This window comes from Mucilaginibacter sp. CSA2-8R (assembly GCF_038806765.1).
GTDB lineage: Bacteria > Bacteroidota > Bacteroidia > Sphingobacteriales > Sphingobacteriaceae > Mucilaginibacter.
Genome location: NZ_CP152389.1, coordinates 1,380,964 through 1,611,649 on the forward strand (window position 1 = coordinate 1,380,964; position 230,686 = coordinate 1,611,649).

General features: G+C 42.0%; 208 protein-coding genes and 2 tRNA genes (2 of these 210 running past the window's edge). 95 read left to right on the forward strand and 115 right to left on the reverse strand.

What is annotated here, in order from left to right; all coding sequences use genetic code 11:
• Nucleotides 1-120: the start of a quinone-dependent dihydroorotate dehydrogenase gene (locus AAGR14_RS05985; protein WP_342647683.1), read on the reverse strand. 924 nt of this gene lie to the left of the window's left edge; the window shows 120 of its 1,044 coding nt (coding positions 1-120); the start codon lies at nt 118-120; its stop codon lies beyond the left edge, outside the window.
• 79 nt (nt 121-199) lie between these two features.
• Here AAGR14_RS05985 and AAGR14_RS05990 point away from each other — a divergent pair, with 79 nt between their 5' ends.
• The 4 genes from AAGR14_RS05990 (at nt 200) to AAGR14_RS06005 (ending at nt 5,292) form a co-directional block, all read left to right on the forward strand.
• On the forward strand, nt 200-958 hold the full coding sequence (locus AAGR14_RS05990; protein WP_342647684.1) for an SGNH/GDSL hydrolase family protein: 759 nt from the start codon (nt 200-202) through the stop codon (nt 956-958).
• 495 nt (nt 959-1,453) lie between these two features.
• Nucleotides 1,454-3,373 (forward strand): ABC-F family ATP-binding cassette domain-containing protein, encoded by a 1,920-nt coding sequence (locus tag AAGR14_RS05995; protein ID WP_342647685.1) that lies wholly within the window; start codon nt 1,454-1,456, stop codon nt 3,371-3,373.
• A gap of 52 nt (nt 3,374-3,425) precedes the next feature.
• Complete coding sequence (locus tag AAGR14_RS06000) at nt 3,426-4,694, forward strand: DUF5103 domain-containing protein (RefSeq protein ID WP_342647686.1); 1,269 nt, start codon at nt 3,426-3,428, stop codon at nt 4,692-4,694.
• 70 nt (nt 4,695-4,764) lie between these two features.
• Complete coding sequence (locus AAGR14_RS06005; protein ID WP_342647687.1) at nt 4,765-5,292, forward strand: acyl-CoA thioesterase; 528 nt, start codon at nt 4,765-4,767, stop codon at nt 5,290-5,292.
• 243 nt (nt 5,293-5,535) lie between these two features.
• Here AAGR14_RS06005 and AAGR14_RS06010 read toward each other — a convergent pair whose 3' ends face one another.
• The 3 genes from AAGR14_RS06010 to AAGR14_RS06020 all read right to left on the reverse strand — a co-directional run bounded on the left by AAGR14_RS06010 (nt 5,536) and on the right by AAGR14_RS06020 (nt 6,534).
• A complete protein-coding gene (locus AAGR14_RS06010) occupies nt 5,536-5,709 on the reverse strand; it encodes a spore protein (RefSeq protein WP_342647688.1) in 174 nt (57 codons plus the stop codon).
• Between the two features lie 32 nt (nt 5,710-5,741).
• Nucleotides 5,742-5,812 (reverse strand) — tRNA-Cys (locus AAGR14_RS06015).
• A gap of 47 nt (nt 5,813-5,859) precedes the next feature.
• A complete protein-coding gene (locus tag AAGR14_RS06020; protein WP_342647689.1) occupies nt 5,860-6,534 on the reverse strand; it encodes an RNA methyltransferase in 675 nt (224 codons plus the stop codon).
• Between the two features lie 65 nt (nt 6,535-6,599).
• Between AAGR14_RS06020 and AAGR14_RS06025 the strand changes: the two genes are divergently transcribed.
• Nucleotides 6,600-8,981, forward strand: coding sequence for a BamA/TamA family outer membrane protein (locus tag AAGR14_RS06025; protein ID WP_342647690.1), 2,382 nt, complete (start codon nt 6,600-6,602; stop codon nt 8,979-8,981).
• A 12-nt stretch (nt 8,982-8,993) separates the two neighbouring features.
• On the opposite strand, the gene AAGR14_RS06030 is transcribed toward AAGR14_RS06025, so the two are convergent.
• From AAGR14_RS06030 to nusB, 8 genes are all read right to left on the reverse strand, one after another.
• Nucleotides 8,994-9,443 carry a MarR family transcriptional regulator gene (locus AAGR14_RS06030; protein ID WP_342647691.1) on the reverse strand — a complete coding sequence of 150 codons (450 nt, stop codon included), beginning with the start codon at nt 9,441-9,443 and terminating at the stop codon, nt 8,994-8,996.
• A gap of 38 nt (nt 9,444-9,481) precedes the next feature.
• Complete coding sequence (locus AAGR14_RS06035) at nt 9,482-9,640, reverse strand: DUF5522 domain-containing protein (protein ID WP_342647692.1); 159 nt, start codon at nt 9,638-9,640, stop codon at nt 9,482-9,484.
• Between the two features lie 3 nt (nt 9,641-9,643).
• Nucleotides 9,644-10,582 (reverse strand): MBL fold metallo-hydrolase, encoded by a 939-nt coding sequence (locus AAGR14_RS06040; protein ID WP_342647693.1) that lies wholly within the window; start codon nt 10,580-10,582, stop codon nt 9,644-9,646.
• Nucleotides 10,579-11,184, reverse strand: coding sequence for a dephospho-CoA kinase (gene coaE, locus AAGR14_RS06045; protein WP_342647694.1), 606 nt, complete (start codon nt 11,182-11,184; stop codon nt 10,579-10,581). Before coaE ends, AAGR14_RS06040 begins: the two co-directional genes overlap by 4 nt.
• A gap of 5 nt (nt 11,185-11,189) precedes the next feature.
• The gene (locus AAGR14_RS06050; protein ID WP_342647695.1) at nt 11,190-12,134 is read right to left on the reverse strand and encodes a CdaR family protein; all 945 of its coding nucleotides are present in this window, start codon (nt 12,132-12,134) and stop codon (nt 11,190-11,192) included.
• Between the two features lie 84 nt (nt 12,135-12,218).
• Nucleotides 12,219-12,533 (reverse strand): preprotein translocase subunit YajC, encoded by a 315-nt coding sequence (gene yajC / locus AAGR14_RS06055; protein WP_342647696.1) that lies wholly within the window; start codon nt 12,531-12,533, stop codon nt 12,219-12,221.
• 19 nt (nt 12,534-12,552) lie between these two features.
• Complete coding sequence (locus tag AAGR14_RS06060; RefSeq protein ID WP_342647697.1) at nt 12,553-13,002, reverse strand: DUF1573 domain-containing protein; 450 nt, start codon at nt 13,000-13,002, stop codon at nt 12,553-12,555.
• On the reverse strand, nt 13,002-13,949 hold the full coding sequence (gene nusB, locus AAGR14_RS06065; protein ID WP_342647698.1) for a transcription antitermination factor NusB: 948 nt from the start codon (nt 13,947-13,949) through the stop codon (nt 13,002-13,004). Before nusB ends, AAGR14_RS06060 begins: the two co-directional genes overlap by 1 nt.
• A gap of 292 nt (nt 13,950-14,241) precedes the next feature.
• On the opposite strand from nusB, the gene AAGR14_RS06070 reads away from it, so the two are divergent.
• Nucleotides 14,242-16,041: an ABC transporter ATP-binding protein gene (locus AAGR14_RS06070; protein WP_342647699.1), complete on the forward strand. Its 1,800-nt coding sequence runs from the start codon at nt 14,242-14,244 to the stop codon at nt 16,039-16,041.
• Between the two features lie 80 nt (nt 16,042-16,121).
• Here the strand turns inward: AAGR14_RS06070 and AAGR14_RS06075 are convergent, their stop codons facing one another.
• Nucleotides 16,122-16,706 carry a hypothetical protein gene (locus AAGR14_RS06075; RefSeq protein ID WP_342647700.1) on the reverse strand — a complete coding sequence of 195 codons (585 nt, stop codon included), beginning with the start codon at nt 16,704-16,706 and terminating at the stop codon, nt 16,122-16,124.
• A 181-nt stretch (nt 16,707-16,887) separates the two neighbouring features.
• On the opposite strand from AAGR14_RS06075, the gene AAGR14_RS06080 reads away from it, so the two are divergent.
• Nucleotides 16,888-19,710, forward strand: coding sequence for an FAD-binding and (Fe-S)-binding domain-containing protein (locus tag AAGR14_RS06080; RefSeq protein ID WP_342647701.1), 2,823 nt, complete (start codon nt 16,888-16,890; stop codon nt 19,708-19,710).
• Nucleotides 19,711-19,731: 21 nt separating this feature from the next.
• Here the strand turns inward: AAGR14_RS06080 and AAGR14_RS06085 are convergent, their stop codons facing one another.
• From AAGR14_RS06085 to AAGR14_RS06100, 4 genes are all read right to left on the reverse strand, one after another.
• Nucleotides 19,732-20,280, reverse strand: a complete 549-nt coding sequence (locus tag AAGR14_RS06085) for an acyl-CoA thioesterase (protein ID WP_342647702.1) — start codon at nt 20,278-20,280, stop codon at nt 19,732-19,734.
• Between the two features lie 88 nt (nt 20,281-20,368).
• Nucleotides 20,369-22,276, reverse strand: coding sequence for an AAA domain-containing protein (locus AAGR14_RS06090; protein ID WP_342647703.1), 1,908 nt, complete (start codon nt 22,274-22,276; stop codon nt 20,369-20,371).
• A gap of 48 nt (nt 22,277-22,324) precedes the next feature.
• Complete coding sequence (locus AAGR14_RS06095) at nt 22,325-22,804, reverse strand: nucleoside deaminase (RefSeq protein WP_342647704.1); 480 nt, start codon at nt 22,802-22,804, stop codon at nt 22,325-22,327.
• 65 nt (nt 22,805-22,869) lie between these two features.
• The gene (locus AAGR14_RS06100) at nt 22,870-23,481 is read right to left on the reverse strand and encodes an OmpH family outer membrane protein (RefSeq protein ID WP_342647705.1); all 612 of its coding nucleotides are present in this window, start codon (nt 23,479-23,481) and stop codon (nt 22,870-22,872) included.
• Between the two features lie 149 nt (nt 23,482-23,630).
• Here AAGR14_RS06100 and gyrB point away from each other — a divergent pair, with 149 nt between their 5' ends.
• From gyrB to AAGR14_RS06130, 6 genes are all read left to right on the forward strand, one after another.
• Complete coding sequence (gene gyrB / locus AAGR14_RS06105) at nt 23,631-25,589, forward strand: DNA topoisomerase (ATP-hydrolyzing) subunit B (RefSeq protein WP_342647706.1); 1,959 nt, start codon at nt 23,631-23,633, stop codon at nt 25,587-25,589.
• Between the two features lie 107 nt (nt 25,590-25,696).
• A complete protein-coding gene (locus tag AAGR14_RS06110; RefSeq protein ID WP_342647707.1) occupies nt 25,697-26,035 on the forward strand; it encodes a PadR family transcriptional regulator in 339 nt (112 codons plus the stop codon).
• Nucleotides 26,032-26,703: a hypothetical protein gene (locus AAGR14_RS06115; RefSeq protein ID WP_342647708.1), complete on the forward strand. Its 672-nt coding sequence runs from the start codon at nt 26,032-26,034 to the stop codon at nt 26,701-26,703. The genes AAGR14_RS06110 and AAGR14_RS06115 overlap by 4 nt, the downstream gene beginning before the upstream one ends.
• Nucleotides 26,700-27,383 carry a hypothetical protein gene (locus tag AAGR14_RS06120; RefSeq protein WP_342647709.1) on the forward strand — a complete coding sequence of 228 codons (684 nt, stop codon included), beginning with the start codon at nt 26,700-26,702 and terminating at the stop codon, nt 27,381-27,383. Before AAGR14_RS06115 ends, AAGR14_RS06120 begins: the two co-directional genes overlap by 4 nt.
• Nucleotides 27,384-27,531: 148 nt before the next feature.
• Nucleotides 27,532-28,236, forward strand: coding sequence for a 3'-5' exonuclease (locus AAGR14_RS06125; protein WP_342647710.1), 705 nt, complete (start codon nt 27,532-27,534; stop codon nt 28,234-28,236).
• Nucleotides 28,233-30,137 (forward strand): DUF294 nucleotidyltransferase-like domain-containing protein, encoded by a 1,905-nt coding sequence (locus AAGR14_RS06130; protein ID WP_342647711.1) that lies wholly within the window; start codon nt 28,233-28,235, stop codon nt 30,135-30,137. The genes AAGR14_RS06125 and AAGR14_RS06130 overlap by 4 nt, the downstream gene beginning before the upstream one ends.
• Before the next feature lie 7 nt (nt 30,138-30,144).
• On the opposite strand, the gene AAGR14_RS06135 is transcribed toward AAGR14_RS06130, so the two are convergent.
• The 3 genes from AAGR14_RS06135 to AAGR14_RS06145 all read right to left on the reverse strand — a co-directional run bounded on the left by AAGR14_RS06135 (nt 30,145) and on the right by AAGR14_RS06145 (nt 38,093).
• Nucleotides 30,145-30,576 carry a retropepsin-like aspartic protease gene (locus tag AAGR14_RS06135; RefSeq protein ID WP_342647712.1) on the reverse strand — a complete coding sequence of 144 codons (432 nt, stop codon included), beginning with the start codon at nt 30,574-30,576 and terminating at the stop codon, nt 30,145-30,147.
• A gap of 109 nt (nt 30,577-30,685) precedes the next feature.
• Entirely contained in the window at nt 30,686-32,938 is a 2,253-nt protein-coding gene (locus tag AAGR14_RS06140; protein ID WP_342647713.1) for a BamA/TamA family outer membrane protein, read from the reverse strand.
• Nucleotides 32,931-38,093: a translocation/assembly module TamB domain-containing protein gene (locus AAGR14_RS06145; RefSeq protein WP_342647714.1), complete on the reverse strand. Its 5,163-nt coding sequence runs from the start codon at nt 38,091-38,093 to the stop codon at nt 32,931-32,933. Before AAGR14_RS06145 ends, AAGR14_RS06140 begins: the two co-directional genes overlap by 8 nt.
• Before the next feature lie 239 nt (nt 38,094-38,332).
• Between AAGR14_RS06145 and dnaE the strand changes: the two genes are divergently transcribed.
• From dnaE to AAGR14_RS06170, 5 genes are all read left to right on the forward strand, one after another.
• Nucleotides 38,333-41,917: a DNA polymerase III subunit alpha gene (gene dnaE, locus AAGR14_RS06150; RefSeq protein WP_342647715.1), complete on the forward strand. Its 3,585-nt coding sequence runs from the start codon at nt 38,333-38,335 to the stop codon at nt 41,915-41,917.
• 471 nt (nt 41,918-42,388) lie between these two features.
• Nucleotides 42,389-42,817: a VOC family protein gene (locus AAGR14_RS06155; protein WP_342647716.1), complete on the forward strand. Its 429-nt coding sequence runs from the start codon at nt 42,389-42,391 to the stop codon at nt 42,815-42,817.
• Nucleotides 42,818-42,878: 61 nt separating this feature from the next.
• Nucleotides 42,879-44,840 carry a DUF1800 domain-containing protein gene (locus tag AAGR14_RS06160; protein WP_342647717.1) on the forward strand — a complete coding sequence of 654 codons (1,962 nt, stop codon included), beginning with the start codon at nt 42,879-42,881 and terminating at the stop codon, nt 44,838-44,840.
• 38 nt (nt 44,841-44,878) lie between these two features.
• Nucleotides 44,879-46,153: a DUF1501 domain-containing protein gene (locus tag AAGR14_RS06165; protein ID WP_342647718.1), complete on the forward strand. Its 1,275-nt coding sequence runs from the start codon at nt 44,879-44,881 to the stop codon at nt 46,151-46,153.
• Between the two features lie 51 nt (nt 46,154-46,204).
• Nucleotides 46,205-46,798: an NUDIX hydrolase gene (locus AAGR14_RS06170; RefSeq protein ID WP_342647719.1), complete on the forward strand. Its 594-nt coding sequence runs from the start codon at nt 46,205-46,207 to the stop codon at nt 46,796-46,798.
• On the opposite strand, the gene AAGR14_RS06175 is transcribed toward AAGR14_RS06170, so the two are convergent.
• Both AAGR14_RS06175 and AAGR14_RS06180 read right to left on the reverse strand, forming a co-directional pair.
• Nucleotides 46,771-47,490, reverse strand: a complete 720-nt coding sequence (locus tag AAGR14_RS06175) for a pseudouridine synthase (RefSeq protein ID WP_342647720.1) — start codon at nt 47,488-47,490, stop codon at nt 46,771-46,773. The two genes, AAGR14_RS06170 and AAGR14_RS06175, sit on opposite strands and share 28 nt — an antisense overlap.
• Before the next feature lie 106 nt (nt 47,491-47,596).
• Nucleotides 47,597-48,082 (reverse strand): DUF4126 family protein, encoded by a 486-nt coding sequence (locus AAGR14_RS06180; RefSeq protein WP_342647721.1) that lies wholly within the window; start codon nt 48,080-48,082, stop codon nt 47,597-47,599.
• A 179-nt stretch (nt 48,083-48,261) separates the two neighbouring features.
• On the opposite strand from AAGR14_RS06180, the gene AAGR14_RS06185 reads away from it, so the two are divergent.
• Genes AAGR14_RS06185 through AAGR14_RS06195 form a run of 3 tightly spaced genes read left to right on the forward strand, consistent with a single transcriptional unit; the run spans nt 48,262 to nt 49,803 of the window.
• Nucleotides 48,262-48,711 (forward strand): PA2169 family four-helix-bundle protein, encoded by a 450-nt coding sequence (locus tag AAGR14_RS06185; RefSeq protein WP_342647722.1) that lies wholly within the window; start codon nt 48,262-48,264, stop codon nt 48,709-48,711.
• A 5-nt stretch (nt 48,712-48,716) separates the two neighbouring features.
• Complete coding sequence (locus AAGR14_RS06190) at nt 48,717-49,229, forward strand: TspO/MBR family protein (protein ID WP_342647723.1); 513 nt, start codon at nt 48,717-48,719, stop codon at nt 49,227-49,229.
• 34 nt (nt 49,230-49,263) lie between these two features.
• Nucleotides 49,264-49,803, forward strand: coding sequence for a hypothetical protein (locus tag AAGR14_RS06195; RefSeq protein ID WP_342647724.1), 540 nt, complete (start codon nt 49,264-49,266; stop codon nt 49,801-49,803).
• 18 nt (nt 49,804-49,821) lie between these two features.
• Here the strand turns inward: AAGR14_RS06195 and AAGR14_RS06200 are convergent, their stop codons facing one another.
• Both AAGR14_RS06200 and AAGR14_RS06205 read right to left on the reverse strand, forming a co-directional pair.
• Nucleotides 49,822-50,535, reverse strand: a complete 714-nt coding sequence (locus AAGR14_RS06200; RefSeq protein WP_342647725.1) for a ZIP family metal transporter — start codon at nt 50,533-50,535, stop codon at nt 49,822-49,824.
• Nucleotides 50,535-51,098: a phosphatase PAP2 family protein gene (locus AAGR14_RS06205; RefSeq protein WP_342647726.1), complete on the reverse strand. Its 564-nt coding sequence runs from the start codon at nt 51,096-51,098 to the stop codon at nt 50,535-50,537. The genes AAGR14_RS06200 and AAGR14_RS06205 overlap by 1 nt, the downstream gene beginning before the upstream one ends.
• A 132-nt stretch (nt 51,099-51,230) precedes the next feature.
• Between AAGR14_RS06205 and glmM the strand changes: the two genes are divergently transcribed.
• On the forward strand, nt 51,231-52,616 hold the full coding sequence (gene glmM / locus AAGR14_RS06210; RefSeq protein WP_342647727.1) for a phosphoglucosamine mutase: 1,386 nt from the start codon (nt 51,231-51,233) through the stop codon (nt 52,614-52,616).
• Nucleotides 52,617-52,680: 64 nt separating this feature from the next.
• The gene (locus AAGR14_RS06215) at nt 52,681-53,820 is read left to right on the forward strand and encodes a cysteine desulfurase family protein (protein ID WP_342647728.1); all 1,140 of its coding nucleotides are present in this window, start codon (nt 52,681-52,683) and stop codon (nt 53,818-53,820) included.
• A 71-nt stretch (nt 53,821-53,891) separates the two neighbouring features.
• Here AAGR14_RS06215 and AAGR14_RS06220 read toward each other — a convergent pair whose 3' ends face one another.
• The 4 genes from AAGR14_RS06220 to tgt all read right to left on the reverse strand — a co-directional run bounded on the left by AAGR14_RS06220 (nt 53,892) and on the right by tgt (nt 58,337).
• Nucleotides 53,892-54,185, reverse strand: coding sequence for a hypothetical protein (locus AAGR14_RS06220; protein WP_342647729.1), 294 nt, complete (start codon nt 54,183-54,185; stop codon nt 53,892-53,894).
• A gap of 945 nt (nt 54,186-55,130) precedes the next feature.
• Nucleotides 55,131-56,048: an EamA family transporter gene (locus tag AAGR14_RS06225; RefSeq protein WP_342647730.1), complete on the reverse strand. Its 918-nt coding sequence runs from the start codon at nt 56,046-56,048 to the stop codon at nt 55,131-55,133.
• A gap of 49 nt (nt 56,049-56,097) precedes the next feature.
• Complete coding sequence (locus AAGR14_RS06230; RefSeq protein ID WP_342647731.1) at nt 56,098-57,207, reverse strand: LptF/LptG family permease; 1,110 nt, start codon at nt 57,205-57,207, stop codon at nt 56,098-56,100.
• Nucleotides 57,207-58,337: a tRNA guanosine(34) transglycosylase Tgt gene (gene tgt / locus AAGR14_RS06235; protein WP_342647732.1), complete on the reverse strand. Its 1,131-nt coding sequence runs from the start codon at nt 58,335-58,337 to the stop codon at nt 57,207-57,209. The genes AAGR14_RS06230 and tgt overlap by 1 nt, the downstream gene beginning before the upstream one ends.
• A gap of 163 nt (nt 58,338-58,500) precedes the next feature.
• On the opposite strand from tgt, the gene AAGR14_RS06240 reads away from it, so the two are divergent.
• Genes AAGR14_RS06240 through rsmG form a run of 3 tightly spaced genes read left to right on the forward strand, consistent with a single transcriptional unit; the run spans nt 58,501 to nt 60,833 of the window.
• Nucleotides 58,501-59,622, forward strand: coding sequence for a glycosyltransferase (locus AAGR14_RS06240; RefSeq protein ID WP_342647733.1), 1,122 nt, complete (start codon nt 58,501-58,503; stop codon nt 59,620-59,622).
• On the forward strand, nt 59,613-60,206 hold the full coding sequence (locus AAGR14_RS06245) for a sigma-70 family RNA polymerase sigma factor (protein WP_342647734.1): 594 nt from the start codon (nt 59,613-59,615) through the stop codon (nt 60,204-60,206). The genes AAGR14_RS06240 and AAGR14_RS06245 overlap by 10 nt, the downstream gene beginning before the upstream one ends.
• Nucleotides 60,207-60,833: a 16S rRNA (guanine(527)-N(7))-methyltransferase RsmG gene (gene rsmG, locus AAGR14_RS06250; RefSeq protein ID WP_342647735.1), complete on the forward strand. Its 627-nt coding sequence runs from the start codon at nt 60,207-60,209 to the stop codon at nt 60,831-60,833.
• A gap of 33 nt (nt 60,834-60,866) precedes the next feature.
• Here rsmG and AAGR14_RS06255 read toward each other — a convergent pair whose 3' ends face one another.
• Nucleotides 60,867-62,537 carry a M56 family metallopeptidase gene (locus tag AAGR14_RS06255; protein WP_342647736.1) on the reverse strand — a complete coding sequence of 557 codons (1,671 nt, stop codon included), beginning with the start codon at nt 62,535-62,537 and terminating at the stop codon, nt 60,867-60,869.
• A complete protein-coding gene (locus tag AAGR14_RS06260; RefSeq protein WP_342647737.1) occupies nt 62,534-62,911 on the reverse strand; it encodes a BlaI/MecI/CopY family transcriptional regulator in 378 nt (125 codons plus the stop codon). The genes AAGR14_RS06255 and AAGR14_RS06260 overlap by 4 nt, the downstream gene beginning before the upstream one ends.
• A 216-nt stretch (nt 62,912-63,127) precedes the next feature.
• Between AAGR14_RS06260 and dprA the strand changes: the two genes are divergently transcribed.
• Nucleotides 63,128-64,234, forward strand: a complete 1,107-nt coding sequence (gene dprA / locus AAGR14_RS06265; RefSeq protein WP_342647738.1) for a DNA-processing protein DprA — start codon at nt 63,128-63,130, stop codon at nt 64,232-64,234.
• Here the strand turns inward: dprA and AAGR14_RS06270 are convergent.
• From AAGR14_RS06270 to AAGR14_RS06315, 10 genes are all read right to left on the reverse strand, one after another.
• Nucleotides 64,231-64,713, reverse strand: a complete 483-nt coding sequence (locus tag AAGR14_RS06270) for a histidine phosphatase family protein (protein WP_342647739.1) — start codon at nt 64,711-64,713, stop codon at nt 64,231-64,233. The genes dprA and AAGR14_RS06270 overlap by 4 nt on opposite strands.
• A gap of 82 nt (nt 64,714-64,795) precedes the next feature.
• On the reverse strand, nt 64,796-65,827 hold the full coding sequence (locus AAGR14_RS06275; RefSeq protein WP_342647740.1) for a glycosyltransferase family 9 protein: 1,032 nt from the start codon (nt 65,825-65,827) through the stop codon (nt 64,796-64,798).
• Nucleotides 65,827-66,435: a DUF4254 domain-containing protein gene (locus AAGR14_RS06280; protein ID WP_342647741.1), complete on the reverse strand. Its 609-nt coding sequence runs from the start codon at nt 66,433-66,435 to the stop codon at nt 65,827-65,829. The genes AAGR14_RS06275 and AAGR14_RS06280 overlap by 1 nt, the downstream gene beginning before the upstream one ends.
• Before the next feature lie 28 nt (nt 66,436-66,463).
• Nucleotides 66,464-66,958: a D-glycero-beta-D-manno-heptose 1-phosphate adenylyltransferase gene (gene rfaE2 / locus AAGR14_RS06285; protein ID WP_342647742.1), complete on the reverse strand. Its 495-nt coding sequence runs from the start codon at nt 66,956-66,958 to the stop codon at nt 66,464-66,466.
• Between the two features lie 55 nt (nt 66,959-67,013).
• Nucleotides 67,014-68,000 (reverse strand): D-glycero-beta-D-manno-heptose-7-phosphate kinase, encoded by a 987-nt coding sequence (gene rfaE1, locus AAGR14_RS06290; RefSeq protein ID WP_342647743.1) that lies wholly within the window; start codon nt 67,998-68,000, stop codon nt 67,014-67,016.
• Between the two features lie 39 nt (nt 68,001-68,039).
• Nucleotides 68,040-69,722 (reverse strand): helix-hairpin-helix domain-containing protein, encoded by a 1,683-nt coding sequence (locus AAGR14_RS06295; RefSeq protein WP_342647744.1) that lies wholly within the window; start codon nt 69,720-69,722, stop codon nt 68,040-68,042.
• A 103-nt stretch (nt 69,723-69,825) separates the two neighbouring features.
• Nucleotides 69,826-71,271: a D-alanyl-D-alanine carboxypeptidase/D-alanyl-D-alanine-endopeptidase gene (dacB, locus tag AAGR14_RS06300; RefSeq protein WP_342647745.1), complete on the reverse strand. Its 1,446-nt coding sequence runs from the start codon at nt 71,269-71,271 to the stop codon at nt 69,826-69,828.
• A 45-nt stretch (nt 71,272-71,316) separates the two neighbouring features.
• Nucleotides 71,317-72,771, reverse strand: coding sequence for an amino acid permease (locus AAGR14_RS06305; RefSeq protein WP_342647746.1), 1,455 nt, complete (start codon nt 72,769-72,771; stop codon nt 71,317-71,319).
• A gap of 212 nt (nt 72,772-72,983) precedes the next feature.
• Nucleotides 72,984-74,078, reverse strand: coding sequence for an AI-2E family transporter (locus AAGR14_RS06310; protein WP_342647747.1), 1,095 nt, complete (start codon nt 74,076-74,078; stop codon nt 72,984-72,986).
• 77 nt (nt 74,079-74,155) lie between these two features.
• Nucleotides 74,156-75,031: a nucleoside phosphorylase gene (locus AAGR14_RS06315; RefSeq protein ID WP_342647748.1), complete on the reverse strand. Its 876-nt coding sequence runs from the start codon at nt 75,029-75,031 to the stop codon at nt 74,156-74,158.
• A gap of 142 nt (nt 75,032-75,173) precedes the next feature.
• Between AAGR14_RS06315 and AAGR14_RS06320 the strand changes: the two genes are divergently transcribed.
• Nucleotides 75,174-75,359, forward strand: coding sequence for a DUF6496 domain-containing protein (locus AAGR14_RS06320; RefSeq protein WP_342647749.1), 186 nt, complete (start codon nt 75,174-75,176; stop codon nt 75,357-75,359).
• An 81-nt stretch (nt 75,360-75,440) separates the two neighbouring features.
• Here AAGR14_RS06320 and AAGR14_RS06325 read toward each other — a convergent pair whose 3' ends face one another.
• From AAGR14_RS06325 to AAGR14_RS06390, 14 genes are all read right to left on the reverse strand, one after another.
• A complete protein-coding gene (locus AAGR14_RS06325; protein WP_342647750.1) occupies nt 75,441-75,959 on the reverse strand; it encodes a DUF2911 domain-containing protein in 519 nt (172 codons plus the stop codon).
• Between the two features lie 32 nt (nt 75,960-75,991).
• Complete coding sequence (locus tag AAGR14_RS06330) at nt 75,992-76,978, reverse strand: Gfo/Idh/MocA family oxidoreductase (protein ID WP_342647751.1); 987 nt, start codon at nt 76,976-76,978, stop codon at nt 75,992-75,994.
• Entirely contained in the window at nt 76,978-77,976 is a 999-nt protein-coding gene (mgrA, locus tag AAGR14_RS06335; RefSeq protein ID WP_342647752.1) for an L-glyceraldehyde 3-phosphate reductase, read from the reverse strand. Before mgrA ends, AAGR14_RS06330 begins: the two co-directional genes overlap by 1 nt.
• A 59-nt stretch (nt 77,977-78,035) precedes the next feature.
• Nucleotides 78,036-79,355: a folylpolyglutamate synthase/dihydrofolate synthase family protein gene (locus AAGR14_RS06340; RefSeq protein ID WP_342647753.1), complete on the reverse strand. Its 1,320-nt coding sequence runs from the start codon at nt 79,353-79,355 to the stop codon at nt 78,036-78,038.
• A gap of 95 nt (nt 79,356-79,450) precedes the next feature.
• Nucleotides 79,451-80,272: an energy transducer TonB gene (locus AAGR14_RS06345; RefSeq protein WP_342647754.1), complete on the reverse strand. Its 822-nt coding sequence runs from the start codon at nt 80,270-80,272 to the stop codon at nt 79,451-79,453.
• A 9-nt stretch (nt 80,273-80,281) separates the two neighbouring features.
• Entirely contained in the window at nt 80,282-80,680 is a 399-nt protein-coding gene (locus AAGR14_RS06350; protein ID WP_342647755.1) for a biopolymer transporter ExbD, read from the reverse strand.
• The gene (locus AAGR14_RS06355) at nt 80,677-81,387 is read right to left on the reverse strand and encodes a MotA/TolQ/ExbB proton channel family protein (RefSeq protein ID WP_342647756.1); all 711 of its coding nucleotides are present in this window, start codon (nt 81,385-81,387) and stop codon (nt 80,677-80,679) included. The genes AAGR14_RS06350 and AAGR14_RS06355 overlap by 4 nt, the downstream gene beginning before the upstream one ends.
• Before the next feature lie 3 nt (nt 81,388-81,390).
• Nucleotides 81,391-82,701, reverse strand: coding sequence for an SPOR domain-containing protein (locus AAGR14_RS06360; protein ID WP_342647757.1), 1,311 nt, complete (start codon nt 82,699-82,701; stop codon nt 81,391-81,393).
• 48 nt (nt 82,702-82,749) lie between these two features.
• On the reverse strand, nt 82,750-84,579 hold the full coding sequence (locus tag AAGR14_RS06365; RefSeq protein ID WP_342647758.1) for a TonB-dependent receptor: 1,830 nt from the start codon (nt 84,577-84,579) through the stop codon (nt 82,750-82,752).
• A gap of 18 nt (nt 84,580-84,597) precedes the next feature.
• Entirely contained in the window at nt 84,598-87,663 is a 3,066-nt protein-coding gene (locus tag AAGR14_RS06370; protein WP_342647759.1) for a tetratricopeptide repeat protein, read from the reverse strand.
• Nucleotides 87,664-87,852: 189 nt separating this feature from the next.
• Entirely contained in the window at nt 87,853-88,215 is a 363-nt protein-coding gene (locus AAGR14_RS06375; RefSeq protein ID WP_342647760.1) for a response regulator, read from the reverse strand.
• A gap of 506 nt (nt 88,216-88,721) precedes the next feature.
• A complete protein-coding gene (locus tag AAGR14_RS06380; protein ID WP_342647761.1) occupies nt 88,722-89,288 on the reverse strand; it encodes an L-threonylcarbamoyladenylate synthase in 567 nt (188 codons plus the stop codon).
• The gene (locus AAGR14_RS06385) at nt 89,281-90,408 is read right to left on the reverse strand and encodes a glycosyltransferase family 1 protein (protein WP_342647762.1); all 1,128 of its coding nucleotides are present in this window, start codon (nt 90,406-90,408) and stop codon (nt 89,281-89,283) included. Before AAGR14_RS06385 ends, AAGR14_RS06380 begins: the two co-directional genes overlap by 8 nt.
• A 143-nt stretch (nt 90,409-90,551) precedes the next feature.
• Nucleotides 90,552-91,370, reverse strand: coding sequence for a 2,3,4,5-tetrahydropyridine-2,6-dicarboxylate N-succinyltransferase (locus AAGR14_RS06390; RefSeq protein ID WP_342647763.1), 819 nt, complete (start codon nt 91,368-91,370; stop codon nt 90,552-90,554).
• A 195-nt stretch (nt 91,371-91,565) separates the two neighbouring features.
• Between AAGR14_RS06390 and AAGR14_RS06395 the strand changes: the two genes are divergently transcribed.
• Entirely contained in the window at nt 91,566-91,979 is a 414-nt protein-coding gene (locus AAGR14_RS06395; RefSeq protein WP_342647764.1) for an RNA-binding S4 domain-containing protein, read from the forward strand.
• On the forward strand, nt 91,976-92,254 hold the full coding sequence (locus AAGR14_RS06400) for a SelT/SelW/SelH family protein (RefSeq protein ID WP_342647765.1): 279 nt from the start codon (nt 91,976-91,978) through the stop codon (nt 92,252-92,254). The genes AAGR14_RS06395 and AAGR14_RS06400 overlap by 4 nt, the downstream gene beginning before the upstream one ends.
• A 95-nt stretch (nt 92,255-92,349) precedes the next feature.
• Here AAGR14_RS06400 and AAGR14_RS06405 read toward each other — a convergent pair whose 3' ends face one another.
• Complete coding sequence (locus AAGR14_RS06405) at nt 92,350-94,779, reverse strand: thiamine pyrophosphate-dependent enzyme (RefSeq protein ID WP_342647766.1); 2,430 nt, start codon at nt 94,777-94,779, stop codon at nt 92,350-92,352.
• Between the two features lie 149 nt (nt 94,780-94,928).
• Here AAGR14_RS06405 and AAGR14_RS06410 point away from each other — a divergent pair, with 149 nt between their 5' ends.
• A complete protein-coding gene (locus AAGR14_RS06410; protein WP_342647767.1) occupies nt 94,929-95,327 on the forward strand; it encodes a DUF1573 domain-containing protein in 399 nt (132 codons plus the stop codon).
• Nucleotides 95,328-95,403: 76 nt separating this feature from the next.
• Nucleotides 95,404-96,633: a pyridoxal phosphate-dependent aminotransferase gene (locus tag AAGR14_RS06415; RefSeq protein WP_342647768.1), complete on the forward strand. Its 1,230-nt coding sequence runs from the start codon at nt 95,404-95,406 to the stop codon at nt 96,631-96,633.
• A gap of 74 nt (nt 96,634-96,707) precedes the next feature.
• Here AAGR14_RS06415 and gap read toward each other — a convergent pair whose 3' ends face one another.
• Together gap and AAGR14_RS06425 are read right to left on the reverse strand one after the other, a co-directional pair.
• A complete protein-coding gene (gene gap, locus AAGR14_RS06420) occupies nt 96,708-97,703 on the reverse strand; it encodes a type I glyceraldehyde-3-phosphate dehydrogenase (protein ID WP_342647769.1) in 996 nt (331 codons plus the stop codon).
• Nucleotides 97,704-97,709: 6 nt separating this feature from the next.
• Nucleotides 97,710-98,558 carry a hypothetical protein gene (locus AAGR14_RS06425; protein WP_342647770.1) on the reverse strand — a complete coding sequence of 283 codons (849 nt, stop codon included), beginning with the start codon at nt 98,556-98,558 and terminating at the stop codon, nt 97,710-97,712.
• Between the two features lie 245 nt (nt 98,559-98,803).
• On the opposite strand from AAGR14_RS06425, the gene AAGR14_RS06430 reads away from it, so the two are divergent.
• Nucleotides 98,804-99,496 carry an NUDIX domain-containing protein gene (locus AAGR14_RS06430; protein ID WP_342647771.1) on the forward strand — a complete coding sequence of 231 codons (693 nt, stop codon included), beginning with the start codon at nt 98,804-98,806 and terminating at the stop codon, nt 99,494-99,496.
• A gap of 75 nt (nt 99,497-99,571) precedes the next feature.
• On the opposite strand, the gene AAGR14_RS06435 is transcribed toward AAGR14_RS06430, so the two are convergent.
• Nucleotides 99,572-100,432: an N-acetylglucosamine kinase gene (locus AAGR14_RS06435; RefSeq protein WP_342647772.1), complete on the reverse strand. Its 861-nt coding sequence runs from the start codon at nt 100,430-100,432 to the stop codon at nt 99,572-99,574.
• Between the two features lie 264 nt (nt 100,433-100,696).
• Here AAGR14_RS06435 and AAGR14_RS06440 point away from each other — a divergent pair, with 264 nt between their 5' ends.
• From AAGR14_RS06440 to AAGR14_RS06530, 19 genes are all read left to right on the forward strand, one after another.
• Complete coding sequence (locus AAGR14_RS06440) at nt 100,697-102,028, forward strand: nucleotide sugar dehydrogenase (RefSeq protein WP_342647773.1); 1,332 nt, start codon at nt 100,697-100,699, stop codon at nt 102,026-102,028.
• Nucleotides 102,029-102,110: 82 nt separating this feature from the next.
• Complete coding sequence (gene glf / locus AAGR14_RS06445; RefSeq protein WP_342647774.1) at nt 102,111-103,211, forward strand: UDP-galactopyranose mutase; 1,101 nt, start codon at nt 102,111-102,113, stop codon at nt 103,209-103,211.
• Between the two features lie 172 nt (nt 103,212-103,383).
• Nucleotides 103,384-105,846, forward strand: a complete 2,463-nt coding sequence (locus tag AAGR14_RS06450; RefSeq protein WP_342647775.1) for an SLBB domain-containing protein — start codon at nt 103,384-103,386, stop codon at nt 105,844-105,846.
• 5 nt (nt 105,847-105,851) lie between these two features.
• Nucleotides 105,852-106,979, forward strand: a complete 1,128-nt coding sequence (locus AAGR14_RS06455; RefSeq protein WP_342647776.1) for a lipopolysaccharide biosynthesis protein — start codon at nt 105,852-105,854, stop codon at nt 106,977-106,979.
• Between the two features lie 61 nt (nt 106,980-107,040).
• On the forward strand, nt 107,041-107,889 hold the full coding sequence (locus AAGR14_RS06460) for an ABC transporter permease (protein WP_342647777.1): 849 nt from the start codon (nt 107,041-107,043) through the stop codon (nt 107,887-107,889).
• 8 nt (nt 107,890-107,897) lie between these two features.
• The gene (locus tag AAGR14_RS06465) at nt 107,898-109,172 is read left to right on the forward strand and encodes a polysaccharide ABC transporter ATP-binding protein (protein ID WP_342647778.1); all 1,275 of its coding nucleotides are present in this window, start codon (nt 107,898-107,900) and stop codon (nt 109,170-109,172) included.
• Between the two features lie 26 nt (nt 109,173-109,198).
• Nucleotides 109,199-110,119 (forward strand): DUF6492 family protein, encoded by a 921-nt coding sequence (locus AAGR14_RS06470; protein WP_342647779.1) that lies wholly within the window; start codon nt 109,199-109,201, stop codon nt 110,117-110,119.
• A gap of 51 nt (nt 110,120-110,170) precedes the next feature.
• Nucleotides 110,171-111,061: an alpha-1,2-fucosyltransferase gene (locus AAGR14_RS06475; protein ID WP_342648679.1), complete on the forward strand. Its 891-nt coding sequence runs from the start codon at nt 110,171-110,173 to the stop codon at nt 111,059-111,061.
• Nucleotides 111,061-111,870: a glycosyltransferase gene (locus AAGR14_RS06480; protein WP_342647780.1), complete on the forward strand. Its 810-nt coding sequence runs from the start codon at nt 111,061-111,063 to the stop codon at nt 111,868-111,870. Before AAGR14_RS06475 ends, AAGR14_RS06480 begins: the two co-directional genes overlap by 1 nt.
• A 177-nt stretch (nt 111,871-112,047) precedes the next feature.
• On the forward strand, nt 112,048-112,908 hold the full coding sequence (locus AAGR14_RS06485) for a glycosyltransferase (RefSeq protein ID WP_342647781.1): 861 nt from the start codon (nt 112,048-112,050) through the stop codon (nt 112,906-112,908).
• 35 nt (nt 112,909-112,943) lie between these two features.
• Complete coding sequence (locus AAGR14_RS06490; protein WP_342647782.1) at nt 112,944-113,816, forward strand: glycosyltransferase family 2 protein; 873 nt, start codon at nt 112,944-112,946, stop codon at nt 113,814-113,816.
• Between the two features lie 30 nt (nt 113,817-113,846).
• Nucleotides 113,847-114,845, forward strand: coding sequence for a glycosyltransferase family 2 protein (locus tag AAGR14_RS06495; protein WP_342647783.1), 999 nt, complete (start codon nt 113,847-113,849; stop codon nt 114,843-114,845).
• A gap of 24 nt (nt 114,846-114,869) precedes the next feature.
• Nucleotides 114,870-116,225: an O-antigen ligase family protein gene (locus AAGR14_RS06500; protein WP_342647784.1), complete on the forward strand. Its 1,356-nt coding sequence runs from the start codon at nt 114,870-114,872 to the stop codon at nt 116,223-116,225.
• Between the two features lie 22 nt (nt 116,226-116,247).
• On the forward strand, nt 116,248-116,700 hold the full coding sequence (locus AAGR14_RS06505) for a hypothetical protein (RefSeq protein WP_342647785.1): 453 nt from the start codon (nt 116,248-116,250) through the stop codon (nt 116,698-116,700).
• Between the two features lie 36 nt (nt 116,701-116,736).
• Nucleotides 116,737-117,825 (forward strand): glycosyltransferase family 1 protein, encoded by a 1,089-nt coding sequence (locus AAGR14_RS06510; protein WP_342647786.1) that lies wholly within the window; start codon nt 116,737-116,739, stop codon nt 117,823-117,825.
• 186 nt (nt 117,826-118,011) lie between these two features.
• The gene (locus tag AAGR14_RS06515; protein ID WP_342647787.1) at nt 118,012-119,184 is read left to right on the forward strand and encodes a glycosyltransferase; all 1,173 of its coding nucleotides are present in this window, start codon (nt 118,012-118,014) and stop codon (nt 119,182-119,184) included.
• A 63-nt stretch (nt 119,185-119,247) separates the two neighbouring features.
• Nucleotides 119,248-119,880 carry a hypothetical protein gene (locus AAGR14_RS06520; RefSeq protein WP_342647788.1) on the forward strand — a complete coding sequence of 211 codons (633 nt, stop codon included), beginning with the start codon at nt 119,248-119,250 and terminating at the stop codon, nt 119,878-119,880.
• Complete coding sequence (locus tag AAGR14_RS06525) at nt 119,877-121,574, forward strand: capsule assembly Wzi family protein (RefSeq protein ID WP_342647789.1); 1,698 nt, start codon at nt 119,877-119,879, stop codon at nt 121,572-121,574. Before AAGR14_RS06520 ends, AAGR14_RS06525 begins: the two co-directional genes overlap by 4 nt.
• A 36-nt stretch (nt 121,575-121,610) precedes the next feature.
• Nucleotides 121,611-123,320, forward strand: a complete 1,710-nt coding sequence (locus AAGR14_RS06530; protein WP_342647790.1) for a capsule assembly Wzi family protein — start codon at nt 121,611-121,613, stop codon at nt 123,318-123,320.
• Here the strand turns inward: AAGR14_RS06530 and AAGR14_RS06535 are convergent.
• From AAGR14_RS06535 to AAGR14_RS06545, 3 genes are all read right to left on the reverse strand, one after another.
• On the reverse strand, nt 123,317-124,384 hold the full coding sequence (locus tag AAGR14_RS06535) for a hypothetical protein (protein WP_342647791.1): 1,068 nt from the start codon (nt 124,382-124,384) through the stop codon (nt 123,317-123,319). The genes AAGR14_RS06530 and AAGR14_RS06535 overlap by 4 nt on opposite strands.
• Before the next feature lie 3 nt (nt 124,385-124,387).
• Nucleotides 124,388-126,646, reverse strand: coding sequence for an SLBB domain-containing protein (locus AAGR14_RS06540; protein ID WP_342647792.1), 2,259 nt, complete (start codon nt 126,644-126,646; stop codon nt 124,388-124,390).
• Nucleotides 126,647-126,857: 211 nt separating this feature from the next.
• A complete protein-coding gene (locus AAGR14_RS06545; protein WP_342647793.1) occupies nt 126,858-128,090 on the reverse strand; it encodes a glycosyltransferase family 4 protein in 1,233 nt (410 codons plus the stop codon).
• 320 nt (nt 128,091-128,410) lie between these two features.
• Between AAGR14_RS06545 and AAGR14_RS06550 the strand changes: the two genes are divergently transcribed.
• Both AAGR14_RS06550 and AAGR14_RS06555 read left to right on the forward strand, forming a co-directional pair.
• The gene (locus tag AAGR14_RS06550; protein WP_342647794.1) at nt 128,411-129,355 is read left to right on the forward strand and encodes an NAD(P)-dependent oxidoreductase; all 945 of its coding nucleotides are present in this window, start codon (nt 128,411-128,413) and stop codon (nt 129,353-129,355) included.
• 14 nt (nt 129,356-129,369) lie between these two features.
• Nucleotides 129,370-130,473, forward strand: coding sequence for a glycosyltransferase family 4 protein (locus AAGR14_RS06555; RefSeq protein ID WP_342647795.1), 1,104 nt, complete (start codon nt 129,370-129,372; stop codon nt 130,471-130,473).
• On the opposite strand, the gene AAGR14_RS06560 is transcribed toward AAGR14_RS06555, so the two are convergent.
• The 6 genes from AAGR14_RS06560 to AAGR14_RS06585 form a co-directional block, all read right to left on the reverse strand.
• The gene (locus AAGR14_RS06560) at nt 130,460-131,614 is read right to left on the reverse strand and encodes a glycosyltransferase family 1 protein (protein ID WP_342647796.1); all 1,155 of its coding nucleotides are present in this window, start codon (nt 131,612-131,614) and stop codon (nt 130,460-130,462) included. The genes AAGR14_RS06555 and AAGR14_RS06560 overlap by 14 nt on opposite strands.
• A gap of 8 nt (nt 131,615-131,622) precedes the next feature.
• Entirely contained in the window at nt 131,623-132,318 is a 696-nt protein-coding gene (locus AAGR14_RS06565) for an acyltransferase (RefSeq protein WP_342647797.1), read from the reverse strand.
• Nucleotides 132,308-133,699: a hypothetical protein gene (locus AAGR14_RS06570; RefSeq protein WP_342647798.1), complete on the reverse strand. Its 1,392-nt coding sequence runs from the start codon at nt 133,697-133,699 to the stop codon at nt 132,308-132,310. Before AAGR14_RS06570 ends, AAGR14_RS06565 begins: the two co-directional genes overlap by 11 nt.
• 9 nt (nt 133,700-133,708) lie before the next feature.
• Entirely contained in the window at nt 133,709-134,650 is a 942-nt protein-coding gene (locus AAGR14_RS06575) for a glycosyltransferase family 2 protein (protein ID WP_342647799.1), read from the reverse strand.
• Entirely contained in the window at nt 134,643-135,842 is a 1,200-nt protein-coding gene (locus AAGR14_RS06580) for an oligosaccharide flippase family protein (RefSeq protein ID WP_342647800.1), read from the reverse strand. Before AAGR14_RS06580 ends, AAGR14_RS06575 begins: the two co-directional genes overlap by 8 nt.
• A gap of 109 nt (nt 135,843-135,951) precedes the next feature.
• On the reverse strand, nt 135,952-137,655 hold the full coding sequence (locus AAGR14_RS06585) for a gliding motility protein RemB (protein WP_342647801.1): 1,704 nt from the start codon (nt 137,653-137,655) through the stop codon (nt 135,952-135,954).
• A 366-nt stretch (nt 137,656-138,021) separates the two neighbouring features.
• On the opposite strand from AAGR14_RS06585, the gene AAGR14_RS06590 reads away from it, so the two are divergent.
• From AAGR14_RS06590 to AAGR14_RS06600, 3 genes are all read left to right on the forward strand, one after another.
• On the forward strand, nt 138,022-139,419 hold the full coding sequence (locus AAGR14_RS06590; protein WP_342647802.1) for an undecaprenyl-phosphate glucose phosphotransferase: 1,398 nt from the start codon (nt 138,022-138,024) through the stop codon (nt 139,417-139,419).
• A 109-nt stretch (nt 139,420-139,528) separates the two neighbouring features.
• Nucleotides 139,529-139,610: transfer RNA gene (locus AAGR14_RS06595), tRNA-Leu, on the forward strand.
• Between the two features lie 219 nt (nt 139,611-139,829).
• Nucleotides 139,830-140,759: a hypothetical protein gene (locus AAGR14_RS06600; protein WP_342647803.1), complete on the forward strand. Its 930-nt coding sequence runs from the start codon at nt 139,830-139,832 to the stop codon at nt 140,757-140,759.
• 102 nt (nt 140,760-140,861) lie between these two features.
• Here the strand turns inward: AAGR14_RS06600 and AAGR14_RS06605 are convergent, their stop codons facing one another.
• Complete coding sequence (locus AAGR14_RS06605; RefSeq protein WP_342647804.1) at nt 140,862-141,302, reverse strand: response regulator; 441 nt, start codon at nt 141,300-141,302, stop codon at nt 140,862-140,864.
• A gap of 159 nt (nt 141,303-141,461) precedes the next feature.
• Here AAGR14_RS06605 and AAGR14_RS06610 point away from each other — a divergent pair, with 159 nt between their 5' ends.
• The 6 genes from AAGR14_RS06610 (at nt 141,462) to rplT (ending at nt 146,925) form a co-directional block, all read left to right on the forward strand.
• Nucleotides 141,462-142,781: an MFS transporter gene (locus AAGR14_RS06610; RefSeq protein ID WP_342647805.1), complete on the forward strand. Its 1,320-nt coding sequence runs from the start codon at nt 141,462-141,464 to the stop codon at nt 142,779-142,781.
• Nucleotides 142,782-142,796: 15 nt separating this feature from the next.
• Nucleotides 142,797-143,525, forward strand: a complete 729-nt coding sequence (locus AAGR14_RS06615) for a (Fe-S)-binding protein (protein WP_342647806.1) — start codon at nt 142,797-142,799, stop codon at nt 143,523-143,525.
• A 208-nt stretch (nt 143,526-143,733) separates the two neighbouring features.
• Nucleotides 143,734-145,659 (forward strand): threonine--tRNA ligase, encoded by a 1,926-nt coding sequence (gene thrS / locus AAGR14_RS06620; RefSeq protein ID WP_342647807.1) that lies wholly within the window; start codon nt 143,734-143,736, stop codon nt 145,657-145,659.
• Nucleotide 145,660: 1 nt separating this feature from the next.
• Nucleotides 145,661-146,227: a translation initiation factor IF-3 gene (gene infC / locus AAGR14_RS06625; RefSeq protein WP_342647808.1), complete on the forward strand. Its 567-nt coding sequence runs from the start codon at nt 145,661-145,663 to the stop codon at nt 146,225-146,227.
• A 75-nt stretch (nt 146,228-146,302) separates the two neighbouring features.
• Complete coding sequence (gene rpmI / locus AAGR14_RS06630; protein WP_090525627.1) at nt 146,303-146,503, forward strand: 50S ribosomal protein L35; 201 nt, start codon at nt 146,303-146,305, stop codon at nt 146,501-146,503.
• 77 nt (nt 146,504-146,580) lie between these two features.
• Entirely contained in the window at nt 146,581-146,925 is a 345-nt protein-coding gene (rplT, locus tag AAGR14_RS06635) for a 50S ribosomal protein L20 (RefSeq protein WP_342647809.1), read from the forward strand.
• Nucleotides 146,926-147,002: 77 nt separating this feature from the next.
• On the opposite strand, the gene AAGR14_RS06640 is transcribed toward rplT, so the two are convergent.
• The 3 genes from AAGR14_RS06640 to AAGR14_RS06650 form a co-directional block, all read right to left on the reverse strand.
• Nucleotides 147,003-147,758, reverse strand: a complete 756-nt coding sequence (locus AAGR14_RS06640; RefSeq protein WP_342647810.1) for an SRPBCC family protein — start codon at nt 147,756-147,758, stop codon at nt 147,003-147,005.
• A gap of 366 nt (nt 147,759-148,124) precedes the next feature.
• Nucleotides 148,125-148,541 (reverse strand): response regulator, encoded by a 417-nt coding sequence (locus AAGR14_RS06645; RefSeq protein ID WP_342647811.1) that lies wholly within the window; start codon nt 148,539-148,541, stop codon nt 148,125-148,127.
• A complete protein-coding gene (locus AAGR14_RS06650; protein ID WP_342647812.1) occupies nt 148,541-150,772 on the reverse strand; it encodes an ATP-binding protein in 2,232 nt (743 codons plus the stop codon). Before AAGR14_RS06650 ends, AAGR14_RS06645 begins: the two co-directional genes overlap by 1 nt.
• 258 nt (nt 150,773-151,030) lie before the next feature.
• Between AAGR14_RS06650 and AAGR14_RS06655 the strand changes: the two genes are divergently transcribed.
• Together AAGR14_RS06655 and AAGR14_RS06660 are read left to right on the forward strand one after the other, a co-directional pair.
• Complete coding sequence (locus AAGR14_RS06655) at nt 151,031-152,914, forward strand: PAS domain-containing sensor histidine kinase (RefSeq protein ID WP_342647813.1); 1,884 nt, start codon at nt 151,031-151,033, stop codon at nt 152,912-152,914.
• A gap of 111 nt (nt 152,915-153,025) precedes the next feature.
• Nucleotides 153,026-153,400 carry a YtxH domain-containing protein gene (locus tag AAGR14_RS06660; RefSeq protein ID WP_342647814.1) on the forward strand — a complete coding sequence of 125 codons (375 nt, stop codon included), beginning with the start codon at nt 153,026-153,028 and terminating at the stop codon, nt 153,398-153,400.
• A gap of 58 nt (nt 153,401-153,458) precedes the next feature.
• On the opposite strand, the gene AAGR14_RS06665 is transcribed toward AAGR14_RS06660, so the two are convergent.
• Complete coding sequence (locus AAGR14_RS06665; RefSeq protein ID WP_342647815.1) at nt 153,459-153,965, reverse strand: DUF892 family protein; 507 nt, start codon at nt 153,963-153,965, stop codon at nt 153,459-153,461.
• 110 nt (nt 153,966-154,075) lie between these two features.
• On the opposite strand from AAGR14_RS06665, the gene AAGR14_RS06670 reads away from it, so the two are divergent.
• The gene (locus AAGR14_RS06670) at nt 154,076-154,357 is read left to right on the forward strand and encodes a hypothetical protein (protein WP_342647816.1); all 282 of its coding nucleotides are present in this window, start codon (nt 154,076-154,078) and stop codon (nt 154,355-154,357) included.
• Between the two features lie 77 nt (nt 154,358-154,434).
• On the opposite strand, the gene rpoN is transcribed toward AAGR14_RS06670, so the two are convergent.
• The gene (rpoN, locus tag AAGR14_RS06675; RefSeq protein ID WP_342647817.1) at nt 154,435-155,910 is read right to left on the reverse strand and encodes an RNA polymerase factor sigma-54; all 1,476 of its coding nucleotides are present in this window, start codon (nt 155,908-155,910) and stop codon (nt 154,435-154,437) included.
• 171 nt (nt 155,911-156,081) lie between these two features.
• On the opposite strand from rpoN, the gene mscL reads away from it, so the two are divergent.
• Nucleotides 156,082-156,474 carry a large-conductance mechanosensitive channel protein MscL gene (mscL, locus tag AAGR14_RS06680; protein ID WP_342647818.1) on the forward strand — a complete coding sequence of 131 codons (393 nt, stop codon included), beginning with the start codon at nt 156,082-156,084 and terminating at the stop codon, nt 156,472-156,474.
• On the opposite strand, the gene AAGR14_RS06685 is transcribed toward mscL, so the two are convergent.
• The gene (locus AAGR14_RS06685; protein WP_342647819.1) at nt 156,471-157,337 is read right to left on the reverse strand and encodes a ChaN family lipoprotein; all 867 of its coding nucleotides are present in this window, start codon (nt 157,335-157,337) and stop codon (nt 156,471-156,473) included. The two genes, mscL and AAGR14_RS06685, sit on opposite strands and share 4 nt — an antisense overlap.
• Before the next feature lie 138 nt (nt 157,338-157,475).
• On the opposite strand from AAGR14_RS06685, the gene rpmH reads away from it, so the two are divergent.
• The 4 genes from rpmH to tsaB all read left to right on the forward strand — a co-directional run bounded on the left by rpmH (nt 157,476) and on the right by tsaB (nt 159,025).
• Nucleotides 157,476-157,634, forward strand: coding sequence for a 50S ribosomal protein L34 (rpmH, locus tag AAGR14_RS06690; protein ID WP_158827814.1), 159 nt, complete (start codon nt 157,476-157,478; stop codon nt 157,632-157,634).
• Nucleotides 157,635-157,707: 73 nt separating this feature from the next.
• Nucleotides 157,708-158,109: a ribonuclease P protein component gene (locus AAGR14_RS06695; RefSeq protein WP_342647820.1), complete on the forward strand. Its 402-nt coding sequence runs from the start codon at nt 157,708-157,710 to the stop codon at nt 158,107-158,109.
• The gene (gene yidD, locus AAGR14_RS06700) at nt 158,084-158,326 is read left to right on the forward strand and encodes a membrane protein insertion efficiency factor YidD (RefSeq protein ID WP_342647821.1); all 243 of its coding nucleotides are present in this window, start codon (nt 158,084-158,086) and stop codon (nt 158,324-158,326) included. Before AAGR14_RS06695 ends, yidD begins: the two co-directional genes overlap by 26 nt.
• Before the next feature lie 12 nt (nt 158,327-158,338).
• The gene (gene tsaB / locus AAGR14_RS06705; RefSeq protein ID WP_342647822.1) at nt 158,339-159,025 is read left to right on the forward strand and encodes a tRNA (adenosine(37)-N6)-threonylcarbamoyltransferase complex dimerization subunit type 1 TsaB; all 687 of its coding nucleotides are present in this window, start codon (nt 158,339-158,341) and stop codon (nt 159,023-159,025) included.
• A gap of 6 nt (nt 159,026-159,031) precedes the next feature.
• Here tsaB and AAGR14_RS06710 read toward each other — a convergent pair whose 3' ends face one another.
• Together AAGR14_RS06710 and AAGR14_RS06715 are read right to left on the reverse strand one after the other, a co-directional pair.
• Nucleotides 159,032-160,429 carry a DUF5723 family protein gene (locus tag AAGR14_RS06710; protein WP_342647823.1) on the reverse strand — a complete coding sequence of 466 codons (1,398 nt, stop codon included), beginning with the start codon at nt 160,427-160,429 and terminating at the stop codon, nt 159,032-159,034.
• Between the two features lie 85 nt (nt 160,430-160,514).
• A complete protein-coding gene (locus AAGR14_RS06715) occupies nt 160,515-162,104 on the reverse strand; it encodes a hypothetical protein (RefSeq protein ID WP_342647824.1) in 1,590 nt (529 codons plus the stop codon).
• Between the two features lie 93 nt (nt 162,105-162,197).
• Between AAGR14_RS06715 and AAGR14_RS06720 the strand changes: the two genes are divergently transcribed.
• From AAGR14_RS06720 to AAGR14_RS06730, 3 genes are all read left to right on the forward strand, one after another.
• Complete coding sequence (locus AAGR14_RS06720; RefSeq protein ID WP_342647825.1) at nt 162,198-162,587, forward strand: DUF423 domain-containing protein; 390 nt, start codon at nt 162,198-162,200, stop codon at nt 162,585-162,587.
• Nucleotides 162,587-165,073 carry a primosomal protein N' gene (gene priA / locus AAGR14_RS06725; protein WP_342647826.1) on the forward strand — a complete coding sequence of 829 codons (2,487 nt, stop codon included), beginning with the start codon at nt 162,587-162,589 and terminating at the stop codon, nt 165,071-165,073. The genes AAGR14_RS06720 and priA overlap by 1 nt, the downstream gene beginning before the upstream one ends.
• A gap of 129 nt (nt 165,074-165,202) precedes the next feature.
• The gene (locus AAGR14_RS06730) at nt 165,203-165,859 is read left to right on the forward strand and encodes a protein-L-isoaspartate(D-aspartate) O-methyltransferase (RefSeq protein WP_342648680.1); all 657 of its coding nucleotides are present in this window, start codon (nt 165,203-165,205) and stop codon (nt 165,857-165,859) included.
• Between the two features lie 112 nt (nt 165,860-165,971).
• Here the strand turns inward: AAGR14_RS06730 and smpB are convergent, their stop codons facing one another.
• From smpB to AAGR14_RS06745, 3 genes are read right to left on the reverse strand one after another with little or no spacing between them, the layout of a single operon-like run.
• Nucleotides 165,972-166,421, reverse strand: a complete 450-nt coding sequence (gene smpB, locus AAGR14_RS06735) for an SsrA-binding protein SmpB (RefSeq protein WP_342647827.1) — start codon at nt 166,419-166,421, stop codon at nt 165,972-165,974.
• A gap of 23 nt (nt 166,422-166,444) precedes the next feature.
• The gene (locus tag AAGR14_RS06740; protein WP_342647828.1) at nt 166,445-168,328 is read right to left on the reverse strand and encodes an Nramp family divalent metal transporter; all 1,884 of its coding nucleotides are present in this window, start codon (nt 168,326-168,328) and stop codon (nt 166,445-166,447) included.
• Complete coding sequence (locus tag AAGR14_RS06745) at nt 168,325-168,978, reverse strand: metal-dependent transcriptional regulator (RefSeq protein ID WP_342647829.1); 654 nt, start codon at nt 168,976-168,978, stop codon at nt 168,325-168,327. The genes AAGR14_RS06740 and AAGR14_RS06745 overlap by 4 nt, the downstream gene beginning before the upstream one ends.
• A 121-nt stretch (nt 168,979-169,099) precedes the next feature.
• Here AAGR14_RS06745 and AAGR14_RS06750 point away from each other — a divergent pair, with 121 nt between their 5' ends.
• The 4 genes from AAGR14_RS06750 to AAGR14_RS06765 all read left to right on the forward strand — a co-directional run bounded on the left by AAGR14_RS06750 (nt 169,100) and on the right by AAGR14_RS06765 (nt 173,926).
• Nucleotides 169,100-169,570 (forward strand): Lrp/AsnC family transcriptional regulator, encoded by a 471-nt coding sequence (locus AAGR14_RS06750; RefSeq protein ID WP_342648681.1) that lies wholly within the window; start codon nt 169,100-169,102, stop codon nt 169,568-169,570.
• Between the two features lie 599 nt (nt 169,571-170,169).
• Entirely contained in the window at nt 170,170-171,144 is a 975-nt protein-coding gene (locus AAGR14_RS06755; protein ID WP_342647830.1) for a ribonucleoside-diphosphate reductase small subunit, read from the forward strand.
• A gap of 113 nt (nt 171,145-171,257) precedes the next feature.
• Nucleotides 171,258-173,636: a ribonucleoside-diphosphate reductase subunit alpha gene (locus AAGR14_RS06760; RefSeq protein ID WP_342647831.1), complete on the forward strand. Its 2,379-nt coding sequence runs from the start codon at nt 171,258-171,260 to the stop codon at nt 173,634-173,636.
• Between the two features lie 80 nt (nt 173,637-173,716).
• On the forward strand, nt 173,717-173,926 hold the full coding sequence (locus AAGR14_RS06765) for a cysteine-rich CWC family protein (RefSeq protein ID WP_342647832.1): 210 nt from the start codon (nt 173,717-173,719) through the stop codon (nt 173,924-173,926).
• A 19-nt stretch (nt 173,927-173,945) separates the two neighbouring features.
• Here the strand turns inward: AAGR14_RS06765 and AAGR14_RS06770 are convergent, their stop codons facing one another.
• From AAGR14_RS06770 to gatB, 16 genes are all read right to left on the reverse strand, one after another.
• Nucleotides 173,946-174,554, reverse strand: a complete 609-nt coding sequence (locus AAGR14_RS06770; RefSeq protein ID WP_342647833.1) for a DUF1801 domain-containing protein — start codon at nt 174,552-174,554, stop codon at nt 173,946-173,948.
• 89 nt (nt 174,555-174,643) lie between these two features.
• Nucleotides 174,644-175,909 carry a rod shape-determining protein RodA gene (rodA, locus tag AAGR14_RS06775; RefSeq protein ID WP_342647834.1) on the reverse strand — a complete coding sequence of 422 codons (1,266 nt, stop codon included), beginning with the start codon at nt 175,907-175,909 and terminating at the stop codon, nt 174,644-174,646.
• On the reverse strand, nt 175,899-177,965 hold the full coding sequence (gene mrdA / locus AAGR14_RS06780) for a penicillin-binding protein 2 (protein WP_342647835.1): 2,067 nt from the start codon (nt 177,963-177,965) through the stop codon (nt 175,899-175,901). Before mrdA ends, rodA begins: the two co-directional genes overlap by 11 nt.
• Complete coding sequence (locus AAGR14_RS06785; RefSeq protein ID WP_342647836.1) at nt 177,966-178,481, reverse strand: rod shape-determining protein MreD; 516 nt, start codon at nt 178,479-178,481, stop codon at nt 177,966-177,968.
• Nucleotides 178,474-179,307: a rod shape-determining protein MreC gene (gene mreC, locus AAGR14_RS06790; protein ID WP_342647837.1), complete on the reverse strand. Its 834-nt coding sequence runs from the start codon at nt 179,305-179,307 to the stop codon at nt 178,474-178,476. Before mreC ends, AAGR14_RS06785 begins: the two co-directional genes overlap by 8 nt.
• 81 nt (nt 179,308-179,388) lie before the next feature.
• Complete coding sequence (locus AAGR14_RS06795) at nt 179,389-180,411, reverse strand: rod shape-determining protein (protein ID WP_342647838.1); 1,023 nt, start codon at nt 180,409-180,411, stop codon at nt 179,389-179,391.
• A 116-nt stretch (nt 180,412-180,527) separates the two neighbouring features.
• Nucleotides 180,528-182,069 carry a bifunctional phosphoribosylaminoimidazolecarboxamide formyltransferase/IMP cyclohydrolase gene (gene purH / locus AAGR14_RS06800; RefSeq protein WP_342647839.1) on the reverse strand — a complete coding sequence of 514 codons (1,542 nt, stop codon included), beginning with the start codon at nt 182,067-182,069 and terminating at the stop codon, nt 180,528-180,530.
• A 205-nt stretch (nt 182,070-182,274) separates the two neighbouring features.
• Entirely contained in the window at nt 182,275-182,868 is a 594-nt protein-coding gene (purN, locus tag AAGR14_RS06805) for a phosphoribosylglycinamide formyltransferase (RefSeq protein ID WP_342647840.1), read from the reverse strand.
• 52 nt (nt 182,869-182,920) lie between these two features.
• Nucleotides 182,921-183,430: a hypothetical protein gene (locus tag AAGR14_RS06810; RefSeq protein ID WP_342647841.1), complete on the reverse strand. Its 510-nt coding sequence runs from the start codon at nt 183,428-183,430 to the stop codon at nt 182,921-182,923.
• A 69-nt stretch (nt 183,431-183,499) separates the two neighbouring features.
• The gene (locus AAGR14_RS06815) at nt 183,500-185,083 is read right to left on the reverse strand and encodes an FAD-dependent oxidoreductase (RefSeq protein ID WP_342647842.1); all 1,584 of its coding nucleotides are present in this window, start codon (nt 185,081-185,083) and stop codon (nt 183,500-183,502) included.
• A 97-nt stretch (nt 185,084-185,180) separates the two neighbouring features.
• Complete coding sequence (locus AAGR14_RS06820; protein ID WP_342647843.1) at nt 185,181-185,717, reverse strand: MarC family protein; 537 nt, start codon at nt 185,715-185,717, stop codon at nt 185,181-185,183.
• Nucleotides 185,718-185,762: 45 nt separating this feature from the next.
• Nucleotides 185,763-186,944, reverse strand: a complete 1,182-nt coding sequence (locus AAGR14_RS06825) for an MFS transporter (RefSeq protein WP_342647844.1) — start codon at nt 186,942-186,944, stop codon at nt 185,763-185,765.
• Between the two features lie 99 nt (nt 186,945-187,043).
• Nucleotides 187,044-188,573, reverse strand: coding sequence for an amino acid permease (locus tag AAGR14_RS06830; RefSeq protein WP_342647845.1), 1,530 nt, complete (start codon nt 188,571-188,573; stop codon nt 187,044-187,046).
• 318 nt (nt 188,574-188,891) lie between these two features.
• A complete protein-coding gene (locus AAGR14_RS06835) occupies nt 188,892-189,584 on the reverse strand; it encodes a response regulator transcription factor (RefSeq protein ID WP_342647846.1) in 693 nt (230 codons plus the stop codon).
• Between the two features lie 87 nt (nt 189,585-189,671).
• Nucleotides 189,672-190,784, reverse strand: coding sequence for a TlpA disulfide reductase family protein (locus tag AAGR14_RS06840; RefSeq protein ID WP_342647847.1), 1,113 nt, complete (start codon nt 190,782-190,784; stop codon nt 189,672-189,674).
• Nucleotides 190,781-192,253 (reverse strand): Asp-tRNA(Asn)/Glu-tRNA(Gln) amidotransferase subunit GatB, encoded by a 1,473-nt coding sequence (gene gatB / locus AAGR14_RS06845; protein ID WP_342647848.1) that lies wholly within the window; start codon nt 192,251-192,253, stop codon nt 190,781-190,783. The genes AAGR14_RS06840 and gatB overlap by 4 nt, the downstream gene beginning before the upstream one ends.
• A gap of 255 nt (nt 192,254-192,508) precedes the next feature.
• Here gatB and AAGR14_RS06850 point away from each other — a divergent pair, with 255 nt between their 5' ends.
• Nucleotides 192,509-193,615: a fatty acid desaturase gene (locus AAGR14_RS06850; protein WP_342647849.1), complete on the forward strand. Its 1,107-nt coding sequence runs from the start codon at nt 192,509-192,511 to the stop codon at nt 193,613-193,615.
• Between the two features lie 59 nt (nt 193,616-193,674).
• On the opposite strand, the gene AAGR14_RS06855 is transcribed toward AAGR14_RS06850, so the two are convergent.
• Both AAGR14_RS06855 and AAGR14_RS06860 read right to left on the reverse strand, forming a co-directional pair.
• Nucleotides 193,675-194,103, reverse strand: a complete 429-nt coding sequence (locus AAGR14_RS06855; RefSeq protein WP_342647850.1) for a DUF1810 domain-containing protein — start codon at nt 194,101-194,103, stop codon at nt 193,675-193,677.
• A 33-nt stretch (nt 194,104-194,136) separates the two neighbouring features.
• Nucleotides 194,137-197,373, reverse strand: a complete 3,237-nt coding sequence (locus AAGR14_RS06860; RefSeq protein WP_342647851.1) for an amidohydrolase family protein — start codon at nt 197,371-197,373, stop codon at nt 194,137-194,139.
• A gap of 167 nt (nt 197,374-197,540) precedes the next feature.
• Here AAGR14_RS06860 and AAGR14_RS06865 point away from each other — a divergent pair, with 167 nt between their 5' ends.
• Nucleotides 197,541-198,782 (forward strand): dicarboxylate/amino acid:cation symporter, encoded by a 1,242-nt coding sequence (locus AAGR14_RS06865; protein WP_342647852.1) that lies wholly within the window; start codon nt 197,541-197,543, stop codon nt 198,780-198,782.
• On the opposite strand, the gene AAGR14_RS06870 is transcribed toward AAGR14_RS06865, so the two are convergent.
• Nucleotides 198,769-199,521: a DUF72 domain-containing protein gene (locus AAGR14_RS06870; protein WP_342647853.1), complete on the reverse strand. Its 753-nt coding sequence runs from the start codon at nt 199,519-199,521 to the stop codon at nt 198,769-198,771. The genes AAGR14_RS06865 and AAGR14_RS06870 overlap by 14 nt on opposite strands.
• Before the next feature lie 9 nt (nt 199,522-199,530).
• Complete coding sequence (locus AAGR14_RS06875) at nt 199,531-200,484, reverse strand: MBL fold metallo-hydrolase (protein ID WP_342647854.1); 954 nt, start codon at nt 200,482-200,484, stop codon at nt 199,531-199,533.
• 132 nt (nt 200,485-200,616) lie between these two features.
• Here AAGR14_RS06875 and AAGR14_RS06880 point away from each other — a divergent pair, with 132 nt between their 5' ends.
• The 4 genes from AAGR14_RS06880 (at nt 200,617) to AAGR14_RS06895 (ending at nt 202,379) form a co-directional block, all read left to right on the forward strand.
• A complete protein-coding gene (locus AAGR14_RS06880; RefSeq protein ID WP_342647855.1) occupies nt 200,617-201,093 on the forward strand; it encodes a DUF4920 domain-containing protein in 477 nt (158 codons plus the stop codon).
• A 151-nt stretch (nt 201,094-201,244) separates the two neighbouring features.
• The gene (locus tag AAGR14_RS06885; RefSeq protein WP_342647856.1) at nt 201,245-201,796 is read left to right on the forward strand and encodes a cob(I)yrinic acid a,c-diamide adenosyltransferase; all 552 of its coding nucleotides are present in this window, start codon (nt 201,245-201,247) and stop codon (nt 201,794-201,796) included.
• Between the two features lie 90 nt (nt 201,797-201,886).
• Nucleotides 201,887-202,108: a DUF2795 domain-containing protein gene (locus AAGR14_RS06890; RefSeq protein ID WP_002996718.1), complete on the forward strand. Its 222-nt coding sequence runs from the start codon at nt 201,887-201,889 to the stop codon at nt 202,106-202,108.
• 109 nt (nt 202,109-202,217) lie between these two features.
• Nucleotides 202,218-202,379, forward strand: coding sequence for a lmo0937 family membrane protein (locus AAGR14_RS06895; RefSeq protein WP_342647857.1), 162 nt, complete (start codon nt 202,218-202,220; stop codon nt 202,377-202,379).
• Between the two features lie 78 nt (nt 202,380-202,457).
• Here AAGR14_RS06895 and AAGR14_RS06900 read toward each other — a convergent pair whose 3' ends face one another.
• From AAGR14_RS06900 to AAGR14_RS06915, 4 genes are all read right to left on the reverse strand, one after another.
• Nucleotides 202,458-203,087 carry a chloramphenicol acetyltransferase gene (locus AAGR14_RS06900; protein ID WP_342647858.1) on the reverse strand — a complete coding sequence of 210 codons (630 nt, stop codon included), beginning with the start codon at nt 203,085-203,087 and terminating at the stop codon, nt 202,458-202,460.
• Nucleotides 203,084-203,773 (reverse strand): HAD family hydrolase, encoded by a 690-nt coding sequence (locus AAGR14_RS06905; protein ID WP_342647859.1) that lies wholly within the window; start codon nt 203,771-203,773, stop codon nt 203,084-203,086. The genes AAGR14_RS06900 and AAGR14_RS06905 overlap by 4 nt, the downstream gene beginning before the upstream one ends.
• 204 nt (nt 203,774-203,977) lie before the next feature.
• Nucleotides 203,978-205,222, reverse strand: a complete 1,245-nt coding sequence (locus AAGR14_RS06910) for a sodium:proton antiporter (RefSeq protein ID WP_342647860.1) — start codon at nt 205,220-205,222, stop codon at nt 203,978-203,980.
• A 45-nt stretch (nt 205,223-205,267) separates the two neighbouring features.
• On the reverse strand, nt 205,268-206,389 hold the full coding sequence (locus AAGR14_RS06915) for a glycosyltransferase family 9 protein (protein WP_342647861.1): 1,122 nt from the start codon (nt 206,387-206,389) through the stop codon (nt 205,268-205,270).
• Between the two features lie 135 nt (nt 206,390-206,524).
• On the opposite strand from AAGR14_RS06915, the gene queA reads away from it, so the two are divergent.
• Together queA and AAGR14_RS06925 are read left to right on the forward strand one after the other, a co-directional pair.
• Nucleotides 206,525-207,574: a tRNA preQ1(34) S-adenosylmethionine ribosyltransferase-isomerase QueA gene (gene queA / locus AAGR14_RS06920; protein WP_342647862.1), complete on the forward strand. Its 1,050-nt coding sequence runs from the start codon at nt 206,525-206,527 to the stop codon at nt 207,572-207,574.
• Nucleotides 207,575-207,661: 87 nt separating this feature from the next.
• Nucleotides 207,662-208,363, forward strand: coding sequence for a 2-C-methyl-D-erythritol 4-phosphate cytidylyltransferase (locus AAGR14_RS06925; protein ID WP_342647863.1), 702 nt, complete (start codon nt 207,662-207,664; stop codon nt 208,361-208,363).
• A gap of 133 nt (nt 208,364-208,496) precedes the next feature.
• Here AAGR14_RS06925 and purS read toward each other — a convergent pair whose 3' ends face one another.
• From purS to rho, 3 genes are all read right to left on the reverse strand, one after another.
• Entirely contained in the window at nt 208,497-208,748 is a 252-nt protein-coding gene (gene purS, locus AAGR14_RS06930) for a phosphoribosylformylglycinamidine synthase subunit PurS (RefSeq protein WP_342647864.1), read from the reverse strand.
• A 1-nt stretch (nt 208,749) separates the two neighbouring features.
• Nucleotides 208,750-209,463: a CDP-alcohol phosphatidyltransferase family protein gene (locus tag AAGR14_RS06935; RefSeq protein ID WP_342647865.1), complete on the reverse strand. Its 714-nt coding sequence runs from the start codon at nt 209,461-209,463 to the stop codon at nt 208,750-208,752.
• Nucleotides 209,464-209,644: 181 nt separating this feature from the next.
• Nucleotides 209,645-211,423 carry a transcription termination factor Rho gene (gene rho, locus AAGR14_RS06940; protein ID WP_342647866.1) on the reverse strand — a complete coding sequence of 593 codons (1,779 nt, stop codon included), beginning with the start codon at nt 211,421-211,423 and terminating at the stop codon, nt 209,645-209,647.
• Nucleotides 211,424-211,694: 271 nt separating this feature from the next.
• Between rho and pyrF the strand changes: the two genes are divergently transcribed.
• Together pyrF and AAGR14_RS06950 are read left to right on the forward strand one after the other, a co-directional pair.
• Nucleotides 211,695-212,531 (forward strand): orotidine-5'-phosphate decarboxylase, encoded by an 837-nt coding sequence (pyrF, locus tag AAGR14_RS06945; RefSeq protein ID WP_342647867.1) that lies wholly within the window; start codon nt 211,695-211,697, stop codon nt 212,529-212,531.
• Between the two features lie 133 nt (nt 212,532-212,664).
• Nucleotides 212,665-213,921, forward strand: coding sequence for an MFS transporter (locus tag AAGR14_RS06950; protein ID WP_342647868.1), 1,257 nt, complete (start codon nt 212,665-212,667; stop codon nt 213,919-213,921).
• Between the two features lie 17 nt (nt 213,922-213,938).
• Here the strand turns inward: AAGR14_RS06950 and AAGR14_RS06955 are convergent, their stop codons facing one another.
• Nucleotides 213,939-214,607, reverse strand: a complete 669-nt coding sequence (locus tag AAGR14_RS06955) for a hypothetical protein (RefSeq protein WP_342647869.1) — start codon at nt 214,605-214,607, stop codon at nt 213,939-213,941.
• 138 nt (nt 214,608-214,745) lie between these two features.
• Here AAGR14_RS06955 and AAGR14_RS06960 point away from each other — a divergent pair, with 138 nt between their 5' ends.
• The 4 genes from AAGR14_RS06960 (at nt 214,746) to AAGR14_RS06975 (ending at nt 220,596) form a co-directional block, all read left to right on the forward strand.
• Complete coding sequence (locus AAGR14_RS06960) at nt 214,746-215,279, forward strand: 2'-5' RNA ligase family protein (RefSeq protein ID WP_342647870.1); 534 nt, start codon at nt 214,746-214,748, stop codon at nt 215,277-215,279.
• 147 nt (nt 215,280-215,426) lie between these two features.
• Entirely contained in the window at nt 215,427-216,710 is a 1,284-nt protein-coding gene (gene tyrS, locus AAGR14_RS06965) for a tyrosine--tRNA ligase (protein WP_342647871.1), read from the forward strand.
• Nucleotides 216,711-216,943: 233 nt separating this feature from the next.
• Nucleotides 216,944-217,924: a GLPGLI family protein gene (locus AAGR14_RS06970; RefSeq protein ID WP_342647872.1), complete on the forward strand. Its 981-nt coding sequence runs from the start codon at nt 216,944-216,946 to the stop codon at nt 217,922-217,924.
• Entirely contained in the window at nt 217,921-220,596 is a 2,676-nt protein-coding gene (locus AAGR14_RS06975; RefSeq protein WP_342647873.1) for a hypothetical protein, read from the forward strand. Before AAGR14_RS06970 ends, AAGR14_RS06975 begins: the two co-directional genes overlap by 4 nt.
• 39 nt (nt 220,597-220,635) lie before the next feature.
• On the opposite strand, the gene AAGR14_RS06980 is transcribed toward AAGR14_RS06975, so the two are convergent.
• On the reverse strand, nt 220,636-221,097 hold the full coding sequence (locus AAGR14_RS06980; protein ID WP_342647874.1) for a hypothetical protein: 462 nt from the start codon (nt 221,095-221,097) through the stop codon (nt 220,636-220,638).
• Between the two features lie 11 nt (nt 221,098-221,108).
• Nucleotides 221,109-221,738: a PH domain-containing protein gene (locus AAGR14_RS06985; protein WP_342647875.1), complete on the reverse strand. Its 630-nt coding sequence runs from the start codon at nt 221,736-221,738 to the stop codon at nt 221,109-221,111.
• A 405-nt stretch (nt 221,739-222,143) separates the two neighbouring features.
• Here AAGR14_RS06985 and AAGR14_RS06990 point away from each other — a divergent pair, with 405 nt between their 5' ends.
• The gene (locus AAGR14_RS06990) at nt 222,144-222,362 is read left to right on the forward strand and encodes a hypothetical protein (protein WP_342647876.1); all 219 of its coding nucleotides are present in this window, start codon (nt 222,144-222,146) and stop codon (nt 222,360-222,362) included.
• A 9-nt stretch (nt 222,363-222,371) separates the two neighbouring features.
• Here AAGR14_RS06990 and AAGR14_RS06995 read toward each other — a convergent pair whose 3' ends face one another.
• The 4 genes from AAGR14_RS06995 to AAGR14_RS07010 form a co-directional block, all read right to left on the reverse strand.
• Entirely contained in the window at nt 222,372-223,979 is a 1,608-nt protein-coding gene (locus tag AAGR14_RS06995) for a hypothetical protein (protein ID WP_342647877.1), read from the reverse strand.
• A 72-nt stretch (nt 223,980-224,051) separates the two neighbouring features.
• The gene (locus AAGR14_RS07000; protein WP_342647878.1) at nt 224,052-224,699 is read right to left on the reverse strand and encodes a uridine kinase; all 648 of its coding nucleotides are present in this window, start codon (nt 224,697-224,699) and stop codon (nt 224,052-224,054) included.
• Complete coding sequence (locus AAGR14_RS07005; protein ID WP_342647879.1) at nt 224,683-225,663, reverse strand: LysM peptidoglycan-binding domain-containing protein; 981 nt, start codon at nt 225,661-225,663, stop codon at nt 224,683-224,685. Before AAGR14_RS07005 ends, AAGR14_RS07000 begins: the two co-directional genes overlap by 17 nt.
• Before the next feature lie 15 nt (nt 225,664-225,678).
• Nucleotides 225,679-226,437, reverse strand: coding sequence for a DUF4905 domain-containing protein (locus AAGR14_RS07010; RefSeq protein ID WP_342647880.1), 759 nt, complete (start codon nt 226,435-226,437; stop codon nt 225,679-225,681).
• A 104-nt stretch (nt 226,438-226,541) separates the two neighbouring features.
• Here AAGR14_RS07010 and AAGR14_RS07015 point away from each other — a divergent pair, with 104 nt between their 5' ends.
• Nucleotides 226,542-227,021 carry a DNA starvation/stationary phase protection protein gene (locus AAGR14_RS07015; RefSeq protein ID WP_342647881.1) on the forward strand — a complete coding sequence of 160 codons (480 nt, stop codon included), beginning with the start codon at nt 226,542-226,544 and terminating at the stop codon, nt 227,019-227,021.
• A gap of 77 nt (nt 227,022-227,098) precedes the next feature.
• On the opposite strand, the gene AAGR14_RS07020 is transcribed toward AAGR14_RS07015, so the two are convergent.
• Both AAGR14_RS07020 and AAGR14_RS07025 read right to left on the reverse strand, forming a co-directional pair.
• Nucleotides 227,099-228,598, reverse strand: a complete 1,500-nt coding sequence (locus tag AAGR14_RS07020; RefSeq protein WP_342647882.1) for a hypothetical protein — start codon at nt 228,596-228,598, stop codon at nt 227,099-227,101.
• Between the two features lie 26 nt (nt 228,599-228,624).
• Complete coding sequence (locus AAGR14_RS07025; RefSeq protein ID WP_342647883.1) at nt 228,625-229,539, reverse strand: hypothetical protein; 915 nt, start codon at nt 229,537-229,539, stop codon at nt 228,625-228,627.
• 104 nt (nt 229,540-229,643) lie between these two features.
• On the opposite strand from AAGR14_RS07025, the gene proS reads away from it, so the two are divergent.
• Nucleotides 229,644-230,686, forward strand: the 5' portion of a protein-coding gene (gene proS / locus AAGR14_RS07030; protein WP_342647884.1) for a proline--tRNA ligase. Its footprint extends 430 nt past the window's final position; 1,043 of the gene's 1,473 nt are visible here — the first part of the coding sequence; the start codon lies at nt 229,644-229,646; the stop codon falls past the right edge of the window.

Below are 230,686 nucleotides of genomic sequence, written 5' to 3' on the forward strand. Positions count from 1 at the left end.
GCTGCGGCTTAGGGCCGAGCCACCCGGTACTTTGTTAAAACGTTTAAGGTTGCGGGTAACAAAATAATGTACCTTTTCGGGATCAAATTTGAATAACAGCGGCTTGAGCAACGAATACATGCTCCAAATTTAGGGCTTTGTATTCTTAGTTTGCAGATATGATGAAAACAATCTACTTTAGTTACTCCAATTTACCCGTATGAATAATCAGTTTAATCGTCGTAGTTTTATTAATAGTGCCGCCACGGCAACTTTGGCCGCCATAGCAGTGCCAGGCATTGTGTCGGCCGCTGTTACTAAAAGCAGTGCAAAAAAGCTGACCTTAAATGATAACGATACCATACTGTTTCAGGGTGATAGCATCACCGATGCTGGTCGCAATAAAACCAATACCACGCCCAATAGCATACCCATGTTGGGTAATGGCTACGCCTTTTTAGCTTCGGGTAATTTGCTAATGCATCACGCCACTAAAAATCTCAAAATCTATAACCGGGGTATCAGCGGTAATAAAGTTTACCAATTAGCCGAGCGATGGGATGCCGACTGCCTGCAAATTAAGCCCAATGTGCTTAGTATCATGATTGGTGTAAACGATTTTTGGCACACGCTAACTAACGGTTATGCCGGAACCATCGAAACCTACCGTACCGATTACCGCAAACTGCTCGACCGTACCAAACAGGCGCTGCCAGATGTAAAGCTGATCATCGGCGAACCTTTTGCAGTCAATGGCATCAAGTCCGTTACCGACCAGTGGTTTCCCAAATTTAACGAATACCGCCAGGCTGCCCGCGAGATTGCGGATAGCTACAACGCCGTTTGGATTCCGTATCAAAGCGTATTTGACGAAGCCCAGAAAACAGCGCCCGGCAGTTATTGGACTGCTGATGGCGTGCACCCTACTTTAGCAGGAGCAAACCTGATGGCCGAGGCCTGGTTAAAAACGGTAAAGTAATATCGTTGATGAATTTAATATTTACACTTGTGCTAGTAATTCAGTGTTGTTTAATGCAACCCACATCTGATGAGCTGGTTGGCAACTGGAAAGTTTCAAACGTCACGGTAAATAAAAAGTCGCCGTTAGTTAGCCAAAGCGCTATCTTAAAACAGTTCAAGCCAGCATTATTAAAAGCGGTATTTTTGATAAAGGCTAATCATCATTTTAGTATAAATAGCCCCAATCCGCAATGGTGAATTCCCGATGGTATATAGAGCTATAATGCTGACGATCATATCATCCGGGTTACAGATGACAGTAAAGATAAAAGTAGATTGATTGAAATGTATGTTTTCAATGACAAGACCGGAAATGTCTGCTTTTCCATATCAGAGACTCCTTTTATCATCTATGTTCATAAATAATAGTAATTGTTTCGACCCTCTCATTTTTACAATCGCCTTATCCTTCGCGTTTTAGCGTTTCGCGCCAAAAAGGTATCTTTGTAGGTAAATGATTGCAATAAATAACCTGACGTTCGAGATCGGTGCGCGTGCCCTTTATGATGATGCTAACTGGCATATTAAACCCGGAGAAAAAATTGGCCTGATTGGCGCTAACGGAACCGGAAAAACTACGCTACTTAAAATTATTGTTGGCGACTACAAACCAACATCGGGTACTATATCAAAATCTAAAGATTTAACCATTGGTTACCTGAACCAGGATTTGCTTTCGTACTCGTCTGATAAGTCAATTTTGCATGTGGCCATGGAGGCTTTTGAGCGCCAGAATCAGTTGCATACCGAAATAGAAAGCCTGCTTAAAAAGCTGGAAACTGATTACAGCGAGGATTTGCTCAATAAATTGAGCGACAAACAACACGAGTTTGAAGCGCTGGATGGCTACAATATCGAATATAAAGCGCACGAAATTTTGGCTGGGTTGGGTTTTGCCGATGTTGATCAGGAACGTAAGTTAAGCACTTTTTCGGGCGGTTGGCGGATGCGTGTAATGCTGGCCAAAATACTGTTACAGTCGCCCGATATATTGTTACTCGATGAGCCAACCAACCACTTGGACTTACCATCCATACAGTGGCTGGAAGATTATTTAAGAGATTTTGAAGGGGCTGTGGTCATTGTATCGCACGATAGATGGTTCTTAGATAAGGTTATTAATCGCACGGTCGAGTCGCGTAAAGGTAAGCTTACGGTTTATGCCGGCAATTATTCGTTCTACCTGGAAGAGAAAGCCTTGCGGGAGGAGATACAGCGGGGTGAGTTTAAAAATCAGCAATCTAAAATAAAGCAGGAAGAGCGTTTGATTGAGCGTTTCCGTGCTAAAGCGTCAAAGGCAAAAATGGCGCAATCGCGCATCAAAATGCTCGACAAAATGGAGCGTGTTGATGATGTGGATGACGATAACCCATCGGTTAACTTCACCTTTAAGTTCGGTAAGCAATCCGGACGTAATGTTACCACGATTGAAAATATCAGTAAAAGCTACCCAAATCTCGAGATATTAAAGCATGCCAATGCCATTATTGAGAAGGGAGATAAAATAGCGTTAATTGGTGCTAACGGTCGAGGTAAATCAACCCTGTTGCGAATCATTGCTGATGCCGATAAGGATTTTACAGGCAAAAGCGAAACGGGTTATAATGTAACTCAAACGTTTTTTGCCCAGCACCAGTTGGAATCATTGCATCTTGAAAGTGAGATATTAAAGGAGTTACAGTCATTTGCGCCAAAACATACCGAAACAGAATTGCGCTCTATATTAGGTTCGTTTTTGTTTACGGGCGATGATGTGTTTAAGAAAATCAAGGTGTTGTCGGGCGGCGAAAAATCGCGCGTGGCATTAGCTAAAGCGTTAACTGCAGATGCCAACTTCCTTATACTCGATGAGCCTACCAACCACTTGGATATGCAATCGGTAAACATCCTGATACAGGCATTACAGCAATACGAGGGTACCTTTATTGCCGTGTCGCACGACAGGTATTTTTTGGATAATATTGCCAACAAGATCTGGTTTATTGAAGATCATCAGATTAAGCAATACCCGGGCACCTATCAGGAATATGAAGAGTGGCAATCTAAACGTAAGCTGCAGCCAAAAGCAGCAACACCTGCGCCTCAGCCTAAAAAAGAAGAAAAAAAAGAGCCGGTTAAGCAGCAGCCCACCGAAGATAAATCTAAGCAGCTTAAAAAATTGAACAACGATTTAACCCGGATGGAGCAGCAAATTGCCGATTTGGAAAATGAGGTAAAACAGCTGGAAAACCGCCTGGCCGATGAAGATATATATAACAACTCTACTAAGCTTAAAGAAACTAACAGCAATTATCAGCAAAAGCAAAGCCAGGTAAAGCAGTTGCAGCAGCAATGGGAAACCCTTGCCGAGCAGATTATGGAACTGGAAGCTTAAGTTAAATACATAAATAAGCCATGCTGCCCATCAGCATGGCTTAATTTTTTTCATGATGAAATCACTGGGACTGGTTGGGTTGTTATTAATGCTGTCGTATTATGCATACTCGCAAGGCACGGTTTCTTATACCGATCAGGTTTATCGCGGCAGCATCAAAAGTGTAGAGTGTTATAACGCTGCCAAACAAGGCTCATTCCCGTTAATCCGTTTCCGTACCAACGAGCAGTTGGTGCTGGCCTTTGATGATTTAGAAGGCCGTAGCCGCAATTATTACTATACCATGGAGCATTGCGACGCTCAGTGGAACACTTCTCGCTTATCGCCTGCTGAATACCTGCAAAGCTTTACCGAAGACCGCATCATGGATTATAACTACTCCAGCGGTACAGTTCAAAAGTATATTCATTACCAGGTAAGATTCCCTAATGCCAACATCAACCCTAAGCTGCCGGGTAATTACCTGCTCAAGGTTTACGAAGATAATGATCCAACCAGGCTCATTATCACTCGTCGTATCTATGTGGCAGCTAATACCGTGAGCATAGGGGCAGAGGTAGTGCCGTCGGCCAATGTGGCGCTGCGTGCTCAAAATCAAAAACTTAATTTTCAGGTTACTTATGCCGGCTTAAACGTTCAAAACCCGTACACCGATATTAAGGTGATAGCCATGCAAAACGGCCGGCAGCAAACGGCTCAATTAAACACCCGGCCAACCTACATCCGCGGTTCGCAGTTGATATATAATGATGTAAGCATTAACGATTTTGCCGGCGGTAACGAGTTTAGGCATTTTGATACCCGTACCCTGAAATTAAATTCAGAGCGTATTGCCCGGATATTTAAAGACACGACCAATACGGTTTTGCTGTTAGGAGATGCAAGCCGTAACGACGGCGCTTACTTGTTTCAGTATGATATTAACGGCAGTTTTTATATCCTCAACCAGGATGGCCACGACCCGGCCACGGATGCAGATTATGCCTACGTATATTTCAATTTTACGGCGCCGTTAAACCTGCCCAAAGGCGATATTTACGTTACCGGCAGATTTAATAATTATAACTTAGACTCAAACAGTAAGCTGATATACGATGCCACACGTAGCCGCTATAGTCTTGCCATACCACTCAAACAAGGCGTTTATGATTACCAGTACGTTTGGGTGAACACTGCCACGCAGCACGCAGATAGTAAACCCCTAGAAGGCAGTTTTTTTGAAACCGAGAACGATTATCAGCTATTGGTTTATTACCGGGCACCTGGCGCAAGGTGGGAGGAGTTGGTAGGCTATCAGTCCATCAATACAGGCAGGCGCTAACACTAATTACCCGCGTCTAGAAAAGTCTGTCAAGCCTGTAACAACCGCTTAAAATATTATCTTTGTTGCTATGCAAGCCAAAAAGCCTCAGGATTCTTTAGTGATTATGAACGAGTTGGTGTTACCCAACGATACCAACATGATGCATAATTTGATGGGTGGGCGCTTGCTGTACTGGATGGATATTGCCGCGGCCATGTCGGCGCAAAAACACAGTAACCGCTTGGTGGTAACTGCCTCGGTAGATAATGTCTCCTTTCAGCAATCCATAAAACTAGGCGATGCGGTAACAATTGAAGCCAAAGTTACCCGGGCTTTCAATAAATCGATGGAAGTGCGGTTAGATGTATGGGCGCAAAATATACCGTCGGGTACCAAAATAAAAAGTAATGAGGCTTATTACACCTTTGTTGCGCTTGACGATGCCGGAAAACCTGTTGCCGCCCCCGAACTGGTACCCAAAACAGACGAAGAAAAACTGATGTTTGAAGGTGCTTTGCGCCGCCGCCAGCTACGCCTTATTTTGAGCGGCCGTATGGAACCTAATGATGCTACCGAAATTAAGGCGCTGTTTATGGCGGCCAAACATGAAGTGTAACATTACCTAGTAATTACGGGCCTTCTATCTGTTTGTTATAGCTAATACTATTCACGTTTAGCTATGTAGTAAAGCTGGCGCATTGCTTTTCACTAAAGCTTTATAGTGCTGGATAATTATTAATGAACACTAGATTTAATTACTTACTCAAGATAAATAGGAGTGTGATTTACTCCCATAAAAAAATCCTTGTTAGTTTTCACCAACAAGGATTTTTGAATTTTTTAAAATAAGAGCAGTCGCTTACTTAGCAGAAAGTTCAGCTAAAACCGCATTGTTTTTAGCAATTTGGCTGCTTGCTTTCTCTTTAGAGCGGCTTCCTGGCTGCAGGTTAGTAGCTAATTTTAAAAACTGTACTTCTAAGCGAGATACGGTTTTATTTCTTCTGTCTTTTCTTTTTAAACGTGTTACGCCCATGGTAATTTCTCTTTAACGGTAAAACCCTTTAGAGGTCGAGAGCGGATTCGAACCGCTGTACAAGGTTTTGCAGACCTCTGCCTAGCCACTCGGCCACCCGACCATTTTATTGGAGTGCAAAAATAATTATTTTTTGTACATGGGCAATAATTATTTTAACCTTTTTCTGCTGATTTCTGAACAAAATAACGCCGTAGCGATAGATACGTTCAAAGATTCAGCCTTGCCAAGCCTCGGGATAGTGATGTTCTGCGTAATTAATGTTTGAATATCGGGTCTGATGCCGTTGCCTTCGTTGCCCATCAGTATCAACCCCTCACTGCCAAAATGGGCGGTATAAATGTTTTCACCATTCAGCATGGCTCCAAATATTGGCAAGTTTAATGCGGGCAATACAGTTTTTAAATCTGTGTAATAAATTTTTACTTTGGCCAATGATCCCATCGTAGCTTGTACTACTTTAGGGTTGTAGGCGTCTACAGTATCATCTGAACATATGATATGATGAATGCCAAACCAGTCGGCCGTACGGATGATGGTGCCCAGGTTGCCTGGGTCTTGCACGCCATCCAGCACTAACGAAAACTTACCTTTCAACGCGTCCGGACTTAGTTGCGGCCATTTGGGCAGGCTAATTACGGCTAATACTTGCTGAGGAGTGGTAAGTCCGCTCATTTTTTGAAGCTCGACTTCTGTAATCTCCTGAAAATTGATTTTCTTTGATAGATTGTGCAATTTTGCATCCGCTGCAACGGTATGGTAAACAATGTTTATTTGGTAACCGGCTGCTATAAACTCTGATACGGATTTATAGCCTTCGGCCACAAATAAATGATGTTCGCGCCGAAACTTTTTTTGTTGTAAGGACTTTATTAAACTGATCTGAGATTTTGAAACCATTTTACCCGGAGACTAAGCTTTACAGCCTTGCAATATTAAGTATTCTTTTAGCATTTGTAGCAGGTGGTTGCAGCTTAACCCGTGGTGTGCCTGATAACCAGTACCTGGTGCGTAAAATAACCATTGACAGTGTTGACAAAGAGTTTTCTGAAGCGTCATACCTGTATGTTGACCGGCTGCAGCAGCCTAACAGCTGGTTTAATCTGCAGTTATATTACCTCTTCAATAAAAAAGGCAAAAAGGAGTTAGGTGAGCCGCCTGCCATTTTAGACAGCAACCTGGTTGAGTATTCGCGCATACAGATTGAACGTTTTTTGCGTAACAAAGGCTATGTAAAAGCCACTGTAAAGAGCGATATTAAAACTAAAGACAAAAAAGCTTTCCTGACGTTCACCGCCAAAGAAGGGTCTATGTTCAGGATACGGAATATTCAAGATAGCATCGGCGATCCTAATGTGCAGGTATTGTACCGCATTAACCGCAGGCGTTTCTCGCATGTGCAGCCTGGTAGCCGTTATGATGTGGACAGCTTGGCATATGACCGTGACGAGTTTTACCAGGTAATGAAGCGTAACGGCTATTATGATTTTTACCGGCAATACATCAATTATAATTATGATACTACGTTTAATAACAGCGTGGTAGATATTAAAATGATTATTGATAACCCGCCCGGTAAAAAAGAGCATCCCATTTATAAGATTAATAACACCTTAATTACCATATCTAATCCATACGGTCGCACCGAAGGTAAGGCGGATACCCTGAAGGTAGATTCGCAATTTACGTTTGTTGATTACTCGCGCCGGTTTAAGCCCAATGCCGTTACACGTTACATCTTTCAGCAAAAAGGAGATATTTATAACATTGATCAGCAAACGCTGACCACCTCGCGCTTATCCGAGCTAAATGTGTTCCGTAATGTGCCTAACCCGATTTATAAGAAGCTGCCTGATAGTGTTAACCGGAGGTTAGACAGCCGGATTGACATCATACCGCTCAAGCGTATGTCAGACCGTATCGAGGCAGAATACCTGCACTCAGGGCCTGCATTTTTTGATTTCTTTTCCAGCTCTGGTTATGGGTTTAACATTGGTAATACGTTTTCGCACCGCAATTTATTTAAGCAGGCCGAGATATTACAATTGAAGCTGAACTACAGTATCCTGTATGGAGGCAGTCAGTCTGAGATCAGTGGTATACAAAATCAGGATTTTAAGGTGGGGGTAAATTTGGTATACCCGCGTATTATTTCGCCGTTTGACCTGCCTTTGTTAGGTAAGTATGGGGTGCCGCATACTACGTTTTCTTCCAACTTCCAGTTGTTTTATCAAAATGGACTTGTAAAAAGGCGCAGCTTTATTAATGCCATTACTTATGATTGGATTGAAACTACCCGCAAACAACACTCTTTTACGCCCATCAGTATCGAGTTTACTAACGGAACTATTGATCCGATTGCCCGTCAGCAACTACTTGCTCAAAATCGTTATTCCTATATATATTTGATTGGGCGTACGGTATTTACAGCCAGTACGCAGTATACATTTCAGCTTAATGCTAACAAGCTAAACTCATTGGGTAATTTTGTGTATTTCAGAGGGTCGGCAGATATTGGCGGCAATACGTTAAGCTTACTCACTAAGGCGTTTAATACCAAGCGCGATAGCTTAGGCCAACGCACTTTGTTCGGCTATGCATTTGCACAATATGCCAAAGGTGATGTTGATATACGTATTTACCGTCATTTGGGCGAAGGTGAGCGCCAGTTTGTATTTCGTATCAATCCGGGCATTGGCGTGCCGTTTGGCAACAGCGATCAGTTAATATTCGAAAAAAACTTTTATGCCGGCGGTGCTAACGATATACGTGCCTGGTTGCCGCGTACACTTGGACCAGGGCAATTTAACCGGGCCATATATCCGGATAAAATAACCCGCGACCGTTTAAAATATCTCGACCAATTTGGTGAGATAAAGATTATTGGCAACCTGGAGTATCGCGGAAAGCTGGTAGACAACTTTTACGGCTCTAAGCTAAAAGGTGCCTTGTTTGTAGATTTTGGTAACATTTGGCGTTTAAAAGAAGAACCCGGTGTGCCCAACAGTCAGTTTAAGTTCAGCAACCTTTATCAGTCTACGGCTGTAGGTATTGGCGGTGGTTTACGTTTCGATTTGACTTTCTTCGTGTTCAGGCTGGATGCGGCCTTTAAATTTAAAGATCCGCAGTTTACCGGATCAGACCAGTACGTGTTAATTAAGCACTTTGATGAGCTGTTTAAAAGCGGTTCGTTTAAACAAACTTATAACGATACCAACAGCGAACCATACCGCTTTATGCAGTTAAACTTTGGTATAGGTTTGCCGTTTTAATAGATGTTGATGCTATCCGCGAAATTTATCGAGCAGTAAGCTTAGCGAGTTGGCTTCTTCTTCGGTGAGGTTATGCCTAAATAAATCGGCGGTTTTAAACTCGACGTCCATTTTAGCTAATACTTCCATGCCTTTTTCGGTGATGTGGATATCTACCGCACGTCGGTCTGTATTGTTAGTGCAGCGCGATACCAGTTCTTTTTGTACCAGGCGGTCAACAATACGCGAGGCGTCCGACATCTTGTCAATCATGCGCTCTTTAATCATATTGATGGTGGCTGGTTTAGGGCTCTGACCCCGCAAAATACGCAACACGTTAAACTGCTGGCTGGTGAGATTGTATTTTTCGAAATGAGAACGATGCAGGTTGCTCATCCAACTGTAAGTGTATGATATATTGATAACCGCTTTATGATAGTTATCTTCAAATTTATCACTCTGAATTTCGTCTTCTATTCTCATATCAATTACAATTATAACAAATATGATTTTAGCGCGAACTATTTTTTAATACGTTTTGCTTTTTTATCCCGGCCATAATGCCAGGGGCAGTGCAGGCATTTGTTTTTGCAGCAGTGGCCGCGCTTTAGGTGGTAAGCCTCGGTAAATACATAATTACCGTCTGCATTAATGTAATAATCAACCCCTTCAGTCAGCATGTATTAATTAAGCGATTTAGTAAATATGCGGTCGCCAAAATAATCTTTTAGGTGTCGGCCATCGCCATGCAAGGTCCATATTTGCTGCGGATTTACCTGCTTTACGGCCTGCAACACGTCGTTCCAGTCGGCATGGTCTGAAATAAACAAAGTATCCTGTTGGTTGGCCTGCAGATTTTTCCACCCGGAGGCAAACAAGCGTTTTACGCCTTCGGCGCGCAAATAACTATTAAAAGTAAAAGGAGGCACCAGGTACACATATTGCTGCTGATCTTTCATCAGCTTACGGTTATACATTTGGTATGGTCCTAAAGCATAGCCATGTTTTTCATAAACGGTACTTAATGGTGCAATACGAAAGTGTACAAGCACCTTTTTTTCGGGTACGTAATGATTGATCATATGGGTAAGGCGTTGTGCTTTGCCTAAACCGTAAGCTCCTAACAAAATATTGCTTTTAATGTGGGCAAGCTTTTCAATCTCTTGCACCGGGTCTGGATGAATGATGTCCGGGTCGGCGAAGGTACTTTCAGTAATCAACACATCTGCTGTAACCCACTCTATAGGCTGGCAGGTGGGGTCGGGCTGTAATTTATAATCGCCGGTGTAAATGTAAGTAGTACCCTGGTACTGCATTACTACCTGGGCTGAGCCAAGCATATGCCCGGCAGATATAAAAAACAGGCTTACGCCACCAATATTAAATTCCTGGTGCCAGTTAAATAGCCGAAAGTTGCGACCTGCATTTTTACTATAACGCAGTTTCATAAAATCGGCAGTGGGGGTAGTGCAATAAACATGGTGGTTGCCGGCTACGGCATGGTCGCCGTGGGCATGGGTAATAACGGCATGCTCAACCGGTTGCTGCGGATCCAAATAAAAATTGCCGTATTTACAGTAAAGCCCATTAGCATTATAAGCTACAAAATCGTCGAGTATCATGTTAAAATATGGCCGGCATGAGCGCTAAGCTCCCGGTGTATGGCTAAAGCTTGGGGGATAACCAGTTGGGTATTGTCGTTATTAATGGTATAGCTGGCCAGTTGTTGCTTTTGATCTTGCGGCATTTGCTTAGCTTCTCGGCTTTGTGCTTCGGCGTTAGTAATACCATCGCGCTGCACTACCCGGGCAATACGCATATCGGTAGGGGCGGTTACTACAATAGTATAATCGCAGTCTTTGTAAGATCCGCTTTCAAACAACACCGCAGCTTCTTTTAAAACATACGGGGCATCAGGGTATTGCAAAACCCATTGGTCAAATGCCCGGAATACGGCAGGGTGCACTAATGCATTTAGTTTGTGAAGTTCGGCTTCATTATTAAACACTACACCAGCAATCAGTTTTCGGTTAAGTGAACCATCAGCAAAATAAGCGTCGGTACCAAAGTGCTCTTTGATGGAGTTAATTAACTGATGGTCGTTAACCATTACTTTTTTAGCTTCTGCATCCGAATAAAAAACAGGAATACCCAATATTTCAAATAAGCGGCTTGCCGTAGTTTTGCCGCTGCCAATGTTGCCGGTAATTCCAATTTTTAGCATAATATTTATTTTTTTATCAGAAAATCAATATTTCGCGGTACAACATTTACAATCCGGCAGTAGGCGGGCATGCGGGTAATGTTTACGGGCAATACCGTATAGCCTTGTTCCCACAAAGCAAAGTTTGCATTAGCTTCAAAAAAGTCCTGGTCAACCTCGGCATAGCGGCTCAGCGGAATAGTAAATGTAACTTTAATATATTGCGGGAAAACCTTCACGTTATAATAGTGCAGGTTACCTACCAGGTTAACCGGTATACGGAGTGTTTTTTCGGTAAACTCTTCAACCGGTAAATGTACCTGTACGCTTTTAGGATAAATATTGATGTTGCCTTCTTTTACAGGTTGCAGTTTTAATTTGCCGCGTATATCGTTGTTAGCGCCAGTCACCTTTAATGTATCTGTTTTCCATGACGTAATTTTATTTATCACGTTTCCAGGGCCGGTAATAGTTACGTAAGCTGGTTTAATATTTATTTTACCCGAAGGCGCAAACTGCGGCAGATATGCTACATCAAGTAGGGGCTCTACTTTTACCCGTTTTAAAACACGGTTAGTAAAGTCAAAATAAAGGGTATCCGGATTAAAAGAAATAATCCGGTGCGATTTGTCTCGGTGCCGGTTTATTTCTGCAATCTGTGTATTTAAAGCAATAAAGTTACTGTGCTCAAGCGTATGCAAATCAATGGTTACCGGTTCATAATTGTTATTAAACCGGGCAAAAAGCATATGCCAGCCGTCGCCTTGCATAATTGCATCAACTGTATCGGGTTGCAGGGCATGAAATGCGCGCTTTTGAGGGGTATTTTTAAAGGTAAGGGTTTGCCTTACGGTAAAGTTATAAGAGCCGGATAGTGTAGCCAGTATCCAGGCACCAATTGCAATTAATATGCAGGTAAAAAATGCAGACACCCGCCTGCGTTCTGCTACCGACAATTTAATTATACCCATATCTGATGCTTTACCAATGTAAAAGTAAAATGCCGCCCCGGGTTTGCAAACGCGGAAACGGCATTTATTTTAAACCACCAAAGTCTAAGCTTTGGCCGGTGTGTTTAAAGCTTTTGAAGAATCAAGCGAAACAGCTGCTTTATCAAACCTGATTTTGCCGTTTTCAACTTCTAGTAAGATGGTGTTATCGTTGATATCAATAATGCGTCCGTGTATGCCCGCGGTAGTAACTACGCGGTCGCCTTTTTTTAATTCTTCAACGTATTTTTTCTGGTCTTTCTGTTTTTTAACCTGAGGGCGGATCATAAAAAAGTAGAAAACCACAATGATCAAAACCATGGTAATGATCTGGCCAGTGGCTGCACCACCTCCAAATTGTAATAAAATTGCTGCTGTCATGTAAATCAGTAAATTTTGCTTATTTTTTTGCTTTATCGTCGGTAGTAACTTCGCCGGTTAAATGCACCCTGTTTTCGCCCGGAACGGTATTGGCTACGACAGTAATTAATTTGTCTTGCAAACCACTTTTGCCCGCGCTGTTAAAGGTTACTTTTACCGTGCTGGCCTGTCCGGGCTGTATAGGCTCTTTAGATACTTCGGGCGTGGTACAGCCGCAGGTAGCGTAAGCTTCTTTTATTATTAACGGCGACTTACCGGTGTTGGTGTACTTGTACAGGTAAGTCACTTTGTCGCCTTGTTTAATTTTACCAAAGTCGTGTGCCTCGGTTTCAAACTTCATTACCGGGGCATTAACGCTGTCAACCGGTGCGGCTGCAGTATTGCTGCCTATATCTGTTTTTTGAGTGGTTTGGTTGCAGGCGGCCAATGCTATGACCATACATAAACCTGCAGAAATAATTTTTATCATTATTCTATTAATCCACGGCCCGATTTCCGGATCCTGTTTTGTTCTTTTAGTTCAAATAAAATCTTATCTAAGATACCGTTAATAAACGAGTTACTTTTCGGAGTACTTAATTCTTTTGCAATCTCCAGATACTCGTTAATAGTAACCTTAACCGGTACCGATGCGAAGTTAATAAACTCAGTAATGGCCATTTTCATCAGCAGGGTATCCATCATAGCAATACGTTCAGGTTCCCAATTTTGCGTTTTTTGCGCAATCATATCCTGATACTCTGCATTATATCTTACCGTTTGCCTAAACAGGTCTACAATAAAATCACGGTCTTCTGTCCAGTTGCCGGTAACTTCTGCCAGTTTATTTTGCTGCGGATTGTCGAAAGAGAAGTTTTTAAAGGTTTTGGCAATCATTGCCTGTAAAACATCCTTGTCAACCGGCCACGATATAAACATATCTTCAAAAACCTGCTCAGCAACCGACGATTTTAAGATTACTTTTTTAAAGATGAATTTAATAATGTCTTTATCAGTTTGTAGGGTATCATCTGTTTTTTGCAGGTATGCTCTGTACTCATCGGAGTTTTTTAGCGTGATAAATAAAGTTTTAGAAAGCTCGGGCTCAAAATCCCATGATACTTTGTACTTCTTTAAAGCAGCAATATATTCTTTATTAACGTGCAGTGACGCGATAAAACGATTTTCGAGAATTTTAAGATTGGGATTTAAATCTTCGGCCGTTGGCAGGTGTTTGTTTGCTCTTTCGGCAGCGTCATTGCTGGCGTATTGAATTACCTCGTCAATAAGCGAAAGCATCCAAATGTACATTTCATATACCTTGTCAATGTTTTGCAGCAGTAGTTTTTCGTGCTGGCTTACATCTTTCGGTTCGGTTTGGTGGTATGCGTATAAAGCCTGTAATACTTTAACCCGGAGGTGCCTTCTGTTTAACATGAATAAGAACGTTTGTAATATTTATTTATATAAAATGCTAAATTTTCACAATGTGTAGTTAAACAGTATAATGGTTTTTGTTGAAATAAATGCCAAAAAATTAAGTCAGCCTCACATCATCCATAAACCGGTAACCCATCAAATCAATGAACCTATAGCCCCGCAAAAATAGGTATTTTTTCGATGGACGTAAACATTAATGTGCAATGTTTATTTGAGCAGCACAGTGGGCAATACGTAACAACGTTAATAGGTAAACAACATAATAAAAGCCTTACCTTTGCCGGGCTGTATGAGAAGTCTTGCATATCTCAATAAATATTTTTACAAATATCGCTGGCATTTAATACCGGGTATTCTGTTCGTGGTTATTTCAAACGTGTTTGGGGTGCTGCCAGCGCAGGTTATTCGTGTGGCTTTTAATTTGGTGTCAGAAAATATCCAGATTTATCACTTGTACACCGGCTTTGAGCGGCAACAGGTTATTTACCAGATATTTGGGTCGAGCCTGTTATTGTTTGGGGCATTAGTATTTGTGCTGGCCTTGCTTAGGGGATTATTTTTATTCTTTATGCGGCAAACCATCATTTTAATGTCCAGGCATATTGAGTATGATCTTAAAAATGAGATTTATGCACATTACCAAAAGCTTTCGCTGGCTTTTTACCGCCGGCATAATACGGGTGATTTGATGAACCGGGTAACCGAGGATGTGAGTAGGGTACGTATGTATTTAGGTCCCGGTATTATGTACGCTATTAATACCGTTGTGCTGTTTATTTTAACCGTGTATGCCATGCTGAGCGTGAACGGAAGACTTACCTTTTTTTCGTTACTGCCTATGCCGGTGCTGGTGTTTAGCATTTACTATGTAAACAATATCATTGAGCACCGCAGTGAGAAGATACAAGAGCGGTTGTCAGCGCTCTCCAGCTTTGTACAAGAGAATATATCGGGTATAAGGGTAATCAAGTCATATGTTAGAGAGGGCTTTGTAAACGAGCGTTTTTCTGCAGAGAGTGAACAATATAATCACCACTCGATGGAGCTTACCCGTGTGCAGGCATTGTTTTTTCCGATGATGCTATTGCTGGTGGGATTGAGTAACGTACTGATTGTATACATAGGTGGCGTGGAGGTGATGAAAGGCAATATCACCTCGGGCAATATTGCCGAGTTTGTAGTATACCTAGGGCAGCTTACCTTCCCGGTAATGAGTTTAGGCTGGGTATCATCGCTTATTCAGCGGGCCGCGGCATCGCAAAAACGTATCAACGAGTTTTTACACCAGGAGCCCGAGATTATATCACCGGATGTGCCGCCTAAGAAGGTTGAAGGGCAAATTGTGTTTGATAACGTAAGTTTCACTTACCCGGATACCGGCATAGAGGCATTGAAAAATATTTCGTTTACGGTAAACCCCGGCGAGTTAGTGGCTGTGATTGGCCGTACAGGTTCGGGTAAATCAACCCTGGCAAATTTACTGATGCGGATGTATGATGTTACAGGCGGCGAGATACGTATTGATTATACACCACTCAAAAATTTAAACCTGGAAAGCTACCGGTCGCAGATTGGTTTTGTGCCGCAGGAAGTTTTTTTGTTTTCTGATACCATAGCCAACAATATTGCTTTTAGCGCAGACCAACTGGACATGCCTGCTGTAGAGCAAGCCGCCAAAGATGCGGCTGTTTACCATAATATTATGGAGTTGGATCAGCAATTCAACACGCTGATTGGTGAGCGTGGTGTAACCTTGTCGGGCGGGCAAAAGCAAAGGGTGAGTATTGCCAGGGCTATCATCAAGCAACCGCAGATTCTGGTTTTTGATGATTGTTTATCAGCTGTTGATACCCGCACCGAAGAAGAAATTTTAGGAAACTTAGGGCACATTATGAAAGACAAAACCAGCATTATCATTGCCCATCGTATATCCACTATACGCAGTGCAGATAAAATATTGGTGATGGATGAGGGGCGAATTGCGGAGTACGGCAATCACCAGGAATTAATGCAGCAAAAAGGTATCTATTTTGATTTATACGAGAAACAACTGTTGGAAGAAGAAAGCCCAATCACTCCTCAAAGTTAAGAGAGCTTAGCCATAACAAAAGCAAACGCGATAAAATCTTCTTTTACCGCGTTTGTTTTTGTTATAAGTATTTTAACTTTTTACTGGTTTTCCGGACTATGGCTGCCATAGTCTGGCGTGCCTTTGTCGTCTTCGGGTTTGTAATAAGCTGTACCCGGAGTATCCGAGTCATCTTGCCCTACTTTTTGGCGGTCGCCATCGTTATCGGCAGTACCCTCTTGGGTTTTGCCATTATCTTGCTCAACGCCGCCTACTTTTTGTTGTTCTGGCTCTTCACGGTAGCCCGGAACTTCTTCTTTTCCTTCGTTCACGTCTGGTTCTCCTTGTTGGTCTTGTGGTTTAAAATTTGTGTTTTCAGGGTGCTCTTCGAGCGGTTCGGTACGTTTAAAATAATCGTTGCTATAACCTGCATTGCGCGATGGGTTAGCTAAATCATCACCCGAACGGTTTACGTTAACTTCGCCGAATTTTTGGCCGCCCATACCATGGCTTTCGTAACCAGGCTGGTCAGGGTTGGCATCTTCGCCGCCAAATATGGTTCGTTTTAAGTCGCTTTCGTCTAAATTATCATCATCCTCAACCTTGTAACCTCCTGCCGGAGCGTCGGCCGATTGTTCGGTATGGTGTGGATAATCTTTGGTTGGTTCATCATCATAGGGTACCATAGGATATTGTATTGATGTATAATTACAAAAGGTTTCAGCAACAGATTTGTTTTGGCTTGTACCGGTTTTGCTGTGGTTAGTATTAGTATGCACTTTTATTGCTCATAAAGTAAAAATTGTACCATAAAGCGATGGGTTTACACGTTAACTTTACAGTGAAAGCTTAGGCTGTGATTTTAGCATGGATATCCCCAAATTATTAGAACAAATACTTCCCCGCGAAAGGGTAAAATCAAAGTTGCTAGATCTGGTTGCGTCAGCCTCTGATGCCGGATTCTATTACCTCCGACCTAAAGCGGTAGTGCTGCCCAACACTGAGGATGAGATCAAAAAGCTATTCCAATTTTCGAGGCAACACCAGATACCGCTGGTTTTTCGTACAGCGGGTACCAGTTTGTCTGGCCAGTCGGTAACAGATGGAATATTGGTGGATTTAAGCCAGCACTGGCGTAAAATAAGCATTGAAAATAATGCCGAAGTGGTACGGGTGCAACCTGGGGCTATTGGTGCTGTGGTAAACACTTACTTAAAAAAATACGGCAAAAAAATAGGTCCTGATCCGGCAAGTATTAACTCAGCCATGATGGGAGGTATTATCTCTAACAACTCAAGTGGTATGTGCTGCGGGGTAAGCAAAAACTCTTACCATACGGTTAAACACCTGCGTTTTATATTACCCAATGGCTCGGCTTATAACACCGAAGAGCAAAGTGATTACGCACGTTTTGTACACGAACAAACTGAATTAGCGCAAACATTGGCAGATATCAGGATGCAGTTGATGGAAGATACTCAATTGCATGACCTGATCCGTTATAAATATCAAACTAAAAATACGGTTGGCTACGCTGTAAATGCTTTTATCGATTTTGAGCAGCCTTTAGATATCATGGCCCACCTGTTGGTTGGGGCTGAGGGTACGCTGGGCTTTATTGCCGAGGCGGTAATGCATACCGTTCCCGACTATAAGGCTAAGTCAACAGCTATGCTGTACTTCCCGGATATATTTTCGGCCTGCCAGGCTATTGTGCCGCTAACACAATCGGGTGCCGAGGCGGTGGAGCTAATGGACAGGGCATCTTTACGCTCAATCGAAAATGTAAAGGGTATGCCCGCCATCATCAAAGAATTACCTGAAAGTGCCGCTGCATTACTGGTAGAATACCAGGCAGACACTACCGAAGAAGTAGATGCGAAAATTGCGCAGTTTACTGCTATAGCCTCGAGCTTGGCTATGCTGAACGATGCAAAGTTTAGTACTGACCCTGTTGAGCAGGCCTTGCTGTGGAAGGTGCGTAAAGGTATGTTCCCGGCTGTAGGCGCGGTAAGGGCAAGCGGGACTACCGTTATTTTAGAGGATATCGCTTTCCCGGTAGCTAATTTGGGTGATGCCATACTGGATTTGCATCAGCTTTTTAAGCAATTTGATTATGCTAATGCCATTATTTTTGGCCATGCTAAAGATGGTAACATCCATTTTGTAGTAACCCAGGCGTTTGATACGCCTGCAGAAATAGATAGGTACGACCGCTTTATTAAAGCCGTGGTTGACCTAGTAGTCGCTAAATACAACGGCACGCTAAAAGCCGAGCACGGTACCGGCCGAAATATGGCGCCTTTTGTAGAAACAGAATGGGGGCCGGAGATTTACGCCGTGATGAAAGCCGTTAAAGCACAGGTAGACCCTGTAAATCTGCTTAACCCCGGCGTAATTATTAACCACGACAAGGCAGCACATATCCGTAATCTGAAAGATTTACCGCAGGTAGAACAGGAGGTAGACCGTTGTATGGAATGCGGTTTTTGCGAGCACAAATGCCCGAGCCGTGATATTACCTTAACCCCACGCAAACGTATTGTAGTACGGCGCGAAATTAAAAAGTTAAAGCAGCACGGCCATGCCAAACAACATGCCGAACTGGTGCAGCAATACCAGTATCAAGGTTTGGACACCTGTGCGGTAGATGGCCTATGTGCCACTGCCTGCCCTGTGGATATTAACACCGGCGATTTAGTAAAGCGGCTACGGGTAGAGAGCCATTCATTCACAGCCAACAGCGTTGCTATGTTTACCGCCCGTCATTTTAAAGCGGTATCGGTGGTTGTGAAACTGGCTTTACGTGCCGGAGTGCTCATGAATACCATTTTTGGTAAAAAGACCATGTATAAACTGACGGCGGCTATCAAAAAGGTTATTCCGGCATTTCCCCTATGGTCAAATCAACTGGCTGTTGCTCCGGCTTTGCCTAAACCGGATAAGCTTGTAAGCAGCGATGTTAAAGTGGTTTACTTTCCGGCCTGTATTAACCGGGTAATGGGCGAAACAGACAAAAACAGTAAGCCGGTTACCCAGACTTTTATTGATGTATCGGGTCGAGCAGGCATTGAGGTTTTATTTCCGCAAGGGCTAAGCAACCAGTGTTGCGGGCAAATTTATTCTTCGAAAGGTTTTACCGATTCGCATGCCTATATGGTGAATGCTACTATTAGCCAGCTGTGGGAAACCACGCAGCAGGGAAAATACCCTTTAGTGCTCGACATTAGTTCTTGTACACAAACTTTACGCAATTGCCGGGGCAAGCTTACTGATGAAAATAAGGCAAAGTATGATGGCTTGACTGTTTTAGATAGCATTGAATATATTCAACAGTACGTTATGCCCAAGGCGGAAGTGAAAGCCAAGAAGGGGAATATCGTACTTCACCCGGTATGCTCATTGAGTAAAATGGGTTTGGAAAATGCATTTTCGGTAGTGGCCGGGCATTACGCTGAAAAAGTGACGGTGCCGGTACACGCAGGCTGCTGTGGTATGGCAGGCGACCGTGGCTTTCTGTTTCCGGAACTAACTCGTGCCGCCACCCGACTGGAAGCCCATGATGCCAACCAGGAAGTGTGCAGCGGCTATTATTCATCATCCAAAACCTGCGAAATTGCTTTGTCGGATGCAGTCGGCCAAAACTACCAGTCGATATTAAGGTTGGTAGACGAATGTACCGCGCCGTAAAATGAGCGGGGAATGAGCTTACTACAATTCAATTTTGCAACGCTCCTGGCTGATGATTTTGATGGCTTCTTCCAACTCGTTGTCGTTTTTAATACGATTCTGTTCTTGGTTGTAATACTTAATCAGTTCGCGGCGATGGTAGGCTTCGTAAAAGCGTTTAACTTCGGTTGGTGTTTGTAAAATTAATGCAGGTACTTTTGCCGGCTGATGGTCTTCGCCCATAGCCACCATGGTGAAGTAACTTGAGTTAGTGTGTTTAACCTGCTGCGTGCGCACATTTTCGGTTTGTACCCTGATGCCGATAACCATAGATGAATTACCCACATAATTAACAGAAGCCAGCAGCGAAACAAGTTCTCCAACTTCTACCGGTGCCAAAAAGTTAACCGTGTCAATAGATACGGTTACACAGTAGTTGCCGGCATGTTTAGCTGCGCAGGCATAAGCTACTTTATCCATCAAACCTAAAATAACACCGCCATGTACCTTACCGCCAAAGTTAGAGTACGACGGTATCATTAATTCAGTTAGCGTAGTTTGTGATTGTTTTACCGTTTTGTAATCGTCCATAAGGTTGAAATCAGATAATATTGCATTAGACTAACGCAATATGCTGTTTTTCAATAAAAGGTAAAATAGCGCTTACCTTATAGTCCAATTAAAAAGGAGCAAAATCCCATGCGCTTTGATATCCACCGTTTTGCTCAGCATAAGTAATAAAATCTGCATAAAATGGAAAGCTACCCAAGGTGGCGCTATCGCCAATAACCACCAGCTTTTTACGTGCGCGGGTCATAGCTACGTTCATGCGGCGGGTATCAGCCAAAAAGCCAATTTCACTTTCTGTGTTGCTGCGGGTCATACTCAAATAAACCACATCGCGCTCCTGGCCCTGAAAGCTGTCAATCGTATTCACGGCTATGTGGTTTTGGTATTTTGCCAGTTCCGGATGATTTAATAATTGCTCCTGCAATAAACGTATCTGCTCTTTGTAAGGCGATATAACTGCAATGGTTGGAAAGTTTGCGGCAGGCTGGGCTGCATTGATTTGTTTGATTAACAAACTTAAATGTTTAAATACAAAAGCGGCCTCATCGGGGTTAGCCGTGCTGGTGCCTTCGGCCTGTTCGTTAAAACCGCAACCGGCGGTATCAATAAAACAAAGCGGTTGGTCATCATCAAACAGTAGTTGGTTGGCTACGGTAGCATGTGCTTTTAATCTGCCTTCATAAAATTCTTGCGAAGAGAAGCCCATAATTACGTTGTTCATCCGGTATTGTGTCTCGAGCAGGGTAACGGCCCCCGGATATAATTTTGCACATTTTTCGAGCAGTGTGGTGCTGAGTCCTTGCCTGGCTGCTTCTGTTGATTTGATGGTTGGCGGCAGTTGCATGTGGTCGCCAGCTAAAATTACTTTTTGTGCTTTAAGTATGGGGATCCAGCAAGCAGGTTCAAGTGCCTGGCCGGCTTCATCAATAAAAACGGTTCTAAATTTAGTGTCACGGATGGTATAATGATTGGCGCCTACCAGCGTTGCGGTAACTACCTGTGCTTTGGCTACTAAGTCATCAATAATATATTGCTCGGTTTTACCCACGTCCTGCATAATTTTATGCGCTTCGTTAAATAAAGCTTTTCGCTGGTCGCGTTCGGCTTTGCCAAAGCTTCGCTTGTATTTATGCGCCATGTTTTTGTACTCAGACGCCTGTTTCTTAAGCTTTTTAATGTCTTTGATCAGGCTGTGCTGTGCCATCTGATTATCGAGTGTAAGAGCAGTCAGCTTTTCAGAAACACGTGCCGGGTTACCAATCCGTAACACCCGCAAACCTTGCAGGTTCAACTTTTCGCTCAGCAAATCAACGGCAGTATTGCTGGGCGCAACCACAAGTACCTGCTCGTGGGCTTGTGTAACTACAACTTTAATGGCTTGCACCAAAGTAGTGGTTTTACCTGTGCCCGGAGGGCCGTGTACTACAGCTAAATCCTGCGCGGCTATAATGCTGTTAACGGCTTGTTGCTGAGCCGGGTTTAAACCAACTGACTGAACCGTAGCAGACTGGCTTGAAAACACGGGTTGCTTTAGTCCGGTAAGTACCTCTATCAACCTGTTTTCGGCAGGTTGAGTACTGGCGGTAGTCGCCGTTTTTAAGGCAGCTTGTATTTCATCATAGCTGTTATTATCAAAAAGTAAGTCAACGCCTAATTTACCGTCGCGTGCCCATTCAGGTAACTCGTCGGTATACAGGGTGACTTTTAACCTGTTATTACCCTGATAGCTAACCGTGCCTTCTGCCCGGTTAGCTTTAGGGTCATGGTTGGAAAATAGGGCAGCAGGTACGCCAAACCTAAACTGGTGTGCAATATCCTGATGCGTGGTACGCTCCAGTTCTACCGTAATATAATCGCCGCGGCTGGGCTCTGTGCCACGAATAGCAACCGGATACCACGTAATACCGTTGGCCCGCCGGTCGGCTGCCGAGTTATTTTCGGTAAGTTTTTGATAAGATTTTTGATCCTCTTCGCGCTCCAGCTTAAGTAGGTGTAACAGGTTGTCAAAATAAGTCATTGGCAAAGTATATCGTATGTTAAGCCACGCTTGATGAGGTAAAAAAGATTAATAATGAGTTTTGACTACCGAGATTTTCCAGGCATTAAAGGCACCTAAAGCCTCGTTGCGCAGCATTTCTACCATCGGTAATTTACGTTCCTCTTTGGGGCGATCAAGCTCTTCATAAATAAACTGGTCGTCAAAGCCAATGGCTGCTGCATCACTTTTATTGTTAGCGTAGTAAATTTTCTCGATACGAGCCCAGTAAATAGCGCCCAGGCACATAGGGCACGGTTCGCAACTGGTATAAATTATGCAGCCCTCTAAATTATAAGTGTTTAATTCCTGGCAGGCCAGGCGTATGGCTGATACCTCGGCGTGGGCCGTAGGATCGTTACTTGGAACTACCGTATTAGCGCTGGCCGCTACCACATGGTTGTCTTTTACAATAACGGCACCAAAAGGGCCGCCTAAACCTTGCGCAACATTTTGCTCAGACAGCGCAATAGCCATCCGCATATATTCTTGGTGTTTGCTGTTTTCCATAAATGTATAGTCCATAAAAAAACCCCAACTAAAAGGTTGAGGTTTTATGCTGATGTTTAAAAAAGTTATTTTTTGTCTTTAGTATAAGCCTCGTTAAGTTTTTTAACTACATCGCTGGTAATATCCAGGCTGGCATCACCATATAAGATACCGCTGTTACCTTTTTGGTAGGTCATCACCATTTTATAGCCTTTATCTTTAGCGTAGGTTTTTAAAAACTCAGCCACTTTTTCGTAAAGTTTAGCTTGTTCGCCGGCCTGGTCGTTTTGTACCTGCGCACCTGCATTTTGCTGATAAGCTTGTAATTCTTGCTGTTTGCGTTGTAAACGTTGCTCTGTAGCCTGGCGCTGATCGGCACTCATCGTTGCAGCTGCTTTTTGGTACTCAGCTACCTCGCGCTGAAAAGCTTGGCCGCGGCCTACTAAATCGGCTTGTGCTGCTTTACCTTTTTTCTCCAGGCGGGCACTCATATCTTTAAAGTATTCGTACTTGGTTAGTAACGAATCTGAGTTTACAAACACTATTTCTTCAGCCCTGGCACCTGTAGTGCTGCTTGCAGCAGGGGTAGTAGTGGTAGCTGTTTTGTCTTCTGTTTTGTTTTGGTTACAGGCAGCTAAACTTCCTGCCAGCATTAAGCTTAAAGTAATTTTCGATAACATCGAAGCCGGGGTTTTCATCGTTCTCAATTAAAAATTTCACAAATATATCATTTCGTTAGCACTATCCTAAAGTTTTTAATGACCTGTACCTGACCCCGTCAAGTTATCAACATGGCGCGTTTATGCTTAAAAATGCGTATATTTGTTAGTTATTTTTAATTATAAATATGAGCGAAGAAAATCAGGATAAATCTAATTATTCAGCTGATAATATTCAGGTTCTGGAAGGTTTAGAAGCTGTACGTAAAAGGCCGTCCATGTATATTGGCGATACCGGCGTAAAAGGTTTACACCACCTGGTATATGAAGTAGTGGATAACTCGATTGACGAAGCACTTGCGGGTTATTGTACTGATATCAACGTAATTATACATAAAGGTAATTCCATTACCGTTGAAGACAATGGCCGGGGTATTCCAACCGGCATCAATACCAAAGAGAATAAATCGGCACTCGAAATTGTAATGACCGTTTTGCACGCAGGCGGTAAATTTGATAAGGATACTTATAAGGTTTCGGGTGGTTTGCACGGTGTAGGTATATCATGTGTTAATGCATTGTCAACCCATGTTAAAACTGTAGTACATCGCGAGGGCAAAATATTTACCCAGGAGTATGAGCGCGGCAAGCCTTTGTTTGATGTTAAAGCCATCGGAGAGTCTGACCGTACGGGTACTATTCAATGGTTTCAGCCCGACCCGGAAATTTTTACTACCACGTTAGAGTATAAGTATGATACCCTGGCTGCCCGTTTGCGCGAACTGGCGTTTTTAAATAAAGGCATCCGTTTGACATTAACCGACGAGCGTTTAGTGGAAGAGGATGGCGAGCCGGTTATTGAAGAGTTTTTCTCTGAAGGTGGCTTGAAAGAGTTCGTAAAGTTTTTGGACGGCACCCGCCAGTCTATCATACCAGAGCCTATTTATGTAGAAGGTACCAAGCAAGGTATCCCGGTAGAGCTGGCTTTGCAATATAATGATACCTACTCCGAAAATGTGCATTCGTATGTAAATAACATTAACACCATTGAGGGTGGTACACACGTAGCCGGTTTTAGAATGGGTTTAACCCGTACCTTAAAAGCGTATGCTGATAAATCGGGTTTGCTGAAAAACGTTAAGGTAGATATTACCGGCGATGACTTCCGCGAGGGCTTAACCGCTATTATATCAGTTAAAGTGGCTGAGCCTCAGTTTGAAGGGCAGACCAAAACCAAGTTGGGTAACAGCGAGGTGAGCGGTGCCGTAAACGTAGCCGTAGGCGAAATTTTAAGCATCTACCTGGAAGAAAACCCAAAAGAAGCCCGCTTAATTGTAAATAAGGTAATCTTAGCTGCTACGGCCCGGGCCGCTGCCCGTAAGGCACGCGAGATGGTGCAACGCAAAAGTGTAATGAGCGGTTCGGGTTTGCCCGGTAAACTGGCCGACTGTGCTAACAGTGACCCGGCAGTTTGTGAAATATATTTAGTCGAAGGTGACTCGGCAGGTGGTACTGCCAAGCAGGGCCGTGCCCGCGATTTTCAGGCTATCCTGCCGTTAAGGGGTAAAATCCTGAATGTGGAAAAGGCCATGGAACATAAGATTTACGAGAACGAGGAGATTAAAAACATGTTTACGGCCCTGGGTGTAAGCATTGGTACTCCAGAAGATGATAAAGCTTTAAATATTGCTAAGCTGCGTTATCATAAAATTGTAATCATGACGGATGCCGACGTGGACGGCTCGCACATTACTACGCTGATTCTGACTTTCTTCTTCAGGTACATGAAAGAGCTGGTAGAAAAAGGATATGTGTACATTGCCTCGCCGCCATTGTACCTGGTTAAAAAAGGTAAAGAGTTTGAATATTGCTGGACAGACGAGCAGCGCAACGCAGCCATACAGCGCCTTAAAGGTGCTGGTCGCGAAGATAGCGTAGGTGTACAGCGTTATAAAGGTTTGGGTGAGATGAATGCCGAGCAACTATGGGAAACTACCATGAACCCAGCTACACGTACCTTACGCCAGGCCAGCATCGAAAATGCTGCCGAGTGCGACCATACCTTCTCGATGCTGATGGGTGATGAAGTTGCCCCACGCCGTGAGTTTATCGAAAAGAATGCTAAATATGCCCGTATAGATGCATAAATAATAAATTTTATAGATGAGCTCTGCCGGTTTCGGCAGGGCTTTTTTTGTGTATTTTGCCAATGCATAATTTAATTAGGTATGTAGTTTTATTATATATTTGTAATATGAGTACCAGTCCGCTGTTAAAAGGAACTTTGCAAACCATCATCCTGAAGCTTTTGGATGATAATAAGCAGATGTATGGTTATGAAATAACACAAAAAGTTAAAGAACTAACGATCGGCGAAATTAAGCTTACCGAAGGCGCCCTGTACCCAGCCTTGCACAAGTTGGAAGCCGAAGGTTTGCTGGAAACTTTTAACGAGGTAGTCGATAACCGGGTGCGTAAATATTACCGCCTCACCCGCCAGGGAGGGCAGGAGGTAACTAACAAATTACAGGAGGCGCAATCGTTTATCGAACAGTTGCAGTTATTATTAAACCTTAACCCTCAAACCAAATGACGATTACGCAGGCACAGCAGGAAAGCATACGGGAAGTTCTTTGGCATAATCTAAAATTCAAAGAAACCTTTGATGAACTCTACGACCACATCCTAACCTCGATTGAGCATACCGAAACCAGCGAAAAGTTGCCGCACGAAATTGCTACAGACATCATCAAAAGTGAATTTGGCGGTTGGGAAAAATTGAAGGAGTTGGAGTTATCAAGGCAAAAGCAAATTCAGTCGCAATTAAGAGGTAAACTCTGGAAGCTGATGAAAGGCTATTTCCGGTTCCCGCTGATTTTATTTACGCTGTTAGCTTCAAGTGTATTCTATTATGCCGCTGACCATTTGCCGCGCAAAATAATTGTATTGATAATGTTTCTTGCAGTAATGATGCCTTTGCTGATGTGTTATAGAATTATCTCCTTTCCAATAAAGCGATGGAGTAGAAAATATAAGGCATCTATAAAAGAAAGTGTGGTAGAGGGTATTAGTAAAATCGGGTTAGGTTTATTTAACTGCTTGATGTTTATTCCTCAGCTATTTGTAAAGGATGGAAATTTTTTGGTCATTAATAATATGCATGCTTCGGCGTTAGCATTAGCAGCTGTAGTTTATAGTATTTATAGCCTGAGTGCTATCAGGCTTTTTCAGGAAGATTTAAACGTGTCGTTAGTACCATGATACTTTCCAAAGCAGATTTGCAGCAAATCAAGGCGTTCATTTCGAAGCGGGGCTTTACCGAACCCGACCTGCAAATGGAGATTGTTGACCATGTGGCGTGCCGGGTTGAAGATTTAATGAATGCCGAACAAGACCTCAATTTGCAAAAAGCCATTACTTTAACGCATGAGTCGTTCGGTGTTATGGGTTTTAGCGTGTTTGAGGATAGTATGCGTTCCGCTTTGCAGAAGCGCTATTGGCAGGTGTTTAAAAGTTATTTCAAATCGGCATTCAGCTATAAAATGGTACCGGTAATGCTAGCTTCAATATATCTTTCGGGACTGATATTCACTTTTATACAGGAGCCTGAATACGTTTTCGGAGTGACTGGTGCCCTGCTATTGCTTGCAATGGTATGCAACGGTATTTTTAACGAACAAAAGTTTAAACCGTATAATAAAATGCTGACCTTTAAAATGGGTAATATTTACTTAGTCATTTGCAGTGTGTTATTTCAGGTGTATAATCTATTGATCGTACAATTAAAGCTTTATCGCTATCTCTCGCCAGCTTTCACCGGGACATTATTTGCAGTTATCTTGATTATCATATTGGCAGCCTTTTTTAGCGTAACTAAAACGCAGCTAAAAGCGGTTAATACCTGCAAGCAGCTACAAGAAAAGTATGCCTTGGCCGAATAAAATACGCTTGTGATAAGTTAAAATAAGTAAATAACTATTTGGCTTATTTATGGTTATGTATTTGTACTTTGCACCTGTAAACTGCTGCGTTAACTAACCAATTGTAAGCTTTAAGCAGTTTTGGGCCAATTCTAACTACTGCTGTAAAGTGAACGATTATCTTTTGTTTGTAGATACCGAAGCCTCGGGCTTGCCGCTTAACTGGGATTTGCCTTATTCGGCAACAGATAACTGGCCTTCGGCTGTGCAAATTAGCTGGCTAATTTGCACAGCCGAAGGCCAGGAAGTTAAGCGCGAAGACCATTACGTTCTGAATACCGATTTTATAATTACACCTAAAGCCATGGAAATTCATGGTATTAATCCTGGTATTTTAAGTGTTAAAGGCGAGGAGCGTGCTACGGTAATGCAAATGCTTGCTAATGATTTAAATGAATATAAGCCTCTAGTAGTAGGTCATTTCATAGAGTTAGATTATCACATTCTGAGTGCCGATTTTTATCGTGCTGGGTTAGATAATCCGCTAACCAACCTACCCATGTTTTGTACTATGCTGGCTACCACCCAATTGATTTGGACGCCCATGCCCAAGAGTTTGCTGTTAGGCGATTTATACGCTTTCTTATTTTATAAACCGCTGCAAAATCAGCACAATGCCCTTTCGGATGCCAAAGCTGCAGCGGATTGCTATTTCGAGTTAATGCAGCGCGGAGAAATTAATACTAAACTGGTAGAAAAGCAGCAAGAACAGACCAGTATTAAAAACCTGAAAAAAAAGTCGGGTAAAATGCTGCAGGTATTTATTCCATTAATAATTTTGATGCTGATCGTTTTATTAGCGCAGCATTTATGAACGAGCGAGTACAATATCTGCAAAGTATAGTCCCTTTTAATCAATTACCTGTAGATGTGCTGCAAGGCTTGGCCGAGCAGTTACAAGAGGTAAGCTACAAGAAAGACACGGTAATTTACCAGCAAGAGTCTACCAAGCTCAAAGGGGTAGACATCATAGTAAAAGGCGAATACGAATCTTTTTTTTACGATAGCACACAAAACAAACGGCTGATAGAGCATCACACCGAAGGCTTTTGCTTTGGCGGGGTGTCAATATTACTCAATCGGAGGCAGTCTATGCGTACAGTAATTGCCAAAAAAGGTACGCTTGTTTATTTTTTGCACCGTAAAGATTTCAGGGCGCTTTGTAAAGCTTACGAGGATTTCTTCCTGTATTTTACGGCCGAATTTGGCAAGCGAATGCAGAACGAAGAGTTCGTTCATTTTTTTAAACGGCCGGCAGCGTTTGAAGAAAGCTATATGGCCGCCGACCAGGTGTATTCGCGCAGAATTGAAAGTGTAGAATATAGGCCTATTGTGCAGTGTACCGAGAATACACCTATTTATAAAGCGGCCGCTAGCATGGCTGCCAACAAAGTGAGTTGTCTTTTTGTAACCGATGAGCAAAAGCAGATTAAGGGATATGTAACCGATATTACGCTCCGCGATAAAGTGATTGCACAGCAGCGCAACGCTGCCGACCCCGTAGGCGAGGTGATGGACAACCCCATAGTAAGTATTGATATAGAGGCCTACGTTTACGAGGCTATATTGATGATGTTTAGTACCAAAACGCGGTATTTGCTGGTGGAGAAAAGCGGTGAGTATGTGGGCTTTTTAAGCCGTAACAAACTACTGAGTGAGCAGGCGCAATCACCGCTGGTGTTTATACAGTCGGTAAAATCGGCCATGTCTGATGATGAGTTGAAACGTAAGTGGGACTCTGTTCCGCACTTTGTTAACCAATTACTCGAGCGTGGTGTAAATGCGCAGATTGCCAATCAAGTCATCAGTACTATAGCCGATACCATTGCCCAAAAAGTAATTGAAAACGTCATTGAATCGGTAGGCGAGCCGCCCGCTAAATTTGTGTTTATGGTGTTGGGAAGTGAAGGACGTAAAGAGCAGACGTTTAAAACCGACCAGGATAATGCCATTATTTATGAAGATAAAGCCAACGAGCACCGCGAAGAGGTAAGGGCCTACTTCCTGGAGTTTGCCGAACAGGTATCCGGCCGGTTGAATGCCATTGGCATTGCTTATTGTACCGGCGGCTTTATGGCACAAAACCCAAAATGGACGCACTCCTTATCTCACTGGAAGCGCAATTATTTAAACTGGATGGCCGAGTCGCTGCCCGAAACGGTCATCAACTTTTCTACATTTTTTGATTGCAGGTTTGTGTATGGCGATGCTGGTATTATGGATGAATTGCATGCCTTTTTAAATGGAGAATTGCAAAAACCGATGGACAAGCTTTTTCATAACATGGCCGTTAACGCACTACAATACGAACCACCGCTTACCTTTTTTAATACCATCCGCACATTTACTAAAAATAAGCGGGAGGTATTCGATATCAAAAAAGCCATGACGCCTATTGTTGATTTGGTGCGTGTTTATGCGTTAAAGCACCGGGTGTTTGAAGTAAATACTGGCGAGCGCATGAAAGCCTTGCGGCAGTTAGAGGTATTTTCTGAAACCGCATACCACGAGCTATCCCAGTCGTATTATTTTTTAATGAGCATGCGTCTTAAAAAGCAGGCTACACAAATAATCTATGACAAAAGCGCACCTGATAACTATATTGATTTATCGGGCTTAACAAAAATTGAGCGGGTAACTCTGAAAGAAATATTTAAGGTAATTGGCAACTTCCAATCTAAAATAAAGATGGATTTTACCAACAGCATTCTTTAGTACCACTTCAAACGGTTGTTTTTAGTTTAAGTCTTTGCTTACCATAGTCAATAATAGCGGCATATTGCATCAAAATATCGCCGCCCAGCACACCTAATACTTGTGGGTGATTTAGCTGCGCATAAGCCTGGTTAATGTTAGACAAATCGAGTACGGCTACTTCAAAATTAGCTAGCTGTAGCCGGCCAATCTTAAACTCGGGCAGCACAGCAGTATATGATTCCATACTGAGTGTACCTAAACCAGCCGAAACCCGGTTGGTAGATTGTACCGTAATTCTTTGGTCGGCTGCTAAAAGCAGGTCATGATCAAACACCGTTTTTGAGGCGCCGGTATCCAGCACTACCTTATAATTCTTTTTATAAATTTTTACGTTTACCAACAAATGGTAGCCGTCGTCTTGCAGGTCAATAATTTCAAGAGGAATATTTATCGTCATAAATTTGCCTTAAAGGCACTTTTTTTGAGGCGGCAAGTTACTCAAAGCATTTAAAACAAAACGGGCTGCCCAGTAATAAGCAGCCCGTTTGATATTTGAAAAGTGATATCTAGAACGGATAACCGATGGCAAGGTTAAATACCACCTTGTCTTTAGCGTTGTCAGCGTTATAAGGACGAGACAATGGGAAACCAAAATCAGTACGCAATACCAGCACACTGGCATCAAAGCGTAAACCCGCTCCTACGTCGGTAGCTAACTGCTTGTAAAAGTTTTTGTTAAAGGTACCACCAGGTAAGGTTGCATAGCTTTTGGCATTCCAAACGTTACCTGCATCAAAAAATATTGCACCGTATACAATGCTGAATAAATGCGGCCGGTATTCCAGGTTAGCTTCCAGTTTGATATCACCCGATTGATCTCCGATAAAGCCGTTAGGATTAGCTGATAAAGGATTTACTGTGCCTGGACCAATTGAACGTGCGCGGAAACCGCGTAAACTGTTGGCGCCACCTATAAAGAATTGCTGGCTGTAAGGTAAAATGGTGGAATTACCATACGGCAGACCGGCACTGGCAATAAGCCTGGCTGCAATGGTACTTTTAGGGCCTAGTTTATGAAAAAACCTTAATTCGTTCTCGAGCTTTACATACTGGTTATAGGGAGTTCCAAATAACGTTTTCACTTTGCCACCAATGGTATCTGCACCGCTTAGTATACCTAACAAATTACCCGATAAACCTACACGGCCATTATAAAAAATAGTGTTGGTACGGTAAGTTTCGGTAGTGTTTGTGTAGGTATAACTGTAGGTAGGTCCAAAGGTAAACTGTGGCTCAATCACGTGTTTTAAGGCCGGATTAGGTGTCGTCCTGATACTATCAGTATAAATCTTACTAACGCTTGCAGGCTTTACATAAGTAACACTCAGCAAATTCAGTTCATGAGACTTGTGAGCATTCTGTCGCCACTGATAACCGAAAGAGCCGTTAAAAGAGCTTAAATTATAAAGCTGACTACGGTTAATAATAGAATAACCTAAACTGGCATTGGTACGCGGAATAAAAGCATTATCAGCCTTGAAATTAAACGGACTGATAAAGCGAGGCCATGACAATGTTGTTTGAATACCCACCTGCGACAGTGCATATCCACCATTGCTTGCAGCAATCTGTCCGTCGGTACTGCCAAACAGTGTTACGGTCAACGCCTCTGCTCCTTTAAACGCATTGCGATGGCGCCAGTTAATATTTAATTGCGTACCGTTATAGTTTGCCGAAGTGGTGCGAACCAAGGCGTCAAAAGACAGGGTTTTGCGTGGATACTGCGTTAAAAAGTAAAATACGTTAAGCTTAGACGAATCGGTAGAAACATCCTCAAAGCGGTTTTTTACAAACTTAAACGGCCCTAGCTCAATGAAGCGGTTGAGCGAGTTGTTATGATCCGTGCGGTTGTAAAGTTCGCCAGGGTGCAGTAAAACAGTATTTTTAAACACAAATGGTCTAACTGTGCGCCGTCTGCGATCAACTATGTTGTACCAACGATATGCTTCAGCGGAATCCAGCTTTAAAGCGGTATCACGGAGTGAATAATTAGGATAAACGTAGATCTTATTGATGGTGTACTGCTGTCTTGCCCTGTTGCTTACGTCATCTTTAACTTTCATGTTGGCATCAATAAGATGCCCTGCTATCGTAGTGTCAAAGGCGCTGAAAATGAGATTTTCGGGTGCGAAATAATAAAAACCTTTCTCTTTTAAGCGGGCATCAATACGTAAGCGTTCTGCTTTAATATTGTCTAAGTTATACTGGTCGCCTTTCTTTAAAATAGTTTCAGACGCGGTTGCTGCCAGCGCTGTATCTAAAGGTGATTTCCCGGTAGGGAAGTTGATATTACGGTAGTGGTAAGATGGACCTGCCGTAATACTATAAACTGCCTTAGCTGTTCGGTTTTTGCTAACGGTATCACCGCTTACCTGTGCTTGAAAGTAACTGCGGTTTTGCAATCTGTTTTGCAAAATGCTGCTGTTTTGTGTCAAATCAACGGTGCTAGCTAAAACGGGTGGTTCGCCAAACTTGGTGTTAAGCCAGTGTTTAAAGCCCTTGGTTTTAGTGGTACGCGTTTTTTGATAAATATATAATTTGAAGCGGAAAGGGCCAATCTTGCCGTTGGGCTGAGGGCGCAGCAAGCCCTGCAGGTCACTTTTCAAAATGCTCTTTTCGCTTTTGGCCAGGTCTTTATCTGTAAACTGTATCTCGGCACCGGTATACAGCTTTTGGCCTGCAGGCAGATCTTTAGTAGTGCTGCAGCCACTTGCAAATAAAGCCAGTATTATTAATGAATAGGCTAAGTTTTTAGTCATCGGTTCTTTTGGTCGAATCGGTAGTCTGCTTCGGCTGATCGGCAGGCTGTAATTCTTTTTCTTTTTGTTGTTGTTGTTCTTTCTGCTCTTTTTCTTCGCGTTTCTTTTGTCTCAGCGCAGCTTTTTCTTCACGGTTGTTCTTAGAAAATATCTCCTTAAACCGGTTGTAATCAACATTAAGGGTGAAGCCAACGCCGGTTTCAATTACCTGTCCCTGTATCACCATGTACTGGTCGCGGCGGTAAGCACGCAGCATATACCGGCCGTCTTTAGTAAGGCGGTAATTTACCGACACATTGCCCGCTATGGTACTTGAGCGCTGCCCAGGTTGTTGACGGCCTTCTAACTGGAAGTTGTTACCCACAGTTACCGTCAGCCTGTCGTTCAGGAAGCGTTTAGATAAACCCACGTTTAAATCCGTTCGGTTTTGCTCTACCCCGGTAGAATAGTCTTGGCCCGATTGCAGGTCGAAATTTAAATCGAAACCTGCTATCATGTTACCGGCCAGTTTGTTTAGCTGGCTGGATAGTAAGCTGCTTACGCTATTGCGAATAGTGCCTTCAACACCTCCGCTGCCACCCTGGCTTTCAAACGGATTATCACCCACAAAGTGCCCTAACACCAATACGCCTAATACCTGTTTGTTCATCTCGTTAGGGTCACGCCTAATTTGTGTTAAGCGGGTGTTCACTGCATCAACTACCGTTTGCGGCACTGTATAATTGCTGTCAGGCAATACGATATCAAAGCTTATTTTAGGCGTTAGCAACTGATCCTTCATGTTTAAATTCACATTAAACGGAAGGCGTTGCTTGTAAACGGTGCTTGCTGCATCTGTTCCGCTCGAGTAATCTTCAACCAAATCAATAGGAGGTACGTTGGCTACATAAATAGCGGTTAAGTCAACTGTGGCATTAGTAGGGTCGCCATTCCAAACTATGCTGCTGCCCCGTTTAAACCTAAACAAACGACTTACCGGACCATATGATAACTGATAAGAGCCCTGGTCAACCACATAGGTGCCTGTTAAGTTAATCTTACCGCTTGGATCAATACCCGCGCTTAACTGTGCATCACCTTTAATATGCACCACGTCACCGTTGCGGTCATCTATTACGATGTTGAAATTGGCATTTTTACTCACTTTTAACGTGGCATTTAAATCTAACCCCGTCACTTCCGATTTACGCAGCGAGTCAAGCTGCTTAGCTACCAATATCGAATCGAGATTAGGTTCCTTGCTCACAAATTCTACCACGCCTTTCCGGTCTTCAATGCTGGGGTCGGTAGTGGGCAGCACAAAGGTCATGTCGGTTTTGTCGTTTACGGTAAGGCTGGCGTCCACAATAGGCTTGCTCATGTCGCCGCGGATCTTAACCCGGCTATCCACATACAACTGACCATAAAAAAGCTTGTTGTCCGCACGTGTAGAGTTAACAGCCCTGAAATTGTCCATGCGCATGTCAATGCCAAAGCTAAAGTCGGTGTAAGTTTTGGTGTAAACCGCACCTGTAACCACAGCTTTGTTTCCGGTAGAGTCAACCAGCGTAAAATCATTAAAACGTATACCTTCGTTGTTAAAGCTTATACTTTCGTTAGGCATCGTAAAGTATGAGTTAAGCATTGACACGTTGAAGCCAACCCGGTTAAATTTAACATCGCCGCGTACATTAGGCGCACTGGTAGTACCAGTAATTTTCAGTCCGCCGGTAATATTACCGGTTGCCCGCCTGATATTGCCAAAACTGAAGCCTTCAATACTTTTCATGCTTAGGTTTACAATATCCAGGTTCATATCCATAGTACCCGGATTAGCTCCGCCGGTGTAATACAATCCTTTTAAGTCAACCTGATTACCTTTACCGGTGATGCTTACATTGGCTGCATAAGCATTGGCGGTCTGGTTATTTACTTTAACAGCAATATTGCCTACCGTATCCCCTCTAAAACTGAAGTTGCCAACGTTCATATCGGCTACAATAACGGGTGAAGCTTGTAAGTTGCTGGCTACCGCGCTACCGTTGATGGTACCGCCCACCAGTAAAGTATCCTGCTGGGCCAAACGGGTAAGCGTTTCTATACGGAAGTTGTTAAACTGTACTGTTAATGGCGCGTTGAGTTGTTGCGGATTGCTGTTAACACTAAGCACCTGGTTGTTGTTGGTGATGGCAAAATCGCGGGCCAGTATGCCTTTGCTTCCAAACTGCAATGCGTTGTTAGGGTTAACGGCCCAGGCCATATAATCAAGCAGTAAGCCGTTTTGCAAAAAGCTAAACTGGTACTCATTAGGCAATACGCTAAACACGCCTGCAATGCGGTAACGCTCTTTTTTTGCCGCATCGCGTACTTGCAGGCTTAAGTTGAGCTTGTCGTTTTGGGCATTGCCGGTTAAACTTGGATAAAGCAATTTTAAGCTTGAGCCTACCTGTATCTGGTCAAAGGTAAGGCTATAATTAAGCGCATTGCTGGTGTTGATGTTGAGTTTGCCGTTACTAATAACGTTGGTGCCATACACAATGCGAGGCATGTCGCCATTAACCAGTAACAGGCCACTTTGGCTGTCAAACCTACCGTTAATTAATACCGGGTCAAGCTGCTTCAAATCGGGTACAAACTGCGTTACCAATGGCGTTTTAACAATACGCAGGTCAAAGTTAAATTGCTGCGGTGTATACGGCGGCGCTTTGGCAGCTTTACGCTGAACAGCCGGTGCGGCCGCAAGTGCAGTATTAAAGTACTTGTTAATATTATCCTGCAAAGCAGTGCCTATTTGGGTAAGTTTATACTTACCACCCAAGTGTGCACTTAAAAAAGGTGTATTTAAACGCAAGCTGCTGCTATCGGCGTTAGCAGTTGATACCAGGCTAACGGTATCTAGCTGAATGCGTTGACCTTTGTTAACTACCAGCATGTCGGTAAGCAATACACTACCATTTAAAAAGTCGGGATCTGCGGTAGGCAAGTCAGCTACTATCTTACCATGAAAGTGCATATCGTCTTTTACAAAGCCAAGCTTCTTCAAATTAATGCTGTCAATCAGTGCGGTGGCTTTTACCGACGGATACTTTTTGTTCAGGTTAGCTACTGCATTTAAATTAAAATTGAGGTTAGGGTCGCGCATGCGGGCATTAGCTACATAACTGCCGTTACGGGCACTACCTTTAGCAATGAGGTTGCGGTAGGTGTAACCTTGAATTTGCGCGCTTACTACGTTAGCATCAAATTTAACATTGAGATGCTTGGGGTCGGCACCCGAACCTTCAATATTCGAGGTGAGTGTTAAGCGGCCAACGGTCTGCGGCTGTTTGATTAATGCACCGGCATTCAGGTTGTTAGCCCGCACTTTGGCCGAGTAAACAATCTTGTTAATATTAGTTGCATTTTTAACATTGGCTGTTAAATCTAAATTGCCATAGCTCGAGCGCAAATTCATTTGCGTAGCCAGGTTGGCCATGCTGCCTTTAAGTTTACCCTGTAAGCTCATTCGTTCGGGTATGCTTACGCTTGGCGGAATGGTTCCGCGTGGAGCCAGCCGGTAAATGTCATTACGGGTGGTGGTAAAATCGGCCACGTTTACATCAAAGTAGGCCTTATCAATATCAGGCATGCCCCGCACAATGCCCGAAGTTTTAATATGAGTATTAGATAACCCTGACAGTTCAAAGTTAGGAATGCGCAAATCATTTACCTTGCCCATCACCCGGCCATTGATGCGCAGCACGGCATTAGGCGTACTTTTAAATGGTTCCATGCTGGCCATGGTAGGCATTAGCAGCAATACATCACGTAAACCCAGGCGGCTTCCATCCAAATTGGCATTAATGCTTAACTGGCTGATGTCTTTACTCAAGCTTTCAATGCTTGGGTACGATACTTCTAAATTACGCTGCAAAATAGTTTGCGGTGTAGCAACATATAAATCTTTCAGGTAAGCACTCTTAGGCCCGTACATAAACTCAGTACGGAACTCTTTTAAGTTAAACCCGCTCTTATCACTCATCGTAAATTCATTTACCTTACCCGAGATGGTGTCGGTAGTATAATTTAGGTTAGTGATATCAGTATTCAGGTTTTTAATGTCCATGTGGTTAAAATCAATGCCTCTGCGCAGTGCCGGCATGGCATCATTATCAAACCTGATGTCGTTATTAGATAAACTGATCTGACTGATATTGGCCCGCCATGGCATGGTGCTTTTTGGCGCCGTTACCAGGGTATCGAGTTTTTTGGCGCCTTTCTGCACTGCTTTAACAACAGATTGCGGCTTAGCCAGACGTAAATGAGCTTTGGTGTCGTTTAGGGTAATATTCTTTACGCCTATACGCTGGTTCTTTAAGTCTATCTTATCCATCTCCACCAGCAATTTGCCCAGGGTGGTAACGGTCGACATCTCGTTGGTGCGATAGTCTACCTTTATCTTGGCTAAATCAATGGTACCTAAATCCAGTTTGAGGTTAAGTGGGGTAGTAGCCGTATCAACCGCATTGGTTTGTGCAATGCTCGACCCTACAGGTGTCTGGATAATGCGTGTATTTACATCAGATACTGTAATTTTAGGGATAGCGAACCGCATACTATCCAAATCAAATGTTTTAATACGGGTATCAAAATGGCCGAGCCAGAAGCGCACATCGTTGCCGGTAGTTGCGTCCTTGTAGGCTAACTTAATGCGATCCAGAATGACCTTATCTATCGAAAACTTCATGGTCGAGGTGGTATCCTCGGGTTTAGGCTCCTTTTTTTGCTCACCTGCAAAAGCCTTTATAATATAGTCGAAGTTAAAAGTACTATCAGAGCCACGATTTATTTTGGCCGTGATACCTTGCAAATTAATCTCATTGATCTCAACTTTTTTGTCGAGCAGTTTAAGCAGGCTGATGTCTACCTTTAATTTATCGCCGGCAATCAGGGTGTCGCGTTTTTGATCTTCAAAGTAAACATCTTCTAAAACAAGCAGTTTAGGCAGGCCTAGAGTAATATGGCCGATTTCAACTTTGGTGTGTATTTTTCCCTCCAGAAAATTAACAGCTTTGTTTTTGGCAAATTGCTGTACGGCGGGTACCTGTATTAAAACAAATACAAGCAACACCAAAAAAATGACACTCGCAACTATCCAAAGTATGGTTTTTAAAGCTATACGTCCAAATTTTTCCAATTTATGTGATTTTTCGTGATGTAGTGATGCAGTGCTTAAGCTCTTGCAAACATTATGCCTCCGGCTCTCCTAAAAGTGGTAGGAGGTGTGCTGTACTTAGAAACTTACATTGCTCAAAAAGGTTTGTGAAAAAGGCTCTTTTGTTGAAAAGTTATGTTTTTTGTCAATAATTATTTACCGCCAAATTAAGCCCGCCGGGGCCGTTTTTAGTATCTTTGCAAAGCTGCAAAGGATAAGTTATGCCCGATTTTTCTCATTTACACGTACATACCCAGTTTTCATTATTAGACGGTGCTGCCGACATCTCCAAGCTGTATAAAAAGGCAGCTGCCGATGGCATGAAAGCGCTGGCCATTACCGACCATGGCAACATGTTCGGAGTGTTTAAGTTTGTAGCTGAGGCTGCTAAGCACGGAGTAAAGCCGATAGTGGGCTGCGAGTTTTATGTGGTAGAAGACCGTCATAAAAAGCAGTTTACCAAAGAAAAGAGAGATGTTAGGCATCACCAGTTGTTTTTGGCTAAAAATGCCGAAGGCTACCGTAACCTCATTAAGCTTTGCTCATTGGGGTACATGGAGGGCCTGTACAGTAAATGGCCGCGTATTGATAAAGAACTGATTTTAAAATATCATAAAGGTCTTATAGCTACTACCTGTTGTATTGGTGCTTCGGTTCCGCAGGCTATTTTAAAAAAATCTGAAGAAGAAGCTGAGCAGGAATTTAAATGGTGGCTGGATTTATTTGGCGAAGACTACTATATAGAGGTACAGCGCCACGAAATACCTGAGCAGGAAATTATTAACAATACGCTGCTTAAGTTTGCCAAAAAGCATCAGGTAAAAATCATATGCTCAAACGATTCGCATTACGTTGACCAGCAGGATGCCAACGCACACGATATTTTATTATGTGTAAATACCGGCGATATGCAGAGCACCCCTATTGCAACCGATGATGAAGGCGGGAAGGGCTATCGTTTTGGTTTCCCGAACGACCAATTTTATTTTAAAACGCAGGCCGAAATGGGGCAGTTGTTCCATGACCTGCCCGAATCATTAGATAACACCAACGAGATTGTTGACAAGGTAGACGTATTGAAGTTAAAGCGCGACATTATGTTGCCCAACTTTCCGATACCGCCTGAGTTTCAGATACACCAGGGAGCCGAGTCTGATGTGCTTAACCAGTGGGAATATTTAAAGCACCTCACTTATACTGGCGCCCGCGAGCGCTATCAGGAAATTACCCCTGATGTGGAAGAGCGGATCAATTTTGAGCTGTTCACCATCAAAACTATGGGTTTTGCCGGGTACTTTCTCATCGTGGCCGACTTTATTAAAGAAGGCAGGAACATGGGGGTGTTTATCGGCCCGGGCCGTGGTTCGGCGGCTGGTTCGGCGGTGGCTTATTGTATTGGTATTACCAACATCGACCCTATTAAGTATAACCTGTTGTTCGAGAGGTTTTTGAACCCCGACCGTAAGTCGATGCCCGATATTGATACCGACTTTGACGACTCCGGCCGTCAGCGGGTAATTGATTACGTGGTCGAAAAATATGGTAAAAACCAGGTAGCCCAAATTATTACCTACGGCTCGATGGCGGCCCGTACCAGCATACAGGATGTGGGCCGGGTACTGGATATGCCTTTAAGCGAGGTAAACGCCATGAAAAAGCTTGTGCCCGATACTTTGGGTATCACCTTAAAAGCGGCCATTGAGCAGGTGCCCGAGTTGCAAGCTATTAAAAGCGGGACCGATTTGAAGGCTACCGTGCTTCGCGAGGCAGAAAAGCTGGAAGGCTCGGTGCGAAACACCGGTGTGCATGCAGCAGGTATAATCATTGCACCGGATGATTTAACCAACATTGTACCGGTTGCTACGGCAAAAGACTCGGACCTGTTGGTAACGCAGTACGACGGCCGTGTAATTGAGGACGCCGGTGTAATTAAGATGGACTTTTTAGGTTTAAAAACCTTAACCATTATCAAGGATGCCCTGCGCCTCATCAAGCAAAACCACGATAAGGATATCGATATAGATTACATACCGCTCGACGATCAAAAAACGTACGAGCTGTACCAGCGCGGCGATACCAACGGGACGTTCCAGTTTGAAAGTGACGGTATGCAAATGTACCTGCGCGATTTGAAGCCCGATAGGTTTGAGGATCTAATCGCCATGAACGCCCTGTACCGTCCGGGGCCTATTGAGTATATCCCAAACTTTATTAAACGTAAACATGGTTTAGAGCCTGTAGCGTTCGATTTGCCCGATATGGAAGAATATCTGGGCGAAACTTACGGTATTACGGTATACCAGGAGCAGGTGATGCTTTTATCGCAAAAATTGGCGGGCTTTAGTAAGGGCGATGCCGACGTTTTGCGAAAGGCCATGGGCAAAAAGCAGATCGAGATCCTGAACAAAATGGAGAAACAGTTTATGGATGGGGCAACCGCCAAAGGGCACCCCAAAGATAAACTGACCAAGGTATGGACCGACTGGAAAGCATTTGCGCAGTATGCATTTAATAAATCGCACTCTACGTGTTACGCTTTCGTTGCTTACCAAACCGCTTTCTTAAAAGCGCACTATCCGTCAGAATATATGGCGGCGGTTTTAAACAACCAGAACAGCATCGAGAAGATTTCATTCTTTATGGAAGAAACCCGGCGGATGGGCATCAATGTGTTGGGGCCAGACGTAAACGAGTCGGATCTGGCCTTTGCGGTAAACAAAAAAGGCGATGTTCGTTTTGGCTTAACCGGTGTTAAAGGCGTGGGCGAAAAGGCTATTGAAAGTATTATTGACGAGCGTAATCAAAACGGCCCTTACAAATCGATGTTTGATTTTGCACAGCGCAGTAATACCCGCAACGTTAACAAAAAAGCGTACGAAAACCTCGTTTACAGCGGTGCCTTTGATAGTTTCGGTTTGTGCAGGGCACAGTTTTTTGCCAAAACCGAAAACGGCCTGCTTACCGGCGTAGAGCGTTTAATTAAATACTCTAACGATTACCAGAACACTAAAACCAGTTCGCAGTCGTCCTTATTCGGTGGCACCGTCGAGGCTTACATACCGGAACCTGCCATGCCCGATTGTGATGAGTGGCCGCTGATTGAAAAGCTGAAATACGAAAAGGATGTTATTGGTATTTATCTAACCGGTCATCCGCTGGATAATTACAAGCTCGAGCTCGAAAAATACTGCCAGAATAAAGTATCAGATTTAAAAGTGCTGGTAGCCATGCGTAACGGTGAGGCACCGCCAGAAACGATGGAACGTTTTGCGGTATTGCGTCGTATGGGCGAGTTAAGTATTGGTGGTTTGATGGCTAACGTACAGCACAAAATGACCAAAACCGGTAAGCCGTTCGGTACCTTTGTTATTGAAGATTATTTTGACAGTTACGAATTTGCCTTGTTTGGTGATGATTATATTAAGTTCCGTAATTTGTTAGGCGATGGTTATTTTGTTCAGCTTAAAGGCACGGTCGAAGAAAAGTATCGTCAGAAAGACAATTGGGATATGCGCCTTGCAGCTATTAACCTGCTGTCGGAGATGCGCGATAAAATGACTAAATCGCTTACGGTGTGTTTGCATCTGCACAGCCTAACCGATCAAATGGTGAGCCGCCTGGAGCAGATGGTGGAAGTGAACAGTCAGAAATACGACGTTAAAAATTGTACCCTGCGCTTTATGGTTAAAGATAGTGAGGATACCTTATTTATCGACCTGTTTTCGAAAACCTGCAAGGTAAACCCAAGCGACGATTTGCTGGAAGGTATTTATGGCCTAACCAACGTACAACCGCTTCTAAAATAAGAATAGTTGCAACGAATTAATTATCCGGATACTTAACCAGAATATCCGGATGATTACTTTTTCTTTTTAGATGCTTTGGCCATTGGGTTAAATTGCAGGCACAGGTTAATCTAATAAGGTAATTGCCTGGTTCCGGTCAGGCTTTACAGGGCAACAAAAACAAAATCTTTTACGGCGCGGTCATTTCGAAGTAATGGGGATGCAATGGCCCTGCGCCAATTCAGTTTCGGCTTGCTGCTTGCCAATGCAGCAAAGCACGGCATCCTTCTATACAGCTATACTAAAGCTCGTTATTCCTCATAAATGCTGTTCCCTGAGACATGTTTTTCTCGTCTGCGTCAGGTATCTCGCTCAGCATTGTGAGTTCAATTGATTAAAACAGCGACCTTGTCCATAGCTTAAAATTCAGGTTTATGTAACAGTGGGTTTATGATAAATTTATATATAAATTTGATTTTACCCGCCGAAATCATGAATCAATTAACTCCGTTCCATGTTGCCGTTCCTGTTTATGATCTACAGGAAGCGCGTAACTTTTACCGCAATATTTTAGGCTGTACCGAAGGCCGCAGCTCCGACCATTGGGCCGATTTTAACCTATACGGGCACCAGTTTGTCATCCATCTTAAACCTAAGCCTGTAGGTTACACTGGGCCGCATCAAAGTGCAGTTGACGGCCACGAAGTGCCGGTGCCGCATTATGGTGTAGTGCTTGAATGGGAAGCCTGGCATCAATTGGTAAACCGGCTAAAAAGTCTCCGCGTGAAATTTTTGATTGAACCGGGTATTCGGTTTGAAGGCCAGGTGGGCGAACAGGCTACCCTCTTTTTTCTTGATCCGTCGGGCAACGCGCTTGAGTTTAAGGCTTTCAAAAATATGGACCAGTTATTTGCCGTTTAGTATATTTAAATGATTAAACCTCAGTAAGTTTAATCAGTCATAATTTAAATCTGTAGGCTTTATGAAAATCCGGTTAAAACAATGGGCTGTTGCTGCCTCTGTTGCGGGCGCAGGCTTGTTATCTGCAGCATTCTACAATATGCCCGTTAGCTACAAAGGCGTTCAAAAGTTTCCGTACCGGGTAGCAGGTTTAACTGAGCGGCAGGCGGCTGCGCATTTGCTTAGCCGTTTTACCTATGGTGCCACACCTGGACAGGTCGATGCCGTAGTTAAAGAAGGATTGGAAAAATGGTTTGCCCAGCAGTTGGAAGCCAGACAGTCCGACGATTCGCTTACTCAGATACTTAATCATTTTGATGCCATTACCTTCACTAATGCGCAGCTGGTAGCTAAATACCCTCGCCCGGGGCAGCTAACTAAAATGGCCATACGCGATGGGGTGGTAAACAAGGATTCTATCAAAACCGACCGGAAAGAATATCGTAGTGTGTTGCTCAGTTACATGCAGCAAAACGGTATGGCTCCAGAGCAGGAGCTGTTCCGGCAGTTCATTAACCAAAAGGTTTTACGGGCAGCTTACAGCAACAACCAGTTGCAGGAGGTACTAACCGATTTTTGGTTCAATCATTTCAACGTATCCATTACCAAAAACCAATGTGCCGTATTTATCCCGGCTTACGAGCGCGATGTAATTAGGCCTAATGTGTTCGGTAAATTTGATAAACTGTTGCTGGCTACGGCTAAATCGCCGGCCATGCTGGTTTACCTTGATAATTTTTCGAGCGTAGGCAACGATGGTGGCAATGCCCGTCAGCCCATTAATAATAATCGTACTGCATTTAATGCATTGATGCCTGCCATGGGTAATGATACCGTTATGATGGCTAAGGTACAGAAAGCCAGAAAGGCGCAGGGGGTAAACGAAAACTATGCCCGCGAGGTGATGGAACTGCACACTTTAGGTGTTGATGGCGGCTATACCCAGCAAGACGTTACCCAGGCTGCCAAAGTACTTACCGGCTGGACTTTATACCCGATGGGAGATGAAGGCTATGGCGGTGGTATAAAAAAACAATTAGACCGTATAGGCGAAGATAAATTGGCTCAGCGCGGTTTTGTGCACGAAGGTGATTTTTTATTTACGCCAAACCGCCACGATAAAGGCGAAAAAACAGTATTAGGCAAGCATTTTGGTCCCGATGGTGGTTGCCAGGAAGGCCTGGATTTGCTGGAGATGCTGGCCCATCACCAGTCTACCGCCAAGTTTATCAGTCGTAAACTGGCAGTGCGCTTTGTAAGTGATAACCCCGCACAAACGCTGGTAGATAAAATGGCCAAAACCTTTACCGATAAAGACGGCGACATTAAAGCTGTATTGTTAACCATGGTATCGTCGCCCGAATTTTGGAGTGCCAATGCCGTGCGCGAAAAAACAAAGTCGCCTTTCGAGCTGGCTATTGGCGCTGTGCGCAGCTTGCAAGCCGAAATCAGGCAGCCCTACCAGTTATACACCTGGGTTAACAAAATGGGCGAGAAAAAATATTATTACCAGGCGCCTACCGGTTTTCCCGACAAAGGTCAATACTGGATCAATACCGGCTCATTGCTTAACCGCATGAATTTCGGTTTAGCCCTGGCCTCCAGCCGCATACCGGGTGTAAAGGTTGATTTGGCGGCGCTGAATAATCATCATGAGCCCGAAAGTGCGCAAGCTGCATTGCTGACTTACAGCAAGCTGATTATGCCCGAGCGTAATTTGACTGAAACTGTAAAGCGCCTCACCCCAATGCTTAATGATCCGCAACTGATCAGTAAAATTGAGGCTGCAAGCGCAAAAATAAAGCCTGCCGGCAACGCTGCACTATCAGAACGTACCATGATGGGTGGGCCTGACACTACCAGTGCAGACAAGCCATCAAAAGGGAAAAATGTGCTGGCCATGCAGGGTAATAGTACAAACAGTGCTATGCTGTCGCAGGTGGTGGGGGTAATTATAGGTTCTCCGGAGTATCAGCGTCGTTAATTCACTCATTTAATTAATAGCTCAAACTTCAACATATCATGGTAAGCAGAAGAGGTTTCATAAAATCCGGTGGTTTAGCACTGATGGGTGTTGGCCTTATGGGTGGCATCCCGGGCTTTCTAGCGGAGGCTGTGGCGTCAGAGCAAATCATTAAACCTTATGGTAAACGCAAGGTGATGGTTTGTATATTTCAACGTGGTGCGATGGACGGGCTGATGGCGGTTACGCCATTTACTGATACTTACCTCAAGACGGCAAGGCCCACACTTTTTATGTCGGCTGCCAAAGGCAGTACCACCGGCAAACCATTGATTGATTTGGACGGGCATTATGGCTTGCACCCAGCTATGCAGGCTTTTGAGCCCATGTTTCGCGAAAAGCGTTTGGGTATTGTGCACGGCATCGGTTCGCCCAATACTACGCGCTCGCATTTCGACGCGCAAGATTACATGGAATCGGGCACTCCTTTTAATAAAGGTACTGCCAGCGGCTGGCTTAACCGTGCCGTGGGTTTGTTAGGGCACGATGCGCTTACGCCTTTTACTGCAGTAAGTTTAACATCGGCCATGCCGCGTTCACTCTATGGCGATAACCCGGCTGTTGCCATTAGTAACCTGCAGGATTTTGCCATCCAGATGCGGGGTAACCAGGCCGGGGCTAATCTGGCGGCTAAAAGTTTCGAAGACCTATATGATAATACATCCACAGGTTTATTGAAAAGCACCGGTAAAGAAAGCTTTGATGCTGTAAAGATGTTGCAAAAGGCCGATGTGCGTAATTACAAACCAGCAAATAACGCGGTATATCCTGCTTCGGCACTGGGTAATTCGCTTAAGCAAATTGCGCAGTTAATTAAAATGGATGTAGGCCTGGAGGTTGCCTTTACCGAATCTAATGGATGGGATACTCATTACAATCAGGGAACCGAAAACGGCATTTTTGCCCGCAACGTAACCGATTTAAGCAAAAGCATGATGGCATTCTGGAATGACCTGAGTGCTTACCAGGATGATGTTACTGTAATGACCATGACCGAGTTTGGCCGTACCGTACATCAAAACGGTACCGGCGGCACCGACCACGGCCGTGCGTCTTGTAATTTTATACTGGGCGATAACGTAAACGGTGGCCTGGTGCACGGTAAGATGCAGCCGTTGGCGATTGAAAACCTGGAGGATGGCCGCGATTTAGCTGTAACAACTGATTTTAGGAGCGTGTTTAGCGAGGTGGCGGACCGGCAGCTAAAAGTAAGTAACGACCGGGTTCTATTCCCCGATTGGAAAGGTGACAAGATTGGCGTAATGCGGGCTTAATTAGTCGAATATTTTTAATTCATCTATAGGCACCTCTGCTTTACGGCTAACATGTGTATTTTAGCATCCATGAGCAATGACCCAATACAAAAGTGGAAAGTTTTAAAAGAGCAGGATGTTTCGCCAAGCCCATGGTTCCCATTACTGCAACATACCGTTGAGCTGGCTAACGGCCAAATTATCGACGATTACTTTTTTGCTCCTTTGGGCGATGTAGTAATGGTGCTGGCCATCACCCCAAACAACGAGGTGGTACTGGCCCGCCAATACAAGCATGGCTTGGGTGAGATACTGCTGGAATTGCCGGGCGGTATGCAGCAAAAAAACACCACCATTTTGCAATCGGCTATTAACGAGCTGGAAGAAGAAGTGGGCATCAAAGCCACCGCCGACGAATTAATTCCGCTTGGAAAAATTGCCAATAATCCTACCAAAACACGGCAGATCACTTATGGCTATATCGTTTTTAACGCGCAATTTAATTCTAGACAAAAGCTTGATCCAACCGAAAATATTGAAGTAATTACCATGCCTGCACCACAAGTAGTGGAGTATGCTAAAAATGGCAAAATATGGGTAACCGATTCGCTCAACTTTATCCTGAAAGCGGCATTAATTTATCCAGAAGTTTTTGGACTTAAATAGTCTTTCACAATATCCCGCCACCCCATCAAGTTTGCCATGCGCTCAAATTCGGGTTGCAGTGGTGCCTCAATAATTACAGGAGCGTTAGTGACCGGATGATTGAATTGTAGGCGTAAGGCATGCAGCAGCATGGTATCCATTTGCCAAGTTTCGGTAAACAGTTTGTTTTGCTTATTGCAGCCGTGGGTACGGTCGCCTATGATAGGATGAAAAATATGGCTGAAGTGTTTGCGAAGTTGGTGCATGCGGCCAGTGGTTGGTTTAGCTTCGACTAACGAATATCTTGAGGTGGTATGCTTGCCTAACGCTACTGCCAATTCGGCGCGTGCTAAGGTTTGGTAAGCGGTAAAGGCATCTTGCAGGGTACCGTTATCTTTGCGCAAAGGGTAGTCAATCTCACCCGAATCATCGGTATAACCTCTAACAACAGCCCAGTATGTTTTATCAACTGCATTAGCCGCAAATTGCTGTTGCATCATAACCTCTGTACTTTTATCAAGGGCAAACAGCAATACACCACCGGTTTTTCGGTCTAACCGGTGTGCGGGATATACATGGTGGTTAATTTGATCACGTAGTATTTGAAGGGCAAATTCTTCAACATCGGCCGCAATGCTCGACCGGTGCACCAGTAAGCCATGCGGCTTGTTAACGGCAATTAACTGCTCATCGCGATATAAAATATCCAGCATAAAAGCCAAAGGTAACGTTTTATAGTAGCTTTTGGCTTTTATGCTTTAAAGTGGTTAACTACCTGTAAGCTTAGCAATGGGATATAATGTAAAGTATTACAACAAATTATTTGGTTTCGGTGAGTTTGATGCCGCTGCCCACAGCTAACGCATCTTCAACCACGGCTACGTACCAATCTTTTACGTGTGGAACTTTGTCGAGGTATTTTCTGGCGTAAAAGCTGGCGTAGGTTGCCATTAATGCCGAAGCACCGCCAATCAGCATACCCCGATAAGCATTTTCGCGGTTAGCTCTAAATATAGTGGCGCCAACTAAAGCACCTGAGGCTACGCGTACTGCTACTTGAGGTAATGCAGTACGATTAGGCGACGATGGTACTTTATCGCCGGCAATTTCAGCAGCGCTCAATATCTTGGTGATAGCCGCGGTAATAGGCGACTGCACAAAATTTAAATTAGCTAACCGTGCAGCAGAACTTGGATGATTGCTCATGTAATGGCTTAATACTGCCGGTGCCAGCATTGCACGTAATCCAGCCACAGCACCTAAACCTATTGCTTGCTTAATGGCTGTTTCAGTTGCTTTTCTCATGAATGTGTTATTTTAAATATAAACCTGCCTTTTTACAGATAGTTTTAATAAAATATTTTGCTTGTTGGGTTAAGTTGTAGGGTTGTACGTTGAATCCGTGCAGATTTTAAGAGCTTGCTTAAATTAATTAAACTTAGTAGACTGCGGTTTGTTTGGGTTTTATATATAAACCATATACTATGCTAACCAAAGAAGCTGCCGAACAACTTAATCACTTAATTATTATTGCCAACGATGGTAAAATAGGGTATGCCCAGGCTGCCGATAATGTAAACTCATCAATGCTAAAGGCCATATTTGTTCGCCTTTCGGGCGAGCGTGCCGAATTTGCCGATCAACTGCGTAGCCTGGTTGTTGCCGGTGGTGCCGAGCCTGAGCATGGCAGTGGCCCGGTAGGCACATTGCACCGCGTTTGGATTGATATCAAAACCGCATTTGTAACAAACGATAACCATTCAGTATTAAAAGAATGTATTAAGGGCGACCATGCTGCCGAGTCGGCTTATGAAACTGCCTTGAAAGAACCCTCATTAACCAGCGAGGAGCGAAACGTGGTAGAGCAGCAATTGAAATTAACGCGCGATGCTCTTTTTGCCTTACAACAAGAGCTAACCCAGGTGATCGACTAAAATGTATGAGCGCAGAATATGCTGTTGAAACAAATCAGGCCCGGAGGTTTAATCCGGGCGCTTTGATTGTTAGTTTACTTACCGTAGCTGCTATTGCGGCTACGGCATCTGCCTGCACCATTTCGCAAATACCGGTTTGGTACCGTACATTACAAAAGCCATCTTTTAGTCCACCCAACTGGTTGTTTGGACCGGTATGGACTTGCTTGTACGTGATGATTGCCGTAGCCGCTTACCTGGTATGGCAGCGCCACGACGATAGCTCCCTGTATAAATCTACCCGTACTATCTATTTTGTGCAGTTGTTCTTGAATTTTTTGTGGTCGATTGTGTTTTTTGGAATGCACCAGGTATTGGGTGCATTAATTATTATTATTCTGCTAATGGTGAGCATTGGTGTGCTCATTTACCGGTTTAACCATTTCAGCAAAGCTGCTTCTTTTTTAATGGTGCCGTATTTTTTGTGGGTTAGTTTTGCATCAGCGCTTAATTTTTATATTTACCTGCTCAACAGGTAGCCATAAATTTTTACTGCCTGTTTATTCTGGTAGTATGAAACGTATATGGTATGCTTTAATCCTGTTGTTGCTGTCGGTGAGTGTTTCGCGAGCCGATGCCGTATCAATTAATCACTTCATCGTTAAAGAAAACCCGTTTGCCAGACAAGAAATAGCTATTGTAGCTACTGATACAGCAAACCAGATTCAAGAAAATATAAACGGGCATTATACTTTTACCATTAATGGTTTCGAAAACGATCTGGTTTTTCAGAATGGCACTGCCTTTTACCGGCATAAAGTAAACCGCTCGGCCTTCATGTTTATCAAGCACCAAAGCGAGAGCGGTACATTTTCGACATTATTTTACATCTACAAGCACGGCGATAAGTTAAGCCCAGTCCACATTAGCTGGGTATGGCTCGTTGCTATTCCGCTCATTATTGTTTTTGCCGGCTATCTATTTAAGCGGTTTATTGTTATTGCGGTTGTTGTTATCATCTTGTGGATGTACTTTAATCACCACAACGGCCTAAGTCTTTCTACCTTTTTTGAAAGTATATTTGACGGTTTAAAGCACCTGATTACAGGATAAGTAATAAGCCGGCGTAGGTTATAGTTCGCTCACAAAACCTATCAGCGAAATGCCTACACCCAGCAAAACGGCTATCAGCTTGCGACGGTTAAATTTATGATCGGGGCCGGCCTCAAATAAAATGGTGGTAGAGATGTGTAAAAATATACCAACAACTACACCCATAATGCGGTTAAAATACTGCTGCAGGTTACCAATGCCGCCACTGCTAATGGCATCGCTAAAAAAGTAGCCGGCCGGTGCCATGGAGGCAAACAGGGCAATAAAAAATATAGTGCGCGCTTTGGTTTGATGGTTAGCCAGTAATATGGTGCCCAAAGCGAATGCTGCCGGTATGTGGTGCAGACCGATGCCAAATACCAGTTGCTGCTGGTAGCCGCCGGCCAGAGGCATGCCTTCTAAAAAGCCATGCAGGCACAAGCTTACCATAATACCCAACGGGAAAATAGGTTTGTCATGATCGTGGATGTGCAGGTGTCCATGCTCAATACCTTCCGAAAATTGCTCTAGTACAATCTGAAATATAAAACCTACTAAAATAAAAACGCCAACCAAATGGTCGTTGCCATGGTAAGCGTCGGGGATGAGGTGCAGTACTGTGATGCCAAACAAGTAGGCACCGCTAAATGATAGCACCAGCTTTAATTGTTTATGGTTGCCGCCCTTAAATAAAAATACGGATAAGCCACCCAAAAAAGCACACAAAAAAAGCAGAAGTAAATACCAGTACATTAAAATTGAGGTTGAAGTTTCTTAAAAAGTGCAGCAAATATAAAACCAATGCATGCACCAAACAGCGCTCCGGCAGTAACGTCTATAGGGTAATGCACGCCAACGTACACCTGCGCTACACATACCAGCAAGGCCCATAATAAAACCCAAAGCCATACCCATCGCCACTTACGCCCGTACACCATGCCTAAAAATACCGACATGGCAAAATGGTCGGTGGCATGGGTAGAGGGGAAGCTGTACCCCGTTCCGCAGGCTACGCGGCTGGTGATGGTTAGCGTCAATGCATCGTCCCGGCACGGCCGCAGGCGTTTAACCTGGTTTTTGATCAAGGTGGCGCTGCTAAAATCGGCCACGCCCACGGTTATTGCTAATAATACAACCAGCCAGATGCCGGTCTTTTTATACTTCCAAATGCTAAATACTATAATGAAAGCATAAACCGGTATCCAAAAACGCGGATTACGCAGCCAGGGCATCAATCCCTCGAATAACGGGTTGGTGAGTGAGTGATTGATAAAATAAAATACCTGCCGGTCAAGTTGTAATAAAAAATGGGGCATGTGGGTTGGCATTAAAAGCAAGCCGGTAAAACGCCCGCAAATATAGTTATTAATGTACTGCCTGTATACCGTGGCGTTTTTATGACTTTAAGCGGTAATAAATTTTTATTTTTGCTGAATAATTATTGCAGTTTGACACTTATCAAATCTATATCAGGCATCAGAGGCACCATTGGCGGTGCCGCCGGCGAGGGGCTTACCCCCCTTGATATTGTGAAATTTACATCGGCGTTTGGTACCTGGGCCGTTAAAAAAACGGGTATTCGTAAAATAGTTGTGGGTCGTGATGCGCGTTTATCAGGCACTATGCTAAATAATCTGGTTATAGGTACACTGCAGGGTTTGGGTATTGACGTGATGGATTTAGGCTTGTCTACCACGCCCACGGTAGAGATAGCCGTGTCGGCCGAGCAGGCTGCCGGTGGTATTATTTTAACAGCAAGTCATAATCCCAAACAGTGGAATGCCCTGAAACTTTTAAACAGTATCGGCGAATTTATTACCGACACTGATGGTAATGAAGTGCTTGCTATGGCCGAAAATAGTGAGTTTAATTATGCTGATGTGGATAGTTTAGGTAAGGTAACGGTAAATGATAGTTATCTGCAAAAACATATTGATGCTATTTTAGCATTGCCTTTGGTGGATGTTGAAGCCATTAGCCAAGCCAATCTTAAAGTAGTGGTAGATGCGGTAAACTCTACGGGTGGTATTTATGTGCCGGCTTTGCTTAAGGCGCTGGGTGTTAAAACCGTGCACCAGCTGTATTGCGAGCCCAATGGTCATTTTCCGCACAACCCCGAACCACTGCCAGATAATTTAAAAGACCTTGCCAGCCAGGTAACTGCTAACGGAGCCGATTTAGGTATTGCGGTTGACCCTGACGTAGATCGTTTATGCTTTGTTTGCGAGGATGGTACTATGTTTGGTGAAGAATACACGCTGGTAGCTGTTGCAGATTATGTGTTGCAGCATACTAAGGGTAATACCGTTTCTAACCTGTCATCCACACGTGCTCTGCGCGATGTAACTGAGCGTGCCGGCGGAACCTATTATGCGGCGGCCGTAGGCGAAGTAAACGTAGTTACTAAAATGAAAGAAGTAAATGCGGTAATTGGCGGCGAGGGTAACGGCGGTGTGATCTATCCCGAAAGCCATTATGGCCGTGATGCGCTCACTGGTATTGCTTTGTTTTTAACGCATCTGGCTAAGTCGGGCAAAACGGTCTCAGCTTTAAAGGCAACCTATCCGCAGTACTTTATCTCCAAAAATAAAATAGAGCTTACTGCCGGAATGGATATTGATGCCCTGCTGTTAGAGGTAGAAGATAAATACAGGCAACAGCCGCACAGCACTATTGATGGTTTAAAGATAGAATTTGATAAGCAATGGGTACACCTGCGTAAATCAAATACCGAACCCATTATCCGTATTTATTCTGAAGCAGAAAATGAAACGGCTGCTAACGCTTTAGCACAGCAACTAATTGCCGATATGAAGGCAATACTGGGCATTTAACCGTTTACTGAAAGTAAGGCTTATTGCTGATTTTTTAATTGAAGTTTTTACGCTATAAATAATAATGGCTACAAGAATATACCTTGATAATGCTGCCACAACGCCGATTGATCCTGAGGTTATGAAGCAGATGGTGCAGGTGATGGAAAGCCAGTTTGGTAATCCGTCATCCATACACGCACATGGTCGTGAGGCTCGTTCGTTAATCGAAAAAGCACGTAAAACCATTGCTGGTTTACTGCATACCTCGCCCGCCGAAATATTTTTTACATCCGGAGGTACAGAGGCTGATAATACCGCCATACGTTGCGGCATCATCGACCATGGCTTAAAACATGCCATTACCAGCCGCATAGAGCATCATGCCGTAGTGCATACTTTAGAAGCGCTTGAAAAAGCCGGCGTAATTAAACTAAGTTTTGTTGATACCGACAGCAAAGGCAATATCGACTATGCGCAGCTGGAGCAGTTGCTGCAAAATAACGAGCGTACTTTTGTATCGCTGATGCATGCCAACAATGAAATCGGTACGCTAACGGACATTGAAAGGGTAGGCGAAATTTGCGAAAAATACAATGCATTGTACCATTGCGATACCGTACAGACTGTAGGGCACTACGTGCACGACCTCAGCAAACTCAAAGTTCACTTTATGGTTTGCGCGGCGCACAAGCTGCATGGGCCTAAAGGAACCGGATTTTTGTATGTAAATCATAAGGTCAAGATAAATCCGATGATTTACGGAGGCTCACAAGAGCGTAATATGCGCGGCGGTACCGAAAACATCTACGGCATTGCCGGGCTCGCTAAAGCCCTCGAAATGGCTTATGCAGACATGGAGGCTCACCAATCGCATATTCAAGGCTTAAAAGACTATATGATTGAGCAATTATCGCAAATTCCAGGGGTGCATTTTAACGGTGAGACTGATGCAGACAAAAGTTTGTATACAGTTTTAAATGTGTCTTTCCCGGAGATGGAGATGGCTGATATGTTATTATTCAGTTTAGACATCGCTGGTATTTCGGCATCGGGCGGCAGCGCCTGTAGTTCGGGTACCAATATTGGCTCGCACGTTTTAAACGGAATTGGTGCCAACCCTAACAGGCCGGCGGTACGTTTCTCTTTCTCTAAATACAATACCCTTCAGGAAATTGATTTTGCAATCAGCAAAATTAAAGAAGTATGCGCCGTGAACGCATAAGCGTTTATCAAACGCTCTACTAATAATCCAAATTTTTCTTGTTTATAACTACATCAGTTAAGTCTAAAAACTTAACTGATGTAATCTCTGTCTTCGTCACTTAGTGTATCGTCTGTACGCTTAGTGGGGTTCACTTGCTCGTTGTAGTCTTCGTGCCGTTCCATAGTATTACTCTTCTTTTTCATCGGCCAGCTTACTAGCACACCTAACAGAAAGGCGCTAACCGATACGGTAGTCAGCATTGTTGTCTTAGGCACAATGGCCGACATACCCAAAATTACAAATTCTGTTTCGGTTGTATTTTGAATGATAGTGATAGTTAAAAAGGCAAGGATAGCAATGGATAGGATAGCTCTAAAACTCATATAACAACTGTCTAAAGTGATTGAACCTGCCACAAGCAGGACGGATTTCTTTTCTAAATATCGCTTGTTTACGTGGTTGTTGCATACCGATTACTCTTTTTTCTGCAACGTTTTTCGGAGTTTAAATTCTCAGTGAATGATGATGTAAGCATTAGGATAGTAGTAATAGCCTTTTTCTATATTTTTTGTATTTCAAGTTCGATACACTTAAGCTGACTGTTCCGAAAAATTTATGATTGACAAATTTAGTTTATAAGTTTACTGATAAACTATTGATTTTCAACATATAATACCTGTCAAATGAGCAGACTTTTGCAATTTTGCTAATTATTTTAGTAAATATCCGTTTTCAAGTTATCTTTAAATAAAAAAATTGATTTATTTAATGTATATATATATATGATAATCAATGATTTGTAATTTAAGTAATTATGTGATAGGTCTCAAAAATACAAGCTGTTAATGTAAGTTACAGTGATTTATGGGTTAAAAATTATTTTTAAATTTTACACTAAGTCAAATTTAAATTTCGCGCATAAGGGCTTCAATTTGTTTTGTACGATCCAATGTGCGTTAAGGATTTAAATAGTCTTAAAAGGACTTAAAATCAATTTGGGTGAATGCCCTGTTGATAGAAGTTTTGGGCGACATATAAAATTGCGCGTCCAATTTGTGAAGAAGTATTAAATGGGATTGAGTCTGAATTTATTGTTAGGGTTGATTAAACAGATAACAAAAAGATGAAATGGAACTGGCACCGCACTCTGCAAGTAAGACGGCTTACTCGTTGTTCACGAGAGTTGATTTGTTGTTATTGACGATTCAGAAAGTTGGCTCTGATACAGCTTAACGCTAAGTTTGGATATTAAACGCAACGAGGCTTTGAGTAGCCTAAAGCAGAACCCAGTGCTTAGTGTATTAAAAGGCAGTAAAAATATGATGCTGTTAAAAAGCGGTATTCCGGTTTCTAAATTTTACGACTTGTTTTTGTACCACCGGAAATAGGAAGATGGTGGATAGGATAATGAGCGCGCCCAGCCAGAAGCCTAAGCTCATGGTATGCAAATCGCCAAAAAACATAAAGGCCATAATGATGCCATAAACAGGCTCAAGATTGGTAATTAGAGCTACCTTAAAAGCTGATAGTTCGCGCATTACCGATACCCCGGCTACGTACGCTAATGAAGTGCAAACCGTACCTAAGATTAAGAGGTACCCTATGTCGTAATTTCGGGGTATTTGTAATTGGCTCATCGTGTTGGTGGCCAGCATATAGATTGTTATCCATAGAAATGCGCCTACCAGTTCATAAAAAGCTATTACAGGTGGCGAGATTTGCTGCACCTGGCGGGAGTTAATGATCGAAAACAGGCTTGCTGCTGCAGCGCTTAAAAGACCCAGGATAATACCTTGTGTATATTGTGTCTCAAACTTAAAAATAAGGGCGATGCCGGTTATGATGAGAAGACCCGACAAAATCTCGAGTTTAGAGATGGGTTTGCGGTTAATAATAGGTTCGAAAATAGCGGTGAACAGCGTAATTGATGACAGGCAAACTAAAGTTACCGATACAGTAGACACTTTAATAGCGTAAAAGAACAAAATCCAATGGCCGCCCACCAATGCGCCTGTAAGCATTAGTTTAATAAGTGTGCCACGGTCTAACTTAATGTCCTGCCGGTTAAATTTAAAGTATAAAAACAGTGTACAAAAGGCAATCAGTACGCGGTACCATACCAGGTTTACTGCCGTAATGGTAATCAGTTTACCCAGTATGCCGGTAAATCCCCATATAAATACAGTAAAGTGTAGTATGAGTAAATTTTTATTAAGCTGGTAGGTAGGTGGCTTTTCCGGATGCATCTGTAAGCTGGCAAAATAGGGTAATAAATAAACAAGAAGTTGACGTGCACTATTTAGGTGCCTTGCGTAAAAGGTAGAAGCCTGTAAGGCCAAAGACTACGTTAGGGATAAATACTGCAATAATAGGGGGTAAATTGGCCTTGAGCGAGAACACGTTGGCAAAGCGGTCGACCACGATATACAGAAAGCATAACAATATACCTATACCCAAAGGCAAACCGATACCACCCCGTACTTTGCGCGATGATATAGATACCCCAATTAAGGTAAGTACAAAGGCTGATAGCGGATAAATAAAACGACGGTATTTTTCTAACTGTAATTCTACCAGCCGGCCGGTACCGCGAATTCTTTCCTTTTCAATCTGCTTGCTTAAATCTGAAGTTGAAATGGCCCGGTAAATGTTGGTATTGATATCGTTGTTAGCTTCAAAATCAGATGGGCGCATATCCAGCACGGTATCCTTGCGGGGGCCTTCTAAAAACTGTTCTTTAAGTCCCTTAATGTAGCGTACTTTGTACTCCTGTATTGACCAATTCCGCTTCAGCGAATCATAAACTACGCGTTGGGCAGTTAGCTTTTCTTTAAGCTCATCGCCGTCAAATTTCTCCATGGTAAAATTGTAGCCGGTGTGCACTACGTTATCGTACGACTGTAAATAAACGTATGTGCGATTGTCCAGCTGCATGTGCAGATCCTTTTGGGTAGGGTCAGAACTGTCGGTATAAGTATGAGCAAACCTAACGCTTAGCTTATTGGTAAATGGAATGAAGTAAACGTTACCAAAAAAGAAAAACACAAAAATAACCCCCGAAGCAATAAAGTAAGGCCTTAAAAAGCGGTTAAAGCTAACCTTGCCACTAAGTATGGGCACAATTTCGGTTTGGTTAGCCATTTTTGCCGTAAAGAAGATGACCGCCAAAAAGTTAATAAGCGGCAATAGGATGTTGGCGTAATAAGGCAGGTAACCACCGTAGTATAAAAATACAATGGCGCTTAACGGTGCTTTACTTTTCAAAAAATCATCCAGGTGTTCAGATACATCAAACACTACAATAATCACCAGGAATAAAACAAGCGTAAATAAAAAGGTACCCAGATATTTACGGATAATATACCAGTCGATTATTTTAATGTAGTTATCCAGAAATTTGAACATTACAGGCGTTGGGCTAATTGTTTAACCATCGTATTCTTCCAACTGTAAAATTCGCCGCTTATTATCTTTTTACGCGCTTCGGTTACTAACCAAAGGTAAAAATGCAGGTTATGTAAACTGGCAATCTGTGCACCCAGCATTTCGCCCGAGGTAATCAGGTGTCTTAAATAAGCTTTGGTGTGTTGCTGATCTACCCACAGGTCGCTGTCGGCATCAATAGGAGAAAAGTCATTCTTCCATTTTTCGTTGCGCATGTTCAGGATGCCGTTGCGGGTAAACAGCAGGCCGTGGCGGGCATTGCGGGTAGGCATCACGCAATCAAACATATCAACTCCCAGCGCAATGTTTTCCAAGATGTTTACCGGTGTGCCAACCCCCATCAGGTAGCGGGGTTTTTGCTCTGGTAAAATATTGCAAACCAGCTCGGTCATGGCATACATTTCTTCGGCCGGTTCGCCGACAGAGAGTCCGCCTATGGCGTTTCCTTCGCGATCAAAAGAGGCAATTACCTCAGCCGATTTTTCGCGCAGGTCTTTATAAACCGACCCTTGCACAATCGGAAACAGTGTTTGGCTGTAGCTATATTTAGGCTCAGTACTATCAAAGCGATCACAGCAGCGCTTAAGCCAGCGATGCGTCATCTCAATAGACCGGCGGGCATAGTGGTAATCACAGGGGTAGGGCGTACACTCATCAAAAGCCATAATTATATCGGCGCCGATAATCCTTTGGATGTCCATAGCCGCCTCGGGCGTAAACAAATGTTTAGAGCCATCAATGTGCGACCGGAAGGTAACGCCTTCTTCTTTAATTTTGCGGGCCTGGCTTAGTGAATACACCTGGTAGCCACCGCTATCGGTTAAAATAGGGCCACCCCAGCCGTTAAATTTATGCAGGCCACCGGCTTGTTCCAGCGTGTGCAAGCCCGGCCGAAGGTAAAGGTGGTAAGTATTGCCTAAAATAATTTGTGCATTAATGTCGCTTTTTAATTCGCGCTGATGCACAGCCTTTACAGTACCTGCGGTACCTACGGGCATAAATATTGGTGTTTGTATAACACCGTGGTCTGTATTGATTTCTCCGGCGCGTGCCTTCGAAAATTTATCCTGAGCTGTTAAATTAAAATTCATGGTAAGGTTGCAAAATTACTAAAATTATGCGGTAAGGTGCCTTTGTTAATTTGGCAGATAGCAGCAGGGAATGAAACGTGTTTTAACCGTTGGTTATTTCAAAGTATATGTTTTTAAATCACTTAAAATTAACAATTTTGCTGCCTTATTATTTTTGAACAATTTGGAACTATATATACCCGAAGCCTTACTTCTATTATTCTTGTTATGCTTTGTGGTGCAGATGTGCTTTTTGCTCATTCAGCAACGTCGTTTTGCCGCTTATCAATTGCCCGCTCAGCAAGCAGGTGCAACAGCAGTACCAGTTTCTGTAGTTATAAGTGCCCGTAACGAGGCCGAAAATTTAACCAGGTTTTTGCCTGCAATATTGGCACAAAACTACCCGCAGTTTGAGGTGGTAGTGGTAAATGATTGCTCAACAGATGAATCTGACTTAATTCTTCTTAACTTAAGCGAAAACCATCCGCACCTTAAGTTGGTTACAGTTACAGAACACCGCCGGTTTAAAACCGGAAAAAAGTTTGCCTTAACCATGGGTATAAAAGCTGCAGCCTACGAACACCTTCTTTTTACGGATGCCGATTGCGAGCCGGCTTCGCCGCAGTGGATTGCCCATATGGCTGCAAATTTTACCGGCAAAACTGAAATTGTTTTAGGTTATTCGCCTTATATCAAAGCAAGCGGCTTTATCAACACGTTTACGCGCTTTGAAACGCTCAAAACAGCCATCAATTACCTGTCGGCAGCGTTAGGTCGCAATGCTTATATGGGTATTGGCCGCAATCTGGCATACACTAAGTCCTTGTTTTTTAGTAGTAAAGGTTTTGCTGCTCACTTGCATGTGATGGCTGGTGATGACGATTTGTTTGTGAACAAGAATGCTACCCCAGAAAATACTACGATTGAAGTGCACCCGGAAAGCTTTATGTTTACCGAAGCTAAAAGTAGTTTTGGTGCATATTATCGGCAAAAAAAGCGGCATATGGGAGTGGGGGGCTTGTATAAAGGTAAGCATCGGTTTATGTTGAGTTTAGAGGCAATGACCGGTTTTTTATTTTATGTTACTTTAGGTTTTTGTGTATATTTCCAGCAGCAACCCATCATGCTTGCCAGTGCTTACCTGGTAAGGATGATAACTCAATTGATTGTTTATTATTTATCAGCTAAGAAGCTGACAGGTATTGATTTATTGTGGTTTATTCCTTTTTTTGATCTGTTCTATTATTTGTATTTAAACATATTTGGCCTGATAGGAACCTTTATAAAAACAACCCAATGGAAGTAAATGCTAATTTTACCGAAAACGCAAAAAACGACTATCAACTGGTGTTGAAAGCACGTGAGGGCAGTCAGAAGGCGTATGCTGACCTGATGCAGCGGTATAAAGATTCTATTTATTTTATGTCGTTAAAGATGGTGAATAACCGGGAAGACGCCATGGATATAACTGTCGAAACCTTTGCCAAGGCGTTTGAAAAGCTTGATAAATACCAGCCTGAGTTTGCCTTTAGCACCTGGCTGTTTAGAGTGGCTACCAACAACTGTATCGACTTTTTGCGTAAGAAAAAACTAAGTACGGTTTCTATCGACAATATGATGGATGAGGATGATGACCGCCCGATGCAAATCAAAGCCGACACACTAAACCCGGAAGAAACATCCATTAAAAAACAACAATCAAAAGATTTGAAGGTGCTTATTGAAAGTTTGCCTCCGCGTTACCGTAATTTGCTGACCTTGAGATATTTTGATGAGTTATCTTACGAAGAGATTGCACAACAGCTCGACCTGCCTTTAGGCACAGTAAAAGCGCAATTGTTCAGGGCAAAATACCTGCTCGGTAATATCATCAACCGTATGGAGCGCTAAATGGACGAACAGTTCTTACTTAAATATTTCCCCCAGCTTTCTGCGCAGCAACTGGAGCAATTCAGTTTACTGAAAGATTTATACGCGCACTGGAACCAGCAAATCAATGTCATATCCCGCAAGGATATTGACGCTTTGTATGAGCGTCATATCTTGCACTCATTAGGTATAGCTAAAGTGATGTCCTTTTTACCCGGTGAGCACGTACTTGATGTAGGTACAGGTGGGGGGTTTCCGGGTATTCCGCTGGCAGTTATGTTTCCCGAAACTAAATTTCACCTGGTAGACAGTATCGGCAAAAAAATCAAAGTAGTGCAGGAGGTTGCGAAGGGAGCAGGCCTCAAAAATGTAACTGCCACGCATGCCCGTGCCGAGCAAATTCCCGGAAAATTTGACTTCGTGGTATCAAGAGCTGTTACGCAGTTAAAAGACTTTTATCCGTGGGTAAAAGATAAATTCAGTAAGACATCGCGCAACCAATTAACTAACGGAATCCTTTATTTGAAAGGGGGAGACCTAAAACAAGAAATTGCCGAATCGGGTTTAGCCGTTCAGCAATTTTATCTCAAAGATTATTTTGATGAAGAGTTCTTTGAGACTAAACAGGTGATTTATGTGAAAGTTTAGATTGTGTTTATTAAAAGGCTGTCTCATAGTTATTTATTGTTTTTTGTCTCCGTAGCTAACAACGGTAATTATCCCAGCGGTTGGTTTTTCGCTTTCGGTAATCGGGCGGTAATTTGTAGTGCCATCACCATAATCAACAACATAGTAAATGCCTAAGCTGTAGTTGCCGGAAGTTACAGAAACCGTTCCTTTATAAGCGGCTATGCTCCTTGCTGCTTCAGCATCTAATTCGGGTGAGATGCCCTTCTTTATTTTAATATTACTGATCTTTTTATCCTGAGTAACCCGAAAAGTGGCCACGACCATACCGTTTGCGCCTTTTTCTCTCGAGATAATAGGGTAACGAGTTGTGCGGGCTACTTGCTTGAACATTTCTTTGAATTGCGATTGGTCGACAGTATCCCGATGATCCATCAAGGGTGCCTGCATCTTGTTGGTTTTTGTCGATTTTTGAGGTAGAGCGCTCAATGGAGATGGCAATACCGGATGTGGTGTTTTGTATTTTGACAACATCACTCGATTACCTGTTGCCGGCGGTGGCGGTGGCGGAAGAGTTAATGATTTGATAGTTGCGGCAGCGTCGGTGGTTGCCACTTTCACGCCCAGTTTTGCCAGCATCTTTTTGTTTTCAGTTGTCAGGTTATCCACTGTAAGTGTTAATGTTTCGTCCTTTACGCCGACTGTCAGTTTTTCGGTAACAGTGGTCATGTTTCCGCTGGTAATTTTCAGTCGTTGCTTTTTGTCGGGTTGGTTTTCGTTAGCTATAAGTGTAGATGTAGTTTCCGGGTTTAATACTGTGCCGATTTTAAGCTTCAGCAAACCATAATTCTTGCTAAAGGCCATTGTAGATGCGCAGAGCATACCTGCGCAAAGCGGCAGAGTAATGAGGTAAGTGAGCCTGGCCAGCTTATCTGAGCGTTTTTGGTAGAGCTTCATTATTCTTGATTTTAAAAGTTGCTTGTTTGAAAAATGATTGGCAAACGGTAGGCCGCTTACCTGGCAGGCTTTTTCGATAAGGATCTGCACATAGTCGTCCGGATGTGTGCCCCGGGCGGTGCTCTCAAAATCGGCTTCGTACTCGTGCAGTGCCTTCAGGCTGTCTTGCAGTAGGTAAACCACCGGGTTAAACCAGCTAATGGTTTTAACCAGTTCTAAAAACAGGATATCCCAGCTATGCTTTTGCCCGATGTGTACCAGTTCGTGCCGTAAAATGGCCGAGGTTAAATCATCCTCGTTAGCGGCAAATAGATAGCCCAAAAAAGAGAACGGCGAGGGCAGGCCGGGAACGAAGATTAAAGTATATCCAGGTCGTTTTTGATGCTGATGGGTAGAAATTAATTTTAAGAGGCTGTAGAGCTTTAAGGTTAAGAAAATGAGCAGTACTGTCACCCCTGTAATGAAACTCGCCTCTAGGGCTCTATTTAGGGCTAAAACGGGATGCTTGTCTGCTAATGCCATAGCAGGATTGACGTTGCTGGCAGCAAAGTACTTCTGTTGTACAGGCGCAAGTGTTGATTCTGCCCGGTTCGATGGAAGCTCTAACTGCACCAATGGTATGGCAAAACTTACCGCAATGCTGAGCAGTAAATACGCCCGGTTTGCGCGGTAAAAAGTTTGTTTGCGTAACAGCAACCAATAGGCACTGTAGGCAGCAGCCAAATATATATTGGCCTCCAGCAGATAAGTCAATCCGTTCATCATCATTTTTCTTTGTTGCGGCTGCGTTCGGCCAGTAAAATCAATTCGGCCAGTTCACTCAGGTTCAGTTTTTGTTCTTTTACGAGATATGACACTAGGCTTTTGTAAGAATTATTGAAATAGCTCTTGATCACTTTGTCAAAAGCAAATTTCTTGTAATCCTCTTCGCTTACAATAGGGAAGTACACATGCGAATTGCCGTACGCTTTGTGATCTACAAATCCCTTGGTTTCTAAAACCCGTACCACCGTGCTAACGGTATTGTAAGCCGGCTTTGGGTCGTCGGGCATCTTGTCCAAAATCTGTTTTACAATGGCTTCTTTCAGCTGCCATAAAATCTGCATTACCTGTTCTTCTGCTTTCGTTAGTTCTTTCATCATTTTTTGAGCCCAAGAAGCAAACTATTTTTGTAGTTTTAATAAACTATCTATATAGTTTGCAAACTGTTTTTATAGTTCTAGTGTGCAATTATACTACTATTTTTATAGTTTGCAAACTATTTAGGTAGTTTATATAATTTAAGTGTTTGAATTTCAGCTATAATTAAGTTTGGTAGCCGCTGGTAGGCTAAAGTTTGTATTTTTAAGCTACTTACTATGTCACTTAAACACCAATTGGCCCTGTCTTTTATCAAAGGCGTGGGCTCTACCTTATCTAAATCACTAATCGCTTACTTTGGCGGGCCCGAAGAAGTATTCAGGGCCTCGGTTACTCACTTGCAAAAGGTACCGGGCATTGGTACCAAAACAGCTGCATCGCTCAATTTAAATGAGGCTTTGCAACGTGCCGAGCTGGAACTTGCATTTGTAGAAAAGCAAGGCATAGATGTGATCTTTTATACCGATAGCCGCTATCCGCGTAAACTCAAGCATTGTGCAGATGCACCCATCCTTTTATACAGTAAAGGCAATGCCAACCTAAACACCCAACACATAGTAAGTATAGTGGGCACACGTAACGCTACTGATTATGGACGGACCTTATGCAAACAGCTGCTGGAAGATTTAAAACAGTATGATGTGTTGGTAGTAAGCGGACTGGCGCATGGCATAGACGCAGCCGCGCATAAAGAAAGTTTGCGGTTAGATGTACCCACAGTAGGTGTATTAGGTCATGGCTTAGATCGCTTGTACCCAAGTCAGAACCGCTCCATAGCCGACAAGATGATAGTAAACGGCGGGTTGCTGACCGAGTTTCCGTCGGGTACCAAGCCCGAACGCGAAAATTTTCCTAAACGTAACCGTATTGTAGCAGGCATGGCCGATGTTACCGTGGTGGTAGAGGCCGGTATAAAAGGCGGCGCTTTAATTACTGCTGAGATAGCTAACTCTTATAATCGAGATGTATTTGCTTTTCCGGGCCGTATCAACGACGAATTTTCTGAAGGCTGTAACTTTTTAATCCGTAATAACAAAGCCGGCTTGCTGACTAATGCGGCTGATCTTGCTTTTTTAATGGGTTGGGATAACAGTAAAGGCAATGGTAAGGCAACCGGTCAAAAGCAGTTTGCTTTACCTATTGATTTAAACGCAAACGAAAGGTTAATTTTTGAAATACTGCACCAGCATGCCGTTCCTCTAGCTATTGACGATTTAAGCATAAAAACCAATTTACCGCTTAGCCAACTGACCATGAACCTGCTTAACATGGAAATGCAGGGTTACATCAGCGCCAGGCCGGGTAAAACATATGCTATCAGTTAGGCTGTCTGCTCAGGCGCGGTATAGTAAACTATTGTACCGCTGTTACTGCTAACGGCATTCCATTCGTTTACGTCAAAAGTAATTAAGATAGCCGTGCCGGGCGGTACATCCCTTATCTCACCGGTAAGTGTAAACAGCAGATAACTGATGCCTGGATTGTGGCCAACCATGGCGGTAAAATCGTTTGTATCCGCAAAAGCATTGATGGCTTTTAGTAAAGTTTGTTCACTGGCTTCGTAGATAGCGGTATTTAACTGAGGCTTGGGCAACTGCAATACGTTGGTGATGATGCCGGCCGTTGTTTGGGTACGCAGCGAAGAACTGGCTACCACCAGCTGCGGGATGATTTTATTATTCTTTAGCTTTTGTGCAAGTTCTGTTGCTTCATTGATGCCTTTATTGGATAAAGCACGATCGAAATCACCATTAGCCGATTCGGACTGGGCAGTAGCATGACGAACAAGGAGCAGCTTTTTCATATCAAAAGGAAAGATGAGCAAACTTACTTTTTATCGGGCATAGTTTAACAGGGCAAGACCGCAAAATAAAGGTGAAGACTCCCTAAAGTTCTTTTAACCGGTCTAAAACTTTATCGGCAATGCTTTGAGGAGTGATGTTATACAAGCAGGCATAGTCATCCCGAAAGCAGGGTTTGTTTCCATAAACCGAACAAGGGCGGCAGGCAATAGTGTCTGCAATAATATCACTTTCTTGCTGTCCGTAGCCTAAAAAGCCGGCAAAATGGTGGGTAGCGCCCCAAATTGATACTACCGGAACCCCCTGCAGCGAGGCCATGTGCATACCTGCCGAATCCATAGCAACCATTAAGTCAAGTCGTGCAATCAGTTCCAGTTCCTGCAAAAGGCTTATGCGGTTTACCATCGAGGTAACATGCTGATATTTTTGTTCCCAATCTGCAGCGACGGCCTTCTCCTCCGGCGATCCGCCAAAAATGAACAGTTTGATACCGGCTTGGTTAAGTATTTGAACCACCTGCTCCATGCGGCCTAAAGGATAAATTTTGCCCTGATGCTGTGCAAAAGGCGCAATGCCTACCCAGTATCCTTGCTTAACCTCGAAAGGTAAATCCTTTTCCGCAATCAGTTCGGTTTTAACCAACTGATGGGACAGCGTTAATGGCAGGCCCAATTGCCTGAATACCTCGGCGTAGCGCTCGGTGGTAAGTGTAAGCCGTTTTAATACTTTATTGGGGAAACGGGTAAGCTGTTTTTTGGCTGCCCGGTCCTTATCAATACGACGGCCTGTAACCCCTTTAAACTGGAATAACGCCTGAATGATGTTGCTGCGTAAGTTATTATGCAGGTTAGCTACCGCATCATACTGGCCCAACCCGGCAAGTTCTTTAAATAACCGATAGCTACCGGATATACCTTTATAAGTTGATTTAAAATCGGCCGGAACAAAGGTTAACCTGTCAATATCATTAAAAAACGCCGAAAAGCCAGGGCGCGAAACATAAGTTATACGAAGATTGGGATGCTGCAGCAGTAATCCTTTAATTACGGGTACCGTCATGGCTACATCGCCCATGGCCGAAAACCGTAAAACCAGTATGTGCCGGGCAGCCGTCATTACGATTTGCTGCTGTATAAAACAGGGTTAAGCAACGGGTCGTTGTACATTTTCATTTGCCGGTACACCCGCATACGCCTTTTGCCTTGTTCAATATCTTCCAGCAGTTCATCAATTGCAGTGGATAAATCTATGCGTTGTTGCAACAGCACGGCTAACTTTTGGCTGCATTTAGCCATTTGTTCAGCATTAATATCTGTGCGAAGCGTTTCTTCGCGCATGTGATATATTTTGAGTGCCAGGATAGATAGACGGTCTATAGCCCAGGCGGGACTTTCGGTGTTATACCGGGCATCCGTTTGCGGAATGATGTGCTGATAGTGCTGAAAAAAATAGTCATCAATACGTTCTACAATGTCGGTACGCTCCTGGTTCGACTGGTCGATCAATCTTTTCCAGCGCAAAGCCTCTACCGGGTTAATGCCGGGGTGACGAACTTCATCTTCCATGTGCCACTGTGCGGTGTCTATCCAGCATTTTTGATAAAGCAGTTGTTGAAAGCTACCTGCCGGATATGGATTTTCAGCATTACGTTCTATTTCGTTAAAAATATGGTAGTCGGCAACAACCCGGTCAAACAGCACATTGCATTGTTCGCTAATCATCATAAGCGGTAAAAGCTGCAAATATACAGATTTACCCCTTTATCTTGTTGATGATAGCAGTAGACGAGTAGCCGTCTACAAAAGTGATGGTTTTAACCTCTCCGCCGTTGGCCAGCACTTCTTTAGCACCGGCAATGTTTTCAATCTGGTAATCGGCTCCTTTTACCAAAACGTCTGGCAGCAGGGTACTGATCAACTGCTGGGGAGTGTCTTCACCAAAAATTACAATGGCATCAACATAAAAAAATGCGGCTAATAGCATTGCCCGGCTATGCTGGTTGTTTACCGGGCGGGTAGGGCCTTTCAGTCGCTTTACCGACTCGTCGGAGTTGAGCCCGATAACTAGTTTGTGTCCTAACTCGGCGGCCTTAGCCAGGTAAGTGATGTGCCCGATGTGTATTAAGTCGAAAACACCATTGGTAAACACCACCTTTTCGCCTTGTTGCTGCCACTCGTTCAATTGCTTTTGCAAAGAGGGTAAATCAAAAATTTTGACAGACAGCTGTTGTTCGACTGAACGTGACATAAGATGTATATTAATGGAAAGGTTGAGTATCAAAGATTTCGAGAAAAAAGCCGGTTTAACGGCTGGCTTTTTCTATGTCGGCAATAATCTCATTAAGAGTTGTAGTTGCACTGCCTACCTGCCTGATCACAATAGCAGCTGCGTGGTTAGCCAGTTCGCAGGCTTCCTCCACAGTAAAGCCCGATGCAATAAAATAAGCCATTACTGCTAAAACAGTATCACCGGCGCCGGTTACGTCAAACACCTCAGTAGCTTTTACGGGCAGTAATTGATGGGCAATCGGGCTCATAATAGCCATACCTTCTTCAGAGAGGGTGACCACCAGGTATTCGGCATTGGTTTGCGCCAAAATGATAGACGATGCCTCCTTTAAATCGTCCAGGTTTTTGATTTTGTCCTTTTTGCTGGCTTCGGCTAACTCTTTACGATTGGGTTTGATGATGTATACACCTTTGTATTTAGCATAATTGAATCCTTTAGGATCAACAATAATCTTTTTGCCCTTTTGCGTAGCTAATTCAACCAATCGTTGGGTAAGCGTAGGTGAGAATAAGCCTTTATTGTAATCAGAAAACAAAACAATGTCGGCTTCACTGATGCAATCTGACAACCTTTCAATCACTAAATCTTCAATAGCCGTACTTACCGCATCGGTTACTTCGCGGTCAATCCTTACTAATTGGTGACTTCCGGCCATTACCCGGGTTTTAACCGTAGTAGGGCGGCTATGATCGTCGATGATGCCGCAAGTATCAATACCTTCCTCTTTCAGAATAGATATCAGCTGTGTACCTGAGGTGTCATGACCTATCAGGCCGCTCACGGTAACCTGGCTGCCTAAAGTAATAAGGTTTTGTGCCACGTTAGCAGCACCACCCAAGGTAATGGTCTCGTTTTTAACGTTAACTACCGGAACCGGTGCCTCGGGTGATAAGCGGGTTGCTTCGCCAACAATATAATGATCAATCATCAAATCGCCGATAACTAAAATATTGGGCTGTTTGCCCGATTGTTGCAGGGCACGAACTTTATCTGTAAGCATGTATAATTATTGAAGACCTTATAGCGGCAACGGACGGTATTAACGTTTTGCTGTTAGTTTTACTTTTTTATGTTCAAATATTTCTTTAATCTGGCTTAATGAGCACGCGTTGAGGCAATCATTTTTAGTTACGCCTCCTTTTCGGGCTATCAAAACCCCATACTCCATATCTTTAAACCCTTCAACCCGGTGGGCGTCTGGGTTTACAGATAGCAGCACACCTTTGCTAATGGCATACTGGCACCAGCGCCAGTCTAAATCCAGCCTTAATGGGTTTGCATTAATTTCAATAGCTACCTGGTTGGCCGCACACGCATCAATTACTTTTTGATAGTCAATCTCATATCCCTTGCGGCTCAGCAACAGGCGGCCGGTAGGGTGGCCCAATATGGTGGTGTAAGGATTTTCAATAGCTTTAATTAACCGTGCGGTTGCCTTTTCCTTATCCATTTTTAAGTTGGAGTGAACGGATGCCACAATAAAGTCGAAGCTTTCCAGTACTTCATCCGGATAATCGAGCGAGCCGTCATTCAAAATATCAGACTCGATACCTTTAAATATGTGAAACCCGTCAAGCTTTTGATTAAGGCGATCAACTTCCTGGTGCTGTTTAAATACCTGCTCAATACTCATGCCTTTGGCATAAAAGGCACTTTTGCTATGGTCGCAGATGCCTAAATATTCCAATTTCATTTCGTTGCGGCAATACAATGCCATTTCTTCGAGGGTGTTGATGCCGTCGCTCCAGGTACTATGGTTGTGCAGCGAGCCTTTCAGGTCCGCCAAATCAATTAAGTCAGGAAGAACGACTTTGTGCAAATAAGTATCGCCTTCGCGCAGTTCGGGCGCTATCCAGGCCAAACTTGCTTTTTGATAAATAAATTCTTCGCTGGTAGGCTGGTCTGGGAAGCTGGCAATACGGTCTGATACCGCTTTGACATGGCTTTCGCTACCAGTGTAAACAAACAAGTCACGGAAAAATAAGCGTTTTTCGGTGACAATGATATCAACTAAAATACCGTTTTGAGTCTCTCCGTTTATATGGCAGTTAGTAACGGTGATATTTTTTAAGAGTGTTGAGGTAGACAGCGTTTTTAAGGCAATATCAGTATCGCGGGTACCCAGTACAATACTTAGTTCGGTTATAATTTCGCAGCAACGGCGGTACTCACCGGCAAATTCGATCAATGCACCCGGAAACACATCCTTCAACAAGCCAATCAATTCTCCGGCTTCTGGCCGCACCTGGGCATACAAAAACTTGCCATTACTCGCCATCCTGAAATCGAGGACTCGCTTTATTTCTTCCTGCGTTTTGGCACCAAAGCCCTTTGCTTCCACCAAACGGTTTTCGTTACAGGCGTAATAAAGCTCTCCGGTGTTTTCAATACCTAACTGTTTCCAGATGGCAGCTACCTTTTTAGGTCCTATACCTTTAATGTGCAGCATTTCTACTACACCCTCAGGTGTGTCTTGTAATAAATCCTCCAAGTCTTTGATCGATCCGTTATCCAGTAACTCTTTGACATAAGCAGCTATACTTTTACCAACGCCGTCAATCTGCGTCATTTCCTCATAGCTCTTGCCATCCAGCCGGTAGGGTAGTTTATCTATCTTAAAGGCTGCATTATTGATAGACCTTATTTTAAATGAATTCTGCTCGTGCAGTTCCATTAACTGGCCTAATAATTTAAGGTATCGAGCAATAGATTTATTTTCCATGGAGCAATTAAGGCTGTAAAAGTAGCAAAGCCTTTGCAAACAACATCCGCAAACCGTTTTTTGTTGATAACATCAACAGTACGAAAAGCCTAAGCCATGTTTTTTATTTCAACTCGTCGAGCACCTTAAAGAGTTTTTGTCTTACTGCGGTAGTTGAACCATTATAATTGTTGATAATAGCCGAAAAACATAAACGCTGACCGTTATGCGTCTGATAACCGGCATAGGCCACTACGTCGGCAATGGTACCGCTTTTCATGTGCATGTTGTTGTATAAGGGCAGGCTTTCATAAAAACTGTTGTACCAGGGCTGGTTCACTGCAGTTTGTAAAATATGCGCTAAAGCGTTAGTGGTAATGCGGTCGCCCGGTGACAGGCCACTGCCATCATACATATGAATGGCGTTAGGGTCAATACCACGCACCTTCCAAAAGTTCTGAACAGTCTCGACACCGGCATGGGTAGATACCTTTTTGCCTGCTCTTAATGCCATTGTTTTTAATAACTGCTCAGCATACAGATTAATGCTCTCTTTATTAAGCCAGTAAACTACCTGGCTCAGGTTAGGCGAGTAAAGCACCGTTAGCGTGTTAGCTATAGCCGGCATTGGGCTGCCTTTTGCATTCAAGGTAATCAACGATTCCGGTTCTTGGCTTACGGCGATGCCTAAACGCTTCAAAGTGTCGGTTAAACGAAAGGCGGCATCATATGCTGGGTCGGGCAGGGCCACGCTGATACTTTTCTTGGCCTTATCAATGGCATAAGCTCCCCGTATGTACATGGATTTGTTGCCGACAGGCAGATAGGCATATGAATGGTCGCCAGAGCCGGCAGCCGATGTGGTTACTTCGCTTGTGAAGTTAAAGTAAGGCATGGCCGGCACAGTGCGCAGTATTTTTACCGGACTACCAACACTGCCGGTCTCGTATTTAATGTCAAAAATGTTTTCGCGCCAGCAAAGGGCAGAAGCACCGGCACCGTAATAATTGCCCAAGTCCTGCCATATCCATCCATCAGGAATCGCCTGGGTGTCAAACAGAGAATCATCACCAATAACGTGTCCGTTAATTTGTTTAATGCCTGCCTGCTTTAAGGCAGTTATCATTTGGTTAAGAACGTAGCTCTCCTTAGTGTTTGCCCAGCGCCAACTGCCCAAGGTAGGGTCGCCGCCGCCTTTAATGATGACATCACCAGTGAGTACGCCATTCGCGTCTATCGTGCCTATATATCCAAACTGCGTTTGAAACTTAAAATCGGCCCCTAATAAATTAAAGGCAGTAATAGAAGTGAGCGTTTTTAAGGTAGATGCCGGCGCAAGGCCCACATCCGGGTTTGAAGCAAAAACGGCTTCGCCGGTGACGGCATCCAGTACCGTTAGTGATACCGTAGCATACCGGCACTGGCTGTCTTGCTGCAGCCGGCTCATGGCCGTTTGCAGGTTTTGCTTAAGCGTTTGTGCATGGGCAGCTACGCTGCCTAAAAGCAAGCCGGCCCATAACGTGTTTTTAATGATGTGTGTCCGGATGTTATAAAGCTGTGTTCTGTTCAAAGCAAAATCTAAATACTGTATTATACTTTCCAAATATTGCTTTAGCTACACAGCTGACTCGTAAGGAGGATCCTCACGTTTGACGTTGCGTTGCGAAATATAATAGATGGGTATACCGATAAGCACAATAATCAAGCCGGGCCAAGTGTATTGAGGTTTGTATATAATTAAAAGCGTACAAAACGTTAGCCCCATAAGTACATAAATAGCTGGCAAAACAGGGTAGCCAAAAGCTTTGTAAGGGCGCTCTGCCTCAGGGCGTTTAACACGCAAAATATAGATGCCAATAATCGTTAACACATAAAAAATCACGACCACAAAAGAGATCATATCTAGTAAATCGCCATATTTTCCGCTTAAGCACAGGATGCTGGCTACCAAACACTGTATCCATAAGCCAAACTCGGGTACAGCATTTTCGTTTAAGGTACCAGTACGTTTAAAAAACACGCCGTCTTTGGCCATGGTGTAGTAAACCCGGGCTCCGGCCAAAATGAGGCCGTTGTTGCAGCCAAAGGTTGATATCATAATCATCACGGCAATAACCAGCGTACCCCCGTTGCCGAAAATAACGTGCGAGGCTGCTACGGCTACACGGTCTTTTTCGGCAGTGGCAATGTCCTGTAGGGGTAATACGCCCAGATACATAAAGTTGGCCGCTACGTAAATGATGGTTACAATCATTGTCCCTAAAAATAAACTTAGCCCAATGTTGCGTTGCGGGTTTTTCATTTCGCCGGCAATAAAGGTTACGTTATTCCAGGAGTCGCTGCTAAAAATGGAGCCAACCATTGATGCTGCAATGGCACCTAATGCAGCCGCTATGGTATAAGAGCTCACACTGCCAGTGTTACTCAGCTTGTGCATGTCCCAGGCGTTGGTCCAGTTGGCATTCCACACATCGCCTTTTAGCGCCAAAAAGCCAAATGCAATCAGCCCGAACAAACTTAATAGCTTGGTTAGGGTAAGGGTAGTTTGTATAAGTTTACCGCCTTTTACACCGTGGGTATTAATGTAGGTAAGTAAAATGATAATAACGATAGAAACCAGCTGGGCAGCACTCAGGTTAAAAGTAAAGCTACTGGTAACCGGCACGCTGAGTAAAATATTTTCTTCGCTAACCGCTGGTATAAGATAAGCTGTAAACTTAGAAAAAGCAACACCCACGGCGGCAATAGTACCGGTTTGTATCACCGCAAAAAAGCTCCAGCCGTATAAAAAGGCGATGAGTTTATTGTATGCTTCTTTAAGGTAAACATACTGGCCGCCTGCTTTGGGAAACATGGCGCTTAGCTCGCCGTAGCTTACGGCCGCTGTTAATGTCATAAAACCGGTAATTAACCACACCGCTATTAACCAGCCGGCCGAACCTACGTTGCGAATAATGTCGGCACTGACAATGAAAATACCCGAGCCTATCATAGAGCCTGCTACCAGCATAGTGCCATCTAACAAACCCAGTTCGTGCTTTAATTTTGGTTGAGGTGTAGTTGGTTCCATCAATAGTTACAGGTTTAAAGTCCTAAACTATTTAAAAAAATTAACAGTGTATAAGGTTGTTGAGTAAAATAGTTGTGGTCTATATTTCAAAATGTGCGAAACAGGACGTATTATGATATGAACATCAATAAAATGCTTCCTTAACGACCCTATAAACAGCAAATGGCTTACTTTTTAGGTAAGCCATTTGCTGTTTATAATTCATTTGAGACTTATTCGGTCTTCATTTCTTCCTTAGCTTCCTGATTGTACTCATAATCGCCACCCAACAGGTAACCCCATGGCCTCAAGTCGTTAATATTGTCGAATATAATTTTAAATATCGCTATTACTGGGATAGACAGGAACATACCCGACAAGCCCCAAAGCATCTCGCCTAAAATAATACCTAAAAAAGTTATTAAAGCGTTGAGTCTTACTTTAGAGCCTACCACCATAGGTAAGATAAAATTAGAATCAACAAGGTGCAGTACTACAACCACCACAGCTACAATCAAAGCTTTGCTGATAGCCCCGGTGGCAAAAGTGATCAGTGTGCTCAAAAGCAATGCAGAAAAAATACCTACATAAGGTATGATGTTGAAAAGCCCGGTAATAATACCTAACAGTATAGCATACTTAACACCAATTATCCAAAAGGCAATACAAGCCAAACCCGCTACTATAGCCATTTCGAGTATAAGGCCTAAAATATATTTACGTAAAATGCTCTGGATGCTTTCAACCACATTATGTACCACCGGGGTTGACTCTTCATCAAACACATGCAGTATAAACCTGAAAAGCAATCTGCGGTAAAACAAAATCAGGAAGGTGAAGATGAGTATGAAAACATAAAAGAGCAGCAATGAGGATACTGCGCCAAATGTGGTGCCTAAAACGCTGGTACCCGAAGCTACAATTTTATCGGTAGTGTCGTTCACATACACCATTTGTTTCTCGGCGTTGATGTGAAAGGTCTTCTGGATCCACATCTGCAGGTCAACAGACGACTTTTCTACCTGTTCTTTGAGCAAGGGCCAGTCTTTAGCCAAATTAGAAATTTGTGTACCTACCAGATAAATGATGCCACCTACAAAGGAGATAAGAAAAAATATAGAAAGAAAAGCAGCCATACTGCGCGGCATTTTAAGTTTGCGCTCAAAAAAGTTGCATAGAGGTAGCAATAGTATAGCGAACAGGAAGCCGAAAATAAGCGGATCGAGTATTTCTTTACCTAAGTGGATAAGAAAGCCGAGCGACATAATACCAATAAGCACTAAGGCTAATTTGGCGTAAAAGGGTAGCGGAGTAGTTTTAATAATCATAAGCTAAGCAGTAGGCAACATAAATTCACCTACTTAACACCCTTTAATATAATTAGTTTGTTACTGATTGTGAGGCCTTACAACTTCGAGGTAATAAGTTCGAGTACCTGTTTAATGCAGTTGTCTATAACTATTTGCGGTTGTTTGCTAAACTGATGCGTTGCCCGATTGGCTAATATGGCATTAAAGGAAATAGCCTGATGGCCCAATGAGCGTGACAAACCGTAAATACCTGCGGTTTCCATCTCAAGATTGGTAATGCGCTGGTGCTGATGACCGAACTGCTGAACAATTTGCATGAGTTGCGGTGTGGCGCTTGCTGCCCTAACCTGCCTGCCCTGCGGCGCATAAAAACCGGGTGCGGTGATGGTAATGCCCTGTTCAAAATCACCAGCCAATGAGCCAAGCAAGGTTTTTCCGGCCAATGCGATGTATGGTTGCAGGGCATAATTGTAGGGCAGGGCGTTCTTGAAGTTTTCCAGTAGTTTTTGCTCATCTGTAGTAACCTCGTGTTCATAATATTGCATCAGCGGGTCAAGCCCAAACGCCGCGGCACTAACTAACACAGTATCTATATCAATATCGGCTTGCACCGCACCCGATGTACCTACGCGAATAATATTAAGGCTATGCAGTTGCTGATTGACCATGCGTGTACTAAAGTCGATATTTACCAGCGCATCTAATTCATTTAGCACAATGTCAATATTATCTGTACCAATGCCTGTTGATATCACCGTAATTCGCCTTTGGCCAATGTAACCGGTATGGGTTATAAACTCGCGTTTGCCTTTTACCAATTCAATGCGGTCAAAATGCTTACTTACTTCGGCTACCCGGTCCTGGTCGCCCACAGTAATTATGGTATCGGCAACATCGCCGGGTAACAAATTAAGGTGGTATATGCTGCCGTCAGCATTTAAGATTAAGTCCGTTTCTGATATCGTATTCATTGCAGCAAAAGATATATGATTATATGGAACTAAAACTTACACGTAGTTGCCTTTTTTGAACAGCATCCACTATGTACATCTTTCTTTAAACAATTACAAAAATGATAATGTTAGCCATAGTATAAACTTAAATGATTTATTTATGGCCAAGTACTCAGCTAAAGCACAGGAAAAGGTTGGCGAAACCATGCATGAAATGAAAGAAGGTAAGCTTAAAAGTGGCAAAAGTGATAGAAAAGTAACTAATCCTAAGCAGGCTATCGCCATTGGCCTGTCAGAAGCGCGTAAAGAAGGAGCCAAGGTGCCTAAAAAGTCTTCGTCAAAATAATGGTGTGCTCATGGGGCATGTCCTATAAACACAAAAGCCTGAGCTTATCGCTCAGGCTTTTGTGTTTATCTTGAAATTTGCTTACTTTACTTTAAAAGCAACCATCTTGTCGCCCCAGGCAAAGCTGATCAGGCCCGACGGATCGATTTTAAATTTAAGTTGTTCTACAAACTCAGGCGATTTTTTGGTTTTAACAGTTACACGCAAAACATCTTCCTCCTGTTTGTAAACTGTTCCCCAGTTTTTCAATCCATTGCTAAAAATTATTACCCAATCGTTTTCCCCTGGTATAGTGTATAAGGCATATTTACCCGCTTTTAAAGGTTTGCCTTCTACCTTTACGTCTTTGCTAAAAGTAATACCGGTTACCTCATTAGCGCCGGTGCGCCACCATTTGCCGTAAGGGGCAATGTCGGTGCCAATGGTACGTCCTTTAACCGACGGCTGGCTATAAGCAATCTCAACGTCAACGCCGCTTTTTAAAGTGGCTTTAACCGTGTCTGCCGGACTTGGCCTTGGCTTTTTAGGTTGTTGCGCTGATGCTGTAAATGCTGTTAAGATGAATCCTGTAATAAACAGGTAACTCAAAAATTTTTTCATGGTTTTGTTGTATCTATAGATGGTTAAATGTACTATTTATCTGATGCTTTTGTGGTAAAGCTGTCTATTATTTTCATTAAAGTAACGGCTTCATCAATGGTACATGGGTTGGGCTCCAAGCCGCGTAAGTAACCTACTACGCTGTTAATCATAGGATGCTGTATATTTTCGGGGTGCACAAAGTCAATGGTCTGGTGGGTATGTCCATTCCAGAAGTTAATGGTATTACCAAAAACCGAAAAGCTGATTTTTCCTTCCGTACCAATAATTTCACAAAGATCTGTATTCTCCGTTTCGGCTACGTTAAAGCTCCAGGAACCATTAAATACTACTTTGTTTTCGAATAAGATACTACCCGTCACATGGTCGTCAGCCTCATTAAGCCCTTCCTGGTTTAAAGCAAATCCCTGGTAGGTTAATGGTTTGCCAAAAAAGTAAAGCATCAGGTCTAACTGGTGCGGTGCCAGGTCATGAAAATAGCCGCCACCTGATATATCGGGCTGCGTGCGCCAGTTAGGTGCATTTTTAGTGACCAGTGCCGGTTTACGGCTTTGCCAAAGGCGCATTTGTACAGTACGTACCTTGCCAATTACGTTTTGCTGCAATAGTTCTTTTACCTTTAAAAACATAGGCAACCGGCGGCGATAATGTGCTACTACCAACCTTCCATTGTATTGCTGAACGGCATCGGCTATTTGCTGTGCTTGTTCGGCATTAACAGTTACCGGCTTTTCTACATAAACCGGCAGCCCTTTTTGTAAAGCCGCTATGGCGTATTCCAGGTGCGATGATGGTGGGGTGGCGATGTAAATGGCATTCACTTCGCCATCATTCAATAAATCGGCTGCATCACTGTACCATTTACCAATATTATGGCGATGGGCGTAGTCAGCAGCTTTTTCGGCATCACGGCGCATAACCGCTGCCACTTTGCTTCCGGGTACTTTGTTAAAAGCAGGTCCGCTTTTTTTTTCGGTTACATCACCGCAGCCAATAATACCCCAGTTAAAGTTTTCCATCAGGGTTGGTTTTGTAAAATTGTTTCGATTTGAGTTAACTCCTCAGCGCTAAAACTGGTATTCTCCAGGCATTGCAGCGAGTCGGCCAACTGTTCGGGCTTGCTGGCACCAATCAGTACCGAGGTAACGCGCGGGTCTTTCATCAACCAGGCCAATGCCATTTGCGCTAAGGTTTGGTTACGCTGTACGGCTAACTCATTCAGCTGCTTTACCTGCGCAATGCTTTGTTCTGTTATTTGCCCGGTTTGCAAGTGCCCGGTTGTTTTGGCAGCCCTCGAATCTTGCGGAATACCGTTAAGGTATTTATTGGTAAGCAGTCCTTGCGCCAGCGGCGAAAACGGTATACAACCCACGCCTTCCTGTTCCAGTACATCCAGCAACCCGCCCTCTACCCAACGTTCAAACATCGAGTACTTAGGTTGATGGATTAAACATGGTGTACCCAGCTCTTTCAAGATTGTAAAGGCTTTTTTAGCGTCGTCTGCTCTGTAATTAGATATGCCTACATATAAAGCTTTACCCTGGCGTACCAGCAAATCAAGTGCGCCCATAGTTTCCTCAAGGGGTGTATCGGGGTCTGGACGGTGATGATAAAAAATATCGACATAGTCTAAAGCCATCCTCTTCAGGCTTTGGTTTAAGCTGGCTACCAGGTATTTTTTTGATCCCCAGTTACCATAAGGGCCAGGCCACATATCATATCCGGCTTTGCTCGAAATAATCAGTTCATCGCGATAAGCCGAAAAATCTTTTTTTAGCAGCCGACCAAAGTTCTCTTCGGCCGAACCATAAGGCGGACCATAATTATTGGCTAAGTCGAAATGCGTAATGCCGCTATCAAACGCCAGGTGCAGTATTTTCCGGTAATTTTCAAAAACATCAACACCGCCGAAATTATGCCATAAGCCCAATGAAATGGCCGGCAGTAAAATGCCGCTTTTACCGCAACGGCGGTAAGGCATGTTTTGGTAACGGGTTGACGATGGTAGGTAAGTCATTCAGGTAATTAGTTTAGCAGTGTAATGATACAGATAAAAGTATAATGTGCTACCGCAAATTACACAATTTCGGCCACTACAAAAGTACTTCCACCGGCAAACACCAAGTCGGTAGGGCCAGCCTGGTGCTGCGCTGCTTTCAAAGCCAAGGGTACCGAAGCATATACTTCGCCTTGCAAACCAAATGCCTGGGCTTGCTGCTGCAGATCATCTGCATCTAAACCTCGGGGCAAATCGGGCTTGCTGAAATAATAAGTGGTATCAGCTTTAGGCAGCAGGCTTAATACCTTGCTGATGTCTTTATCGTTTACCATACCTAAAACAAAATGCAGGTGCTGGTAGGGTATGGCGGCAATGTTTTTCAACACTTCTTGTATGCCATCGGGGTTGTGCCCGGTATCGCAAATGGTAAGCGGACTAATGCTGAGCGTTTGCCAGCGGCCTTGCAACCCTGTTAAAGATTTAACTTGTTTTAGGGCGGTGATGATGTGCTCATCATTAATAGTCCAGCCCTGGCTACGCAAGACATCTATTGCCGACAACACCGTTTTAATGTTTTTAAGCTGATAGGTACCGGTAAGGTCTAACCGGAACTGATACTTAGTAACGGTTGTATTTTCTGGTTTAGAGCGTACTGTAACATCCAGTAAGGATTGTTGACCGGTGCTATCTTTAGCTTGTTGCACCAACGGAACTACATCCCATTGGTCGGATGCAAACATAATGGGAGCCTCGTTTTCGGCAGCTGTTTTAGTGAAAACATCGGCTACCTCAGGCTGACGTTCGCCGATGATAACCGGGATACCCGGTTTGATGATCCCTGCCTTTTCGCCGGCAATGAGGGGTAGGGTGTTGCCCAGCATATTCATGTGGTCCCAGCCAATGTTAGTAATTACCGAAAAGAGCGGGGTAATGATGTTGGTAGAATCGAGTCGGCCGCCTAAACCTACCTCAATAACGGCAATATCTACCTGGTGCCGGGCAAAGGCATCAAATGCCAGTGCAACCGTCATCTCAAAAAAAGAAGGTTCAATGGTTTCAAAGTCCGACTGATGCTGTGCTACAAAATCGACTACCTCTTGCTCGCTAATCATCTCGCCGTTGATACGAATGCGTTCGCGGAAATCTTTCAGATGCGGTGATGTATATAAGCCGGTTTTATAACCCGCAGTTTGCAACACTGCTGCCAGCATGTGCGAGGTGGAGCCTTTTCCATTTGTACCGCCTATATGTATGCTCTTAAATTTATGTTGCGGATTATCCAGTTTGGCACACAGAGCTACAGTGTTGGTTAAATCTTTTTTAAATGCGGAAGCGCCAACCCGCGTAAACATGGGTAGCTGGTCATAGAGGTAGGAAAGGGTTTCCCGGTAGTTCATAGTGATGATAGTGATAGTAGCGGTGCCAAAGCAATCAACTTAAAACAGGAAAATAAATAGAGGAATGTAATACTTTACAGTAGGTAGACTCGACGCTATTGTACTCTAAATACAAACACCACCGTACCCTGCTGTGTGTCCGGAGCAGAATCGAGCGAGTTTAGACGGGCACGTTTAACGGCTTCTTCGCATTTGTCAATCAAATCCTGGTCGGAAATCGTGGTGCCGCGGGCACCGCCACGTGCATAAATAACGTTGCCATCTTTGTCTACCCGAATGTCTACCACTACTTTACCAGTGCGGCGACTGTCATCGCTGACCGATGGTTTACTCAGAAAGTTTCGTTGCGGCATACCAGTTAAATTACCGCCGTTGCCCGAACCGGTACCATTGTAGTTGTTGGTTAATGTTGTCCCTGTAGTCTTGCCTTGGTTGCCTGGCGTGTTACCAGTACCGTCACCTTCGCCGGTGCCGTTGTTGGTTTTACCTTTGTATAAAGCGTTTTGATTAATGGTAGGCTTAGCCGGCTCTTTTGTAGGCTTTTGCTGTGCAGTTACCGACTGTGTTGGTTTTTTAGTTGTGTTAATTTCGGGCGCGTCTTCGGTATTTTGCGTAACTACTTCTTTACTGGTATTTTCGGTAGGGGTTACTTTTTCGGTAGGGGGCTCAGGTGTTACCTTGTCGGGCTTGGTTTTGTTAGCCTGCTCTGCTACCGATGGTTCTTCAGTGCTCATATAGTCATCGCCCATACCTTCGTCTACCGTACCATAATTAACCAGGATGCCGCCGGTGCCATCCTCCTCTTTAGGAGGCTGATGAAAAACAATAAAATAACTCAAGCCAATCAGCAGGGCCAATATAATACCGGTTGCTAAAAATGCTTTAGGATAGTTATTTTCCTGCTGACGATAATCCATCTTTATCTATTACTTAGGCTCAGTAGCCAGTACCAGTTTAATGTTTAGTTTTTGTGCAATGTCCATTACCTGCACTACGTCCTGTATTGCAACGGTGCGGTCAACGTGTAGTACGATAGTCAGTTCGCTGGCAATATTTTTATAGCTTGCCAGGGTGGCTTGCAGGGCATCAACAGGTACTTCTTTCTTTTCGACGTAATAGCGCAAATCTTGCGTTACTGAAACAGTAATCGTTTTTTTTGATACCGCCTGTCCTGATGATGACTTAGGCAGCATCAGTTTAATTACGTTAGGATTGGTTACTGTTGATGCAATCAAAAAGAACAGCAGCAAAAAGAACATAATATCATTCATGGCCGAGGTATGTACCTCGGCTGATGCACGGCTATGTTTTTTTCTTAAATTCATTTGCTCGGTTCTTCTAACAAGTCAATAAACTCAACAGCATCGGTTTCCAGCTTTAAAATTACCCTTTCTACCATCATGTTCAGGATGTGGTAACATACGTATGCCACAATACCCACAAACAAACCGGCAGCCGAGGTTACCATCTTTACATATAAACCTCCCGATATAACGCCCATGCTGATGTTATCAGTCTTGGAGATATCATAAAAAATCTTAATTACACCGGCAATGGTACCCAAAAAGCCAAACATTGGTGCAATACCAGCAACTATACCAATGATGCCTATGTTTTTCTCGAGCTTGGCTACTTCAATTTTGCCTACGTTTTCGATAGCGCCTTCAATATCTTTGATAGGTCGGCCAATGCGCAGCAACCCTTTTTGCAACATGCGGCCCAATGGCGAATTACTGTTACGGGCAACGGCAAGGGCTGAATCCAGTTTTCCGGCAGTAATGCTGCTGCGAATCTGGCTCATTAAATTCGACTCGTCTTTAGCAGCCTTGCGGATAGTAAAAAAGCGCTCAAAAAATATTACCAGTCCTAAAACGGCCAGTATACCAATAGGTACCATTACCCAACCACCTTTAATTAAAAGGTCGCCAAAACGTAAATCATCAGCCGGAGCTGCGGTTTGCTGTGCGGCACGGTTTAAAGTATCAACCACATTTCGAGCAGTATCTGTTACCTGCTGTATCATTAGCATCATTTCTTATTTTTTTCTTACAGTTTCAACATACAGGTTTTCGGCTCTGAGATTTTTCGATTTCACGAGCCTGTCTTTTTCGGCCTGGGTATCGCCATAGGTCTCAAAAAAGCCTAAACCTACTTTTACATATTTACTTGGGCCGTTATTTACAATGCCGGCATTAATTCCTTTGGCTTTGTAACGGTCAATCATTCGTTTAGCTTCCTCAACCGAGTAGAAGGCGCCGCTCATAAGGATGTATTTGTAATTTTTAGCATTTACCAGTTCCAGTCCTGATACGGCTGCGGCAGTGGTGTCTTTAGTAACCTTAGCTGTTTGTTGAACAGGCTTGGAGGTTACCACCGTGTCCCGTGCTTGAGGAACTGTGCTGGCGACTGTGTCTGGTTGGGTAACTGCCGGTTTGGTTTGTATCGGCTGAGTGGCAGTGGGCTTTTCGCTGGCCACTGTATCCGGCGATTCTACCGCTGTAGGCACTATTTTGTGGCTGTCGCTTTCCATCTGCTGGTACAAGAACCAGCCACCAACAATAACTACTACGCCGGCTACTAAACCTATAAACCAAGGGCGGGTAAACATTGAAGGTTCCGGAGCAGGCACTGGCTTCACCCGGCGGGTCACCGGTTCTGCTTGCACTACCGGAGCAGGCACTTCTTCAACTGGGTGAGTTGCGGCTGCAATTATCGGTACCGCAGGCTGTGCTACCTCAGTTGGTGCAATGGGTAATTGTTCTGGTTGTACCGGCTCAAAAGGCATCACAATGCTTTCGGCAACGTTATGCTCATCGGCTTCGGTACGTGCAGTAGTTTCTGGCAGCAACATCACTTCTGCTGGTTCCGAAGTTTCTTCAACTACCGGTACTTCGGCCGGAGTTTCCGTATACTCTACAACTTCGACCGGTTGCTCAGGCTGAGCCTTTAAATCAACGGGGGCAAAGCCAAAAGGGGCAGTGCCCGATACAGCTGCTAAAATAGGTTTAAAATGAAGCGCTTTATTTTTTTTAACCAGCGTACCCATTTTGCCCAGCATCACCTCGTTCACTTCTGCTTGTTGCAGTAAATTAAACAGGTAGCGGTCCATAAAGTATCTGGCAGAAGCTGCAGAAACCTGGCTGCGGCTGATGACATATTGCAACAGCGAGTCATCGTTGCTTTTGGGCTGATACTCAAACTCAGTTTCGAAATGCGGCGGATATAATCTGCCTTCTTCGGCGTTATAGTAGCCCCTCATTTTCACCTGCCTGAATATCCCAATTTGCGGAATATTCACCATGCCTTGCCGGTGAAGGAGTTCACTAATATAAACCGATAAATCCATTTTTTATTAAGCCCGGGTTTGTTTTAAATTAGAGTACAGCAAATATAATTAAAAAGTAAAGCCTACGCCGCCAAATATATTAAATCCGTAGTTGGGGTAATACATGTAGGTCTGGTAGTTGCTGTTCAGGATGTTGTTAGCTTGCACAAATACCGAAATCTGTTTGGTGGCTTTGTAACTTACACCGCCGTTAAGATCGGCAAACGATTTAAGCGTTACTATTTGGCTGTTGCCAACAACATCTTTGGTGCTGCCACGGAACAACAATGAGCCGTTTACATCAACCTTATTAGTAATGTGCAGGGTAGTACCCGCCGTAAGTTTAAATTTAGGCAGGTTCCAGGCCTGGGCTTGGGTGTTTAACTTGTAGTCGCGAAACTCTACCCGGCCAAAAATATCTACATTATCTGATGCCTTATAGTCCAAATCGCCGTTAAAACCGGTTACTCGCGATCTGCCGGTATCATAAATAACGGCAAAACGGTTATTGCCTGCTGGTATTGCCTGTGGCGTGGCAACTTGTTGTACATTGCTCACAAACAAAGGCAAATCGGATATGCTGTTGCGGAAGATAGCTGCTTTAAAGCCTAAACCGGCAACGATGCGCCCTTTTAAACCGATGGTAACGTCCAGCTTATCCACCGAATTTTTAATGCCGATGTTTTGGCCAAGATAAGGGTTAAGCTCCGAAAGGTAACGTAACGAGGTACGGTTGATATCGCCTTTAGCTTCGGCAAATAAACGCACGTAATCCGGAATTACCTGGTATTCGAGCTTAACGGCAGGGAAAATCGAAAAGCGCTGCGAAAAGCCAAACTCTTTAACAATGTTTACCCCGGCATCAATTTTATAGTTATCACCCTGAAATTTCAAATAAGGGTTTAAGCGTAAAAAGCTATTGTTTAATGCATAATTGACATCCTTTTGTGATGCAATATCCATCGAAGCACTCAAGCCTGCATAAAACTGATTGATGGTTTGGTTAACATAGCCGGTTAATACAACATTGTTTTCTTTTGCACTAAATGCATTGTTAAACATATAGCCATTGAGCTTAACTGCATACGTAAACGCCCGGTCACTATCTTGGTAGTTTCGTGCCAGTTCGCCTTCGCCGCTCAGCGTGTTAAAATGCTGTTTGGTAGGATCGATAGGGGCATTTACCAGCGTATTATCATACCCGTAAAAATAATTATCGCGACGCAGATAATTGATACGTCCGGTTAGTGTGTTTTTTTCGGTGATGCTTTTGCCAAATACGCCAATCTCACTGCGGCTTTCATTCTGTTTAGGCAGAGCACTGCCTTGCTGACCAAAGTGCTTTAAATAGGCGCCTAATTGCAAAGCCTCATCTGCACCGTTGTTAAAATAGGCTTCGCCAAAAGTAGTTTTTAAGCTACCCAAGCCGGCCCGTACAAAGTTATTGGCCATGATAGAGTCGCGCTCGGCAGGCATTTTTATCGCCTCTAATTGGCGTATCTGCGAGTTTTGCTCCAGTCGCTTATCTAACAATGCGTTGTAACTCAAAGGTGCTTTATAAGGCTGCGTATCGTCGAGGTTGGGGTTGCGGCGTATTTTAACCGCATCGGCCAGTACCGGTTTATAAACGGTGGTTACTACAATTTCTTCAGACAAGCTGCCGCCGGGGTTCGTGTTGTTATTAGCTGATGACTGCCCACCTTTTTTAGTGGTATCCTGTTTTGCCTTTGCTGCTGCAGCCTCACCTAATTTAGTGGCTGCAGGCTTGTTCTTTACTGTAGTAGTTTTGGCAGGCTTGGTCGTTTTTTTTGCAGGTTGCTTTACCTGGGCATCAACAACAGGTGCAATACCAAATGACAGTGCGCAAAAAGATAATATATAGGTTAACTTGTTAATCATGACTTCTGGAAATACTAATTAATCCTGTTTGTTACTTTCGGTACCAATGTTGGTATCGCCTGTGGCATTCAGTTTTTCGAGCTTGGCTTTAGCAGTAGGTACAATATCATCATTGCCTTTATACCCGTCTATAATACTTTGCAGGGTTGCTTTGGCCTGGTAGGCATTTTTTAAGCCTACATAATTGTCGGCCATTAAAATCAGCGCTTTGGCTACCCAGTAATCATACCTGTCCAGCTTTGTAGTAAGCTCGGTGGCTGTGTTTAACGACGCTTTATAATTCCGCTTTTTGTACTCAATTTCAGCAACGTTATATTTTGCTTCGGCAGCAGAAACAGTTTTAGTATTGGCAACGGTATAATTGAATTCTTTTACCGCTGCAGTGGTATCGCCTTTTTCTAAGTAAGCTTTACCCGCAAAAAGGCCTGTTTTAAATTTATCTTCTTCTGATGATTTTTCGTTATCGCGAACCAGTTGAGTGTAGTGCAGTACATCGTCAGACATTTCCATTTGCGCATAACACAAAAGAAGGTTGTTAATGGCAAAATTGTAGTCGGCTTTGTACTCCGAGTTGGTTTCCAAGCGTTTCAAGAACACCACGGCCTCATTATATTTTTGTTGAGCCATGTACAATTTGGCCATGCTAATAAGCGATTTCTCAGTATAAGCGCTGGTCCAGTCATTAAGGATAACATTGTAATCGGCAACAGCCTCGTTAGGGCGGTTTAGGTTGACTAAGCTCTGAGCCCTTATAAAGCGCATTTGCTTATCATAAATAGGGCGTTTGGCTTTATCATAATAAGCGCCAACGGCAGCTACCGTTCCGGCCCAGTCACCTTTTAGGTATAGGTTATTAGCTGCGGTAGCCATAATGCTTTCCTGCTCGGCTTCGCTATAATTGCCAATAGGAGTGGTTGATGCATAACTAATAAAGGTTTGTGCATCGCCCTTGTCTGTGTAAATTTTTTCAATCTGCTTCAGCGCTTGTTTGGCTTCGTCAGACGATGGATAGGTTTGAACTACTTTTTTGAAAGACTCAACAGCCTGGTCGTCCTGGTTATTGTTATAGTCAATCAGACCCATAGTTACCAATGCCCGTGGGATATAGCTGCTACGCGGGTACTTTTGTATCAGGTTCTGTAAGTCGCTTTTGGCCTTGTCGCCTTCATTCTTTAAAAAGTAAGTGTAGGCAATCTCAAATGCGGCATCATCGGCAAAATCAGAATTCGGATATCGCGTAAGCACATCGTTCATGGTGCTGATTTTTGCATCAGGTGCTGATTGCAAGCCCTGAATCATACCACGCTGAAACAAGGCGTAGTCCTGGCTTTTACTGCCACTGGCACGCAACTTATCATAATAAGACAAGGCGGCACTATAATTTTTAAGCACAAAGTAGCTGTCAGCCAATCGCGCAATGGCATCATTCTCGGTATTACGATCAGCAGGGCGGGTAGCCAGAAAGCGTTCAAAGTAAGTAGCCGCTTTGCTATACTGCTCCGCGCCAAAGGCTGCATACCCCAGGCCATAAAAGGCGAAGTTGTATACTCCAGATTGTTTAGCCTCCGGGTTATCCAAAAATGCCTCAAATTGCTCTACCGACTCACCGTATTTACGCACTTCGTACATGGCCTCGGCTAACCAGTAAGTGGTTAGTGCTACAATCTTTTCATCGCGCGGGTGTTTTAGTGAGCGCAAAAAGATTCCGATGGCATTTTCGAAGGCGCGTTCGTTGTAAAACTCCAGACCACGGTAGTAAGTAACCTTTTGGTAGGCTTCAGCTGCTGTTGGTGTGTTGTTTACAATGGGTTCTAAAATTTCTACCGCTTCTTTGTAGTTTTTGGTATTCAGCAAGGTTTCGCCTAACAGGGTTTTAACCTCATCAGTACGTTTAGAGCGTGGGTAGTTACGCAGGTATAAACGGGTAGCTTCTAAAGCCTGGTTGTTAAAACTGAGCTCGTAAGATAATTTAGCATACTCGTACAATGCATCTTCCTGCAGTTGTTTGTCAAAATCGAGCTTTGACGCTACCTGGAATGCTGTACGTGCACCTTGTTTGTTATTTTGCTTTAAAAAGATGATACCGAGCGTATAGTTACCATTTTGACTGTATACATCATTTTTGTTAACCAGCTTTTCAAGTTCGATAGCAGCCTTTTTGTCGTTACCGGTTTTGTAGTAGGCATAACCAATCTGGTAATCATCCTGGGTGCTTTGGGTGCGGCCTAAGTCGCCCGATTGGAAACGGCTGTAATATTTCACCGCGTTAGCATAATCGGACTTGGCAAAGTAAGATGCCCCAACAATGCGCAGCATTTCGGTTTCGTTTTGCTGTTTGGTGGTGTTTAAGATAGGGATAGCGTAATTGATAACATCGTCATAACGCTTATCTAAAAAATAAACAGCAGTAATATAATATGGGTAACTGTTTTCGTACTTTTTAGAATTTTTAAGTTTTTCAAAGTTTACCAAGGCTACATGGTAATCCTTATTTAAGTATGCAATGTAGGCAAAATAGTAAGTGGCATCTTCGCTGTAAGGCGATTGTTTGTCTTTTACTTCGCTAAATAATTCTTGTGCTTGTTTATAGTCGTTAATTTCAAAGTAGGCATAGCCCTTACGGAATTTATATTCTGTCAGTTCTTTTCCGTTAAGTTGGTTATCGCTGATTTTATTGAACCAGATTAAAGCGTCGTTATATTTTTGCTTTTTAGAATACGATTTGCCGATTTGAAAATAGGCTAGCTTGGCCAGTGGGTTTTCGGGATGTTCTTTAATAAAATGCAAAAACAGGCTTATTGCATCATCGTTGCCAAGCTCCAGGGCGCATAATGCCTGGTAGTATTTAGCATTTTCTTTCAATAATGACACCTCAGACTCAAACTGCGATTGATTGTCTGTCTTTAAACGTGATTGCTCAATAAGTCGGTATTGTTCGGCGGCGGCCACATACTGGCCGTTGTTTAACAGTGTAGCGGCAGTGTGGTAAGTGCGGTATAGCTGAAATGATGGATTTTGCTGAGCACTTACACTTAAGGTGCTTAACAACAAAGCACTTACAGCAATGGGTTTGAGTTTAATCATAGAAACTGTTAACAAAAAGCAAGATGCAAAAATGCAATCTGGTTGATATTTTCACAAACCGGATTGCACATTTTTAACGAAAGTAACTATTAGATGGTATATGTTGGTAAACTTTGTATAACAATCGGTTTACCCTCAGCCATTTAATTTTTGCGAAGAAAATTTTGCAACTGTTTTATGTTTACAGCTTTAGGCGGCTAACTGTCGCTGTATTTTATTAAGTAACATGCTGATGTCGAAAGGCTTAGCTAAAAAATCATCAGGTGCGCATTCTTGCTTCAAAACATCCGAAACATTATGGCTGGCCGAAATCATGATTACAGGAATACTTTGAGTTTTGTTATTCAGCTTTACATTCTTACATAGGTCGCGACCGTCGAGTCCGTTCAGCATAATGTCCATCAGTATAAGATCGGGGTGTTCTTTGTTAATTTTATCGAATAGCTGATGACCATCTGATAAGGTCTCAACCTGGTAACCGGAATCTTCCAATATTAACTGTAAAACTTCTAATATATCTTGATCGTCATCTACCGCTAATATCCTGCTCATGGTATGTTCTGTAACGTGTATGTATTCTTAATGCAATCTGTGTATTAAAAAAGTATTAAAACCGCATTTGAATATCTCTCGGTTTGCAATTAATGCGCCAACACGTATTTAATAGTATCATTTACAACGCAGAACAGGGCATATTAATAAGAATAACATCATAAAAGCTTAGCAGTAGCCAAATGTGTTAGCAAATTATAACTAAAAATGTGGGTATAATATGTAAAGTTAGTTACCAACACAATTTATAAACATTTTACTAACTTGGTAGGAGTGTTATTAACAGTGTTTTGTTTTGGCAACAATTGTAGTGCATCGAAATGTTAAAACGGCTATTATTTTATACACTGAACTGTGTTATTTAAATTATAGAAAAATTTGAGCATATAAGAAAAGTAAAATAGTACAGGCAGTTAATCATAAGTGGGCGATTTTAACTACATAGGCATCACAGGTATACAAAGCATTCCAAATAACTCGTTTGCCCCGAACGAAAACGCAAGTAGTTATTTTCTGATAAAGGCGAATTTACCATCAGGTTCAAGGCGCATAATAGTAGATGGCTTCTTGATGCTCAAATCGTGCTGGTCCTGATTTACCACATAATCTACTCCGTTAATAATTTCATCGCTTACCTGGCTAAAATTTTGCGGCGAGGGCTGCCCGCTGATGTTAGCTGAGGTAGATACCAATGGCTTGCGCAATCGTTGTATCAGTTGCTGGCAAAAGGGATGTGTACTTACACGTACACCCACGCTGCCATCGGCCGCAATAAGGGCAGGGGATATGTTTTTTGCGCCGGGCATTACCAGCGTTAAAGGGTTTTCCGCAAACTCAATCAGGTCGTAAGCAATGGCGGGCACTTCGCGTATGTAGCTTTCGAGCTTGTTTTCGGTATCGAGTAAAATAATCATGCTTTTTTCCTGGGCACGCTGCTTAAGCGCATAAATCTTCTGGATAGCTTCGGTATTGGTCGCATCGCAACCTAAGCCCCATATAGTATCGGTAGGATATAAGATGATACCGCCCTGGTTAATCACCTCCAGTGCATTTTTTACTTCGTCTTTAAGCATAAGATAGCGTTTTTTGATATACCTGTATTAGTTGTGCAGCTAGCTTTTCGTTGTTAAAATTATAACAATATTCAAACCCTTTTAACATCATTTCCTGTCGTAATGCCGGGGTGTTCCAGACCTTATTAATTTTCTTGGCCAAGTCAAGTTCGTCGTCCGGGTCAACATAAAGGCTATGCGGGCCACCGGCTTCCTCCAGGCATGAACCTTTTGCGGCTATGACCGGTACACCCGAATATAGCGCCTCTAATATCGGAATACCAAAACCTTCATAGCGCGACGGATAAACAAATACCGTAGCCATTTGGTAAAAGGCCGGTAATTCCTGAAAAGTTACCTCGCGTAAAAATGTAACGCGGTCGGTGAGTTGGTGCGCTTCCAAGTAGTTTTTTACCTCTTCAAAATATGCTTTGGGTTTGCCAATCACAAACAACTGCTCATTACCACGCGTATGCGGTAATGCTTTAATGAGCAGAAGCAGGTTTTTGCGCTCTTCGATGGTACCTACGCTTAACAGGAAGCGCTTAGGCAGGTTGTATTTTTTTCTTATCAGCGTTTTCTGTGCTTCGCTCTGGTGAAGCTTAAAAGCCGGATCACAGTCTTGGTAAACCACCTCGATTTTAGAGGCGTCAATCTGGAGTAGTTCTATTAAATCTTGCTTGGTTTTTTCGCTTACTGCAATGATCCGGTCGGCTGCTGAACAGGCATATTTTATTTTAGCCTGATAAATCAGGCGGTCAATCCATTTGTAATACTGCGGAAAGCGTAAGAAAATAAGGTCGTGTACGGTTAGCACACTTTTTACACCACTTTTTTTGATACCCAAAGGTAACTCATGACTTAAGCCATGATATATATTAACACCATCATGCTTTAAATTACTAATGATGCCTGTGGTACGCCACCAGGCGCTTGGTGCAAAGCCGGATGGTGGTACCACGCGCGTATTGCGGAGTTGTTGTAAGTATGCTAAGTGCTGGTTGTTTTTAGTATACGGCGTATAAAGTGTATACTGATGCTCGGGGAATTGCGTGGCTAACCCGCTGATAAGCCATCGGCTGTAATTACCTAAGCCGGTATTATTTAAAAAAGCCCGTTTGGCATCAAATCCAATATGCATTGTGGAAGAATTAGTTATTGGATTATTGAGTTACTAGGTTGTTTTTATCGTTAAACACGTAATCATTTCTCGACATACTCATCCTAATAACTCAATAACTTATTAACTATATTCCCATAAAGGAAACTTAACAACTAAGCAGCTTAAACCGCTACGTTATTATCGCGCAACGCGTCGTTTAAAGAGGTTTTTTTATCAGTTGATTCTTTACGTTTGCCGATAATCAGGGCGCAAGGTACCTGATACTCGCCGGCAGGGAATTTTTTAGTATACGAACCCGGAATAACTACCGAACGTGCAGGTACACGCCCTTTGTATTCAACCGGCTTTTCGCCTGTAACGTCGATAATTTTGGTTGATGCTGTTAACACCACATTTGCACCTAATACAGCTTCTCGCTCAACATGTACACCCTCAACTACAATAGCGCGCGAACCTAAAAAGCAGTTGTCTTCGATGATTACCGGCGCTGCCTGTACAGGCTCTAATACGCCGCCAATACCTACACCACCGCTTAAATGGCAATGTTTGCCTACTTGTGCACAAGAGCCTACCGTTGCCCACGTATCAACCATAGTACCCTCGTCTACAAACGCGCCTATGTTTACGTATGATGGCATCATAATTACGCCTTTGGCTAAATGAGCGCCGTAACGGGCAATACCATGAGGAACCACGCGTACACCAGTTTTGCGGTAGTCGGTTTTTAGTTTCATTTTGTCATGAAACACAAAGGGACCTACCTTTATCTCTTCCATTTGCATGATTGGAAAATAAAGGATGACAGCTTTTTTAATCCAGTCGTTTACGTGCCAGCGACCTGCGATTACTTCGGCTACACGCATTTCACCTTTATCTAAACGTTCAATTACCGTTTCAACGGCATTAACGTACTCACTTCCGTTAAGTAGACCCCGGTCTTCCCAGGCATCCTCTATCATTTTTTTTAAAGTAGCGGCCATGCTTAAAATTTTCCCAAATATGAGAATTTTAAAGAAAATGCGACAGACAGATGTAAACTAAGTCTTTTAAACAATAATCTGCCAGTTTATCAAGTAACTAATCCTGCAAATAGCGCGTTATGCAAAGGGGTAATAAACTCAATTGAAAACTATAGCCTCAGTTTTTGCTTTCTTATTTGTTAATTTTGTTCAATTATGCCTGAAAAAGAAAAACTACGTATAGATAAATATCTTTGGGCCATCCGCATATTTAAAACCCGTACTATGGCTTCTGAAGCGTGTAAGGCAGGGCGGGTAAAACTGAACGGCCAAAACATCAAAGCATCACACGAGGTAAAGGTGGGCGAAACCTACAATGTGTCTAAAGGACTTGAGCGTAAAATTATTACAGTGACCGGTTTGCTTGAAAACAGGGTAGATGCTAAAACGGCCGTTAACTTTTATGCTGACTTAACGCCGAATGAGCAAACACCTGGTTTTAAAAGTATGTTTCATGCGCCGGTTTTACGCCGCGACCGGGGTGCTGGCAGGCCAACCAAGCGCGACCGCCGCGAGATAGATGACCTGCAAGATGGTTATTTTGAAAAGAAGAAAGAGGACGAGGAATGAAACCAACTATTAGCATTGAGTACTGCCCAAAATGCGGCTGGATGCTGCGTGCCGCTTACATGGCACAAGAACTGCTGACTACCTTTAGTGAAGATGTGCATGGTGTTTTGCTGCAACCCAGTGAGGTAAGCGGCAGCTATCTTATTAGCATTGATGGAAAAGTAGTCTTTAACCGCATAGATGAAGGCCGTTTCCCGGAAACAAAAGAATTGAAGCAATTAGTACGCGATGTAGTAAACCCCGAAAAGAGTTTGGGGCATTCGGATAAAAAGTAAGATATAATCTGGCGATAGTGATTGCCTAAACGTAAAGAGCCGCGTAATGCATTAACATTTACGCGGCTCTGCTATTTTAATCTTGGCTGGTGTTGCTACCAGATAGAAGGGAATTTTTGAGGGTTGCTGTCGTACATAATTTCGTAAACAGCTTCTATAATATCATCAGCCGAGGGTTTGGTAAAGTAATCACCATCAGAACCGTAGGGCGGACGGTGGTCTTTAGCGCAAAGCGTTTTAGGTGCGGCATCCAGATAACGGTAGCCACCTTGCTTCTCGAGCACATTTTGCAAAATATAGGCAGATGCACCACCCGGAACATCCTCATCTACCACCAGCAATTTATTGGTTTTTTGCAGTGAGGTAACGCAGGCATTATCTAAATCAAATGGATATAAGGTTTGAGGATCTATCACTTCAATATGAATACCCATTGTTTTTAACTCGGTTGCAGCCTCTTGCACAATGCGCAGGGTAGAGCCGTAAGAAATTACGGTAACATCAGTACCGGGTATTACAATTTCGGCAATACCTAACGGTACAGTAAACTCACCAACGTTGGCAGGTAGCTTTTCTTTTAAACGGTACCCGTTCAAGCTCTCAATCACCATGGCAGGTTCGTCGCCTTGTAACAAAGTGTTATACATGCCGGCAGCCTGTGTCATGTTGCGCGGCACACAAATATGAATACCTCTCAGTGTATTTAACAATGCACCCATAGGCGATCCTGAGTGCCAGATACCCTCTAAACGATGTCCGCGCGTCCGGATAATCAGCGGAGCTTTTTGCCCGCCGCGGGTACGGTAGCTTAAGCTGGCTAAATCGTCGCTTAAAACGGTTATGGCCCATATCCAGTAATCCAGGTACTGTATTTCGGCAATAGGCTTTAAACCACGCATGGCCAAACCCATGCCCTGGCCAATAATGGTTGATTCGCGGATGCCGGTGTCAGTAATGCGTATATCGCCGTATTTAGCCTGTAAGCCTGCAAAGCCCTGGTTTACGTCGCCAATGGCGCCCACATCCTCACCAAACGCCACAATACGCTCGTCTCGTTCAAAAGCAGCATCAAAGCAAGCATTCAGCACTTCGCGGCCGTCCATCAGTTTGGCATTTTCATCATAAGTAGCCGCAATAACGGGCACCCGTAATGGCGAAAGGGGAGTGTCTGAAAATAATTTGGAGTTGAAACGTTCGCGGTTAAGTTCCATTTCGCCACTAAGCCACTCGGTTAATACCTGGCGTTCGGGCAAAGCCTCTTTAGCGGTAACGCGTAATGCTTTACGTATGGCGTTTACAATATCTTTGCGACCCGGATCAACGCAGGCACGCAGGTCAGATGCAACATCTCTCAATTGCTCCACCGATGAATGCTGAGCCAGTTGCTCAATAAGCGAAGCGGCTTCATCCAGTTCGGCCTTTATTTCGGAAAGCAACTCGTTCCAGGCTTCGCGTTGGGCGTTACGCACATGCTTTTTGGCGTTTTCTTCAAGCTCACTGAGTTCTTGTTCGGTAATAATGGCCGAACTGATCATCCAGCTACGCATTTGCAGCAAGCAATCGTGCTCTGCTTCCCAGGCTAACCTGTCGGCCGATTTATAACGCTCATGTGAGCCCGAGGTAGAGTGTCCCTGTGGTTGCGTAATTTCGATTACGTGGATGAGTACAGGTACGTGCTGTGTACGGCAAAGCTCAATGGCCATGGCATAGGTTTCGCACAAGGCAGCATAATCCCAGCCTCGCACTTTAAATATCTCGTACCCGTTAGTGCCATCTTGGCGCTGAAACCCCTTAAGTGCCTCTGATATATCTTCTTTAGTGGTTTGCAAACTGGCCGGTACCGAAATGGCATAGGCATCATCCCATATAGAAATTGCCATAGGTACCTGTAAAACGCCGGCAGCGTTAAAGGTTTCTAAAAATATACCTTCGGATGTAGAGCCATTGCCAATAGTGCCAAAGGCTACCTCGTTGCCATTGACAGAAAACTGCTTTAAGTCCTTTAGTTCTTTATTCTGGCGGTATAATTTAGAGGCGTAAGCCAAGCCCAGTAAACGCGGCATATGGCCGCCGGTAGTAGATATGTCTGCCGAACAGTTCATGGTTTCGGCCTGGTTAATCCAGGTGCCGTCGGGGTTAGCAAAACGGGTAGCATAGTGGCAATTCATTTGCCGCCCTGCCGATGCCGGGTCTTTTTCTATATCCGGATGCGCATACAGCTGAGCAAAAAACTCTTTTAAAGTGCTCATGCCCGTGGCAAACATAAAAGTTTGGTCGCGGTAGTAGCCAGCCCGCCAGTCTCCTTTTTTAAAAGACTTAGCCATAGCCAATTGGGCCACTTCTTTGCCGTCGCCAAAAATACCGAACTTGGCTTTGCCGGTAAGCACTTCGCGGCGGCCCAGTATACTGGCCTGCCTGCTTTCGTAGCCTACGCGGTAATCATTAATAACGATATTTCTAAAATCGTTAAAGCTGAGTTCATTTTCGGTAAAGTTGCCGGTAGCCGGTTGGATGCTTTCTGGCATATATTATTCGTTTTGGCGGTAAAAATAAAAAATTCTGTATTGAAAATGTCAGTTATGACATTTATCTATCATAACGTAAAGTAAGCATCGTTTTTGATACAACTTATTAAACTATTCAATTATATTTGCGTATAAGCTATAAAAAGAACATGAAAAAATTAATTATACTTTTTGCCGTAGTTTTGGGTTTCTCAATTACTGCATCTGCTCAGGATAATCAAAAACCTGAGTTTAAATTTAATGAAGAAAAACATGATTTTGGTAAAGTGCCTAAAGGCAAACCGGTAACCACAGTATTTGAGTATACTAACGTAGGTGTTGAGCCATTAATACTTACCGAAGTGCGCCCAACTTGTGGCTGTACCATTGCCGACTATACTAAAACCCCGGTAAAAAAAGGTGATAAAGGTACTATCTCCATTACTTACAACGCTGCTGTTGCAGCACCGTTTAGCAAAACGATCGTTGTAACCTCGAATGCTAAAACCCCGGTAAAAAATTTGATTATTTCGGGCGAGGTAGTGGAAAATGCTGCTGCGACCCGCTAATACTTTTTAACATTGATATGAAAGAAAGGCGCAATATTGCGCCTTTCTTTGTTTACGCTTTTTATAATTTTGCAACATGCCAACTATTTCAACAAAAGGGCAGCACATGCCTGCCTCACCCATACGTAAGCTTACCCCATTTGCCGAAAAAGCCAAACAGGAGGGTAAAAAGGTTTACCATTTAAACATTGGGCAGCCTGATATCGAAACTCCGGAAGGGATGCTTAATGCGGTAAAGAATATTGATTTTAAAGTTTGGGCATATACTGCTTCGGAAGGCACGCTGTCTTACCGTAAAAAGCTTACCGAGTATTATAACAAGCTTAATTATAATATTGCACCGGAAAATATTATTGTAACCACCGGCGGCTCTGAGGCTATCACCATTGCCATGATGACCTGCCTCAATCCCGGCGACGAGGTAATTATCCCTGAGCCATTTTATGCCAATTATAACGGCTTTGCCTGCCAGAGCGATATTGTGGTAAAACCTATTTTATCTTTTATTGATAATGGCTTTGCTTTACCGGCCATCAGTGAGTTTGAAAAACTAATTACCGAAAAAACCAGGGCCATTATTATTTGCAACCCTAATAATCCTACCGGTTATCTTTACTCGAAGGCTGAAATGCAGGCTTTGAAAGAACTGGTGCTGAAATACGATTTATACTTGTTCTCTGACGAGGCCTACCGCGAATTTTGCTACGACGGCCGTGAATTTATATCGCCAATGCACCTGGACGGTTTGGAAGAGAATGTGATTGTAATGGATACAGTAAGTAAACGTTACAGTGCTTGCGGTGCCCGTTTGGGTTGTTTAATCACTAAAAATAAGCAAGTACTAACAGCAGGTTTAAAATTTGCTCAGGCGCGGTTGAGTCCGGGCTTGGTTGAGCAGATAGCTGGTGAGGCTGCGGTAGATACGCCGGATGCTTATTTTGAAGCCGTAAGTAAAGAGTATACGCACCGCCGCGATGTACTTGTAAATGCGCTGAACCAGATGGATGGCGTTTTTTGCCCTAACCCCGGAGGGGCATTTTATGTGGTAGCTAAATTTCCGATAGATAACGCCGATAAGTTTTGCCAGTGGATGCTGGAAAGCTTTAGCCATGAAAATGCTACCGTTATGATGGCTCCGGCTACCGGCTTTTATAGCACACCAGGCGCCGGCCAGAATGAAGTGCGGATGGCCTACGTTTTAAATGCCGACGATTTGCAAAAGGCCATGGTTTGTTTGCAGGAGGCCCTTAAGGTTTATCCGGGCAAGGTAGAGCAGCCTGAAACGGCAGGTACACTGCAAGCTTAAACAAAATATAATGCTCATAAAAAAAAGCCCTTGCAGCTCGCAAGGGCTTTTTTTTATGGATTAAAACCGGGTGATTACAGTTTACCAATTTCTTCAACTAAATCAATCAATTTGTTTGAGTAACCCCACTCGTTATCGTACCAAGATACTACTTTAACAAAGTTGTCATTCAAAGCGATACCTGCTTTAGCATCAAAAATTGATGTACGGGCATCACCTTTAAAGTCTTCAGATACTACTTCTTCTTCAGTGTAACCTAAAATGCCTTTCAATTCGCCTTCAGAAGCTTCTTTCATAGCTGCTTTGATGGCATCGTAAGAAGCACCTTTAACAAGTTTCACGGTTAAGTCAACTACTGATACGTCGGCTACTGGTACGCGGAAAGCCATACCGGTTAATTTGCCTTTTAATTCAGGGATAACCAAAGTAACTGCTTTAGCAGCACCGGTTGATGAAGGGATGATGTTTTGGTAAGCACCACGGCCACCTCTCCAGTCTTTAGCCGATGGGCCGTCAACTGTTTTTTGAGTAGCAGTAACGGCATGCACTGTGCTCATCAGGCCTTCTTCGATACCAAATTTATCATTTAACACTTTAGCAATAGGTGCTAAACAGTTAGTAGTACATGAAGCGTTAGAAACGATAGTGTTTTCAGCTTTCAGGTTTTTATGGTTAACACCCATTACGAATGTAGGGGTATCGTCTTTTGCAGGAGCCGACATTACAACTTTTTTAGCACCAGCGTCGATGTGTTTTTGTGCAGTTTCTTGAGTTAAGAACAAACCGGTAGATTCGATAATTACCTCAGCGCCAACCTCATTCCATTTCAAGTTAGCAGGATCTTTTTCTGCTGTTACACGGATAGTTTTGCCGTTAACTACCAAGTTCCCGTCTTTTACTTCGATGGTGCCATCAAATTTACCATGGGTTGAGTCGTATTTTAACATGTAGGCCATGTAATCGGGCTCTACCAAGTCATTAATACCTACTACTTCAACACCTGGTCTTTGTATAGCAGCTCTGAAAGCTAAACGACCGATACGGCCAAATCCGTTAATTCCTATTTTCATTAGATTTTAATTTTTATTAGAATAATATGTAAGTAAATTGTTTATAGGTTCTTTTAATATATACGAAATTTTTATCCCGGCATTGTGCGCCGATTGTTGTAGCAATGTCTTAAAGCCATCGGCTACAGAGCCTGCAAAGTAAATATCGGCTTGGGCATGCTGTTGCTTTAGTGGTAAAACGTTAGTCTGTATCAGTAAATCAAATCCTTTAACAATAACCTCCTGCAGGTAGCCGTCGTTTAAATTATCTGTAAAAAAGTCGGTCAATGAGCTTAAAAATAATGCCGGCTGCCGTTGGTGGTAAACTTTTTCAAGTAAAATTTTGCGGTCGGTATCATACCTTTTAACAAACTTTTTGCGCAGGTTAGCCGGTAGCGTTTCGTTCAAATAAGCCTTAATCAGTTGCCGTCCCAGCCAGTTGCCCGAGCCCTCATCGGCCAATATATAACCCAAACCAAAATTGTTAGGTTTTATCTTTTTACCGTCGTACCAGGCTGCGTTGCTGCCACTGCCGCAAATACAAACTATACCTGGGTTGCTATTACAGCAGGCTATAGCTGCGCCCAAAATATCATGATCAACCGTTACCTTGGCATATTTAAAAAACGATTCAAAGCTTTGGATAATGGTATCTTGCAATGCTTTGTTTAATACGCCGGCACCAAAAAAATAGATACGTTTAATCTCTTCGGCATGATGTATAAGGTTGATGTTTTTATTAAGTAAGTGAAGGATATGCTTTTCGTCACTGAAAAACGGATTGATGCTGCCGGTTTTGAAAGAGGCGATCATTCGCCCTTTGTCGGCTAAACGCCAGTCTGCATAATTGGACCCACTATAAATAACTGCAACCATGTACTTGTATAGAGCTGTTGTGGCGCGCAAATATAATAAACTTAACGGCTTATTGTGTAAAATTTACACCATTATGAAATTTTAAGCATAGTTGAGCATTAGCTGACCATCTTACAGTTAAGATACTATAAGATCGTATAAACAAAAAGCAATAAGATATAGTACACGCTAAAATTTAAGTTGTAACTTTTGGCGCTTAAAAAGTACCTTTACTTTAGTGATAAGTTACTGTAAACAAATAAACCTTGAAAGAACAATTAGTTAAGTTTGAATCGGAGTTTTCTATCGATTGTGTAATATTTGGTTTTGAAGCAGGTGAGCTTAAAATATTATTGATTGAACGCAAGAACGAACCTTTTATGGACTGGCTTGCCTTACCTGGCGATTTAGTTGAAAATGATGAGGGGATAGAAGAAGCTGCCGAACGGATATTGCACGAGCTTACCGGCCTGCACGATGTGCATATGGAGCAGTTTCACACTTTTGGTGCGGTAAACCGGCACCCGCGCGGGCGTATTATTACAGTAGCCTATTACGCTTTGATCCGTATTGACAGCCAGCGCGAACTTAAAGCAGGGCAGTTTGCCAAAAGAGCTTTATGGCATAGTGTAAACGATTTGCCTAAGCTTGCTTTCGACCATACCGAAATTTTTAAGACCGGATTTAACAAACTGCGTCGCCGTTTAAGCTATCAACCCATTGCCTATGAACTATTGCCCGAGAAGTTTACACTCACCCAATTGCAGCAGCTTTACGAAGCTATATTAAACAAGAAACTGGATAAGCGTAACTTCCGTAAAAAAATGCTGAGCTATGGCTTTTTAAAAGAGCTGGACGAGAAGCAAAAGAATGTATCATTCAGGGCGGCCAAGCTGTATAAGTTTGACAGGCGTAAATACAGCAAAATATTTCAGAGCGAAATAGGCGTAGATATTTAAGAACCCATTTCTTTATAAAAGCATAAAGCGCCTTGGTACTCCCAAGGCGCTTTATGCTTTTATAGTATAATTATATTACAGTTGGCTTGGTGCCATTTCTAAGTGAAACTTCACTAAGTTATCTATAGGAGAGCGGATGATGTTACCCATAATCATTCCGTTTTCGGTAACAACTTCTTCTAAAACATTCCTAAAATTATAGCCAACCGAGCCGATACAGTTAAAGGAGTATTTTTGGTAGTTAGGGTAGTGAGTAACCAGATTGCGGAAAAAATCTTCGAAAGAAGTTTTTACCAAGTTGCGGGTATACTCCAGATGCACATTGTTATCGTAAACAAACTTACTGAAACCAGCACAAAAGCGGTTAGCTAAAGGCTGAGAATATACCTGCTCGTTAACATCATCAGGGGTAAGGTGGTAAGTGTCCCAAAAGTTTTTGCGAACAGCTTCTGGCATGTAGCCTCTTAAATAGTCGATCAGTAGTTTTTTGCCGATGTAGCAACCACTGCCTTCATCTCCCAAAATGTAAGCACCCGAATCAATGTTATGAACGATATTTTTACCATCATAAATACAGGTATTGGTACCCGTTCCCAAAATAGCTGCAAAGCCTTCATTGTGGCCTAACAAAGCACGAGCTGCGGCCAGCAAGTCATGGCCAATATTAACTTTTGCATTTACAAACACCTGTTTCATGGCCTCTTTTACAAGCTTGCGTTTGTCTTCGGTTGAACAGCCGGCGCCGTAATAGTTTACTTCAACAAGTTTGTCCTTTTCTAAATCGGCAGGTAGGTTACTGTTTAGCGATTGTATGATGTATTCTTTACTTACAAAGTATGGGTTGTAACCTTCAGTATTGAAGTAAACTTTCTTTCCTTCATCATTGACTAAGCACCAGTTTGTTTTGGTGGAGCCGCCGTCAGCTATTAATTTCATGGGCCTTTAATTGATTATATGCGGTAAAAGTAGCATTTACTTAATTTAAATAAAACACTTATTTATTGTAAAAACTACACTAACTAATTTTAGCACGAGAAGCGACTGTTTGGAGTGGATTGTTAAACAACATCCACACATAAAAGCTGCAATTTAATATTGATTTTAAAGTGTGGTTACCACGTTTTAGCATCAAAATTCTCACAGGGCAAGATATAGATTTTTAAATTATATTTGCTGCCATCTGCCATTTTATTTCTTTAGATGTCTAATCTTGCTTTAACCTCGATAACCGACCGCTTACCAAAAATCGACTGTATTGATATAGCTGTTATAGGCTTGGGTTATGTAGGGCTCCCTTTAGCGGTTGAGTTTGCCAAAAAGTTTAAGGTAACCGGTTTTGATAAATCGCAAAGCCGCATTAATGAATTGCTGAAAGGTTATGATCGTACGCAGGAAATTGACCTAAATGAATTGCAGCAAGTAACTGCTGTTGCTAATGGGTTGGGGCTTTCATTCACCACCAATATTGCAAGCATTCAATCATGTAATGTTTATATAGTTGCGGTGCCCACACCAACCGACCGTCATAATCGTCCGGATTTAAGTCTAATTAAACTGGCCAGCGAAACGGTAGGCCAGGTACTGAAAAATGGTGATGTAGTTATTTACGAATCTACAGTATATCCAGGTCTGACAGAAGAAGTTTGTGTACCTATCTTGGAAAGCACATCCGGGCTGATTTTTAATCAGGATTTTTTTGCCGGTTACTCGCCAGAGCGGATCAATCCCGGTGATAAAGTACATACCTTAACTAATATTATTAAAGTAACGTCAGGCTCTACACCCGAGGTTGCCAATTTTGTGGATGATTTGTATAAAACCATCATCGTTGCCGGTACCCATAAGGCGCCAAGTATCAAGGTTGCAGAGGCGTGTAAAGTTATCGAAAACTCGCAGCGAGATATCAATATAGCCTTCGTTAATGAGATAGCTAAAATATTTAATTTGTTGAATATTGATAGCCAGGCCGTGCTGGATGCGGCCGGTACTAAATGGAATTTTTTGAAATTCAGGCCGGGTTTGGTGGGAGGGCATTGTACCGGTGTTGATCCTTATTACCTGGCACAAAAAGCTCAGGAAGTAGGTTACCACCCTGAGATTATTTTGGCGGGCCGACGCATAAATGACGGCATGGGAACTTATGTTGCCCAAGAAGTAATAAAGCTGATGGTGAAAAACGATATCGCCGTTAAAAAGGCGAACATTTTAGTTTTGGGGTTCACTTTTAAAGAAAACTGCCCTGACGTTCGTAATACCCGAGTAGTAGACATTGTTAATACGCTGAATGAGTACGATACTATATGTGAGATTTATGATCCATGGGCTAACCCAGACGAGGTTTGGCAGGATTATAACTTGGAAACATTTAACCGATACGAGCAGTTAACAGGGAGTTATGACGCCATTATATTAGCTGTGTGCCATAAGGAATTTCTGACTATCGATTACGCAAAACTAAAAAAGCACGCTAATGCGGTAGTTTATGATATCAAAGGTTTACTGGATAAAAGTATGGTGCAAGCCCGTTTGTGATGAATTAATTTAAACAAATTGAGGTTTTTGATCTTTACTACTAAGAAATTTAAAATCTTAATAAATAAATTGCATTAATGCTATGGGGAAAGCATACGATTACTTAATTGTGGGTTCTGGTTTATTTGGAGCCGTATTTGCTCACGAGGCTACAAAAAAGGGAAAAAAATGTCTGGTAATCGATAAGCGTAATCATACAGGCGGCAACATTTATTGCGAAAACGTTGAAGGCATTAACGTGCACAAATACGGCGCTCATATTTTTCATACCAACGACAAGCCTATCTGGGATTACGTAAACAGCTTTGTAGAGTTTAACCGGTACACCAACAGCCCGTTGGCGGTGTTTGAAGATGAGATGTACAATCTGCCTTTCAACATGAATACTTTTTATCAGTTGTGGAAAGTTCGTACCCCTGAGGAAGTAAAAGAGAAAATACAGGAACAGATAGAAGCCTCAGGTGTTAAAAATCCGCAGAACTTAGAAGAGCAGGCTATTTCATTGGTAGGTACCGATATCTATTACAAACTAATTAAGGGTTACACCGAAAAACAGTGGGGACGTGATGCTAAAGAATTGCCGGCGTTCATCATCAAGCGCTTACCGGTGCGTTTTACTTACGATAACAATTACTTTAACGACAAATACCAAGGGATACCTATTGGCGGTTACAACAAATTAACAGAAGGCCTATTGCAAGGTATTGAAGTTAAAACCGATGTTGACTACTTTGAAGGTAAAGCACATTGGGATTCATTAGCTGACAAATTAGTTTTTACCGGAAAAATAGATCAGTACTATGATTATAGGTTTGGGCAGTTACAATACCGCAGCTTGAATTTTGAACACCAAACTTTAGATACCGACAACTATCAGGGCAACGCCGTTGTAAATTATACTGAACGTCACATTCCATATACCCGTATCATAGAACATAAGCATTTCGAATTTGGTACGCAGCCTAAAACGGTAATTACCAAAGAGTTTCCTGAAGAATGGAATAATGAAAAAGAGCCTTATTACCCCATTAATGATGCTAAGAATACAGAGATGTACAAACAATATGAGCAATTAGCTAAAGTTGATAGTCACATTGTATTTGGTGGTCGTTTGGCAGAGTATAAGTATTATGATATGCACCAGGTAATTGGATCGGCGTTGAAGAAAAGTAAAGAAATATAGGTATTAGTTACAAAACTGAAATGTGTAAAATGCAAGACTGATTTCAGTATTTGTTTACTGTTGCCTAATTTGTTCTGGATAATTATTTTACGCTAAAACGATTATTTCGATTATCTTTGGCGTAAAAACAATTTATATCAGGGTTAAAATTGCCTTGGTTGAGCAATTCTTTATGAACAAATTCCTATACCTGTTTTTCATAGTTTTTGTCGCTATCTCTTGTCTATTCAGTAATCAGGTTACAGCCCAGATTAATATTCAAAATCTTTCATCAACCAATGTTGATCAATTGTCTGATCAACAAATCATACAGCTTTTGCAACAGGCAGAAGCCAACGGTTTGACAGAGAGTCAGTTGCTGCAAAAAGCTCAGAGCCAAGGTATGCAGAGTGCCCAGTTGCAAAAATTGCAAAGCCGCATCGCAGCACTTAAAAGAAAAGATAATTTTAATGGTAAACAAGCGTCAAACTATGGTAGAGGACTAAATTTTACACCTGATAGTCTTCGGGATACCGTCAAAATAAACATGAACATGTTTGATGTGTTAAAGCCCAAGGTTTATGGGGCAGATCTTTTTAAAAATCGCGCAAGTACTTTTGAGCCAAATTTGCGGTTGGCCACACCTATTAACTATATAATTGGGCCAGATGACCAGCTTAACATTGAGGTATATGGAAGTTCGTTAGTTAATTGGAATTTAACAGTTACTGCTGAAGGTAATATTAATATACCAGGTGTTGGTATTTTAAATGTTGGTGGTAAAACAGTTGAAGCTGTTACTACACTTATTAAAAGCAGACTTGCGGCTAATAATTATGCTATCGGGCGCGGTACTAATGTGCAGGTTAGCTTAGGCAACATTAGAAGCATTAAAGTAATTATGGTTGGGCAGCTCGTACAGCCGGGTACATACACACTGCCATCACTTGCTACCGTTTTTAACGCGCTTAGTGCTGCCGGCGGACCAAATGACCAAGGTTCGTTACGTGAAATTGAAGTCATCCGCAATAATCGTGTGGTCAGAAAACTAGATGTTTATGACTTTTTAGTGAGAGGCAGCCAAAAGGATAACATTACTTTGAGGGATCAAGATGTAATACGTGTACCCACCTATAAAAAGCGGGTAGAGATGGCTGGCCAGGTAAAAATACCAGCTTTATTCGAAGTTTTACCCGGAGAGCACCTACAGGACGTGATTAACTTTGCCGGCGGTTTTACTGACAGCGCATATACAAAGCGTATCACTGTATCACAAATCAGCAATCAGCAACGTAAGCTAACAGATATTACCGAAATTAATTTTGATAAATATACACCATTAAGAGGAGATAGATTCTTTGTTAGGTCAGTAATTAACAGATTTGAAAATAGGGTTGTAATTACAGGTGCAGTGTTCAGGCCCGGAGAATATGAACTACAACCAGGTTTAACGGTTGCAAAATTGATTGAAAATGCAGCGGGTTTAAAAGAAGATGCGTTTAAAAGTCGCGGTACAATAACAAGGTTAAAAGCCGATAATAGTACCGAAATTTTGTCATTTAATGTAAACGATTTAGCCAATTCTACCAATAATATGCTGTTGCAACGTGAGGATAGTGTTAGAGTATATTCAATATTTGACTTGCGCGAGAAATATAATATCACAATAAACGGATCAGTTAGAAAACCCGGAACATTTGCTTTTGCCGATAGCATGAACGTTGAGGATTTGATTTTAAGAGCAGGTGGTTTTACAGAAGGTGCAAGCAGCAAACGCATTGAAGTTGCCCGACGTGTAGATAATTCAGACCCAAGATCAACCAAGAGTAAAGTGGCGCAAGTTTTTACGGTAGATGTAGACAAGCAGTTGAAACTGGATAACATCAACTTTGTACTTAAGCCTTTTGATATTGTATCTGTATACAGCTTGCCGGGGTTTGAAAAGCAACGGACGTTAAAAGTTGAAGGCGAGGTATTATACCCAGGCGTTTATACGATACAAATTAAAAACGAAAAGATATCTGATATAATAGCCAGGGCAGGTGGTTTAACAGCATCGGCAGATGCCGCTGGCGGATCTCTTAAACGTGATAACGCTACTATTTTAGGTGTTGACAAAAATAAGCTTGACAGCGCCGCTGTCGAAAAGGAAAAAATTGAAAAAGCAAATAGATTGGTAACAAGCTATCGTGATACTGCTGCAGCAGAAACTGTGCAGGTCAGAAATAACTATGTTGGTATCAATCTTGAAAAAATATTAAAAGAACCAGGTTCAAATGCAGATATATTGGTTGAAAACGGTGATGTGTTGCGTGTACCTAAATTGCAACAAATTGTAAGAGTAAACGGAAAAGTTTTATATCCAAGTGCAGTGGTGTACAGCAAATCAAAATCTTTTAATGATTATGTATATGGTGCTGGCGGATATTCAACGGAGGCCTCCAAGCGTCGCGCTTATGTAGTTTATCCTAATGGGACAGTAAAAGGCACGCGTAAGTTCCTATTTTTTAACAACCACCCGTCTGTTAAACCCGGTAGCGAAATCTTTGTACCGGAGCATCCACCAAAAGAAAAGTTAGGTATACAGGGCATTGTCGGCCTATCAACAGCAGTAGCATCTTTAGCAGCCATATTAGTCACTCTTTTAAGGAATTAATTTAAATGAGCACAGATAGTGTTGGGGTACAAAAATCAAATACAGATACTAAGTTCCCGTCTGGAAGTAAGCATATCGCCTCAGATGAAATATCTCTAAAAGATTTATTTCTTGAAATAGGAAAAGCGTTCAAATACCTCTATTCAAAAAAGTATATAATACTTTTCGTTGTATTATTAGGCTGTGTTTGTGGTTTCTTCTATGCCAAATCAAAAAAAATTAAATACATAGCAACAACAACTTTTTACTTAGAGGGCGCAGGTGGCGGCGGAGGTAGTTTGCTTGGACAGTATGCAGGGTTAGCTGCTATGGCAGGTATATCTGTTGGCGGTAGCGGAGATGGTATGTTTCAGGGCGATAATCTTTTTGAGTTGTATAAATCACGCACGATGATTGAAAAAGCTCTTTTAAAAGAGGTCATCGTAGGAAACAGAAAGTACAAATTAATTGACAGGTATATATCAATTAATAAATTGAAGCAGGGTTGGAAAGGTACAAAACTTGAAAACTTAAGTTTTGATTTAGAAAAAAGAATGTCTTTCAACCGGCTACAAGACAGCGTTTTAAAGGGTATTGTTGACGACATAAACGGTAACTACTTAAATGTTGACAAGCCCAATAAACAGGTAAGCATAATAAGAGTGCAGGTTACTGCAAACAATGAAGAATTTGCTAAAGATTTTAATGAGCAAATTGTAAACACTGTAAATGATTTTTACTCGCAAACTAAAACAAAAAATTCGTTGCAAAATTTAGCCATTTTACAACACCAAACTGATTCTGTAAAGCGCATGCTAAATAGTGCGTTATATCAAACAGTTGCTATATCAGATGCCACACCCAATTTAAATCCTAACAGGCAGCTTTTAAGGGCTCCGGCACAACGCTCACAGTTTAATGCTGAGGCCAATAAGATGATTTTAAGTCAGCTTGTGCAAAATTTAGAAGTTGCAAAAATTACTTTGCGTAAAGAGACTCCCTTGCTGCAGGTTATTGACCAGCCTTTATATCCGTTAGAACTTAAAAAAGTAAGTGCTGTTAAATGGGCGATATTGGGAGGAATTGCATTCGGTGTATTGAGTGCGGTAGGCATTCTGATCGTACGTTTTGTTAAAAATGTAACCAATGACTAAGCAGAAATTTTCTGATACCTTATAAACATATTTCTTTTTTTGCTTCAACATTGTTTTCTATATGATGCAGTCATCAGATAAAAAGTGGATAATTAAATCCGAGACATCCATTTTTGATGTTAAATTTAAAGAAGTTGCGGAGTATCGTGACTTACTCTGGCTTTTGGTAAGACGGGATTTTGTCTCATTTTACAAGCAGACAATTTTAGGTCCTGTTTGGTTCTTTATCCAACCGTTATTTACGATTGTTATGTATTCCCTTATTTTTGGAGGAGTAGCGGGCATATCAACCGATGGCATACCGCAGCCTCTATTTTATTTGGCAGGAATTATAACTTGGAATTACTTTTCTGATTGTTTAATTAAAACCTCTACAATTTTTAAAGACAATGCCTTGATTTTTGGTAAGGTATATTTTCCAAGATTGATAATGCCTTTAAGTTTAGTTTTTTCAAATCTGGTACGGTTTGCTGTTCAAATTGTATTATTCGTTATCCTGATGGTATTCTATTATATAAAAGGGTCAAATATCAGCATGAATATGTATGCCTTGTTATTCCCGTTATTAGTTGTTTTAATGGCTATACTTGGGTTAGGATTTGGAATGATTATCTCAGCCCTTACAACAAAATACAGAGATTTAGCTTTTATAGTGACCTTTGGTGTTCCATTATTAATGTATGCCACTACCGTAGTGTACCCTTTGAGCGCTACCCCCACTAAGTTCTATTGGATTGTTAAACTTAACCCTTTGACGCCAATTATCGAGCATTTTAGATATGGTTTTTTAGGTAGCGGAACTATTTCCTGGCCATCTTTAATATATTCAGCTGTTTGCTCAATAGTAGTATTGCTATTAGGGGTTTTAATATTTAACAAAGTTGAAAAGAACTTTATTGATACAGTGTAAGTAACAAAATGAGCGATATAGTAATAAAGGCCGAAAATATCTCAAAGGCCTATCAATTAGGCGAGATTAGTACAGGTACGCTCAGTAGAGATTTGGAGCGTGCTTGGGCGAAACTTAGAGGTAAGGAAGACCCGTTTTTAAAAGTTGGTGAAACCAACGATCGTACTAAAAAAGGTAAGAGTGATTTTGTTTGGAGTTTAAAGGATATAAACTTTGAGATAAAGCAAGGCGATGCTGTTGGAATTGTTGGCCGCAATGGAGCAGGGAAGAGTACCCTCCTAAAAATCCTCAGTAAAGTAACTACGCCAACTACTGGTCAAATTACTGGTACCGGACGAATAGCCAGTTTGCTTGAGGTTGGAACGGGCTTTCATCCTGAGCTTACCGGAAGAGAAAATATCTATCTCAACGGCGCTATTTTAGGTATGCGCAAACATGAAATAAAAAGGAAATTTGATGAAATTGTAGATTTTTCTGGCGTTGAGAGATATGTAGACACGCCCGTGAAGCGCTATTCATCCGGAATGTACGTACGTTTGGCTTTTGCAGTAGCTGCGCATCTCGAATCGGAGATATTAATTGTAGACGAAGTGCTTGCCGTAGGAGATGTTGAGTTTCAAAAAAAGTGTTTGGGTAAGATGGGAGAAGTAAGTAAAGGCGAAGGACGAACGGTGCTTTTTGTTAGCCACAATATGGCTGCCGTAAATACTTTATGCAATATCGCTTTTCAATTGAAATTTGGAAACTTGGTTGGCATTGATACTCCCAAAAAGATAATCGAGTCATATTTAACCACAGAGAAACAAGAGGCTTACTATGACTTTTTAGAAAGCGGTAAATATATAGGTGATAACTCTGTTATGTTGCGCAGTATAAAAGTGATAAATCCAGATTTTCAAGTTTACGAGTCTATCTTTGTCACGGACAAATTAGGCATTCAGATAGAGTATGAAATAAAGAATGATAATTTCAAACCTGAGCCTACATTAGCGCTAAAAACGCGGGATGACGTCATTATAATTCACTGCGTTGGTAATTTCAAGCAATATACAACAGGTGTTTACAGGGTTGTTTACTGGATACCCGAAAACTTTTTAAATGATATGGACTATGTTGCGCTAATAGGTATTACAACAAGTAATCCTGTTACAATTCATTGCGAACACGAGATTTTATTTACGGTATACGATGATGTGAATGCGCCGACCAGAGGAGATTATAAAGATAAAATGCACGGTTTTATAAGGCCTCTATTAGACAGACAATGTGAACGTATTGAGTAGTGACACCGTTTTAAAGATTGCCAGCGTTGATTACCCCTAAAAATATAGTAAAACTTTTTTGGTATCGTTTGAGATCTAACCTTACCAGTAATCAGGTGACCAAAACTGATTACGATAGAAAGTTTTGGTTTAGTTACTTGAAAAACTTTGTCAGCGACATCAATTTACAAAGTAAGCCGAAAGGTGATTTTGAAGTCATTGACGTTTTAATTCCTGCTGTTGAACGCGATTTAAATACACTGAAATATGCAATTCAATCATTAAAAAAATTTTCATGTAATCCAATAAATCAAATTTACATAGTTGCGCCCGACTCAGAAAAAATAAGTGACTTTGCGCAACAAAACGGATGCATTTATGTGAAAGACCAAGCTATTAATAACATAAAAAAAAATGATATTAAATACTCTGTTGACGGTTTAGACAGAAGCGGATGGTTATTTCAGCAGTTGGTTAAATTAAGTTGGACTGATATTTCCTCAGCAGAATACTGTTTAATATTCGATGCAGATACTATGATTTTGAGGGATCAAGTTTTTGTTACTAACCAAAGAAAGTTGGTCTTAAACTGTTCTGATGAATATCATACACCGTATTACGCCGTATTTAAGAAGCTTTTAAAAAGAGACGTTGACTTTCCGTTATCTTTTGTTTCGCATTATATGATTTTCGAGCGGGGTACTACTATTGAATTGCAAAAAAGACTGGACGAATTAAATAATACCACTTGGATTAAAGCGATCTTAAATCATTGCGACTATAATTCTCACTCAGGCTTTTCGGAGTATGAGTTGTATGGACACTACATGTATCTTTATCACAGAAACAGTATAATTGTCAACTATTGGTACAACCAATTATTAACGCGTAAAGAGTTTGAAAGAAAAGACGAATTTTTTGATGCTTCAAAGTACAAGTCAGCATCGTGTCATTGGTACAACTCTTAATGTATTAAAAACAATCCTGTAATTGGTGGGAAACTAAATAAGATTTTTTTGATGATTTATGTGAAATTAGTAAGTGGGCTGGGGAATCAACTATTCCAATACGCAATAGGCAGGATGATTTCGCTAAAAAATAATATGCCCTTGAAGCTTGATGTGTCTTTTTTTGAAAGTCAAAGTTTAAGGCAATTCAAATTAAATCACTACAACATTGCAGCAGATATAGCTACGCCAGATGAAGTCGATAAATTCTTAACAAACTATCGTAGTAAATCTATAAAATCTAAAATATTTAGAAAAATTGATTACCGTTTGCCTAAATCATATCGGAGGTATTTTATAGAGAGTGAGCCTTTCGTATATGAACCTGATCTCTTCAAAATCCATAATAGTGTATACTTAGATGGTTATTGGCAAAATCAAGCTTATTTTGCTGATGTAAACCCAACGATTTTCAAAGAACTGAAAATTAAAGAAGTGTACTCAGCTATTGCCGGGAATTATCTGAAGAAAATTCAGCATCATCCGTCGTCTGTGGCCCTGCATATAAGAAGGGGGGACTATGTGACTGATAAAAAAGCTTTTGAAATGATGGGCGTATTACCTATTGACTATTATAATGAAGCAACAAAAATTATAAAGTCTGATCTAATAGACCCACATTATTTTGTGTTTTCTGATGATTTAAACTGGGCAAAAGACAAGCTCAATGTGGGCAGTGCAGTTACATTTGTTGATTTTAACGGAGAAATATCAGATTATACCGAATTAGAATTAATGAGCCAATGCAAGCATAACATTATAGCTAACAGCTCATTCAGCTGGTGGGGGGCATTTTTAAATACAAACAAGAAAAAGATCGTCATATCTCCACAAAATTGGGTAAAATCGTCGGCAATAAACAGTAAGGTTCACATACAAATGTCTAATTGGCTAAAGCTTTAATGAATAAAAATTTACCCCTTATTTCTGTAATTATTCCATGCTTTAATTCAGGAGAGTTTTTAATGTCTGCTATTGATAGTGTACAAAATAACTCTTCAGCTTATAATTTTGAAGTTATTATAATTAATGATGGTTCTACAGACCAATATACTCTTGATCTTTTAAAAGAACTATCAGCAAAAAGCTACAAGGTTATAAATCAAGAAAACAAAGGTGCTGCAAATGCACGAAATAAAGGAGTTAAATCGGCAAGTGGCAAGTACTTGTTAATGCTTGATAGTGATAATAGAATATATCCGGATTTTATTGCAAGGAGTATCAAAAAGCTTGAGGCTTCGGAAAAAATAGGAGTAGCTTATGGTAACGTGAATTTTATTGGTGACGTATCTCATAAGCGTATGTTTATCATTCGCGAATTTGATCCTCATATACTTATGCTGCATAATTTTATAGATATGTGCGCAGTAATTAGGAAAAAAACTTGGGACGAATTAAATGGGTTAGATGAAGGTCTTGTTGCGCTAGAAGATTGGGAACTGTGGCTGCGTGTTTATAAAGCGGGATGGGAGTTTTGTTATATTGACGAAGTTGCGTTTGATTATAGAGTAAGAAATAATTCTTTAATGGACCAAAACAATGATTTTAAATCCAAAGAACATCTTCTCAAATATATTCATGGTAAGCACATGGATATTTTATTGAAAAATTACGAGTCGCTTCTGGAGTGTTATTATAGCTATAACGTTCAAAAGAATAGCCCATTCAAATACTTTCTAAAAAACGTATATTTTAAATATTTTAAGTTTTAGTACATTATCTTACACTAAACGTTCTATAAAACTATTTCAAATTTACAATCTGACAGCAAAACATAACCTATTATCTTGCTACCGTTAGCATCACTTTGCTACGTTAGCTTCAGGCTCTTGAAACAAGTAAGCATCATTATTTTGATTTCAAGAACTTTAATTAAACTAATTATTTAGATGGTTTCTATCATAGTCTCATCATATAAAAGTGCTTATTTCGATCAGCTGGTCGCGTCTATCAATTCAACGATTGGTGACGTTCCTTTTGAAATACTTAAGGTGGACAATCCTGGGCTTTATAGCCTAACACAAGCGTACAATTTAGGAGCAAGTCGAGCAAAATATGAGCTTTTATGTTTTATTCATGAAGATGTAAAAGTTCATAGTGAAAATTGGGGCGAAAATTTAGTAAGTCATTTTAACAAGACTTACAATTTAGGGTTGATTGGTGTCGCCGGAAGCCAAGTGAAGCTACAACTTCCAACTGGTTGGGGACATCATATCAGAGAAAAAAATAAGCTGAACATATTACAGTTGACCAAAGATGGTACACCTTATAAAATATCAACTCAAGGCAACAGTAAAATTGATTTTGTTAAAGTGGTTGATGGAGTATTTATGGTAACCAAAAAAGCTATTTGGGAAGAATACAATTTTGATGAGAATGTTACCGGTTATCATTTTTATGATATAGATTTTTCCGTAACTGTTGGTCAAAAATATAAGGTTGCAGTAGTTTACGACATATTGCTTGAACATTTTTCGCACGGTAATTATGGGGATGAGTGGATAGAAGCTGCCATAAAATATAATAACTTGACTGGTAAAGCGCATCTTTTTGATCAACTTTTGCCAAACGAAAAACTTTTTAGAGGGCCCTATTACTTACACCTTGCACAGTACAAGCTGAAGCTTAAAAGTAAGATTTTGTATATCAAAAATTTAGGTATCGATTTAAGATCAATACCTGCAATAGGTGCCTTTATTTTTCCCAAAATAGCTTTTTATATACATGGTTTAATTAAGGGTAAACGTTAAATAATTAATAAGACAGGCATGTTTACTAAGTGTACATGGAAACAATTCGAATAGCTGCGACAGTAATTTTATATAACCCTACACTAGAAATAATTAGTAATGCTAAATCTTATGCTAATTATGTCGATAAAGTTATTGCGGTAGACAATTCAGAAGGGTCTTGTAATGCAATAGTACAATCATTCAGAGGATTCGAAAATTCCGTATTTATCAGTAATGGAGATAATTTAGGTATCGCAAATGCATTAAATACAGCTGCGCAAATCGCCTATCAGGAAGGATATCAATGGTTACTTACAATGGATCAAGATAGTTCTTTTGACAAAACTCAAATCGCTAATTTTTTGCATTTACCTACTGGCTATGGCCAAGGTGTAGATACCGTCGGTATATTTACACCATACCATGCTACACAAACTGCAGGTCTTTCGAATTATAATAGTGATAAGCTTTCTGTAGTTAAAACGTGCATGACGTCCGGAAATTTAATTAATCTGGAAATTTGGCGCCAGGTAGGAGGGTTTAATGATAGTTTGTTTATTGATTACGTAGATCATGAGTACTGCTTAAAAATCAGGAAACAAGGTTATGTTGTGCTCCAGGATAATACTACAATATTAAAACACCAGTTAGGCGAGGCTGAACGTATTAAATTTGCCAATGTTTCGTATACAACAAGTAATCACAATTACATACGCCGATATTATATCACACGAAACAGGCTGTATTTTATAAAAAAATATTTTTTGTTTGATCCGAAACTTTGTATCTCAGAGGCGTACTCGCTATGTGCCGAATCTGTTAAGATATTGCTTCAGGAGAAGCAAAGACTTAAAAAGTTTAAATCAATTGCACGAGGTATCAAAGATTTTTTAACAGGTAGCTACGGCCCATACCGGTATTTTTAGTATGTGCTTAAATTTTTATGAAGGAGTTTGATGTATCAGGATAGAATTTTTATTGTATTAGTAAATTACGGAGGGCATCTTGATACTACAGCTTGCATTGAATCAATCTTAAAGTGTCGAGACAACAATGTACAAATTATAGTCATCGATAATTCGCCGGAGTCATCCTCAATTGACTATATTAAATCTTGGGCTGACCAAATTGATAAAACAAACGATAGTGACAGTGAACCTTCGTCACTTTTTAGTTTTATAAATATTGATGTTGATGATTTTTTGCAACTGAAGCAAGAGCTGTATCACCAGGTTATACTTGTTAGTAAAGTTGAAAACAAAGGATTTGCTGCTGCCAATAATGTTGCTTTAAGATATCTTATAAAAAGCGTAAATTTTACTTGGGTGTGGTTGCTTAATAACGATACTATAATTCCGGAGGATACGCTGAAAAATATAAGGTTGGGTTTAAGTAACGTAGATGACAATGTAGGAATTGTCGGCACAAAAATTTATTATCATGATAAACCTGATTTGCTGCAGGGAGTAGGCGGGAAATACAATAAATTTTTTTCTACTTCTGTACATGTGGGCTCAAACCAAAATGATTTTGATTATAACTCTAAAGAATTTAGAAAAAATGTTGATTATATAATCGGAGCATCTATGATTGTTAGAAAAGATCTTATAAAAGATGTAGGCTTGATGAACGAATCATATTTTCTTTATTATGAAGAATTAGACTGGACGCTACGTAGTAAAAGCAAAGGATGGTATATTGACTTGCTGCCTAAAGTGCATATATATCATAAAGAAGGTGCCACTATATCAAAAAATCAGGATCGGGCATCGTTGTTGTCTGACAAGTGTTTGATAGTTAACAGAGTTAAGCTAAGTAAGAAATTTTTTCCGGCTTATTTGATTTTTGTCTACTTTTCGTTAATTATAGTACTAACCAGGCGTATAACAAGAGGGCAAACCAATCGTCTTAAGCCAATTTTACTCGCATTAATTCATCAAAATCCATTGTATTAAAATCCTTTATATCGCTTTTAAATAATGGTTTCTTCAATTAAAAACCTACCTGTAAAATCTGTATGTGCGTCTGCTATTATCCTTTTGATTGGATTTCAGCAGTTCCCTATCATCAAAGCAGGGGGCAGCTTCAAAATATATGAAGTTTTGGCAATTGTGATTTTGTTGGTCGACCTCATCAAAATACGCGAAGTTAAACTTGCCGGCTTTACATCTTTGGCTGCTTTCGGATTTTTTGTTGTGTCACCTATAATAAGTTATGTATGGGCAAATGTCGGATTAAGCTATCCAAACGGGTTTTATTTAAAGTACAGTGAAGTAGCCGATTCATTTAAATTTAACTATAACGTTTTTCCGTTTTTATTATTGATTTACATGGTGTTCAACTTTTGTGCATTTAATGAAATCAGTAAATCAAATTTTATAAGCAAAAATTTTGAGAAGCTATTAAAAACATCGGTTTATATAGGTACCGGAATCGCCATCTATTCGATCCTAACTATGTTTACTGTTGATTTAGTGGCAAAGTTACCATCGTTCATCCAAGCTAAACATGAGTATAATTTTCGTAGTGCGGGCTTATCGCAAGAGCCAAGTTTCTATGTGTTATATCAAACCTGGATATGTTTGATATTATATTATACAAAAAAAAAGTTTAAATCTAAAGTTTGGTATTTTCTTATGGCAGTAAACGTATTGTCGTTAATATTTACCTTTTCTTCAATGCTTTTAAGCTTAGCTGCCATAATATTCTTCAATGTTTTCTTTTTAAAAAGCTCGGTTAAAGCAAAAATAGTTTCAATCGCATCTCTTTTATTGGCCATATTGGCCATAGTGGCCATAATTGATTATTACAACTACTATGATGCATTCATGTATACTTTTGGTGCAAAAGTGTACTCCTTTATTTCGTCACCTGCTTATACAACAGATAGTGGTAGTTTTAGGAGTTATACTACCGGCATTGGGTTTAAAATATTTAAAGATAATTGGTTTGCAGGCGTCGGGGTTGGCAACAGTATATATTACATGTACATCCATGAATTTACTATGGGAATTGAGATTTTTGGCGAACGTTTATTTCCAGGATCTTTTCCGCAAAATTTATTCGCGATGGTACTTAGTGAGCAAGGTGTTATAGGGGCAATGGCCCTATTAGCTTTAATAGTAAGCGCTTTCAAAATGTTTTGGAAAGCCCGGTATCGCAATGCTTACGGGCTATTATTTTTAAATGGCTTGTTATTTAACATAGGTGCAATGTTAACCATTGCACCCACATACTCTATGTTCATTTGGGTTTTTATAGCTTTCGGTATAAACTATACGCGTAAAAACTCAGGTATAGTTTTATCGGATAAAAGCCTTGAAACTGTTGCATAATTAACGTATTTAACATGAATTAATGCTCAACGATTTACGATCTATATTTTCGCGAAACACCTTTCATGCAAGAGTAATTTTACTAATACTTTACTTTGAAAAAAGGTCCTTATTTAAAGCGCCATTCAAGGTGTTAAGAAAGTTTATCTGCCAAGCATTGTACCATTGCGAAATACATCCTGATGTTCTTAGTCTGAGTGCAATAACAACATTACGTTTGCCGCATCCTTTCTTGATCATAATTCATCGTAGCTGCAGAATTGGAAATAACAGCACTGTTTTTCAAGGTGTAACAATTGGTGTTAAAGAGAACAGAACTATCGAGGCGGCGCAGATCGGTAATAATTTTTATATAGGGTGTAATTCAACGGTATTAGGCCCGATAAATATTGTTGATGATGTTACAATTGGTGCACATGCTCTCGTATTGTCTGATGTAACTAAAGCTGGCGTTATCCATGGTTTACATAAATAAGACCGTTTTTCGTATTTTTAATAATTACGTAATTATATGCATATTGTAATCGATGCAAGAATGTTGCAAAGTTCTGGAATAGGAACTTACTTGCAAAATATAATTGAAGGTTTACGATATAGCGGCTATGAAATTACATTGCTCGGTGATATTGAACAACTATACAGATTTAGCAATTTTGCCAGAATTATCGAATTTACTGATCCAATATATTCAATTAAAGAGCAGTTAAAATATTCAAAAGTGATTCCCCAGTGTGACGTTTTTTGGTCTCCGCATTATAATATCCCGTTATCGAGATCTGTAAAAGCAAAGAGACGGATAGTAACCATCCATGATGCTTATCACTTAGCTTTTTATGATAGTTTGCCTTTGAAACAGAAATTGTATGCCAAGTTTGTGCTCAATAAGGCGGTAACAATGAGTGATAGCATTATTACGGTATCTAATTTTTCGAGGAATGAGATTTTAAAATTTACAGGATGTAAGCCAGACAAAATTAGCGTGATATATAACGGAGTCAACAAGCCAGGCTTGGAAGATGATAACAGTGTATTAAAATCAAAATATCAGCTTCCGGATAATTACATTTTGTTTGTTGGTAACGTTAAGCCACACAAAAACTTGTCAACGCTGTTGAAAGCTTATTCAGCGTTAGATAAATCGATAAAATTAAAGTACAAATTGGTTATAGCTGGCAAAAAAGATGGATTCATTACTGGCGATTCAGAAATATTCACATCTTTAAATAATGATTCGTCTTTGAAAGAAAGCGTCTGCTTTACCGGTTATATTGATCCTGATGACATGAACTCTTTATATAAGCACGCATCATTATTTGTATTCCCATCATCATATGAGGGGTTTGGCTTACCTCCTTTAGAAGCCATGGCTAATAGCTGCCCGGTAATTGTTGCATCATCGAGCTGCTTGCCGGAAATATGTGGAGATGCTGTAAATTACTTTCCGTACAATGATACAAATGCTCTTAAAGTGTTAATTAAGAACGTTTTGACCAGTAGTAAGTTAAGAGGTGAACTTATAAACAAGGGTAAGAAAAGAGTTTTATTATTTCCGTGGAGCTCATCAATAGACTGCCATAAGAAAACATTTGAGACTAACTGATTTCACTACTTTTGAAGTAGGAGTCTTTCTTAAATAGAAATACTAACTTTACAAGTCGGAAATTGTTCTATTTTGTATTTTGTGCAGATCATAAATGAAGAAGTTTTAAGTAAGAATGAATTTTCATTTTTTGCATTTTTAAAGTAGAGCTAATTTAGATTAATAGATTAAAGAGAAAGAAAGCTAATGAAAGTAGCTATAATACATGATGAATTGATGAGGAGAGGAGGGGCAGAACAAGTTGTACTAACTATGCTCAAATCATTTCCTACCGCCGATATCTATACATTAGCTTATAATGGTGATGCCACTTATCCTGAATATGGAAATTACAAGATAAACACATCAGTCTTTCAGGTATTCGCTAAAAATGTGAAAGTGATGCATTCGTTGTTTTTTCCGTTCGGAATTATGGCAATGAAGGCAATGAAAATAACTGGTTACGATGTAGTGATTATTTCTAACACTCATTGCGCCAAGTATGTAAAAATTGATGCTAAGTCTAAAGTATTTATGTATACGCATACACCTTTTAGATTAGCTTGGAACCCTACATCTTACACTCAGTATATACAATCAAAAGGGCTGTATCGCTTAATTTTTGACACAGTTATCTCGTGCTTGCGTCGTATTGATGCTAATTCAGCAAAAAGGGGCGACTTTTTTATCGCTAATACTACTCAGACGGCACTTCGCATCAAAGAGGCTTATAAAATAAAACAGGTTTTTGTAATAAAGCCTGATGTTAAAGTGCGCAATTTTTATATATCCGAAAAACCTAAAAAGTACTATTTGCTGGTCTCCAGGTTAGAGTATTATAAGAAAGTTGATTTAGCCATCGAAGCTTTTAATCAACTTGGATTAAATTTAATTATTGTAGGCGATGGTACCAAAGCGTTTGAGCTTAGGGCCCTAGCAAAAAGCAATATTTCTTTTGTAACCAATGCGTCTAATGAGGAACTTGCTAATTTTTACGCTAATTGTGAAGCTTTCATTTTTCCACAGCATGAAGATTACGGCATTACTCCCCTTGAAGCTAACGCTTCCGGGCGGCCGGTAATCGCTTATGGTAAGGGAGGGGTCTTGGAAACTATGATTCCTTATACAGGAGATGCCTCGAAATGTACTGCGTTGTTTTTTGAAAATCAAACAGTAAGTGATTTGGCAGAAGCTGTATTGCGATACAGTGATTTAAAGTTTGATGCTAATTTTATCAGAGCCCATGCAGAAAAATTTGACGAAAGTGTTTTTATTAAAACATTCAGACGCTTTGTACTTGAAAAGCTAAATGGTAAGCTGCTAAAAAATGAAAGCGCGAGTTCAAACGAAGAGATAACGGTTGTTGAAATTGCCCAATAATGCTGTTCACTTAGATTTTTGCAATGGATATATTTTTAATATACAATTATTAAATTTTACGTAGTGATACAAAAGCTGCTTGTTTTCGCCTTGCTTGCGTTGGTTATGTCCTGTAAAAAAGATGTTCGGGACAGTAAAGATGTTTACGTGAACAATTTTGAAACTGCTGATAAAACAGGTATTCAGAACTTTTTGTCGGTTAAGTTTAACGGCGGGTATGTTTTAGGACCTTATCGCGGCAGTGATTTTGTATTAACTATAAATGATTTACCTAAACATAAGTTGCTTAGAATATCATTTGATTTATACATTCATGATGCATGGGCAGGTAACAACGGTACTGATGGTAAACCTGATTTATGGCAAATGATGGTTGATGGTAAAACGTACGTTAATACCACATTTTCTAATTTGTCTTGTGCCGCAGGTAATTTCTGCCCTCCGCAGGCTTATCCTGATGAATATCCAAATAATAATCACAATCCTAAATCTGGAGCTATTCGTACCGATTTCCCTGGTTTATGTCAGACAACTCAGGCCTCGACGTTATATCATATAGAAAAAACAATCACACATGATGCAGACAACGCTCAAATGAAATGCTTGGATAAGCTGATGCAAGGCAGTGTGACACCTGGCACTTGCTATGCAAGTTGGTCTGTTGATAATTTAAAGATAACCGCCATAAATTTATGAGTGTGCTGAAAAATGTTTTAGCCACCGCTCTTTTAATAGTAGCGGCTTGCTCTATCACATCAGCGCAATCGTTGCCTGTAGGTAGTCCGGCGTTAGAAGATTACTACCGCAGAGGCCAGTTGCTTGGAACTGCTGATACGACCGTATCAATGATGGTAAGGCCATTACAACCTGCTTGGTTGAAAAAAGATGTTGATGTATTTTATCCTGATGACGAAGAAAGGCGTTTAAATCTCTTAGGATTTGATCGTAAGTATTTAATACAAGGTGCAGGCCGGGATCTGAAACTTCTTCCTTTAAGTGTTCAAACCCAATTTAATTCGGATCACCCTTACGGATGGAATGATGGGGCGATGATACCTGCTAAAGGGCTACAAACCCTTATTAGTGCAGGCATATTTTATAAAAAAGGGCCTTTAACAATTCAGCTACGTCCGGAATTGGTGATGGCCGCTAACTCGTCTTTTGACACTTTCAATAAAAACCATTACGAGGTTATATTTGCCCGTTACTATGATATTTACAACAATATTGATCTGCCTGCCAGATTTGGCAGCAATCCTTATGTAAGGGCCTTTTGGGGGCAAAGTGCTGTTAAGCTAAATTTTGGAGCAGTCGCCTTTGGTATATCCACCGAAAACCTATGGTGGGGACCAGGTATACGCAATTCTTTATTGATGAGTAATAGTGCTCCTGGTTTCAAGCACCTTACTTTAAACACAAACAGACCAATCAAAACACCTGTGGGTTCTTTTGAAGGTCAGCTCATTGCTGGTAGACTGGAAAACTCAGGCTATCACCCTTTAACTCCCGATACTACATTTTTAAACTCGCCACTGTATGTACCCAAACCTACCGATTGGCGCTATCTGTCAGGCATAGTATTGAGCTGGCAGCCGCGTTGGGTGCCTGGGCTTTTCTTGGGCTACAGCCAAACGCGCCAAATGTACAGCAAGGACTTAAATTCATTAGGAGACTATTTGCCTTTTTTTTCGCAGACAAAATCTGTTACTGCGCCGGATGCAGCAATTGAGAATCGCGATCAGCGCAGTGCTGTTTTTATGCGTTGGTTATGGACTAAAGAGCATGCCGAAGTATATTTTGAATTCGGACACAATAATTATAACCGAACTGCCAGAGAATCTGCCTTGGAGCCAGAGAATTCTCGTGGCTATACCTTTGGCTTGCGAAAAGCACTTCCATTTAATACAACAAGGGGCGAAAGTTTGTTAATAGGGGTTGAAGCAACAGTGTTGCAGGAAAATGATGTTAATAAAACGCTTCAAGGATATTCCTGGTATGTAAACAAATATATTAGACAGGGCTACACCAATAGGGGCGAGATTTTGGGAGCTGGCATCGGGCCAGGCGCTAACCTTCAATCGCTGGATGTTAGTTGGGTTCGCGGACTTAAAAGACTGGGCTTGCAATTAGAACGTTATGTGCATAACAATGATTTTTATTACTATGCCTACTCGGATAGTAAAGATACAAGAAGGCATTGGGTAGATCTAAGTTTAGGAGCCTCGGGCGAATGGAACTATAAAAACCTGATCTTCAACGCTAAGCTTGCGGTAATCCGATCGCTGAATTATCAATGGTTTTTACTACAAAAACCTACCGATCCTTATTGGATAAATGGTAAAGATGTTACTAATGTTCAGTTACAAGCAGGAGTAACCTACAGGTTTTAGTTTTAACAAAGGAGCTGAATTTTAAGCAAGTTATCTGTGAAAAAGATATATAAAAGGGTTCTATCTGGTTTATCTGCTTGCGTGTTGGGCTCGCATTTAAATTTGAATGCGCAAAGTTTACCTGTGGGCACATCTGTTATTGAAGATTATTACCGGCAGGCGCAGCTTTTGGGTAAGGTTGATTCTAATTTGTCTTTCAGTATCCGGCCATTGTTTCCCAATAGTAAAAGCAAATTGCACGATGTATTTGAGCCTGATAGCAGTTTAACCCGTAAGGGATCATATCTTGGTCCAATATCTTTTGCTGGTAAATATGGCTTGTTTCAAATTTTGCCGCTTACCGTAGGGCAACAATATAATAGCCACCATCCGTACGGCTGGAACGACGGAGCAATGATTCCGGCAAGAGGCTACCAAGCTATGGTTAGCGGAGGTATCTTCGTTAGGATAGGGCCGTTAAGCGTTCAGCTTAGGCCAGAACTGGTTTATGCACAAAACAAAAGCTTCGACGGATTTGCTTCGGGCCATAACGGTCAGGATATACAACAATATTTTTCGTTCCATAACTTAGTTGATCAACCGGAGCGTTTCGGTAACGATGTTTATCGCAAGGCATTTTTGGGGCAAAGCAGTGTAAGGCTTACATTCGATCCAATATCTATAGGAGTATCTAACGAAAATATTTGGTGGGGGCCAGGCATACAAAACGCTTTGGTGTTAACCAACAATGCACCCGGGTTTAAACACTTAACATTAAACACTACACGTCCGATAGAAACACCAATCGGAGGTTTTGAAGGGCAACTGATAGCCGGTAAACTTGAAGCTTCAGGTTATCCAGCTCTATTGAAAAACAACATAGCTGATAATGATTATTTACCAATCGGAAGACGCAACGATTGGCGCTATTTTACAGGGGTTAATATAAATTATCACCCGCGCTGGGTACCGGGATTAACCTTAGGACTAATACGATCATTTAACGCATATAGTGATGATGTAAAAGCTAACGGTTTTAAGGCCTATTTCCCTTTCTTTACATCTTACCAAAAGAAAACTACAAACAACATTGGAGATCCTTTTCCGCGAGATCAGATTACGTCAGTCTATGCGAGATGGCTGTTCACCAAGGCCCAGGCAGAAGTCTATTTTGAATATGGTTTAGAAGATAACTCTTATAATTATAGAGACTTTATAGGCTCTCCTGATCATTCCCGGGCTTATGTATTCGGACTGCGTAAATTTTTGCCGCTAAATAGCGCTAAAAATCAAAATATATTATTTGGTGCAGAAGTAACTCAACTGTCTCAACAAATTGATGCTACCATCAGAGAAACGGGCTTATGGTACTTAAATTATCAGCTTACAGAAGGACACACTCATCAAGGTCAGGTGTTAGGAGCCGGCATTGGATCCGGAGGTAATATTCAATCTGCAGAGATTAGCTGGGTATCAGGTTTAAAAAAGCTTGGGTTAAACTTTGAGCGTTATGAACATGATGTAGATTATTTCAATCAGTCTTTCCCGCCTATTAATAACAATAGCCGTAAATGGGTCGACTTTGCTTTAGGATTACAAGGTTCGTGGGACTATGGTAACTTCATATTTAATGCTCAGATAAAAGGGATCAGATCTCTTAATTATCAATGGATATTAAAAGATTACAATCCGCAAAGTACTTACTACGTACCTAACAATGATGTGTTTAACTTATTTGGCCAGTTAGGAATAACTTACAGGTTTTAATCCTGTTTGCTTCGGGTAATCAATATAAAAGATCCAAACAGTAAAAAAGAAAGAATAACACCGGCAATTATACTAACTGAGTATTTTAATCTATTCTTTTTTAAAGGTAGTTCCGGTTCGTCTACAATTTGAACGGTAGGCGTTTCTTGTGATAGCATTGCCTTGCTTGATTCCAGATTTTTGATAGTTTCCGTAAATACGGTTGTGAGGACAATCTTATCACGTTCGCGTACTTCTACCCCTGCGTTTGCGGTAGTGTAAGCCGGATTAAGGTTAAGCAAGCTTTGATTAGCTGCAGATAAGCTATACGTCTTTCTGTTTAATAGTGCCCCAATACTATCAGCACGGTGCTGTAAACGCATTACATTAGTGCGTACACGCTGGGTTTTAGTTTTGATAAAAAAGTCTGTAGCTTGCTTTAAAATACGTTCGCAAAACAGCAAAGCCAACCTCTCATCCTTCATGGTAGTGTTGATCTCAAAAAAGTCCAGCTTTTTATCCTTTTTAGTTACGCCAAAATCACTGTTCAAAATTAAGGTAGTCATTTCGTGTAATAGGCTGTCCTGAAGTCGGGTATTGCCCTTTCCGTTAAACGGAAACCTGATAATCTTACCATCACGGCTATATTTTAGCCATTTTTTATTCAACTTGTTTATGGCAGCGTACTTATCTGCCAGAGTTTGAGTGCCATCGTAACTGCTTAATAAAGTTGCCTTTATCAATGCATGACTCTTTACCAGTTCCTGAACGTTATCTCCGGCTAATACGCCGCTGGCGCCGCCCAAGGCGTCTAAGTTAAAGCCAAACTGGCCGGCTAACGCTGATATGCCGCTGCTTCCGCCTGATTTTGATTCATCAATAATGAAAGTGAGCCGGGCGGTATACGAGGGTGTCCATAGCCAAGCAGTGACAGCGCCCAGCAGTCCGCCTGCAATCAGCACAGCAAACAGGCTTTTTTTAAAGCTTAATACGTATTTGAGATCTACCCAGCGATCTTTAAAAAGTTTATTTACCGAAAATTCCGGCTCGTAAGGATAGGTCGTGTTGTTATCCGGCTGCTGCATAAATTATCTTCGTAAAATGCTAACTAATCCAATTAATGCAGTAATTGCAGTTGAAATTCCGGCAAGATCGCCAAAATTGATTTTAAAGCGATTGTCAGGCGTTTTTTCCGGAACAATGATCTTGCTGCCAGGTAATACTTTAGGATAGTTCCTGAAGAATAAAAAGCGCTTTACCGGCTGATTTAGTCCGTTGGGGTACTTAATGTAAGCTCCTCTTAAACGTGCGTTTTGGGTAACACCGGCTGCCGCGTTGATATAGTATTTAAAACGGTGGCCACTAAAACTTACGTACTGCGGATTATTTACGGCTCCCGAAACTTCAACATAGGATATTACGCGCGGGATGTATACGCTATCTCCAGGCAGTAAAATTAAATCTCTTTTTTCTGCTGCTGTCGGGTGTGTCGTAGTTAAGTTTAAATTTACACGTACACCTTTACGATAAACCTGAGCGTTTTCTAAAGAGCCGTAAGGGGTGATACCTCCTGCACGCTCTAAAAACTCGATCGCCGTTTCGTCACGCTTCTGCACCGCATAATCGCCCGGAAATACTACCTCTCCTTTAACACTTACATTCCCTAACGAGCGGTAGTTTACCAATCGGGGCACGTAAATGTAATCCATTGGTTGCAGCTCAACATCCCGTTGCGCAGCAGGATTGTCCATATCAACCACAAAGGTTTGGACTAACTGGTTAGCCACACTGTCAGACTCGTTTTTGATGATTCTGGACACTTCAACGTGGTGATCGGCTGCCTCATCATCAAACCCGCCCGACATGGCAATTGCATCTGCCAGTTTTAATCCTTTACGGTATGTAAATGTAGCAGGCTTACGTACAAAGCCGTTTACGGTAATTTTTTGATTAGAGATAAAGATATTTTGATCAAGAATAACTACAGAATCTTCGCGCAGCAGCGGAATATCATTACGGCCGTTAATGATATCCGTCGGCTTAAAAGATATAAAGTCACGCTGCAGGTTAGGCAATGTTCTTTTGATGTAACCACGCTCCATATACGCTTCGGGCTTTAAACCCTGAGCGTTTTTAAGGAGTTGAGCCAACGTAAAACCTACTGACAGTTCATATGTGCCAGGGCGGTAAACCGATCCTTCAAGTGTAATACGATTGGTATAACGGTTGGTTATAGCACCAATTTGAATGATATCGCCATTACGCGGAATGTAATTGCCAAATAAGTTAGAGGGTACATCTTTTACTTCGCGCTCTAAGGTGTTAATCTGATCAACCTTAGCAGTGCCTTTGTAGGCTACATCAGTATAGCCACCGGCATAGGCAATTAGATTTTCTAACGTTTCATTGTCTTTAAGCTCGTAAATAGCCGGGCGTTTAACTTCGCCGTTAATACTTACCCGCTTGCGGTAAACAGGGATGCGGATCACATCCTGATCTTCCAGCCGGATGTTGCCATCTAACAAACCCCGCTGTAAAAAACTGTAAAAGTCTATGGTACGGTATACACGATTAGCTCTGATTAACTCAATATTACGTAATGACCCATTATTGGTAGGGCCGCCGGAGTTATAAAGCGCATTGTAAACTGTTGCCAATGAAGATAGGGTGTAAGAGCCCGGAGTTTTAACCTCGCCGGTAATTGTAATCCGGATGCTTCTGGTAGTACCTAAATTGACGGTAAGCTGGGTTTGCCCCGAATTTAAGGCAGGATATATTTTTGTCAGTCGGCTTCGGATGATAGAAGTTGCTTGCTCAATACTAAAGCCGTTTACGTAAATTACACCGGCGTAAGGTATCTGTAAGTTACCGTCTGGTGATATTTTAGAACGTACACTGGTTTCATTTAAACCCGTTACTAATACAATAACTTCATCGCCCGGACCAAGTATATATCCTTTAGGTGTTGCACCCGAAAAATTGGGTTCAAATTTGATGCTGGTTTGATTAAAAAACTCAGTTCCGTAAATGGTTAATTGTGGAGGCGATATTTTTTCGGGTTGTTTAGCCACTGCTTGCGGCTTGCTCATGGAGTCGATTACCGGCCGGGTAAAATCAATTTTTTGAGCTTCAGTACCTGTACTGCTCTTACCTGTGCTTTTTTTATTCAGTCCAAGCAGCGTGATTCTGTTTTTAAGAGCCTCTACTTCAGAAGCAGGCATGCCTTTTTGTTGTAATATTTTATAGGCATCTTGCTCTGATATTCCAGCATCCTGTATTTTTTTCCAGGCCTGAATTATTTGCTCATCACTTGCCTGACTCACTTGCGCATTTTTTAAATCGTTCATCGAGAACTGTTGCGCAGAAGCTTGTTTAAAAAAGATACTGAGTATGAAAAAAACAATAAATAAGCGAAAAGAAATACGCATGTACAGGTAGTTGTTAACTTAACTTTAAGGTGCAAATATAAAAGATTAAATTGGTGTTAGCCTAAGCCCGCCTTAGCTGAAAAGTGTTTGATTACACAGTGCTAATTTTTGCATGCTTAACTACTACTGATTAAAGTTTCGGCATTAACTTTTTTAAGCCGCGATAATGATTGTCATCATTTATCAACTGAATAATATGCTTGTGGGCTTTTAATCCCATTTCATTAACGCGCTCATCATCGTTGGCCAAAAGCTTTATCTTTTGGGCTAATTGTATGGCATTACCAGGTTCAAACAGTAAGCCTGTTTCTCCATCAATCACCATTTCTGGTATGGCACCTATATTTGAGCCAATAACCGGCTTGCTTAAAGCCATTGCTTCAACCACTGTAAATCCTAACACCTCGTACCATTCTGATGCGCATATCGCAAACTGAGCGTTGTTGATTGTTTGAAGCGTTTGCTCTTTGCTCAGCTTGCCTAAAAAGGTAACGTTGTTTAATTTATTTTCTTGCTGATAGGCCTTTAAGTCACCTTCCTGTGTTCCCGATCCAATAATTTTTAAATTGATGTCAGGGTTCAGTTTCATGGCTTGCATTACGGTGTGTGCACCCTTAATTCTTTCGAGCCGGCCGGTAAACACAATGTATTTTTCATGAGTAGCATCGTGCTTTAAACGGGCTTTATCAATCTCTTGATAATCATAACCGTGGTAGAGTTGTATCAGTTTTTCAGGGAAAAAATTAAAATCTTTAAATTTCTGATATAAAAACTTTGACGGGCATACATAATGTTCTACATACGCATAATAATTTAGGGCTCTATGTGCATAATTCTCTAATGCTGCCACAGTGCTGGCTAAAACAGAACCTTTTTTACACCGGTGAGTGATACAATTATAAAAAGCTCCGCCAAAGCATTTTTCGCAAATTTTGCCGTGGCTTATAAAGGTACTTTCCGGGCAAATAGGAGTGTACTCATGCAATGTCCAGATGATAGGAATGTTGTGTGCTTTTAAGGTTTTGAGTATAGCAGGAGTAATATAGTGGTGAATAACGTTGATATGTGCAAAATCAATATTGGTTACTGCAAGCAATGCTTCCAGTTTTTTTTGTGCTTCTACCGAGTAAATGCTTTTGCTAACTACTTTTATACCAGCATTCAGGCTGCGTTTGTTTAGTTTTTTGTAATCAATATTTTCAATAAAAAATTCCGAATATTTTGATGCATAATTGCGCTCATCCTTCATCGAAAACGGTATAACCTCATGCCCGTAATCACGGTATAATTGAGAAACATGCTCTACATAAGTCCAGTCACCACCGCTCGGATACCATGTCCAATTTATAACCAGGATATTCATCAACAACTTAAGTTTTAAGCCAACAGAACCTTGATTGCCGTTGAACCGGCTAATTTACTGCAAACAAATGTTTGTTTCTGATGTATTTCATTTGGAATAAACTTATTTGTCGATTTGTATTGTTTTGCTGTGTCTGATCTCTAAATTACCCTGTTTTTTGGGCATATTTAAAAGAAGTTGGCTTTGCTTACGTTAAATGTTTTGTGTTAACTCACGAAAAAATTAACTTTGGGTCGAAGGTTAAATTTAAGGTCGAATAGCGTCTACTGATAAATTCGGCAGCCATACATACTGTTTACTAATATGGCTAATACGTCTACATGAAAAAGAAAATCTACATTGCTGGTGCGGGCGGAATGCTTGGAGAAGCGTTTTACCGCATATTTAAAAACGACTATACTATTAAATGCACGGATAAAGATGTAAATGAGAGCTGGTTAGATTTTCTTGATTTTCGCAATTTTGATGATTACAAAAAACAGGTAGATGAGTTTAAGCCCGACTATCTGTTTCATTTAGGTGCTCATACCGATCTGGAATACTGCGAAAAAAATGTGGATGATACCTACCTTACCAATACCACTTCGGTAGAGAACGCTGTGCTTATAGCCAACGAACTGAACATCCCGTTGTTGTATATTAGTACGGCAGGCATTTTTGATGGCAAAAAAGATTTTTATGATGACTGGGATGAACCTAATCCACTTGGTCATTATGCACGCTCAAAGTATATGGGCGAACGTTACGTGCGCGATAATTGTAAACGCTTTATTGTTTGCCGCGCCGGTTGGATGATGGGTGGCGGCCCACGTAAAGACAAAAAGTTTATTAATAAACTTATTAAACAACTGGCCAGCGGTAAGCGCGATCTGCATATTGTAAACGACAAGGATGGCACGCCAACATTTACTGTAGATTTTGCTAAGAATGTTAAGCTCCTTTTAGAGAAACAATACTGGGGCCTTTACAACATGGTTTGTAATGGTGAAACCAGCAGACTGGAAGTTGCCCAGGAACTGATCAAGATATTAGGCCTGGAAGACGAAGTAAAGTTTCATGAGGTTTCATCCGGGTATTTTGAAGATACTTATTTTGCACCCCGGCCACCATCAGAGCGTTTAATTAACAGAAAGCTGGAGTTAAGAAACATTAACATGATGCGTGAATGGCAAGTTGCCCTGCGCGAATACGTTAATGATTACTACGCCGAATATTTAGAAAAAACTTTGTTTGTAGTTAAAAACGACAATATAGGCGTATTGTAATTTTTAACTTCCACATGCGTATTGCTGCTTTCGGTTTCAGATCTATACCCCCGGCAAAGGGTGCCGCAGGTGCTGATAAATTTGCTCTCGAACTATTTCCGAGACTGGTTAAAAGAGGCCATCAGGTAACGGCCTACAACAGGCGTTATACAGATAATTTTGTAGACGTCATTGAATATCAGGGCGTAAAGATCAAAACTTTTAAAACCCTCAAACTTAAAGGATTTGATACTTTATGGCACTCTTTCCGGTGCACTTTAGACATTATATTCAATAATACTGCTGACGTTGTACATATACAAAACGGCGGTAACAGCATTTGGGCGTTACCTTTACGCTTGTTCGGCAAAAAGGTATTCATCAGTCAGGACGGCGTAGACTGGAAACGCGAGAAATGGCCCTGGTACGGCAAGTTGTTTCTTAAAATATCAGCTTATATTACAGCTTACTTACCTAATGAGGTTATTTTCGATAATGTGATTGCCAAAAAATTATTTGAAGACAGGTTCAACAAACACTATAAATTTATTCCATTTGGCAGCGAGGTTGGCCCTGTAAATAAAAATAGCGATGTTTTAGAGCGGTTACAGCTAACAGCCGGTGACTACTACCTTTTTGTAGGTCGCTTCATCCCTGATAAAGGCTTGCACTATCTCATTCCGGCCTTTAAACAATCAAAATCAAAGCGCAAGTTGGTTTTAATAGGCGGCTCGCCTAACCCATCAGATTACGAAAATAAAATACTGGCCATGGCTAACGGGCAAATAGTTTTTCCGGGCTATGTTTATGGTGATGATGTGAACGTATTGATGATGAATTCATATTGTTACATTCAGCCATCTGACGTGGAAGGATTATCGCCTGTGGTGCTTACCGTAATGGGACTCAATGTGCCTTTGATTGTAAGTAATATCGAAGAAAATGAGTACGCCGTGTTAGATACAGCCCGAAAATTTGCGAAAGGAAATATAGAATCTCTGACCGGCGAGATAAATTTTGCTGAAGATAACCACCAGGTGATGCTTGCATTAGCTGCCAAAGCGCAGCAGCGTGCGCTAAGCGTTTTTAACTGGGAAAAGGTAACTGATGAGCATGTGGAGGTTTTTAATAACTCGTAGTTTTTTTGACAGCCGCCTTAAAGATTTCAGTTAACTCTTCGGCAGCCCTTTGCCACGAAAAATGTTTTAAACGTTCTGTGCCTTTGCTAATCATCTGCTGTCGTAAATCATCTTCATTTATTAAGGTGATCATTTTATCAGTAAGGTCAGTGCTATCAAAAGGATCAAAAAGCATTACCGCATCACCACCTACTTCGGGCAGGCTGGTGTTGTTTGCAGCTAACACAGGCACTTGGTTTTTAAACGCCTCCAGTATAGGTATACCAAAACCTTCGTTTAACGAAGGAAAAACGTATAGTAAAGCATTTTGATAGAGCTCAGCCAGTTCGCTGTCGCTCACATAGCCGGTTAATATAATTAGATTTTTATATGGTGATTGATTGATTGCAGTTGTTACTAATAGAAAATCACTATCCTTTTTGTCGGCAGGTAACTGCCCGGCAAGTACGAGTTTTAGCTTGGGGTATCTACCGGTGTTCATGACCTCGTTAAAGGCCGATATTAAAAATGGAATGTTTTTACGCTTAAACATAGCACCGGCATGAAAAAGGTACCCATATTTATGGAGCGAAAATTTAGCTAATAAACTCTGCTCGTTTACTGAGTTAGTGTGCAAACCCGAAAAAGACTTTGGCCCTTCGTAAACTACTTTCAGTTTTTCTTCAGGCAGGGTAGTGTGCCTTGCAATCTGCTTTTTTGCGTAATGGGTAGGGGTAATTACAAACGGCGAAGATTGAGCCGCTGGTAAAGCTGTTTTTTTATATAACCATAACCACAGTTTTCCATAATTGTCAGGCATCTCAAAAAAGAAGGCATCATGAAAAACAGGTATGGTTTTGTACCCCAATTTAATTAGCGGAACAAAATTATCAGTACAAAAAACAATATTACATTGAGCCAACCAGGCTTTAATGGGCAGCGATACCTGCTTCCAAAATTGATAATTGATATGCTCAAGCCATTTCAATAATTTGTTAGTGCCTGAGTAAGCGGGTAAGGTTGAATCAATAAAGCGGAAATCAACATCAGTTGATGCTACTGCTTTAAATGCTTTGCAAAGTTCTTCTAAATAAGTTTTAGTCCCCGTTTTGGCTACCCGTAAGTCGCGTATATCTACACCTATAATTAATCGCTTAGCCATAATTGGTTTTAAATTGCCCGGCTTTTAATTACCCGCGCAGGCACACCCGCTACTACCATATTTGCCGGTACAGACTTTGTAACCACGCTGCCGGCAGCAATAACACAACCATCACCTATTTCAACACCGGCTAATACTGTAGCGCCGGCACCAATCCAGCAACCATTACCAATAATAACGGGCTGTCGGGTAACACCCTGGTTTTTTATAGGTATACCGGGTTGGTCAAAGTTATGATTCTCAGAAAACAGCTGAACATTAGGGCCCATAATAACATCGTTACCGATGATAATACCGCCCTGGCCACCCAGATATGCACGGGCGTTAATGCCGGTACGGTGCCCAATAGTGATACCCGTACCCTTTTGTGAGACGATACCTGTACAGAAGATGATCGAATCGCGTGCTATAGATACGTGGTCGCCAATATGAATACCTTGGGTTGATAATGCATTGAGGCTTACGTTGTCTTCGAGAATGAAATTTTTGCCTACACTTAACTGATAGGCATGCCGCACTTTAGTGTTGCTGCCTAAAAAAATAAGGCCGGAAGAACTTTTCAGAAACGGTTTCAGGAATAGTCCCCTTAAAGCTTGAGTAAAACGTACTATAGTAATGCATATTAAATCACGGACCGAATACGGATTTTCCCATTTATAATCCGGATCGTTCTTTAGTTTACGTATGAGCTTTTCAATGATCATAAGCTACTTGTACGGGTTTAATGGTGGGTTGCATAATTACGCTCACAAACAGGCCGGATAAAAACCAGTTCATATAAGATATATATGATGATGACTCTACCTCTGAGGTAAACAGAGGCAGCATAATTCCGATTTTAAATAACAAAACCGCGATGCACAATTTTCTTTCCTTACCCTTTAAAATGTTAAACCATTTGATGCCTGTTCTTATAAAAACAACGTAGATAAAAAGATACAGTAATAATGTTTGTACACCGGCCTGCACACCAATAATGATAAACTGATTTTCGCCGCCTATATTTTCTCCTAATGTACCGCCTACGCGGCCTGAAGTACCCAAGCCAATACCAAACGGATGGTTTATCATAGAGATAACACCTTGTATCCACTCCACCAAGTGGCCAACACTCGATGGGTTGCTAAAATCTACGGTATTCATCACCACTTCGATAAGGCCTGTGTTATTTTGCTCAAAGCGGGTAAATAAGTAAATAAGATACAAAGCCGCGAAGGCTAATATGGTGTGTACCGAATGGGTGATAAATTTTCTTTTAGTGAGTAAAGCGTACACATAAATCATCAAACCGTAACCGGCCAACGGTGCCCTGGATATTGCAAACAGAATAGATAAAAGGGTTGCCGCCAGTGCAAGTAAATTTAAATTGTTAAACTTAAACTGGTTTTTATCATCAGTATACAGGGCAAGTATAACGGCCAGTGCCAGCAGTGTAGCTGCGGCATGCTCAAGCGGATTAGCAAAAAAGCTGGCAAAGCGTTTATAGCCGCCCTCTGATTCAAATGTCCAGCTTAACCCAAAATGACCACTCGGCTCAAAATTGAAAAAGTAGTAACTATAATCGGCATAGCCTGTTAGGGTTTGTAAATGCAGATTCATGCCAACCTCGCCCAACAGCACCGCTCCGGCAGCAATAGTAACCAATACGATGTAGCTGAAATATTGGTTAATGTAAACGCTTTTAAGATTGATAAATCTGCCTGCAAAGTATACAATAACAAAAAATGATGTGCTTTTTAACGCAACTAAACGGTTAACCAAGCCTTGCTCGCCAATGGGTAAAATGGCATAAACGCCTGTTATTACTAAAAACAAAAACAAGGCATAATCCAGAACATGAAACTTAGGCCGGGTTGTTAGGCTAAATATACCTATCAGAAAAACCGCGATAACTATGATTTCTTTAAAAAACTGAAAAGCTGGGATCAGGCTTTTTAAGCCGAGCATAAACGACACCGACATGGCGGTGGTATAAACCGATAAGCCAAATATAAAAAATATGAGTATACCCTGCCGGTTTCCATTAAACACTTCTTTTGCCGCAACAAAAAAAGAAATAACAAATATTAACGGAAATATGAACATGCCCAACAACTACAGGTGTAAGTTATTTTTTGACCAAATTACTTCTTTTGGCGTAAAAAGTCCTTCTCTTAAGCCTTTAAGCAGTAAGGTTGCTTTTGTATTGCGTCGTCTCACCAAAAAATAAACCCATAAAGCAAAATAGTAAAGGCCATTATAAACAAAGTTTACCGGAAGCAAGGCCGGCACTCCATACTGCCTGATGAACCATAAGTGGTTCCGGCTGATATAATAGTGGATAACAGGGCTTAACTGACCTTCTTTTTTAGGGGCAGATACCTTGGCTGAAACACCAGCCTCATGATACATTTTGCAGGATGGCAGGTAATGTAAAACATATCCTTCTTTACGAAGTCGGTAGGATAGGTCGACATCTTCGTAATACAAAAAGAAGAGCTTGTTGAATAAGCCGCTTTTCTGCAAAGCCTCATTTTTAAGCATCATACAGCAACCGGTTAGCCACTCGGCCACATAAAACAAATTGGTAGCGGCTTGGATAGGTGTAGTGGTGTCAGATATGGTTGTACCCAGTACTTTATTGAAACGTCCCTCACCGTTCCAGATCGTATCGGGTTTATGCATCCAATAAATGGCAGGCTGCACCGCTGCTACTGCCGGATGCTTTTGTAAATGAAAACTTAGTTTCGAAACGATGTCTTCGTCAACCAAAGTATCGGTGTTCATCACCAACGAATAGGTGTAACCTTGGGCTATACTGTGCTGCAATGCACGATTGTTGCCTTCGGCAAAGCCAAGGTTTTCTTTATTGTCGATGTAGATAAGTTCAGGAAATGTTTCTCTTAAAATAGCCAGAGAGCCGTCGGTAGATCCATTATCTGTAATAATGATATCAAAAATATCGGTATTACAATATTTTAAAACCGAGCGTATGCAATTGGTGGTATGCTCGGGCGTATTCCAGTTAAGCAATATAAGAGCAACCGCTTTATACATTTTTTAAATCTGTTTTGTTAACGATATACTCATACATCAATAATGCACAAAACTCAATAACAACCGTAAATGCGCCTGTAAGTACGATGTGATTAAGCTGAAGCAGTGAATAGGTAATGATAAAAGACAGAACCAGCAGTATCAAAGCTATATTAAAAATGGCTTTGTTGCTGTTTTTTAGTAATTGATCAAGCACATTTAAAACGTTCAATGCGGAAATGACAGGTACTATAGCCATAATTTTGAGCAATGTAGCTGCCATATCATTATGCTCTTTTGAAAGGATGAAGACAATAAAATCTGCCAGAAAAAAAATCAAAACGGATCCGAAAAAAAAGATAGCAGTAAGCGCATATTTCATTTTACGGCGATATACCTGCCAATTAGCAGCATTCTGATTGTAAACAGCAACTGCTTTAGGATAAACGGCATTCGAAATGGTAATTAGTAAATTGCGGCATTGCCCAATGATGCGATCGCAAAGCGTGTAAGCACCCAGCAGCATGGTGTTGCCCCACTCGGTTAGTGCAAAAATAATGATAGACTGCTGAAGGTGAACAGATATGTTATTAACGGTGAGATAGAAGTTTGCCTTGCTGATAAGTTGTAAGTCTGCTATTTTGGAAGAATAGTATGAGATATTAAATGTACGCCTGATGTAAAACCACAAAGCCAGGTACATGAATACGCTTAGCGCGCCTAAAGCAAAATTGACCCATTCGGCATGCTGATGCTGCTTAATAATCATATAAATAACTATAAGCGATAACGCATTTGAAAGTAAGTTCACTAAATTGAAGATCTTTATCTTCTGCATCCCAATAAAAAAGAACAAGGGATTTATAACTTCTGCAGCTATCATCGGTATTGACAGCAGGAGGTAGTTATAATAGGTTAGATGAAAAAGCTTTAAACCTGCAATAAGTAAAATGACCAGCAAAAAAACCATGAAACGAACGGTTAGTGTATTGTAAAACACCTTACTTAATTGGTCCTCAAATTTTGCATGTGTGGCAACATCTCTCACTCCAGATTGGTTGGTGCCATAATTAACAACGGTGCCGGCCAACTGTGCAAACCGACTGGAAAACATAATTAAGCCAAATTTTTCTAAACCCAGGTGGCGGGTAATGATAGGTATAAGCAATACCAACAACAGGGTGTTAGATATTTGTATACCTCCTAAGTTCAAAAAATTAGCAACGATAGCAGTACTTCGTGTCTTTCTATATATATCAGCAGCAAATTTGTTCAAGACGACTTACGGAAACAGCTTTAAATTTAAGTAATGTTTGTTGTTATTAGTGTGTTGTAAAAGCCGCTAAATCCTGATACACGTTACGGAAAGAGCTGCGTAAGCCAATGGTGATCATTTTAGTGTTGTCGGTAAAGCTGCTATTGCTTTCGTGCCGGTACACGCCGCTTAATTCTATACGAAGGTTGTATTTTGGATTGAGCAAATAAGCTACCTTGGCTTCGCTGTAATATAAGTTAGTACGCAAACCTTGGCCTATAAAGTTACCATTAGTAGCATAGGCATTGTTAAACAAATTGGGGTCGAATGGGCCGGTGTATCGCGCTTGGGTACGGTAATCTAATAATACGTTTTTACCCCAATTTTGCCCGTTAACATCAAGGCCATATTGTCCGTAATTAAGCTGGCCCGAAAAATCGAAACGTTTGTAGCTGTAATTTAGGATACCAACTACCTCTTTAAAGTTAGCGCCCCAAGGGTGAGCGAGTGGTTCGTTTTGCTGGGCGTAGTTCAACACACTGGATGTTTGGCTGTAAGTGTAAGGTCTTGCACTGTTATACTCGAACAAATAATTAAGGCGTTTAACGTTAAACAAGTCAGCGCCCCTGATGCCTAACTGCCACGCGCTTTTATTGCGCGAACTGCCTTTGCCTGATAAAAAGTTTTTAGCTTCAAATTCGTCCAGTGCAAATTGACCATAGGCTGTTAAGTGGTCGGTAATTTTGTATTTACTATTAAAACCAATCAAGGCGTTATCCGGCGACCCATTGCTGGCTTCGAGCGGGCGCAAAAAAATAATAGGATTTCCGTAAGTAAAATCAAACCCGCGCTTATAGCCTTTGTCGTCGGCATCGGCCCATATTATAGCATCAAAAAAGCCTAACGAAAAGCGATTGGTCACGCTCCAGTCGAGATAATGGAATACACCCCATTTTTTCCGGTTGCCGGTCTCAACGCTGAATTTTTGTGCTGTTGGGTCTTGCATGTAACTCCACATCACCATGTAATTTACGTTACCCAGGCTGGCCGTAAGTTTTAAAAAGCTGTACGGCGAACTAAAATCTGACAAAAGCATGGAACGGTAACCGTCGCCAATAAAGTTTTTATCATATCCGGCAGCAATGTTTAAATACTTGGTTGGCGTGTAGGATAGTAATGCCGTAACATACGACCAGTCTTTAGTGCGACCAAATGAGCCGTTTGCTACGTTACGATCATAAGCTTGTCCCGGAACTATGCCCGTTTGATTTATATAAGTGTTTAAATAATCTGGAAATGCAGCTTGGTTTTCAAAACCACTGGTATAAAAATAGAAATTTTTACCAACCGTACCGCCTAATTGGAAACCACGAGTATTGATCCAGGTAGTGCGCGAATTACTAAAATCGCGGCCAATAACTAAATCAGGCAAGTAATCTGCAAAAAATGTATAGTCTGAATGATTGACTTCTATCAGGTGTTCATTAAATAATTTACGATGTACCCAACTGTGATGACCTGTAGTATCTGTATATTGATATATCAGTTTATCGTACTTAGGGAACAGCGTGCTGTCGTCTATACGGTAAGGTTTGATAGAAGAATGGAAACGGTTACGGGTAGAGTATACAGAATCGTTTAACTTTTGATAAAACTGGTAGCTGTAGGGTAACTGCTGTACTTGTGCCCGGGCTGTAAAGTTGAATGTTATTACAATAGCAAATACAAGCAAAAGCAGAAAGTGGTACGGTGCAGGTAAGTATCTTTTCATGGGTAAATTGAGCGGCCAAAGATATACAAAGCCGGGTTAATCTTGTTTGTGACGAGTAAAAAGCTAACAAAAGTAGCTGTAACATGTTTTAGCAAGGCACTTTTAACCATTGAGTAATAGTAACTAACTATAACATTGGTTACATATTAAACGTAAAACGCCTATAAAATTATTGTAATTATAAATAATAAGATTTTATTTTTACTGCGCTAAATTTTTCATATTATTAATTAAGGTTGTAAAATATTTCCGATAGTTAAAAATGTGTAAACGCCGTTGTTATTTTTTAATATTAAAATCCAAATATAACTACTAATTTAGCACACCACTTTACCAGCCTAAGCTGGCTTTGCACATAAGTTTGATATGAGTCACAGATATGCTACTTTCATAAAAGCAATTAACCTTTCGGCTGATTATATAATTTTGAACGTGAGCATGATTATAGCTTATCTTATTGTAGATAAGTCATACATTGCATGGATTGCCAATAAAAATTATTTACCCATCGTTTTAGTATTTAATCTCATCTGGCTGCTATCGGCCAACGTAACCCGTTTGTATGAGCATGTACTTAACAAAGATTCGATTAAAACTTACCGGGGTGTTTTTAAAACTTACCTGCTCTTTGTAAGCTTAATTTGTTTTACCGTACTTATCATAATCGGTACTAAAGCTTATTTTATTACGCGCCAGTACTTGTTTTATGCCTTGGCTTTATTCGGCTTTTTACTGGGTACCTGGAAGCTTATATTTTTGGCTATACGCCGCAGCGACCGGGCCTTACTTACCGATTTTAGGCAGGCCGTTATTGTAGGCGGTGGCCGCATAGGCAAAGACTTGTACAACTTTGTTACTCAAAACCCGGAAAGGGGCTATTTGATCAAAGGCATATTTGATGATACTGCTGTAGGCGTTGAGCAAAGCTTATACTTGGGCGGTGTTAACCAATGTATCTCTTATGTTAAAGAAAACCGCATTGACGAGATTTTTTGCACGCTACCTAACACAGAGGCTGAGAAAATTGAGCGTTTGATGCTGGATGCCGATAAAAATCTGATTCGCTTTAAACTGATTCCGGAGTTTTATTATACGCATAAACCCACCTTTGTTCAAAACTTCGGACACATACCTGTAATTTCTATCCGGCCTGAGCCTTTGGAGAATATGCTTAACCGCTTTATTAAACGGGTGTTTGATATCGGGTTTTCGCTGTTCGTGATCTTATTTGTGTTTAGTTGGCTGTTTCCTATTCTCGCTATATTGATCAAAACCAGTTCGCCTGGCCCTATATTTTTCGTGCAAACACGTTCTGGTAGGGATAATGAGCCGTTTAAGTGCTTTAAGTTTCGTAGCATGCGCGTTAATAATGATTCGGACAGTAAACAGGCTACGAAAGATGATGTGCGCAAAACCAAAGTCGGCGCGTTTTTACGTCGTACCAATCTGGATGAGTTGCCGCAGTTTTTTAACGTAATTTTAGGTAATATGACCATTGTAGGCCCGCGCCCGCATATGTTAAAGCATACCGAAGAATACTCTAAACTAATTGACCAGTTTATGGTGCGTCACTTTTTAAAGCCGGGCATCACCGGCTGGGCTCAGGTAAACGGCCTGCGCGGCGAAACTAAAACTACGGAAGATATGCTGCAAAGGGTAGAGGCTGACGTTTGGTACCTGGAAAACTGGTCGTTTTTACTCGACCTGAAGATTATATTCCTGACATTTTACGGAACGTTTAAAGGCGATAAAAACGCATTTTAAACAGCAGTTTAATTTTAATCGATTTAAATACAAGGAGTTCCGGTCAAATCAAAATTTTAGTTTTAAAATAAAGCAGATAACACTATATTTGCCCTCTCAAAATCCTAATGCGGAAGTGGCGTAATTGGTAGCCGCACCAGACTTAGGATCTGGCGCCGCGAGGCGTGGGGGTTCGAGTCCCTTCTTCCGCACAAACATTAAAAACCGCTTTTCAAGCGGTTTTTTTATTTTAAAGCCTTTTTGTTTGCATTATAAAATCCTGTAAAACCTTTATATTAGAGATCGACTTTAAACTTGCCATTGTGCGAATTATATTTCTCACCATATCGTTGCTGCTTTGTATTACAGCACATGCTCAAAAAAGTTCCAACCAAGAGTTATTGGCTCCGATGGGCCCCAGGGATGAATTGATGGCAGAGATTCATGATGAGTGTTTATTCGCCAATAGGTATACTAAATCTCAAAGGCTTCAAATGTATCCTTTCAATAAAGCCTCTAAAGTCATGCTTATCTCTTTTAAGGAAGATGCTCCATTCCCGATAAAAAGAGGTCCGGTTAGAAACGAAGCTTTTTTAGAAAAGTGTACGTTAAATCAATATCAAGTGGATAGTTTAACGAGTTTGCTCTACAATCTCAACTACACACCAGTAAAAGACTTGAATATGATTGTTGCGGATCCAGGTGCCAACTGCTATGAACCCCGTAATGGTATTTTGTTTTTAAATAAGGCAAATAAGGTGTTTGGATATATTGAAATATGTTTTGGTTGTCAACGACGGTTTAAATCACCCGGCAGAATCAATGACGGTAAGTATTGTGCCGGTAAATATGAGTTGTTGGATAAATTTTTTTATGATGCTGGTATAAAGTATGGGACCAGTGAGTCGAAAATAAATCTCAGCTATCAGGATATTTTAAAACTTGATACTGGAGATGTTGCTGCGGCGATATTAGAAAAGCTTGACTGGAAAACAAATTTTGGAAGAAATTTAACTCGACTTTCTCAAGTAGAAACGGTCTTGTATCATGCCGCTAATACTATTATAATCAAGTATAGCTTAGCAAGATTTTTCAGTTCATCTGAAAGTAACTACTATAAACAAGCAGTAGGTAGCTTGCAAAGTATAAAGGCTTTTAAAGCAGCTAATATTTTAAAGGCATCCTTGAAATATTGGCCGGGTAGAAAATTGCCTCGAGAGCTTAGCGAACGCCGGAGGGTTTTATTTAAAATTTACGATAAGAAAACTCCAAAGTGGAATGCATTAATAGAAGATATTGAGGACTTAAATGGGTTAATATTTGAATTTCTCAAAATGAACCAAAGTAAGCTTGTTGGGTAAACTGTCGGGCTTCTGTTAATTAGATTATGTCTGCTGGTAATAAATGATTTAGATTTTCTATAAATTTCAATTTGAGATATGGGTTGCCTAATCATAGCTCATTTAAGCAGCTTCATCAAACTGCTGATACAGCTGTTGCAACGTTTCCTGTTTCATGGGTTTAGAAATAAAGTCGCAAACAAAGGGATAGGTTGCAGAGCGGGTAATATCAACAGGGTTGATAGAAGAGCTGAAAATATAAATTTTGATGTTTTTGGGTAGCGATGTGTAAATCCGGCTAAACTCTTCTAAAAAATCCCAGCCGTCAAATTCCGGCATTTGCAGGTCAAGTAAAATAATATCGGGCAGGTTATGGGCTTGTTCCTGGCGTAGTTGGTTTAATACAGCACGGGCGTCGTAATGGTAGTTAGCCTCGGTAAAAATCTTTAGCCTTTGGCAAAGCCTCTTCATTATTAAATGCTCCAAAGGGTTGTCATCAATCATCACTAATCTGCTTTTAGCGTGAGAGGCATTTTGATCTGTAAACGAAGCCTGCAGCAACATGGTAATTTAAGTTATACGTTTATGCGATAATGCTTTATGATATAATTAAGTGGTTTAACGCACGTTAAATTCATTTTGTTACAGGGAAAATTTATTTCTGTACCACGGGGTGGGCCAACAAGCTATTTATAGACGATTATGTTTAATTTAGCTCACTGCATGGACATTAAAAACAATCCGAAAATTATAAAAGCCTGGGCAATGTTCGACTGGGCTAACTCAGCCTACAACCTGGTTATTACCTCCACCATATTTCCCGCCTATTATACCGCCATCACTACTACCCAGGAACAAGGCGATAAAGTAATGTTTCTGGGGCATGAGTTTGTGAACACTGCCCTGTCTGATTATGTATTAGCTACAGCGTATATGGTGGTAGTGTTGTTACTGCCTATTCTAACTTCCATTGCCGATTACCGGGGTAATAAAAAAGCGTACATGCAATTATTCACCTGGATTGGTGGCCTGGCTTGCTGTGGCTTGTACTTTTTTAAATTGGATACTTTAACCGTCAGTATGTTTTGCTTTGCATTGGCCGCCATTGGTTATTGCAGCGGTGCGGTGTTCTATAATTCGTACCTGCCTCAAATAGCCACGGTAGATCAGCAGGACGCGGTAAGTGCCAAAGGATTTACTTATGGTTATATAGGCAGTGTATTACTTCAAATTATCTGCTTTGTGTTTGTATTGTCGCCTAAAACGTTTGGCATTACCGATGCCACTTTTGCTCCCCGTTTATCTTTTCTACTGGTAGGCATCTGGTGGCTGGGCTTTGCGCAGATACCTTTTTTAAAATTACCTAAAGGAACGCCTAAAAGCGTCGATCATCAATATAACGTTATTAGCGGTGGGTTTAAAGAATTAGGCCATGTTTGGCGTCAGATAAGCCACATGCCTGTTTTAAAGCGTTATCTGAGTGCTTTCTTTTTTTACTCGATGGGTGTACAAACCGTGATGCTGGTGGCTACCGGCTTTGCGGCCAAAGAATTGCGTATGCCTGCCGAAAGTTTAATAGCCACGATATTGATTATCCAATTAGTGGCTATTGCCGGTGCGGCGTTAATGTCAAGGCTTTCGTCCATTTATGGAAATATTAAAGTATTGATGGTTGTAGTGTTGATCTGGATAGGAGTTTGTGTGGCAGCTTATTTTACTCAGACGTCCATCCAGTTTTATGCACTGGCGGCTGTAGTTGGCTTAGTAATGGGAGGCATACAATCATTGTCCCGGTCAACTTATTCTAAATTTTTACCCGAGGATATTACAGATACTGCCGCATTTTTTAGCTTTTATGATGTAACCGAAAAGCTGGCTATTGTTATCGGATTGTTTACATTTGGCATCGTCGAATCGTTAACGCATAGTATGCGCAATTCGACCTTAGTGCTAACCATATTTTTTTTAGCCGGATTGTTATTGCTGTTTTTTGTGCTTACTGCGCAAAAGCAAAGAGGAAGTCTGCATACAGAGATGCAGTAAACCATTGTTTAAATTATGAAAGTTGAATTATTTGTTCCGTGTTTTATAGACCAGTTGTACCCAGATACTGCTTTCAGTACACTACAAGTGCTACAAAAGGCAGGCTGCGAGGTAGGCTATAATCCGGAACAAACCTGTTGTGGTCAGCCTGCTTTTAATGCCGGTTTTTGGGACGATGCCAAAGCTGTAGGAGGCAAATTTTTAAATACCTTTTTTGACGACGATATTATTGTTACGCCATCGGCGTCGTGTACAGGTATGGTTCGCAACTATTACAATGACTTGTTTACTAATACCACTGCGCACAATAAATGCCGGGCCATACAAAGCAACATCTATGAGCTGTCTGATTTTTTAGTAAATATTTTACAGGTAGATCATTTTGGCGCCGAGCTGGAAGGCCGTGCTGTTTATCATGATAGTTGTGCTGGTTTACGCGAGTGTAAAATAAAACGCGAGCCCAGACAATTACTCTCTAAAGTTTATGGCTTAGAGTTAGTGGAGCTTAAGGATAACGAAACCTGCTGTGGCTTTGGCGGCACCTTTGCTGTTAAATTTGACGCTATATCGAGTGCCATGGCGCAGCAAAAGGTAGACAATGCGATGGCTGCCAATGCCGATTACATCATCTCTACCGATTCATCGTGCCTGTTGCATTTGCAGAGCTACATCGACAAAAATCAACTGCCTATTAAAACAATGCATTTGGCCGATGTGCTGGCGCATGGCTGGGGAAATGTTTAATTGTCAAACTTTGCTCTCAGCATCTTAACAACTGATGGCTGTGCATAAATTCTGTACAGGGCAAAACCTGCTCTTCAAATAAATTATCTTATTTTTGTACTTAACAGTAAAATCACTCTTGTAGGTGATTGTATAAAATAAACTTTTAACACTGGTTTTAACACTTTTGGCATGCGCCAAGCGTGTAAAAGCCGAATCATAGTTGTAGATGATTAAAATTACACTTCCTGATGGTTCCGTTCGTGATTACGATAAAGGAATCACCTCTATGCAAATTGCACAATCTATATCTGAGGGCCTGGCACGTAATGTTTTAGCTGCCGAAGTTGATGGTACGGTATGGGATGCCACCCGCCCTATTGAACATGATGCCAGCGTAAAACTCTTAACGTGGAACGACGTTCAAGGTAAGTCTACTTTTTGGCATTCGTCGGCCCACTTGATGGCCGAGGCCTTAGAAGCGCTTTATCCGGGTACAAAGTTTGGTATCGGTCCGGCTATCGAAACCGGCTTTTATTACGATGTGGATTTTGGCGACCGCACCTTTTCTCAAGATGATTTTAAGCAGATTGAGGACAAAATGCTGGAACTGGCTAAAGCCAAATCCGAATATATCCGCAAACCAGTCAGCAAAGCCGAAGCCACTGAGTACTTTACCGAGAAAGGCGACGAATACAAACTGGATTTAATTAAAGATTTGCCCGATGGCTCGATTACTTTTTATAGCCAGGGTAACTTTACCGATTTATGCCGCGGTCCGCATATTCCTAACACTGGCTTTGTTAAAGCCGTGAAGCTGATGAACGTAGCCGGCGCCTACTGGCGCGGCGACGAAAGCCGTAAGCAGCTTACCCGTATTTATGCAGTTACCTTCCCTAAACAAGGTGAGTTAACCGAATATTTGCGCATACTGGAAGAGGCCAAGAAACGCGACCACCGCAAACTGGGTAAAGAACTGGAGCTATTTGCTTTCTCCGAGAAAGTAGGTATGGGTTTACCGTTGTGGTTGCCTAAAGGTACCGCCTTGCGCGAACGTTTGGTGAACTTTTTACAGCGTGCACAGGTATCTGCAGGGTATGAGCAGGTGATTACACCACACATTGGACATAAAAACCTGTACGTAACATCCGGCCATTACGAAAAATATGGTAAAGATAGCTTTCAGCCGATTCAAACTCCGCAAGAAGGGGAGGAGTTTTTCCTGAAGCCAATGAACTGCCCTCACCACTGCGAAATTTACAAAACCAAGCCGCGCTCTTATAAAGACTTGCCGGTGCGTTTTGCCGAATTTGGTACCGTTTACCGTTACGAGCAAAGTGGTGAGTTGCATGGCTTAACCCGGGTACGTGGCTTTACACAAGATGATGCTCACTTATTTTGCCGCCCCGACCAGGTAAAAGAGGAATTTAAAAAGGTAATTGACCTGGTATTATACGTGTTTAAAGCCTTGGGTTTTGAAGATTATACTGCACAGGTATCCCTGCGCGACCCCGAAAATAAAACCAAATACATCGGTACCGACGAAAACTGGCAACTGGCAGAAAGTGCCATCATTGAAGCTGCTACTGAAAAGGGGCTGCCAACTGTGATAGAATATGGCGAAGCTGCATTCTATGGTCCTAAGCTCGATTTTATGGTAAAAGACGCTTTAGGTCGTAAGTGGCAGTTAGGTACAATACAAGTAGATTATAACTTGCCCGAACGTTTTGAGCTGGAATATACCGGCAGCGACAACCAGAAGCATCGCCCGGTAATGATTCACCGTGCGCCATTTGGTTCATTAGAAAGATTTGTAGCTGTTTTGATTGAACATTGTGCAGGTAACTTCCCGCTGTGGCTGTCACCCGAGCAGTATGTAATTTTGCCTATATCCGAAAAGTATGAGGATTATGCAAAAAAACTTTTACAAATGTTAAATAATTCCGATATTCGCGGGCTGATTGACTTTAGAGACGAAAAAATAGGAAGAAAGATACGTGATGCTGAAGTCAAAAAGATCCCTTACATGCTTATTGTGGGCGAAAAAGAAGCTGCCGATGGCACGATTTCTGTTCGAAAACACGGTGTAGGCGATTTGGGAAGTTTGAGTATTGAAGATTTTAGACAACAATTAGTAACAGAAATAACCATATAACTTGGCATTAGGAAGACCGTTCAACAGAGGGCCTCGGCCTCCTTTTAAGAAAAAGGAAGCAGAGCACAACATTAATAACTTCATCAAAGCTCCGGAAGTGCGTCTTGTAGGCGACAACGTAGAGCAGGGAGTGTACCCAACCCGTGAGGCTTTGGCTATGGCACAGGAGCAGGAGTTAGACCTGGTTGAAATATCTCCTAACGCAGTTCCGCCGGTTTGTCGTGTGATAGACTATAATAAGTTTATTTACGAGCAAAAAAAGAAGCTTAAGGAAATTAAGAGTAATGCCAAGCAAACGGTAATTAAAGAGATCCGTTTCGGACCAAACACTGATGATCATGATTTCAATTTTAAATTGAAGCATGCCATAAGCTTCCTGGAAGACGGTGAAAAGGTTCGTGCTTACGTTCACTTTAAAGGCCGTGCAATTGTTTACAAGGAGCAGGGTGAGATTTTATTATTAAAATTTGCACAAGCCTTAGAAGAAGTAGGCAAGGTTGAGCAATTACCAAAGCTGGAAGGCAAGCGTATGTTTTTGATTGTTGGGCCAAAAGCTGCTAAAAAGTAAGTTGACAAAACAACAGCTGATAAGCTGATGAAGATAATACGCTGTTGAAGCGTAGAAATTAAATAAATAAGTGTTATGCCAAAAATGAAGACCAATTCCAGTGCTAAAAAGCGTTTTAAGCTTACTGGAACCGGTAAAATTGCCAGAAAAAACGCATACAAAAGCCACATCTTAACCAAGATGTCAACCAAACGTAAGCGTGCCTTAGGTCAGACCAGTTTAGTATCTGATGCTGATATGGGTAACGTTAAACGTATGCTTTGTATCGGAAAGTAATTCATTAATTTTTAACCAGGTATTAGAGTACATAAGATTCCGGCTTACGGAACACTCACTACCAAACAAGCAAAAAAATGCCACGTTCAGTTAACGCAGTAGCGTCGAGAAGACGCCGGAAAAAAATCATGAACCTTGCAAAAGGTTACTATGGTTCACGCAGCAAGGTTTACACCATTGCAAAAAACACCGTTGAAAAGGGTTTACAGTACGCGTACCGCGACCGTAAAACCAAAAAAAGAGAGTTTCGTGCTTTATGGATTCAGCGTATTAACGCTGGTGCCCGTCAGCATGGTATTTCTTACTCACAATTAATGGGTAAATTAAACGCCAGCGAAATTGGCTTAAATCGCAAAGTATTAGCCGACTTAGCAATGAATCACCCAGAAGCTTTTAAAGCTGTGGTTGATGCCATTAAGTAAGCTGCCTTTTATATAAAAGCATAAATAAAAAGCCCTGGTCATAATGACCAGGGCTTTTTATTTATGCTTTTAATTGCTTATATAATGGCACTTTGAGCATGCGCATGATCTGCTTTGGTGGCTTCTAACGTGTTTTCGGTACCCTCAATGTCCATATACTGTTTAAAGTTGCGGACATCATCGTCTACCATCTTTTTAAATAATGGGTTTAACACATTACCTAAAGCGGTACCTACGCCACCTGCTGGCGGGGTATAGCTAATTACAACATCCACAATAGTGCCTTGGCCACCCTCGGCATCTTTGAAACGTACTTTACCTGCGTTATCAATAGTTGATCCCGGTAATGAACTCCATCCAATAGCGTAACCCGGCTCGTCATTAACAATCTCGGCATCCCAGCTTACTTTTGCTATATCAACAGGTAGTTTTAGTACCCAGTGCGAACGCTTATTATCAATCACCTCTACGCTTTGCAGGTGGCTCATAAACTTAGGCAGGTTATCTAATTGTCGCCAAAAGTCATACACCGCTTGACGGGGCTTATTTATGGTGAATGATGAGCGGATGTTTACGTTAACCGGCTCAGTGCTGTTTTTACCCATTTGAGTGTATAACTCGCAATGGCCGGTAATACCGCGGGTAATCAGGTAGCCACCTGCACCCACTTTTAAAATGCTGCTAAAAGGACTGGAGAAAATATTTTTTAAGCCCGAAAGCGAAATTTTTACGCCAGCAGCTATGGATATGTAACGTTCAGGCCATTCTAAATTGATGGCTCCATCGGTCAATCCCTCTATCAACGGTTTTTTTTCTAATGCAGTAGTTGCCATAATCATGTTTTTATAGGTTTTATTTAAACATGTTAACTCTTGCTAAGTTTTATTGATTTTAAATTAACACAATAAAGGCGTGAAAAGTTAAGTGTAAAGAGCCTTCAGATTATTTCAACTTAAATGATTTTTCCTTAATTCAGCTGCTAAAACAAAGGATAATTTGTATTACGTTTTAGTCACTGTAGAATATAGTGTACAATGTGTCGGCAGTTACAAGAGACTTTTTGACTTTATAATTCCGCCGTTGAAATGGCTAACTGCCGCAAATTAAAATGCGTGGAACAGGATTATCTGCTGGTGGACAGCAAACAAAAAGCCACCTATTAATGGTGGCTTCTAAACATTTTTTTCTTAAATATGATATTAGGCCACGCAATTAGTTTTTAACCAAAAGCTGTGCATAGCACTTAGGCATTTTACTAGGTTGGCATATCCCAATGGTTTAGTCACATAAGCATTTGCTCCAAACTCCAATGATGAGCGAATATCTTTGGGGTTATCAGACGTTGAAAACATAATAATAGGTACATACCGGAGCGCCTGTGTCTCTTTGATTTTTCTTAGTAGGTCTAAGCCTGATAAGCCTGGTAAATTTAAGTCTAACAGAATGAGTTTTGGCTTGGTTTTATCTTCGGCCAGCTTTTCTAAGGTATCCAAAGCTAACGCACCATCGTCAATACTACGTAAAACGGTAGTATCATCTATTTGTCCAATGGCGCGCTCAACAACGTCAACATAGTCGTAGTTATCTTCAACATATAATATATCGGGTATTGCCATTACACATTCCTTTTAAATGCTATATAAAATATTGTGCCAACTCCAAGTTCGCTTTCTACCCAAATGCGGGCATTATGCTTCTCTATAATGCGTTTAACAATGGCAAGACCAACGCCAGTGCCTTCGTAGCCTCGCACGTTATCCATCCGCTTAAATAAGTCAAATATACGGTTATAATAATTCAGGTCTATACCAATGCCATTATCACTAATCGAGTAAATAACCTCTGTAGCGGTTTCCCTACCCTCAACACGTACCTTTGGAGGGTTTGATTTAGCCGAATATTTTATAGCGTTATTCAATAGATTGGTGAAAACCTGTGTCACCATAGTTTGATCGCCATAAAGCAGCGGGGTATCACCAATTTCAAACTGCAGGTTGCCAATATGTAAAGCTACAACGAGATCATTTTTGATCTCTTCAATCATTGTCTTCGTATTGATATCGGTGTATTCTACATCCAACCGGCCAACTCTTGAGTAATTCAATACTTCCTTAATCAAAAAATTAAGCTTATCTGCACCTGCAATTACCTTTTGTAAAATGCGCCTGGCGTCATCATCTAAACTTTTATTAGCTTCTAAAAGTAGCTCAGAGTAGTTTTTAATGGTAGATAAGGGCGTCCGTAAATCGTGCGATATAGTAAAACTAAACGTGTCAAGCTCTTCGTAAGCCTGTTTCAGCTTTTCATTTAACAACCTTATCTCGTTAGCCTGGCGGTTGATAGCAAAAACTACCTCGTCACGTAGCCTAAGCACATTTGATATTTCTTCGCGCGTCCAGCGTTCAGAACTGTTTTGTACCTTTTCCTGCCAAAGGTCGAATGACCGGCGCGGACTTAGGCTCACCAAACCATATTCATCAACCTCTACAGGCTTGTTCGGGTTGCCTGCCCAATTAATGGTTGCTATTTGTTCGGGCTTAAACCAAGCAATCAGTTCGCCCATTTCTTTAGAGAGTGTGCAAGCTAAAATACCGCTGGCCGCACCGCTGAAGGTTTTAGCGGGATGGTAAACATCAGGAAGCTGGTGGGTGTAATAAATACGGTCTTCCATATTTTTTTTCAACCAATTCACCAAGTCCTCCAGCTCAGCTTTTTCAGGCGTTTTGCCAAGCGCAACCATCTTGTCTTCATATACTAAAACGGCTCCGGTGGCATCAGTAACACTTAAAATGTTAGTTTCGTGTTGTGTAATAGCCTCGCCAATATCACCACCCTTTCGCAACAGATCTGACAATTCATTATATGCTGCCTTAAACTGGTCGTTTTTTTGAGTATTAGCTTCATCCTGCTTATACTCTAATGCCGAAGAGATAATCTGGCCAATCAGTTTAGAGGCTTCTCGCGCTTTATAATTAATAAATCGGGGCGAATAGTTATGACAAGCAATTAGTCCCCACAACTCCTCGCGATACATCAGTGAGATGCTAAAGCTGGAGGCCACCCCCATATTTTTTAGGTATTGAATATGGATTGGAGAGACCGCACGCAAGGTAGAGCAGGTTAAATCTAAAGGCGTTTGTTCATCATGTGCTGCCAGTGCTAAAATAGGCGACGACCCCGCATTTACATCAGTAATAATTCTGGTTAAATTCTTTTTGTAAAGTTCGCGAGCTTGTTTTGGAATATCGGTTGCCGGGTAATGCAAGCCTAAAAAAGGTTCCAGATGATCTTCTTTAAACTCGGCGATTACTTCGCCGTGGCCGTCATCTAAAAACTTATAAATCATAATCCGGTCGTAGCCAATTAACTGTTTAACCTGGTGTGCAGCGTTGTCAAGGAGTTGCTTCAGATGCTTACCTGCCAGCATTTCTGATACCGAACGGCCTATCGTTTTATGAATGTCAACTTCAGTTGCAGTACTGTCAGGCTCAAATTCTAATAAAAAATAGGGTCCAGTTTGCGAAAGGATCAGGTTATAATCAGTACCGTTAATAACAACTTTGTAAGGGTTAATCGTTTCAAAACTCTTGGTATGGCGCCCTAATAAAAGTAACTGACTTATAAAACCGGTTTCCTCTTCCTGCAATAGCAGCGTTTCGAGGGCTGATACCTTTTTGCCTAATAAATCTGTAGCTTGTGCAGATAAAAATGCCGAAACATTTTCGCTGGCATAACTAATGACAAATTGGTTATCTACTGCTATCAAAAAGCCATGTGCCTGTACTTTACCCGGAATGTGTATCGGCTCTCTGTCACAGTTCGTTAAATCTACCTGGTAATCTGTCATATCTTAAATTTCACAGTATTGTAAAGCATCTTATTTAAATAAGCGCCAACTCTTGTTAATTTGCAATGGTTGCTGCTAATTAATAAACAGGAGCTTCCATTGTAAAAGTAGTAAATACATTTGCTTTTTGTGATTTGTTTTGAGTTTGACTTGCTGCTTTATATAAGATTAGCTGCGGTATGCGTTAATTTAATAATTAATCAGTAATAAATTTTGCTATTAATATTTAAATAGTGAGATTAGTTTTTCTTCTCACTTATGCAGTCGCAAAATGAAGATACCGGTGATTTAGCCGGAGGCTCAAGCCAATTTAACGGGCAGCTTTTTCATTTACTGATGGAGGCGCCCGGACCCATAGCTTTGCTGCGTGGCCGTGATGGCTTATGTGACGTGCACAACCCACAGTTTCAAAAATTATGGGGAGGGCCAAACCAGTTACATCAGCCCATGCGTATAGCTTGGCCTCATCAGGAAGCAAACGGCGTTTTCGAAATGGTTGAAGGTGTGTTTGATACCGGCCGGCCTTTTCACCAACATAATTACGCCTCTATAGCCGACTGGAATGATGATGGTAAAGCCGAACAACGCTATTTTGACTTGGTGTACTCTCCTTACCGAAATGAATCAGGTGTAATTGTCGGGGTAATTATTATGGGGCTTGATGTAACAGCCAAAACTAATGCACACCAACAGTTGGCCGAGCGGCAATTGCTATTTAAAGATATTACCGATGCCGCCGGGACTGCTTTATGGACCGTTGATACCAAAGGCAATATCATCTTTGTAAATCAAACCTGGCTGGATTGGACCGGCAGGCCTTTTAAGGCCCATTTAGGCCGGGGATGGATTGATTTTGTGGTGCCCGAAGATCGTGAGAGGGTGATTAGTAGTTTTATCAGGGATATTAATCACAAGAGCCAATTTCATGTTGATTTTAGGGTATTGCGCAAAGACAAGAGCTTGCAATGGGTAGCCGCTACAGGTAAACCACGCTACACCATTAATGGCGATTTTGCCGGTTACGTAGGCTCGTGTATGGATATTACAGAGCGGAAAAAGACCGAGCAATTATTGCGTGACAGCGAAGAGCGCTTTCGCAACATTGCCGATTCGGCACCTGTTCTAATATGGATGACCGGTACTGATAAGCAAATTACATTTGTAAATAAAAGCTGGACTGAGTTTGCCGGCGTTAATCAGTTGGTAGGCAATATTGGCCATTTGCACGATGATTTATTGCACCCCGACGATCAGGCCATGATAGTTAATGGCTATATACAGGCATTTGATACCCGCCAGGAGTTTTATCTGGAGTACCGTATGCGCAATCGCAATGATAAATACCGTTGGATTGGCATGAAGGGGATACCGCGCATTGGCCCTGATGGCACGTTTGAGGGCTACATTGGCTCGGGTATGGATATTACTGAAATGAAGGAGCACGAGCTGATTAAGAATGATTTTATCGGTATGGCAAGTCATGAATTAAAAACACCTATAACATCTATTAAAGCATACGTGCAATTGCTGCTTACTATTTATAGTAAAAAATCAGACGATGAGTTTTTGCTGCGCTCATTAAATACGGTAAACAAGCAGATTAATAAACTCACCCGTTTAATTACAGATTTACTGGATGTTTCGAAAATGGAAAGTGGCAGGTTAAGCTTATGCAGCTTTGAATTTGATTTGCATGATCTGATTAAAGAAACGGTAGACGAAGTGCAGCATACCGCTACGCAGCATGATATTTTGTATACCACTGTGGGGCCGCTTGCTGTTTATGCCGACCGTGACCGCATTGCACAGGTAATTACTAACTTTTTGACTAATGCTATCAAATACTCGCCGGATAGTGACCGGGTTGATGTATCGGTAAGTGTAGATGACCAAGCTGTAACCGTTGGTGTTCGTGATTATGGTATCGGTATCAACCCCGAAGAGCAAGCCAAAGTATTTAATCGCTTTTACAGAGTAGAAGGTCGTAACGAACAAACATTTTCGGGTTTTGGTATTGGCTTATATGTTGCTGCCGAAATTGTACGGAGGCATGGCGGAAACGTTTGGGTAGAAAGCGAAAAAGGTAATGGCTCGGTATTTTATTTTACACTGCCACTATACAAAGATTTAACGCAAAATTGAGTTGCCCAACTCATTATTATACCCGAATTCAAATTATTTGTAATTTGTGTAAACAGTATGGATTAAATTACTGTTATGTAACCAAATCATCTACTGTAAAGGATATTAACTATGAAAGATCAAACCAAAATTATTGCAGCACTTTTAGTAGGTGCTGCGGCAGGTGCAGCTATAGGTTTATTGTTGGCTCCAGAAAGCGGCTCTGAACTTAGAGAAGATATTGCTGATTATGTGAACGATTTAATTGACAAAACAAAAGACAAAGCACAAATAACTGCTGACGATTTGAAAGAATACGGCAACACTTTGGTTGATAAAGCTAAAACCAAATTTAACGGTGTAGCAAGCACTTTATCTGATTATAAAGATGAAGCTCAGGATAAACTTGATGATGCAAAATCATATGCAAATCAGGGCTATGATAACGCGAAATCGGCTGTTAAAAGCGAATCAAACGATTTAAACAGCTCAATACAGAGCGCATAATTATATTGTGCTAATTAATATGAAATGCCTTTGGCCATAAGCCAAAGGCATTTTGTTTTTAACGCTTTACATACTCGTCGGCTATCATTAAAAACAGCTTGTCATTATCCGAAGCTTCATCAAAACTTTCTAACAGCATTTGTTCTGCCTCTTTATAATTTAAGGCCGCTGCCAAAACTTTAAGCATGCGGTATGAGGTCAGGTTTATATGCTCAAGTAATTGTAAATACAATATAATATCAATGTCGTTAAGCAAGTAATTGTCAGTACCGTAATCTTGTGGTTCAAAGGCATCCTTAAAAACAGCAATAATAGGCACGCAGTTTTCTCTGGCTGGCTCTAAATCTAATAGCTGATAGATATTCTCCAGCCGTTGTACCTGATTTCTAATATCAATCCAGGTTTCTTCAATACCTTGTTTTAGTTTTTTGAAGGTGGCAAGTTCTATTAGATTGGGCAAATGTTCTTTAACATACTTTTTGCCAAAGTAAACCCTGTTTAAATGGTGTATAAAGTGCTGTTTAAGCACTTCCGGACTTGCAGACTGTAAGGTGGTTGCTTCCATATAGTATGAGTGGTTTTATTATATTAAGTCAGATCATTAGCGTTAAACCCAACAATCTGACGCAGCTTTATAACAAACTATCGTAAATCTTGATTGTAATTATTATTACTATGCAAGAAGATAATTTTGACGATTTAGATTTTTATGAGCCTGACAAAGAGGGCGCATTTCATATAGAAGTAGACTTTTATGATACAGGTGAGCTATCAAGTATGCTGGTAATACCCTGTAACGAAGCCTATATTGTGGTTTCAAACAATGAGCATTTATGTACACTGGTGCATACTTGCAAAGAGGTTGAATGTTGGGAGCAGCAGGATGGTACGCTCGACGATGAGCTGGTTGAACGCATTGGTACCGGTATACAAAGCGCCCGACCAGAAGATTTTTAATAGCGTTAATGCAAAAAGGCCGCTTAGTTGCATATTTCATCAACTAAGCGGCCTTTTTACCTTGATTAAAGCTTTTATTAAAGCTCTTTTCTTAATCGTGCTACCGGAATGTTCATTTGCTCGCGGTATTTGGCCACTGTACGGCGGGCAATATTATAGCCTCGCTCTTTTAAGATTTCGGTAAGCTTTTCGTCGGCCAACGGATGGCGTTTGTCTTCGCCACCAATACACTCTTCCAGTATCTTTTTCACTTCTTTGTTTGATACCTCTTCGCCGCTTTCGGTTTGAATAGCTTCTGAGAAGAAAGATTTAAGCAGGTAAGTGCCATGCTCTGTTTGTACATACTTGGAGTTAGCTACACGTGAAACAGTTGATATATCCATGCCAATACGGTCGGCAATATCTTTCAAAATCATGGGTCTCAGGTTCTTCTCATCGCCGGTGAGAAAAAACTCATATTGGTACTGCATAATGGCATTCATGGTTTTAAGTAGCGTTTGCTGGCGCTGCTTAATAGCATCAATAAACCATTTAGCCGAGTCGAGCTTTTGCTTTACAAACTGTACAGCCTCTTTCATCTTTCTGTCCCGTTGGGAGGCCTTATCATAATGCTCAAACATTTCCTGGTAAGAGCGGCTCACCCGCAGTTCGGGCGCGTTTTTTGCGTTTAGCGTTAAAATCAGCACACCATCATTATTGCTGATGTGAAAATCGGGAATAACCTGATGCTGTTTAGTACTTACCTCGTTAGAGTCGCCCGGTTTAGGGTTAAGCTTTAGTATTTCATTAACAACACCACGCAACTCAATGGAGTTTAGGTTTAAAGACTTTTCAAGCTTGTCATAATGTTTACGGGTAAATTCTTCCAGGTAATCTTCAACTACTAATACAGCTTTTTTAATAATCGGATCGGTTATATCTTTCCGGCGTAACTGGATCAATAAACATTCCTGTAAACTGCGTGCACCCACACCCGGCGGATCAAAAGACTGTATTACTTTAAGCATTTCTTCCACTTCTTCGTCTTCGGCCATCACGTTTTGTGAGAAGGCCAAATCGTCGGTAAGTGACATAATAGGGCGGCGCAGGTAACCATCATCATCTAAACTACCGATGATTTGCTGGCCTATCCGAAAATCTTTATCACTGAGTGGTACTAAATCCAGTTGCGATTGCAGGTTTTCGAAAAACGAACTCTGAATGGCAATGGGCATTTCCTTACGCTCTTCTTCATCGTCGCCGTTTTGGTCGTATCGCGAGCCATATTCATTTACATTATCTTCCTGCAGGTAATCATCAATGTTAAACTCATCGTACTCATTATTATGCTCCTCGCTCGAAGAATAATCATCATCCGGGTCGCGGTCCGGATACTGTTCTTCCGGCTCCGTCATATTGGTCAAGCTTAAATCTTCAAGCGCAGGATTTTCTTCCAACTCCTCTTTAATGCGGGTATCAAGAGAAACTGTAGGTACCTGCAACAACTTTATGAATTGTATTTGTTGGGGTGAAAGCTTTTGTAATAATTTTTGTTGAAGATTCTGTTTTAACATATATCAAGGGTACGCCAAAAATACATCAATGGCCCGTATTAAGCAATAAGTAACGATGATTAAGTAATGGGTTAAATGCTTAATAAAAGTTTTTGTTTTTATACGATAAAACTTTTTAAAAGTATACAGCTTTAATGTATTTTTAGCTAAATACATTAAACCTATCTTAATATGTCGTTTATAAAAGAATTTAAAGAGTTTGCTATTAAAGGCAATGTACTTGATTTGGCTGTAGCCGTAGTTATTGGTGCTGCCTTTGGTAAAATTGTTAGTTCGTTGGTAGATGATATCATCACCCCGGCTTTGCTAACGCCAGCACTTAAGGCCGCTAATCTTTCCAATCTCAGTCAGTTGGTCATTCCGGGTACGGCTATAAAGTATGGTAACTTTTTGTCGCAAATTATTTCTTTTATCATTGTGGCTTTAGCTTTATTCATGTTTATTAAAGCCATTAACCGCTTTAAGAAAAAAGAAGCTGTTGCACCTACCGTGGTGCCGGTGCCTACTAACGAAGAAGTTTTACTAACCGAGATTAGGGACTTGCTTGCTAACCGCGCGCGTTAAAAACTTTTAGCCAGGTGGCCATTGGTTACAATAATGTAATCGTTGTTTTTGCTGTACTTGCTCCAGTCAATATGATTATAGTCATCAACAGCAAAAACAGCTACATTAATAATCGAAGCTTTAGATGCGTATTTTTTTAACTGAGCGGCAGCGCCCAGTTTATCTTCGCTATGAAAGCCACCGTTAATCTGTAATACTTTACTGCCGGGATGGTCTTTGAGATACTTTGCAACAGACCATCCCATGGTAGCATCCCAAAGGTTTTGCGACTGATAAATTTGCATGCCACCCATACCGGCATGTCCGCCCATAATGTCAACAAATTTTTGGTAATAAGCGCCTGTCGCCGTGTCAATGGGTAGGGGTGGGAGCCAGCTTTTTGCTGTAACATCCAACTGTTGCAGGCTGTTTAAGCCTAGGCGTGTAACACGATTAACATATCTGCCGGGTGCATTAGCGGCAATTACTGGAATGCTTTTTTCTTTAGCTAGTTCTACCATTGGCCGGTAATCTTTATAATTTGGCCAGGCACGGGCATCGCTGATCAGATTTTTTTCGCGGATTAGTCCGTTAAGATATTCATTCAGAATAGGCTGAGTATCCGTTTCAAACATCTCTAAAGATAGTGCTGCTTTTTTTGGATACTTTTGAATTAGCTTGTTAAGCAAATACAGTTCAATGGTATGACCAACCGAATCGTTATGCTCTTCGCCATAAAACAATACATCTGCTTTGCTCATGTTACTGATGATATCATCAACCGATACTTGTTTTTGAGAAGCAGTGCTGTAAACCTTGTAACTATCCTGTGCAAGTGTCATAAAGGGCAGCAACAGCAGCGAGCAAAAAAGTGTTAGTTTCATTACAAAGCGTTTAAGCGGGTAATTTACAGGCTTAAAACCATAAACGTAAATAGTAATATTTATATTTGAAAACTGAAATATAAACACTAAATTTGCGCTCCCGTTTTTAGGATATTAACGAATTACAATATAACAATCATGAAAAGAACGTTTCAGCCGTCTCAACGTAAAAGAAGAAACAAACACGGCTTCCGTGAGCGCATGGCAACTGCTAACGGCAGAAGAATTTTAGCTGCAAGAAGAGCTAAAGGCAGAAAAAGATTATCAGTATCTGACGAGCGTCGTCATAAAGCATAATACAGGTTGCTTAGCCCAATAGACGGGGCTGGTGCCGTAATTATCTGATTTTCCGGTTAACCATTTAAGCAATATGTATACTTTTAAAAAGGAAGAGCGGCTATGTAATAAAAAGCTTTTAGAAAAGCTTTTTCGTAGCGGCTCTTCCTTTTTGTGTTATCCGTTCCGGGTATCGTGGATGCCGGTCGAGGCAATGCTGCCAGCTACTGTGCAAGTGGTTTTTGGGGTATCTAAAAAAAGGTATCGCCGGGCAGTTGACCGCAACCTGATTAAACGACGCATGCGCGAAACTTATCGTTTACATAAGGAGAAACTATTGTATCTGCCTTTGCAACAACAAAACCAGCAGTTGGTACTTTCTATAAACTATATTGGTAAAGAAATAACCGATTTTAAGTTTATGGATAAAAAGATGGTTAAGCTTTTGCTGCAAACCTGCGAACAAGTTAATGCAAGCCATGTTAAAGTGGTTTAAAAAGGCGCTGGGCAATTTGTTTTTATTGCTCATCAAAGTCTATCAAACTGTTATATCGCCAATTTTGCCTTCATCGTGTAGGTACACGCCTACTTGCTCGCAATATGGTGTTGAGGCTATACGCAAGTATGGGCCGTTTAAAGGTGGATGGCTAACTTTAAAACGCATTGGCCGTTGCAATCCCTGGGGAGGGCATGGGCACGATCCGGTACCTTAATTTATTAAAACCATGAGTTTACTGCTTTTAATAGAAACGGCTACAACATCATGTTCGGTTGCGTTAGTGCAGCAAGGGCAGGTATTGGCAATTAAGGAGCTGAATGAGCGAAACATTCATGCGGAGGTAATCACCGTTTTTATTGAGGAACTGTTTAGCACAGGCGGCAAAACCTACAATGATTTGGACGCGGTTGCAGTAAGCAGCGGACCCGGGTCATATACTGGTTTACGGATAGGGGTATCGACTGCTAAAGGCTTATGTTTTGCGTTAGATAAACCACTGATTGGAATAGAAACTATGCAGGCTATGGCGGATGGTATGGTGGCAAAGATTGCTGACAGTAGTGATATCTTGCTATGCCCTATGATTGATGCCCGCCGTATGGAGGTTTACACCGCCTTGTTTGATGCCAAGGGTAATCGGCTCAGGCCAACGTCGGCCGAGATTATTGACGAACATAGCTTTGCAGATATCTTACAAAACAACGCTGTTTTGTTTTTTGGCGATGGTGCCGAAAAATGCAGAGCACTGTTGGAGCAACATCCTAATGTACAATTCGATACCGGATTTGTTAATTCTGCTGCTCATTTGGCGGCAACCGCACAAAAAAAATTTGATGCATCAATATTAGAAGATGTGGCGTACTTTGAGCCTTTTTATTTAAAAGATTTTATAGCCGGTAAAAAAGCGCGTTAACGCCGCTTAATGGTTAAAAATATCGTTCCATCTTTTACCCAACGGACCTTGCTCTGAGCCATCAGGATAGTAGCTTTCATTTTTCCAGCGTTCAATCAGTTTTCCGATTTTAAACGAGAATCCAAAATAAATGCTGGCTCCCGAGTGCGACCGTGCGCTATTAATAGCGTTGCTGTTATCGTTATAGGCACTATAAAGGTTAAAGGTATTACCTAATTGTTCGCTGCCTATAAATACCTCAAAGTTTGGTTTTTTGTACATTAGCTGCAGGCCGGTATCAAACTTTTTATCCTCATTCATGATGCCGCTTATGGATGCGCTGAATTTACCAAAGCCAACCTGGTTAATCAAAGCCAATGCAGCACCCTGCCCATAAAGCTGTTGCGATACAAGGGCCGTAGGCTGGTACATGATATTGCCAAAAATAAATTTTTTAGCCATGGCAAACTCAGCCCGGCCAACAATGGGTTTGGTAAAACCTTTGTAATAGCCGTTTTGGGTGATGGTTTCTCTAAAAATGTCTTGTCCGCTGCCATTGGTCGGCGTGTTATTAAACGCATTAAAACTGTAGGTAGCCGGCCGGCGCCCCCAATGGATGAATCCTAAATCTTTGATGTTGCCCTGTAAAATAAGGCCACCTGGAGCCAAAAAAGTAGCACCGATGCCTATGGCCATCCCTGGGTTTTTGAGAGATGGCAGTAAGTCGCGCTTAGGGTATCTGCCATCTACGTATGTAGCCTGATAAGTGCCCTGCACCAGCGGAACGACTTTGCTGCCTGACACACCCACGCTCGACTGATTAATTACCATTTTGTTGTAATCTATACCCAGTAAGGTGCTCAGCTTTAGGCCAAATGTGAAAGTGCGGGTTACTTTTTCGCGGTAGGTTAAGCTTAGCTGATGAAAGCCTTCGTAAAAAGCGCGGCCATTAAAAACATCATTGCGCCCAACCAGTCTGGTGTAATTATTCCCGCCGTTAATTAAATCAACGGCTTCATCAGAGGCGTACCCACGGGCATTAGTCTTAATCTGATAAGAGGCTCCTATCTCTACTCGTCCGCTCAATGAGGCAAACATCTTAATCATGCCCAGATACACATTGGTTTGTACAAAGGCGTTGTTAAACTGATTTTGCCCTGCGGTAAAAGCGGTGTTATTTTCCTGATTTAAAAATATGCGCGTTTTAGCCGGCGTTTGTGCATTGCCGGTTAAATAAGTATAAACATTAGCGTTAGCAATAAAGCTTAGTGCATAGTTTTTAGTTGTATCTGCAATAAACGCCGCCTGCGAAGGATTTTCGAAGGAGTCGTAAAGTGTGCCGGTGTTATACATAGTGAACCTTTGTGCCCAGGCATGGCTCATACCGGCAGAAAACAGTAAAACCGAGAATAATATTTTCTTCATCAAGCTGCAAAAAGTTAAGTATTAGTAGGCGCCACCAAATTTCAACACAGCCTGATCACCAAAGCGCCGGTACCTGTGGCTTTGCTTATTTGCTTAAGGTAGTGCTGTCAGTAGAGTTAAGTTTAATACACAAATTAGTGTAAAATTGGTTTTCGGAAGCTGACAGTTGATAGGCTGCGGCGTAGTAGTTTTTATAGCCGGGCTCTTGCTGCTGGTAAGCTTGGGCGTAGGCCGGTTTCAGTGTTCGCCTAAAAACGTTGCCAGCGTTTTTGAAATGAATAAAGAACTCCACATTTGCCCTTTGTGCCAAAATGTTGTTAAACTGAACGTATTCATCTTTCCTGATCAGGAAATCGCCGTTAATGTAATTCTCTTTATAGTTACTTAACTCGCGCTCAGTATTAGCCAAAATCAGGTAATTATCAAGTACCATAAAATAAGGTTTTCTAAAATGGGCCAAAGCATCACCCAATAAAAAAACCGGTACCTGGTCATAATTAAACTGCCCAACCTCATCGTTGTCAGTCATCGTACTGATGTTGCTAAGGTATGGTCTTAAAGTACCGCCATTTTTTATTTTAATGATAGCTACCCTTTCCTGAAAACGAGTGGTAATTACCGCGAATTCGTTATCCAGCAGCCGGTTAAACTCGCGGTCAAACTGCACGCCGGTTTCGCTTTTCATTTTATTGAATAATCTTCTTTTTTCAGTGTCTAAGCCCGCAATTTGCTGCCAGTTGGTTAGCTCACTTTCAAAGCGTTTCACATCATCAATAGCATAACTATTGCTGTAAGCTGTGGTGGTCGGAAATAGATTTTTTAATTGTACTGGCACCGGGTTCATCCTCCGGAACAGGTCGAGGTAACTAACCGGCCGTGTGTTTTTAAACGTAGTGAAGCCGTTAAACATCAGGGCATCACGCTTATAATTTAAGCTAAGGGAGGTAACGGCAGAAAGAATAGGCAGTCCCTTCCATAAATCCAGTTTGTCTTTTTTATAAAACTGGCTGAGCAGGTGGCCCGCCTGCCGGTAATTGATGTACAAGGCACCCAATGAGGTAGAATTTTGCTGGTCGGGCAATAAGCTGAAGTGTTTGCTCTTGTCCGTGGGTTTATAATCGAGGCTTTGCTGCAGCAATGTTTTCGAAAAACTACCCGTCATCACTTGTCCGGCTCTTTCGGCCATATAAAAATCGGCATCTAAAGAGTCTGAATGAATTTTAAACCCACGGCTTTTGCCAAAACTCACCGTTGTAAAGGTGACACCTTTTAAGCTTGCTGTATTCCTAAAAGCCTCAGGCTTTATACGCACGCTTTCTGTGGCGGTAAACAGGTAACCCACGCTATCATTAGGTTGCGGGTGTACGGAAATAAAAATATCCTGATCGGCAAAAACGCCATGCAGGTTGGGGTTGTTGAGCAGCACGTGGCGCAGGGCATTAAATTGCTTTAGGGCAGGTTGCCCAACCAGGGCGGTAAATAATTGGCTGTTTTTATAAATATCGTAAAAGCTGCTGTCGTTATTAAACTCAAAGATGAGTGCGGCCGAGTCGGGAATGGTATTAATAACTTGCGTGGCGCGTTTGCCCGGTGGGCTTAAATGCCTAAAATAGGCAACGGTTATCACCGCCGTAGCTGCAACTAAAATAACGGTGATGATAATATGCCTTTTCATAATTAGTTATCGTAATCAAATGTAGATTTTTACCTTATGGCAATAAAGTAATACTTGCAATTGGCTAATTTAGCTGTAATTTAAAAAGCCTGCATGCAGAAAAACATTATTATTACAGCAGCCGTACTCGGTATGCTGGCCGTTATTACCGGTGCTTTTGGAGCGCATGCCCTAAAAGCCCGTTTGGAGGTATCGCAAATTCAGGTCTGGAATACTGCAGTGCAATATCAATTCTACCACGTATTAGCATTATTGTTTTTATCAACTTTGGCCCGTAACGACAGCAACCAGGTTTACGCGGCTTATTGGCTGTTTGTTTTGGGTATCGTTTTCTTTTCCGGATCATTATATCTGCTTTCGTGCTCTTCTATTTTACAGTGGAGCTGGCTGCGTATACTTGGGCCTATAACACCTATAGGCGGGCTGCTGTTTATAGCAGGCTGGTTTATGTTGTTGCTTGCTGCCGTAAAAAATAAATTATAATGCTTGAGTTTGCCGAAACCCGTCATGCCGACCGGCTGACGCTATTTGCCGAGGTAATATTGCCTTTAGCTATTTCTAAGAATTATACTTACCGGGTGCCTTTTGAATTAAATAACGTGGTTGCCGTTGGTAAAAGGGTAGTGGTGCAATTTGGTAAAAGCAAACTTTATACAGCCATCATCAGGTCAATCTCTACTGAGGCTCCAGAACGATATGAGGCAAAGTATTTAATGGAGGTGCTGGATGACAAGCCTGTTGTAACTGTGCAGCAGTTGGAGTTTTGGAAATGGCTGGCCGATTACTATTTGTGTAATGTAGGCGAGGTAATGAGCGCCGCCTTACCATCGGCACTTAAACTAGCCAGCGAAACCCGCATTATGCTTAACCCTGACGAAGCCGTCGACCGCTCGTTGCTGCATGATAAAGAGTTTTTAATAGTTGACGCGCTTGATTTGCAGCCTATACTTACGGTAAGTGATATTGTAAAGCTTTTGGGGCAAAAAACGGTGATGCCGGTGCTCAAATCAATGTTTGATAAAAACATTATTTACATATCAGAAGAAGTTACTGAACGCTACAAGCCGCGCAAGCGTACATACATTAAACTTAATCCTATTTACGAGGATAATGACCAGCTAAGGGCATTATTTGTACAGTTGGAGCGCCGGGCACCCAAGCAGGCCGATGCCATACTGGCTTATATCAAATTATCGCGCGAGCAAAAGCTGGTTTCTAAAAATGATTTGGTGGATGCCAGCGGTGCCGGGGCATCTATTATTAAAGCACTTACGGATAAAAAAATACTGATTGCCGAAGATAAAAACGTAAGCCGGTTGTATTATGATACCTTAGAAGCCGGCGCTACTTTTACGCTTAATGAGGCGCAGCAAAACGCGCTGGATAGCATTCGTGCGCAGTTTAATGATAAAGAAGTGGTGCTGTTGCACGGGGTTACTTCATCGGGCAAAACGCAGGTTTATATCAGGCTGGTTGAGGATGCCATACAGGCAGGCAAACAGGTGCTGTACCTGTTGCCCGAAATTGCGCTGACCACGCACGTCATCGAACGGTTGCGTAAATACTTTGGTAATGATATAGGTGTTTACCATTCGCGTTTTACTGATAACGAGCGGGTAGAAGTTTGGCAAAAAGTATTAAACCATGAGTATAAAGTGGTACTGGGAGCGCGTTCGTCAGTGTTTTTACCGTTCGATAACTTAGGATTGATAATTATTGACGAAGAGCACGAAACCTCCTACAAGCAATTTGATCCGGCACCGCGGTATAACGCACGTGATGCGGCCATTTATTTGGCCAGCCGTTATCAGGCTAAGGTTCTATTAGGTTCTGCTACGCCTTCGTTCGAGTCTTATTTTAATGCGCGAACCAAAAAGTATGGCTTTGCCGAGCTTACCGAGCGTTTTGGCGGTGTAAGTTTACCCGAAATTGAAGTAGTAAGCATTACCGAAGAAACCAAGCGTAAAACCATGCAATCGCACTTTACAAGTGTGCTGATGAAGGATATGCAAACGGCTATCGAGAATAAGGAGCAGGTAATTCTGTTTCAGAACAGGCGCGGTTATGCGCCGGTACTGGTATGCCGGGTATGTGCCTTTACGCCGCGTTGCATTAATTGTGATGTTAGCTTAACCTTTCATAAAAGCAGCAGCCAATTGCATTGCCATTATTGCGGCTACAAAGAAGAAACGCTCAATACCTGTCCGGCCTGTGGCTCTACCCATTTAGAGTATAAAGGTTTTGGGACTGAAAAAATTGAGGATGAATTACAGGTGTTACTGCCCGAGGCTCGTATTGCCCGCATGGACCTGGATACTACCCGTGCCCGCAACGCATACCAGAATATGTTAAACGACCTGGAAGAAAAGCGGATTGACATCCTGGTAGGTACCCAAATGGTAGCCAAGGGGCTGGATTTTTCGGATGTAACGGTTATCGGTATTATTAATGCAGATAGCTTGCTAAAATACCCGGACTACCGGGCTAATGAGCGCAGTTTCCAGATGCTGGCTCAGGTGAGCGGCAGGGCAGGGCGCAGGGGCAAACAAGGTAAAGTAGTTATTCAAGCGTATAACCCTCACCACAGGGTGGTTGACCAGGTAATTCGTAATGATTATAAAGAACTATACCTTACTGAAATTGAAGAGCGGAAAAGCTTTAAATATCCGCCGTTTTACCGCATCATCCAAATGGATGTAAAGCATAAAGATGCCGAGCGGTTATTTCACCAGGCCGAGTACCTGGCTAACGAGTTGCGCAAGCATTTTGGCGACCGGGTAATAGGGCCTGAATTTCCGCTGATTAGCCGTATCCGTAACTTTTACATCAAATCTATCATGCTCAAATTTGAGCGCGATACGATTTCCATTGTCAAGGTAAAAACAATTATACGCGAAGTAATTTTGCAGTTTCAAACTACCAAATTAAGCAAAGGCTGCTTGGTGCAGCCAGATGTAGATCCTTATTAATGTTGCAACGGCAATGTGGCGTTGCTGAGAAATTAGAAGGTTGCATTTCAAACCCTTAGCAGCTTTGCTAAATTTAATAGCTTGCTTAAGTCCCGAAAAAGCCGTTATTTTTATAGTTTTGCAGCGCAAATGGCTTACAAGTTTATAGATAATTACCGAGAGAAGGGTGCCCGCAAAAGGCTGGTTGATGTTTTAAAGAAGAAAGGTATTGAAGATGAACAGGTGTTGCAAGCCATCAATAAGGTGCCTCGTCATTACTTTTTTGATGAAACTTTCTGGAACCAGGCGTACAAGGATATTGCTTTTCCGATAGGTGCAGGGCAAACCATCTCTCAACCGTATACCGTTGCTTACCAATCCGAATTGCTGCACATCCATAAGGGGCAAAAGGTGCTCGAAATTGGTACCGGCTGCGGCTATCAAACCTGTGTGCTACTGGAGTTAGGTGCCGAAGTTTATACTATTGAACGTCAGGAAGCCCTTTATCAACGCACCGTTCAGGTTTTGCCTTATATGGGTTACCGACCTAATTTCTTTTTGGGTGATGGCTCTAAAGGTATTGAAAACCATGCCCCGTATGATAAAATTATTGTAACTGCCGGCGCACCCACCGTGCCCGAAGTATTGCTTCGTCAGCTTAAGGTTGGCGGTATGCTGGTAATTCCTGTAGGCGATGAGCAGGAACAAAAAATGGTAACTATATTAAAGGTAGGGGATAACGATTACGAAAAGGTAGTACTTGACACCTTCCGGTTCGTTCCCTTAGTAGGCGACCAAGCTTGGTAATTAAGCAATCAGCATTGCTGATTGCCGTGTGAGTTTACAAGAAATACAGACTACTCGTCGTTAATCGCGCTACAAGCATCTGCATTCTTGACTCTATATTCTATACTCTAATTTATCTCTTCATTACCCGACTGAGCTCAATTTTGGTATCGCGCTCTTTCATGGTTTCGCGTTTATCGAAAGTCTTTTTACCTTGGGCCAAGCCAATCTTCAGTTTGGCAAAGCCGCGCTCACTGATAAACATGGCCAGCGGTATTATAGTAAATCCTTTCTCTTCAGTACGGGTGCGCAGCTTTTTAAGTTCTTTTTTATTCAGCAATAATACGCGGTCGCGCTTAGCTTCATGGTTGTAAAAAGAACCATGCGAGTATTCAGAAATATGCAGGTTGCGCACATAAAGCTCGTCGCTTATAAAAGTGCAAAACGCATCATTCAGGTTAGCCTTTCCATCGCGGATCGACTTGATTTCGGTGCCCAATAATTTAATGCCCGCGGTATATTCGTCGAGTACGTGATATTCGAAGTAGGCTTTTTTATTTTTGATATACAGTTGTTCGTTCATGGCTTAGCCTGCAAATATGCAATTTATTTTCGTGGTGATTTTACTACCAGTACCGGTATATTCACCAAGTGCCTTACTGTATCAACAGTAGTGCCGTAAATTAAATCTTTTAGAGCTTTGTGCCCGTGCGATCCCATCACCAAAAATTCAATAGCTTCCGACTTAACCACTTGTGCAATGGCGTTACCCCGATTTCCGTAACCAATATTTGTAGATGCATTATAGCCTAACTCTTTTAACGCATCTACATATTGTTCCATGTTGTTAAAATCACTTTGTGTTTCGTAGTCCATTACCTGCGTACCATGGTAGCGTGCTCCGGCCGTTTCTACTACGTGGATGAGTGTATAATTGGCCAGCGGGCCTCCCTGCTTAATAGCGTGTTTTATAGCAATCTCGTCGTTAGGGGTGAAGTCAATGGCAACTCCAATTTTTTTGTAGTCGGTAATCTGCAATTCCTGTATAGACATGGCAATGCCGTGCGGTACTGCGGTAAATTTTTTCTGGCTCTTGCTAATTAGTGGTTTTACAAAAACATACAACAGCAAACCACCGATGGCAATAGCTACAGGCGTAACCAAATAATGGATTAAATCTGCCGAGTCCGGATTAGCTTTGGCCCATTTACTCAGCTCTTCTACCACCAAGCGCCCGTTTAGTCCAACAATCAGGGCGGCAAAAAGCCAAGCCAGTGCTTTAACCCAAAGCTTGTTGGCAAATTTGCCCATCGTTTTCTTGTCGGAGGTAAAATGTATTAAAGGTATCACGGCAAAACCTAATTGTAAACTTAATACCACCTGGCTTAGCACCAGCAGTCGGCCTAAACCATTTTCGCCGGCATAAAGCAGGGTTAAATAAGCCGGTAATATGGCCAGCACCCGTGTTAATAAACGGCGCAGCCAAGGGGCAATCCGCAGGTTAAGGTGGCCTTCCATAATGATTTGCCCGGCCAACGTTCCGGTAACCGTTGAGCTTTGTCCGGCGGCAATCAATGCAATGGCAAACAGTTTAGGAGCCATAGTGCCAAAAATGTCGCTAAGCAATTTGTGAGCATCTTCTATCTCAGCTACCTGGTGATAGCCATTTCTGAAAAAGGCACTGGCTGCCAAAATCAGTATAGCCGCGTTTACAAAAAAGGCGAGGTTAAGGGCAATGGTAGTGTCCCAAAAATTGAACTTAATGGCGTTGCGGATGCCTTCGTCACTGCGGTCAATTTTGCGGGTTTGCACCAGTGAGGAGTGCAGGTATAAATTGTGAGGCATTACAGTAGCACCAATAATACCAATGGCAATGTAAAGAGCATCGTGGTTTAAGGTGGTTGGAATAAAACCTTTTGCCAGTTCGGGCAAATTTGGTTTTACAATAATCATCTCTATCAAAAAAGAAAACCCTACAATAAATATCAACGATACAATAAAGCCCTCAAGCCGGCGCATGCCTTTGTTTAGCAAGAAAAGCAGGAGCAGGGTGTCAAGCATTGTAATAGATACTCCCCAGATGAGCGGCAAGCCAAACAGCAACTGTAAACCTATCGCCATGCCTATAATCTCGGCCAGGTCACAAGCAATGATCGATATTTGGGCTAAAACATACAGGTTAAAGTTTACAAAACGCGGATAGGTTGATTTGGACGCCTGGGCAATATCTAAGCCGCGTACGATGCCCAAACGTGCACTCAACGATTGTAATAACAAGGCGATTAGGTTCGACATTAGCAAAACCCAAATGAGTTTATAACCAAACTGGCTGCCTGCCTGCAAATCGGTTGCCCAGTTGCCCGGGTCCATGTACCCAACACTAATCAGGTATGCCGGACCAATAAAGGCAAATATTTTACGCCAGCCCGTTTTATTTTCAGTATCTACCGAACTATGTACACTGCTTAACGATTCGCTGTGTGAACTCATAATAATACCAGTATATTTTTGGCCACTTCGTGGCTAATGTTAAACTCTTTGTTTGATGGCGGTACTGTGACCGAAAGGTCGTAATTACTAACATCGGTTACCACGATGGTTTGGCCCAAAGTAAGCCGGCTTTTTTCAAGGTATTGTAAAAAGCTGGCTGAATGATTGGTTACACCGGCAATTTTAGCGCACTGCCCTTTATTTAAAAGCAGGGCAGACTGCAAAGCCTCATGCTGATTGATGTTGCCTTGGGCATCCGGTATTGGGTCGCCGTGCGGGTCAAATTGTGGGCATCCCATAAATTCGTCGAGGCGGTCAATCAGTTTTACTGATGTAATGTGCTCCAGCTCTTCGGCCATTTCGTGCACCTCGTCCCACTTAAATTTTAGCTTTTCTACCAAAAAATATTCCCAAAGCCTGTGCTTACGCACAATTCCCAAAGCTGACTTCTTGCCCTGCTCGGTTAAGCTTACGCCCTGATAGCGAGTGTAGTTAATTAGCTTTTTTTCGGCGAGCTTTTTAAGCATATCAGTAACCGTAGCTGCTTTAGTACCTATGGCTGCAGCAATTTCGTTAGTAGTTGCACTATCCTTGCTCAGCAATAAGTGGTAAATACTTTTTAAATAATTTTCTTCTGTGAATGAGTGCATTTACACAAATCTAATATTAAATTTAGATAAGTCTAAATTTTCTAACTGGTAGAATTAGCTTTTGTTTATCATTGTGAATAAAAAATTTTATTTTGTGCCTTTGAGCAATATCTTTGCAGTTATGGGTGCCGAATTAGATAAGATAGACTTACAGATTTTAAAAATATTACAGGAAAACGGACGGATAACCAACCTTCAGCTCTCAAACGAAATTGGATTATCTCCGGCACCCACCCTCGAGCGTGTTCGTAAACTGGAAAACGCGGAGTATATTAAAAGTTACCATGCCGTGGTAGACGAAGAGAAACTGGGGCTGGGAATAAAAACCTTTATACAGGTATCACTCGATTTTCATAAAAGTAATACCATTGAAATTTTTTTGGAGGCTATCCAAAAAATTAAGGAGGTTACAGAGTGCCATCACGTAACCGGCCAGTGCGATTTTCTACTCAAAGTATATGTGCGCGATATTAAGCTGTATGAACAGCTAATTATGGATAAAATTAGCCGCATCCCTGTGGTGAAAACTTTCCAGACGATGATGATTATGTCTACTAGCAAGCGGGAGCCTATCGTTCCGCTGGAGTATTAAATCATCACAAAAGCGTATTTCCAAAATTCGGCTATTGCCATTTATCGGCATCGGTGTTTCACCATTCAAACTATTTGGCGGGCAGGGTAAACTTTATTATATGTCAACAATACGTTTTTGTGACAATTGATTTTGGCACATCATCAAATCGCTGTCTTTTAGCTTTTTACCCCTTGTTTAAAGGCCACAAGTTAATCGTTTTCAAATTAATTACCTGTTTGGATGTCAATATGCTTTGTTGTAACGTATTGATCGACAGTGCCTTTGAATTTCTACCTGTTTTTGAAAAAAATAGTTTCCTACACCAATGTGGATAACTATTTAGGGCATGTGAAGAACTACACTAAACCCGAAGGTACAACTGACTGTACTTAGTATGTACATTTGGTTATGAGTTCTGAAAGAGAATTTCATGGGTCCATTTAGCCAAGGTTAAATGGACAGGGAAGCCGGATCATCTAAATTTGGCAGGCCCCGAAAAGTGCCGGTGAATAACAAAAACCACCAACGTACCACATCAAAACGCTAACCCAGAAACATGGGTAACAGGGTTGGCTGTCGGTAATTGCGATTGAGACAAAGACATAAAAGGAAAACATATGAGCCAGGAAAACGAAGTATTATTACGAGAGAACAAAGACAGGTTTGTTATCCTGCCGATAAACTATCCGGCAATTTGGGAGATGTACAAAAAGCATGAAGCCAGCTTTTGGACTGCCGAAGAAATTGACCTGAGCGATGATCAAAAACACTGGGATAACCTAAACGATGGTGAACGCCATTTTATATCGCACGTGCTGGCCTTTTTTGCTGCCAGCGACGGTATTGTGAACGAAAACCTGGCCGTAAACTTTATGAGCGAGGTACAAGTGCCGGAGGCCCGTTGTTTTTACGGTTTTCAAATCATGATGGAAAACATCCATTCTGAAACCTACGCATTACTGATTGATACTTATATTAAAGACGCCGTTGAAAAAGACCGCTTGTTTCATGCTATCGACACAGTGCCTTGCGTTGGTAAAAAAGCAGCGTGGGCGTTAAAATGGATTAACAACGGTAATTTTGCACAGCGGCTAGTCGCGTTTGCCGCAGTAGAGGGTATTTTCTTTTCTGGTAGCTTCTGTTCTATTTTTTGGTTAAAAAAACGTGGCTTAATGCCAGGCTTAACCTTTAGTAACGAACTTATTTCTCGCGATGAGGGCTTGCATTGCGAATTTGCCTGCCTGCTGTATAGCATGTTGGAGAATAAACTGAGTAAAGAGGAAGCAACCTCTATTATAACTGATGCTGTAGAAATTGAAAAAGAGTTTATAACCGATGCTTTGCCGGTTAGACTGATAGGCATGAATGCTGATTTAATGAGCCAGTATATTGAGTTTGTTGCCGACCGCTGGTTAGTTGAATTAGGATACGATAAAGTATACAACGCCGGTAATCCTTTTGACTTTATGGAAATGATATCACTGCAAGGTAAAACCAACTTCTTTGAGAAACGGGTTGGTGACTATCAAAAAAGCGGCGTGTTAAATGCGCAGCCTTCAGGGCAGGCATTTAGCTTAGATGAGGATTTTTAAAAACCTCAATCGACTTTCTCTAAATGAGAGGGCTTATAAAACTGTAATCAACTTACTAAGAAAAACTTATATACAAATCTCTCCCCCTTCTGGGGGAGCAAGGAGGGGGAATCATGTTTGTAATTAAAAGAGACGGAAAAACAGAATCGGTAAAGTTTGATAAAATTACCGCACGTATAGAGAAATTGTGCTACAGCCTCAACCCAAATTTGGTTGACCCGGTAGATGTGGCCAAAAAAGTGATTGAGGGTTTGTACGACGGAGTCACCACCTCCGAGTTGGATAACTTGGCTGCAGAGACAGCGGCTTCACTAACCACTAAGCACCCCGATTATGCTTTGTTGGCGTCGCGTATTGCAGTATCTAACCTGCACAAAAATACCATCAAGTCGTTCAGCGAAACTATGCGCAAGCTGTATTATTACACAGACCCTAAAACCGGCAAAAATGCATCTCTGCTGGCAGATGATGTATGGGATGTAATAGAGGCTAATGCCGAATTGCTGGATAGTTCGATCATCTATGATCGCGATTTTGGTTTTGATTACTTCGGTTTTAAAACGCTTGAGAAATCCTATCTGTTAAAATTAGACGGTCGTATTGCTGAGCGTCCGCAGCATCTGTTTATGCGTGTATCGGTTGGTATTCACAAACAGGATGTTGAAAGTGCAATCAAAACATACCATTTGATGAGTGAGCGTTGGTTTACCCACGCCACACCAACTTTATTTAATGCTGGTACTCCTAAGCCTCAAATGTCTTCGTGCTTTTTGCTGACGATGAAAGATGACAGCATTTCGGGTATCTACGATACTTTGAAACAAACTGCGCAAATTTCACAAAGTGCAGGTGGTATTGGTTTGAGCATTCACAATGTTCGTGCTACCGGCTCTTACATCAGCGGTACTAACGGTACCAGCAACGGTATCATCCCAATGCTGCGTGTATTTAACGACACTGCCCGTTATGTTGACCAAGGCGGCGGCAAGCGCAAAGGCGCCTTTGCTATCTACTTAGAACCATGGCATGCCGATATTTTTGAGTTTTTAGATCTGCGTAAAAACCATGGTAAAGAAGAAATGCGTGCCCGCGATTTGTTTTACGCATTGTGGGTAAGCGATTTGTTTATGCAGCGCGTAGAAGCCAATGAGGACTGGAGCCTATTCTGCCCGCATGAAGCGCCAGGTTTAGCCGATTGTTTTGGTGCTGAGTTTGAAGCTTTGTACACCAAATATGAAGCTGAAGGCCGTGCCCGCCGCAAAGTGAAAGCACAAGAATTATGGTTTGCCGTTTTAGATGCCCAGGTAGAAACCGGTACTCCATACTTGTTGTATAAAGACGCAGCTAACAGTAAATCCAACCAGCAAAATTTAGGTACTATCAAAAGTTCAAACTTGTGTACCGAAATTATGGAGTATACGTCGCCTGATGAGGTAGCGGTGTGTAACCTGGCCTCGTTAGCGTTACCACGCTTTATTAAAGGTAACCAGTTTGACCATGAGAAACTTTACGAAGTAACTTACCAGGCTACACTAAACCTGAACAAGATCATCGATCATAATTATTACCCGGTTAAAGAAGCAGAGTACTCTAACCTTCGTCACCGTCCAATTGGTTTAGGCGTACAAGGTTTGGCAGATACTTTTATCTGTCTGCGTATGCCTTTTGAAAGCGAAGAAGCTAAGCAACTTAACAAAGAGATTTTTGAGACCATCTACTTTGCTGCCATGACTGCTTCTAAAGATTTGGCTATTAAAGATGGTGCATACGAAACGTTTAAGGGATCACCACTTTCGCAAGGTAAATTCCAATTTGATTTGTGGGGTGTAACGCCAGCCAGCAGCCGTTGGGATTGGGAAAACCTGCGCCTGGATGTAATGAACCATGGTGTACGCAACTCTCTGTTAGTAGCGCCAATGCCAACAGCATCTACTTCTCAAATTTTAGGTAACAACGAGTGTTTTGAGCCATATACCTCTAACATTTACACACGCCGTGTATTAAGCGGTGAGTTTGTGATAGTAAACAAGCACTTGTTGCGCGACTTAGTTGACTTAGGTTTGTGGAACAGCCGCATGAAAGATACGATTATCAGCGCTAACGGTTCTATCCAAAACATTGCAGAGATTCCGCAAAATATCAAGGATCTGTACAAAACCGTTTGGGAAATCAAGATGCGTAACATCATTGATATGGCTGCCGATCGCGGTGCTTACATTTGCCAGTCGCAGTCGCTTAACCTGTTCATCAATGCGCCAAACGCTTCCAAACTAACATCGATGCATTTCTACGCCTGGAAAAAAGGCTTAAAAACCGGTATGTATTACCTACGTACCCAGGCAGCATCGCAAGCGGTTAAGTTTACGATCGAAAATCAAGGCGGTAAAAACATGGATCCGGTTATCCCAGCTCAGGTGGCTCAAATTGTGGATGACGTTCCTGCCGGTCCAACTTGTTCAATGGAAGAGGGCTGTGTAACTTGCTCTGCATAAACAAAAGGTATCACCTTACACAATAAATAATGACTGAGCCCTGAAGTTTTAAAGCTTCAGGGCTTTTATCTTTGTACTCTATGTCTGTCCTATTTCAAAAGCACGAAACTGTTCAATGCGACCGCTGTCGTGCCGCTTTTGAATGCAAGGCAAACTCCTACACTAAATGCCAGTGCAGCGCTGTACAGCTTACTATTAACGAAGTGCAATATGTAAGCGAATTGTATGATGGCTGTTTATGTGTTAACTGCTTGCTGGAATTGCAGAAAGAGTATCAAGAAAACCAGTAACGGAATTATTGCTAATAACCTACCGTTGATATTTCCAGTTTTTTGATTTGCCTTCGGCCAACCACTCCATTGCTGTTTGCATACGTTTTTGACGTGTTGCATCTGTTTTAGCTTCTACTATCCAATCCAAGTATTCTTTTTTGTATGAGTAGCTGCCTTTATCAAAGTTTAACTGCGCCTGCGGGTATTCTTTAAACAACTCGGTCAAATATTCCGGAATTAATAATTCGGTTTTAGCTGTTGGTTTAGCTTTAACGACTTTAACACCTTGCTCGTTTAGTAATATAGCTTCTTGAATGTATTGTATAAGCAATTCGTCGGTAGGTAAATCGGCCAGGCTTGTAATGCGGCCTAACTGGCCCATGCTATTATCGTCTTTAATGTTGAGTATTTTGTTCGGATCAGCAAGCATGGCACCCTTCCAAAAACCAAAAGTGCAGTGCTCTTTAAACGCAGCCATATTACAAAGCGTACCCTTATACTCAAAAAAAGGCATACTCCATTTCATGGTTTCCTGAATTTGCGGAGATGTGCGATGAACTAATTGTCGTAAATGATTAAGAATGGGTTGCGCAAAATCAGCAGATTTGCTGATATAAGCGTCAACACGGGGATCGATTTGGCTCATGGTTTAGTTAATTGGACTGACAAGGTAGGCAGATCACCTTATAAATGCAAACCCAACTATTAAACACCTATCGCCATAGCGTTGCCAAATTACAAAACGTGCCCTAATCGGTTCGAATCAAGCTTGATGAGAATAAACAACAAGATGGTAAAACTCCATAATGACGATCCGCCATAGCTGATGAAAGGGAGGGGGATGCCAATAACCGGCACAACACCTATAGTCATACCAATATTGATCACCACGTGAAAAAAAATGATGGAGGCTACGCCATAGCCGTAGACCCTTGAAAAAGGTGACCGCTGCCGTTCGGCCATCATAATGATGCGCAAAAGCAAAAATGTAAAAAGACCAATCACCACTACCGAACCCGCAAAACCCCACTCTTCGCCAACGGTACAAAAAATAAAATCTGTACTCTGCTCGGGTACGAAAGAGTATTTGGTTTGGGTACCGTTCAAATAACCTTTACCCCAAAGCTTGCCCGAGCCAATCGCTATTTTAGATTGATTGACGTTATAGCCTACACCTTTAATGTCACTCGAGATGCCTAAAAGCTCATCAATACGAGATTTTTGGTGCGCTTGTAATACGTTTTTATAAATAAAATTAACGCTGAATATAAACCCAATAGCAAGCACTAATCCGCCAACCAAACCAACAACAGTCTCGCGCCTTAACCGAAATAAAAAGATTCCTGCTACTGTTAAAGCCACCAACATGCCAATAACATATAACTGATTAAATAGCAGCGAGCAGATGAATAGTACGATGGATAAGCCCGCGATAATTAAAAAATAGGGCGATAGCCCCTCGCGGTATAATACAAAGATGAGCGAACAAAATACCAGGGTAGAACCCGTATCGGGCTGCAGCATAATGAGCATCATAGGCAGGACGATGATGCCGGCCGCGATGAAGAAAGATTTTAACTCCGTGATGCGGATATTAATACCACTCAGGTAACGCGCCAGCAGCAAGCAGGTGCTAAACTTGGCAAATTCCGACGGTTGCAGTTTAAAACTGCCTAAAGGTATCCATGCCTGGTTGCCACCTACATTGCGGCCCACCACCAGTACAACCATCAACAGCAGTACCGTAACAACATAAAAAACGGGTGCAATACTAATAAAAAAGCGGCTGTCGAGCAATAGGATGACGCCACCCAACACTACAGCCGATATGATAAAGATAAATTGCTTGCCGTACTGGGTTTCTAAATCAATAAGGTCGGGATGCGAATCGTCAAACACGGCAGCATGGATGTTAAACCAGCCGATAGTGCAAAGGGCCAGGTAAATGAGTACCGTTACCCAGTCTACGTTAAAAAAGAAGCTGCGCCTGTTATTGTTCATCCTCTTTGCGTTTGGGCTGGTAAGCAACCAATTTATACCGGCTGCTATCGTGCTTAGCCGGTCGGGATGCCGACTTTAACTCGATAGCATGTTTGGCAGTATCTGTATGATGTTTTTTAAAATGCCGTTTAATGCTGTCTATTTTCTTCCAGTTCTTTTTAAAGCCATCTTTACGCAAACTATCAACCATCAGGCTGTCTTTTTTTGATAGCTTTTTAACCGGCGGTTTCCAGCCCGGAGGTGGAGGCAATAAATTGTGGTTAATAATGTAGTTAACCTCTGCCTTAGGCCGTGTAATAGCATTGCGCAGGTATTTCTCGATCATATAACTGCCAATAGGGGCAGCCCAGGAGGCGCCGTAGCCACCGTTTTCAACAATAACAGCGATAGCTATGCGCGGTGTATCGCGTGGAGCAAAGCCTACAAACACCGAGTGGTTTTTACCACGGCTATTTTGTACTGTACCTGTTTTTCCACACATTACAATGCCCGGAATGCGTGATGCTTCGGCGGTACCATGATCTACCACGTCTTGCATACCGTCTATCACCGGCTCAAAGTATTGAGCGTCTATGCCCACATCGTTTCTTTGAGTATATTCAGCTTTAGTGATTTTTTTGTCGCCGATGGCTTTAATGAGGTGAGGTTTATAAAAGTAACCTCTGTTGGCAATAACAGCTTCTACGTTTGCTAATTGTAATGGCGTAGCCAGTAACTCACCCTGGCCAATAGCTAAGGAAATAATAGAACTGGACCGCCATCTGTTTTTACCAAAAACGTTATCAAAGTGGAGAGGAGTAGGAACGTTACCACGATACTCAAATGGCAGTTCGACGTCAAGCTTAACGCCAAAACCAAATTTGTTTACCTGTCCTTTCCACTTAGTAAGTGTTGGGCGGATGTTCTTGGCACCGTTAGCATTCATTAGGCGGTCAAAAACATTACAGAAATAAGTATTACATGATTGTGCAATACCTTTACGCAAATCGGTAACTCCATCAAAGTGCTCACAACCTACCCTATGATTACCAGCTTGGTAATAATGCGGACAAAAAAACGTGGTTTGAGGGGTTATAATACCTTCTTGCAAGGCAATTAACGCATCTAACGGTTTAAATGAGGAGCCGGGAGCATAAGTAGCTTGTATAGGTCGTACCAGCATAGGCTTGTAAGGGTCCTTATACATCTTCATCATGTTGTTACCACGTTCGCGCCCTACCATTAGATTAGGATCATAAGTAGGGCTGCTTACAAAGGCTAAGATTTCACCGGTTGAGGGTTCAATGGCTACAATACTACCCACCTTATTTTGCATTAGTTTTTCACCGAGCTTCTGTATGCGAATGTCTAACGAAGACATTAATGGTTCACCAGCTATGGCCACCGTATCAAAAGCACCGTTGGCAAATGCACCTTTCTCTACATTTCGCGAGTCAACCATGCGGTATCGTACGCCTCGCTGTCCTCTCAAAACATTTTCAAAAGATCGTTCTACGCCAGAAATGCCAATGTAATCGCCCTGCCTGTAGTAACCGGCTGATTCTGCTATCTTTTTATCGTTTACTTCGCCGGTAAAACCAACAAAGTGAGCCGCTACCGAATCTGGATAGGTGCGAACAGTGCGTGCTTCCACATCAAATCCGGGAAATTCAGATAAGCGCTCCTGTAAAGGGGCATATTTTTCAACCGAGATTTGTTTTTCAAATATGGTTGGTTTGTACGGAGAGTACTTTTTGGCTTTAGACAGCCTTTTGTCAAAACCCGCCTTGTCAATCCCTATCATTTTGCAAAACTCCAGGGTATCAAAAGGCTTCATGCGTTTTGGGGTTACCAAAACGTTGTATACCGGCAGGTTCTGCGCTAATATTTTTCCGTTACGGTCTAAGATGGGTCCGCGAGCCGGAAAAATGATGGTTTTGCGCAGTACATTATTGTCGGCAAATAAGGCATACCGGTCGTCAATAATCTGTATGTAAAACAACCGCCCCAAAAGTATCAGGGCAATAGTTACAAATATGCCGGTAACTACGTAGCGTCGCTCAAAATAGCTGTTCATTTAACGTTCTTTCCTTCTGTAAAATAAAAAGCTTGTTATTAAAATCAAAAATAAGGTAAATAGTGAACTGGATAAGAAACGTAATAAAGTATATTGTATTTCAGAAAACCGGAAAACTTCGAGGCTAAAAAGAAAAAAATGATGAATTAATATCAATATAGCCGAATAAGTAAAAAACCAGCGGAAACCCATATTGCCCAAAGTAGGCGCCGGCTCATTATCAAAACCATCGCGTTGTACGGTAATACTTACAAACAGCACTCTTACAAAGGCCAATATTACGCTGGCAGCAGCATGCAAACCCGGTGTATCATAAAACATATCAATGATGATACCCATCAAAAACGCCAATGTAAACAATAATAAATTAGGCGTTTCTAATGGGAGTAGCATAATAAACAGAATGTACAGATAGGGCATAGACAGGTTGTACAAGCTGATGTTTTTCAGCAAAAAAACCTGCAGCAACACCAGTACTACAAAGCGCACAAGATTATGAATGATTATTCTACTCATTGGGCTTTTGTGTTTCTAATGCAGTACGTTCCTGAGCCAATTTGTTATTAACTACGTAAACATACTCGAGCTTGGCAAAATCGACTGACAGGTTAACTTCCATATTAAGAAAAAAGCCGCCGCCTTTAGCGTGTAAATTCATTACCTTACCCAAAGGGATACCGGCCGGAAACAGGTCTGAATAGGTAGAGGTAACTACCCATTCTCCAACACGCGCTTTTACGTGGTTGGGTATGTCCATTAACACACCCATATGTGGGTTTAGCTCATTTCCCCACACCAGGCTGCCGATGTCTTTCGTGTCGCCCAGCATGGCGCTTACCTTAGTATCTTTATGTAAAAAGGATTGGATTATAGAAAAATGCTCTGATGTCAAAATGATTTTACCCACCACACCGGATCCGCAAATGACGCCCATGCCTTTCGCCACACCATCTTTACTGCCTTTTTGTATAGTGATATAGTTATTACGTTTTGTTATACTGTTGTTTACCACCCGTGCCTCAATGTAACTGTACTGCTGCTTGTAAGTTGTATCATTAACGGTATGCTTAGCCAGGGTATCGGCATAGTAGGCCGAGTTGAGCATGCCTCGTAAGCGGGCATTTTCTGAGGCCAGGCTGTCGTTAACATCTTTAAGCTTAACATAGCTGCTTACTTCGCTTGCCCGGGCATATAAAGTACCGCTAACCTGGTTAGCCGTGTTAATAAAAGTAGCCCGCTGAAATGAGTTGTATTTAACGTAAATAATCAGCGAGGTAATTTCAAAAATCAGAAATAAAAAAAATGCGTTGTACTTGCTGATGAAAATCAAAAGGTTACGCATGGAGATCTAAGGAGTAAATGGTTGAATGGTTGAATGAGTGAATTTTATTCAAAACTCACTCATTCAACCATTCGTCACTGGTTATTGCATCAAGAACTTATAATTGCCTATGTTTTTTAAGGCGGTACCGGTGCCGCGTACTACCGCGCGCAACGGATCTTCGGCTACGTGAACCGGTAATTTAGTTTTAGCAGCTACACGTTTGTCCAAACCACGCAGTAATGCGCCACCACCCGTAAGGTAAATACCTGTCTGATAAATATCGGCTGATAACTCCGGTGGGGTAATTTCCAGCGCTTTCAGGATAGCTTCCTCAATTTTAGAGATAGATTTATCCAGGCAGTGTGCAATTTCGGTGTAAGAAACAGTTATTTGCTTAGGCACACCCGTCATTAAATCACGCCCTTGAACAGCAAAATCACCCGGAGGATCGGCCAGTTCAGGTAAAGCGGCACCAACTTCAATTTTGATTTTCTCCGCAGTACGGTCGCCAATCATGATGTTGTGCTGGCGGCGGATGTACTGAACAATATCAGAGTCAAAGTTATCGCCTGCTACCCGGATAGACTGATCGCACACAATACCTGAGAGGGCAATAACCGCAATCTCGGTAGTACCACCACCAATATCGATTATCATGTTACCCATAGGCTCCTCAACGTCGATACCAATACCAACCGCTGCAGCCATAGGCTCATGTATGAGGTAAACCTCTTTAGCACCGGCAATTTCGGCCGACTGGTGTACCGCGCGCTTTTCTACCTCGGTAATGCCCGATGGTATACAGATTACCATACGCAAAGAAGGGAAGAACCATCCTTTGCCTTTGTTAATCATTTTTATCATGCCGCGTATCATGTGCTCGGCAGCATCAAAATCGGCTATTACGCCGTCTTTAAGCGGGCGTACAGTTCGTATATTATCATGGGTTTTACCCTCCATTTGCATAGCCTGTTTACCAATAGCAATTACTTTATTGGTTTTGCGGTCAAATGCTACAATAGAGGGTTCATCAACCACCACTTTGTCGTTATGTATTATCAGGGTATTTGCAGTTCCTAAATCAATAGCAACTTCTTGTGTGAAAAAATTAAATAAACCCATTTAGTGTTGTGTCAAATAATCTGCAAAGATTAAAAAAATCTACGTAAGTTATTAATAACCGTTTTTATTTCAAAACAGTTGCCGGGTTATGCAAAATACTTTACAGCAACCCTGTTTTAATGTTTAAAGTGCCTTACTCCAGTGGTTACCATGCTAATACCTTTTTGGTTAGCCATGTTAACAGAGTCTTGGTCTTTAATAGAACCGCCGGGCTGTAACACGGCAGTGATGCCTGCATCGGCAGCAATTTCGACGCAATCCGGAAACGGAAAAAATGCATCTGAAGCCATTACAGCACCTTGTAAGTCAAAGCCAAAAGTACGGGCTTTCTCAATAGCCTGGCGTAAAGCGTCAACCCTTGATGTTTGCCCAACACCACTGGCCAGTAACTGGTTGTTTTTAGCCAGTACTACGGTGTTTGATTTGGTGTGTTTTACTACTTTATTAGCAAAAAATAAATCTTTTAGTTCTTGTGCTGTTGGCTGTTGCCCGGTAACGGTAGTCATTTGCTCAGGGCCTTCAATCACCAAATCTTTATCCTGCTCAATTACACCGTTTAGTAAGGTTTTAAACTGTTTTACACCCAACTCCACCGTTTGGCGAATGAGTATTATACGGTTCTTTTTCCCTTTTAGTATTTGCAGGGCCTCATCAGTGTAAGCTGGTGCTATCAATACCTCGAAGAATATCGTGCTAATCTCAGATGCAGTTTCGGCGTTAATTTCGTCGTTAGCAATAATAACGCCACCAAAAGCCGATACCGGATCACAGGCCAGGGCATCAATCCATGCTTCTTTAATAAAAGAACGTGTAGCAATGCCGCAAGCGTTAGTATGTTTTAAAATAGCGATAGTAGGATCAGTAAATTCGTCAATCAATGCCACGGCGGCATCTACATCCACCAGGTTATTGTATGATAATTCTTTGCCATGCAATTTGGTAAACATGGCCTCCAGGTTACCATAAAAAGTGCCTTGCTGATGCGGATTTTCGCCGTAGCGCAATGTTTGGCTGGTTTGTATGCTTTGCTTAAATACAGGCAGCGGCGGATTAGCCTCACCTTGATCTAAATTAAAATACTGGAATATAGAGGTATCGTAATGCGAAGTGATGTTGAACGCCTTTTGTGCAAACTGACGGCGTTGGTCTAATGTGGTTGTACCGTCCTGCGTTTTAAGAATTTCGTCCAATTGCTGGTAGTCATTTTTAGAAGCCACGATAACCACATCCTTGAAGTTTTTGGCTGCAGCGCGGATTAATGAAATACCGCCAATGTCAATTTTCTCAATCACATCATCGTGTGCTGCACCCGAACGTACGGTTTCTTCAAACGGATACAGGTCAACAATAACTAAATCAATTTCGGGTATCTCGTATTGAACCAGTTGCTTCTCGTCCGATTCAAAATTGCGGCGGGCCAGTATGCCACCAAATACTTTAGGATGAAGGGTTTTTACACGTCCGCCCAAGATAGATGGATAGGAGGTTAAATCTTCAACGGCAATAACATCAGCACCCAGGCTGCGTATAAATGTTTCGGTTCCGCCGGTTGAATATATTTTCACGCCCAAACGATTTAATTCCTGAATTACCGGTTCTAAATGATCCTTGTAGTAAACTGAAATTAAAGCGTTTTTAATTTGAATAGACTGGCTCATGCAATAGTGGTTATTTTGAGCCGCAAAGGTAGTGATTTTTGATGAGTTGTTAAGCAGTAATACCGCAGGCTTTATGGATGATAAATTTTTATTGCAAAAGCGAAATTACCAAGATGTTACTGATATATATGTAAATACATATATGCATAATGATAGAAATATGCATATATGTATTTTGATTTTTAGCAGGTAGCTGACCAAATGTTTATTTGCTTTCAGGAGCGCTTTTCATCTTAGCTGCAAGTGCTTCTATTACTTTCGGAAAGTGCTGATGCTCTAACTGCTGGCCTTTGAGTTTGACAGCATTTAGATCGTCGCTGGGCTCAATCCTAAATTTTGCTTGGTGTATCATCTCACCTTCATCAAAATGCTCATTTACAAAATGAATAGTGATGCCCGATTCGGTTTCTCCGTTCTTTAAAACTGCCTGGTGCACGTGGTCGCCATACATGCCTTTGCCGCCATATTTGGGTAACAGGGCCGGGTGAATATTAATAATTTGATTAGGGAAAGCTTTAAGTAATGATACCGGTACTAGCCATAAAAAGCCGGCCAGTACAATTAAATCTACTTCCATCTTTTTCAAAAGTTTAACCACGTCATCAGTTTGATAAAACTCCTGGCGCGAAAAAACATGAGTCGGAATTTCAAAATTGTCGGCGCGTTGCAATACGTAAGCCTGCGGATTATTAGTAAGCACCAGAACAACCTCGCTATCAGCATGGTTTTTAAAATGCTCCATTATTTTCTGGGCGTTAGATCCCGATCCTGAGGCTAAAATGGCTATCCTGGTTTTCAAAGCGGAACTTAATTTTGGTGTAAATATAATATTTTAAGTAAGTGGTAAATACTTAGTGTATAAAACCATAGCGGGTAATCCGGCGTCTGAGCACTATTCTGGGAGACTTGCGTAGCGTATCTGTTTTTACATCTTGGAAAACCAAAGAGTTGCGGCCCAAATTAATCACCTGCACTTGGGCAAACGGGGTTGATACACCGGCTTTAGTAGTATCCTTGCATTTCATGGTCGACGACAGCGTTATAATATCACCAGCGTTTATCGTCCAGGGACCTTGTGTTACCTGGTCTAAACAATTGAAATAATTGTAGGTACAAGTGCCTCCGGCATCAAACATAAAAGATTGTGTATGCTGACAGGCAACGTTTAAGGTATCAAACCTTATGGAGGTATCGTTATGCAGTGTTTCTACCCGTAACGAAGCCAATTTCCAAAGCCCGTTGTCGGTTAAAAATGAATTTAGTGTAGACTGATTTTCCTTTTTACACGAACTGATGGCCCAGCCGGCAAACATCAAGGCAACAACTATAACGATAGGGAGCTTTTTGGTAAAAGTATGCACGTCACAAAAATACAAAATCCCGCAAACTACTTGTCTGCGGGATTTATTAATAACGGAGCTGTAAGCAAACTATTGTCCGGGTACCTTAACGGCTTCAAGGTTAGCATTTGCTGGTCCGTTCATCAGTTCGCCTTTGCAGGTAAATCGCGACCCATGGCAAGGGCAGTCAAATGATTTTTCGTCGTTGTTCCATTGCACCACGCAACCCATGTGCGGGCATACCGCACTGTAAGCGCTAAAAGTGCCGGCTTCATCACGATAAACAGCAACTTTTTTAAGCTTACCCACAATGGCAGCCTCGCCCGGTTTAACACTTTGTAATGATTCAACGTCCGACGGTAGAAGGTAGTCGACAAATTGAGTGAGGGTGGTATATTGTTCCTGGAGATAAGTTTTAGCGGTATGCAGGGTAACGGTTATCCGTCCCGGATCATACAATTTGGCCCACCGATTTTCTTTCCCGGTTATTAAATCAGTAATGAGTATGCCTGCCAACGTGCCATGCGTCATGCCATTGCCCGAGTCGCCGGTTACAATGTAAATATTTTCATCACCAGGATTTTTACCTATAAACCCCAGATCATCTACCGGTTCCATCACTTGGCCCGACCATCGGTAAACAATTTCTTCTGCCTGCGGAAAGCGTTCGCGTAGCCAAGTTTCCAGGCGCTTGTAGCGCTCTTCTTCGGGCTCGTCTTCCTTATTGGCTTGTGCGGTTTTATGATCTGCTCCGCCATGAATCAGTAGATCATATTGGTCATCATAAGGTTGGGTGCGTACGTAATTGTACGGCATGCTTGGCCACACCGAATTTTGATCGCCGGTGTCCCACCACAAGGCAGGTTCAATTTTATCTTTAGGGACTTTAGCTACAATTACGTACGACCGGTAAGGCGATTGCTTGGTATGCATGGTGGCCCAATCGTTAAATGGTGTATTGGTGGCCACTACAATTTGTTCAGCCTCAACCTTAAAGCCGTTTGCCTCTACTACACCTTCTTTTACTTTGTCGGCATGTGTTTTTGTATAGATTCTGCCACCCAAACGTGTAAAAGCTTCTGCTAAACCATTTAAATATTTTAATGGATGAAACTGGGCTTGTTGTGGGAATTTTAAGCTGGGTCCACTCTCGGTCGGGATACCCGAAACGCTATAAATCATGTCTGTAGCAATGCCCGCTTTATGAGTTGCCGTTAACTCGTCGTCTAATGATTTTTTTTTGTCAGAGGGGTGCAGGAACAGGTAACCATCAACACGTTTAAAATCACAGTCAATGTTTTCTTCGCGGCAAATTTGCTCAATCAGGTTAATGGCTGCGGTATGGCTTTCAGCGGCATAGCGAGCACCTTCTTCGCCAAACAAGCTTTCAATTTCGCTGTAGCGGTCGTCGAGCGCGTTGGCAATGTGAGCGGTGGTGCGCCCCGTTTCGCCGCTGCCAATCAGCCCATCTTCTAAAACCACTACTTGCTTGCCTGCTTTAGCCAGGCAATAGGCTACCGTCAAACCGGCTATACCTGCACCTATAACGGCTACTTGTGTTTTTAACGGGCTGGTAAGTTTAAAAAATTCAAGCGGCTTAACGGTGTCCGTCCAGCAAGAGATGTGCGTACCTGAGGTTACCTTACCGGGTGTATTAAGTTGTTGCTGTTCCATAAAAGGCTCTAATAATTTCTTATTAAGAAACCTTTGAACATTGTGTATAGTTTTAAGAAAAATTTGTTGTTTTAATCTATTAAGCGGTTAGTCTTTGTTAAAGGCCGCTATTGCTCCTGAACAATTTAATAGCAATAGCCAGTAAAATAACGCCAAACGCTTTGCGCAACACACCTAAACCCGTTTTACCCAGCATCCGCTCTAAAAGGCTCACATTTTTGAGTACTACGTAAACGATAATAGTATTGAGCGTAATACCGATGATGATATTGGTGGTAGCATATTGTGATTTGAGAGAAAGCAAGGTAGTCATGGTGCCTGCACCAGCAATGAGGGGGAAGGCCAGGGGAACGATGGAGACAGTAGCCGGAACATGTTCGTCCTCTTTAAAAAACGAGATGCCTAATATCATCTCCATGGCAATAATAAAAATTACCAAAGAGCCGGCAATAGCAAATGACGCGATATCGAGGCCAATGATTTTAAGCAATTCTTCGCCCACAAACAGAAAAGCAATCATGAGGGCCAGCACCGTAAGGGAAGCTTTTTCCGACTCGATATGTCCGGCACGTTGCCGCAAACTGATAATGATAGGTATGGTGCCTATTATATCGATGATGGCAAATAATATCATAGTTACTGATAAAACTTGCCTTGGATCAAAAGTATTAAACATAGCTTAGGTAGATTGCTTTTCTTTAGCTTTTAAGCGAAAGGTAAGCAAAAAGCCAAGCAAAATAAAAAATGCCGACAAAAAGAAAACAGCGTGTATAGACACAGCCGTAATTAAACCGGCCGCTATAGGCCCGAGTGTTTGCCCCAAAGACGCGTAAGACTGATTAACACCCAAAATTTCTCCCTGGGTATGTTCGTCGCTGCGGTCGGCAATAATAGCGTTGAGCATAGGGTTACGTAGTCCGTTAAAGAGACCATACACAAATAATCCTGCCGCAAAAGGGAACAAGGCTTGCGTAAAGCCGGTAAAAATCATGGCAGCCAGGCATACCACTGTAGATATTAATAGTATCATGGCTCTCGAAGCGATAAGCTTGGTGATGAGCGGCACCGCCAGTTGCATCAAAATGCCTGTAATACCAAAGCCTGCATATAGTAAACCAATTTGGGTAGGGGCAATTTTTAACTGGTCTACCGAAAATGTTTGAAAACCAATGATCATCACAAACTGCGCCATGGTTAATAAAAAGCCCGTAAATACGGCGGTACCCACCACCGGAATTTTTAAGGCTGTTATTAGTGATACAAAGTTAAAGTGATGTTGATTTTCAAGTTTTTCCTTTTCTCTGTCGGTTTTCGGCTTGGTTTCTTTGAGTACAAAAGTGGCCAGTATAGTGCCGATCAATGCAACACCTGCTGCAAAAAAGAAGGGTACCTGGAGTCCCAGTTTGCTTAAAAGCCCACCTAAGGCCGGGCCTAAAACAAAACCAAAACCAAACGCCGAGCTGAGTATACCAAACTTCTTGGCCCTGTCTTCTGATGATGACGTGTCGGATATCATGGCCTGCGCTACCGAAATATTACCGCCTGTAACACCGTCTAATATGCGGGCAGCAAACAGCATGAGTAAATTTTGAGCCAGACCAAAAACTAAAAACGATAGGCAGGTGCCAGCCAGACTAATTGCCAATAAGGGCTTGCGGCCCCATTTGTCTGATAGTGAACCTAAAAGTGGTGTAGCAAAAAATTGAGCTATCGAAAACGAAGCGGTGAGTATACCCACCGTTTGTTCGGTAAGGCCAAACTTTTTGCCGTAATCATAAAGTAAAGGTACAATGATGCCAAACCCCATGGAGTTAATCACACATATCAACACCAATATCCATAAATTACGGTCGGACTTCATCAAACAGCTGTTAAAGCAATACGGATAACAAAAGGAATGAAAAGCAAAAAGGTTCTGCCGATGGAGCAGAACCTTTTTGTTTATAGCGTAACATTAGTGTTAATCAACGTACATCGGATTTGGCGGATCCATTGGTGTTTTATCATCACCTTTACGCACTTTAGAGTGTTTTACACTATAACCAAAGTAAATAACAAAGCCGATAATTAACCATACAAACAAACGTGCCCAGTTCTCCCAGCCTTCGCTGGCAATCATAAATAAACATACTATTGCACCTAACGGGCACACAATCTGATACAAAGGAGTTTTGAATGGGCGTTTTATATCAGGATCGGTTTTGCGTAAAATAAATATACCTAAGCAAACCAGCACAAAAGCAAACAAGGTGCCTATACTCACCATATCGCCTACCACGCTGTCGGGAACAAAGCCGGCAAACAATGATACAAACCCAAAAAATAACCATTGTGATTTGTAAGGCGTACGGAATTTAGGGTGCAATTTTGAAAACACCGGAGGTACCAGGCCATCTGTACTCATGGTATAGAATACGCGGGTCTGACCCATCAGCATCACCAGGATAACTGACGAGAAACCAGCCAAAATAGCCACCGTTACTAATTTAGCCAACCACTCATAACCCGGCATGTGATGACGGATAGCATAAGACACAGATGCTTCAGAACCTTGAGTTAAAAACTCTTTATAAGAAGCAATACCTGTTAAAACGTGTGAGAACAGAATGTATAAAGCAGTACAAATTACCAATGATAATAAAATACCTACCGGCATGTCTTTTTGAGGGTTTTTCGCTTCTTGAGCAGCAGTTGATACAGCATCAAAACCAATGAAAGCAAAAAATACAATACTGGCACCCCGCAAAACACCAAACCAGCCATGATTGGCCGCGTCTGCATAATTATGCACTACACCAGTATTCAGGGTAACGCTTCCTGCATCAGCCGGAATCATGTAAGGGGTATGGTTAGCCGGGTTGATAAACTGCCAACCGAAACCTATTATCAATAATACGATAGCTACTTTAACCAATACAATGATGTTGTTTACCACGGCCGACTCTGCAGTGCCACGGATTAAGAGCATGGTTAAAAGCAGTATAATTACGATAGCAGGTATGTTAACTATACCTTGCACACCTTCGTGTGATTGAAAAGGGGAGTGGCACCACTCATAAGGTATGGAGGTGTTAAAAAACGTCATGAGTAAATCGTTCAGGTACTGCGACCAGCCAATAGCAACCGTAGCAGCGCCTAAAGCGTATTCGAGCACCAAATCCCAGCCAATAATCCAGGCGATGAACTCGCCCATAGTGGCATAAGAGTAAGTATAAGCACTACCTGCTATAGGTATCATACTGGCAAATTCGGCATAACATAAGCCGGCCAATGCACAACCCACTGCAGCAATAATGAATGAAATGGTAACTGCCGGACCAGCATTGCCACCTGCAGCTGCTGCAGTACGCACAAATAAACCGGCACCAATAATAGCACCAATACCCAGGGCTATCAACGCGGTAGGCCCGAGCGTACGCTTCAAACTTTTATCCGACTCGGCCGATGCTGCCAGCAACGACTGAATGGACTTTTTAATAAATAAACTCATGTTTTTTGTTCAGTTGTAAAGATTTAATCATGTTTACCTCCAAACGTACTTATTTTTCTTGAAAACTTAAAAACCTGCTCGGTAACAATGCCACGATGTGGATAAAATTAGCTTAAGGCCAATTTAAAATTCTTAAGTCATCAAAAAGCGGATAATCATTTCATCAAGAGTGCAAGAGAGCTTATTTGTGTGAACTTTTTGCGATAAGAAAAAGGTTTACACTGTGATATTAGACTTTGGAATGTTTTTTAAACAAAAAAGCTTCCCTGTTTGGCAGAGAAGCTTAAAAAAATCAAGTTATCAGTGGTGATATATTAATTATACGTACTCAAATTTGTAACCCACGCCTTTAACAGTTGACACATAGTTTTCGCCAAGCTTTTCGCGCAGCTTGCGAATGTGAACGTCGATGGTGCGGTTGGTTACCACTACCGAGTCTTCCCAGATATTTTTCAGTATAACGTCGCGGGTATAAACCTTACCTGGCTTGGATGCTAGTAGATAGAGCAGCTCAAATTCTTTTTTAGCTAACACTACCTTGGTACCGTTTTGATAAACCAAGTAACTTTCGCGGTCTATCACTAAATCACCAACTTCCAGTTTATTGTCTGATACTTCGTCCGGTCCGGCGTTACGGCGTAAAATAGCATTAATGCGGCTAACTAGTGCACGCGGTTTAATAGGTTTGGCTATGTAATCATCAGCACCTACGTTAAAACCGGCAATTTCTGAGTACTCTTCACTACGGGCGGTTAAAAATACCATGAAGGTGTTTTTAAACTCGGGCATGGTACGCATTACACGACAAGCCTCAATGCCATCCATCTTTGGCATCATGATGTCGAGCACAATCAGATCGGGCAATACTTTTTTGGCTTCGGCCACCGCCTCCTGACCATTATGAGCTAAATAAACCTGGTAGCCCTCTTTTTTTAAATTGTATTCAATAAGCTCTAAAATATCCGGCTCGTCATCAACAATAAGAATCTTTTGTTTTGCAGTAGTGCTCATTAGGTCGAATTTTGAAACAAATGTAAAGGCAATACAAAAGTAAATGGTTAAACCAATGTTAATAAATTGTTAAAGCTTAATATTTGCTTAAAGTTGAGCAAAGGTTTTGTTAAAAAACTCTTCCAGGTTTTGACCTGTAATGTTTTTAGCGATTATTTTTCCTTGCGGATCGATGATAATATTAGATGGAATTGCCTCAATATGATATAGTTTTTCGGTAGGCCCGTCAAACTTTTGCAGGTCTGATGCATGCTGCCAGGTTAATTTATCATCGTTAATAGCTTTTTGCCAAGCAGCTTTATCTTCATCAAGCGATATGCCTAAAATATTAAGGCCTTTGCCTTTAAACTGGTTGTACAAACGTACTACGTTTGGATTTTCCTGACGGCAAGGTAAACACCAGGACGCCCAAAAATCCAGCATCACATATTTGCCTTTATAGTCAGATAGCTTCACCGGTTTACCTTCAATGGTTTTAATGGTAAAATCAGGCGCTTCATGACCAATAGATAAAGGTTTGGCCGCTTCCATTTGCCTGATAAATTGCTGCACAGGAGCATTATCTTTAAACTTGTCTTTAATATCATCAGCATAAGTCACCAGTTGCTGCTCATATTTATATGGGTCTAAAGACATGGCTGCATAAAAAGCCGCTAACGAATTTTTATTATCGTTAACAAACTTGATGACCTGGTCACTGTAACCGGCCATGTTTTTTTCTAATATTGGCTGATATACCTTGAGCAGCGAATCCTGGTTTTTCACGCCCTGCGCCTTACTCTGAAACTCGCCAACCAGTTGTGCATTTTTTTCGCCAAAGGCATTACTAAAGGTGTTAAACTCTTTTATTTTTTCAGACTCTTGTGAGCCTTCAATTTTGTAAGTATGGGCTTGGTCGTTTAGGTCAGTTTCAAATGAAATGTTGTCGCCGTTTTGGGCAATTAAATCGTAAATAGAACTGCCTATGCGCAGTTTGAACAAGTTGGCCGTGGCCGACTGATTTTTAAACTTAAAGCTGCCGGCTTTTAATTCGGCCGAGTCAATCACACTCACCTGCGAAGTATCAGCCCGTAACAGGTAAGCTTTTTTTAGCTCGCCTGGGTTGTCAATTTTCCCTTCAATAGTAAAGCCCGATTTATCTTTACAAGCATAGATGCTGAATAAGAGCGGAAGGCCGTATGCTAATAAGTATTTTTTCATGATTTTGCTTGTAGCGCGTTAATTAAAAGCTGGTTTGTTTTCTGCGGATCAATTTTACCTTTAGAGCGTTTCATTATTTCGCCCATAAACAATCCTAATACGCCTTTTTTCCCTTTTTGGTATTCGATCACCTTATCGGGGTATTTAGCCAGGGCTTCGTGGATAAATTGATCCAACTCGTTGCTGTCATCGCTGATGAGCAGATTTAACTCTTCGGCCACCTGGGCTGCTGTTTTATCTGGGTGCAGCAGCAGTGCCGGGAACAGTTTATGTGCTGCTACCGTATGATTTACTTTGCCATCATCCACCAACTGTATCAGCCTGCATAATTGCTGCGGAGTAAGGCCAAGTGAGGTGATGGTTTGATGATGTTCGTTTAAATATGATTTTACGGTGCCCATTAACCAGTGCGCAGCACCTTTATAGTTGGCAGTATGTGCTATTACCTGTTCAAAAAACAAGGCGGTATCATGGTCGGCCACAATAACAGAGGCATCATATTCTGATAAGCCTAACTGTTGGGTGTATTTATGATAAAGTTCTTCGGGCAATGCCGGCATACTGCGGCGTATGTTTTCCAGGTAATCATCGCTCAGCAACAATGGTTGCAAATCGGGTTCAGGAAAATAACGATAATCATTCGCCATCTCTTTAGAGCGAAGTACTGAAGTTTCGCCGGTGTCTGCATTAAAGTTCAGCGTATTTTGTTCAATGTAGCCGCCTGCTTCAATAATGTCTATTTGCCTTAAAAATTCATGTTCAATGGCCCGCTGTACATTGCGTATCGAGTTCAGGTTTTTTACCTCGCAGCGGTTGCCCAGTTGGGTAGCCCCTTTAAGCCGTACTGAAATGTTGGCATCGCAACGCATGCTACCTTCTTCCATGTTACCATCGCAAATGCTGAGGTAACGCAGCAGCCGGCGCATTTCGGTAAGGTATAATCCGGCTTCTTCACTGCTATGAATGTCAGGTTGGGATACAATTTCGAGCAGAGGCACTCCAGCGCGATTTAAGTCAATAAGCGAATACGAATCGTGCTGGTCATGCATACTTTTACCTGCATCCTCTTCCATATGGATATGATGAATAGCTATAGACCGTTCAGAGCCGTCATGCCGTTTTACTTTTACGTAGCCGCCGGTAATAATAGGGTGCTGGTCCTGGCTAATCTGGTAACCTTTGGGTAAATCAGCATAAAAGTAATTTTTGCGGGCAAAGTTGTTATACCGGTTAACTTCGCCGTGGCAGGCAAAGCCTAACTTTACAGCATACTCAACCGCTTTTTTATTTAGAAAAGGTAGCGTGCCGGGATGCCCTAATGATACCATGCTCACATGCTCATTAGGCTGAGCACCAAATGAGGCACTATCTGACGAAAAGATTTTGCTTTGGGTAGATAATTGTGCATGCACTTCTAAACCCACTACCAGTTCATATTTATCGCTTACTTCGGTGTTACTATCAGTCATTACAGTATAAAATACAGATTTGCATCCGTCCTAACATGGCAAATATAAATTTATTCGCTGCTAATCATTGGAAAAACGGTATAAACTTTAATTCTAAACAACTAAATAGATACCTGCTAATATGTATGTGATTTGCCAGGTTGGTTGTGCCTATGTAAACTAAATTTAACTTTTATTGTTAAAATCTGCGTTGTGTTTAGTACTGCTCATACCACTAAACAGGTATGTGCATATCAACCTTTTTTATCGCTGCTCATGACTACAGATACACTTAAAAGACCGGCTTTTAAGAAAGCGGGTGCCGATGATTTTTTTAAGCAATTAAATTCCGAAGTACAGCAACGCGTGCTCAACAACCGCAAAATACAACAGATAATTGTTGTTAAGTCAGTACTGTTAGTTCTGTTATATTTTGCCTTTTATGCCTGCATCCTGGTATTCGGCAACTACACTCCTTACTTATTTACTTTTTACATAGCTACCGGATTAACCATGATTATGGTTTTTTTAAACGGTTTTCATGATGCAGCGCATGGTGCGGTGTTTAAATCCCGTTATCATAATGAGTTGTACACTTATGTGTTAGAACTTTTTGGCAGCAATAGTTATATATGGAAAAAACGCCACCTATTGTTACATCACCCATTTCCAAATTTACAGCATTGGGATATTGATGTAAAGCAAAGCAACGTTGTTCGTATTTTTCCGGAAAGCCCGCGTTATCGCTTTCACCGGTACCAACATATTTATATGTGGTTTTTGTACTTGTTTTATACGTTGAACTGGTTACTGGTACGCGACTTTAAAGACTTTTTTGGTACCCAGGATAACTACTTAAAAAGGGTAACCCATATACCTGCCATTGAGTATGTTAAATTGTTTGCTGCCAAAGCAGGTAACTTGCTAGCGATGCTCGGCATCCCGATGCTGGTACTTAATCAGCCCTGGAATATGGTATTGCTGGCTTTTTTGGCAATGCACATCACCTCCAGCGGGTTCGGGGTAATGGCGCTGCTATCAACTCATGCTGATGAAGATGCAGCGTTTCCGTTGCCTCCAGAGAATGGAACTTTAGATATGACCTGGGCAATGTACCAGATTACCGAAACCAAAGATTTTAGCCCAAACAGTAAAGTCGCTAATTTTTTATTCGGCGGGTTCAATCATCATGTAGCGCATCACCTGTTCCCGACGGTGGCGCATACCTATTATCCGGCAATTACACCTATCATCAGAGAATATGCCGCTAAATATAACCTGCCATACCGGTCTTACCCGTTAAGTGAGGCTGTGCGCTCGCATTTTATGTTGTTAAAAAAGAGTGGCAGCAAAGAAAGTTTGTTTGTACACGGTGAACTTTAAATTGCCGTTTACATAAAAGCAAAGTGCCTGAAAAAATCATCTTTTCAGGCACTTTGCTTTTATTTATGATTAATCAACTGCAGTGTTTTTTGATCTCTGTCTCCATCATAATACTTTGACAACACTTGCTCAAATACCGGGTTGGCATTAGGCAAAGATGCAAATAAGGTCATGCTTGATTTAAGCTTCATATCATCAGGACTGCCAAAAATATAATGAGGATCATTGCCAGGCAAAGCCAGTAGTGCTTCACATATCTCGATCAGTCGCTTACTTAGCACTTGGGTGTTAAGATAATCCATAGCTTCCTGCTTGTCCTGAATGCCGTAAAAGCGGGCAGTTTCGCTCATGCCGAGGCCTCTCAGTTGCGGAAATATATACCACATCCAGTGGCTGCGTTTTTTACCTTTTTTAATTTCTGATAGCGCCGTCGCATAATCATTCTGCTGCGCCTTTATGAACCGGTCGAGGCTGTTTTCCTGAGTCATTTTTTTAAGTTATTTAAGTTAGATAGACGTTGATCAATTTTCACCATCGCTGCTGCCGAACAGATAAGTTTCGGTGTTACCTACCGGTAAATTCATCAGCTCGCCACGGCCTAACTGCCACCAGAAACGTAAACGAGGTTTTTCGGTGTTACCTGTTTCGTTCATCGAGTCCGAATCATATAACCGGCCATTAGCCATCACATATTTAATATTATCGCTGGTGCGAATGTCATCCAGCGGATTTTGGTTTAGTACTACCAAGTCGGCCAATTTACCTACTTCCAACGAGCCAATCTCTTTATCCATACCCAGATAAGCTGCTCCGTTTATGGTGGCACAACGCAGGGCCTGCATTGGGGTAAACCCGCCCTGGCTCAGCATCCATAATTCCCAGTGTGCACCTAAACCTTGTAACTGCCCATGTGCACCTAAATTTACCCTGGTGCCGCCATCTGCAATTTGCTTAGTAGCTTTAGCTGCGTCTATATGGCCGTAATCGCCGTATTCGGATGTGGTGCGGCGGCGTGAGCGTGAATCAATAATAGCCGGCGGCGTAAAGGTGAGCAGGTGCTCGTTTTTCCATACCTCGCTGCGGTCGTACCAGTAATTTTCGCCAAACTGGCTGCCATAAGATACAATAAGGGTAGGAGTATAGCCGGTTCTGCTGGCATTCCAAAAAGATTTTACATCCTTGTATACCGGCCATACAGGTATGTTATGCTCTATGCCGGTATGGCCATCGGCTATCATGTTCATGTTGGTAAAAAAGGTAGATCCGCCTTCGGGTACTACCTGCATTTGCAATTCGCGGGCAGCTTCTATAATTTGCTGGCGCTGTTCGCGGCGCGGTTGGTTGTAGCTTTTTACCGAAAATGCACCAACGGCTTTTAAACGGCGCAAACTTGAGCGCGCATCGTCAATATTATTGATAACTGTTTTAAAATCGCCATCGGCTCCGTATAAAATAGTACCGGTTGAGTATACCCGCGGGCCAACCATGCGGCCGGCCTTCACCATTTCTGATTGACTGAAAACCATTTCTGTATTGCTCGAAGGGTCGTGCGAGGTAGTTACGCCATAAGCCAGGTTGGCAAAATAATGCCAGTCTTGCTGCGGCGAAATACCATCCGGACTAACGCCTAAATGCCCGTGCACATCAATAATACCTGGAATGATAGTTTTACCAGCCACATTATAAACCTTGGCATCTGCTGGAGGCTGTACATCTTTACCTACGGCCACAATCTGGTTGCGATCTATCACAATGGTGCCTTTTTCAATCACCTCATCACCCTTCATGGTAATGATCCGTGCATTGGTAAATGCAATTTTGCCGGTAGGCTGATCTGCTTTTAACCTTAAACCAATATCAACACCGGCGGTATCGGTCGCAGTGGCTTTGTCGTTATCGCCATCAGCAAAAGAAAATGCCATACGTATATCTTTAGTATAATATTTAGGGCCTAAAGTCCACATCAACTTCTGGCTGTCTTTGCTCCAGTGCAGGTAAGTGCCGGCATCACGGGTAAGGCGGTTGAGCGGCAGGGCTTTGTTGGTAGATGACAGCTCTTGGGCGTTACCCGTGTAGGTAAGCGGTGTTAAATAGCAGTTATATAATTCGGTAAAAGCCATCCATTTTCCATCCGGGCTTGGGTTAAACTGAGTAGCATAGGTTGAGGTATAAAGCGTTTTAGGGGCAGTGCCCGGATTAACGAGGTCAATCACTTTAAAGGCTTTTTTGCCATTTTCTGTACTTTGATAGTATAACTTGCTGTCATCTGCCGAAAACTGAGGGCGGATGCCGTTATTGAGCAGCATTTGCGCCGTGCCCCCTGTGGCGGGCACTACATAAATACCGGGATTTTTGCCGTAAGCATATCCTAAAACATCATTACCCTCGCCCTTGCGGTAAACTATCTTATCGCCTTTGTTAGAAAAAACCGGCGAGTAATATAAACCTCTGTCGGCAGTTACGCGGATAATTCGCTTGGTAGCCAAATCAACCACATTAACCGCGCCTTTCAATTCATCGGTCCAGCTGGTATAAACCAGTTGTTTACCATCTGGGCTAAAGGCTGGTTCATACTCAAACTCCCGAGAATCGGTAACACGCTCAGGTTTGCCATTAGGTAAATCTTTAACGTAGAGATATCCGGCTGCATTGAAAGCCACACGCTTAACATCGGGCGAGGTAGTGAGCTGGCGGATCATCCGCACGGTAAACTCATCCTGATATACCTTTTGCGGAAAGTGCAGTGCGTCGGTAATGGTTTGCTGTGAGGTAAGTTCAAACGGCACATTAGCCACGCTTAGGGTAGTGATATCCAGGTTCCAGATCTTTCCTTTAGCATAAAAAACAATATGCTGATTGTCGGGCAGCCAGTTAAAGTTAGGATAGGTGCCAAAAATAGCCCATGTTTCCTGCTGGTCGTGGCTCAGGTTATCATACACCGGAAATTCTTCGCCGGTTAACAAATTGTGGATGTACAAAACGCTTTTTAAGCGGTTGCGTTTCACAAAAGCCATCAGCTTGCCATCGGGCGATATTTGTGGCCGGCAAGCACCGCCAGCGCCGCCGGTTACGGTTTCAATTTGGCCGGTTTGCCGGTTTAAACGTTTGATGGCATAAATGCCCTGGTATGGGTCTTTATTGTATTGAAAATTAGGGCCTGGCGTTACATCTTCACTCCAGTACACATAAGTACCCTTGGGCGAAACGACAGGTTCGCCGGCATCCTGCTGATCGTTTTTTCGTTTAGTTAGCTGTAAGCCATCACCGCCGTTTTTGTGGTACATCCAAATTTCGCCAGCGCCTAACGAGCGTGCACCTGTAAAATGTTTCCGGGCCACAATATATTGGCCATCGGGTGTCCAATAGGGGTTATTCAGTAACCTGAAGTTTTCTTTGGTAATAGCGCGTTTGGCGCCGCCATCATTGCCCATTACCCAAACGTTGTCGCCCCCGTCGCGGTCGCTGGTAAAGGCTATGCTTTTGCCGTCCGGACTAAAGCGTGGCTGTACCTCCCAGGCCTTACCGCCGGCCAATAAGGTGGCTTTGCCACCCGCTACAGGTAAGCTGTAAATATCACCTAATAAGTCAAATACAATAACTTTGCCGTCCGGGCTTACATCTACGTTCATCCAGGTGCCTTCGTCGGTAGTGATACTCACTTTTTTGGCAGGGCCGGGTGTGTTTTCGATGTTCCATTTTTGTGCTGATGCTGTTAAGCTGGTTAGCACTAATAGTATACTGAGGTAAGAGTGTTTCATGAACGATAGACCTTGGCTGCGAAAATAACAATAACGCTTGATTGTTTTAAAATCGCCCAACCAATTGATACTGCTATGATAATAAAGTGAGTAACAAAGTAGATACTTGCCCAGGCGTTGTTATTTAATAAATCTTCGGCCACTTTTATTACATTTAGCCGGTAACCATGAACAATTTTTACAAAAACTACAGCGGAATAATCTGGCTGCTGACCGGCATTTTATGCGGCAGTATAGCCGGTTTGTTTTTAGGCAAGCAGGTAGAGGTGCTTAAACCTGTGGGCGATATATTTTTAAATTTGCTATTTACCGCGGTAATACCATTGGTGTTTTTTGCTATAGCATCGGCCATTGCTGGCTTAGAACCTGGTAAAAAGCTGAGCCGGATTATGGGCGTAATGTCGCTGGTGTTTTTGGGTACGGTAGTAACTGCGGCTTGTATTACCATACTGGCTGTTTGGCTGTTTCCTATACACGAGCAACTTCCCGGAGCAAAACTAACCGAGCACATCAGCGAGCAGCCTATTGGTAACCAAATAACCCAAATGTTTACTACCGGCGAGTTTTACGAATTACTATCGCGCAAAAATATGCTGGCCATGATTATATTTTCGGTAATTATCGGGTTCGGGGCTTTGCGCGCCGGAGAGAAGGGTGGAGCATTTACCCGCTTTTTACATGCCGGAAATGAAGTTTTTAAACAAGTATTTATCATCATCATGAAGCTGGGACCATTAGGTTTAGGGGCTTACTTTGCTTACCAGGTAGGGGTATTTGGTCCGCAGTTGTTTGGAGCTTATGCCCGATCTTTGGGTTTATACTACGCTACCGGGGCCTTTTATTTTGTGGTGATGTTTAGCGTATACGCTTTTACTGCCGGTGGTGTTAAGGGTATACGGCGCTTTTGGCGTAATAATATCATTCCGTCGGCAACGGCAGTAGGCACCTGTAGTAGTATTGCTACTATACCAGCCAACATGGATGCTGCAAAAAAGATAGGCATACCCGTCGTAATAGCAAATGTAACCATACCACTTGGTGCTACACTGCACAAGGATGGGTCGAGTATATCATCCATTATCAAAATGGCAGTGGTGTTTGCTTTGTTTGGTAAGAGCTTTAACGGCGTTGATACTATCTTGCTGGCCCTGGCTATGACGGTGTTAGTAAGCATGGTTGAAGGCGGAATACCTAACGGCGGTTATGTAGGCGAACTGCTGTTTATTGCTGCCTACGGCTTTCCGCCCGAAGCCTTACCGCCTGCCATGATTATCGGTACTCTGGTTGACCCCATGGCTACTTTACTTAACGCCACCGGCGACAATGTGGCCGCAATGATGATTGCCCGGTTTACCGAGGGCAAAGGCTGGATGATTAAAGATGATGAGCAGCCTGTTATATCGGCGTAATTGATTTATTGCTAATTTGCATTGATGATGCAAGCCTAATTAAATCTGTTGCATTATAAACGGCTGAAGCGCCAATGTCGTTATTGAAATAAATGTAAGCTTTTTGCGCACGAGTGTCCAGTGCCTTATTGGCAAACTCAGCTAACTCCTTTTCTGTGTAGGCAGAGTGGTAGAACTGCTGGTTACCGTGCAGCCTATAATACAGTGTTGGGGTATTAGCCACAATATCTGCAGGTAACGCAGGATGACTCATGCCGCAAAAGCTAATGTTATGCTTAGCCAATTCGGTATATACATCAGGCTGCCACCAACTGATATGTCTAAATTCTACAACATTATTAAACAGCGGATTGAGATTGTTAAGTATGCTATCCAATCGTGCTAAACTGTAAGTGAATTTCGGCGGCATCTGAAACAGTACAGCGCCTAACTTTTCTTGTAAGCCATCGCTTACCACCTGGTAAAAATCATTGACAATGTCTTTGGTATTCTGAAATTGCCTGAAGTGGGTAATTGTCCGGTGAGCTTTTACAGCAAAGTTAAATTCCATAGGGTTGCTCAGGTACCAGTTTTTCAGCGACCTGATTTTAGGAAAGCTATTGAAGGATCCATTTAACTCCAGCGTGCTAAAATGCTGGCAATAGTAATCAAACCACATACGCTGAGGCATATCCTCGGGGTAAAATAATCCTTTCCAGTGCCGGTAGTAAAAACCTGAGCAGCCGATGTGCCAATTCATTAGCGTGGCTTACTTTTTAGCTTTTTTAACCAGCGCATATATACCCAGTGCCAGTATACCAGCCACCGACGCAGCCATTAAAGGATTAAACGGTTCGGGAGGCACATATTGCACACCGCGTTTATTAGCTTTAGCCGGTTCTTTAACGTAGCGGCCCTGGTGAGGTATAGCTAATTCTTCAAAATTTTGAACCAAATTGTTCAAACCTTCAGTAAGCTCATGCCCATACATGGGTTTACCGTGTCCCGTAGCAGCAATAGCCGGATGCAAATCTCGAAGTTTTTTGACTGACGTTGCAGATTCAATCCAGTCGGGCGTAAAATACTTTGGCGGACCTGATACAACTCGCTTTTGCGTAGCTACCGAAAACGCTGACTCTTGTTGGGTAGTCACAAACGCGTCGCCGGCAATAAGTAATTTGTCGCGTTTTCGCCATAAGCTGATATGGCCAGGAGCATGGCCCGGTGTAAATATAAATATCCAATCGGACAAAAACGGAACACTTCCATTATCGGGCATAGCGTGTATTTGCTTACCCAAATCAATCGGCTTTTTAGGGTATAAAACCGACATTAAACTCATCAAACCACCGCCTACGGTAGGGTCTGGTGGTGGATAGGCGGATAATCCGGTAAGGTATGGCAATTCTAATGGGTGTGCATAAACGGGCACCTGCCAAATTTGTAACAGTTGTTTAATGGCACCAATATGGTCAAAATGCCCATGCGTTAATATAATAGCCGCCGGCGGGTTGTTTTTGCCGAATAAGTCAGTGGCCATTTCTTCAATCTTACCGGCAAAGCCTTTAAGGCCGGCATCCACCAGCACCCATTCATTGGCGTTGCCAGTCGAAACCATAAAGATGTTAACAAAAATGATTTTCATGCCCCAAACGCCGGGCGCTACTTCAAAGTAGTCTTTATCTTCATTAAGTGTACTGATGTTTAATGTTGCTGCCTCCATATCTCTCACGCTGTTTTAAAATTAACGCTTTTAGTAAACGCAGGTTTTATATTTATGCAATCAGGTGCTCTGCAGTGCTGGCTTCAAAACAAAAGATTTTATACTTTTATATTTAAACACACAAAAACAACGATGAAGAAATTATTGATTACCCTTGCCATAAGCGGTATTACCATAGCCGGGTATGCCCAGCAAAGTGCTATTAAAGCGGCTGCACCTGGTGTAACTTATGGCAAGGCCATCACCAAAGATAAAGCAATTACTTTGGCCTCTTTGAATCAGCACCTTACTAAAGACACTGTTTACCAGGGTAAAATTACCGGTGAGGTACTTGAAGTGTGCAAAAAGAAAGGTTGTTTTATGAAGCTATCGCAAGCCAACGGCGACCCCGTTATGGTGCGCTTTACAGACTATGCTTATTTTATGCCACAAAACATTGTAGGTAAAAAAGTAGTGGTTGAAGGCACCGCTAAAGTAAGCGAAACCAGCGTTGACCGCCTGCGCCATTATGCTGCGGATGCTGGCAAAAGCAGTAAAGAAATTGCTAAAATAAACAAGCCTAAAAAAGATATACAGATTATGGCTGACGGCGTACTGGTGACCGAGTAAATGTAACACTGGTATATTTACATACTAATCAATTAATAGATGCCTTGGCTATAATCGCTTTGGCATTTTTTTTATATATAAATTCAGCGCAGTCTCATAAAATCAATTAAATTTAATTAATACGGGATGAAATTGATTAATTGCAGATGCCATGAAAATATACACCAAAACGGGCGATAAAGGTTTTACCTCGTTAATAGGCGGCACTCGCGTACCTAAATTTCATCTGCGTATTGAAAGCTACGGTACCATAGATGAACTAAATTCTTATATTGGTTTAATTGCCGACCAGGAAGGTGTTTCGGCACATGACAAGCAGGTTTTAAAGCAGGTGCAAGACCGTTTATTTACTGCTGGTGCATCATTGGCAGCTGACCACAAAAAGTCTAAAATGGTGGTGCCTGATTTGACGCTGGGAGACATTGAGCTATTAGAGCAGGAAATGGATTTGATGGATGGACAGTTGCCAACTTTAAAACATTTTATCTTGCCGGGCGGAAGCAATGCGATATCTTTCTGTCATTTAGCACGTTGTGTATGCCGCCGGGCCGAGCGGGTAGTGGTGCATTTGGCGGAAGAGAGCAGTGTAGATGAGAACATTGTAATTTATTTAAACCGTTTAAGCGACTATCTTTTTATGCTGGCACGAAAAACAGGTTATTTACATCAAATACCTGAAAACAAATGGCTTCCCCGCACGTAATAGTTCTTGATAAAAAAATTTGATAAATCAACATCAAATATTATATTTTTGCGAAAATTGATAGTTAACCATAATAACAAATTATAACATATGTACTGGACTCTTGAATTGGCTTCACATCTGGAAGATGCACCATGGCCTGCTACAAAAGATGAACTGATTGATTATGCTATTCGTTCGGGTGCACCTGTTGAGGTGATTGAGAATTTGCAAGCTTTAGAGGATGATGGTGAACCCTATGAGAACATAGAAGAAATCTGGCCTGATTACCCTACCAAAGACGATTTCTTTTTTAACGAAGACGAATATTAAAATTTAAACCTGCGAGAGCGGGTTTTTTTATTTCATACCAACAATTTGGAATGGTTTTGGTTAAAGATTTGTAAACATTCAAACTAAAACACATTTAAAATCACACACTATGAGAAGCATTTTGTATTTAGTCGCAGTAATATTTGTTATCCTATGGGTTGTTGGATTCTTATTCCACGGTTTAGGCACATTTGGTGATGGAGGTATTATCCACGTTTTGTTGGTAATTGCAATCATCGCACTGATATTAGGCGTTATCCGTAGGGCGTAAAACTATATCTGAAACCAAAAAAGGCCATATCTGTACGCAGGTTTGGCCTTTTTTGGTTTATACAGAAGCCGAGCTTTTTCAAACTCCTATGTTTAGTAAGTCTTGAAACCGCTGTACGTACTGACCTACGTGTAAGCCATCCATTAATGCATGATGTACGTGTATGGATACTGGCATCAGCTTAAGGCCTTCTTGTTCGGTAATTTGTCCGAAGCTTATTTTAGGCGCACTGTCCAAATACCTGAACATACGGGCGTGAGAGAGCGATGTGAAATTTAACCAGGGCAGCGCTGAGTACTGAATGATATTCTGTCCGGAAGTGGCCGGCATTAAATCGGTGGTGCTTTGTATACGTTCAATTTCTTCTTCGGCTCCGTTTAAAAAGGTTTCGAACGATGAGCTATAGTTAAAATAACCAAAGCCAAATGTACCGTCGGGGCGGTTGATGGTAGGTGCAGCGTTTACCGTATCGTACATAAATAAATCATCACCTTCAATACGGTACTTAAACGGCTCAATTTCGTTGGCCGCCGTTAAAGATTGGTACAAATAGTAAATAAATAACGAAACACCGTATGCTTTTGCATGCTCGTAGGCTAGCGTACAGTCGGCTGTAACGGTTACTCCAAAATAAGGTTCTTCAAACTGCCTAAAAAATTCGAAATGCTGCCTGCGTGGCCAGTGCTCTAAATCCAGTTTTTGTTTCATAGCGGCAAGTATTGCAAAATTTCGCTAATGTTGTTCACGCTTTTAAAGTTCTCGTGTTCTATGTGGCTGTCAATCATCTCGTGCACCCAGGTAATGTGATAGGGTACGTGTATAGCATGCCCTCCAATTTGCAGTACGGGTAAAATATCCGATTTTAAAGAGTTGCCTATCATCAGCAGTTCTTCGGGCTGTATATCCAGATGCTTAACCAGTTTATGGTAGCTGGCTTCGTCTTTTTCAGACATAATCTCTACATGATGAAAATACTGCGTTAGGTTAGACTTTTTGAGTTTGCGCTCCTGGTCAAGCAGGTCGCCTTTGGTGGCTACCACCAGGCGGTAGTGTGCTTGCAGCGTTTGTAAAATCTGTTCAACGCCATCCAGTAACTCTATGGGTTCATTTAATAACTCTTTGCCTAATGTCAGGATTCGGTCGATAGCTGCTGTCTTAATTTTTCCGTCGGTGATCTTCAACGCAGTTTCAATCATCGACAGCGTAAACCCCTTTATACCATAGCCATAAAGCCCAAGGTTACCTATCTCGGTTTTCATCAGTTCGCGTTCAATATCATGCGGCGACAAAAATTCACTAAACAGTGTGTAGAATTTTTCTTCAGTTTGCCTGAAATATGGTTCGTTTACCCAAAGGGTATCGTCGGCATCAAACGCAATTACTTTTACGTTCATAGTAGATCAATTAAAATACAATTATAGATAAAGCCCTGTAGATAACAGTAACGTCAAAACTTAAATAAATGATGAGCTTTGTTTAAGTTTTAAAACTTTTAAGAATAAATTTGCAAGTGAAAAGAACGTCTTGCTGTCGTTGTTTTCATAAGTATATTAGATTAGGAGCCGGGTGTAATAGTCCGGCTTCTTTTTTTGTGAGAGTTACTTCACTAATTCTTTGGCAAAACGGGCTTCCATATATTTCATCACCTGGGTTGCTGTAAGACCATGTACAACAATAGATAATAAAATGGTAAACGTCACTGCGGTCCAAATCTGGTCGGCGTACGGAAATTGTGTTTCTTTAAGTGCATAGGCCAGGTAGTAAATAGACCCCAAACCCCGGATACCAAAAAAGCTAATCACCCATCTTTCTTTAGAGTGCATATTGATACCAGCGAGGCTTAAAAATGACGTAAGAGGCCGCAGCACAAACAGAAACAATACTGAAAAAGTTACCATGGGCCAGGTGAGATTTTGAAGTACCCCTGTGGTTAAACTGCCTCCGAACAAGATTAACACGATAGCTACCAATATGCGTTCGGTTTGGTCGGTAAAAGCATGAAGTTTACTATGCAGGTGATGGCCAAGTTCATAATTACGTAAGGCTGTGCCGGCCACAAATACGGCTAAAAAGCCGTAACCATGCGCCAGCTCTGTAACGCCATATACCATTAGCGTAAGCGATAAGGCTACAAACCCATCATGGGTTTCCAGTATTTTCATCCGGTCGCCCATTGTAAACACAATGTAGCCCAGTAGCTGGCCCAACAGGTATCCTATAGCTAAACCTATCACTACTTTCAGCAATAAAGCATGCTCTACCCACTCCCAAAGACTATCTGTTCCTTTAAAAGGTAAGTTGGACAAGGTAATAGCCAGCAAAACAAAGGGGAAAGCAAAGGCATCGTTTAAGCCAGCCTCTGCCGTAAGGGCAAACTTAGTTTCAAATCGCTCATTCTGATTGGGTGGCCCTACCTGTACATCAGAAGCCAACACCGGGTCAGTAGGGGCCAGGGCTGCTCCGATCAGTAAGGCTGATGCTATATCCAGATTAAAAAAATAAAAGCTGGTGAGTGTTGCCAGGCCTATACAAGATATCATCCCAATGGTTACCAGCCTAATTGGGCTTTTCCAGCTGGCGTATTTAAAGGGACGGTCAATTTTTATTCCCGTACCCATCAACGATACGATGATCACGAGTTCGGTGATATGCATGGTATGGCTTTCATCTTTACGCGGGTCGGCTGCCGGTAGCAGGTGCGGAAAGGCAAGGTAAAGCAGCACGCCAGCCAATACGTAAATGATAGCATAAGACACGCCGGTACGTTTAGTTACCGACGGCATCCAGGCCATACCTAATGCAGCAATACCAATAACGCTAATAACAACAACATAATGATCCATAGTAAAAGAAGTATCGGCAGTCTACCCTAGGCAACAACGTTATTGCTAAATAGTTGCCGATGCATTTTGAGGCGTGTTCAGCATAACGGCAACCGGTTCGGGATTAAGTAAGCTTTTTATAGCTGCTATAACGTCATCAGGGCAAGGCACGTCCGTTGGCTGTTGGTCAAAATAGTGGTTAACGTGCGCAATTACTTCATTTTTACTTCGGGTTTCGGCAGGTATGTTATAACTTAATACCTGGCTGGGTACCATCCAGGGTGTGTGCTGCGGGTTGGTTAACGCATACAGTACAACAGTAGGTGTGCCGGTTGCTGCGGCGATATGTATAGTGCCTGTATTTACTGAAACTACCAGCGGGGCATGAGCAAGGAGGTAAATAAATTCGTCTAAGCTCAATTTACCCGCCATATTAAAACATTGTTTACCTACTGATGACTGAATGCCGGCAACCATTTCGCGTTCACTGCCCGAGCCGGTAAATAACACTTGGTAACCTAAATGCTCAACTGCTGTGCAGGCAACTTCGGCCCACTGAGCAGAGGGGTATTCTCGTTTAGGTTCGCTTACGCCGGGGTGCATAATCAGCCAGGGCTTGTCGGGATTGATATTTTCTTGCTGTAGCTTTTGTCTCAACTGCGGCCAAACATCCGGCACCTGCAAGCTCAAATGTTCATCATGGGTATGCGCGCCAACGGTAGCTACCAAATCAAGGTCGCGGCGTACCTGGTGTTTGATAAACTGGTAAGGCTCTTTATCAGGTTGCCAGTGGGTAAGTAGCTGGTAAGGGTTTTCGCGGCAATAAGCTAGTCTTAACGGAATATTTGCCAGGTAAGCCAGCATTACGGTGGGCAAAGGGTTTTGGCTGTAAACCGTAAAAATGATAGCGGCATCAAATTGCCTGTTTTTTATATCCTCTGTGATTGCTGCAAACGTATCGTTTGGCGCTGCCTGGTCGCTCTTTACCCAAGGCACGTCAAACACCATTATATCATCTATCTCCGGTATGTTGCGGGCAATGCCGGCAGCCATACTTGAGGTTAGTACAGTTATTTGTGCATTAAAGGTGTGTTTAAGTGCCCGTATGGCCGGCGTGGTCATGAGCAGGTCGCCCATGTTATCGGGACGGATACATAGTATTTTTTTGCAGTTTTGCCAGGTATTCATATGCTAACAGTAGCATAAAAATCCAGAGGGATGTTTTGTTTTACTTTAAACACACAAAACCATTGGGTTATACGTTACTATTTACTGAATTAATGCGTACATTTGCGCCCTAAAAATCAACATCATAAACAAGATATGAAGTTATCTCAATTTAAATTCAACCTGCCCGAGTCATTAATTGCCCATAACCCGTCTGACGTTCGCGACGAGTCGCGCCTGATGGTTTTACACCGCGATTCAGGTAAAATTGAGCATAAGATATTCAAGGATGTTCTGGATTATTTTGACGACCAAGATGTAATGATACTGAATAACACCAAGGTGTTTCCGGCCCGTATGTACGGCAACAAGGAAAAAACAGGTGCAACTATCGAAGTATTTTTACTGCGCGAACTAAATAAAGAATTGCGGTTATGGGATGTACTGGTTGACCCGGCCCGTAAAATACGCGTTGGTAACAAATTGTATTTTGGCGACGACGACCTGCTGGTTGCTGAGGTGGTTGACAATACCACATCACGTGGCCGTACTATTCGCTTTTTGTTTGACGGTACTGATGAGGAGTTCCGCCGTAACGTCGAGATTTTAGGAGAAACTCCACTGCCTAAATACATCAAGCGTAAAGCTACTGAACAGGATAAAGAGCGTTACCAAACTATTTTTGCTAAAAACGAAGGTGCAGTAGCTGCCCCAACCGCAGGCTTACACTTTAGCCGCGAGCTGATGAAACGCCTGGAATTGAAAGGTGTGGAGTTTGCCGAGGTTACCCTGCACGTAGGTTTAGGTACTTTCCGCCAGGTGGAGGTTGAGGATTTGACTAAGCACAAAATGGATTCTGAGCAGTTCATCATTGAGCAAAGACAAGCCGATATTGTAAACCGGGCCATTGAGCGCAAAAAACGTGTTTGTGCAGTAGGTACTACCTCAATGCGTACCATCGAGTCGGCAGTGTCGGCTAACAAAACGCTAAAGTCTGCTAACGACTGGACCAGTAAGTTCATCTTTCCGCCGTACGATTTTAGTATTGCAAACAGCATGATTACTAACTTCCACACGCCAGAGTCGACATTGTTAATGATGATTGCTGCTTTTGGTGGATACGAGCACGTAATGAATGCTTACGAAGTAGCGGTTAAAGAAAAATATCGTTTTTACAGCTACGGCGATGCCATGCTGATTATCTAATTGCAGGTATAAAAATAACGACAGCCCTGTTGCCAATGCAACGGGGCTTTTTATTGTTTCTATATTTGCGCTGCTTTACAATTTCAGATGTCAGCTATTTATCATTCCCGTAGTATAGAAACTTACGCTATTATTGTGGCCGGAGGGTCGGGCACCCGTATGCAGTCGGTTGTTCCGAAGCAGTTTTTACTGCTCAATGGTTTGCCGGTGTTAATGCATACTTTGCTGGCATTTTATAATGCACCGTCAAAGCCGCAGTTAATAGTAGTTTTACCGGATGCCTTTCATCAGTATTGGCAGGAGCTATGCGTCAAACATCATTTTACCGTCGAACATCAATTAATCAGTGGCGGACCAACGCGGTTTCACTCGGTAAAGAACGGGTTAAGTTTGGTGCCTAATGATGCTTTAGTTGCTGTGCATGATGCGGTGCGCCCATTGGTAAGTGCAGAAGTGATAGAGGCGGCCTACAAGCAAGCCATGAGTCAGGGCGCGGTAATTGTGGCAGTAAAAAGTCGCGACTCTGTACGGCAGGTTAAAGCGGCCTATAATCAAAGCCTATTGCGCCATGAAATTTATTTAGTGCAAACCCCGCAAACCTTCAAAGCCGATTTATTAAAGCAGGCATACGAGCACCACTATCAGGAAAGCTTTACCGATGACGCCAGCGTCGCCGAACATGCCGGTTTTGCAATACATATTACTGAGGGCGACTACCAGAATTTTAAAATCACGTTTCCGGAAGATATTGCAATTGCTGAGTTGCTGCTTAAGGCAAGGACAGTCTGAAAGCTATTGTGCGACGTAATTAGATAAAAGTCTTGTTAACAAAAAATGCGCAAGTAGTTCTTGCGCATCTTATTATCAAAGTGGATTAGTAAATTTTATTGCAGCCTGTTAAGCATATGCCCGAATGAGCTGATTAAGCAGGGGTAACGGTAAAGGTATAGCTTTCCATAATCAGGTTAGCCAATAGGTTTTTGCAAGCCTGTTCGGTTTTAGCCTCTGCAGCCTCAGCACTATCAGCTTCAATTTCTAAAGTGATATGTTTACCAATACGTACATTCTGAATTTCGGCCAGTCCTAGGTTTTTCATACTACCGGTTACAGCTTTACCTTGTGGGTCCAAAATTTCTTTTTTTGGCATTACATCTATTTCGGCCTGAAATTTCATATTATCTCGCGAATCTAATTTGAATGACTGATATGGCGATATACATAACGATGATCGCCGGAATTGCGGCAAATTTAAAAAACAATATGAGAATTGCCGAAATCAACAATAAAATATAACGGTATATATTTCGTTGAACATCGCGGTTTTTAAATTTAAGCGACATTAAAGGTAATTCGACCACCAGTAGCATGCACATGATAGCTACAAAAAATGCTAGGAAGAACGGATTTAAAATAAATGCTGTAAAAAAGCTGTATTGTTCTTTAATAATAAGCGGGAACGAACCAATCAATATGGCATTGGCTGGGGTAGGCAAGCCAATAAAGCTCTCGGTCTGGCGCTCATCATTATTAAATTTAGCCAGCCTAAGGGCCGAAAAAACCGGGATTAAAAAAGCAATGAAGTTGAGGTAAGTGCTTACACCTTCAATCTGCGGAGCCTGTAAAAACAACCGATACATGATAAAGGCTGGCAACACGCCAAAACTTACCACGTCAGCCAGCGAATCCAAATCCTTACCAATCAGCGAGAAGGATTGAAGCACCCTGGAAGCCAGACCGTCGAAAAAGTCGAAAATAGCAGCTAAAAAAATACAGTAGGCCGCAAATATTAAATTATCCTGAAAAGTAACAAAAACAATCCCGATGCATCCGCTGAACAAGTTAGCACAGGTGATAGCGTTGGGCACATGTTTTTTAACGCGTTTCCTCATTTCGGTGTTGAAGATAGCCAATAATTTTTAACGTTAGGCGAACATGTTAAAGTTTGCCTGTTTTCTAACGTTATTACAACTTATTAAAGTAATATCATTCTTAAAAAGAAAGGACGCTCATTTGTTGATAAGCGTCCTTAAAATTATTTAAAACGACTTGGGTTTACAACACCAGAAGCGGTTAAGAGTTCATCGAAATTAAAAATTCTTCGTTGGTTTTTGTTCCGCGAATCTGGCTTTGCAAAAATTCCATCGACTCCAGGGAATTCATATCTGCCAGGTGGTTGCGTAATATCCAAATGCGCTGCAGCGTTTCGCGGTCAAGCAGTAAGTCGTCGCGGCGTGTGCTTGATGCCGTAATATCAATAGCCGGGAATATGCGTTTGTTAGAAAGTTTACGATCCAGTTGTAACTCCATGTTGCCTGTACCTTTAAACTCTTCGAAGATAACTTCATCCATTTTAGAGCCGGTTTCGGTAAGAGCAGTAGCAATAATGGTTAATGAACCGCCATCCTCTATGTTGCGGGCAGCACCAAAAAAGCGTTTAGGTTTGTGCAATGCATTAGCATCAACACCACCCGATAATATTTTACCGGATGCCGGCGCTACGGTATTATAAGCACGGGCCAAACGCGTAATGGAGTCTAATAAAATAACCACATCGTGGCCGCACTCTACCATGCGTTTAGCTTTCTCAAGTACAATATTGGCAATTTTTACGTGGCGTTCGGCAGGTTCATCAAAAGTTGATGATACTACCTCAGCACGTACGCTGCGGGCCATATCAGTCACCTCCTCAGGACGCTCATCAATCAATAAGATGATCAGATATACTTCGGGATGGTTTTTGGCAATGGCGTTAGCCACATCCTTCAACAACATGGTTTTACCGGTTTTTGGCTGAGCCACAATTAAACCTCGCTGGCCTTTACCAATTGGAGAAAACAAATCCATGATGCGGGTTGAGTAGTTGCCTGCATCAGTAAATAAGTTCAATCTTTCGGACGGGAACAGCGGTGTTAAGTGATCAAACGGAACCCGGTCGCGAACCTCGGCAGGTATACGGCCATTAATGGCTTCAACCCTTACCAAAGGGAAATACTTTTCGCCTTCTTTAGGCGGACGGATGCTACCACGAACGGTATCACCTGTTTTTAAACCAAAAAGCTTAATCTGCGATTGTGATACGTAAATATCATCAGGCGAGGTCAGGTAGTTATAATCCGATGAGCGTAAAAAGCCGTAACCATCGGGCATAATTTCCAGTACCCCCTCGTTAACAATTACGTTATCAAAGTCGAGGTTAATAGGCTCCTGGTTATTTTTGCTCTGCTGATTGTTTTCGCGGTTGTTATTCTCCCGTTCTCTTGGGGCGTTGTCACGGTTATTATTATTATTATTATTATCGCGATTAGTATTTTCTCTTACCGGATTTTCGCGTTGCGGACGCTCCCGGGGCAAGGTGGTTTCGCGCTGCGTATTTGGTCTGCGTTCAAATTTTGGCGCAGTTACGGGTTGAGTAGCAGGTTCGCTTTCGGGTGCATCTGGTGTGCTTTCGGCCACAGCTTCTACAGCTTGCACATCGTTTGGTGTGCCGGCTTGTTCTGTTTCGGGCTGAGTAATAGCCTCTGGAGCCGCAAATAAATCAGCACCTGCTTCTTCTGCTGCTGCAGCTTTGGCTGGTGTAGTTTTCGTTTTTACACTGCGGGTTCTTTTACGAGGCTTTTCTTCGGTATCGGTAGTTGCTGCAGCTTCGTTGTTATCCGCAGCAGTGTTAGCATAATTTTCATTTAAGGTTGATTGTTGGGAGCGGGCAGCTTCTATAAGGCTTTCTTGCTCAACAATGCGGGTAATGAGCTGGGCTTTACGCAGTTCGTCTGCTTCAGCAATTCCCAGATCTTTAGCCATTTGACGCAATTCAGACACTAATTTGTCATTCAATTCGAGTGTATCAGGCATGAGATGAAATATGATTCAAAGAGGATTATTTAATGTAAAGAAAATTGATCTTGCTGCTGTAACGCACCTTGAAAACTAATTTATTGTATTTGCTGCAACGTGGGATTTTTTACAACTTTTCTTTAGTGCAAGAAAAATCTGTTCGGAAACGCTGCAATTGTACTTATTAATTTTAATAATAACAATTTTTTTAAAAAATAGTTACATCTGGCTAACACTCTTATTGAATTTTAGTTTTTTTGCGGCTTTATATTTTTCATAATATTTATATATGTTAAGCTACAGCCAACTTGTTGAGCAGATTAAACTTAAAAAGTCGTTTTTATGTGTAGGTCTGGATACCGATCCTGATAAAATACCGGCGTTTTTGCAGCGCTACCCCGATCCGGTGCTGGAGTTTAACAAACGTATTATTGATGCCACACACGATTTATGTGTAGCCTATAAACCCAATGCCGCTTTTTACGAAAGCAGCGGCGTTAAAGGATTACAAAGCCTAATTGGTACTTATGAATATTTACCTAAAGCCTGTTTAAGTATTATTGATGCTAAGCGTGGCGATATCGGTAACACATCTGATCGCTATGCCCGTGCTTTTTTTGATAAGAATGCAGGCGGGATGAGCTTTGATGCCATTACCGTTACCCCTTATATGGGCCATGACAGTATCACCCCTTATTTGGCGTACGAAGGTAAATGGGTAATTGTGCTGGCATTAACATCGTCTGTCGGTAGTCGCGATTTTCAGTACCTGCAAACGCCCGAGGGTTTGTTGCACGAGGCGGTAATTAACAAGGTTAATACCCTGGCTGGTGCCGACCGTATTATGTATGTTGTAGGTGCCACTAAGGGTGCCGAGTTCGAAAACATTCGCAAGCATGCACCCGATAATTTTTTATTAGTACCTGGTGTAGGTGCGCAGGGGGGAAGCTTGGAAGACGTTTGCCGTTATGGGATGAACGCTGATTGCGGCTTACTGGTTAACTCATCGCGCTCTATTATTTATGCCTCAAACGGCGAAGACTTTGCAGAGGCTGCCCGTGCCGAGGCGCAAAAACTGCAGCGGCAAATGCAGGCAGAGTTAGAAAAAGCAGGAATCATTTCTTAAAGTCGTTCATGATATAACCATCGCTTTACAACTGTTCGGTGTGTAATTGTTATCTGTAAAGATTTTATTGCTATTTACAGGTTGGGCAATAATACGTTAAACTAAATAGTTTAGGTATTGTCTTTACTACATCATGTCGGCGCTATCTACTACTTTTCGCTCACTGCGATTTTATAATTTCAGGCTTTATTTTATAGGTCAGTCCATATCCCTCATTGGGACGTGGATGGAGCGGATTGCCATCAACTGGCTGGTATACACTACTACGCATTCGGCATTAATGTTGGGGCTGGTAAACTTTGCCGGGCAAATTCCTACGCTTTTGCTTTCACCTTATGGAGGCACCATATCCGACAGGCACAATCGCTATAAAATACTGCTGACAACCCAAATGGCGGCTATGCTGCAAGCTGGTACTATGGCTACACTGGTATTGCTCAAGGTTTATAATATGTACGCCATTATTGGCTTAAGCATTGTATTGGGTATTATCAACGCGTTTGACACGCCCTCACGCCAATCGCTCATGATTAGGCTGATTGAAGATAAAAGGGACTTGCAAAACGCCATCGCGCTCAATTCATCGATGGTAAACCTGGCCCGTATGCTGGGGCCGGCCGTGGCCGGCATATTACTTACTACTGCAGGCACAGGCATCTGCTTTTTATTAAATGCCCTAAGCTTTGTAGCGGTAATTACCTCACTGCTGCTGATGAAGCTGCCGCCCATGGATATTAAAAAAACTACGGATAGTGTATGGGACGGCCTAAAAAAGGGTTATAGCTACCTGCAAACTGTGCCCGATATTAAACTTGTGATTTTACTAATGGCCTGCACCAGCTTTTTTGTAATGCCTTACACTACACTGATGCCCATCTTTGCCAAAGATATTTTTCATGGTGATGCGCGCACTTACAGCTTGCTTAACAGTATATCGGGTTTAGGTTCGCTAATGGGCGCTTTTTATATGGCCGGTTTAAAAAATACAGGGAATATTAAACGCATTGTGGTGTTTGCCTGCGCTATGTTTGGCGTAAGCCTGGCCTTGTTTGCGTGGAGCAACAGCTTATGGCTGGCTTTGCTGCTGGTAATGCCTGCCGGAGCAGGTGCAATGATGCAGATAGCCGGAACCAATACCTTTATACAAACTACAGTAAGCGACGAAATGCGTGGCCGTGTGATAAGTTATTATGTGATGGCATTTATGGGTATGCAGCCCTTGGGTAGCTTTTTGGTGGGCTTAGCTACTCATCATGCCAGTGCACGTTTGGTACTATGTATTGAGGGCTTAGCAGGTTTGGCTGTTGCAATTATTTTTGGTGTGTTGTTTAAGCGCTCGGCAGATAGGCTGGTTCAAGAAAAAAAAGAAGCTCAGGTAGTTATTGAATAATTAGTTATGCAAGCCAATTAGTCATCCAGCATTGCCTCAATATCATCAAAAATAGAAGTAAAGTTGTTCTCCAATGTATTGCGGTAGCGGTTAATGGCAGCGCTCATAGCTTCTTCATTTTCTTGGCTAAAGGGATTATTCCAGATGCGCATACAAATGCGTTTTAAGGCATAGGTCACCTTTTCAGTTTCGGCGTAGGTGTGCAGGTATTCGCTGCTTTTAAAGTTTTCAAAAAAACGCAAAAAAACATCGATGTTTTGCATGCCGCTCCTGCTCAAAAAACTATAGATGACTTCTTGGTCACAGCTATTCAGGTGGGCATAAAAATCGTCTACTTTTACCATTCCTGTTGTAAGCAGCAAATTATCCAGCAACAATTCCAGAGCGATGTGACCTAAGAAAAATGGCTTCACCGGCGAGCCAGTCATGCCTGGCAGTAAGGTAAGTTTGAGTTGATGTGAGTTGGTTTTAAAAAAATCAGCATTGTGAAAATGCCGGTCAACATCCAGGTGCTTAAGCCAGCCCTGTTGTATAGCTTGTTCAGGGCCAGCCGGGTAATCGAGCTTTTCAGGGTGTACAATAATGTGTTTGTCGGCATTTTTAAGCAAATCCGGTAATACCGTGCCCAAAACATGATAGCAATCGGTAGTATGGCGGTCAAAATAAAAATGAGACAAAAAATTCATAGCGGTATGGCAAAATACATGCTTTTTTGCAGTAAACGAAATGGTAAGGTTATCAAATTGTAACGTTTTGGCCGCACTAAAGTGGTTTCGACGTGTTAAACCATAAAACAAATCAGTGTAAGTATAATTGATAGTTAAATGAAATTTTTTGTTGGCGTAGTACCTCCACCCGGTATTTACGAGCAGTTGCAACATATACAAACTCAGTTTGGCGATAACAGGCTGGAGCCGCATGTTACCATCCGTCCGCCTGTGACTGTGTTGCATTTAGCCCCTTGGGTGCAAGCCATCGAAGATATTTGTGCTACTGTTGAGCCCTTTGGTATTCAGCTGCCTGGTACCGGCTTTTTTGGCGACCGGGTATTGTTTGTTAGTGTGCAGTCGCCGGGCTTAACCCAATTGCATAATTTGTTCATACCGGCTTTGCAGATATTTGAGAAAGAAGAGATAAGCAAAAATGAAGCGGCCTTCCATCCGCACTTAACTTTAGGCCGCAAGTGGTGTGGTTTTACCACTGATGATTTTGCGGCTATGAAATTATTAGTTGATGAATACCTCCAGGCAAGTTTTGTGTGGTTTACAGTTACTCAAATAAGAATTTATTATAAGCCGGATAACCATGGCCGTTTTGAAACCTACAGGGATATAAGCTTGAATAATAATGGCCTGTAATAGCTGAGTGCTTTGGTTTGCAGTAAATTTCAGTGGAAACGTTCAAAATCTGAGGACCTTAAGTTATGCGTGTATGAAGATGTTTGCCACCTTAGCTTATCTTAGGGTAATTACTATCTTTGCCAACTTTTAAACACGTTTATCATCATGAGTTTTGTTGAAGAATTGCGCTGGAGGGGCATGTTGCACGATATTATGCCCGGAACCGAAGAATTACTGAATAAGGGTATGGCATCGGGCTATATTGGTTTCGACCCAACAGCTGATTCGTTACACGTCGGTCATTTAACGCAAATTATGACGCTGATTCATTTTCAGCGTGCCGGACACAAACCGTTTGCTTTGGTTGGCGGCGCTACCGGTATGGTAGGCGACCCATCAGGTAAATCGGCCGAGCGTAATTTGCTTTCTGAGAATGTACTGCAGCATAACCTGCAAAGTATCCAGCAGCAACTGGAAAAATTTCTGAACTTCGACTGCGGCGATAACAGTGCGCAGATGGTGAATAATTACGACTGGTTTAAAGATTTTTCGTTTTTAAATTTTATACGCGACGTGGGCAAGCACATCACCGTAAACTACATGATGGCTAAAGACTCGGTAAAAAACCGTTTAAGCGGCGATACTGGTATGTCGTTTACCGAGTTTACTTACCAGCTGGTACAGGGCTACGATTTCTATTATCTCTGGAAAAACCATAACTGCGCCATCCAGATGGGCGGTTCAGACCAGTGGGGCAATATTGTAACCGGTACCGAATTAATACGCCGTAAAGATGCCGGCGAGGCCTTTGCACTAACCACCCAGCTCATTAAAAAAGCTGATGGCACCAAGTTTGGTAAAACCGAAAGCGGTGCCGTTTGGTTAGATACCGCCCGTACCTCGCCTTACCAGTTTTACCAGTTTTGGTTAAATGCCGGTGATGATGATGTGAAAAAATTTATCCGCATATTTACCTTGCTCGACCGCCAGACTATTGAAGATCTGGAAGCAACGCATAACGCTGCTCCGCATCAGCGTGCTTTGCAAAAAGCTTTGGCTCAAGATATTACTACCCGTGTACATGGCGAGGAGGCTTATCAAAAAGCTATACAATCCTCAGAGTTTTTATTTGGCAACACTGGTATCGAATTTTTAAACGAACTTACCGATGCTGAAGTATTAGCCATCTTTGAAGGTGTGCCTAACTTTACCGTTGCCAAACAGGATTTGGAGCAAGGCGCTGATGTATTAGACCTTTTAGCAATTAAAACCACAGTGTTCCCATCTAAAGGTGAGGCTAAAAAAATGATACAGGGCGGCGGTGTAGCCATCAATAAAAAGAAAATTGAGGCTGCTGACAGCCGTTACGATGCCGAAACCTTGATTAACAATAAATTTTGGGTAGTGCAAAAAGGAAAGAAAAACTACTTTTTGATTGTAGTTGAGTAAACGGGCTGTATAAACTACGTTTTGACATTTCAGGAGGTTGAATGCTTTGATACAAAAGCGTTCAACCTCTTTTTTTGCGGTGAAGGGTAGCTTCATCACACTCTAACAATCCCACATTAAATAATCATCTGTTAAATTTTGTTAAATAACTAACGTGTTAGTTTTATAACTAATTAATTAGTTATATTTGTTTTGTCCGAAAGGATAAAATCAATACTATTAATATTAACCATATGAAGCTTAGCTCTTACCTAACTTTTTTATTGCTACTAATTGCCATCCTGTCAAAAGCGCAAAAGCCCGATACCGCCCAGGCCATTGTGCATTACAAGTTTACCCACGTGCGCGATACTAATAACCGCGACAAACCGCTGGTAGAAAATATGATATTGCTGGTAGGGCGTAACTCGAGTGTGTATAAAAGCTACGACCGCAAATTAAAGGAAGAACAAATGCGTAAAAGTATTGAGGAACAGATGAGCAGCGGGTTGAGAGATTTAAAAATTACTTCTAATGCAGGAGCTCTCGGTCCTAACGTTGACTATTATCAATATCCAAACGAGAAAAAACTTTACACCATTGAACGGCTGATGATGAACAGCTACGTCATTCCCGAAAGTATGGCGGCGCTGAATTGGAAAATAAGTGCAGATACGGCTACCATTGGAGGCCTGCCATGCCAGAAAGCCACCACACGTTTTAAAGGGCGCAACTATACTGCCTGGTTTTGCGACGATTTGCCTTATCGTTCCGGCCCGTGGAAACTGAGCGGTTTACCCGGACTAATTGTAGAAGCCTCTGACGATAAAAAAGAAGTGATGTTCAAGTTTGATGGCATCGAAAAGATAAGCGGTACCGGGAAAGACCAAGCCGCCCAAAACCAAAGTACAACAACCCGCGTGATGTTTAGCGGTATGGATGATGCCTCTAAAAATAGCAATGTTATAGCCTTACCAACTAATAGTATCAAAACCAACCAAAAGGAGTTTGAAGAAGTAAGAGAAATTATGCGTAAAGACCCGCAGGCTTTTGCGCAATCACAACGTGCTGCAGTACAGGGGCGTATTGGGGCATCCGGACAGGCTTCCAGTTTTAGTGTGGGTACAGGCGGTGGTGCAACTGCTGTATCCTCAATCGGTAGTATCAGGGTCGAGTCGGCGCCGGGAACAAAAGCGGTAACCAATAATCCAATCGAATTACCTGAAAAGAAATGAGAACGGCAATTACCGTAATCGTTATCTGTATCTGCACTTTCTTGTTTTCGATTGATGGCCTGGCCCAAACCATTAAGGGTACAGTTACCGATAGCGCGGGTAAGGCGGTGCCCTATGCCAACGCAAAGCTTATGGGAGCCGGTAACCTCATTATTGGTTTTACGGCTACCGATAACAAAGGTGCATTTAGCCTGCCTATACCTGCCGATGCTGCTAAAAATGATCTAAGGGTAGAAATCAGTTCGGTTGGTTTTAAAAAGCAGAGCAAGCCGGTAAAGGACTTCTCGTCTCCTTACAATTTTATGTTGAGCCATTCGGTTAACCAGTTGCAGGCAGTTAACGTAAAAAATACTGCGCCCCGGCTTAAGGTTAGGGGAGATACTATTAGTTACAAAGTATCAGAGTTTACCAGTCCGCAGGATAGGGTAATTGGTGATGTAATTAAAAAGCTGCCTGGCGTTGAGGTGGATGATAACGGCAAGATTAAGTATAACGGTAAAAACATCTCCAACTTGTACATTAGCGGAGATAACCTGCTGGATGATAAGTATAACATCGCTACTAAAACCATTCCCAACGGTGTGGTAGACCAGGTACAGGTAATGGAAAACCATCAGCCCATTAAGGCCTTGCAAAACAAAGTGGTGAGTGATGATGTGGCGCTCAACTTAACCATTAAGCCGGATGCTAAAATACAGATGGTGGGGCAGGGCAATATTGGCGGCGGTTTACCAAGCAAATATGACGGCACCATAAACGCCATGATGTTTAAGGATAAGTACAAGGCAGTCAACTACGTTAAAGGCAACAATACCGGTGTTGATATTCAAAACGATTTGGTATCACATAACCTGAGTAGTTACTTAAACCGATTAGACAATAACAAGCCTCAAAACTTATTATCGTTAGGGGCGGCGGGCAACCCAAATTTGCCTACCAACCGGTACCTGTTTAACCAGTCGGGCTTAATTAATTTGAATAACTTGGTTAACGTAAAAAAAGATGTTCAGCTGAAAGCCAACCTATCTTATTTGCACGACAGGCAACTGCAAAACTACGTAAAGGTGCGCGAAACCTATCTGCCCGGCGATACCATCCGTTATACCGAATTGCAGGACAATCGTAAGCGGCCCGACCTGTTGCATGCGCAGGCTACATTAAACATCAACAAATCAAATTATTACCTGAATAATACGTTGCTCACCGACTATGAGCAATACCGTTCTACATCAGCATTAAACGCTAACGGTGTAGGTTCCAGCCAGGCGTTAAAAAACGGCCGCTTAGATTTCTCTAACGAATTTAACCTGATGAAAACATACAACTCGGGCAATATTCTGGAAGCTTATTCTTACATCAACCGGTTAAGCAATCCCGAAAGCAGGGTATTGCAGCCGGGCATTAACCAGGATGTGTTTAATCAGAACATCCCTTACTTACAGTTGCTGCAAACGGCTAATATCCCTACGTGGTTTACCAATAATTACTTATCGTTAAAACACGCGGGCGACAAAATTACCCAATCGTACAAAGCTGGTGTTAGTTTGCAGTCGCAAAGTTTGAACTCGGCCTTAACCGTAATTCAAACTAACGGAAACACTACTGCAGCCAGTAACCAGTCGGTTAACAACCTGGATTGGTTTAAAACAAAAAGCTACGCTGAAGCGGCCTTTGACGTACCCGGCGAAAAGTTAAAGTTGGGTATACGGTTACCACTGAGTTTGCAGCACATTACCTACTCCGACCGTACCTATAATTTGGGTAAAGCATTAACACGCCTGTATTTTGACCCAAGTATATTTGTTAAATACGCCACCGCTGCCGAGCAATATATTACGGCTGCCTATAATTTTAAGAACGATATTGGCGACATTACCCAAGCTTACCGTGGCGATATCCTCACCAATTACCGTACGCTTAATGCCAATTATGCTGACCTGGCCGAGCGCAAAACGCAAAATGCTACCGTAGGCTATAATTATCGTAAAGCTTTAAAACTGTTTTTTTGGGAAGTAACGGCCGGGTATAACCATATTGACGTAAATAATATTACTTCGGCCGTGTTAACCGATAACTTTCAGCGTACTGTTGTGCTACCTTACGCCAATAGCATTAGTACTTGGTCGGTAGTGGGCAGTACCAGTAAATATGTATACAGTTTGCACACTACGTTTGGTGCAGGCTACTCGTGGTCTACCAATAAATATAACCAAATTTTGAATAATGTGCTGTTGCCTTATACTAACTATAGCAACGTAGTTAATGGCAGTGCCGAAACTAAGATAAGTAATCAGCTGAACTTAAGTTATCGTATTACCGCTACACGTACCACCAGCCGTTCGTCGGTGGCTGGCTCTGGCACTACAGGTATCACTCAGTTACAGCACCAGGGCTCCATCAATTATAATCCGCTCAATAACCTGTTCCTGAGGTTATCAGGCGACCATTACTACACCAACCAAAGCCTGCGTAACAATTTGAACTATTCCTTCGCCGATTTTTCGGTCCGATATAAAATCAACAAGCGCAACACTGATTTAGAATTGACGATGCTTAATATTTTCAATACAAAAACGTATAGCGCTCCCTTTCTAACAGCAAATAATTTCACCAATAGTGTGTATCAGTTACCCGGCCGTATGGTAACCTTAAAAGCTTCGTTTAATTTTTGAGATTGATATGTAGAAAGAACTAAAAGAATCACATTGTTATTAATTTGATTCTTTTAGTTCTATAGAAACCTTTTTGTTCAGGTTGGTAATGATGCGGTCTAACGTGTCAATAACATGGTTATAATCTTCTTCGGTAACGCCCTGCATCATGAGCAATAATTGTTTTTCGTAAGCATGATTAACGGCGTCATAGAGCCGTTTGCCGGCATCGGTAAACTGATAGTTCTTGTTCTCATTAGCTTTGATCCAGCCACGGGTGTCCAGATTATCAATGATGCCGTTCAGCCTTTTTAAACTCAAAAAGTACTTAACCTGCTCATGATGTGCATCTACATTAATATAGCTTTTACTGGCTATAGTACGTAAAACCATCCAATGATAACGTGTAATACAATGCCTGTCAAAAGCATCGTCAAAAAATGCCGTAATTAATTGATCGGCTTCTTTTAAATACCACCCTATCGGTTTGGGCAATCCATGTTCATCAGTAACAGGCGTCATAAACTGTGTAATTACAGTTCACTTAACAACTCGAGTTTCTTTTGGTTGTATTCTTCTTGCGAAATCAGCCCGTTATCAAACAGCGTTTTAAGTTTTTTAAGTTTTTCAGTTAACTCATCCGGCTTTTGTTCTACCACGGGCTCGGGAGCAGGGGCGGGCGGAGGGGTAGATACAACGGGCGGCGCAAAGGTTTGCGGAGCTGGGGCTTCGAAAGACATAAAAGGCGTGTTCTGAACCTTATGTAACTCTTCGCGCTTGCGTTCGTTTTCGCGGCACTCCTGCGAAAACTGGTAAAGTTTACGCCCTTGTACTTTAGGCAAATAATCAACACTCATCTCGGCGCCCTGTACGGTTTTGATGGTAAACACCGAGCCAATGATTTCTTCTTTCATGTTAACATCGGCAATGTCTTTCCAAACAAAATCAACAAACTTCAACGATAAGCCCAAATTGGCAGGCGAAAAAAACAGCACTCGCCGGTTGGTAATTACTATACAATCGGGCAGCAGGTTTACCAATGGTTTTTTTTGCGTAGCTATATATAGCGTATCTTCGCCCGGGGGTAGCAGTTCTACCAGGCGGCTGTAAACTTTTTCAACCGCTTTAGCGTCCTGCTGCTCATTTAAAAACTTTTCAATCATAGTACAACATCATTGTATTGTGGTAACCAAATGTAATCATAATCTGTCATCTGCCATACTCGGGCAATTATTAAGTAAAGTGTATACTGAAAACTATACTCCTAACAAAACCTGAATGTTTAATTGTACAGATGTAGCATTGGCTGCATAATACAAGTTGTAACGTATAATTTATTTTCGTGTGGGTTAATGCTTAATTTGCCTCGTAAATATCAGCGTTTGCGTAAATTGAAAGGCTTAAATTGTCTTATAGTTAATTTGCTGATGATTTGGCAATATATTTGAACCATTCCTGCTGATAAATTGAGCGTAGGTTAAAATGATCTTCGGTTTATCTTGTTAATTTGTTTAGTGACAATACAAACGAGTGGGATAATGTTTAAACGTATATTTAAAATTGAGTTTGTGCACTTAAAAAAGAATTTTAAGGCAACCGTATTTGAATCCGATTATCCGGGCGGTTTTACAATGTTCAAACTCAAACTTAGCGACACCAAATATTGGCTTTTAAAAGCTGGCGAAAACTGGAAAGTATTGGGTGATGTTACGCTTAACGCTAATCTAAAAAATTTAATAGTTGCTGAATTGGAAAAAACACAATCAATGCAGAGTACAGCTGCATAAATTGCTGTATCAGTAAGATAACGGCTCGACGATTAGCGGTGTTTCTGTTACTTGAACAGATAGTTTCCCGTTCTGGACTTTAACTGTATCACTCGACGGCTTATCTGTATTGTAATCTAATCTATGTATTACCAGTCTCTTGATACCCGGTAACAAAAGAGTATAATTTGATACCGAGCCATTTTGTGTAGGTTGTACTAACACATACATAGCTCTTTTGCCTTGCATATACAAATCTACAAAAGGAGCTTTATTGATGGTTTTTCGATAACTGAATTTGCCGAGCAAATCTTTTGCCTGAGCGATAAAGTTGGCCGCTGGTCGACGCTTTAAATCTTCTGTTACCAAGCCCGATGATGCATACTGCACCGGATTAGCCAGGTTGTCATCAACCATCATATAGAAAAATAGTTTCTGGATGCCGTTGCGCGCATATAATAATGCAGTTCTGACGGTCCAGTCGGCTTGTGTTTGCATGATAGGTTTATGGTCGACAGCAACTGCGCGTTGTGGACTACTTGGGTTAATATCATATCCCGCCTCAGTAACCCATACCGGCAAATAATATTGATTGCCCAGTACAGCAAATTGGGCGGCTACCCCGGCCGCTTCTGATTGTTCGGGAGCAACTCCTTGTGTAGCCTGGTCATGGTGCTCCAGATGGTCATTGGCATACAAATGAAAATTAATTACATCGAAACATAAGTTGATGCTGCCATCGGCTTTGTAACCCCTGTTTTTCCGGCACCATTCAATCATAGATTTTACATAGCTCACATCGGTTTTAGCCAAGCCGGCCATCACTACTTTCATGTTAGGGTCGGCTGTTTTTACGCCAACATCTTTACCCAATGTGCCTTTGTGCCCATCATAAAACGCAGAAAGATTAGCTGCATATTCTTCAGCCGTTTGGTGCGCTTTGTCGCCTTTCCACCATTTATCGCGCTCGTTATCGCATTCAATGTATTTTACGGTATTTAATCCGGTAAGAGGCTGATTAATTTGGTCAGCTGTCCAGCGTTGAGTAGAATCAATTTTTAAGAGTGATTTATCAATCCGGCTATTACTGCCATACCTGGCCGCAAACTGGAAGGCTGCCCTGGCCTGTAAAATATAACTTGCAGGCCTGGCTTTATTAGCGCCGTATGGTATGGGTACATTTTCGGCATCCCGCTGGTTGGCCGGGTAAGTGTCTTGCAGCCAGTTTGGGCAGGTTTTTAAACAAACCAGCATATCAATGCCGTCTGTTTTGCAGCGTTGGTATATAGCATCCATATTCCAGCCGCCACTATGGGCAGGGTTAAAGGTAAACTTACCGGGTTTATCTTCGATGCGGCCCCAATCCAGGTAATGTCTTACGCCGCCAAAAGATTGAATGAGCTTCATTTTCGGCTCATAAATATCCAGGGCGTTGTTTGGGTCATCCGGATTTTGCAAAAAGTTCCACTCAAAGGCATTGACGCCCAGCATATTTTTGAATGTGGTGGTATCTTGTAAACGAAGCAGCCGGTTTAAACCCTCAGCCTGTTTGGTTTTGCTGTTCTGGCAATTGAACGAAAAGAAGGAAGCCGCTAAAGTGAGGCAAATGAAAATTTTTTGGCCTGCATGATGTAACATCTGTAGCAAGTATAGCTGTGAAAGCAACAAGGGGCAACAAACATTTTATTATTCGTTGCCCCTTGGCTTTATCTACTCGTTGAAAAGCTTGTGTCTTAACTCGGCTGATATTTCGTCGGTGATTTTGATGATATCGTCGGCAATCTGGGTGTTGTTCACCACAATTTTATGACAGGTTTCGCGGTAGGGAAGCAAGTATTCTTTGTAAGCTGGTACCACATGGTTGTGCCATTTATACATTACATCCTCGTTAGAATATCCACGTTCTTGCAGATCGCGTTTTAAACGGCGCTGTAAAGCAACGTCCTCGTCGGTTTCTAAAAATATTTTAAGGTTAAGCTGGTTGGCGATATCCTCAAAGTGCAGAATAAACAGTCCCTCAACAATCAATATGGGCGCTGGTTTAATTTCCAGCGTTTTAGGTACCGCGTTGGGATTATTAAAAGTATACTCTTTTTTGTAAATAGTCTGGTTATTTACCAGTGCGTTGATGTCCTGTATGAAGTGTTCCCGGTCAATGGTGCGGGGTAAATCAAAATTGTAGAGTTTGTTTTCTTCTGGCGTCATATTGTGCGCCACCGGGATATAATAATCATCCTGCGACACCAAACAAACTTCATCGGCGGTAAAGTGCTCCAAAAAACATTTCAAAAAAAAAGTTTTGCCCGAGCCGCTTCCTCCGGCAATGCCTATAATATAGGGCTTATTCTTGTGACTCATTAGGGGTTCCGTAGCTAATATTTACGTGAAAGCGTTTGTCGAGTGCGCCTAAAGCGTCAGCTGCGCTTTTGGTAAGCACTACCATCACATCTTTGGTGCTTTCGTTATCATTAAACCTGCCTACCACTTTGGCAAACGTGGTACGGTTAGTCATGGGGTTGGTGATTTTTATAACCGTACCTACAGGTGCTGTACGGTGCAAAGCCAGTTTCTTGTTTGGGTCAAGGCCAAGTCCGCTGTCATCCATATAGGTAGCTACACCTTTTTCGTTACGCTCGGTAATACCATAACGGTTGGCAGGAACCCGGCGTTCAATGCCGGTGCTATCTGCGGCTGCAACCCGGGTAGAGTCGGGCGGTATAATTACCGGCGTAGTGATAGTTGTCTGTTGTACTTTGGTTTGCTGTTGTGCTGCAGTTTGTGTCTGCGCAGTGGTTGCTGGTTGCGTAGTTACTGTAGTTTGAACGGTGGTAACCTGCGGTTGAGCAACCGGCGGTGTTGTTGCTGCTGCTTTGATATTTAACAACTGCCCCGGTGTAAGGTTAGTTGATTTTAGGTTGTTCAGACTTATAATATCTTCAACCTTCATATTAAAGCGCCTTGATATAGCATACAACGTTTCGCCTGCCGATACTTTATAAACCGTGGTTCCGTCGGTAGAATTATTACTTGTAGCAACAGCTGCAGACTGCGGTGTTGGCGATAAAAAAGGTTGCTCGGTAGGTACCTTAATTACATTACCCACACGCATAGAAGCATTATTGTTAAACTGTATGATGACATTTGGTTTAACGTTATAACGTCGGCCTATCGAAAAATAGTTATCTCTCGGATCGAGCTTATGCAGAATTACTTTCTTTCCGTCCAGGTTTTCAATGCCAATTGAATCTAAAACGGTGCTGGCTAAAACAGGTAAAGAACACAGGGATGATAAACCAGCTAATAAAAAAATCTTAAATTTCATGTTAAACTTACTCAGCTATAAATTCAGTACCTTAATCTCCACCTTATCTTTTATATAGATAAGCTGATTGCGGTATAACACAAACGCCTCGGGCTGCAATTTTTGTATATTAGTATTTAATATATCCTCAAAAATAAGTTGCTTGTTTTGGAGAACGTACAGGCATTGCCTTAGCTGCCCTGCCCAAAGCGCGTGCAAAGATACAATTATCAAATTATTGTACTCTAAGTAATGCAGAATGTTTCGGTAGGGTTCGGCCGGCAACTCGGGCAGACTATCGTTCCAGCTAGTACTTTTGGGTAAAAGTATGTGATTATCAGGTAACTCATCTATGCTGGGCTGATAACTGCGTGCCAGGTTGCCGGTATTAATATCTACCAGTTTTAAAACCGGAGGCTGAAAACGGCTGTCAAAAACTACAGGTCCGTTTATGGTTAGATGGTCAAATGTATAGTTAAAATTGTTCCACAATAAGTCACCTGAGTGTGCTTGTATTGCCGCCAGTCCTTTATGAGCAGGGCTACCGGTGGCTTGGTAGTAATGCAGTAACAGCACGCCATTAAAAGCAGACTCAATACCCGTCAGCCAGCTTTCATCTACTGTGTAATCTTTAAAATGCGTTTTGCCGGTACTAAGGTCAAGGCTGGCAAAGCTCACTTTACGGTCTTCTTTGCTACGGGTTTCTATAAATATGATATGGCTCACGGAGTCAATTTCCATCCGCCATATCTCTCCGGCAAAATGCTCGGCAATTACCAGCTTTAACTGAGTCATGCTTAAAAGTAAACTTTTTATTAAAGCTGTCCAAAATGTTGCCTTTTTTCAAACACTTAGCAAGTGTTTGTGTTCGAATTTTAACATTACAACTACATAAGAACATGGATGCAAAAGAAATAAGCCTCGACGAAAAAGAGGTAAAACCGGTGGTAGATCACCTGAACGACTTATTAGCCAATTATCACATACATTACCAAAAAATAAGAGGCTGCCATTGGAACATCAAAGGCTCAAACTTTTTTACCTTGCACGTAAAGTTTGAAGAAATGTACACTAACGCCGTACAAACTATCGACGATTTAGCCGAGCGTATTTTAACTTTAGGCAAACCTCCATACAGCACTTTTGGCGATTATATTAAAGTATCGACCATAAAAGAGGTAAACACTATTGGTCAGACTGATACTTTTTTGGTGAAAGCCTTGATTGATGACATGGCGGTTTTAATTGAAAAAGAACGCGAAATTTTAGAAATCACCGCTGAGGCTGGTGATGATGGTACCAATGATATGGTGAACGGCTTTATGCAGTATAAAGAAAAAAATACCTGGATGCTACGTTCATTTGTAAACGAAGATTAATTCATCGTCTGATTGATAAACAAAACGGCCTGCACTATTTAAGTGCAGGCCGTTTTGTTTTATAAGGCCGGCAGCTTTTAAAAGCGTAGGCCTAAAGTTAAAAATACATTGCTGTTGCGGTTTTTAATATCCGCAGCAGGGCTGTATTCTGCTATATCATATGGAGTCATTGTGGTGGTGTTACTTACGTGGGTGTAAGTAGCGTCAATGTAGTAGTTAGCAAAGCGGTAACCTAAACCACCACTAACAGTAGTACGGTCGGTCGCATTCATTTTAGATGGGCTGCCATAAATACCATAACCACCTCTTAAAAAGAAACTGCTGGTTAAGCGGGCTTCAGCACCTAAACGTGCATTTACGACTGACTGATAATTACGTTTAATGTCGTTGTTGTCTTGAGTTACATCATAGTCCTCACTGTCTATGTGAGTGCTGGTATAATCCAAGTACTCAACATCGCCAGTAATAAACCCATATTTGCCTGCAAATACGGCTAAACCACCTGCTACCTTAAACGGCGTGCGCAGATTATAACGGGCCGGGTAAGTGTCGCTGTTGCGGCCTCCTGCGTTTGATGCACTTGCGTAACGGGTAGTCAATCCCTCGTAACTGTTATCATCAATAGTATACCAGGTTGGTGTAGTGATAGAGGCACCTAAACGTACTGTTTCTACCGGTTTGTAAATTAAACCAAAGCGGGCGTTAAAGCCGTTGCCTTTGGTTACCTGATCGCGGGTATAAGTAGATGTGTAATTACTATTTAATACGGTGTTGTAGTTATCCTCAGTAAAATCAGTAGTTGTATTGTAACGTATATTAGTAAAACTCAAGCCTAACCCTAAGTATAATTTGTTACTATAATTAGCACCAAAAGCAAAGTTGTAAGCGCTTTGCCCGCCGGTAGACGTTGATACGTTAGATTCGGTTCCTCCCAATGTATTTGACGGTACATAGGTGTTCACGTTAGCCGAATTGTTAATTAATCTCTGATCGCGTGCCCAACCTTCCAGATAACCGTCTAAACTGTAACCATTATCTATAGCTTGATTGCCTAAATAAGCGTAATAGTCGGATATTGAACTGTTGGGATTAACAGCTCTATAGCTGTAGTTCTGATAAAAGTCATTAGTACGTGCATATGATGCACCGAAGTTGACGCTTAACCAACCTTTGGTTTTATCTTCGCCGCGACCTTTATTCAACTGCCCGTAAAACACCACCGATGCATTATTAAAGTTTAATGCATTACGTTGGTCGGCAGTACTAGTAGCAGCCGGATTGCTGCTGTTACCATAAGCAGAGCCAAATCGCGGATAGGTTGAGTTGGTCCGGTTCATGTTAAACTCCGGTGTGATACTTAACTCAGACCGGGTAAAAAAGCCCAAACCTGCCGGGTTGTTTGCAATTGAGGTTAAATCGCCCCCTATAGCAATATTGGCATTGCCGATAGCCTTAACGCGCGATGTTGAACCAACATCGGCGCCAGAAAAGCGTATCGCATCCTGCGAGTATTGAGCAAAAGCATGCTGTGAAACGGCTACTGTAGCCATTGCCAGTAATAAGTGTTTAGCTTTCATGTAGATAAATGCAATAAAGGGTTGAATTATGGTCTTGACGGACGGCCACCTCCACGGCTTCCACCGCCGCCGCCTCCACCCGAGCTACCCATTGAGCCGGCTGATGATGAGCCACGATCCATGGTTGCGGGCTGGTATGCTGGGCGATTAATTTCTGTACGTTGCGGGCGGTAAACCGGTTGCGGACTTGCTACACCGCGTGAGGGGCGGCCACCATTGTAAGATGAATTACCATAATCAATACTGGCAGGGCGACGTACAGGTGAACTCATAGCATTGCCATAAGCACCATTGTAACCTACCGAACGTACGGATGAGTTACGACCGGTACCGGTTCCGTAATTGGTTGGATACCCTGAGCCACGGTAAGGACGCGCTTTTGCTACGCTGCCATAGGCAGAATAAACACCCCAATAAGGGCCGCCGTATCCAAAACCGGTACCCCAGTAAGAATAAGGTGAAAAACCTCCATAGCCATAACCGAATGGGCTGTAACCTAAGCCATAGCCTAAGCCCCAACCACCGTAGCCGCCCCAGCCCAAGCCAATGCCCAGGCCTCCATAGCCGTAGCCTAAACCGCCATAGCCACCCCATCCTCCATAACCAAAGTTATTGTAGGCATATGGGTTGTTGTTATAACCATAGTAGTAATCGTCATAGTAGTCAAAAGGGGATGAATAGCCAAAACGGTTAATACGCGATGCATAACTATCATAGTAATAATAGTCATCATCGTCGCTGCCGCCGTTACCTTGTTCAACATTGGTGTAGCGGTCTGCATATATGGGTTGCCTGTATACAGGCGCCTCGGCGGCCTCTGCTTTGGTAAAATAAACATCATCATCCTTATCCGGAGTGGATGCAAGTTTGTTTGGGGTTGAGCAGGAAGCAAGCGCAAGCGCACTGAAAAGAACGGCTGATTGTAGGATGTTTCTTTTCATTTTATTAGGTTGTTAAAAGTTGAAGTTTTTAAACATAATTAATTTATAAATTTGGCAGCAATATTACATATTTCAATAGTCAAAATCTATTCCATAAATAACATATGAGCAAGGGTATAATTAGTAAAGACGAAGATTATTCGCAATGGTTTAATGACCTTGTAATAAAAGCTGATCTTGCCGAATATTCGCCGGTAAGAGGCTGCATGATCATTAAGCCATACGGCTACTCCATCTGGGAAAAAATGCAGGCCGCACTTGATAAGATGTTTAAGGATACCGGTCACAGCAATGCATATTTTCCGCTGTTTATACCTAAATCTTTCTTCTCAAAAGAGGCAAGCCACGTAGAAGGTTTTGCCAAAGAATGCGCTGTAGTTACACACTATAGGTTAAAGAACGATGGCGAAGGCAATATTATTGTTGACGAAGATGCAAAACTGGAAGAAGAATTAATAGTACGCCCAACGTCAGAAACCATCATCTGGAATACTTACCGCGGCTGGATACAGTCTTACCGCGATTTGCCAATTTTGGTTAATCAGTGGGCTAACGTAGTGCGCTGGGAGATGCGTACCCGTTTATTTTTGCGCACCAGCGAATTTTTATGGCAGGAAGGGCACACCGCCCACGCCACCGCCGAAGAAGCTGTAGCCGAAACGGAGCAAATGCTGGACGTTTATGCCGATTTTGTGGAAAATTGGATGGGCGTACCAGTAGTAAAAGGACGCAAAACCGCTAATGAGCGCTTTGCCGGTGCACTGGATACTTATTGTATTGAAGCTTTGATGCAAGACGGAAAAGCTTTACAAGCCGGTACCTCGCACTTTTTAGGTCAGAACTTTGCGAAAGCTTTTGACGTGAAATTCACCAGTAAAGAAGGTAAACTGGATTATGTTTGGGCTACCTCATGGGGAGTTTCTACCCGTTTAATGGGTGCTCTAATCATGACCCACTCAGACGATGCCGGTTTAGTATTGCCTCCAAAACTGGCTCCTATACAGGTAGTGGCTGTTCCTATTTACAAGCACGACGAAGAACTGGAAAATATCCGTACATACATTAAAAGCTTAAGCGCCGAGCTGAGGGCTAAAGGGATATCTATCAAGTTTGATGACCGTGACACCCAACGTCCGGGCTTTAAATT

Excerpts from the sequence above, each read along its gene's own strand:
- AAGR14_RS06320 (WP_342647749.1), top strand. The coding sequence starts at position 75,174 with ATGGCCAAGTACTCAGCTAAAGCACAGGAAAAGGTTGGCGAAACCATG.
- AAGR14_RS06360 (WP_342647757.1), bottom strand. The coding sequence starts at position 82,701 with ATGGATTTATCGGTTTATATTAGTGAACTCCTTCACCGGCAAGGCATG.
- tgt (WP_342647732.1), bottom strand. The coding sequence starts at position 58,337 with ATGAATTTTAATTTAACAGCTCAGGATAAATTTTCGAAGGCACGCGCC.
- AAGR14_RS07010 (WP_342647880.1), bottom strand. The coding sequence starts at position 226,437 with ATGACTCAGTTAAAGCTGGTAATTGCCGAGCATTTTGCCGGAGAGATA.
- AAGR14_RS06385 (WP_342647762.1), bottom strand. The coding sequence starts at position 90,408 with ATGCATATTGGATTTGATGCCAAACGGGCTTTTTTAAATAATACCGGC.
- AAGR14_RS06350 (WP_342647755.1), bottom strand. The coding sequence starts at position 80,680 with ATGAATTTAAGAAAAAAACATAGCCGTGCATCAGCCGAGGTACATACC.
- AAGR14_RS06435 (WP_342647772.1), bottom strand. The coding sequence starts at position 100,432 with ATGAAATTAATAGCTGACGGCGGCTCCACCAAAACAAACTGGTGCTTA.
- AAGR14_RS06880 (WP_342647855.1), top strand. The coding sequence starts at position 200,617 with ATGAAGAAATTATTGATTACCCTTGCCATAAGCGGTATTACCATAGCC.
- AAGR14_RS06455 (WP_342647776.1), top strand. The coding sequence starts at position 105,852 with ATGAGCACAGATAGTGTTGGGGTACAAAAATCAAATACAGATACTAAG.
- AAGR14_RS06685 (WP_342647819.1), bottom strand. The coding sequence starts at position 157,337 with ATGAAACTAACACTTTTTTGCTCGCTGCTGTTGCTGCCCTTTATGACA.
- AAGR14_RS06485 (WP_342647781.1), top strand. The coding sequence starts at position 112,048 with ATGGTTTCTATCATAGTCTCATCATATAAAAGTGCTTATTTCGATCAG.
- AAGR14_RS06825 (WP_342647844.1), bottom strand. The coding sequence starts at position 186,944 with ATGAAGTCCGACCGTAATTTATGGATATTGGTGTTGATATGTGTGATT.
- AAGR14_RS07020 (WP_342647882.1), bottom strand. The coding sequence starts at position 228,598 with ATGAAAGCTAAACACTTATTACTGGCAATGGCTACAGTAGCCGTTTCA.
- AAGR14_RS06650 (WP_342647812.1), bottom strand. The coding sequence starts at position 150,772 with ATGACAGATTACCAGGTAGATTTAACGAACTGTGACAGAGAGCCGATA.
- nusB (WP_342647698.1), bottom strand. The coding sequence starts at position 13,949 with ATGTTAAACAGAAGGCACCTCCGGGTTAAAGTATTACAGGCTTTATAC.
- AAGR14_RS06200 (WP_342647725.1), bottom strand. The coding sequence starts at position 50,535 with ATGTACTGGTATTTACTTCTGCTTTTTTTGTGTGCTTTTTTGGGTGGC.
- AAGR14_RS07015 (WP_342647881.1), top strand. The coding sequence starts at position 226,542 with ATGGATGCAAAAGAAATAAGCCTCGACGAAAAAGAGGTAAAACCGGTG.
- AAGR14_RS06175 (WP_342647720.1), bottom strand. The coding sequence starts at position 47,490 with ATGCTGGATATTTTATATCGCGATGAGCAGTTAATTGCCGTTAACAAG.
- AAGR14_RS06450 (WP_342647775.1), top strand. The coding sequence starts at position 103,384 with ATGAACAAATTCCTATACCTGTTTTTCATAGTTTTTGTCGCTATCTCT.
- AAGR14_RS06370 (WP_342647759.1), bottom strand. The coding sequence starts at position 87,663 with ATGATTAAACTCAAACCCATTGCTGTAAGTGCTTTGTTGTTAAGCACC.
- AAGR14_RS06935 (WP_342647865.1), bottom strand. The coding sequence starts at position 209,463 with ATGAGGAAACGCGTTAAAAAACATGTGCCCAACGCTATCACCTGTGCT.
- rfaE2 (WP_342647742.1), bottom strand. The coding sequence starts at position 66,958 with ATGTCACGTTCAGTCGAACAACAGCTGTCTGTCAAAATTTTTGATTTA.
- AAGR14_RS06270 (WP_342647739.1), bottom strand. The coding sequence starts at position 64,713 with ATGAAAAAGCTGCTCCTTGTTCGTCATGCTACTGCCCAGTCCGAATCG.
- AAGR14_RS06275 (WP_342647740.1), bottom strand. The coding sequence starts at position 65,827 with ATGACGGCTGCCCGGCACATACTGGTTTTACGGTTTTCGGCCATGGGC.
- AAGR14_RS06405 (WP_342647766.1), bottom strand. The coding sequence starts at position 94,779 with ATGCCAGAAAGCATCCAACCGGCTACCGGCAACTTTACCGAAAATGAA.
- AAGR14_RS06390 (WP_342647763.1), bottom strand. The coding sequence starts at position 91,370 with ATGGCCGCTACTTTAAAAAAAATGATAGAGGATGCCTGGGAAGACCGG.
- AAGR14_RS06550 (WP_342647794.1), top strand. The coding sequence starts at position 128,411 with ATGAAAAAGAAAATCTACATTGCTGGTGCGGGCGGAATGCTTGGAGAA.
- AAGR14_RS06575 (WP_342647799.1), bottom strand. The coding sequence starts at position 134,650 with ATGTATAAAGCGGTTGCTCTTATATTGCTTAACTGGAATACGCCCGAG.
- AAGR14_RS06355 (WP_342647756.1), bottom strand. The coding sequence starts at position 81,387 with ATGATGCTAATGATACAGCAGGTAACAGATACTGCTCGAAATGTGGTT.
- AAGR14_RS06560 (WP_342647796.1), bottom strand. The coding sequence starts at position 131,614 with ATGGCTAAGCGATTAATTATAGGTGTAGATATACGCGACTTACGGGTA.
- AAGR14_RS06565 (WP_342647797.1), bottom strand. The coding sequence starts at position 132,318 with ATGATCATTGAAAAGCTCATACGTAAACTAAAGAACGATCCGGATTAT.
- AAGR14_RS06375 (WP_342647760.1), bottom strand. The coding sequence starts at position 88,215 with ATGAGCAGGATATTAGCGGTAGATGACGATCAAGATATATTAGAAGTT.
- AAGR14_RS06570 (WP_342647798.1), bottom strand. The coding sequence starts at position 133,699 with ATGTTCATATTTCCGTTAATATTTGTTATTTCTTTTTTTGTTGCGGCA.
- AAGR14_RS06855 (WP_342647850.1), bottom strand. The coding sequence starts at position 194,103 with ATGACTCAGGAAAACAGCCTCGACCGGTTCATAAAGGCGCAGCAGAAT.
- AAGR14_RS06230 (WP_342647731.1), bottom strand. The coding sequence starts at position 57,207 with ATGTTCAAATTTCTGGATAACTACATTAAAATAATCGACTGGTATATT.
- dprA (WP_342647738.1), top strand. The coding sequence starts at position 63,128 with ATGTCACTTAAACACCAATTGGCCCTGTCTTTTATCAAAGGCGTGGGC.
- AAGR14_RS06395 (WP_342647764.1), top strand. The coding sequence starts at position 91,566 with ATGCCTGAAAAAGAAAAACTACGTATAGATAAATATCTTTGGGCCATC.
- AAGR14_RS06750 (WP_342648681.1), top strand. The coding sequence starts at position 169,100 with ATGGGTGCCGAATTAGATAAGATAGACTTACAGATTTTAAAAATATTA.
- AAGR14_RS06010 (WP_342647688.1), bottom strand. The coding sequence starts at position 5,709 with ATGGGCGTAACACGTTTAAAAAGAAAAGACAGAAGAAATAAAACCGTA.
- AAGR14_RS06505 (WP_342647785.1), top strand. The coding sequence starts at position 116,248 with ATGCTCAACGATTTACGATCTATATTTTCGCGAAACACCTTTCATGCA.
- AAGR14_RS06720 (WP_342647825.1), top strand. The coding sequence starts at position 162,198 with ATGCAGAAAAACATTATTATTACAGCAGCCGTACTCGGTATGCTGGCC.
- rplT (WP_342647809.1), top strand. The coding sequence starts at position 146,581 with ATGCCACGTTCAGTTAACGCAGTAGCGTCGAGAAGACGCCGGAAAAAA.
- dnaE (WP_342647715.1), top strand. The coding sequence starts at position 38,333 with ATGCCCGATTTTTCTCATTTACACGTACATACCCAGTTTTCATTATTA.
- mreC (WP_342647837.1), bottom strand. The coding sequence starts at position 179,307 with ATGCGTAACCTTTTGATTTTCATCAGCAAGTACAACGCATTTTTTTTA.
- thrS (WP_342647807.1), top strand. The coding sequence starts at position 143,734 with ATGATTAAAATTACACTTCCTGATGGTTCCGTTCGTGATTACGATAAA.
- AAGR14_RS06460 (WP_342647777.1), top strand. The coding sequence starts at position 107,041 with ATGATGCAGTCATCAGATAAAAAGTGGATAATTAAATCCGAGACATCC.
- AAGR14_RS06080 (WP_342647701.1), top strand. The coding sequence starts at position 16,888 with ATGGATATCCCCAAATTATTAGAACAAATACTTCCCCGCGAAAGGGTA.
- AAGR14_RS06895 (WP_342647857.1), top strand. The coding sequence starts at position 202,218 with ATGAGAAGCATTTTGTATTTAGTCGCAGTAATATTTGTTATCCTATGG.
- yidD (WP_342647821.1), top strand. The coding sequence starts at position 158,084 with ATGCAAGCCATGTTAAAGTGGTTTAAAAAGGCGCTGGGCAATTTGTTT.
- AAGR14_RS06615 (WP_342647806.1), top strand. The coding sequence starts at position 142,797 with ATGAAAGTTGAATTATTTGTTCCGTGTTTTATAGACCAGTTGTACCCA.
- AAGR14_RS06280 (WP_342647741.1), bottom strand. The coding sequence starts at position 66,435 with ATGATGATTAGCGAACAATGCAATGTGCTGTTTGACCGGGTTGTTGCC.
- priA (WP_342647826.1), top strand. The coding sequence starts at position 162,587 with ATGCTTGAGTTTGCCGAAACCCGTCATGCCGACCGGCTGACGCTATTT.
- AAGR14_RS06590 (WP_342647802.1), top strand. The coding sequence starts at position 138,022 with ATGAGTCACAGATATGCTACTTTCATAAAAGCAATTAACCTTTCGGCT.
- AAGR14_RS06440 (WP_342647773.1), top strand. The coding sequence starts at position 100,697 with ATGTCTAATCTTGCTTTAACCTCGATAACCGACCGCTTACCAAAAATC.
- rfaE1 (WP_342647743.1), bottom strand. The coding sequence starts at position 68,000 with ATGCTTACAGATAAAGTTCGTGCCCTGCAACAATCGGGCAAACAGCCC.
- AAGR14_RS06255 (WP_342647736.1), bottom strand. The coding sequence starts at position 62,537 with ATGATGATGAACGGATTGACTTATCTGCTGGAGGCCAATATATATTTG.
- AAGR14_RS06925 (WP_342647863.1), top strand. The coding sequence starts at position 207,662 with ATGTCAGCTATTTATCATTCCCGTAGTATAGAAACTTACGCTATTATT.
- rpmI (WP_090525627.1), top strand. The coding sequence starts at position 146,303 with ATGCCAAAAATGAAGACCAATTCCAGTGCTAAAAAGCGTTTTAAGCTT.
- AAGR14_RS06190 (WP_342647723.1), top strand. The coding sequence starts at position 48,717 with ATGAGCGCAGAATATGCTGTTGAAACAAATCAGGCCCGGAGGTTTAAT.
- AAGR14_RS06030 (WP_342647691.1), bottom strand. The coding sequence starts at position 9,443 with ATGAGAATAGAAGACGAAATTCAGAGTGATAAATTTGAAGATAACTAT.
- AAGR14_RS06095 (WP_342647704.1), bottom strand. The coding sequence starts at position 22,804 with ATGGAAAACAGCAAACACCAAGAATATATGCGGATGGCTATTGCGCTG.
- AAGR14_RS06040 (WP_342647693.1), bottom strand. The coding sequence starts at position 10,582 with ATGATACTCGACGATTTTGTAGCTTATAATGCTAATGGGCTTTACTGT.
- AAGR14_RS06140 (WP_342647713.1), bottom strand. The coding sequence starts at position 32,938 with ATGACTAAAAACTTAGCCTATTCATTAATAATACTGGCTTTATTTGCA.
- AAGR14_RS06480 (WP_342647780.1), top strand. The coding sequence starts at position 111,061 with ATGAATAAAAATTTACCCCTTATTTCTGTAATTATTCCATGCTTTAAT.
- AAGR14_RS06220 (WP_342647729.1), bottom strand. The coding sequence starts at position 54,185 with ATGAGTTTTAGAGCTATCCTATCCATTGCTATCCTTGCCTTTTTAACT.
- AAGR14_RS06765 (WP_342647832.1), top strand. The coding sequence starts at position 173,717 with ATGTCTGTCCTATTTCAAAAGCACGAAACTGTTCAATGCGACCGCTGT.
- AAGR14_RS06660 (WP_342647814.1), top strand. The coding sequence starts at position 153,026 with ATGAAAGATCAAACCAAAATTATTGCAGCACTTTTAGTAGGTGCTGCG.
- AAGR14_RS06085 (WP_342647702.1), bottom strand. The coding sequence starts at position 20,280 with ATGGACGATTACAAAACGGTAAAACAATCACAAACTACGCTAACTGAA.
- AAGR14_RS06885 (WP_342647856.1), top strand. The coding sequence starts at position 201,245 with ATGAAAATATACACCAAAACGGGCGATAAAGGTTTTACCTCGTTAATA.
- AAGR14_RS06755 (WP_342647830.1), top strand. The coding sequence starts at position 170,170 with ATGAGCCAGGAAAACGAAGTATTATTACGAGAGAACAAAGACAGGTTT.
- yajC (WP_342647696.1), bottom strand. The coding sequence starts at position 12,533 with ATGACAGCAGCAATTTTATTACAATTTGGAGGTGGTGCAGCCACTGGC.
- AAGR14_RS06330 (WP_342647751.1), bottom strand. The coding sequence starts at position 76,978 with ATGGAAAACTTTAACTGGGGTATTATTGGCTGCGGTGATGTAACCGAA.
- AAGR14_RS06195 (WP_342647724.1), top strand. The coding sequence starts at position 49,264 with ATGAAACGTATATGGTATGCTTTAATCCTGTTGTTGCTGTCGGTGAGT.
- AAGR14_RS06915 (WP_342647861.1), bottom strand. The coding sequence starts at position 206,389 with ATGAATACCTGGCAAAACTGCAAAAAAATACTATGTATCCGTCCCGAT.
- mscL (WP_342647818.1), top strand. The coding sequence starts at position 156,082 with ATGTCGTTTATAAAAGAATTTAAAGAGTTTGCTATTAAAGGCAATGTA.
- gyrB (WP_342647706.1), top strand. The coding sequence starts at position 23,631 with ATGAGCGAAGAAAATCAGGATAAATCTAATTATTCAGCTGATAATATT.
- AAGR14_RS06215 (WP_342647728.1), top strand. The coding sequence starts at position 52,681 with ATGGCTACAAGAATATACCTTGATAATGCTGCCACAACGCCGATTGAT.
- AAGR14_RS06695 (WP_342647820.1), top strand. The coding sequence starts at position 157,708 with ATGTATACTTTTAAAAAGGAAGAGCGGCTATGTAATAAAAAGCTTTTA.
- AAGR14_RS06475 (WP_342648679.1), top strand. The coding sequence starts at position 110,171 with ATGATTTATGTGAAATTAGTAAGTGGGCTGGGGAATCAACTATTCCAA.
- AAGR14_RS06205 (WP_342647726.1), bottom strand. The coding sequence starts at position 51,098 with ATGCCCCATTTTTTATTACAACTTGACCGGCAGGTATTTTATTTTATC.
- AAGR14_RS06100 (WP_342647705.1), bottom strand. The coding sequence starts at position 23,481 with ATGAAAACCCCGGCTTCGATGTTATCGAAAATTACTTTAAGCTTAATG.
- AAGR14_RS06710 (WP_342647823.1), bottom strand. The coding sequence starts at position 160,429 with ATGAAGAAAATATTATTCTCGGTTTTACTGTTTTCTGCCGGTATGAGC.
- tsaB (WP_342647822.1), top strand. The coding sequence starts at position 158,339 with ATGAGTTTACTGCTTTTAATAGAAACGGCTACAACATCATGTTCGGTT.
- gatB (WP_342647848.1), bottom strand. The coding sequence starts at position 192,253 with ATGACTGATAGTAACACCGAAGTAAGCGATAAATATGAACTGGTAGTG.
- AAGR14_RS06970 (WP_342647872.1), top strand. The coding sequence starts at position 216,944 with ATGAAGCTTAGCTCTTACCTAACTTTTTTATTGCTACTAATTGCCATC.
- AAGR14_RS05995 (WP_342647685.1), top strand. The coding sequence starts at position 1,454 with ATGATTGCAATAAATAACCTGACGTTCGAGATCGGTGCGCGTGCCCTT.
- pyrF (WP_342647867.1), top strand. The coding sequence starts at position 211,695 with ATGTTAAGCTACAGCCAACTTGTTGAGCAGATTAAACTTAAAAAGTCG.
- AAGR14_RS06655 (WP_342647813.1), top strand. The coding sequence starts at position 151,031 with ATGCAGTCGCAAAATGAAGATACCGGTGATTTAGCCGGAGGCTCAAGC.
- AAGR14_RS06870 (WP_342647853.1), bottom strand. The coding sequence starts at position 199,521 with ATGAATTGGCACATCGGCTGCTCAGGTTTTTACTACCGGCACTGGAAA.
- AAGR14_RS06745 (WP_342647829.1), bottom strand. The coding sequence starts at position 168,978 with ATGCACTCATTCACAGAAGAAAATTATTTAAAAAGTATTTACCACTTA.
- rpmH (WP_158827814.1), top strand. The coding sequence starts at position 157,476 with ATGAAAAGAACGTTTCAGCCGTCTCAACGTAAAAGAAGAAACAAACAC.
- AAGR14_RS06225 (WP_342647730.1), bottom strand. The coding sequence starts at position 56,048 with ATGCATCCGGAAAAGCCACCTACCTACCAGCTTAATAAAAATTTACTC.
- AAGR14_RS06510 (WP_342647786.1), top strand. The coding sequence starts at position 116,737 with ATGCATATTGTAATCGATGCAAGAATGTTGCAAAGTTCTGGAATAGGA.
- AAGR14_RS06830 (WP_342647845.1), bottom strand. The coding sequence starts at position 188,573 with ATGAGTTTATTTATTAAAAAGTCCATTCAGTCGTTGCTGGCAGCATCG.
- AAGR14_RS07005 (WP_342647879.1), bottom strand. The coding sequence starts at position 225,663 with ATGAAATTTAAGATTTTTTTATTAGCTGGTTTATCATCCCTGTGTTCT.
- AAGR14_RS06995 (WP_342647877.1), bottom strand. The coding sequence starts at position 223,979 with ATGTTACATCATGCAGGCCAAAAAATTTTCATTTGCCTCACTTTAGCG.
- AAGR14_RS06380 (WP_342647761.1), bottom strand. The coding sequence starts at position 89,288 with ATGCTTAAAGACGAAGTAAAAAATGCACTGGAGGTGATTAACCAGGGC.
- AAGR14_RS06535 (WP_342647791.1), bottom strand. The coding sequence starts at position 124,384 with ATGCAGCAGCCGGATAACAACACGACCTATCCTTACGAGCCGGAATTT.
- AAGR14_RS06410 (WP_342647767.1), top strand. The coding sequence starts at position 94,929 with ATGAAAAAATTAATTATACTTTTTGCCGTAGTTTTGGGTTTCTCAATT.
- AAGR14_RS06950 (WP_342647868.1), top strand. The coding sequence starts at position 212,665 with ATGTCGGCGCTATCTACTACTTTTCGCTCACTGCGATTTTATAATTTC.
- AAGR14_RS06515 (WP_342647787.1), top strand. The coding sequence starts at position 118,012 with ATGAAAGTAGCTATAATACATGATGAATTGATGAGGAGAGGAGGGGCA.
- AAGR14_RS06160 (WP_342647717.1), top strand. The coding sequence starts at position 42,879 with ATGAAAATCCGGTTAAAACAATGGGCTGTTGCTGCCTCTGTTGCGGGC.
- AAGR14_RS06340 (WP_342647753.1), bottom strand. The coding sequence starts at position 79,355 with ATGAACTACCGGGAAACCCTTTCCTACCTCTATGACCAGCTACCCATG.
- AAGR14_RS06135 (WP_342647712.1), bottom strand. The coding sequence starts at position 30,576 with ATGACGATAAATATTCCTCTTGAAATTATTGACCTGCAAGACGACGGC.
- AAGR14_RS06860 (WP_342647851.1), bottom strand. The coding sequence starts at position 197,373 with ATGAAACACTCTTACCTCAGTATACTATTAGTGCTAACCAGCTTAACA.
- AAGR14_RS06760 (WP_342647831.1), top strand. The coding sequence starts at position 171,258 with ATGTTTGTAATTAAAAGAGACGGAAAAACAGAATCGGTAAAGTTTGAT.
- AAGR14_RS06400 (WP_342647765.1), top strand. The coding sequence starts at position 91,976 with ATGAAACCAACTATTAGCATTGAGTACTGCCCAAAATGCGGCTGGATG.
- AAGR14_RS06490 (WP_342647782.1), top strand. The coding sequence starts at position 112,944 with ATGGAAACAATTCGAATAGCTGCGACAGTAATTTTATATAACCCTACA.
- AAGR14_RS06865 (WP_342647852.1), top strand. The coding sequence starts at position 197,541 with ATGAACAATTTTTACAAAAACTACAGCGGAATAATCTGGCTGCTGACC.
- AAGR14_RS06545 (WP_342647793.1), bottom strand. The coding sequence starts at position 128,090 with ATGAATATCCTGGTTATAAATTGGACATGGTATCCGAGCGGTGGTGAC.
- AAGR14_RS06155 (WP_342647716.1), top strand. The coding sequence starts at position 42,389 with ATGAATCAATTAACTCCGTTCCATGTTGCCGTTCCTGTTTATGATCTA.
- AAGR14_RS06245 (WP_342647734.1), top strand. The coding sequence starts at position 59,613 with ATGGAAGTAAATGCTAATTTTACCGAAAACGCAAAAAACGACTATCAA.
- AAGR14_RS06600 (WP_342647803.1), top strand. The coding sequence starts at position 139,830 with ATGGCAGAGATTCATGATGAGTGTTTATTCGCCAATAGGTATACTAAA.
- rho (WP_342647866.1), bottom strand. The coding sequence starts at position 211,423 with ATGCCTGATACACTCGAATTGAATGACAAATTAGTGTCTGAATTGCGT.
- AAGR14_RS06035 (WP_342647692.1), bottom strand. The coding sequence starts at position 9,640 with ATGCTGACTGAAGGGGTTGATTATTACATTAATGCAGACGGTAATTAT.
- purS (WP_342647864.1), bottom strand. The coding sequence starts at position 208,748 with ATGAAATTTCAGGCCGAAATAGATGTAATGCCAAAAAAAGAAATTTTG.
- AAGR14_RS05990 (WP_342647684.1), top strand. The coding sequence starts at position 200 with ATGAATAATCAGTTTAATCGTCGTAGTTTTATTAATAGTGCCGCCACG.
- AAGR14_RS06645 (WP_342647811.1), bottom strand. The coding sequence starts at position 148,541 with ATGGCAATACCCGATATATTATATGTTGAAGATAACTACGACTATGTT.
- AAGR14_RS06900 (WP_342647858.1), bottom strand. The coding sequence starts at position 203,087 with ATGAAACAAAAACTGGATTTAGAGCACTGGCCACGCAGGCAGCATTTC.
- mgrA (WP_342647752.1), bottom strand. The coding sequence starts at position 77,976 with ATGACTTACCTACCATCGTCAACCCGTTACCAAAACATGCCTTACCGC.
- AAGR14_RS06075 (WP_342647700.1), bottom strand. The coding sequence starts at position 16,706 with ATGGTACCCTATGATGATGAACCAACCAAAGATTATCCACACCATACC.
- AAGR14_RS06525 (WP_342647789.1), top strand. The coding sequence starts at position 119,877 with ATGAGTGTGCTGAAAAATGTTTTAGCCACCGCTCTTTTAATAGTAGCG.
- AAGR14_RS06325 (WP_342647750.1), bottom strand. The coding sequence starts at position 75,959 with ATGAAAAAATTTTTGAGTTACCTGTTTATTACAGGATTCATCTTAACA.
- gap (WP_342647769.1), bottom strand. The coding sequence starts at position 97,703 with ATGAAAATAGGAATTAACGGATTTGGCCGTATCGGTCGTTTAGCTTTC.
- mrdA (WP_342647835.1), bottom strand. The coding sequence starts at position 177,965 with ATGAACAGCTATTTTGAGCGACGCTACGTAGTTACCGGCATATTTGTA.
- AAGR14_RS06585 (WP_342647801.1), bottom strand. The coding sequence starts at position 137,655 with ATGAAAAGATACTTACCTGCACCGTACCACTTTCTGCTTTTGCTTGTA.
- AAGR14_RS06090 (WP_342647703.1), bottom strand. The coding sequence starts at position 22,276 with ATGACTTATTTTGACAACCTGTTACACCTACTTAAGCTGGAGCGCGAA.
- AAGR14_RS06715 (WP_342647824.1), bottom strand. The coding sequence starts at position 162,104 with ATGAAAAGGCATATTATCATCACCGTTATTTTAGTTGCAGCTACGGCG.
- tyrS (WP_342647871.1), top strand. The coding sequence starts at position 215,427 with ATGAGTTTTGTTGAAGAATTGCGCTGGAGGGGCATGTTGCACGATATT.
- rpoN (WP_342647817.1), bottom strand. The coding sequence starts at position 155,910 with ATGTTAAAACAGAATCTTCAACAAAAATTATTACAAAAGCTTTCACCC.
- rsmG (WP_342647735.1), top strand. The coding sequence starts at position 60,207 with ATGGACGAACAGTTCTTACTTAAATATTTCCCCCAGCTTTCTGCGCAG.
- rodA (WP_342647834.1), bottom strand. The coding sequence starts at position 175,909 with ATGAACAATAACAGGCGCAGCTTCTTTTTTAACGTAGACTGGGTAACG.
- AAGR14_RS06795 (WP_342647838.1), bottom strand. The coding sequence starts at position 180,411 with ATGGGTTTATTTAATTTTTTCACACAAGAAGTTGCTATTGATTTAGGA.
- AAGR14_RS06820 (WP_342647843.1), bottom strand. The coding sequence starts at position 185,717 with ATGATATTATTTGCCATCATCGATATAATAGGCACCATACCTATCATT.
- AAGR14_RS07025 (WP_342647883.1), bottom strand. The coding sequence starts at position 229,539 with ATGAAAAGAAACATCCTACAATCAGCCGTTCTTTTCAGTGCGCTTGCG.
- AAGR14_RS06260 (WP_342647737.1), bottom strand. The coding sequence starts at position 62,911 with ATGATGAAAGAACTAACGAAAGCAGAAGAACAGGTAATGCAGATTTTA.
- AAGR14_RS06840 (WP_342647847.1), bottom strand. The coding sequence starts at position 190,784 with ATGAAAAAATACTTATTAGCATACGGCCTTCCGCTCTTATTCAGCATC.
- AAGR14_RS06890 (WP_002996718.1), top strand. The coding sequence starts at position 201,887 with ATGTACTGGACTCTTGAATTGGCTTCACATCTGGAAGATGCACCATGG.
- AAGR14_RS06500 (WP_342647784.1), top strand. The coding sequence starts at position 114,870 with ATGGTTTCTTCAATTAAAAACCTACCTGTAAAATCTGTATGTGCGTCT.
- AAGR14_RS06730 (WP_342648680.1), top strand. The coding sequence starts at position 165,203 with ATGGCTTACAAGTTTATAGATAATTACCGAGAGAAGGGTGCCCGCAAA.
- AAGR14_RS06985 (WP_342647875.1), bottom strand. The coding sequence starts at position 221,738 with ATGATTGAAAAGTTTTTAAATGAGCAGCAGGACGCTAAAGCGGTTGAA.
- AAGR14_RS06975 (WP_342647873.1), top strand. The coding sequence starts at position 217,921 with ATGAGAACGGCAATTACCGTAATCGTTATCTGTATCTGCACTTTCTTG.
- AAGR14_RS06610 (WP_342647805.1), top strand. The coding sequence starts at position 141,462 with ATGGACATTAAAAACAATCCGAAAATTATAAAAGCCTGGGCAATGTTC.
- AAGR14_RS06185 (WP_342647722.1), top strand. The coding sequence starts at position 48,262 with ATGCTAACCAAAGAAGCTGCCGAACAACTTAATCACTTAATTATTATT.
- AAGR14_RS06130 (WP_342647711.1), top strand. The coding sequence starts at position 28,233 with ATGAACGAGCGAGTACAATATCTGCAAAGTATAGTCCCTTTTAATCAA.
- AAGR14_RS06315 (WP_342647748.1), bottom strand. The coding sequence starts at position 75,031 with ATGAATACGATATCAGAAACGGACTTAATCTTAAATGCTGACGGCAGC.
- AAGR14_RS06555 (WP_342647795.1), top strand. The coding sequence starts at position 129,370 with ATGCGTATTGCTGCTTTCGGTTTCAGATCTATACCCCCGGCAAAGGGT.
- AAGR14_RS06295 (WP_342647744.1), bottom strand. The coding sequence starts at position 69,722 with ATGGAAAATAAATCTATTGCTCGATACCTTAAATTATTAGGCCAGTTA.
- AAGR14_RS06905 (WP_342647859.1), bottom strand. The coding sequence starts at position 203,773 with ATGAACGTAAAAGTAATTGCGTTTGATGCCGACGATACCCTTTGGGTA.
- AAGR14_RS06955 (WP_342647869.1), bottom strand. The coding sequence starts at position 214,607 with ATGAATTTTTTGTCTCATTTTTATTTTGACCGCCATACTACCGATTGC.
- AAGR14_RS06495 (WP_342647783.1), top strand. The coding sequence starts at position 113,847 with ATGTATCAGGATAGAATTTTTATTGTATTAGTAAATTACGGAGGGCAT.
- AAGR14_RS07000 (WP_342647878.1), bottom strand. The coding sequence starts at position 224,699 with ATGAGTCACAAGAATAAGCCCTATATTATAGGCATTGCCGGAGGAAGC.
- AAGR14_RS06000 (WP_342647686.1), top strand. The coding sequence starts at position 3,426 with ATGATGAAATCACTGGGACTGGTTGGGTTGTTATTAATGCTGTCGTAT.
- AAGR14_RS06605 (WP_342647804.1), bottom strand. The coding sequence starts at position 141,302 with ATGTTGCTGCAGGCTTCGTTTACAGATCAAAATGCCTCTCACGCTAAA.
- AAGR14_RS06770 (WP_342647833.1), bottom strand. The coding sequence starts at position 174,554 with ATGAGCCAAATCGATCCCCGTGTTGACGCTTATATCAGCAAATCTGCT.
- AAGR14_RS06165 (WP_342647718.1), top strand. The coding sequence starts at position 44,879 with ATGGTAAGCAGAAGAGGTTTCATAAAATCCGGTGGTTTAGCACTGATG.
- AAGR14_RS06875 (WP_342647854.1), bottom strand. The coding sequence starts at position 200,484 with ATGGAGGCAGCAACATTAAACATCAGTACACTTAATGAAGATAAAGAC.
- AAGR14_RS06910 (WP_342647860.1), bottom strand. The coding sequence starts at position 205,222 with ATGGATCATTATGTTGTTGTTATTAGCGTTATTGGTATTGCTGCATTA.
- AAGR14_RS06980 (WP_342647874.1), bottom strand. The coding sequence starts at position 221,097 with ATGACGCCTGTTACTGATGAACATGGATTGCCCAAACCGATAGGGTGG.
- AAGR14_RS06365 (WP_342647758.1), bottom strand. The coding sequence starts at position 84,579 with ATGATTAACAAGTTAACCTATATATTATCTTTTTGCGCACTGTCATTT.
- AAGR14_RS06120 (WP_342647709.1), top strand. The coding sequence starts at position 26,700 with ATGATACTTTCCAAAGCAGATTTGCAGCAAATCAAGGCGTTCATTTCG.
- AAGR14_RS06415 (WP_342647768.1), top strand. The coding sequence starts at position 95,404 with ATGCCAACTATTTCAACAAAAGGGCAGCACATGCCTGCCTCACCCATA.
- AAGR14_RS06670 (WP_342647816.1), top strand. The coding sequence starts at position 154,076 with ATGCAAGAAGATAATTTTGACGATTTAGATTTTTATGAGCCTGACAAA.
- AAGR14_RS06640 (WP_342647810.1), bottom strand. The coding sequence starts at position 147,758 with ATGGCAACTACTGCATTAGAAAAAAAACCGTTGATAGAGGGATTGACC.
- AAGR14_RS06850 (WP_342647849.1), top strand. The coding sequence starts at position 192,509 with ATGACTACAGATACACTTAAAAGACCGGCTTTTAAGAAAGCGGGTGCC.
- AAGR14_RS06815 (WP_342647842.1), bottom strand. The coding sequence starts at position 185,083 with ATGGAACAGCAACAACTTAATACACCCGGTAAGGTAACCTCAGGTACG.
- AAGR14_RS06070 (WP_342647699.1), top strand. The coding sequence starts at position 14,242 with ATGAGAAGTCTTGCATATCTCAATAAATATTTTTACAAATATCGCTGG.
- AAGR14_RS06425 (WP_342647770.1), bottom strand. The coding sequence starts at position 98,558 with ATGGTTGCAGTTATTTATAGTGGGTCCAATTATGCAGACTGGCGTTTA.
- AAGR14_RS06960 (WP_342647870.1), top strand. The coding sequence starts at position 214,746 with ATGAAATTTTTTGTTGGCGTAGTACCTCCACCCGGTATTTACGAGCAG.
- AAGR14_RS06050 (WP_342647695.1), bottom strand. The coding sequence starts at position 12,134 with ATGGGTATAATTAAATTGTCGGTAGCAGAACGCAGGCGGGTGTCTGCA.
- AAGR14_RS06110 (WP_342647707.1), top strand. The coding sequence starts at position 25,697 with ATGAGTACCAGTCCGCTGTTAAAAGGAACTTTGCAAACCATCATCCTG.
- AAGR14_RS06170 (WP_342647719.1), top strand. The coding sequence starts at position 46,205 with ATGTGTATTTTAGCATCCATGAGCAATGACCCAATACAAAAGTGGAAA.
- AAGR14_RS06060 (WP_342647697.1), bottom strand. The coding sequence starts at position 13,002 with ATGATAAAAATTATTTCTGCAGGTTTATGTATGGTCATAGCATTGGCC.
- queA (WP_342647862.1), top strand. The coding sequence starts at position 206,525 with ATGAAGTTATCTCAATTTAAATTCAACCTGCCCGAGTCATTAATTGCC.
- AAGR14_RS06345 (WP_342647754.1), bottom strand. The coding sequence starts at position 80,272 with ATGGATTATCGTCAGCAGGAAAATAACTATCCTAAAGCATTTTTAGCA.
- AAGR14_RS06740 (WP_342647828.1), bottom strand. The coding sequence starts at position 168,328 with ATGAGTTCACACAGCGAATCGTTAAGCAGTGTACATAGTTCGGTAGAT.
- AAGR14_RS06115 (WP_342647708.1), top strand. The coding sequence starts at position 26,032 with ATGACGATTACGCAGGCACAGCAGGAAAGCATACGGGAAGTTCTTTGG.
- AAGR14_RS06540 (WP_342647792.1), bottom strand. The coding sequence starts at position 126,646 with ATGAACGATTTAAAAAATGCGCAAGTGAGTCAGGCAAGTGATGAGCAA.
- AAGR14_RS06465 (WP_342647778.1), top strand. The coding sequence starts at position 107,898 with ATGAGCGATATAGTAATAAAGGCCGAAAATATCTCAAAGGCCTATCAA.
- AAGR14_RS06785 (WP_342647836.1), bottom strand. The coding sequence starts at position 178,481 with ATGAGTAGAATAATCATTCATAATCTTGTGCGCTTTGTAGTACTGGTG.
- AAGR14_RS06305 (WP_342647746.1), bottom strand. The coding sequence starts at position 72,771 with ATGGAACCAACTACACCTCAACCAAAATTAAAGCACGAACTGGGTTTG.
- AAGR14_RS06665 (WP_342647815.1), bottom strand. The coding sequence starts at position 153,965 with ATGGAAGCAACCACCTTACAGTCTGCAAGTCCGGAAGTGCTTAAACAG.
- smpB (WP_342647827.1), bottom strand. The coding sequence starts at position 166,421 with ATGAACGAACAACTGTATATCAAAAATAAAAAAGCCTACTTCGAATAT.
- purH (WP_342647839.1), bottom strand. The coding sequence starts at position 182,069 with ATGAGCCAGTCTATTCAAATTAAAAACGCTTTAATTTCAGTTTACTAC.
- AAGR14_RS06180 (WP_342647721.1), bottom strand. The coding sequence starts at position 48,082 with ATGAGAAAAGCAACTGAAACAGCCATTAAGCAAGCAATAGGTTTAGGT.
- glf (WP_342647774.1), top strand. The coding sequence starts at position 102,111 with ATGGGGAAAGCATACGATTACTTAATTGTGGGTTCTGGTTTATTTGGA.
- AAGR14_RS06310 (WP_342647747.1), bottom strand. The coding sequence starts at position 74,078 with ATGATTATTAAAACTACTCCGCTACCCTTTTACGCCAAATTAGCCTTA.
- AAGR14_RS06835 (WP_342647846.1), bottom strand. The coding sequence starts at position 189,584 with ATGAGCACTACTGCAAAACAAAAGATTCTTATTGTTGATGACGAGCCG.
- coaE (WP_342647694.1), bottom strand. The coding sequence starts at position 11,184 with ATGCTAAAAATTGGAATTACCGGCAACATTGGCAGCGGCAAAACTACG.
- AAGR14_RS06005 (WP_342647687.1), top strand. The coding sequence starts at position 4,765 with ATGCAAGCCAAAAAGCCTCAGGATTCTTTAGTGATTATGAACGAGTTG.